183 protein-coding genes, 3 tRNA genes, 1 other RNA gene and 37 pseudogenes (2 of these 224 running past the window's edge) are annotated in these 230,686 nt (G+C 34.1%); 93 read left to right on the forward strand and 131 right to left on the reverse strand.

What is annotated here, in order from left to right:
- The 4 genes from rpmB to dnaQ all read left to right on the forward strand — a co-directional run.
- Nucleotides 1-43: the final stretch of a 50S ribosomal protein L28 gene (rpmB, locus tag ACQH21_RS05230; RefSeq protein WP_015588578.1), read on the forward strand. Its footprint begins 272 nt before the window's first position; 43 of the gene's 315 nt are visible here — the last part of the coding sequence; the start codon falls outside the window, past its left edge; it ends in the stop codon at nt 41-43.
- The gene (gene lipA, locus ACQH21_RS05235; protein WP_425384021.1) at nt 36-899 is read left to right on the forward strand and encodes a lipoyl synthase; all 864 of its coding nucleotides are present in this window, start codon (nt 36-38) and stop codon (nt 897-899) included. Before rpmB ends, lipA begins: the two co-directional genes overlap by 8 nt.
- 98 nt (nt 900-997) lie before the next feature.
- Nucleotides 998-1,456 (forward strand): hypothetical protein, encoded by a 459-nt coding sequence (locus ACQH21_RS05240; protein ID WP_425384022.1) that lies wholly within the window; start codon nt 998-1,000, stop codon nt 1,454-1,456.
- 801 nt (nt 1,457-2,257) lie between these two features.
- A complete protein-coding gene (gene dnaQ, locus ACQH21_RS05245; protein ID WP_372436136.1) occupies nt 2,258-2,917 on the forward strand; it encodes a DNA polymerase III subunit epsilon in 660 nt (219 codons plus the stop codon).
- An 80-nt stretch (nt 2,918-2,997) separates the two neighbouring features.
- Here the strand turns inward: dnaQ and ACQH21_RS05250 are convergent, their stop codons facing one another.
- Both ACQH21_RS05250 and ACQH21_RS05255 read right to left on the reverse strand, forming a co-directional pair.
- Nucleotides 2,998-3,825 carry a hypothetical protein gene (locus tag ACQH21_RS05250; protein ID WP_425384023.1) on the reverse strand — a complete coding sequence of 276 codons (828 nt, stop codon included), beginning with the start codon at nt 3,823-3,825 and terminating at the stop codon, nt 2,998-3,000.
- 91 nt (nt 3,826-3,916) lie between these two features.
- Complete coding sequence (locus ACQH21_RS05255) at nt 3,917-4,717, reverse strand: hypothetical protein (RefSeq protein WP_425384024.1); 801 nt, start codon at nt 4,715-4,717, stop codon at nt 3,917-3,919.
- Nucleotides 4,718-4,867: 150 nt separating this feature from the next.
- Between ACQH21_RS05255 and ACQH21_RS05260 the strand changes: the two are divergent.
- A pseudogene (locus ACQH21_RS05260) lies at nt 4,868-6,021 on the forward strand (IS3 family transposase).
- A 41-nt stretch (nt 6,022-6,062) separates the two neighbouring features.
- On the opposite strand, the gene ACQH21_RS05265 reads toward ACQH21_RS05260, so the two are convergent.
- The 5 genes from ACQH21_RS05265 to ACQH21_RS05285 all read right to left on the reverse strand — a co-directional run bounded on the left by ACQH21_RS05265 (nt 6,063) and on the right by ACQH21_RS05285 (nt 12,416).
- The gene (locus ACQH21_RS05265) at nt 6,063-7,559 is read right to left on the reverse strand and encodes a baseplate megatron protein TIM-barrel domain-containing protein (RefSeq protein WP_425384025.1); all 1,497 of its coding nucleotides are present in this window, start codon (nt 7,557-7,559) and stop codon (nt 6,063-6,065) included.
- Between the two features lie 180 nt (nt 7,560-7,739).
- Complete coding sequence (locus ACQH21_RS05270; protein WP_425383942.1) at nt 7,740-8,612, reverse strand: IS982 family transposase; 873 nt, start codon at nt 8,610-8,612, stop codon at nt 7,740-7,742.
- A 36-nt stretch (nt 8,613-8,648) separates the two neighbouring features.
- On the reverse strand, nt 8,649-9,206 hold the full coding sequence (locus tag ACQH21_RS05275) for a hypothetical protein (protein WP_425384026.1): 558 nt from the start codon (nt 9,204-9,206) through the stop codon (nt 8,649-8,651).
- A 511-nt stretch (nt 9,207-9,717) separates the two neighbouring features.
- Nucleotides 9,718-11,052 (reverse strand): AAA family ATPase, encoded by a 1,335-nt coding sequence (locus tag ACQH21_RS05280; RefSeq protein WP_425384027.1) that lies wholly within the window; start codon nt 11,050-11,052, stop codon nt 9,718-9,720.
- Nucleotides 11,053-11,357: 305 nt separating this feature from the next.
- A complete protein-coding gene (locus ACQH21_RS05285; protein ID WP_425384028.1) occupies nt 11,358-12,416 on the reverse strand; it encodes an ankyrin repeat domain-containing protein in 1,059 nt (352 codons plus the stop codon).
- Between the two features lie 245 nt (nt 12,417-12,661).
- Here ACQH21_RS05285 and ACQH21_RS05290 point away from each other — a divergent pair, with 245 nt between their 5' ends.
- Together ACQH21_RS05290 and ACQH21_RS05295 are read left to right on the forward strand one after the other, a co-directional pair.
- Entirely contained in the window at nt 12,662-12,922 is a 261-nt protein-coding gene (locus ACQH21_RS05290) for a hypothetical protein (protein ID WP_264375494.1), read from the forward strand.
- Nucleotides 12,900-13,181: pseudogene (locus ACQH21_RS05295) on the forward strand (transposase); the annotation flags it as partial. The gene ACQH21_RS05290 and the pseudogene ACQH21_RS05295, both read left to right, overlap by 23 nt.
- Before the next feature lie 115 nt (nt 13,182-13,296).
- Here the strand turns inward: ACQH21_RS05295 and ACQH21_RS05300 are convergent.
- Together ACQH21_RS05300 and uvrA are read right to left on the reverse strand one after the other, a co-directional pair.
- Entirely contained in the window at nt 13,297-14,001 is a 705-nt protein-coding gene (locus ACQH21_RS05300; RefSeq protein WP_010405036.1) for a ComF family protein, read from the reverse strand.
- Between the two features lie 51 nt (nt 14,002-14,052).
- A complete protein-coding gene (gene uvrA, locus ACQH21_RS05305; RefSeq protein ID WP_425384029.1) occupies nt 14,053-16,866 on the reverse strand; it encodes an excinuclease ABC subunit UvrA in 2,814 nt (937 codons plus the stop codon).
- A 325-nt stretch (nt 16,867-17,191) separates the two neighbouring features.
- On the opposite strand from uvrA, the gene ACQH21_RS05310 reads away from it, so the two are divergent.
- The 3 genes and pseudogenes from ACQH21_RS05310 (at nt 17,192) to ACQH21_RS05320 (ending at nt 19,835) form a co-directional block, all read left to right on the forward strand.
- Complete coding sequence (locus ACQH21_RS05310) at nt 17,192-17,473, forward strand: hypothetical protein (RefSeq protein ID WP_425384030.1); 282 nt, start codon at nt 17,192-17,194, stop codon at nt 17,471-17,473.
- 57 nt (nt 17,474-17,530) lie between these two features.
- Nucleotides 17,531-18,684: pseudogene (locus tag ACQH21_RS05315) on the forward strand (IS3 family transposase).
- Nucleotides 18,685-18,836: 152 nt separating this feature from the next.
- Nucleotides 18,837-19,835 (forward strand): pyruvate dehydrogenase complex E1 component subunit beta, encoded by a 999-nt coding sequence (locus ACQH21_RS05320; RefSeq protein WP_264375491.1) that lies wholly within the window; start codon nt 18,837-18,839, stop codon nt 19,833-19,835.
- A 2-nt stretch (nt 19,836-19,837) separates the two neighbouring features.
- Here the strand turns inward: ACQH21_RS05320 and ACQH21_RS05325 are convergent, their stop codons facing one another.
- Complete coding sequence (locus ACQH21_RS05325) at nt 19,838-20,194, reverse strand: TrbC/VirB2 family protein (RefSeq protein WP_007302624.1); 357 nt, start codon at nt 20,192-20,194, stop codon at nt 19,838-19,840.
- Between the two features lie 199 nt (nt 20,195-20,393).
- On the opposite strand from ACQH21_RS05325, the gene lepB reads away from it, so the two are divergent.
- Nucleotides 20,394-21,179, forward strand: coding sequence for a signal peptidase I (gene lepB / locus ACQH21_RS05330; protein ID WP_007302623.1), 786 nt, complete (start codon nt 20,394-20,396; stop codon nt 21,177-21,179).
- A gap of 3 nt (nt 21,180-21,182) precedes the next feature.
- On the opposite strand, the gene ACQH21_RS05335 is transcribed toward lepB, so the two are convergent.
- Genes ACQH21_RS05335 through iscU form a run of 4 tightly spaced genes read right to left on the reverse strand, consistent with a single transcriptional unit; the run spans nt 21,183 to nt 24,288 of the window.
- Nucleotides 21,183-23,084 (reverse strand): Hsp70 family protein, encoded by a 1,902-nt coding sequence (locus ACQH21_RS05335; protein WP_425384031.1) that lies wholly within the window; start codon nt 23,082-23,084, stop codon nt 21,183-21,185.
- A complete protein-coding gene (locus tag ACQH21_RS05340; protein ID WP_006012616.1) occupies nt 23,062-23,520 on the reverse strand; it encodes an iron-sulfur cluster co-chaperone HscB C-terminal domain-containing protein in 459 nt (152 codons plus the stop codon). The genes ACQH21_RS05335 and ACQH21_RS05340 overlap by 23 nt, the downstream gene beginning before the upstream one ends.
- A complete protein-coding gene (locus tag ACQH21_RS05345; protein ID WP_006012614.1) occupies nt 23,513-23,899 on the reverse strand; it encodes a HesB/IscA family protein in 387 nt (128 codons plus the stop codon). The genes ACQH21_RS05340 and ACQH21_RS05345 overlap by 8 nt, the downstream gene beginning before the upstream one ends.
- A 5-nt stretch (nt 23,900-23,904) precedes the next feature.
- On the reverse strand, nt 23,905-24,288 hold the full coding sequence (gene iscU / locus ACQH21_RS05350) for a Fe-S cluster assembly scaffold IscU (RefSeq protein ID WP_007302620.1): 384 nt from the start codon (nt 24,286-24,288) through the stop codon (nt 23,905-23,907).
- A gap of 176 nt (nt 24,289-24,464) precedes the next feature.
- On the opposite strand from iscU, the gene ftsY reads away from it, so the two are divergent.
- Nucleotides 24,465-25,376 (forward strand): signal recognition particle-docking protein FtsY, encoded by a 912-nt coding sequence (gene ftsY, locus ACQH21_RS05355; RefSeq protein ID WP_425384032.1) that lies wholly within the window; start codon nt 24,465-24,467, stop codon nt 25,374-25,376.
- A 784-nt stretch (nt 25,377-26,160) separates the two neighbouring features.
- Here ftsY and radA read toward each other — a convergent pair.
- Nucleotides 26,161-27,504, reverse strand: coding sequence for a DNA repair protein RadA (radA, locus tag ACQH21_RS05360; RefSeq protein WP_052264751.1), 1,344 nt, complete (start codon nt 27,502-27,504; stop codon nt 26,161-26,163).
- Between the two features lie 66 nt (nt 27,505-27,570).
- Entirely contained in the window at nt 27,571-28,842 is a 1,272-nt protein-coding gene (locus ACQH21_RS05365) for an MFS transporter (RefSeq protein WP_264377961.1), read from the reverse strand.
- A 649-nt stretch (nt 28,843-29,491) separates the two neighbouring features.
- Between ACQH21_RS05365 and topA the strand changes: the two genes are divergently transcribed.
- On the forward strand, nt 29,492-31,942 hold the full coding sequence (topA, locus tag ACQH21_RS05370) for a type I DNA topoisomerase (protein WP_425384033.1): 2,451 nt from the start codon (nt 29,492-29,494) through the stop codon (nt 31,940-31,942).
- Nucleotides 31,943-32,169: 227 nt separating this feature from the next.
- Here topA and ACQH21_RS05375 read toward each other — a convergent pair.
- The 5 genes and pseudogenes from ACQH21_RS05375 to ACQH21_RS05395 form a co-directional block, all read right to left on the reverse strand.
- Nucleotides 32,170-33,400: pseudogene (locus ACQH21_RS05375) on the reverse strand (IS256 family transposase).
- A gap of 156 nt (nt 33,401-33,556) precedes the next feature.
- Nucleotides 33,557-34,129: pseudogene (locus ACQH21_RS05380) on the reverse strand (transposase); the annotation flags it as partial.
- A 376-nt stretch (nt 34,130-34,505) separates the two neighbouring features.
- Nucleotides 34,506-36,740, reverse strand: coding sequence for a hypothetical protein (locus ACQH21_RS05385; protein WP_425384034.1), 2,235 nt, complete (start codon nt 36,738-36,740; stop codon nt 34,506-34,508).
- A gap of 642 nt (nt 36,741-37,382) precedes the next feature.
- Nucleotides 37,383-39,179, reverse strand: coding sequence for a group II intron reverse transcriptase/maturase (gene ltrA / locus ACQH21_RS05390; protein WP_425384035.1), 1,797 nt, complete (start codon nt 39,177-39,179; stop codon nt 37,383-37,385).
- A gap of 81 nt (nt 39,180-39,260) precedes the next feature.
- Nucleotides 39,261-40,414, reverse strand: a pseudogene (locus ACQH21_RS05395) (IS3 family transposase).
- 494 nt (nt 40,415-40,908) lie between these two features.
- Here ACQH21_RS05395 and ACQH21_RS05400 point away from each other — a divergent pair.
- Nucleotides 40,909-42,062, forward strand: a pseudogene (locus tag ACQH21_RS05400) (IS3 family transposase).
- Between the two features lie 25 nt (nt 42,063-42,087).
- On the opposite strand, the pseudogene ACQH21_RS05405 reads toward ACQH21_RS05400, so the two are convergent.
- Nucleotides 42,088-42,294 (reverse strand): annotated as a pseudogene (locus tag ACQH21_RS05405) (IS256 family transposase); the annotation flags it as partial.
- Nucleotides 42,295-42,445: 151 nt separating this feature from the next.
- Nucleotides 42,446-43,678, reverse strand: a complete 1,233-nt coding sequence (locus tag ACQH21_RS05410) for a hypothetical protein (protein WP_425384036.1) — start codon at nt 43,676-43,678, stop codon at nt 42,446-42,448.
- Between the two features lie 155 nt (nt 43,679-43,833).
- Between ACQH21_RS05410 and ACQH21_RS05415 the strand changes: the two genes are divergently transcribed.
- Nucleotides 43,834-45,915, forward strand: coding sequence for a heme lyase CcmF/NrfE family subunit (locus ACQH21_RS05415; protein WP_425384547.1), 2,082 nt, complete (start codon nt 43,834-43,836; stop codon nt 45,913-45,915).
- Nucleotides 45,916-45,965: 50 nt separating this feature from the next.
- Here ACQH21_RS05415 and ACQH21_RS05420 read toward each other — a convergent pair whose 3' ends face one another.
- On the reverse strand, nt 45,966-48,497 hold the full coding sequence (locus tag ACQH21_RS05420) for an ankyrin repeat domain-containing protein (RefSeq protein WP_425384037.1): 2,532 nt from the start codon (nt 48,495-48,497) through the stop codon (nt 45,966-45,968).
- A 113-nt stretch (nt 48,498-48,610) separates the two neighbouring features.
- Between ACQH21_RS05420 and mutS the strand changes: the two genes are divergently transcribed.
- Entirely contained in the window at nt 48,611-51,121 is a 2,511-nt protein-coding gene (gene mutS, locus ACQH21_RS05425) for a DNA mismatch repair protein MutS (protein ID WP_425384038.1), read from the forward strand.
- Nucleotides 51,122-51,182: 61 nt separating this feature from the next.
- Here mutS and ACQH21_RS05430 read toward each other — a convergent pair whose 3' ends face one another.
- A complete protein-coding gene (locus tag ACQH21_RS05430; RefSeq protein WP_425384039.1) occupies nt 51,183-52,559 on the reverse strand; it encodes an ankyrin repeat domain-containing protein in 1,377 nt (458 codons plus the stop codon).
- A gap of 133 nt (nt 52,560-52,692) precedes the next feature.
- Here ACQH21_RS05430 and aspS point away from each other — a divergent pair, with 133 nt between their 5' ends.
- Both aspS and ACQH21_RS05440 read left to right on the forward strand, forming a co-directional pair.
- Nucleotides 52,693-54,495: an aspartate--tRNA ligase gene (gene aspS / locus ACQH21_RS05435; RefSeq protein ID WP_425384040.1), complete on the forward strand. Its 1,803-nt coding sequence runs from the start codon at nt 52,693-52,695 to the stop codon at nt 54,493-54,495.
- A gap of 35 nt (nt 54,496-54,530) precedes the next feature.
- Entirely contained in the window at nt 54,531-55,793 is a 1,263-nt protein-coding gene (locus tag ACQH21_RS05440) for an MFS transporter (protein WP_064085500.1), read from the forward strand.
- Nucleotides 55,794-55,800: 7 nt separating this feature from the next.
- On the opposite strand, the gene ACQH21_RS05445 is transcribed toward ACQH21_RS05440, so the two are convergent.
- Together ACQH21_RS05445 and ACQH21_RS05450 are read right to left on the reverse strand one after the other, a co-directional pair.
- Nucleotides 55,801-56,724 carry an RluA family pseudouridine synthase gene (locus tag ACQH21_RS05445; RefSeq protein ID WP_064085499.1) on the reverse strand — a complete coding sequence of 308 codons (924 nt, stop codon included), beginning with the start codon at nt 56,722-56,724 and terminating at the stop codon, nt 55,801-55,803.
- A gap of 108 nt (nt 56,725-56,832) precedes the next feature.
- Complete coding sequence (locus ACQH21_RS05450) at nt 56,833-59,184, reverse strand: ankyrin repeat domain-containing protein (protein WP_425384041.1); 2,352 nt, start codon at nt 59,182-59,184, stop codon at nt 56,833-56,835.
- 179 nt (nt 59,185-59,363) lie between these two features.
- Here ACQH21_RS05450 and ACQH21_RS05455 point away from each other — a divergent pair, with 179 nt between their 5' ends.
- Nucleotides 59,364-60,650 (forward strand): Na+/H+ antiporter NhaC family protein, encoded by a 1,287-nt coding sequence (locus tag ACQH21_RS05455; RefSeq protein WP_425384042.1) that lies wholly within the window; start codon nt 59,364-59,366, stop codon nt 60,648-60,650.
- A gap of 174 nt (nt 60,651-60,824) precedes the next feature.
- Here ACQH21_RS05455 and prfB read toward each other — a convergent pair.
- Nucleotides 60,825-61,926, reverse strand: a protein-coding gene (prfB, locus tag ACQH21_RS05460; protein WP_230440360.1) for a peptide chain release factor 2 whose coding sequence is annotated in 2 segments (ribosomal slippage) — nt 60,825-61,859 and nt 61,861-61,926 — 1,101 coding nt in all. Because the reading frame shifts where the segments join, the coding sequence is not laid out codon by codon here.
- 155 nt (nt 61,927-62,081) lie between these two features.
- Here prfB and mgtE point away from each other — a divergent pair.
- Both mgtE and ACQH21_RS05470 read left to right on the forward strand, forming a co-directional pair.
- On the forward strand, nt 62,082-63,452 hold the full coding sequence (gene mgtE / locus ACQH21_RS05465) for a magnesium transporter (protein ID WP_425384043.1): 1,371 nt from the start codon (nt 62,082-62,084) through the stop codon (nt 63,450-63,452).
- 489 nt (nt 63,453-63,941) lie between these two features.
- The gene (locus ACQH21_RS05470; protein ID WP_425384044.1) at nt 63,942-67,130 is read left to right on the forward strand and encodes an ankyrin repeat domain-containing protein; all 3,189 of its coding nucleotides are present in this window, start codon (nt 63,942-63,944) and stop codon (nt 67,128-67,130) included.
- Here ACQH21_RS05470 and ACQH21_RS05475 read toward each other — a convergent pair.
- Nucleotides 67,075-67,242, reverse strand: a pseudogene (locus ACQH21_RS05475) (IS256 family transposase); the annotation flags it as partial. The gene ACQH21_RS05470 and the pseudogene ACQH21_RS05475 sit on opposite strands and share 56 nt — an antisense overlap.
- Nucleotides 67,243-67,310: 68 nt before the next feature.
- Here ACQH21_RS05475 and ACQH21_RS05480 point away from each other — a divergent pair.
- Nucleotides 67,311-68,541 (forward strand): annotated as a pseudogene (locus ACQH21_RS05480) (IS256 family transposase).
- 42 nt (nt 68,542-68,583) lie between these two features.
- On the opposite strand, the pseudogene ACQH21_RS05485 reads toward ACQH21_RS05480, so the two are convergent.
- From ACQH21_RS05485 to ACQH21_RS05500, 4 genes and pseudogenes are all read right to left on the reverse strand, one after another.
- A pseudogene (locus ACQH21_RS05485) lies at nt 68,584-68,805 on the reverse strand (IS6 family transposase); the annotation flags it as partial.
- A gap of 300 nt (nt 68,806-69,105) precedes the next feature.
- Nucleotides 69,106-69,573 (reverse strand): helix-turn-helix domain-containing protein, encoded by a 468-nt coding sequence (locus tag ACQH21_RS05490; protein WP_425384045.1) that lies wholly within the window; start codon nt 69,571-69,573, stop codon nt 69,106-69,108.
- A gap of 117 nt (nt 69,574-69,690) precedes the next feature.
- Complete coding sequence (locus tag ACQH21_RS05495) at nt 69,691-70,662, reverse strand: IS110 family transposase (RefSeq protein ID WP_425384015.1); 972 nt, start codon at nt 70,660-70,662, stop codon at nt 69,691-69,693.
- A gap of 216 nt (nt 70,663-70,878) precedes the next feature.
- Entirely contained in the window at nt 70,879-71,388 is a 510-nt protein-coding gene (locus ACQH21_RS05500) for a helix-turn-helix domain-containing protein (protein WP_425384046.1), read from the reverse strand.
- A 120-nt stretch (nt 71,389-71,508) separates the two neighbouring features.
- On the opposite strand from ACQH21_RS05500, the pseudogene ACQH21_RS05505 reads away from it, so the two are divergent.
- Nucleotides 71,509-71,754 (forward strand): annotated as a pseudogene (locus ACQH21_RS05505) (PD-(D/E)XK nuclease family transposase); the annotation flags it as partial.
- A gap of 633 nt (nt 71,755-72,387) precedes the next feature.
- Nucleotides 72,388-72,660, forward strand: a complete 273-nt coding sequence (locus tag ACQH21_RS05510) for a reverse transcriptase N-terminal domain-containing protein (protein WP_425384047.1) — start codon at nt 72,388-72,390, stop codon at nt 72,658-72,660.
- Between the two features lie 220 nt (nt 72,661-72,880).
- Here the strand turns inward: ACQH21_RS05510 and ACQH21_RS05515 are convergent, their stop codons facing one another.
- A complete protein-coding gene (locus ACQH21_RS05515; RefSeq protein ID WP_425383942.1) occupies nt 72,881-73,753 on the reverse strand; it encodes an IS982 family transposase in 873 nt (290 codons plus the stop codon).
- 123 nt (nt 73,754-73,876) lie between these two features.
- On the opposite strand from ACQH21_RS05515, the gene ACQH21_RS05520 reads away from it, so the two are divergent.
- The 7 genes from ACQH21_RS05520 (at nt 73,877) to ACQH21_RS05550 (ending at nt 79,499) form a co-directional block, all read left to right on the forward strand.
- Nucleotides 73,877-74,914, forward strand: coding sequence for a reverse transcriptase domain-containing protein (locus tag ACQH21_RS05520; RefSeq protein WP_425384048.1), 1,038 nt, complete (start codon nt 73,877-73,879; stop codon nt 74,912-74,914).
- Nucleotides 74,911-75,072 (forward strand): hypothetical protein, encoded by a 162-nt coding sequence (locus ACQH21_RS05525; RefSeq protein ID WP_012481963.1) that lies wholly within the window; start codon nt 74,911-74,913, stop codon nt 75,070-75,072. The genes ACQH21_RS05520 and ACQH21_RS05525 overlap by 4 nt, the downstream gene beginning before the upstream one ends.
- A gap of 18 nt (nt 75,073-75,090) precedes the next feature.
- The gene (locus ACQH21_RS05530; protein ID WP_015588224.1) at nt 75,091-75,726 is read left to right on the forward strand and encodes a DnaA ATPase domain-containing protein; all 636 of its coding nucleotides are present in this window, start codon (nt 75,091-75,093) and stop codon (nt 75,724-75,726) included.
- A gap of 371 nt (nt 75,727-76,097) precedes the next feature.
- Nucleotides 76,098-77,084 (forward strand): site-specific tyrosine recombinase, encoded by a 987-nt coding sequence (locus tag ACQH21_RS05535; protein WP_425384049.1) that lies wholly within the window; start codon nt 76,098-76,100, stop codon nt 77,082-77,084.
- Between the two features lie 56 nt (nt 77,085-77,140).
- A complete protein-coding gene (locus ACQH21_RS05540; protein ID WP_029237643.1) occupies nt 77,141-77,866 on the forward strand; it encodes a lysophospholipid acyltransferase family protein in 726 nt (241 codons plus the stop codon).
- Nucleotides 77,867-77,909: 43 nt separating this feature from the next.
- Nucleotides 77,910-78,179, forward strand: a complete 270-nt coding sequence (gene rpsT / locus ACQH21_RS05545; RefSeq protein ID WP_007302369.1) for a 30S ribosomal protein S20 — start codon at nt 77,910-77,912, stop codon at nt 78,177-78,179.
- A 78-nt stretch (nt 78,180-78,257) separates the two neighbouring features.
- Complete coding sequence (locus tag ACQH21_RS05550) at nt 78,258-79,499, forward strand: citrate synthase (RefSeq protein WP_425384050.1); 1,242 nt, start codon at nt 78,258-78,260, stop codon at nt 79,497-79,499.
- Between the two features lie 44 nt (nt 79,500-79,543).
- Here ACQH21_RS05550 and ACQH21_RS05555 read toward each other — a convergent pair whose 3' ends face one another.
- The 3 genes from ACQH21_RS05555 to ACQH21_RS05565 form a co-directional block, all read right to left on the reverse strand.
- The gene (locus tag ACQH21_RS05555) at nt 79,544-80,692 is read right to left on the reverse strand and encodes a hypothetical protein (protein ID WP_425384051.1); all 1,149 of its coding nucleotides are present in this window, start codon (nt 80,690-80,692) and stop codon (nt 79,544-79,546) included.
- 406 nt (nt 80,693-81,098) lie between these two features.
- Entirely contained in the window at nt 81,099-81,335 is a 237-nt protein-coding gene (locus ACQH21_RS05560; RefSeq protein ID WP_425384052.1) for a transposase, read from the reverse strand.
- A 164-nt stretch (nt 81,336-81,499) separates the two neighbouring features.
- Nucleotides 81,500-81,814: a transposase gene (locus tag ACQH21_RS05565; protein WP_395461231.1), complete on the reverse strand. Its 315-nt coding sequence runs from the start codon at nt 81,812-81,814 to the stop codon at nt 81,500-81,502.
- A gap of 320 nt (nt 81,815-82,134) precedes the next feature.
- Here ACQH21_RS05565 and ACQH21_RS05570 point away from each other — a divergent pair, with 320 nt between their 5' ends.
- Nucleotides 82,135-82,788 carry a glutathione S-transferase family protein gene (locus tag ACQH21_RS05570; protein ID WP_010403901.1) on the forward strand — a complete coding sequence of 218 codons (654 nt, stop codon included), beginning with the start codon at nt 82,135-82,137 and terminating at the stop codon, nt 82,786-82,788.
- Here ACQH21_RS05570 and ACQH21_RS05575 read toward each other — a convergent pair.
- The 3 pseudogenes from ACQH21_RS05575 to ACQH21_RS05585 form a co-directional block, all read right to left on the reverse strand.
- A pseudogene (locus ACQH21_RS05575) lies at nt 82,760-82,918 on the reverse strand (O-methyltransferase); the annotation flags it as partial. The gene ACQH21_RS05570 and the pseudogene ACQH21_RS05575 sit on opposite strands and share 29 nt — an antisense overlap.
- Nucleotides 82,919-82,956: 38 nt before the next feature.
- Nucleotides 82,957-84,110, reverse strand: a pseudogene (locus tag ACQH21_RS05580) (IS3 family transposase).
- 79 nt (nt 84,111-84,189) lie between these two features.
- Nucleotides 84,190-84,717 (reverse strand): annotated as a pseudogene (locus ACQH21_RS05585) (O-methyltransferase); the annotation flags it as partial.
- Nucleotides 84,718-84,969: 252 nt separating this feature from the next.
- Here ACQH21_RS05585 and ACQH21_RS05590 point away from each other — a divergent pair.
- A complete protein-coding gene (locus ACQH21_RS05590; protein ID WP_007302334.1) occupies nt 84,970-85,248 on the forward strand; it encodes a DUF2671 domain-containing protein in 279 nt (92 codons plus the stop codon).
- Between the two features lie 28 nt (nt 85,249-85,276).
- Here the strand turns inward: ACQH21_RS05590 and ACQH21_RS05595 are convergent, their stop codons facing one another.
- The 3 genes from ACQH21_RS05595 to ssrS all read right to left on the reverse strand — a co-directional run bounded on the left by ACQH21_RS05595 (nt 85,277) and on the right by ssrS (nt 86,663).
- Nucleotides 85,277-86,008, reverse strand: coding sequence for a thioredoxin domain-containing protein (locus ACQH21_RS05595; RefSeq protein WP_425384053.1), 732 nt, complete (start codon nt 86,006-86,008; stop codon nt 85,277-85,279).
- 14 nt (nt 86,009-86,022) lie between these two features.
- On the reverse strand, nt 86,023-86,484 hold the full coding sequence (locus ACQH21_RS05600) for a type II toxin-antitoxin system RatA family toxin (RefSeq protein ID WP_006013504.1): 462 nt from the start codon (nt 86,482-86,484) through the stop codon (nt 86,023-86,025).
- Nucleotides 86,485-86,501: 17 nt separating this feature from the next.
- Nucleotides 86,502-86,663: non-coding RNA, 6S RNA (gene ssrS, locus ACQH21_RS05605), on the reverse strand.
- Between the two features lie 117 nt (nt 86,664-86,780).
- Between ssrS and ACQH21_RS05610 the strand changes: the two genes are divergently transcribed.
- Both ACQH21_RS05610 and ACQH21_RS05615 read left to right on the forward strand, forming a co-directional pair.
- Nucleotides 86,781-87,365, forward strand: a complete 585-nt coding sequence (locus ACQH21_RS05610; protein ID WP_264336501.1) for an MlaC/ttg2D family ABC transporter substrate-binding protein — start codon at nt 86,781-86,783, stop codon at nt 87,363-87,365.
- Nucleotides 87,362-88,672 carry a bifunctional folylpolyglutamate synthase/dihydrofolate synthase gene (locus tag ACQH21_RS05615; protein WP_425384054.1) on the forward strand — a complete coding sequence of 437 codons (1,311 nt, stop codon included), beginning with the start codon at nt 87,362-87,364 and terminating at the stop codon, nt 88,670-88,672. Before ACQH21_RS05610 ends, ACQH21_RS05615 begins: the two co-directional genes overlap by 4 nt.
- Nucleotides 88,673-88,677: 5 nt before the next feature.
- On the opposite strand, the gene ACQH21_RS05620 is transcribed toward ACQH21_RS05615, so the two are convergent.
- From ACQH21_RS05620 to ACQH21_RS05630, 3 genes are all read right to left on the reverse strand, one after another.
- Nucleotides 88,678-89,064: a hypothetical protein gene (locus tag ACQH21_RS05620; protein ID WP_007302338.1), complete on the reverse strand. Its 387-nt coding sequence runs from the start codon at nt 89,062-89,064 to the stop codon at nt 88,678-88,680.
- A gap of 351 nt (nt 89,065-89,415) precedes the next feature.
- Entirely contained in the window at nt 89,416-89,889 is a 474-nt protein-coding gene (locus ACQH21_RS05625; RefSeq protein WP_425384055.1) for a hypothetical protein, read from the reverse strand.
- Nucleotides 89,890-89,950: 61 nt separating this feature from the next.
- A tRNA-Leu gene (locus ACQH21_RS05630) sits at nt 89,951-90,035 on the reverse strand.
- Between the two features lie 62 nt (nt 90,036-90,097).
- Here ACQH21_RS05630 and tldD point away from each other — a divergent pair.
- Nucleotides 90,098-91,528, forward strand: a complete 1,431-nt coding sequence (gene tldD / locus ACQH21_RS05635) for a metalloprotease TldD (RefSeq protein ID WP_425384056.1) — start codon at nt 90,098-90,100, stop codon at nt 91,526-91,528.
- 786 nt (nt 91,529-92,314) lie between these two features.
- Here the strand turns inward: tldD and ACQH21_RS05640 are convergent.
- From ACQH21_RS05640 to ACQH21_RS05690, 11 genes and pseudogenes are all read right to left on the reverse strand, one after another.
- Complete coding sequence (locus tag ACQH21_RS05640) at nt 92,315-92,551, reverse strand: transposase (protein WP_425384052.1); 237 nt, start codon at nt 92,549-92,551, stop codon at nt 92,315-92,317.
- Nucleotides 92,552-92,715: 164 nt separating this feature from the next.
- A complete protein-coding gene (locus ACQH21_RS05645) occupies nt 92,716-93,030 on the reverse strand; it encodes a transposase (protein WP_395461231.1) in 315 nt (104 codons plus the stop codon).
- Nucleotides 93,031-93,454: 424 nt separating this feature from the next.
- Nucleotides 93,455-93,718, reverse strand: a pseudogene (locus ACQH21_RS05650) (hypothetical protein); the annotation flags it as partial.
- 34 nt (nt 93,719-93,752) lie between these two features.
- Nucleotides 93,753-94,800: pseudogene (locus ACQH21_RS05655) on the reverse strand (IS256 family transposase); the annotation flags it as partial.
- A gap of 17 nt (nt 94,801-94,817) precedes the next feature.
- Nucleotides 94,818-95,690, reverse strand: a complete 873-nt coding sequence (locus tag ACQH21_RS05660; protein WP_425383942.1) for an IS982 family transposase — start codon at nt 95,688-95,690, stop codon at nt 94,818-94,820.
- A gap of 83 nt (nt 95,691-95,773) precedes the next feature.
- Nucleotides 95,774-95,962: pseudogene (locus ACQH21_RS05665) on the reverse strand (IS256 family transposase); the annotation flags it as partial.
- A 253-nt stretch (nt 95,963-96,215) separates the two neighbouring features.
- Complete coding sequence (gene trpS, locus ACQH21_RS05670) at nt 96,216-97,214, reverse strand: tryptophan--tRNA ligase (RefSeq protein ID WP_425384057.1); 999 nt, start codon at nt 97,212-97,214, stop codon at nt 96,216-96,218.
- A 15-nt stretch (nt 97,215-97,229) separates the two neighbouring features.
- The gene (locus ACQH21_RS05675) at nt 97,230-97,790 is read right to left on the reverse strand and encodes a nucleotide exchange factor GrpE (protein ID WP_425384058.1); all 561 of its coding nucleotides are present in this window, start codon (nt 97,788-97,790) and stop codon (nt 97,230-97,232) included.
- 62 nt (nt 97,791-97,852) lie between these two features.
- The gene (locus tag ACQH21_RS05680; RefSeq protein ID WP_064085383.1) at nt 97,853-98,839 is read right to left on the reverse strand and encodes a polyprenyl synthetase family protein; all 987 of its coding nucleotides are present in this window, start codon (nt 98,837-98,839) and stop codon (nt 97,853-97,855) included.
- Nucleotides 98,840-98,849: 10 nt separating this feature from the next.
- The gene (gene rpsP, locus ACQH21_RS05685) at nt 98,850-99,164 is read right to left on the reverse strand and encodes a 30S ribosomal protein S16 (RefSeq protein ID WP_425384059.1); all 315 of its coding nucleotides are present in this window, start codon (nt 99,162-99,164) and stop codon (nt 98,850-98,852) included.
- A 134-nt stretch (nt 99,165-99,298) separates the two neighbouring features.
- A complete protein-coding gene (locus tag ACQH21_RS05690) occupies nt 99,299-101,098 on the reverse strand; it encodes a SurA N-terminal domain-containing protein (RefSeq protein WP_425384060.1) in 1,800 nt (599 codons plus the stop codon).
- A 189-nt stretch (nt 101,099-101,287) separates the two neighbouring features.
- Here ACQH21_RS05690 and ACQH21_RS05695 point away from each other — a divergent pair.
- The 3 genes and pseudogenes from ACQH21_RS05695 to nth all read left to right on the forward strand — a co-directional run.
- Nucleotides 101,288-102,030, forward strand: a pseudogene (locus ACQH21_RS05695) (IS5 family transposase); the annotation flags it as partial.
- A 42-nt stretch (nt 102,031-102,072) separates the two neighbouring features.
- Nucleotides 102,073-102,444: pseudogene (locus ACQH21_RS05700) on the forward strand (molecular chaperone DnaJ); the annotation flags it as partial.
- Between the two features lie 21 nt (nt 102,445-102,465).
- A complete protein-coding gene (gene nth / locus ACQH21_RS05705) occupies nt 102,466-103,104 on the forward strand; it encodes an endonuclease III (RefSeq protein WP_108784611.1) in 639 nt (212 codons plus the stop codon).
- 289 nt (nt 103,105-103,393) lie between these two features.
- Here the strand turns inward: nth and alaS are convergent, their stop codons facing one another.
- The gene (gene alaS / locus ACQH21_RS05710) at nt 103,394-105,967 is read right to left on the reverse strand and encodes an alanine--tRNA ligase (RefSeq protein WP_425384061.1); all 2,574 of its coding nucleotides are present in this window, start codon (nt 105,965-105,967) and stop codon (nt 103,394-103,396) included.
- A gap of 284 nt (nt 105,968-106,251) precedes the next feature.
- Here alaS and ACQH21_RS05715 point away from each other — a divergent pair, with 284 nt between their 5' ends.
- From ACQH21_RS05715 to fmt, 6 genes are all read left to right on the forward strand, one after another.
- Nucleotides 106,252-107,142 (forward strand): hypothetical protein, encoded by an 891-nt coding sequence (locus ACQH21_RS05715; protein WP_425384062.1) that lies wholly within the window; start codon nt 106,252-106,254, stop codon nt 107,140-107,142.
- Nucleotides 107,143-107,431: 289 nt separating this feature from the next.
- On the forward strand, nt 107,432-108,193 hold the full coding sequence (locus ACQH21_RS05720) for a hypothetical protein (RefSeq protein WP_264374978.1): 762 nt from the start codon (nt 107,432-107,434) through the stop codon (nt 108,191-108,193).
- A gap of 211 nt (nt 108,194-108,404) precedes the next feature.
- Nucleotides 108,405-108,848 (forward strand): PAS domain-containing protein, encoded by a 444-nt coding sequence (locus ACQH21_RS05725; RefSeq protein WP_007302082.1) that lies wholly within the window; start codon nt 108,405-108,407, stop codon nt 108,846-108,848.
- Between the two features lie 98 nt (nt 108,849-108,946).
- Nucleotides 108,947-109,153 (forward strand): 50S ribosomal protein L35, encoded by a 207-nt coding sequence (gene rpmI, locus ACQH21_RS05730; RefSeq protein WP_010402777.1) that lies wholly within the window; start codon nt 108,947-108,949, stop codon nt 109,151-109,153.
- 21 nt (nt 109,154-109,174) lie between these two features.
- Nucleotides 109,175-109,531 (forward strand): 50S ribosomal protein L20, encoded by a 357-nt coding sequence (gene rplT, locus ACQH21_RS05735; RefSeq protein ID WP_063630562.1) that lies wholly within the window; start codon nt 109,175-109,177, stop codon nt 109,529-109,531.
- A gap of 12 nt (nt 109,532-109,543) precedes the next feature.
- Nucleotides 109,544-110,443 (forward strand): methionyl-tRNA formyltransferase, encoded by a 900-nt coding sequence (fmt, locus tag ACQH21_RS05740; protein ID WP_064085375.1) that lies wholly within the window; start codon nt 109,544-109,546, stop codon nt 110,441-110,443.
- An 87-nt stretch (nt 110,444-110,530) separates the two neighbouring features.
- Here fmt and ACQH21_RS05745 read toward each other — a convergent pair.
- Nucleotides 110,531-110,686 (reverse strand): annotated as a pseudogene (locus ACQH21_RS05745) (WPE palindromic element domain-containing protein); the annotation flags it as partial.
- Nucleotides 110,687-110,838: 152 nt separating this feature from the next.
- Here ACQH21_RS05745 and purH point away from each other — a divergent pair.
- Both purH and ACQH21_RS05755 read left to right on the forward strand, forming a co-directional pair.
- Entirely contained in the window at nt 110,839-112,359 is a 1,521-nt protein-coding gene (gene purH / locus ACQH21_RS05750) for a bifunctional phosphoribosylaminoimidazolecarboxamide formyltransferase/IMP cyclohydrolase (RefSeq protein ID WP_006013536.1), read from the forward strand.
- A 476-nt stretch (nt 112,360-112,835) separates the two neighbouring features.
- Nucleotides 112,836-112,907, forward strand: a tRNA-Asn gene (locus tag ACQH21_RS05755).
- Between the two features lie 86 nt (nt 112,908-112,993).
- On the opposite strand, the gene ACQH21_RS05760 is transcribed toward ACQH21_RS05755, so the two are convergent.
- On the reverse strand, nt 112,994-113,383 hold the full coding sequence (locus ACQH21_RS05760; protein ID WP_425384063.1) for a hypothetical protein: 390 nt from the start codon (nt 113,381-113,383) through the stop codon (nt 112,994-112,996).
- Entirely contained in the window at nt 113,295-113,729 is a 435-nt protein-coding gene (locus ACQH21_RS05765; protein ID WP_425384064.1) for a hypothetical protein, read from the reverse strand. The genes ACQH21_RS05760 and ACQH21_RS05765 overlap by 89 nt, the downstream gene beginning before the upstream one ends.
- Nucleotides 113,730-113,924: 195 nt before the next feature.
- Between ACQH21_RS05765 and gpmI the strand changes: the two genes are divergently transcribed.
- On the forward strand, nt 113,925-115,433 hold the full coding sequence (gene gpmI / locus ACQH21_RS05770; RefSeq protein ID WP_425384065.1) for a 2,3-bisphosphoglycerate-independent phosphoglycerate mutase: 1,509 nt from the start codon (nt 113,925-113,927) through the stop codon (nt 115,431-115,433).
- On the opposite strand, the gene ACQH21_RS05775 is transcribed toward gpmI, so the two are convergent.
- Nucleotides 115,428-116,195 carry a hypothetical protein gene (locus ACQH21_RS05775; protein ID WP_425384066.1) on the reverse strand — a complete coding sequence of 256 codons (768 nt, stop codon included), beginning with the start codon at nt 116,193-116,195 and terminating at the stop codon, nt 115,428-115,430. The genes gpmI and ACQH21_RS05775 overlap by 6 nt on opposite strands.
- Before the next feature lie 31 nt (nt 116,196-116,226).
- Nucleotides 116,227-117,195 (reverse strand): ACP S-malonyltransferase, encoded by a 969-nt coding sequence (gene fabD / locus ACQH21_RS05780; RefSeq protein ID WP_425384548.1) that lies wholly within the window; start codon nt 117,193-117,195, stop codon nt 116,227-116,229.
- 125 nt (nt 117,196-117,320) lie between these two features.
- On the opposite strand from fabD, the gene rpmE reads away from it, so the two are divergent.
- From rpmE to ACQH21_RS05825, 9 genes are all read left to right on the forward strand, one after another.
- Nucleotides 117,321-117,533 carry a 50S ribosomal protein L31 gene (rpmE, locus tag ACQH21_RS05785; RefSeq protein ID WP_006013575.1) on the forward strand — a complete coding sequence of 71 codons (213 nt, stop codon included), beginning with the start codon at nt 117,321-117,323 and terminating at the stop codon, nt 117,531-117,533.
- A gap of 21 nt (nt 117,534-117,554) precedes the next feature.
- Nucleotides 117,555-118,340 (forward strand): NAD kinase, encoded by a 786-nt coding sequence (locus ACQH21_RS05790; RefSeq protein WP_425384067.1) that lies wholly within the window; start codon nt 117,555-117,557, stop codon nt 118,338-118,340.
- 83 nt (nt 118,341-118,423) lie between these two features.
- Nucleotides 118,424-119,932 carry a hypothetical protein gene (locus ACQH21_RS05795; RefSeq protein ID WP_425384068.1) on the forward strand — a complete coding sequence of 503 codons (1,509 nt, stop codon included), beginning with the start codon at nt 118,424-118,426 and terminating at the stop codon, nt 119,930-119,932.
- Nucleotides 119,933-120,030: 98 nt separating this feature from the next.
- Complete coding sequence (locus ACQH21_RS05800) at nt 120,031-121,047, forward strand: extracellular solute-binding protein (protein ID WP_425384069.1); 1,017 nt, start codon at nt 120,031-120,033, stop codon at nt 121,045-121,047.
- 80 nt (nt 121,048-121,127) lie between these two features.
- On the forward strand, nt 121,128-122,015 hold the full coding sequence (locus ACQH21_RS05805) for an aspartate carbamoyltransferase catalytic subunit (protein ID WP_254229558.1): 888 nt from the start codon (nt 121,128-121,130) through the stop codon (nt 122,013-122,015).
- Nucleotides 122,016-122,676: 661 nt separating this feature from the next.
- Entirely contained in the window at nt 122,677-123,651 is a 975-nt protein-coding gene (locus ACQH21_RS05810; protein WP_425384070.1) for an ankyrin repeat domain-containing protein, read from the forward strand.
- A complete protein-coding gene (locus ACQH21_RS05815) occupies nt 123,635-125,401 on the forward strand; it encodes a pentapeptide repeat-containing protein (RefSeq protein WP_264683087.1) in 1,767 nt (588 codons plus the stop codon). Before ACQH21_RS05810 ends, ACQH21_RS05815 begins: the two co-directional genes overlap by 17 nt.
- A gap of 35 nt (nt 125,402-125,436) precedes the next feature.
- Nucleotides 125,437-126,045 (forward strand): guanylate kinase, encoded by a 609-nt coding sequence (gene gmk, locus ACQH21_RS05820; RefSeq protein ID WP_010406904.1) that lies wholly within the window; start codon nt 125,437-125,439, stop codon nt 126,043-126,045.
- A gap of 243 nt (nt 126,046-126,288) precedes the next feature.
- Nucleotides 126,289-128,625, forward strand: coding sequence for an ankyrin repeat domain-containing protein (locus ACQH21_RS05825; protein WP_425384071.1), 2,337 nt, complete (start codon nt 126,289-126,291; stop codon nt 128,623-128,625).
- On the opposite strand, the gene sdhA is transcribed toward ACQH21_RS05825, so the two are convergent.
- Together sdhA and ACQH21_RS05835 are read right to left on the reverse strand one after the other, a co-directional pair.
- Nucleotides 128,597-130,396 (reverse strand): succinate dehydrogenase flavoprotein subunit, encoded by a 1,800-nt coding sequence (gene sdhA, locus ACQH21_RS05830; protein WP_010406910.1) that lies wholly within the window; start codon nt 130,394-130,396, stop codon nt 128,597-128,599. The two genes, ACQH21_RS05825 and sdhA, sit on opposite strands and share 29 nt — an antisense overlap.
- Before the next feature lie 208 nt (nt 130,397-130,604).
- Nucleotides 130,605-131,015, reverse strand: coding sequence for a zinc-ribbon domain-containing protein (locus tag ACQH21_RS05835; RefSeq protein WP_007302100.1), 411 nt, complete (start codon nt 131,013-131,015; stop codon nt 130,605-130,607).
- 38 nt (nt 131,016-131,053) lie between these two features.
- Here ACQH21_RS05835 and dapD point away from each other — a divergent pair, with 38 nt between their 5' ends.
- Nucleotides 131,054-131,896, forward strand: a complete 843-nt coding sequence (gene dapD, locus ACQH21_RS05840) for a 2,3,4,5-tetrahydropyridine-2,6-dicarboxylate N-succinyltransferase (RefSeq protein WP_214303215.1) — start codon at nt 131,054-131,056, stop codon at nt 131,894-131,896.
- On the opposite strand, the gene ACQH21_RS05845 is transcribed toward dapD, so the two are convergent.
- Both ACQH21_RS05845 and ACQH21_RS05850 read right to left on the reverse strand, forming a co-directional pair.
- Nucleotides 131,897-132,178 (reverse strand): DUF2610 domain-containing protein, encoded by a 282-nt coding sequence (locus tag ACQH21_RS05845; protein WP_007302102.1) that lies wholly within the window; start codon nt 132,176-132,178, stop codon nt 131,897-131,899.
- The gene (locus tag ACQH21_RS05850) at nt 132,179-132,550 is read right to left on the reverse strand and encodes a hypothetical protein (protein WP_425384072.1); all 372 of its coding nucleotides are present in this window, start codon (nt 132,548-132,550) and stop codon (nt 132,179-132,181) included.
- 95 nt (nt 132,551-132,645) lie between these two features.
- Here ACQH21_RS05850 and ACQH21_RS05855 point away from each other — a divergent pair, with 95 nt between their 5' ends.
- Nucleotides 132,646-133,674, forward strand: coding sequence for a class I SAM-dependent methyltransferase (locus ACQH21_RS05855; protein ID WP_265030977.1), 1,029 nt, complete (start codon nt 132,646-132,648; stop codon nt 133,672-133,674).
- Between the two features lie 933 nt (nt 133,675-134,607).
- Here ACQH21_RS05855 and ACQH21_RS05860 read toward each other — a convergent pair.
- From ACQH21_RS05860 to ACQH21_RS05885, 6 genes are all read right to left on the reverse strand, one after another.
- On the reverse strand, nt 134,608-135,948 hold the full coding sequence (locus tag ACQH21_RS05860) for an ankyrin repeat domain-containing protein (protein WP_264374963.1): 1,341 nt from the start codon (nt 135,946-135,948) through the stop codon (nt 134,608-134,610).
- A gap of 109 nt (nt 135,949-136,057) precedes the next feature.
- A complete protein-coding gene (locus ACQH21_RS05865; protein ID WP_264685347.1) occupies nt 136,058-136,477 on the reverse strand; it encodes a helix-turn-helix domain-containing protein in 420 nt (139 codons plus the stop codon).
- Nucleotides 136,478-136,843: 366 nt separating this feature from the next.
- A complete protein-coding gene (locus ACQH21_RS05870) occupies nt 136,844-137,434 on the reverse strand; it encodes a COQ9 family protein (RefSeq protein WP_425384073.1) in 591 nt (196 codons plus the stop codon).
- Between the two features lie 18 nt (nt 137,435-137,452).
- A complete protein-coding gene (locus ACQH21_RS05875; protein WP_425384074.1) occupies nt 137,453-138,985 on the reverse strand; it encodes a Mur ligase family protein in 1,533 nt (510 codons plus the stop codon).
- A 150-nt stretch (nt 138,986-139,135) separates the two neighbouring features.
- Entirely contained in the window at nt 139,136-139,846 is a 711-nt protein-coding gene (locus ACQH21_RS05880; RefSeq protein WP_425384075.1) for a triosephosphate isomerase, read from the reverse strand.
- A 24-nt stretch (nt 139,847-139,870) separates the two neighbouring features.
- Nucleotides 139,871-139,943 (reverse strand) — tRNA-Thr (locus tag ACQH21_RS05885).
- Nucleotides 139,944-140,020: 77 nt separating this feature from the next.
- On the opposite strand from ACQH21_RS05885, the gene rsmA reads away from it, so the two are divergent.
- The 4 genes and pseudogenes from rsmA (at nt 140,021) to ACQH21_RS05905 (ending at nt 144,868) form a co-directional block, all read left to right on the forward strand.
- Nucleotides 140,021-140,815 carry a 16S rRNA (adenine(1518)-N(6)/adenine(1519)-N(6))-dimethyltransferase RsmA gene (rsmA, locus tag ACQH21_RS05890; RefSeq protein WP_211908479.1) on the forward strand — a complete coding sequence of 265 codons (795 nt, stop codon included), beginning with the start codon at nt 140,021-140,023 and terminating at the stop codon, nt 140,813-140,815.
- 123 nt (nt 140,816-140,938) lie between these two features.
- Nucleotides 140,939-142,426 carry an IMP dehydrogenase gene (guaB, locus tag ACQH21_RS05895; RefSeq protein ID WP_425384076.1) on the forward strand — a complete coding sequence of 496 codons (1,488 nt, stop codon included), beginning with the start codon at nt 140,939-140,941 and terminating at the stop codon, nt 142,424-142,426.
- 247 nt (nt 142,427-142,673) lie between these two features.
- Nucleotides 142,674-143,546, forward strand: coding sequence for an IS982 family transposase (locus ACQH21_RS05900; protein ID WP_425383942.1), 873 nt, complete (start codon nt 142,674-142,676; stop codon nt 143,544-143,546).
- Nucleotides 143,547-143,637: 91 nt separating this feature from the next.
- Nucleotides 143,638-144,868 (forward strand): annotated as a pseudogene (locus ACQH21_RS05905) (IS256 family transposase).
- Nucleotides 144,869-145,021: 153 nt separating this feature from the next.
- On the opposite strand, the gene rho reads toward ACQH21_RS05905, so the two are convergent.
- From rho to ACQH21_RS06000, 19 genes and pseudogenes are all read right to left on the reverse strand, one after another.
- Nucleotides 145,022-146,428 carry a transcription termination factor Rho gene (gene rho, locus ACQH21_RS05910; RefSeq protein WP_010402274.1) on the reverse strand — a complete coding sequence of 469 codons (1,407 nt, stop codon included), beginning with the start codon at nt 146,426-146,428 and terminating at the stop codon, nt 145,022-145,024.
- Between the two features lie 194 nt (nt 146,429-146,622).
- Entirely contained in the window at nt 146,623-147,228 is a 606-nt protein-coding gene (locus ACQH21_RS05915; protein ID WP_064086031.1) for a cell cycle transcriptional regulator TrcR, read from the reverse strand.
- 114 nt (nt 147,229-147,342) lie between these two features.
- A pseudogene (locus ACQH21_RS05920) lies at nt 147,343-147,457 on the reverse strand (IS5/IS1182 family transposase); the annotation flags it as partial.
- A gap of 239 nt (nt 147,458-147,696) precedes the next feature.
- Nucleotides 147,697-148,927, reverse strand: a pseudogene (locus ACQH21_RS05925) (IS256 family transposase).
- Between the two features lie 24 nt (nt 148,928-148,951).
- Nucleotides 148,952-149,737 carry a zinc ribbon domain-containing protein gene (locus ACQH21_RS05930; RefSeq protein WP_425384077.1) on the reverse strand — a complete coding sequence of 262 codons (786 nt, stop codon included), beginning with the start codon at nt 149,735-149,737 and terminating at the stop codon, nt 148,952-148,954.
- Nucleotides 149,738-149,785: 48 nt separating this feature from the next.
- The gene (locus tag ACQH21_RS05935) at nt 149,786-150,622 is read right to left on the reverse strand and encodes a recombinase family protein (RefSeq protein WP_425384078.1); all 837 of its coding nucleotides are present in this window, start codon (nt 150,620-150,622) and stop codon (nt 149,786-149,788) included.
- Complete coding sequence (locus tag ACQH21_RS05940) at nt 150,531-150,836, reverse strand: hypothetical protein (RefSeq protein WP_264730491.1); 306 nt, start codon at nt 150,834-150,836, stop codon at nt 150,531-150,533. Before ACQH21_RS05940 ends, ACQH21_RS05935 begins: the two co-directional genes overlap by 92 nt.
- 76 nt (nt 150,837-150,912) lie before the next feature.
- Nucleotides 150,913-151,374 (reverse strand): ankyrin repeat domain-containing protein, encoded by a 462-nt coding sequence (locus ACQH21_RS05945; protein ID WP_425384079.1) that lies wholly within the window; start codon nt 151,372-151,374, stop codon nt 150,913-150,915.
- A 38-nt stretch (nt 151,375-151,412) separates the two neighbouring features.
- Complete coding sequence (locus tag ACQH21_RS05950) at nt 151,413-152,123, reverse strand: ankyrin repeat domain-containing protein (protein WP_425384080.1); 711 nt, start codon at nt 152,121-152,123, stop codon at nt 151,413-151,415.
- A 168-nt stretch (nt 152,124-152,291) separates the two neighbouring features.
- A pseudogene (locus tag ACQH21_RS05955) lies at nt 152,292-153,452 on the reverse strand (phage tail protein).
- Nucleotides 153,452-154,252, reverse strand: coding sequence for a baseplate assembly protein (locus ACQH21_RS05960; RefSeq protein ID WP_108784551.1), 801 nt, complete (start codon nt 154,250-154,252; stop codon nt 153,452-153,454). Before ACQH21_RS05960 ends, ACQH21_RS05955 begins: the two are co-directional and overlap by 1 nt.
- Nucleotides 154,253-154,254: 2 nt before the next feature.
- On the reverse strand, nt 154,255-154,590 hold the full coding sequence (locus ACQH21_RS05965; RefSeq protein ID WP_425384081.1) for a GPW/gp25 family protein: 336 nt from the start codon (nt 154,588-154,590) through the stop codon (nt 154,255-154,257).
- A gap of 2 nt (nt 154,591-154,592) precedes the next feature.
- Nucleotides 154,593-154,847, reverse strand: coding sequence for a PAAR domain-containing protein (locus ACQH21_RS05970; RefSeq protein WP_015588268.1), 255 nt, complete (start codon nt 154,845-154,847; stop codon nt 154,593-154,595).
- On the reverse strand, nt 154,844-155,308 hold the full coding sequence (locus tag ACQH21_RS05975) for a phage baseplate assembly protein V (protein ID WP_015588267.1): 465 nt from the start codon (nt 155,306-155,308) through the stop codon (nt 154,844-154,846). Before ACQH21_RS05975 ends, ACQH21_RS05970 begins: the two co-directional genes overlap by 4 nt.
- Nucleotides 155,295-155,777: a hypothetical protein gene (locus ACQH21_RS05980; protein ID WP_015588266.1), complete on the reverse strand. Its 483-nt coding sequence runs from the start codon at nt 155,775-155,777 to the stop codon at nt 155,295-155,297. Before ACQH21_RS05980 ends, ACQH21_RS05975 begins: the two co-directional genes overlap by 14 nt.
- Nucleotides 155,778-155,786: 9 nt before the next feature.
- Nucleotides 155,787-156,275 (reverse strand): phage tail protein, encoded by a 489-nt coding sequence (locus ACQH21_RS05985; RefSeq protein WP_019236396.1) that lies wholly within the window; start codon nt 156,273-156,275, stop codon nt 155,787-155,789.
- Nucleotides 156,276-156,581, reverse strand: coding sequence for a head-tail joining protein (locus ACQH21_RS05990; RefSeq protein WP_015588264.1), 306 nt, complete (start codon nt 156,579-156,581; stop codon nt 156,276-156,278).
- Nucleotides 156,582-156,678: 97 nt separating this feature from the next.
- A pseudogene (locus ACQH21_RS05995) lies at nt 156,679-157,248 on the reverse strand (major capsid protein); the annotation flags it as partial.
- A 44-nt stretch (nt 157,249-157,292) separates the two neighbouring features.
- Nucleotides 157,293-158,446: pseudogene (locus ACQH21_RS06000) on the reverse strand (IS3 family transposase).
- A 790-nt stretch (nt 158,447-159,236) separates the two neighbouring features.
- On the opposite strand from ACQH21_RS06000, the gene ACQH21_RS06005 reads away from it, so the two are divergent.
- Both ACQH21_RS06005 and ACQH21_RS06010 read left to right on the forward strand, forming a co-directional pair.
- On the forward strand, nt 159,237-160,772 hold the full coding sequence (locus ACQH21_RS06005; protein ID WP_425384082.1) for an ankyrin repeat domain-containing protein: 1,536 nt from the start codon (nt 159,237-159,239) through the stop codon (nt 160,770-160,772).
- Nucleotides 160,773-160,850: 78 nt separating this feature from the next.
- Nucleotides 160,851-163,268, forward strand: a complete 2,418-nt coding sequence (locus ACQH21_RS06010) for an ankyrin repeat domain-containing protein (RefSeq protein WP_425384083.1) — start codon at nt 160,851-160,853, stop codon at nt 163,266-163,268.
- 162 nt (nt 163,269-163,430) lie between these two features.
- Here the strand turns inward: ACQH21_RS06010 and ACQH21_RS06015 are convergent, their stop codons facing one another.
- From ACQH21_RS06015 to ACQH21_RS06055, 9 genes and pseudogenes are all read right to left on the reverse strand, one after another.
- Complete coding sequence (locus tag ACQH21_RS06015; protein WP_255521123.1) at nt 163,431-163,556, reverse strand: hypothetical protein; 126 nt, start codon at nt 163,554-163,556, stop codon at nt 163,431-163,433.
- 133 nt (nt 163,557-163,689) lie between these two features.
- Entirely contained in the window at nt 163,690-165,183 is a 1,494-nt protein-coding gene (locus tag ACQH21_RS06020; RefSeq protein WP_264376209.1) for a recombinase family protein, read from the reverse strand.
- Nucleotides 165,184-165,185: 2 nt separating this feature from the next.
- Nucleotides 165,186-165,617: a DUF2924 domain-containing protein gene (locus ACQH21_RS06025; RefSeq protein ID WP_264686479.1), complete on the reverse strand. Its 432-nt coding sequence runs from the start codon at nt 165,615-165,617 to the stop codon at nt 165,186-165,188.
- Nucleotides 165,618-165,621: 4 nt separating this feature from the next.
- On the reverse strand, nt 165,622-166,095 hold the full coding sequence (locus ACQH21_RS06030) for an ankyrin repeat domain-containing protein (RefSeq protein WP_408067094.1): 474 nt from the start codon (nt 166,093-166,095) through the stop codon (nt 165,622-165,624).
- A 41-nt stretch (nt 166,096-166,136) separates the two neighbouring features.
- Entirely contained in the window at nt 166,137-166,841 is a 705-nt protein-coding gene (locus ACQH21_RS06035) for an ankyrin repeat domain-containing protein (protein WP_425384084.1), read from the reverse strand.
- Nucleotides 166,842-167,009: 168 nt separating this feature from the next.
- Nucleotides 167,010-168,170, reverse strand: coding sequence for a phage tail protein (locus tag ACQH21_RS06040; protein WP_341824161.1), 1,161 nt, complete (start codon nt 168,168-168,170; stop codon nt 167,010-167,012).
- On the reverse strand, nt 168,170-168,961 hold the full coding sequence (locus ACQH21_RS06045; RefSeq protein ID WP_341824162.1) for a baseplate assembly protein: 792 nt from the start codon (nt 168,959-168,961) through the stop codon (nt 168,170-168,172). The genes ACQH21_RS06040 and ACQH21_RS06045 overlap by 1 nt, the downstream gene beginning before the upstream one ends.
- 2 nt (nt 168,962-168,963) lie before the next feature.
- Entirely contained in the window at nt 168,964-169,290 is a 327-nt protein-coding gene (locus ACQH21_RS06050) for a GPW/gp25 family protein (RefSeq protein ID WP_425384085.1), read from the reverse strand.
- A gap of 82 nt (nt 169,291-169,372) precedes the next feature.
- Nucleotides 169,373-170,526: pseudogene (locus tag ACQH21_RS06055) on the reverse strand (IS3 family transposase).
- 94 nt (nt 170,527-170,620) lie between these two features.
- Here ACQH21_RS06055 and ACQH21_RS06060 point away from each other — a divergent pair.
- From ACQH21_RS06060 to ACQH21_RS06090, 7 genes and pseudogenes are all read left to right on the forward strand, one after another.
- Nucleotides 170,621-171,100, forward strand: a complete 480-nt coding sequence (locus ACQH21_RS06060; RefSeq protein ID WP_425384086.1) for a hypothetical protein — start codon at nt 170,621-170,623, stop codon at nt 171,098-171,100.
- Nucleotides 171,101-171,218: 118 nt separating this feature from the next.
- Nucleotides 171,219-171,716, forward strand: a complete 498-nt coding sequence (locus ACQH21_RS06065; protein WP_141457118.1) for a phage tail protein — start codon at nt 171,219-171,221, stop codon at nt 171,714-171,716.
- Nucleotides 171,717-171,847: 131 nt separating this feature from the next.
- Nucleotides 171,848-173,001, forward strand: a pseudogene (locus ACQH21_RS06070) (IS3 family transposase).
- A gap of 45 nt (nt 173,002-173,046) precedes the next feature.
- Nucleotides 173,047-174,537, forward strand: a pseudogene (gene mutL / locus ACQH21_RS06075) (DNA mismatch repair endonuclease MutL); the annotation flags it as partial.
- A 68-nt stretch (nt 174,538-174,605) separates the two neighbouring features.
- Entirely contained in the window at nt 174,606-175,526 is a 921-nt protein-coding gene (gene wmk, locus ACQH21_RS06080) for a WO male-killing family protein Wmk (RefSeq protein ID WP_425384087.1), read from the forward strand.
- Nucleotides 175,527-175,697: 171 nt separating this feature from the next.
- Nucleotides 175,698-176,354 (forward strand): JAB domain-containing protein, encoded by a 657-nt coding sequence (locus ACQH21_RS06085; RefSeq protein WP_425384088.1) that lies wholly within the window; start codon nt 175,698-175,700, stop codon nt 176,352-176,354.
- A gap of 91 nt (nt 176,355-176,445) precedes the next feature.
- Nucleotides 176,446-176,895, forward strand: a pseudogene (locus ACQH21_RS06090) (hypothetical protein); the annotation flags it as partial.
- 19 nt (nt 176,896-176,914) lie between these two features.
- Here ACQH21_RS06090 and ACQH21_RS06095 read toward each other — a convergent pair.
- A complete protein-coding gene (locus ACQH21_RS06095) occupies nt 176,915-177,883 on the reverse strand; it encodes an IS110 family transposase (protein WP_425384089.1) in 969 nt (322 codons plus the stop codon).
- Nucleotides 177,884-178,089: 206 nt separating this feature from the next.
- Between ACQH21_RS06095 and ACQH21_RS06100 the strand changes: the two are divergent.
- The 7 genes and pseudogenes from ACQH21_RS06100 to ACQH21_RS06130 all read left to right on the forward strand — a co-directional run.
- A pseudogene (locus ACQH21_RS06100) lies at nt 178,090-178,668 on the forward strand (baseplate J/gp47 family protein); the annotation flags it as partial.
- Complete coding sequence (locus ACQH21_RS06105; protein ID WP_425384090.1) at nt 178,668-179,819, forward strand: phage tail protein; 1,152 nt, start codon at nt 178,668-178,670, stop codon at nt 179,817-179,819. The pseudogene ACQH21_RS06100 and the gene ACQH21_RS06105, both read left to right, overlap by 1 nt.
- A gap of 168 nt (nt 179,820-179,987) precedes the next feature.
- On the forward strand, nt 179,988-180,707 hold the full coding sequence (locus ACQH21_RS06110) for an ankyrin repeat domain-containing protein (protein ID WP_425384091.1): 720 nt from the start codon (nt 179,988-179,990) through the stop codon (nt 180,705-180,707).
- Nucleotides 180,708-180,745: 38 nt separating this feature from the next.
- Nucleotides 180,746-181,210 carry an ankyrin repeat domain-containing protein gene (locus ACQH21_RS06115; protein ID WP_425384092.1) on the forward strand — a complete coding sequence of 155 codons (465 nt, stop codon included), beginning with the start codon at nt 180,746-180,748 and terminating at the stop codon, nt 181,208-181,210.
- 4 nt (nt 181,211-181,214) lie between these two features.
- Nucleotides 181,215-181,655, forward strand: a complete 441-nt coding sequence (locus ACQH21_RS06120) for a DUF2924 domain-containing protein (protein ID WP_264374782.1) — start codon at nt 181,215-181,217, stop codon at nt 181,653-181,655.
- Nucleotides 181,648-183,123 carry a recombinase family protein gene (locus ACQH21_RS06125; protein WP_264374781.1) on the forward strand — a complete coding sequence of 492 codons (1,476 nt, stop codon included), beginning with the start codon at nt 181,648-181,650 and terminating at the stop codon, nt 183,121-183,123. Before ACQH21_RS06120 ends, ACQH21_RS06125 begins: the two co-directional genes overlap by 8 nt.
- 93 nt (nt 183,124-183,216) lie before the next feature.
- Nucleotides 183,217-183,360 (forward strand): hypothetical protein, encoded by a 144-nt coding sequence (locus ACQH21_RS06130; RefSeq protein WP_230609241.1) that lies wholly within the window; start codon nt 183,217-183,219, stop codon nt 183,358-183,360.
- A gap of 297 nt (nt 183,361-183,657) precedes the next feature.
- On the opposite strand, the gene ACQH21_RS06135 is transcribed toward ACQH21_RS06130, so the two are convergent.
- From ACQH21_RS06135 to ACQH21_RS06160, 6 genes and pseudogenes are all read right to left on the reverse strand, one after another.
- Nucleotides 183,658-185,664 carry an ankyrin repeat domain-containing protein gene (locus tag ACQH21_RS06135; RefSeq protein WP_425384093.1) on the reverse strand — a complete coding sequence of 669 codons (2,007 nt, stop codon included), beginning with the start codon at nt 185,662-185,664 and terminating at the stop codon, nt 183,658-183,660.
- Between the two features lie 148 nt (nt 185,665-185,812).
- Nucleotides 185,813-186,514 (reverse strand): hypothetical protein, encoded by a 702-nt coding sequence (locus tag ACQH21_RS06140; protein ID WP_425384094.1) that lies wholly within the window; start codon nt 186,512-186,514, stop codon nt 185,813-185,815.
- Nucleotides 186,515-186,601: 87 nt separating this feature from the next.
- Entirely contained in the window at nt 186,602-187,249 is a 648-nt protein-coding gene (locus tag ACQH21_RS06145) for a hypothetical protein (protein ID WP_425384095.1), read from the reverse strand.
- A 799-nt stretch (nt 187,250-188,048) separates the two neighbouring features.
- Nucleotides 188,049-191,372 carry a cytoplasmic incompatibility factor CifB gene (locus ACQH21_RS06150; RefSeq protein WP_425384096.1) on the reverse strand — a complete coding sequence of 1,108 codons (3,324 nt, stop codon included), beginning with the start codon at nt 191,370-191,372 and terminating at the stop codon, nt 188,049-188,051.
- Between the two features lie 185 nt (nt 191,373-191,557).
- A pseudogene (locus ACQH21_RS06155) lies at nt 191,558-192,028 on the reverse strand (transposase); the annotation flags it as partial.
- Nucleotides 192,029-192,061: 33 nt separating this feature from the next.
- A pseudogene (locus tag ACQH21_RS06160) lies at nt 192,062-192,991 on the reverse strand (IS5 family transposase).
- 67 nt (nt 192,992-193,058) lie between these two features.
- Between ACQH21_RS06160 and ACQH21_RS06165 the strand changes: the two are divergent.
- From ACQH21_RS06165 to tnpA, 5 genes and pseudogenes are all read left to right on the forward strand, one after another.
- On the forward strand, nt 193,059-194,828 hold the full coding sequence (locus tag ACQH21_RS06165) for an SET domain-containing protein-lysine N-methyltransferase (RefSeq protein ID WP_425384097.1): 1,770 nt from the start codon (nt 193,059-193,061) through the stop codon (nt 194,826-194,828).
- Nucleotides 194,829-194,875: 47 nt separating this feature from the next.
- Nucleotides 194,876-198,010 carry an ankyrin repeat domain-containing protein gene (locus tag ACQH21_RS06170; RefSeq protein WP_425384098.1) on the forward strand — a complete coding sequence of 1,045 codons (3,135 nt, stop codon included), beginning with the start codon at nt 194,876-194,878 and terminating at the stop codon, nt 198,008-198,010.
- 405 nt (nt 198,011-198,415) lie between these two features.
- The gene (locus ACQH21_RS06175) at nt 198,416-200,395 is read left to right on the forward strand and encodes a cytoplasmic incompatibility factor CifA (RefSeq protein WP_425384099.1); all 1,980 of its coding nucleotides are present in this window, start codon (nt 198,416-198,418) and stop codon (nt 200,393-200,395) included.
- Nucleotides 200,396-200,931: 536 nt separating this feature from the next.
- Nucleotides 200,932-201,867 (forward strand): annotated as a pseudogene (locus ACQH21_RS06180) (IS5 family transposase).
- A gap of 206 nt (nt 201,868-202,073) precedes the next feature.
- Nucleotides 202,074-202,511: an IS200/IS605 family transposase gene (gene tnpA, locus ACQH21_RS06185; protein ID WP_230609054.1), complete on the forward strand. Its 438-nt coding sequence runs from the start codon at nt 202,074-202,076 to the stop codon at nt 202,509-202,511.
- A gap of 2 nt (nt 202,512-202,513) precedes the next feature.
- On the opposite strand, the gene ACQH21_RS06190 is transcribed toward tnpA, so the two are convergent.
- From ACQH21_RS06190 to ACQH21_RS06205, 4 genes and pseudogenes are all read right to left on the reverse strand, one after another.
- Nucleotides 202,514-202,960, reverse strand: a complete 447-nt coding sequence (locus ACQH21_RS06190; RefSeq protein ID WP_304956781.1) for a hypothetical protein — start codon at nt 202,958-202,960, stop codon at nt 202,514-202,516.
- Between the two features lie 245 nt (nt 202,961-203,205).
- A complete protein-coding gene (locus ACQH21_RS06195) occupies nt 203,206-203,988 on the reverse strand; it encodes an Rpn family recombination-promoting nuclease/putative transposase (protein ID WP_230609053.1) in 783 nt (260 codons plus the stop codon).
- Entirely contained in the window at nt 203,985-205,532 is a 1,548-nt protein-coding gene (ltrA, locus tag ACQH21_RS06200; RefSeq protein WP_149168704.1) for a group II intron reverse transcriptase/maturase, read from the reverse strand. The genes ACQH21_RS06195 and ltrA (ACQH21_RS06200) overlap by 4 nt, the downstream gene beginning before the upstream one ends.
- Nucleotides 205,533-206,165: 633 nt before the next feature.
- Nucleotides 206,166-206,411, reverse strand: a pseudogene (locus tag ACQH21_RS06205) (PD-(D/E)XK nuclease family transposase); the annotation flags it as partial.
- Nucleotides 206,412-206,531: 120 nt separating this feature from the next.
- On the opposite strand from ACQH21_RS06205, the gene wmk (ACQH21_RS06210) reads away from it, so the two are divergent.
- The 6 genes from wmk (ACQH21_RS06210) to wmk (ACQH21_RS06235) all read left to right on the forward strand — a co-directional run bounded on the left by wmk (ACQH21_RS06210) (nt 206,532) and on the right by wmk (ACQH21_RS06235) (nt 212,864).
- On the forward strand, nt 206,532-207,443 hold the full coding sequence (wmk, locus tag ACQH21_RS06210) for a WO male-killing family protein Wmk (protein ID WP_230609051.1): 912 nt from the start codon (nt 206,532-206,534) through the stop codon (nt 207,441-207,443).
- A gap of 182 nt (nt 207,444-207,625) precedes the next feature.
- Complete coding sequence (locus tag ACQH21_RS06215) at nt 207,626-208,294, forward strand: JAB domain-containing protein (RefSeq protein WP_052264929.1); 669 nt, start codon at nt 207,626-207,628, stop codon at nt 208,292-208,294.
- 306 nt (nt 208,295-208,600) lie between these two features.
- A complete protein-coding gene (locus ACQH21_RS06220) occupies nt 208,601-209,551 on the forward strand; it encodes a hypothetical protein (RefSeq protein ID WP_230609049.1) in 951 nt (316 codons plus the stop codon).
- A gap of 289 nt (nt 209,552-209,840) precedes the next feature.
- On the forward strand, nt 209,841-211,487 hold the full coding sequence (locus ACQH21_RS06225; RefSeq protein WP_230609048.1) for a recombinase family protein: 1,647 nt from the start codon (nt 209,841-209,843) through the stop codon (nt 211,485-211,487).
- Nucleotides 211,441-211,806, forward strand: coding sequence for a hypothetical protein (locus ACQH21_RS06230; RefSeq protein WP_230609046.1), 366 nt, complete (start codon nt 211,441-211,443; stop codon nt 211,804-211,806). The genes ACQH21_RS06225 and ACQH21_RS06230 overlap by 47 nt, the downstream gene beginning before the upstream one ends.
- Before the next feature lie 125 nt (nt 211,807-211,931).
- Nucleotides 211,932-212,864: a WO male-killing family protein Wmk gene (gene wmk, locus ACQH21_RS06235; RefSeq protein WP_230609044.1), complete on the forward strand. Its 933-nt coding sequence runs from the start codon at nt 211,932-211,934 to the stop codon at nt 212,862-212,864.
- 123 nt (nt 212,865-212,987) lie between these two features.
- On the opposite strand, the gene ACQH21_RS06240 is transcribed toward wmk (ACQH21_RS06235), so the two are convergent.
- Complete coding sequence (locus ACQH21_RS06240) at nt 212,988-213,905, reverse strand: patatin-like phospholipase family protein (protein ID WP_230609042.1); 918 nt, start codon at nt 213,903-213,905, stop codon at nt 212,988-212,990.
- Between ACQH21_RS06240 and ACQH21_RS06245 the strand changes: the two are divergent.
- Nucleotides 213,904-214,410 (forward strand): annotated as a pseudogene (locus ACQH21_RS06245) (phospholipase D family protein); the annotation flags it as partial. The gene ACQH21_RS06240 and the pseudogene ACQH21_RS06245 overlap by 2 nt on opposite strands.
- Here ACQH21_RS06245 and ACQH21_RS06250 read toward each other — a convergent pair.
- The 15 genes from ACQH21_RS06250 to ACQH21_RS06320 all read right to left on the reverse strand — a co-directional run bounded on the left by ACQH21_RS06250 (nt 214,401) and on the right by ACQH21_RS06320 (nt 227,001).
- Nucleotides 214,401-214,619, reverse strand: a complete 219-nt coding sequence (locus ACQH21_RS06250) for a hypothetical protein (protein ID WP_264687462.1) — start codon at nt 214,617-214,619, stop codon at nt 214,401-214,403. The pseudogene ACQH21_RS06245 and the gene ACQH21_RS06250 overlap by 10 nt on opposite strands.
- A gap of 65 nt (nt 214,620-214,684) precedes the next feature.
- Entirely contained in the window at nt 214,685-215,215 is a 531-nt protein-coding gene (locus ACQH21_RS06255) for an ankyrin repeat domain-containing protein (protein WP_052264890.1), read from the reverse strand.
- 52 nt (nt 215,216-215,267) lie between these two features.
- The gene (locus ACQH21_RS06260; RefSeq protein WP_052264891.1) at nt 215,268-216,203 is read right to left on the reverse strand and encodes a phage late control D family protein; all 936 of its coding nucleotides are present in this window, start codon (nt 216,201-216,203) and stop codon (nt 215,268-215,270) included.
- A complete protein-coding gene (locus ACQH21_RS06265) occupies nt 216,204-216,413 on the reverse strand; it encodes a tail protein X (protein ID WP_038536967.1) in 210 nt (69 codons plus the stop codon).
- The gene (locus ACQH21_RS06270) at nt 216,410-216,766 is read right to left on the reverse strand and encodes a phage tail protein (RefSeq protein ID WP_038536970.1); all 357 of its coding nucleotides are present in this window, start codon (nt 216,764-216,766) and stop codon (nt 216,410-216,412) included. The genes ACQH21_RS06265 and ACQH21_RS06270 overlap by 4 nt, the downstream gene beginning before the upstream one ends.
- Nucleotides 216,766-219,027, reverse strand: a complete 2,262-nt coding sequence (locus tag ACQH21_RS06275; protein ID WP_230609038.1) for a phage tail tape measure protein — start codon at nt 219,025-219,027, stop codon at nt 216,766-216,768. Before ACQH21_RS06275 ends, ACQH21_RS06270 begins: the two co-directional genes overlap by 1 nt.
- Before the next feature lie 115 nt (nt 219,028-219,142).
- Nucleotides 219,143-219,397: a phage tail assembly protein gene (locus ACQH21_RS06280; protein ID WP_052264941.1), complete on the reverse strand. Its 255-nt coding sequence runs from the start codon at nt 219,395-219,397 to the stop codon at nt 219,143-219,145.
- A gap of 34 nt (nt 219,398-219,431) precedes the next feature.
- Nucleotides 219,432-219,938 carry a phage major tail tube protein gene (locus tag ACQH21_RS06285; protein ID WP_265028097.1) on the reverse strand — a complete coding sequence of 169 codons (507 nt, stop codon included), beginning with the start codon at nt 219,936-219,938 and terminating at the stop codon, nt 219,432-219,434.
- 15 nt (nt 219,939-219,953) lie between these two features.
- Nucleotides 219,954-221,135, reverse strand: coding sequence for a phage tail sheath subtilisin-like domain-containing protein (locus ACQH21_RS06290; RefSeq protein ID WP_265028098.1), 1,182 nt, complete (start codon nt 221,133-221,135; stop codon nt 219,954-219,956).
- 9 nt (nt 221,136-221,144) lie between these two features.
- Nucleotides 221,145-221,702, reverse strand: a complete 558-nt coding sequence (locus ACQH21_RS06295; protein WP_230609035.1) for a hypothetical protein — start codon at nt 221,700-221,702, stop codon at nt 221,145-221,147.
- 6 nt (nt 221,703-221,708) lie between these two features.
- On the reverse strand, nt 221,709-222,980 hold the full coding sequence (locus ACQH21_RS06300) for a hypothetical protein (RefSeq protein WP_230609034.1): 1,272 nt from the start codon (nt 222,978-222,980) through the stop codon (nt 221,709-221,711).
- A complete protein-coding gene (locus ACQH21_RS06305; RefSeq protein ID WP_230609283.1) occupies nt 222,977-223,180 on the reverse strand; it encodes a hypothetical protein in 204 nt (67 codons plus the stop codon). The genes ACQH21_RS06300 and ACQH21_RS06305 overlap by 4 nt, the downstream gene beginning before the upstream one ends.
- Before the next feature lie 4 nt (nt 223,181-223,184).
- Nucleotides 223,185-224,366 (reverse strand): hypothetical protein, encoded by a 1,182-nt coding sequence (locus tag ACQH21_RS06310; RefSeq protein ID WP_230609033.1) that lies wholly within the window; start codon nt 224,364-224,366, stop codon nt 223,185-223,187.
- A gap of 11 nt (nt 224,367-224,377) precedes the next feature.
- Nucleotides 224,378-226,315, reverse strand: coding sequence for a DUF4815 domain-containing protein (locus ACQH21_RS06315; protein ID WP_265028099.1), 1,938 nt, complete (start codon nt 226,313-226,315; stop codon nt 224,378-224,380).
- A gap of 2 nt (nt 226,316-226,317) precedes the next feature.
- On the reverse strand, nt 226,318-227,001 hold the full coding sequence (locus ACQH21_RS06320) for a hypothetical protein (protein WP_265028100.1): 684 nt from the start codon (nt 226,999-227,001) through the stop codon (nt 226,318-226,320).
- A gap of 185 nt (nt 227,002-227,186) precedes the next feature.
- Between ACQH21_RS06320 and ACQH21_RS06325 the strand changes: the two genes are divergently transcribed.
- Both ACQH21_RS06325 and ACQH21_RS06330 read left to right on the forward strand, forming a co-directional pair.
- Complete coding sequence (locus ACQH21_RS06325) at nt 227,187-228,383, forward strand: hypothetical protein (protein WP_425384100.1); 1,197 nt, start codon at nt 227,187-227,189, stop codon at nt 228,381-228,383.
- Nucleotides 228,343-229,413, forward strand: coding sequence for a hypothetical protein (locus ACQH21_RS06330; RefSeq protein WP_265028101.1), 1,071 nt, complete (start codon nt 228,343-228,345; stop codon nt 229,411-229,413). The genes ACQH21_RS06325 and ACQH21_RS06330 overlap by 41 nt, the downstream gene beginning before the upstream one ends.
- Nucleotides 229,414-229,510: 97 nt before the next feature.
- Here ACQH21_RS06330 and ACQH21_RS06335 read toward each other — a convergent pair whose 3' ends face one another.
- The 3 genes in view from ACQH21_RS06335 to ACQH21_RS06345 are tightly spaced (at most 49 nt apart) and all read right to left on the reverse strand, a layout consistent with a single transcriptional unit that may run on beyond the window.
- Complete coding sequence (locus tag ACQH21_RS06335; RefSeq protein WP_265016887.1) at nt 229,511-229,675, reverse strand: hypothetical protein; 165 nt, start codon at nt 229,673-229,675, stop codon at nt 229,511-229,513.
- 49 nt (nt 229,676-229,724) lie between these two features.
- On the reverse strand, nt 229,725-230,222 hold the full coding sequence (locus tag ACQH21_RS06340; RefSeq protein ID WP_265016888.1) for a hypothetical protein: 498 nt from the start codon (nt 230,220-230,222) through the stop codon (nt 229,725-229,727).
- A gap of 32 nt (nt 230,223-230,254) precedes the next feature.
- Nucleotides 230,255-230,686: the 3' portion of an AAA family ATPase gene (locus ACQH21_RS06345; protein WP_265028102.1), read on the reverse strand. 375 nt of this gene lie beyond the right edge of the window; only the last 432 of its 807 coding nucleotides appear in the window; its start codon lies beyond the right edge, outside the window; the stop codon is at nt 230,255-230,257.

The raw sequence follows: 230,686 nt of genomic DNA on the forward strand, positions 1-230,686 counted from the left end.
TTTAGCAAAACAAGAGGTAGAATTAGCTGTTTCAGATGCATAGTAAGCCTATATGGCTCAGAGTAAAAGCTCCAGCTGGTAAAATATTCAATGAAACCTTAAACACTGTTAAGCTACATAACTTACATACAGTATGCGAAGAAGCTGCGTGTCCAAATATTGGTGAATGTTGGAATAAACGTCATGCTACTGTGATGATTCTCGGTTCTGTTTGTACTCGTGCTTGTGCGTTTTGCAACATTGCAACTGGCATTCCTGATAAGCTCGATCCTCATGAACCAGAAAATTTAGCAAAAGCAATAAAAAAGTTAAATTTAAAGCACGTTGTCATTACCTCTGTTGACCGTGACGATTTACCAGATGGTGGTGCAAATCAGTTTATAAGGTGTATAGAAGAAATTAGAAAGATAACTTCGGAAACAACAATAGAGATCCTCACTCCTGATTTTTTAAATAAGAAAGGAGCGTTTGAAGCAATAGCTATTGCATCACCTGATGTTTATAACCACAACATCGAAACAGTACCAAGGCTGTATGCAAAAATAAGACCAAGAGCTCGTTATTTTCATTCACTATATTTGCTAAAGATGGTGAAACAGATTAATCCTAAACTTTTCACGAAGTCAGGGCTTATGGTTGGTCTTGGAGAAACAAAAGAAGAAATCTTTCAGGTTATGGATGATTTACGTAGCGCCGAAGTTGACTTCATTACAATTGGTCAATATTTGCAACCAACTCCAAAGCATGTAAAGGTTGATAGATATGTTACCCCAGAAGAGTTTGAGCATTATAAATATATTGCTTATTCCAAAGGCTTTTTGGTAGTTGCATCAAGCCCATTGACTCGGTCATCGTACCACGCTGAAGAAGATTTTAACAGGCTCAAGGCTTGTAGTTAATATCTTAATTTTTTCAGAGTACAGTTTAATATAGTAATTAATATCTTGACTTTATTTAGAATATAATTTAATATAGGTATTGATGAAGCGAAAAAGTTATGGGCGATTCTAACGAAAAAGTTGACTACACTGAGTTATCAAAACGTTCTTTTTCTGACAAAAAAAAGCCAAAAAAAAAGGTCAAATTTTGTCAGGAAGTCCAAGTTAAAGAAATTCCACTTGAAGGAAAAAAAGGAGCATGTAAACGATACAAAGAAAAGAAAGAGAAACAAAAACATGAGCTCAATAAAAAACCACAATTATGGGAAAGAGGTGCAGCAATTATTGTTCCACCAGTAATTGGGCTTCTAGGAGGTTTAATAACTTTAACACTCATAACAGAAGAAATAAGTTCACCATTTTTAATTGCAGCTTTAGTTGCTGTAGCTGTTACATTAGCAATATATGGACTTGAGTATTTATTTAAACCTGAATTGCTAGAAAAGCCTGGTGAAACTTTAAAGGATTTAGTAACAGATTCTTTTGTAAAGGAAGAAAAAAACTCAAGAACTGTATAACAATAAATCAGAAAAGCTTAGTGAGTTGCCCTAGGCTTGACTTTTTACTTAGCTGATCACAAAAAGTATGAATTTTACAGCACCTAAACCAGCTGTTTAAGATCTTATATAAGCAATTGACAGCTACTGAGATGCCAGTTAAAATATTTACATAGTATATTAACAGAGGGTAAGGTGGGTTTTAGTAGATATGTACATGATAAAGCTTTAACAATATCAGATGTAAGTGCTAAAATTGATATAAGAGAGCTAGCAAACTTTCTACAGAGTAAAAAAGGCATTAACGAGCTTAATTTAATAAATGTAGAGATTGATAGTAAAGATGTAAAAGAGTTAAGTAAACTTACACATCTTACTTCGCTTACTCTAAGGAACAATAAACTCGGTTTTGAAGGTGCAGGATATATAGGTCAAGGCAATCTAAAAAACCTTACTTTACTTGAAATAAGTAATAACAATATTGGAGACAGAGGTTTTGCATTTTTGATTGGCAGCAAACGTCTCCCAAATCTTACTTTATTAAATGTAGAAAACAACAACATTGTTGGAGTGTGGCGCCACCACTATGGAGTAGATATAGCACTCAAAAATCTCACCTCACTTTATGTAGAAGGTAACGGTAAAAAATTCTTAAATGATAAAGAAGTTATCCTTTATAGTATAAAAAAAAGCTCAATAACCGAAGCGCCTGGACACTCTAGAGTAAAAGATGGTGAAGGTGCTACAAAAAAATTAGTAGCTAAAAGAAAAAAAACGATACAAGCTACCAATAGTCAGTCAGATCCTAGTAGTAGGTTAAGTATAGAACTTTCCAAACAAGATGGGCTGCGTGAAATAGTACTTGACACTGAAACTACAGGTCTTGATGTCAATAGCCATCGAATTATCGAAATAGGGTGTGTAGAACTAATTAATCATATTCCAACAGGCAAAGTATTCCATCGATACATCAACCCAGAAAGGAGCATAGACAAAGGTGCATTTAAAGTTCACGGTATCAGCGAAGAATTTCTAAAGGATAAGCCATTATTTTCAGAGATTGCATCTGAATTTCTTAATTTTATATCTAGCGATACTTTGGTAATTCACAATGCTGGATTTGACATTAAATTTTTGAACATGGAACTTGGTAAACTGAATGCCAAATTAATCTCTTCAGACAGAGTGTTAGATACATTACCGCTTGCAAGAAAGAAATTTGGACCACCGGCTTCTTTAAGTGCATTGTGTGAGCGTTTTGGTATATCACTAGAGAGTAGGGAGTTACATGGAGCGCTAATTGACGCTGAGTTGCTAGCAAAAGTATATGTTGAGCGATTACAAACTCCTTTGGATCGATGTCAGCATGCAGTACGTAACTTATCTCTTAGAGGACACTTGCCAAGTAATGAAGAAGTTAGTGAGCAGTTAGATGAGATTAACGTATCTGTTCATGAGGGAGTAGTAGATAGAAGATTGTAAAAACGCCTTTTGCTTTCAGTAGCGAAATTATTCTCTCAATGAATGTGTTTTCTAGCTTTAAAAATGCGAATCTCAATATCTTATCTTAAATTACTTAACTGTTGGTTCAAGTTTAAGTTCTTATCATGGTATGTATTTACATCTTTTAACACTTTAAGTGGTTCACCTAGACTATGTTCCACTTTTGTCTCAAATTTAAATCCCAAATTTCCAAAAAATTCTTGAAAATACTCAATAGTAATGTCACACAAACTTCTACCACTTGCTTTATAATTTTTCAGCTCTTTCGGAATATTAATAAGCACTTTACCATCCTCATATGTTATACTTCTACCCTTAGATTTTAACTTAAATTTTATTGAACTGTGAAAATTTGGTGTTTTAATATCATTAACAGGATTAATGCTGCACACCTTTATACAATCCATGCTAAAATTAAATTTTAGACAATTGGAGTCACGGCAATCCATACTATAAGTTATTGTTATGCTAGAATCTAACACAAGCAAGCCAAATGGAGAAAGAGCCTTTAATATATGAAGAAACAGAAAATGATTATACCCTTCTTGATGATAGTTAGTTATCAATTCTTCCATGATAGAGTCACTCGGAACTTCTGCACCAGCATATTCAAATATTTTTATGAAAATTTGCTTAAGAAATGGACTATAGTTCTTTCTTCCATTCTCATCTTCTAAAATGAGATCTTTATGTTTTGAATATAGCTTCTCAATAAGCTCATTAGGCACTTCTTTCTCATTAATAGTAAGGTTGTGTGATCTACCAAGGTCAATATATGTGTTGTAACCAGAGTTCCAACAATCTGATTTTATTGGCACAGATTTTAAATCAGCATACTTGAGCTTTTCCACTTCAGATTTTAATGCATTAACTATTTTTTTTGCCATATTATTCCCTCTATCACATAGATTAATACTAGTATTATATTTTATTGACTGTCAATTATTTAGAACCTTTGCTTTAAAGGACTTTCTATCTTTAACAACTGTTATGCAAGCGCATTGCTATCTGGTCTACTTCTGCTCCTTCCAGCTTGTTATCTACTCGTTCATGGTATAGATCTTTTCCCTTCATCCAGGATAGGTCACCATTTATTGTACAAACGTAATTGCCATTGTTCTTTTCGAAAAAAAATAGCCCTAGTTTGCTTTCGTCTTGACCGATCAATCCATTACGGACTACTTCCACGGTATAAAATTGACCTAAATTTAAACCTATTTCACGATACCTAGAATAATGACAGACTAGCGGATCATATAGTTCTCTTATCTTACCATTTCTTAGATCAACTATTTTGCGCTCTATCTTATCTAATTCCTCTATAACACTCTTCCCTTTTTTCTTCGCTTCATCATCTAACAGCTGTTTCTCTCCCAACCCTTTATAAATAGCAAAAAACCGTAGTTTTTCTTTTTTCACAAAATTAGATAAACGCTCTGCTAACTCATAGCACATTTTTTCTTGACTCAGTATTGCGCTTTTATATTGAGATAAAATATTAATCGCTATATGTGGACAACTTACTGCAATCAGATCATTATTTAAATCCGTTTTAATAATTTTGCCGGTCTCTTGATTAACATGTGCAGTAATTTGCCCTAACAAAATTCCCTCAGGGATTGTTATATCCTTCCCTATATGAGAGTCAATGGCTTTTAAAGAATCAAAATCTATATATATCCCACCTTCGTGTCCTGTAAACTGCTTTAAGAGTGCTAGAGCAACTAATCTAAAAGTATCTATTTCAACAGCAAAGTATGTTCTTTGTTCATCTGTCATGTTATACATATCTCTAAAGAAATCTTTGATACTAGTATCTTTACCATCTATCTTCCATCCTTGATCTATTTTGACCTTACCCAGAAAAAGTAGACAGAAAGTTAAGACGTTTTTGAAGTAAAATAAAACGTTTTTTCAAAGAGGTGTGGTATGACAAAAAGAAAAGAATATACAGCAGAATTCAAAATTGAAGCTATAAGACTAGTAAAAGAAACAGGTCAATCATCAGCAAAAATAGCAAGAGATTTGGGTATTAGCGGTGATTCATTAAGCAGATGGGTAAAAACATACAATGATAGAATGTCTGGAGTAGATGCGTTTCCAGGAAAAGGGAAAGTAGCTCATTGTGACAAAGAAAAGTTTGATTTAAAGAAAGAGCTGGCAAGAGTAACGAGGGAAAGAGACATTTTAAAAAAAGCCCTGGGATATTTTGCAAACCAAAAAGAGTAAAATATTCTTTTATAAAAGAACATGAAAACTGCTATAAAATACGGGAATTATGCAGATTTTTGAACGTATCTGCTTGTGGTTATTATAAATGGATTACTAAGGAAAAAAACAACAAAAAATCAATAAGAGAAGAGCTCATACAAGATATTCAGAAGGTATATCGAGCATCACAATGCAGATACGGAGCTCCTAAAATTCACGCTGAATTAAAGGCTTTAGGTAAAAATTATAACATCAAAACAGTGCAAAATGTTATGCAGAAAAATGGCATTCAAGCTAAGCTTAGACGAAAGTTTAAAAGTAAAAAACCACAAATAGACAATAGAGTTATAACTCCTAACATATTAAATCAGAATTTCATCGCTGATCAACCTAACAAGATATGGGTAACTGATATTACGTACATAAAAACTAATGAAGGATGGTTATATTTGGCAGCAATAATAGATTTATATTCACGCATGGTGATTGGCTGGTCAATGAGTAATGCAGTAAATAGGCAATTAGTTATAGATGCGTTATTCATGGCTATTGGTAGGCGCAAATCTGCTAAAAATCTACTATTTCATAGCGATCAAGGATCGCAATACACCTCTAAAAATTATCAATTTTTACTAAGTACAAAAAATATTACTTCTAGTATGAGTCACAAAGGTTGTTGTTATGATAATGCTGTTTCAGAGAGCTTTTTTAGTTCACTTAAGAGAGAGTTACTCATTGATACTTCACAACACTCTGCACAACAAGCTAAAACCGCAATATTTGAATATATAGAAATTTTTTATAATAAACAGCGTAGACATTCTACTATTAACTATTGCATTCCTGAGCTTTTTGATTCATCATTCTCATAGCAAAAACGTCTTAACTTTCTGTCTACTTTTTCTGGGTAAGGTCACCTTCGCAGCATTTTAATAATTGAGCGTACGGGTTGCTGATCATTTATTAAATACCCAGATAGTAATCCTTTAACATCACTTGTATCAAACTGATCGCCTTTGAGACCTACCTTTTGCAACAGATCAGACAAAACATCGGAAACATTAAGTTGTGAAATTTTTCCCTGAATCCAGTGCCCGGTCTGCCAGTTATGGCAGTCAGCCCACATGTCACATAAATTGGGGAAATAAGGAAATGGCCTTGCATCCCACGCCCAGAGGAACATTTTCTCCACCATTTCTGAGCTTTGCCACTTTTTTAATGTTCCTTCGATTGCAGTTTTCTGCGAAAGAAAGCTCACCTCTCCGTTTGAGTATCGTGGATATTTACTCTCTATACTACCTTTATCAACAAACACATTGGGCTCATTAGTGCAGCCGTTCATACTGGGAAATCCATATTCGGTAAACCATATTTTCTTCATTTTTGGTTGCCATTTTGTTTTACTACCACCTGGATTTACATGAACTTCACTCCACCATTTCTCGATATTTTTCCACGCATATTCGCTGTCATTATACTTTATTTTCTCAGGATCACTTTTTGAGTAATCGTAAAAATAATCATACCCTACCCCACTGCTCCAACCACCCGTTACATCTTTCGCGGAATAGCCAAAAGGAGGTTCTGGGCCATCGGTGAGTGGAAAGTAAGCATCTATGCCAATAACATCGATGAACTGTGAAGACCATAGTTCATCCATATTATACCAACCATCATATGAATGATACTCACTCCAATCGGCAGCGTAAGTTACGTTTACTTCTTTTCCAAGCTGAAATTTTACTTGCTTTGCAACTTTAACTAGCTCTGCTACTGCAGGATAGTTACCCTCTACATCTTTTACTCTGGTAAGCTGAGCAAACTCAGAACCAATAATAAACCCTTCCACTTTAGTTTGTTTGGCAATGCTCGTGTAATGCTCTATGAATTTGCTATACTGATTCTCAAAAAAATCACTTATATCCTGAGGAGTACCGCTCAATTTTCCTCGCCACTCTTTGTTTTTTGTGTCAAGCAAGAGCATTGGATAGAGCATCACCTTATAACCTCTGCTATGCAGCTCTTCTATATATCTTATTAGTGCTGCATCGCTAACTGTACCACCATATCTTGGATTTCCATGATTATCTTTTGAAATGAGCTGGGCATTATCCCTGGTTATATTTCCCACTTGCCAATCATCAGGCACTATAGCAGAATCGTCTTGAAATTCAACTGCAGGATATATTTTACAATCTTTGATATTCAAACTGCTTGCAAACCAATTAACCACTACCGATGCCCATTCAACATTTGGTAAACTTTCCTTCAATTGGTCCAAAGAAAGCATAGCATCGCTCTTTTTTGTGTGATTATTGTGATTTACTCTTTGTACCGGTCCATAGGGAATATATTGACTACTGCTTATTTTTTCTCGTGCAATTTTCTTCTGTATTTTCGTATCATACACAAACTCCCCTGAACCTGGTATGATATTGATATTTTTAATGTTTTCTGCTACTGAGAATCCACTGAGCTTCAGTGCAGTTTGCACTTCAAATGTAAACACCGGAACACGATTACTATAGTCTGCCAAAGGGAAATTTTTGATGACTATGTAAGATATTCCTCTATAAACCTCAGTTGCGGATTAGCCAACGAAGTAAAGCTTAGAAATGCAGGGCTTTTTCGGCTGCATGGAATATGAAACAAGCGTAGAAAAAATGTGTACCAAAAAATTTATCGGTGATCTATGTCTTGTATGCTCAATCTCAAAGTTGTTTTTCAGAGAGCCAAAAACTGTCTCAATAATCGATCTTTTTCTTAACAAAATCTTCTCATTTAGCGCCATTAATGAGTTTTTCATACCCTTTTTTATACTGGTTACAAGCTTTAACCCTCTATCGAATAATTCGTGAAAAAGATCTTTTTTGATATATCCTTTATCTCCAAACAATAATCCAGTCAATTTCTGAGTTAAATTTGGCACAGGTTTTCTATCATCAATGTTGCCTTTTGTCACCGTAACCCCTTGAATTTCGCCAGCTTCGTTGATTACTAGATGTAGTTTAAAACCGAAAAACCACCCATAGGTAGTCTTTCCAATCTTTGCCAACCCTTTGAAAACTTTATTTCTCGAGGTCCTTTTTGGATGGCAAACAGCGATAGATGTTGCATCTATGTACGAAATCCCTGTCACTTTTGACTGTTCGCAAAACCATTGCATTAAGAGCACTAAATACCATAAAACCCTAGATTTTAGCCTAATAAACCTACTATAGGATGGCAATTTTGGAAACGCTGATTCGTATAATAATTTCAAATAATGCACATAGAAAATTTTAAAATTGTCGCACTTGGATTGGTGATATAGCAATATTATGGTAAGAATCTCTGAATGCGTAATCTCTGGCGTCCTGGTTGGTTTTTTGCTACTTGGTAGAAGTTTTTCTGCAAAATTCTTGTCAACTGAATTGCAAAAATCGTCGATCAGGCAAAATAATTCTGTTATATTTTCATTCATTGGTAACCTCTCTATTTTGTAAATAATTTTCCGAGGTTACCCTATTTTCCTGGCTTTTTCACTGATTTCTAATCCGCAACTGGGGTTATAAGCTGGTACATTCTTCTCACCTTCGATTGATAACATAAACGGATCAGGGTTTTGGTCTTCTCTGCCGTGGTAAAAAGTATAATCTATTTCATCAAAACTAAGCGATTTTATATCCGCCCAGATTCTATTTAATTTTTCTACTTTCCCCTTGCAAATTGCAATTGCGAGTGTTGCATAGTAGTTATATGTAATATTTATACCTCTTCCTGTTTTATTTTGAGTGGTTATCGCCTCCTCTTTTATTGGCTGTGACCAAATAATGTTTCCAGCAATGCGAGCAGTGCCATAGATAATTGGAATTGCTTTGCCATAAGTTGAGGTTTGAACTTGCAGATTTTTCAGCCTCGCCCCATGCGTTATCTTTTGCTCGGCATCAAGACCAAATATTGCATTATCAAGCTGTGCACCAAGCAGAGCACCGAGTTCTGAGCCAGCAATCTGGCCAATTGGCCCAAAAATACTGCCCGCTTTACTTAAAATTGATGATAAAATTATTGTAGACATAATATTCTCCTTTTTAATAGATTGTTTTGAATTTTTGAAAGAAGATCCCAGACTGGGATAAAATTGGGACCTACTATATAGTAGTGTCATGCGACTGGTATCCAGGAAAAAAAGGATGTAATCCGAGTAGCCCTTTTCCTGTCATCCGAGTAGCTGACACTGGGATCCATTGTTCTTTATTTCTGAATTCCAGCGTCACGCGCTGGAATGACATTAAATGATTTTTCTTTGAATTTGAGTTATGCAAGCAAGCCCCTTTGTTGTCATGCAAGTAGCCCCTTCGATGTCACCCGAGTAGCCCTCTTCCTGTCATCCCAGTACTGGGATCCAGCCTTTCTTACCAACAAAAAACTTGGCATAACTTGCGTGCTCAAAAAATTCCTAGATTCCAGTACTGGAATGACACCCTTTTAGAAGTTCAATGACCCTTCTGGATAAAAACTATTGTCAAGCACTGGAATGACATGATTCGACTTGCATGGCGTCATCCCAGACTGTGTAGTAATTCTCTTTATTCCTCGATTTGCCACTTACTTCCTCGAGAAGATACATCACTCAATGAAGAGCTTACTGATGAACTTCTAGATAAGCTTCCAGATGATAGCCTTGTATCCTTGTTTTTAGTTTTTCCGTTACTATGTTTCTCATTCTTCTTATCTTCAATGTTATGTTCCTTCTTAAATCTTTCACATAAAGTGAAAATAGGAGTGCTTTTGCCTTTACTTTTCTCCTCTCGTATATACTTGGCTAAACCAATCAGATTTGCTGGTGAAAAACCATTAGTACTCTTTACAATAGTTTCAATATTTAGAGGGCTTAATTCTTTGAGATATTCTTTTAGTATTCCCCTACGTGTACTTTCTTTATCCAGCCCAGGAACCTCAATACACTCCAAACGACCACCCCTAGTAAACGCAGGATCTAAATGATCCTTATGATTAGTTGCAGCAATCACCGTTATATTTTTTGAGGATAAAAACTCTTTATCCAATTTAGTGAGTAAATAAGTTAAAGGCCCTGCATCCTCATTAACAGTTCGCTTTTTACCAACTCCGTCAATCTCATCTATAAAAATCATACAAGGACTGTTTGTCTCTGCTTTCTCAAAAACTTGATCTATATTCCTTTGACTAGACAAGCAAGACGCAGAAACAGACATAAACGCAAACAGAGATTTAGTTTGATTTGCAATTGCCTTACTAATACTAGTCTTACCAGTTCCTGGTGGACCGTACAAGAGATATCCTCCGCTTTTTGACTCACAAATTCCTCTCAACTTTTCTTTTATGTCATTTGGTAATATAATATCACTAAATGTTGTATTCCACCCTCTTTCTTCATCTTTTGCGTAAAATTCCATATTCAGCTTTGCTTCTACTTCATTTTTTGTTGCAGGACTATTAATTAACCTTGCAGAAAGATCACTAACCTCTTTTTTTAACCCATTCACTTCATCTTTCGTTACAAAATTCTCTGAAATTCTATGAACTTTTTCTTCTAGACCACTAAACCCGTATTTATTTTCTTTATCCTTTCCATCTTCTAATTCTTCTTTAATTGGAGTTAGCTTATTTTCTTCTTTCCTTAACCCTTTATTCGGCTCTTCGACTTCAGCTTTCGAGTTTTCTTGAGATTTTTTATTTTGTTTAATCATTTTATATGAAAACACAATTACTACTGCAGAAAGCGCAAATAAAATAAAAATAACAGGGGGAGCTATATTTAAAGCTGCAACTGAAGATAAAAATGCAACGTAAGGAGCTACAGCAAAAACTCCAGATGTAATTAATGTAAGGGAAGCAATAGCACCAGCTATAAAAAAAGTTATATTAGCTCTATTAGACATATTTTAGCTTATAAACAGTTAATTTATAAATAATACATTTAAAGAGTACAAGCTTTTCATAGTAAAGCAAGACTAACTTAAGGCATCCTTAATCAATCTATGATCGAGGTATTATGCAGTATTAAGATATAAGATGGTATGTTGTATTTTTAATTCAGTGTTCTTTTTCTATCATTCCAGGGTACTGGAATGATAGATGCTATGATAAGAAATTCAATAACTTAAAGTAGGTAATTAAAGCCTCTAATTAAGATCTAAATCTATAGTTATTATAAGCAACACTAAAGAAGTGCGGAAGTAAAAGTTTACGAAAGAGCATTATGTATACATATGCTTTGTAGATCTACACTTTGCCACCCTTCTGTTAAGCTTTGCCTCCCTTCCATTACGTTTTGTCGCTCTTTTATTTCTTTTATTTCGTTATCGAATTTTGACATTAGATATTTAGCATAACCAGATGTTAATGCTGTTGATGCAGATACAGCTATTGCTGCCGTAACAGATGTTAATGTAATTTCCATTGTCTCGGTTATAAAAAGCGTCGATGTTACAAAATTCCCTAACATGGCAACTAAGCCACCAACAACTACACTACCTTGAACTACTTTATTTTTTAAAAACCCTTTTATACTCTCTACCGTATCTTCTTGGTGATTTATAATGGCATAATACAAAGGAGTTTTCTGCAAACTATCTTTTTCATAAACATCTGCACCTCTGTCTAGTAGAGCATCTACTATCTCTAAATAGCCATTTTTAGCAGCATAATGCAAAGGAGTACTACCATTTCTATCTTTTACATGAACACTTGCGCCTTCAGCTAACAGAGCATCTACTATCTCTAAATAGCCATTTTTAGCAGCATAATGCAAAGGAGTACTACCACTTCTGTCTTTTACATTCACATCAGCACCTGTTTTTAGTAGAACATTTACTACATCTATGAATTTATATATAGTAGCATAATGCAAAGGAGTACTACCACTTCTGTCTTTTACATTAACATCAGCACCTGTTTTTAGTAGAGCATTTACTACACCTACACATCGACTATAAACGGCATGATGCAAAGCAGTCTCTCTATTTTCACCTTCTACATGAACATCCGCATGCCTATCTAATAAAACATTCACTAAATCCTTACAGCCAGCTGCTGCAGCTGCAATTAATAATGTAAATTCGGCATCAGGATCACTTTGGATGAATGTATGATTTATACTAAAATTTTTATTTTCCCACTCTTGATACGCTATTGTATCTTCCCTTCGCAATACCTCTTTTATTTTATTAATTACGTTATCTTTATTTACACTTGCATCTTTATCAATTGCACTTAATATCTTTTTCAGATTTTCAAAATCCATCTCTACCTCCTATAACTTTACGTTGCAGTTACTACACAATTACAAACAAAAGTAAACACATTTTTAGGAATTATTTAAAAAAAGAAACCATTGAAAAAGTCAGTGATTTGCAATAAATAACTGATCCATTTAATTGAAAGAAATATGTGATGTAACTATAGTCATTATAAACAACAATAGAAAAAACACGGAAGTAAAAAATTTATATTGATCTTATCATATTTATTATTAGCATAATTATAAACATGGGAAAGCAAATACAAGTCAACTTATCTAAAAAAAATAGTGAGAGGGTCTTATCTGGCGCAAAATGGATGGCCAACCTTAGTGAAAATTATTTTGCATCATTGAATAATAACAGCATTAAACCAGCCAGCTCTATAAGAAAACTAATAGAGGCTTTTTTACTTGTTCCAATTATTACATCCAGTGCTATTACACTAGCATGTACCTATTTTTTTCTGAATGCAGTGAGTATTCAAAAATATGATTGCAGCTTTGAATAAGGGAAAAATTATGGCGCCTATGATTTTTGAAGGCTATTGCGATACAGACGTTTTTAATAGCTAGTTCAAGCTTTTTGCTGGGTGATGTTGGATAATGCAACTTTTCATAGAAAATAAGTGACTTTGTTAAAAGTGTCGGTGCTGAAGTTATATATCTGCCTCCATATTCTCCTGATTTTAATCAAACCATTGGTTTGTTATAAAAAATTTAGCCAGAAAGAATATTCAGCTATTCGAACTATTAGAAAAAGAGCTATAATTATAGACTCCGTATACACTATAACTAGACTTTTTTTTAAGAGGAATGATACAGAAGTTAGTACTAAGACACTAAACAGTTTTCAAAAATGAAAATTATACCTTAAAGCTGATTTTCATACAGTTCTTGCAAGCGATAGCACTCTCACTTCTCTTGCACCAGAGTTTAAAATTTCCTGAGAGCAAGACCTTGCGGTTGCGCCAGTTGTTACTACATCATCAACCAATATCACGATTTTGTTTTTGATAATTTCGCTGTTACTTACTTTAAAAGTATTTTTCAAATTTTTTTCACGCTGTTTAAGTGAAAGACCAGCTTGAGGTTTGGTGTGACGAATACGTTTTATTGCAAATGGTGTATAAGATAAATTAGATAACTTACTTAATTCCTTCGCGAGCAATGCTGCTTGATTATATTTACGTTTAAATAAGCGTATTTTATGTAGCGGTATGGGAACTATGACCTCTGCATTTTGAAACATGTCTTTGTTAGCTTTGTACATCCACTTTGCATAGACTTTCACATAATTTAAATTATCAAAAAATTTAAAATTTATAATCATATTTTTGCTATGTTCATCATAAGCAAAAACTGATCTTAATACTTTAAATGGTGAAGGGTTACTGATGCATTTACCACATGTATCAATGTTATCTGGAATTACTACACCACAAACATTACAGTAATGCTTAGTTAAAAAATTGATTTTTTTATTGCATTCACTACATAAATCATAACTTTTATCAATTATACGTTCACAACTTACGCATACGTTTGGAAATATGAGATCTGTAGCTTTTTTTAATAAGAGAAGATTCATGAATTAAATATGTTAGGTATACCTTTTAAAATGCTCCTCATAACCTAATTATTAAGAAATAGTCGATACTTGATCCAATAAAGATGTTTTAAGATACTTGCCTGTAACGCTTTTTGGAGTCTGTGCAACTTTTTCTGGAGTTCCTACAGCAACCACTTCGCCACCTTTTACTCCACCCTCTGGACCAATATCTATTATGTAATCAGCAGTTTTTATAACATGTAAATTGTGCTCAATAACTATAACAGTATTTCCTAAATCAACTAGCCTATGGAGTATTTTCAGTAAATTATTTACATCTTCAAAATGTAACCCAGTTGTTGGCTCATCGAGAATATACAATGTTTTCCCGGTAAATCGCTTTGATAGTTCCTTAGACAGCTTTATTCGTTGTGCTTCACCCCCGGACAACGTTGTTGACGACTGTCCAAGCGTTATATAGCCAAGCCCTACTTCCTGTAAAGAAATCAACTTTTCCTTTATCATTGGAAGATTTTCAAAAAAGTCACATGCTTGATCTATTGTCATATCAAGCACATCAGAAATTGATTTTCCCTTGTAAGTAACTTCCAATGTTTCTCGGTTATACCTCTGTCCTCTACATTGCTCACATTTCACATAAACGTCCGGTAGGAAATGCATCTCGATCTTTAAATGCCCATCACCTTTACAAGCTTCACATCTTCCTCCCTTGGTATTAAATGAAAATCGGCCTATATTGTAACCTCGTGCCTTCGACTCTGGGAGACCTGCAAACCAATTTCTGATGTGAGTAAACATACCAACATATGTTGCTGGATTTGATGCTGGGGTCCTACCAATTGGCGATTGATCAACTTCTATAATTTTATCTATATACTCAAGGCCTTCTATTTTGTCGCATTGACCATGCCTTGCAGATGAATGATTTATCTTGTGTGCTGAATATTTATATAATGTTTCTATCACTAAACTTGATTTCCCTCCTCCTGATATTCCAGTAACACAAATAAAATTCCCTATAGGAAATTCAACATTTATATTTTTTAAGTTGTTCTCACAAGCATTAACTACCTTTATGAACTGAGTTGTTTGCTTTCTTCTTTTTGAAATTGAAATTTCCTTCTTTCCACTTAAATACTGTCCTGTTATGCTTTCTGAATTTTTTTGTACCTGATCTGGTGTTCCTTCTGCAACGATTTTTCCTCCATTCACGCCAGCTCCAGGACCAATATCAATCACATAATCAGCAGCCATTATTGTGTCTTCATCATGTTCAACAACAATCACAGTATTACCCATGTCTCTCAGATTTTTAAGTGTGGTAATTAATCGATCATTATCACATTGATGAAGGCCAATTGAGGGCTCATCAAGCACGTATAGCACTCCTGTTAAACCAGAGCCAATTTGCGAAGCAAGCCTGATCCTCTGGCTTTCACCACCAGAGAGAGTGCTAGATTCACGGTCAAGTGTAAGGTAATTTAGCCCTACATTCTTTAAAAATGTCAGCCTTTTGATTATTTCGTTTAATATTTTATTTGAAATTTGCCTTTGTTGTTCTGTAAGTTTGTCTGATAAATTTCCAAACCACTTAAGGGATTCATCGATGCTGAGCCTTGATATTTCACCTATATGTTTTTCGTCAATTTTCACTGTAAGTGCTTCTTTTCTCAATCTATAGCCAGCACATTCTTTGCAGTCAGTAACAGAACAATACCTATCAATAAGTGATGCATCGTAATCCATCTGGCGTTCTAGGATACTGACCAAACCTTGAAATTTCATTTCTCTAGAGCCAAAAAGTATTAAATCCTTCACTTTTTGGTCTATATTCTTCCACGGAACATCAAGGCTAAATTTGCAATTTTCAGCCAGTGATAGAATTGCATTTTTTAGCAATCCATAGTTTGTATGCACTTGACGGAACATTGATCCAATTGGCTTTAAAGCACCTTCAGATATCGAGAGCGTTTCGTCTGGCACTATTAGCTTTGCATCAACACTTAGTTTTTTACCGAGCCCACTGCATGAACTGCATGCACCGTAGGGGCTGTTAAAAGAAAACAATCTTGGCTCTATTTCTTCAAGAGTAAAGCCAGACTCAGGACATGCAAAATTCTCTGAGAAAGTTAAAGTTTGACCATTTTTATACTCGGAATTGTGGTTATCAGGTAAGTTCACTATTTCTGCATACATTAAGCCATGGCCCAGCCTCAATGCTGATTCTATACTGCCTGGTAGTCGATTTCCTATATCATCTGACATGGAGATTCTATCTGCAATAACAAAAATATCATGTTTCTTGTTTTTGTCGAGTTTAGGCAAGTCATCTATATTGTATGTTTCACCATCTATTTTTAGTCTCACGTAACCCTGCTTTTTAATTTCCAATATCTCTTTGAAGTGCTCTCCTTTTCTGCCACGCACAATAGGAGCAAGTATATATATTTTAGTTTCTAAAGGTAATGCTATAATAGTATCTACAATTTGAGATACAGCCTGTTTCGTTATTGGCAACCCAGTTACAGGCGAATAAGGTATTCCCACTCGTGCATATATCAAACGTACATAATCGTAAATTTCAGTAACGGTTCCAACAGTTGATCTTGGATTTTTTGAGATCGACTTTTGATTAATTGATATTGCAGGAGAGAGGCCTGTGATTGACTCAACATCTGGTTTATCTTGAATATTAAGAAATTGACGTGCATAAGCCGATAGACTTTCGACGTATCGGCGTTGGCCTTCTGCATAAATCGTATCGAATGCAAGGCTAGACTTACCAGAACCACTTAGTCCAGTTATAACAACTAACTTATTTTTTGGTATATTGACATTAATACCCTGCAAATTATGCTCTCTTGCACCTTTAACTCTGATCATACTTCATGTACCTTTGACCATTACAGCCTCAAAATACATAAACTCACAACAACTTGCTACTAATTTTTTTAACTGTTATGGAAAACGAAGTAGCATAACTAGTGCAAAACATTTTGCCACACAACTATATGAACATCTGTTTTCGCCAAGTTAGTTCGTACAACAAATGGTGTCATAAAAGTATGTTTTCTACAATCTCATCAAAAACATGCTTACCAATTTTTGGAAACAGGAAATTTTATTTTATATAAAATATAGAATTTTGATAAATTTAACTTTTTTGTGAGATTATGCAGTGATAAAAATAAATTGAGAGGGAAAGGTTATGGCAATAGAGAAGGAGAAGTTTTTTGAAATAATAAATGAGGTAAGTGAAAGTAGCGATTTGGATGAAGATAATTTACTTGAAAAAATAAAGAATGAGTTAAAAGGAAAAGATGCAGGAGAGTACAACAAGTTTAGTAAAAATTTTAGTAAAGAACATCAATTTAGTATAAAATTTTCAGAAGAAGCTGCAGAAGATTGGACGTTGTTACATCTTGCTGCAGCATGCAACAATCTTTTGATAGCGGAATTTCTAATGAATGACCTTACCCAGAAAAAGTAGACAGAAAGTTAAGACGTTTTTGAAGTAAAATAAAACGTTTTTTCAAAGAGGTGTGGTATGACAAAAAGAAAAGAATATACAGCAGAATTCAAAATTGAAGCTATAAGACTAGTAAAAGAAACAGGTCAATCATCAGCAAAAATAGCAAGAGATTTGGGTATTAGCGGTGATTCATTAAGCAGATGGGTAAAAACATACAATGATAGAATGTCTGGAGTAGATGCGTTTCCAGGAAAAGGGAAAGTAGCTCATTGTGACAAAGAAAAGTTTGATTTAAAGAAAGAGCTGGCAAGAGTAACGAGGGAAAGAGACATTTTAAAAAAAGCCCTGGGATATTTTGCAAACCAAAAAGAGTAAAATATTCTTTTATAAAAGAACATGAAAACTGCTATAAAATACGGGAATTATGCAGATTTTTGAACGTATCTGCTTGTGGTTATTATAAATGGATTACTAAGGAAAAAAACAACAAAAAATCAATAAGAGAAGAGCTCATACAAGATATTCAGAAGGTATATCGAGCATCACAATGCAGATACGGAGCTCCTAAAATTCACGCTGAATTAAAGGCTTTAGGTAAAAATTATAACATCAAAACAGTGCAAAATGTTATGCAGAAAAATGGCATTCAAGCTAAGCTTAGACGAAAGTTTAAAAGTAAAAAACCACAAATAGACAATAGAGTTATAACTCCTAACATATTAAATCAGAATTTCATCGCTGATCAACCTAACAAGATATGGGTAACTGATATTACGTACATAAAAACTAATGAAGGATGGTTATATTTGGCAGCAATAATAGATTTATATTCACGCATGGTGATTGGCTGGTCAATGAGTAATGCAGTAAATAGGCAATTAGTTATAGATGCGTTATTCATGGCTATTGGTAGGCGCAAATCTGCTAAAAATCTACTATTTCATAGCGATCAAGGATCGCAATACACCTCTAAAAATTATCAATTTTTACTAAGTACAAAAAATATTACTTCTAGTATGAGTCACAAAGGTTGTTGTTATGATAATGCTGTTTCAGAGAGCTTTTTTAGTTCACTTAAGAGAGAGTTACTCATTGATACTTCACAACACTCTGCACAACAAGCTAAAACCGCAATATTTGAATATATAGAAATTTTTTATAATAAACAGCGTAGACATTCTACTATTAACTATTGCATTCCTGAGCTTTTTGATTCATCATTCTCATAGCAAAAACGTCTTAACTTTCTGTCTACTTTTTCTGGGTAAGGTCAGAAGTAAGTATTCAATGCTCAAAGCAACATGATGCTTGTAAAACTTAACTTGTGAGCTTCCTGGTAATTTTGATATAGTTATTTCAGTTGAAATCTACAGGTTTACAAATGGCAATCTTAAGTGTAAGAGAAGCTTTATGCACAGCGATCAGAGAAGAAATGCAAAATGACCCTGATATATTTATCATGGGTGAAGAAGTTGCAGAGTATGATGGTGCTTATAAAGTAACGAAAGGATTACTGAAAGAGTTTGGAGAAAATAGGGTAGTTGATACACCCATTACTGAACATGGATTTGCTGGTCTTGCTGTTGGAGCAGCATTTGCTGGACTTAGGCCAATAGTGGAGTTTATGACTTTTAATTTTTCTATGCAGGCTATCGACCAAATCGTAAATTCCGCAGCAAAAACAAATTATATGTCGGGTGGACAACTTGGATGCCCTATAGTATTTCGTGGACCAAATGGAGCTGCAGCAAGAGTTGCTGCACAACATTCTCAGTGCTTTGCATCTTGGTATTCGCATGTTCCAGGGTTGAAAGTAATAGCACCTTACTTTGCCTCCGATTGCAGAGGTCTGCTTAAAGCTGCAATTCGTGACCCTAATCCGGTAATATTTCTAGAAAACGAGATCGCTTATGGACATGAGCATGAAGTTCCTGACTCTGAGCTATCAAATAAAGATTATCTACTTGAGATAGGCAAAGCTGCTGTTATACGGGAAGGAAAGGATGTAACTATCACTGCTTTTTCATTGAAACTAATGGATGCGTTAAATGCAGCAGATTTACTCTCTAGTGAAGGAATAGAAGCTGAAGTTATCGACCTCAGAACCTTAAGACCACTTGACACTGAAACAGTTATTAACTCTATTAAGAAGACCAATAGATTAGTAAGCATAGAAGAGGGTTGGCCATTTGCAGGAATAGGAGCAGAACTCTCAGCCATGGTTATGGAACAAGGATTTGACTACCTTGACGCTCCGGTTGTACGGGTAACCGGCAAGGATGTCCCCTTACCTTATGCTGCAAACCTAGAAAAGAAAGCATTACCACAAGTGGAAGATATAGTTGAAGCTGTGCACCAAGTCTGCTTTAGAAAGAAATAGTCCTATTGACTCTTTTTTTTATCTCCCGTTCCACATTCTTCCATAAAAGAGGCATTTGTAGAGTTTATACCACCCATTACTTTTATGACAATAGTTTTAGCACCAAAAAACACAGCGCAAAATACACCGAGGGCGAAAAGAGCAGGCCACGGCATTCTACCAAATATTGCAAGTAAAGCTGCTCCTATTATCACTACGGTCATAAGCGGTCCACCTATTCCCCAAACGTAGCCAATAATATTACATATTACTTGAGCAGTTGTATCGTCATTAGAGTTAGCAGCACTTCCAACATGAGAAAAAGAAATAAATAATACTATAAGTAGAATACAAAAAACCTTTCTAATTGTAGGGTTCATCCCTATACCTTAAGTTTAAATATTATAATTATATCTAAAATAGTATAATTTTCAGTAAAACTAGCATTGTGATTTATACAATATTGCATAGCAAATGATGTCTATTGGTTATCAATCACTGTCAATTACTTGAGAGCTTATTTCGACTTTCGAAAAAGAGCAATAACACCCATGAGTAAAATTTCACATTACCACTTTTATGTGTTATGATAAGCTTAAATTTATAAAGAAAATAAAATTGAAAGAATTGAGAGAGAACCGGATAGCAAGAACGAGAAAGTTTTTATCTTCACTGTTTTTTTTGCTACTAATTGCGCTATCAATACGTAGTTTTTTATTTGAGCCATTTCATATTCCTTCTGGTTCAATGAAAAGCACTCTACTTGAGGGAGATTATATTTTTACTAGTAAATATTCATATGGTTATAGTAAACACTCTTTTCCATTTTCTCCAAACATCTTTAGCGGTAGAATCTTTTATACCCCTCCGGAGCGTGGTGATATAATAGTTTTCAAGCCTACAAGAAATGACAGCATTAGATTTGTTAAGCGGGTAATAGGAATACCGGGCGATAAAGTGCAAATGATAGAGGGGGAGTTATATTTAAATGATCAGAAAGTAAAGCGAAGACAAATTGAAAATTTTTTTGATTATGAGTCAAAGCGTAATATAGCAAGATACATCGAAACACTCCCGAGCGGCAAGGAGCATGAAATTCTAATAGATAATCTTTCTAATAAGTTATCATACAATACTCCAGTTTATTATGTGCCTGATGATCAATTTTTTGTTATGGGAGACAATAGAAATAATTCTTTTGATAGCAGGTTTTCTGAAATTGGGTTAATACCAACTGAAAATATAGTTGGACGCGTAAGCATGGTTGGTTTATCGTTTAAATTAGGCAAAGTTGATTGGTTGCCGTTTGATTTTAGGTTACCTATTGCTCTGAGATTTGACAGGGTACTTCACAAAGTTGTATGAACTCTATCTGTCTGCTGATTCGCATAATTCTAAAGCAGAGTTTTCTAACTCAGAGATAGCATTATTAATGTTGTCTAAGTCATTTTCCTGTAAAGCGTCTTTTGCGTTCTGTAGTAAAATTTTTAACTTTTGCTCAGTGGAAACATTTTCAACTAGATGTATGAGCTTGTTACCGTTAATTTTAGCCTCTGCAAGGGAACGAGCCTTCATGTCTTCATCAAAGTTACTTACTGACTGATTGACCATATCTTGAATATCTTCTTCACTTAAGCCAGAGCTTGAATTTATTTCAACTGTCTGTTCGACTCCAGTAGTTTTTTCTCTTGCAGTGACAGTCAATATTCCATCAATGCTAACTGTAAATCCTATTTCAACTTTTGCAGAACCTGCAGGCAATTGTGGTATACCTTTGAGTTCAAATCGTGCTAGAGATTTATTATCTTTTATCATTTCACGTTCTCCTTGACAAACGTGAATTTTCATTGCTGTTTGCCCGTTAGGGTAAGTTGTAAACTCTTTTATTTCTGAAACTGGTAGTGGTGTATTTCTTGGTATAATTTTTTCAACTATTCCCCCCATAGTTTCTATGCCAAGTGATAAAGGCAGCACATCAAGGAGAATATTCCTATCTTTTGAGTTTGAAGTTAAATAATGAGCCTGCAAAGCTGCCCCATTGGCAACTGCTTTGTCCGGATCCACATCATTCAGCACTTTATTGCCAAAGAGTTTGATTAGTGAATTTTGCACTAATGGCACTCTAGTTGCGCCACCAACTAAAATTACCCCTTTTATATCATCGATTTTAAGATCTATGTTGCTTATAGTACGAGTAACTATATTTATAGTCTTATTAACCAAAGGACTGATTGCTTGCTCGAATTCTTCTTTGGTAATTTTGCACTTAAATAATTCACCATTGATGCTGAATTCAAAAGTGCCAGAGGTATCTTCACTTAGGTACTCTTTTATAGCACGTATATTGCAGATACCAGTTTTAGTGTATGAATGTTGTAATTTGTAGGTAGTTGTATCAGATGGTGTCATTCCAGTGCTTGACACTGGAATCCAGTTCTTATTATATAACTTTCTGGTGTGTTCACTTGCAATCAAACTTTCTGGATCCCAGTGTCGGAGCACTGGGATGACACTAGAGCATTTTTTATTTAAACCTACCTGTTCTCTATACTTTTTAAGCACGATTAAACTAAGTAGATGATCAAAATCATCACCACCAAGTTTAGTATCACCACCAACTGCAAGAACTTGAAACACTCCTTGATGTAATTTTAATATTGAAATGTCAAATGTTCCACCACCGAGGTCATAAACTGCATATATGCCACTGTTATTGTTCTTTCCAATGGAGTAAGAAAGTGCTGCAGCGGTTGGTTCATTAATGAGGCGAAGAACATCTATGCCAGCTAATTTTGCTGCATATTTGGTTGCGTTACGTGCTGAATCATCAAAATAAGCTGGTACAGTAATCACTGCTTTGTTAACTTTCATCCCTGTGAATTTTTTTACCCTCTTGCATAGAGTTTTGAGTATCTCAGCAGAGATCTCAATAGGAGTGAGATACTTTTCTTCTGAGCATTTTACCCTAATAACTTTTTCACTTTCGTTATCTATTTCACAATTGATACCTTCTTTATGCAAGTCTTTAACACTTTTACCCATTAAGCGTTTTATAGAGCAGATAGCGTTTTCGCCAACATCGTAGCCTACTTTTAGTACATCCTTTTCATATGAAATGACAGAAGGTAATAGTTCACGACCTTGCTCATCTTTAAATATTTCTACATTGCCAGCTTTATTTACCATGGCAATTAAAGAGTTAGTAGTTCCAAGATCTATACCAAAAACTACCTCATTTGAACTTGGTTCAGAAATTTGAACTGGCCGCATTTTCCTTTATCTCCTCAAATGACTTATATAAATATCTCAATCTAAAAACTTGCGTAGCAGCTTCATCAAAATTTTTTGTAGCAAAAGCATTAATTAGGTTTTTAGTACAATCTTTTACCTTTTCATCAATCATCCTACTTGCAAATTGTAAATCATCGCAGTCTAGAAAGTATTCTCTTATTTCCATTGATTCATTTAATATTTCAGGATCAAGATGCTCTTTTTTGCTTTGTACGTCAAAAAGATCCAACAAATGTTCGGCACGCTTTAGCGGTGACTTCAGTACCTGATAAGCTTTGTTGATATTTTCCATATTTTTGGACTCTCTTTCATTTATATCAGTTTTGCTTAGCTCAATATATTTTTTCTCCAGCTCATCAAAGCTGATGTTAAAAGCCGGTTCAATTCCAAATAATGTGAAATGGTTGCTAGACATGAAAACTCTCTCCACAACCACATTTTCCTTTCTCATTAGGATTTTTGAAAATAAAACCTGATGAGAATTTTTCCTCTACATAATCCATTTCAGAGCCAAGGATAAACATGATAGATTTTGGATCGATCAGCACCTTGACTTTTTGATCATCACTGCAGCTTTCTTCAATTACCGACTCCAAAGGACGAACATCATATGCATATTCAATATCATATTTTAAACCAGAGCATCCTTTTTGCTTAATTAGAACTCTTATTCCTATTGCTTCTTCAAGGTTAGCATGCTTCTTTTTGTCCAATAAAAACCTTACCCTCTCTACTGCATTTGCAGTTAGAGTGATAGGTTTTTTAACAGAATTTACTCCTTGAAATTCACTCATATTCCTCAATGTTTTTGTTTATTTTGATAATCATGAATAGCAGCTTTTATAGCATCCTCAGCAAGTACTGAACAGTGTATCTTTACTGGCGGCAAAGACAATTCTTCCACTATTTGAGTATTCTTTATCTTTGTTACATTCTCAATAGTTTTTCCTTTGATCATTTCTGTAAGCAAAGAACTTGAAGCTATAGCAGAACCACAACCAAAAGTTTTAAATTTTGCGTCTTCAATAACACCTTTATCGTTGACCTTTATTTGCAGTTTCATTACATCTCCGCATGATGGTGCACCAACTAAACCAGTACCAACATTTGGATCATTTTTATCCAGAGAACCAACATTCCTTGGATTTTCGTAATGATCTAAAATTTTCTCATTATAACTCATAGATTACCCGTAAACCATTACTTACATTATAACATATTTAGGTTAAAAACTAAAGTAAAATACACTAGCAAGCGGTACATTTTACTCACAAAATATATAGGTTACGAGTGTATTTACTTTACAAATACATATAGTGCATGTCATTCTTTATATGGTAATTTTAGAAGGAGTATTTCTTGAGTTTATTCAGTAATCTTTATCAAGGACTATTAAAAACCTCCTCCCGTTTTAGTGATGGAGTAAAAAATATTTTTTCTGGCAAAAAAAAATTAGATCAGTCGCTTTTAGATGATCTGGAAGAGCTGCTGATTAGCATGGATATAGGTCATAAAACTTCTAGATTGCTTATTGATAAGCTCGCAAGTATCAAATTTGAATCAGAAGTTGAACATAACATTATCACACAGCAGTTAATGAGCGAAATAGAAACAATATTAAACCCTGTTGTGCAGCCGCTCATTTTGAATAAAAAACCACACATAATAATGGTATGCGGAGTGAATGGTAATGGAAAAACTACAACTATAGGTAAACTTGCCCATAAATATAAGGAAAAAGGAAAATCCGTTATGCTTGTTGCGTGCGACACATTCAGAGCTGCTGCGAGTGAGCAATTAAATATTTGGGCAGAACGTTCTGATTGCTCTATTGTTACTGGAGAGCACGGTAGCGATTCTGCAAGTGTGGCATATAGAGCTGTAAATCAAGCGATAAAAGATAGCGTTGATGTTGTTTTGATTGATACAGCAGGAAGGCTACAAAACAATGTAAATCTCATGCAAGAGCTGTCAAAAATACATAGAACGATAAAGAAATTGGATGATACTGCTCCTCATGATGTTATTTTAGTTCTTGATGCAACTAATGGCCAAAATGCTTATAGCCAATTAGAGGCCTTTAGTAAAATGGTTGGTGTTACCGGGTTAATTGTAACAAAGCTAGATGGTACTGCCAAAGGTGGAGTAGTGATTGGGCTTGCAGAAGCTTATAAGGTGAAATTACACGCTATAGGAATTGGTGAAAGTATAGAAGACCTGAGGGAATTTACTGGCAAAGAGTTTGCTGAAGCGCTGTTTAAATGTGATTGAAGATCTCTTTAATTTTCTCATATGACCAAGCTTAATTATCATGAGAAGCCGTTTTTAGATGGTATCATTCCAGTACTTCCTATTTGAGTAGCCTTTTCTTGTCATCCCAGTCTGGGATCCAGATTGCAAGTGGGTTGGGTGAGCCGTTAACGTATAAAAATTACTTCCGCATATTTTCAATCTCATTATAATTACAAATAGAGATATTTTAAGAGCTCAAAATCTATCTTTAGTCTGCAGACTTTTTAATCAAACTTATTAAAGAATGTATTCTTCAGTGTATATCTGTCGTATGTGCACTGCATTTTTTTCTAACTCTTTTTTACACAGGAGGATTTTATGTCCAGAATTCCAGATACTTGACCTTTACTTTAGCTAAAAACCAACTGGTACCTATGGTTTTAGAAAGTGTAGGAAATAGAAACGTTTCTGTTTTTTGAGTAATTAAAAACCACTTCAGCTTGTCACTCATGCCTAAAAAGTTATTATATTAATGTAATATTGATACTTGTATACCAACATAAATATATTTTAAAAATTTAAGGAGTATATTATGACAATGTCTACCACAAATTAGTGAGAAATTAGCAGCTAGAGCAAAAAGTCTCTTTGATGAGAGCGAAAAATTATTGCTTATAGCAGAGGAAATATATAATCAAGATCCAATGAATTTTTAATTACAGTAAAAACAGTAAAAAAAGAAGCCAGTGTCACCTACTCAGATGACATTATGGAAGCTGGGATAACATCCTTCCCACAAGCAAAATGTTCATGCAGATAATATTTAACTGTGATTGAAGATCTCTTTTAACTCTTTTATATGACCAAGCTTAATTATCTCAATATCATGAGAAGAATAATTGCCATTTTTAGGCATAATCGCTTTTTTAAATCCTAATTTTTGTGCTTCCCTTAGCCTGAGATCAGCATGCGAAACATTCCTAATTTCTCCTGAAAGTGCAACTTCACCGCAGATTATTGAAGAAGTTGGTAGCGGTAAATTTACTAAACTTGAAATAAGGGAAGCAGCAACAGCAAGATCAGCTGATGGTTCCTGTATTTTGAGTCCTCCTGCAATGTTTAGGTATACTTCTTTATCATGCAAAAACATTTTACAACGAGCACTTAGAACCGCGATTATCATAGCTAATCTATTAATATCCCAACCAACTACTGCTCTTCTTGGAGTTGCCATATTAGTCCTTGCTATTAATGCTTGCACTTCCATTAAGATTGGTCTTGAGCCTTCAACTCCTGCAAATACGGCGCTGCCAACTACTTCTCTATCATGTACGGTCAAGAATAATGATGATGGATTATCAACAGGCATGAGTCCTGCTTTAGACATCTCAAAAACACCAATTTCATTTGCAGGGCCAAATCTATTTTTAATAGTACGTAAAATGCGATATTGATTACTATTTTCACCCTCAAAATATAGTACTGTATCTACCATATGCTCCAGGGTTTTAGGTCCCGCTATTTGTCCATCTTTCGTTATATGGCCAACTATTAAGAGAGAAACACCATATTGCTTTGCAAGAACAGTCAATTCATGAGCGCAGGTACGGACTTGAGTTACAGTTCCTGGTGCTGATGTGACTTTGCTATCATACATAGTTTGTATAGAATCAATTATCAAGAACTTAATACTTTTATTTTTCCTTATTGTTGCTACTACATCAGTTAAAGATACTGTAGATAAAAGCTTAATTTTAGGTTCATTTATCTTAAGACGCTTTGCTCTGAGGCTCACTTGCTCTAAAGATTCCTCGCCAGATACATAAAGACATTCAAAAGAGGAAAGTTGTACAACATTAGCTGCAATCCTAAGCAAAAGAGTAGATTTTCCAATTCCAGGTTCACCACCAATTAAAATGCTAGCACCTTGAACGATACCTCCACCAAAAACTCTATCTAACTCTTCTATTCCTGTTAAAAAACGATCGGGGGTAATAATTTCACTATCTGATAACGCTTTTATTGAAATTGGTGCAGATGTACTTCTCGTTTCTGTTTTTAGTACTATTTCTTCGACAACCGTATCCCAACTGTCACATGCAATACACCTTCCTACCCACCTTCCAGTGCTATGACCGCAGAATTGACATACGTATGCAGTTTTCATAAAAGCCAAAATTATAATTGTAATAAAAATTAGCTAAATAAGTGAAATAAATTTAAATAGAGAAAATTACCAATCACACTTTTTATCTTGTGGTTTTATTTGCAATATTGCTACTAAGCTGACTAATAAGCAAAAAATTACATAAAGCCCAGCAGCAAAGTCTATTTTAGGAAACATTATAGTAAACCAAGTGCATATCATAGGAGTAAATCCTCCATGCAAGGCAAAAGAGATGTTGCGTGATAAGCTAACACCACTAAATCTAACATTAGTAGGAAAAAGTTCAGCAGTAACTATCCCTATAGGATTAATACCCCTCTCGATTATAGAAAGAGCCATAACACTCAACATGATTATAAGATAGCTTTTATAGTAATATGCAATAGACAACATAGGACAACATAATACCATTGTTATCACTATAAATAAGATTGCAGTGCGTTCTCTTCCTGTTTTATCAGCTAAAATTCCAAGCACTATTGAAGATATCGGCATTAATATGCTGGTTATAATGAGTACAACTTCGTTGACATACGTTGTTACATAAGTTTCAACAGACACTATTTCTTTTGCAATTGTTCTAAGAAATATGGTAAATCCAACAGCAACATTAACAGGTACAGATATTAAAATGGCAAGTATCAGGGCTCTTTTATAGCGTTTTGTAAGCTCTATTATTGGTAAATTAGGTAAATTTCTTTGTTCTCGATTTTTTTCATACGCTGGAGTTTCTCCTAGTGTATATATACTATATGCGCTTATTAATCCTAAAATGGCTGAAAAAATAAACGGCAGCCTCCAACCCCAAGCGTTAAAATCAGTGGTTTTTTTACAAATGATCACTGCAACCACAGAGAGCAATATGCCAATGGAGCGACCAAAACTTATTATTCCAAAAAACATTCCTAGTTTTTTCTTATTAGGTAAATGCTCTATGAGATAAACAGAGCTACCTCCTTGCTCAGCGCCAAGTGCAACCCCTTGTATCAGATGGATTGTAAGAAGCAACATAGTAGAGGTTATTCCTATTTTACTATAACTTGGAATAAACGCAACGAGACTAGAAGGAATCGATATTAGCAAGATAGCAATCGTTAACGCCATTCTCCTTCCATACCTATCACCAATGTGACCAAATACAGATGCACCAAGTGGTCTTACCATTGCACCCATTCCTGCAATTCCAAACAATTGCAATATGCTGTAGTAGATATCTTTTGCATAACAAAATTCTCTACTAATTATATTAACCAGATCAATAAAGAGCATATGGTCATACCATATTGCGATTCTACAGAGTATTGTTGCAATCAATACTCTTGTTTGTTGATTGTACACTTAGTTTAATTTGTAAATGTCTACTTATTTTTATTTTGGCTGCTTTTTAGAACTTTGCAACCCAAGCGTATGGCTTATATGTAAATATTATTAAAATTGGAACTTGCATAACCAGCCAGTCTGGGATCAAATAAAAAAATCTGGTCATCCGCTGGAATGACATGGTGGAATGTGTCATTCCAGTACTCCTTTTCTTGTCATCCCAGTGCTCCGACACTGGGATGACACCTCTCTTAAATTACTTTAGCTACAAATATCAAGAAATTTACCAAGTAGAAAAAAGACAAAAGAACCCCCCTATTAGCTAGCTCTAATCCTGAAAATTGGCCTGTCTTAAACAGCCCGTTTCAGCTTATATGGTTAAAAAACTGGAAGTTTTGTAAAGAAATAAGATGCACATAGTGCAAAAAATTAAAAATAAGACGACAACTGCGTTATGCTTTTGTCGTTTAATCTCCACAGACGAAGATAAATAGTATAGCGTTATCCTTATGGTAAGGGAGTTGGGAAAATTTGTAAAGTAGGCTCTTTCATTAGGTTTTTTGCTAACATTAAAACAATTCACTTAAAAAACTGAGAAGACCATTAAAATATTTTTTTACTTTTTATTCTATATATTTCAACATATTACCTTTAAGTACTAATAATTATGGCATTATTGATAGTTGAGTCGCCGGCAAAGGCAAAGACGATAGGTAAATATTTGAGTAAAGAATTTAAAGTGGCTGCATCCTTTGGCCACGTCAGAGATCTGCCAGCGAAGAATGGTTCTGTTGATCCTGATAATGACTTTGCCATGAAGTATGAGATTATTGAAAAAGCAGAAAAGTATGTAAAAGAGTTAGTCAAGGAAGCTAGTAAAACATCAGATATATACCTTGCAACAGATCCAGACAGAGAAGGGGAAGCAATAGCTTGGAATGTGATAGAGGCACTAAAGGAAAGAAAAGCAATCAATGATGAAAGCAACATTCATAGAGTAGTCTTTAACGAAATAACAAAAAGAGCAGTGCAAGAAGCTATAAAAAATCCACGTGAAATTAATATGGACTTAGTGCGTGCACAGCAAGCACGCAGAGCTTTGGATTATCTAGTTGGATTTAGCTTGTCACCGCTGCTGTGGACAAAATTGTCGGGAAGCAAATCTGCAGGGCGAGTGCAGTCTGTTGCATTAAAGCTTATATGCGAACGAGAGGATGAAATCAGTAAGTTTATAACACAGGAGTATTGGAGCATAAAGGCAGAAATGCAAAATAGCAAAGATGAGGCTTTTTTTGCTATGCTAAGCCACTATGACAATAAAAAGCTAGAAAAATTTGATATTAAGAATGAAGAAGAGGCAAAGAACTTAGTCAGGGAAATCGAGTCAAGGCAGTATGCTGTAAGCACAGTAGAACGCAAGCAAGTTAAGAGAAACCCGCTTCCTCCATTTATCACCTCAAGTCTTCAGCAAGATGCAGTGAATAAACTGTATTTTAATGTGAAAAATGTTATGCGAGTAGCGCAAAATTTATATGAAGGTATCAATATTGGTGGTGAAGCCGTAGGGTTGATAACTTACATGCGTACAGATGGGTTTCATATTGCAGATGAGGCTATAAACTCAATCAGGGGATCAATTAAGTCATTATATGGTGATAAATATTTACCGCATTCTCCTCGTAAATATGTAAAAAAGGTCAAAAATGCTCAAGAAGCACATGAAGCAATCCGGCCAACTGATATTAATAGAACACCGGGTAGTATTAAGGATTACTTAACGCCAGAGCAATTTAAATTGTACGATTTAATCTGGAAAAGAACCATTGCAAGTCAAATGGAATCGGCGATTCTTGATCAAGTGGTAGTTGAAATTAGTTCTATTGACCAGAAAGTGATTCTGCGAGCAAGTGGATCAAGTATATTCTTTGATGGTTTTTATAAAGTCTATCAAGATAACATAGAAGCCGAAAATGAAGGCCTGCTACCTGCCATGAAGGAAGAGGAAGCGTGCAAGTTGATTTCTGTTGATCCGAAACAGCATTTTACTCAACCGCCACCTCGTTATAGTGAAGCGAGTATAGTAAAAAAAATGGAAGAAGTCGGTATAGGTCGCCCATCAACTTATGCAACAATTATTTCGGTATTACAAGATCGTGAATATGTTTCATTGGATAACAAAAGATTTATTCCAAGCAGCCGCGGTAAGATCGTGACTATATTTTTGGAAACTTTTTTTCAGCGTTGTGTAGAGTATGACTTTACAGCACAAATGGAAGAAAGGCTTGATTCAATCTCAAATGGACATGCAGATTGGAAAAAAGAACTAGGCTATTTTTGGGTGCCATTTTTTAATCATGTAAATTCTGTTAAGCAAATGACACATGATGAGATTTTTAGTGGTATTCATGATTTGGTAGTCAATTGGTTTTGCTCAGAGGAAGGAAAGGAAGAAATAGGTAAAAAATGTCCTAATTGCTCTGGTGGTATATTGAAATTAAATTTTGGAAAAGCCGGTGTGTTTCTTGGATGTTCTAACTATCCTGCATGCAATCATACAAAAGAAATTACGGGCAGTAATGACAATTCAGAATATCCAAAAAGTTTGGGTATAGATGATGTGACAGGCCAAGAGATAATGATCAAAAAAGGTCCTTTTGGACTTTATCTGGAGTTTAATAGTGAGTCAGAAAAGAAAAAAAAGATTTCTGTACCAAAAGATATAAATGTTAATGATATTGATCTAAATACCGCCACTCGATTACTTTCCCTGCCGAAAATAATCGGAGAACACCCAGAAACTGGAAAGGAAGTAAAAATAGGTCTTGGACGATTTGGGTACTATATTCTCTATGATGGTCGATACTTTTCTCTTAAAAAAAGCTCTAAGGAGGTATTAGACACACAATTAAACGAAGCTATACAAATTATTGAGAGCAGCCCACGCAAAGAGCTAAAATCTCTTGGTTTTAATGAAAAGGGAAAAGAAGTTTTTATCTGCAACGGTAGGTACGGATTCTATATAAAATGCGGTAAAACAAACGTTGCTTTGGGCAAGAATGCAGATATTGAAAGTATAGATCTGAAGAAGGCTTTAGAGTTAATTAAGAATAAAAAGTAGACTTCTTGCATAACCATTCTTTATATGTTCTTTATTGTTGTTCCAGCGCTACACGCTGGAACTGAGAAAAAAAGAGCCTGAATTACAAGAAAGAAAATATTCAGATAACGAGAAAGTTGTCATCTGGTTAGCAGCTACAGTCGTGTGACGCAGACGTGCTAACAGGAAAATAGTCTCTATCAGAGTTAAGCTTGGGAATGTTCAAAAAAGTGTGTCAAAGCGAATTTTTAGTTCAACTCAATTTTTAACCTATCAGGAAAAAAGATATCAAGTTGAGATATAGTTAGAGCCCAATTAGGCAAAGCCATAGCCCATTTTTGCTCTATCTTTTTTATAGCACAATATACCAATTTGTACAAGGCATTTGTACTGGTAAATGAACCTTTGGTTTTAGTAAATTTTCTGATTTGTCTGTGCAACCCCTCAATTGGATTGGTGGTATAAATTAGCCTTCTAACAGGGCCAGAATACTTAAAATAACTAGACAAATTTTCCCAATTGTTTTGCCACGATTTTATGACTAAAGGATATTTTTCACCCCATTTTTCCTCCAGTTCAAGTAAATAATTTTCGGCGATTTCTCTACTTGTAGCACGGTATATTTTTTTCAAATCATTCATAAAAACTTTTATATCTTTGCTGGATACGTATTTTAGTGAATTTCTTATTTGGTGCACAATGCATAACTGTACCTCAGCATTGGGAAATACGCTATTTATAGCTGTAGGGAAGCTTTTCAGACCGTCAACACAAGCTATCAAAATGTCTTCTACTCCTCTCTCTTTTAAGTCATTTAATACGCCTAGCCAGAAGTTAGCTCCCTCACTTTCTGCTAAGTAAAAACCCAGTACTTCTTTTCTGCCATTTTGGTCTATTCCTAATATATTGTACATGCATTTACTTATGCAATGTCCATTCTCTTTGACCTTAAAAAACATCCCATCCATAAATACTATCGGGTATACTGATTGTAGGGGACGACTCCTCCATTCATTGATTATAGGCAGTAATTTATCTGTAATTCCAGATATCTCTGCTGCAGATATTTTATGGTCATAGATTTCTTCCACATAGGATGCTATATCCCTGTATCCCACACCGCTTGCAAACATGTTCAAGACCTTTGTTTCAAGTTCTGGATGTAAGCTTGTTTGCCTTTTTTTCACTATCTGTGGTTCGAAACTTCCCTCTCTATCTCTTGGTGTCAATAGTTCAAATACTCGTCTTCAAAGTTTTGCCATTCTTTCCGTTTCTTCGATTCTTTTCTTCTCTTTCATTGGATAAATGATGCTCTATTTCACCTTCTAGACTTGCTTCCAGCAGCCTTTTTACAAATGGTGTTAATGCTCCATCTCTCCCCATCAATGGTTTACCTTCCCTTATTGATGACAGTATATTTGCTTCCAGCTCTTTGTAATCTACCAGGCCAGTCGTTCCATTTTCTATTTTGTAACTCATATATCAAACCTCTATTTTTTGTTTCTATTTTATTTTTATTTCTCGGTTTGACACACTTTTTTGAACATTCCCAAATCTTCGTCATGCTGTCGATTCTTCTTTCTTATGACCTTTTTGGACTATTATGGGAAGGGCTATAGTACTCCCAACCAGAACTTCACTTTCAGCCAAATAAAAACCCAAAACTTCTTTTCTGCCATTTTGCTAATATGTTATACATACATTTGCTTACACAATGCCCGTCCTCCTTGACCTTAAAAAACCATGAACACTATTGGATATACAGATTGCAGCGGACGACTGCGCCATTCGTTGATTACCGGTAACAATTTGTCAGTAATACTTGATATCTCTGCTGCAGATATTTTATATTTCTTCTACATGCGATGCTATATCCCATGCCACTGGCATATGTACTTAAAACCTTTGCTTCAAGTTCGGTTGTTTGCCTTTTTCTGACTACTTGTGGCTCGAAACTTCCTTCTCTATCTCTTGGTGTCAATAGTTCAAATACTTGTCCGTAAAGTCTTTGAATTTCTTCGGTTGTTTTCTTCGCTTTCAGCCGACAAATGGTTTTCTATCTCGCCTTCCCTCTAGCAGTTTTTTTATAAATGGTGTTAATGCTCCATCTCTTCCTGTCAATGGTCTTCCTTCTCGTATAGATGATAAGATATTTGTTTCTAATTCTTTATAGTCTACCAAACCGGTAGTTGTGTTTGCTTGACTCATTGTCAAACCTCCATTTTTTTATCAATTTATTACTTTACTTCTCGGTTTGACACAGTTTATTTAACACTCCCAAGCTTATAGACAAATGGTAGGCAAAAAGCTTGTTACACCACCTCCAACGTTTCCATTACCCTTTTCCTTAAGTCATAACTATATGCTACTGGCATCCTTACCTTCACTACTATAAATCCATATCTTACTCTTTTTGGACTATTATGAGAAGGGCTATAGTTCCTTCTTTCTTTATCATTTATTTTGATAGTTCCAATCCTATCCTATGTTTATCACTATAACCAACACTGCCTGGCTCTAAATTAAAAAGCATCTTCGCTCCTCTTGTTTTTACATTTTAGTATAATGCAGATAATTTGTATTATCATAATCCTGGACCATATCTCCTTGCATTTACTTTGAGTAGTTGATTTTTATTAACCCCCTCTAGAAAGCTAGATGGATTTTCTATTGTATAATCTGACTGTTTAATAGCCTTATCTAACTCTTCAAATACGCTGCTATTTCTTTTAAAATACCCATATTCTATAGCTTTTAAAACACTTTTCCCCCCTAATAGACAATTTAGCCCTAAACTTGATTTATTCTCTAATTTGTTAAATCTTACTTCATCGACAAGCCTCACCTCTATTTTATTACTATCTTTCTCATTAGGACATAGATGAATACTGATCTCTCCTACTTCAGTGGTAAAAGACATTTCAATGATATCTCCTGAAATGTCTGTATAATTTCTCCTTCCTTCTATGTTTTCAACTCTAATTATACTTTTTCCAACTTGAACTATACCAATATTTAGATTTAAATCTTTAGCTTTTTGATTATTGAATATCTTTGCAACTTCAATAGTACTATTTTGTGGGTAATCTATACAAAAATATCCATTATCTATTTCTAGTTCAAAGTCATGTTTATCAATTTGCTCACTTTTACTTATAATACTTTCAAGTGCTAACTCCTTCAGCTTTGAAAGGTTTGCTTTTCGCTGACCTAAGGTATCTTTATCTGAACAAATTACGTTTACTACATCTCCATGCTCTTCATCGCTAAATCTGTTTAAAGATGCACCTTCTGATATTATCTGAAATATTTTTTTCTTGTATAAAAACTCATAAATTCGAGTAGTGTCAGCAGATAAATATAGCTTTGGGAATGTGTCAGCTATACGATCTATCAAGGACATATCAGATTTATATGGAAAAGTGAACATTATTCCTTGTTTTAGTGCTTCGTTTATAACTTTATCAAGTTCTTTTTCGCACTCCTCATAATCTTCTTCGCTACCAGAGTAACCTAAAATGTCCAGATAATCATGGATCTTATTTATTTTTTGCCAAATACTTTCATACTTTTCTTCTTCTCTTGTATTCGGTTTCACTTTCGCTAAAGAAAAAGAATCTTTTTGACGAATTAAAACAAAAGTATCTTTTTCTTTATGAATTATGGCTTCATCATAGAATAGTTGACTGTAACGCCTACCAAAACTTTCATCATAATCAGGGCAAGGGCTAACATTGTCACTTTCACTATCCGTTTCGTTCCATACTTCAATTGGGAAATCATTATTTTCAAGGTTTTCATCTTCACTTGTTCGACAATTTTCTGTTTTTCCATATAGCCAGGTTGATTTCTGGTCATCGCTACTTTCATCGTCAGCTTCATTCCATACTCCAATCTCGAAATCATTATTTTCAAGGTTTTTATCTTCACTTGTTCGATAATTTTCTGCTTCTCTATCTGGTAAGGTTGATTCTTGGTCATTATTATCAATAATATGTTTAATTTTCACTTCAGGTACAAACTGAAGCTTTGCTATTTCTTCTCTTACGTTTTCTTTGTTTATTTCATCTGCAAGAGACACTTCATTACTAATATAGAAATTTTTCTGTTTTAAACTTTCGTTTTCCTTCTGCAGTCTATTGAATTCTGCAAATAGTTCTTTATACTCTGATAAATAAATACAAAATTGATCTCTTACATCATTAAGCTCCTTCTCTTTTTCTAATATCTGATTTTCATAATCACCTTTCAAATCCTCTATACTGTTTATCAGCACTGTACTTTCTTTTCTTACTCTATTTAACTCATCTTCAGTCAAAACCAGTTTTTGCTGTAATTCTTCATTTATTTTGTCTGTTAACTGAATTTCATTCTTTGCCTCTTTTAATTGATTATTTAAGTTCTTAATTATATCACTTTTGTTCTGAGTTTCTAATAATAATATTTCTACTTTCTGTTTTAGCTGTTCGATGTCTTGATCATTTTCAGTTAAATTTCTCGTCCTTCTTTGTAATTCAACTTCAAGCCTTTTAATTTTCCCTTCTAGGGTTTGCATTTCTCTGGTAAGTTCACTTACTTCTTCGTAATACTCTTCTACTCTTTTCTTATAGTGTTTTTGTAACTCTACATTTTTTTTAAGATCAAAATTTTCTTGTTGTAGATTTTCTATTTTACTTTTCAAACTATCTATTGCTTGATTTTCTTCATTGCTAATCTCAAATACCTCTTCAGGAAAATCTTCAAATTCACAAGATGAATTGCCTTCAAGGTCGTTACTACCAAATAAATTATATTGTACTACCTGCTTTAAACTAAACATACCTATACCCCCTACTAAAATAAACAAGTAATATATTGTATGCGCTATATATCATAAATACAATCAATTTGAATATAATCTATTTACTAATTCGTATTGTGAATTTTTATAGAGTAGGTTTAGGTGTAAAATATTATAATACCATTAAAGCAGGTGAATAAAGCACAGTCTTTTTGAGAGGATAAATTTAATGAAAAGACCATACTAATTAGTGTTATAAGGAATTGAATTATTGACTCTTCTGAAATTGCAAAAAAGGTCATATATTTGTGAGAACACGTTGCGTAAAAATAAGGTTATAAAAATAGAAGATTTAAATTATTTCCATAAGCTTGAGCAAATTAGTTCGTATATAAATTTGGTGAAAGTAGGCTAAAATAGCTAGTTTCGTGTTGTATTAAAATTACTATAAAGGAAAGTTCGCACGGATCTAGCGGCAGTCCATACAATACTTTTCAAACTTATTCTCTGTGTATTTATGTAAAACAGTAAAAAACATCTAAATTAGACACATTTTCAGTAACTCTACTTAACATAAAAAGCCCTATGTGTTTGAGAATTTGAGAGAAAAAGAGTTGGTAAAGTGAGTTAAAGTGAGTCAATATGATTTTTTGTACTACACTGTCAGAAGCAGTTTATATGTTATCTAAGTGAAGAAGGTCGCCCTTCCTCACTCGACTGCAGAACCGTACGTGAGACTTTCACCTCATACGGCTCCTCTGCAACTTGGTGCTTGTCATACATACTTCCATGTAATTGATCATGACAATGCTTATGCAACAAGAGCAAATTTTTAATGCTATTATTATTTCTGTTGCGATCTTGATGATGTACATGTACAAAGTCATCAAATTTAAACGTGAGATTACAATAATTACATCTACCTTGCTGCAACTTTATTAACCTTATTACCCTTGGTGATTTTCCTGGTACTTTAGTTAGACGATTACCCCAATATATCCAGTCCCCGTCGTATGGGGATTTAGTTCCTTGCACTTTGATATGTCGTTTGATAACATGATCTCCGTGCCTAGCAAGATATGCTCTTTTATTTATCATAAACCGCCAATTGTCGTTTTTATACTTTCTAAAGTATTTTCTTTTTATCCAACCTTTCCCTTTGTTTGAGTGTCTAAAGACTGCCCATTTCCAAAGTTTTCTATGCATAGCATCATCTATTGAGCTAAAGATTTTGCTTGAGACCACCGAGGTGTAATATCTGCTCCATCCTATAATAATTGGATTTAAGCTTTTTATCACAGTTTCTTGAGGAGCTCCATGCATCTCTCTAAGCTTATGTTTAATGGCTAATTCGTGCTGTTTTATAGATTTACAACTTGGTTTAATTAATAATTTATAGCCTTTTTTGCTTCGTCTTGTTGTATATTGTCTTACTGTAAAACCTAGAAAATCAAAACCTGGCTTCATCACATTTAGAGATTTTAGTGTGTGTAAGATTCTTGTTTTTGATGGTTTTAGTTCTAACCCAATGGTTTCTAACCATTTTTCAACTAGAATTTTTGCCTTCATAACAATTTCCTCACTTTCATGTAAGATCACAAAATCATCAGCATAAGTAATGATACTTATTGATCTTTGCGTATCCTTATACGTTGCTCTGCCACATTTCTTTTTCGAGTATTGAAAAAGCTCACTTGTCAATCCTTCTTTAATATGTTGTTCTAATCCGTGTAGTGCAACACATGCAAGTAGCGGTGAAATCGTTCCTCCTTGAATTGTGCCGCTTTTTGTAGATTGAAACTTTCCGTATTCCATAACACCTGCCTCCAGCCATCCTTTTATTATCCTTCTTAATGTTGGTGTGGTATTGAGTTTATCTAACAACTTGTTATGGTTAATATTATCAAAGCATCCGGCAATATCAGCATCCAATATAAATGCTGTTTTCTTGCCACCAAGTGCGGTAAATATAGCTGCTATTGCATCATGACATGATCTGCCAGATCTAAAACCATAGGTGTTTGGCTCAAACTTTGCCTCCCACTCCGGTTCTATCACCATTTTAACAAGTGTTTGCTTAGCTCTATCTGTTATTGTTGGTATTCCCAATGGGCGTTTCTCAGTTTTTCCAGGTTTTGGAATCCAGATGCGTCTTGATGGTTTTGCTTTCTCTCTTATGTCTAAAGAATTTGCTAATTGCAATCTTTCTTTTTTACTAAGACTTGCCTTTCCATCAATACCTGCCGTCTTTTTCCCTCTGTTATCCTGAGTTACCCTCCTAACAGCGAGCATTTTTGCACTTGTTGATTTGAGTAATAATCTCTGAAGATTATGCATCTTTTTGATATCATTACATAATGAAGCTCGGTAAATTCGTTTTTGTAGCTTAAATGAAGATTTCTCCAGCTTGCGCCAAGGAATTTCATTCCATTCATACCTAACTTTTTGTTGGTCCATAACATATTCACTACTATTCACAACTTTACCCTCCAAATTACAGTGTCTACGTCTGCATTGACCTTACCCAGAAAAAGTAGACAGAAAGTTAAGACGTTTTTGCTATGAGAATGATGAATCAAAAAGCTCAGGAATGCAATAGTTAATAGTAGAATGTCTACGCTGTTTATTATAAAAAATTTCTATATATTCAAATATTGCGGTTTTAGCTTGTTGTGCAGAGTGTTGTGAAGTATCAATGAGTAACTCTCTCTTAAGTGAACTAAAAAAGCTCTCTGAAACAGCATTATCATAACAACAACCTTTGTGACTCATACTAGAAGTAATATTTTTTGTACTTAGTAAAAATTGATAATTTTTAGAGGTGTATTGCGATCCTTGATCGCTATGAAATAGTAGATTTTTAGCAGATTTGCGCCTACCAATAGCCATGAATAACGCATCTATAACTAATTGCCTATTTACTGCATTACTCATTGACCAGCCAATCACCATGCGTGAATATAAATCTATTATTGCTGCCAAATATAACCATCCTTCATTAGTTTTTATGTACGTAATATCAGTTACCCATATCTTGTTAGGTTGATCAGCGATGAAATTCTGATTTAATATGTTAGGAGTTATAACTCTATTGTCTATTTGTGGTTTTTTACTTTTAAACTTTCGTCTAAGCTTAGCTTGAATGCCATTTTTCTGCATAACATTTTGCACTGTTTTGATGTTATAATTTTTACCTAAAGCCTTTAATTCAGCGTGAATTTTAGGAGCTCCGTATCTGCATTGTGATGCTCGATATACCTTCTGAATATCTTGTATGAGCTCTTCTCTTATTGATTTTTTGTTGTTTTTTTCCTTAGTAATCCATTTATAATAACCACAAGCAGATACGTTCAAAAATCTGCATAATTCCCGTATTTTATAGCAGTTTTCATGTTCTTTTATAAAAGAATATTTTACTCTTTTTGGTTTGCAAAATATCCCAGGGCTTTTTTTAAAATGTCTCTTTCCCTCGTTACTCTTGCCAGCTCTTTCTTTAAATCAAACTTTTCTTTGTCACAATGAGCTACTTTCCCTTTTCCTGGAAACGCATCTACTCCAGACATTCTATCATTGTATGTTTTTACCCATCTGCTTAATGAATCACCGCTAATACCCAAATCTCTTGCTATTTTTGCTGATGATTGACCTGTTTCTTTTACTAGTCTTATAGCTTCAATTTTGAATTCTGCTGTATATTCTTTTCTTTTTGTCATACCACACCTCTTTGAAAAAACGTTTTATTTTACTTCAAAAACGTCTTAACTTTCTGTCTACTTTTTCTGGGTAAGGTCAGTTCTCACTTTTTGCCGGGAGATCGGAAACATCTTGATTAAATACAGGCAGTCTAATCATCCATTTCTCCGTACCTTTTGGTTTATGTGCATCAACCTTATTTCACATATTCGTTTTAACGACAATTCAAACATAAGTTCCTTACGTAACCATATCTAACTTTTCTTGGGAGGATTTATCACAAAGTTTGATATTACTCCCTTTTAATCCATGCTTGCACTTTAGAAGGTTGCCAGCCTTCTAAAATGTGGATTATGATTTCAACCTGATGTTAAGGCGGATGGAATTTAACCATCACGATTTCACGACATCGGATCACACGCCAGCGAAAACATTTGACCTTACCCAGAAAAAGTAGACAGAAAGTTAAGACGTTTTTGAAGTAAAATAAAACGTTTTTTCAAAGAGGTGTGGTATGACAAAAAGAAAAGAATATACAGCAGAATTCAAAATTGAAGCTATAAGACTAGTAAAAGAAACAGGTCAATCATCAGCAAAAATAGCAAGAGATTTGGGTATTAGCGGTGATTCATTAAGCAGATGGGTAAAAACATACAATGATAGAATGTCTGGAGTAGATGCGTTTCCAGGAAAAGGGAAAGTAGCTCATTGTGACAAAGAAAAGTTTGATTTAAAGAAAGAGCTGGCAAGAGTAACGAGGGAAAGAGACATTTTAAAAAAAGCCCTGGGATATTTTGCAAACCAAAAAGAGTAAAATATTCTTTTATAAAAGAACATGAAAACTGCTATAAAATACGGGAATTATGCAGATTTTTGAACGTATCTGCTTGTGGTTATTATAAATGGATTACTAAGGAAAAAAACAACAAAAAATCAATAAGAGAAGAGCTCATACAAGATATTCAGAAGGTATATCGAGCATCACAATGCAGATACGGAGCTCCTAAAATTCACGCTGAATTAAAGGCTTTAGGTAAAAATTATAACATCAAAACAGTGCAAAATGTTATGCAGAAAAATGGCATTCAAGCTAAGCTTAGACGAAAGTTTAAAAGTAAAAAACCACAAATAGACAATAGAGTTATAACTCCTAACATATTAAATCAGAATTTCATCGCTGATCAACCTAACAAGATATGGGTAACTGATATTACGTACATAAAAACTAATGAAGGATGGTTATATTTGGCAGCAATAATAGATTTATATTCACGCATGGTGATTGGCTGGTCAATGAGTAATGCAGTAAATAGGCAATTAGTTATAGATGCGTTATTCATGGCTATTGGTAGGCGCAAATCTGCTAAAAATCTACTATTTCATAGCGATCAAGGATCGCAATACACCTCTAAAAATTATCAATTTTTACTAAGTACAAAAAATATTACTTCTAGTATGAGTCACAAAGGTTGTTGTTATGATAATGCTGTTTCAGAGAGCTTTTTTAGTTCACTTAAGAGAGAGTTACTCATTGATACTTCACAACACTCTGCACAACAAGCTAAAACCGCAATATTTGAATATATAGAAATTTTTTATAATAAACAGCGTAGACATTCTACTATTAACTATTGCATTCCTGAGCTTTTTGATTCATCATTCTCATAGCAAAAACGTCTTAACTTTCTGTCTACTTTTTCTGGGTAAGGTCACTCTCATTGGATAAATGATGCTCTATTTCACCTTCTAGACTTGCTTCCAGCAGCCTTTTTACAAATGGTGTTAATGCTCCATCTCTCCCCATCAATGGTTTACCTTCCCTTATTGATGACAGTATATTTGCTTCCAGCTCTTTGTAATCTACCAGGCCAGTCGTTCCATTTTCTATTTTGTAACTCATATATCAAACCTCTATTTTTTGTTTCTATTTTATTTTTATTTCTCGGTTTGACACACTTTTTTGAACATTCCCTATTTGCCACTATTAGAAATCTCCTGTTTTGATAAGACTTATGAGGTCTTTATTGGTTTTTTGAATTTTGTTGAAGCACTCACATGCTTACTCTAATATTTTGTTCACAGAGCCTAGTTAGCTCAATTTCAACGTTAATTTGTGAAGCTCTGAGTTCTGTTAGGGGATTTTCTGGTTGAATATCTAGCTTATTCTGTATGTTCGGTAAACAAATTAAAGCCGAATCAAAAATTTCATCATACTGCTCTGCTTCATGCACACAATTGATTATTTCCTCCACATCTTGCGGCGTATCTTTTAATATTGCTCTTATTTGGTTTAGGTTTTGACGAATTTTTTCCTGATATCCAGCAATTCTCTCTTGATATATATCAATCATTTTTTGACATGAGGTGCCTCTAAATGGGTGTTCTGCTTTTTCCTTTATGTAGGAGCTCTGAAAATTTTTGCAATTAAGGACTGCTTCTCTACATTTTTTTATGTCACTAATTATACTGGTTATTGACTTACTTGCTTTCTCATGCTCTTCTTTTTTGATTATACATTCATTCTTTGTTTGGCTCATTTTATCATACAGATTTCTGCATTCTTTATATGATACCAGCGGTTGTAGTATTCCTTCCTCTACACCTTTATTATAAAAATTCTTCAACTCATCGCTTGATAGTATTCGTATAGCATCTTCCCTTTTACCTTGTGATTTAGGATACTTTTTGTTCAGTGAACTAATATAATTTAATAGGAAACTCTTAGTTAAATCTTCCTTTTTAACTTCTGATAATTTTTCTAGTGTTTCTATATATTTCAAAGTTTCCGCAAAAAGCTGCGCACCAGATGTAGCAAATCCTGGCAGTGGTTTGCTCTGCGCCTTATAAAAATCGGTTTGTAAAAAATCTTCGGCTTGTTTTTTTATTACTGAAAGTTCATTGAAGGCTTTTTCTGGATTGATTTTTTTTAAAATACTAGTAGCTTTTTTAATCGCTCTTTCTCTCTTTTTATTATCTTGTTTTTCGTTTAAGATTAAGCTTTCAGCTTCAGTAAAAGCATTGCCTTGGGCACTTTTGGCAATATTACAAACAACGTTTTTTACAACTTGCTTAGTTGCTACATAATCTATTTCCTTTGTAAAGCAATCAATAAATAGCTGCCAAATTTTTTTGTTAACGGACTTACTTGTCTTATATTCTAAATCTTCTACATCTTTGAATCCTAAAATAGTATAGAGATTTTTTTCAATTATTGGTTCAGCATGTTGTTTTGCCACTTTACCTTTTATATTGAATAGAAATTCACTAATCTTAGTTGTGCCCATAATATTACCTCACAATATTAATGTTATATAATATAAAGTATAAAAGTTTAATGCTTAATTTTTACTTACTATTAATATAATTGAAGATTAACTTTGTTCCTATATTAAAACTTTAACTCCCAATTTATTATTAGTAATATCATTATATGAATCTTATGCCTGAATTTGGGAATATATTGTTATTGGTAGCCTGTTTGTTATCTTTAACGTATTTGTTTCTACCGTTTAGTTCTTACCGATTCGTCTCCTCTGCCATATTTTTTTGTGTGTCAGCATCAATGGCTATTTTGATCTACTGCCACATTAAAAATGATTTCTCACTTGAAAACGTATATTACCACTCACACACAACAAAACCTTTAATCTATAAGATTTGTGGTGTTTGGGGAAATAAAGAAGGGTCTATGTTGCTTTGGACCTTAGTGCTTGTCATGTATTTATTACTAATGTATATTTATATACCTTCTGTCATCCCAGTGCCCAGACACTGGGATCCAGACAATTTAATTGCAAATGAGTACATCAAATGGCAGTGTAATAAAAACTGGATTCCAGTGTCAAGCACTGGAATGACACCAGAACGAACTAATGGTAGTAAATTAAAAAAAATATCTCTTATCACCCAAGGCTTGATTTGCTTTTGTTTTTTACTGTTCACTTTACTTGAATCCAGCCCCTTCACTAAAATGCCAGGCATTGAAACAGATGGACTGGGTTTTAATCCGATATTGCAGGATATAGGCCTTGCTATTCATCCACCGGTATTATATTTGGGGTACCTTGGATTTAGCGTTCCTTTTTCGCTCTCTATAGCTGGATTAATTTTAAATACTGAAGGAAATGTTTGGGCTAAAATTGTCAGGCCTTGGGTACTTATTTCTTGGTCGCTGCTCACTTTGGGCATCAGCTTGGGTAGCTGGTGGGCATATCGTGAACTCGGTTGGGGTGGATTTTGGTTCTGGGATCCAGTGGAAAACGTTTCTTTGATGCCTTGGCTAATTGCAGTGGCGCTGACACATTTGTTGCTCGTTGTACGAAATTTCAATACTTTAAGGAATTTCGCTATTTTACTTACGCTTACAACTTTTATATTGAGTGTGACTGGAACATTTCTAGTCCGCTCAGGAATACTTACCTCAGTGCACACGTTTGCAGATGACCCAAGATATGGACTGTATATATTAGCTCTACTTGGTGTAATTACAGTCAGTAGCTTAGTAATATTTGTAGTGTTTACGAGAAAGAATCACACATCTTTCCAGTATTCGATATTGGAATCTGAAAAGAAATCTGCTACTCAAGTGACAGAAGGTAGAAGATTCTTTTCACGCCTTACGATGATGCTGATGAACAATTTATTATTCATCACTGCCTTTTTCATCGTGTTCGTTGGCACTTTATACCCTACAGTGCTTGAGTATTTAACCGGTGAATTAATTTCAGTTGGAGCACCATATTACAATTCTTTATTTAACTCTATTGCACTAGCTATTCTAGTACTCACCATGATAGGGCAATACTGCAGTTGGCAGGGAAATAGTCTATTGCCAATATTCCGTGAATATAGATTTTCATTTTGTAGTGCTGCAGCTATTTTGCCGTTTATCTTTCACATGGAGCTAATGATTGTGCTATCAATTACCATCTCCATAGCATTATTAATCTTTGTTTTAGAAGCATATAGTAAAAGAATTTGTTTATTTAAGGTAGCATTTGGTGAATCAATTTTATTAGCAAGAAGAGTTTCTAAGTCCTACTATGCAATGATGCTTGCTCATGCTGGAGTGGCAATTCTAGTGCTTGGTATATCTTATTCCGTTGGTTGGCAGGAGAAAAAAGAAAACTACTTGGGAATAGGAGACAGCATAACAGTCAATAAATTTAAAGTTACTTTACGAAATATTGAGCTAATAAAAGAAAAAAATTTCCATGCAGTGAGGGGTACAATGGATATCAGGAATTTGCTGAATAATAAGATATTAGGTGAAGTAACTCCTGAATATAGATTTTACCTTGCGGAAGGTCAGAAAAATGTTGAAAGCAGTATCTACCACAATTTATTTTCTGATATTTATGTTGTAATTGGAGAGATTGATAAGAGTAAGAGCAAAATCGCAGCTAAAGTGCACTATAAACCTGGAATGTCTATAATCTGGCTAGGATCCTTTCTTATCGCTTTTGGTTCGCTCCTTGCTGCTTTGCCTTCTAGCAAAAAAGTAGTTCCTTCAGTATCATAAAGTTTGCATTTTTTGGCAATTTAAACTTAAGCTAAGCAACACTAACCTTGCTAGCGAATTTTCTCTATGTTCTGTTGTACAATAGGAAATAAAGATATATTTTCTAATGAAGAACTTACATGATATATGGAATCTACTGTCTCAGGCCTTTTAAGATATCCCTGCTTAATAGCGTCGTAGACAGAAGAACCACCAAGCAAGCAGTTCTCACCTAACTCTTCTTTATAATTTTTAAACTTTTCCAATATTTCCTCCTTGTTACTCACTTCTACTATAATTTTTCCTGCATTTTGCACATCAGAATACAATCTAGCATCTACTTTTCCCAAATCAGTATGAAAAGTCAGTACTATATTACCTATAAGGTCAGTATAATTTCTTACCCCACCTTCCGTTAAAATTTCTATCTCGCTTTCACCGATTGCTATCACGTCTCTTCGAAATTCTGTGCTTTCATCTGTTCCATTTATGATTTTTGCAACCTCGACTATACTATTCTTTGAGTATTTCAAGTAGAAAGTGAAGTTGTCCATTTTTGCCTCTTTTACCTTGCCAGTAGTTGCGTTTTTTGCAGCTTCCAAAAACCTTAGAGAATAGTGTATATAGCTTTTACGTGCTTCTTTCAGATTAGCTTTGTGGTCTTTAAACTTCTCTAGTTTATCAATTACAATTATACTACTTAGAGTTTCAAATACTGCACCTCTTTTTACCAAATTACATACTATGCGACTAGCAACTTCTATGTCCCTTTCAACTTGAAAAATCTTTAATTCACTAATTCTTCTTATTACATAATCTGTAAAATTATACTTACTCTCATAAGTATTTTCATATATATTTCCCTCACAAGTAAGATTGAACCTTACCTTAGATTTTATAGCTTCATTTACAACCTGTTCTAGCTGATTTATGTCTTGAACTTCATTTAATTTATCAGAATATTTATCTGGATCTTGCTCATCTAGTAGAAAATCCTCCCCCCATAGATTTACACTTTTGCACAAATACTTTTTTCCATTATAGTCAACTTGTGTTTTTTTACGAAAAGTTCCATAAATAACATCATCAGTTAAAAAGTACTCTTTAATATTAAGGTTGGGATTATTAACTGCAAATTCTATTGGGGTTTTACCTTTTTTATCCTTTATATCAAGATTAGCTCCTTTCCTTAGAAGCAATTTGATAATTGTATCACAATGACCAGAACGAGTAGCATAATGTAAAGGTGTTCTTCCTGTGTCGTCCTTTTCATTAGGATCAGCACCTGAATTCAACAGTAAATCTATGAATTCTCCCGCATTGCTACATTCCATACTTGATAGAATATGCAGTATTGTCAGTTTAGATTCTCCTCTTTTAAGGTTGAGGATGGTTTTTAGATCTTGATTACTTTTATGATCCAGTAAAAATTTTTTAATTTTTTCAACATCGTTCTTATAATCCTTATAAGTAACATGTGGAAAGTCTTTAAAAGTACTTAAGAATTTTTTATTCAACTCCTTCTGACTCTCTGTTAAGTTGGACATGTCAACAAGCCACGTAGATATCAGCTTACCAAATGCACCTCTTTCAGCAATATCAGTTAAAGAACAGTCATTGCGAAGTACCAGTGAGTATTTAATCAATTCATATTCATCATCCTCTTGTTGCTGTGTTTCTTCTGCTTTCTTAGAGTGCTTAAAATCATTTTTTATTAATTCAATCAAGAGCTTTAATGTGTTAAAACTTTTATGTCCCAATAAAGGATCTGCTTTGTTTTCAAGTAGAATTCTTGCTATTTCTGAATAGCCATTTCTAATAGCCCAGCATAACGGAGTACGCCCGTATTTATCCGCTATGTCAACAGCAGCTTCCTTTTCTATGATAGCTTTTACTATTTCCACTTGGCAATTTTCAGCAGAAACAGCATGATGTAATGCAGTACTCTCAGCCTGACTTACTGCATCAACATTAGCTCCCGTGTCTAATAGGAGTTCTACTATCTCTTTATTTGCATTGTGAGCAGCACAATGCAAAGGAGTACACCCATTTTGATCTGCTGTATTAACATTAGCCCCGTTTGCTATGAGAACTTTTATTATCTCTGTATAACCAAAGCGAACAGCAGCGTGTAAAGGAGTTATCTTAACTTTATCTACTGCATCAACATTAGCCCCCGTGTCTAATAGGAGTTCTACTATCTCTTTATGTCCATTGTGAGCAGCACAATGCAAAGGAGTACACCCATCTTGATCTGCTGCATTAACATTAGCCCCGTTTGCTATGAGAATCTCTACCACTCCTATACTACCACTTGCAGCAGCAAAGTGTAAAGGATTCCATCCATCTTGATCTGCTGTATTAACATTACCCCCTTTTTTTATTAAAAGCTCTGCTATCTTTACAAGATCATTTCTAGCAGCTATATGTAACAATGTACTTTGATCATCGAATGTATAATTTATGTTAAATCCATTATCTTGCCACTTTTTATACGTGTCTGGATCTTCTTTTTCCAATTCCTCTTTTACCCTTTCGATTATATTGTTCTCATTTAAGTCACTTATTGTCCTTAATATTTTTAACAACCGTTCATATTCCATAATTCTACCTCAAACTATTTGTTTTTGTACTATAGCTAAAAAAAATTATTGATCCATAATAAAATAACCAACACCAGAGTAAGTGGTTTGCTGCTAACATATTTAAAAATGTTATGAACTTAATAAGAGAAAAAAATACCCCTGTAATGGAGCAATATTTAAATTTGAAAGCTCAATACACGGATCATCTATTGTTTTATAGACTGGGCGATTTTTATGAATTGTTTTTCGATGATGCTATTAAAGCTGCGAAATTGCTGAATATAGTGCTAACCAAGAGGGGCAATTCAAATGGGCAAGAAATACCAATGTGTGGAGTGCCAGCACACAGTAGTGAGTCTTACCTGCACAAGCTAATAGATTTAGGATTCAAAGTAGCAATCTGTGACCAATTAGAAACTGTTGATGAAGCAAAAAAGAGGGGCTATAAATCCATAGTAAAACGTGATGTAGTGCGAGTTGTAACTCCAGGTACAATTATAGAAGATTCACTACTGGAAGATAAAAGCAATAATTATCTCGCATCCATAGTTGAACAAAATGACGAATATGCTATTAGTTGGCTTGAATTATCGACGGGAAAATTTTTTCACATTTTAACGAGTTTGAAAGCTCTAGATAGTGATTTATTGCGTATATCACCAAGAGAATTATTAATTTCTGAAAAATTCACTGAGGACGAAAAAATTAGATCGATTTTAAAAAATTATAAAATATCAATTACGCAACACGCACAGAGCTTTTTTGAGTATAGTAAATCTCACAGAACGTTATGCGAGTTTTATAAAATCAGGGAACTTGGGAGTATAGGAAATTTCAGCAAAGTAGAAATCATGGCGTGTGGTGCACTGCTTGAATATGTCAGAGTAACACAAAGGGGCTCCATTCCAAGGCTTGAATTCCCAAAAACCTATAAGCAACAAAATTTCATGCTTATTGATGCTTCAGCAAGGAGAAACCTTGAGTTGTTTTCAACTCAATTTGGTGAAAAGAAAGGTTCACTAATTTCAGTTATTGATCACACAGTAACAGCCTCTGGTGGACGCCTGCTCAAACAAATGCTCGCTTCACCCCTTGCTTGCTCTAAGGCAATTAATTTGAGGCTCAGCACCGCTCAATTTTTTGTAAATAATCATGAGCCACGCAGAAAAATACGAGAGATATTATCTAACATTCCAGATATTGAGAGGTCTTTATCGCGCTTAATACTAGGGCGTGGTTCACCAAAGGATATGAACCTATTAAAAATAGGCCTAGGAAAAACTTTAGAGTTGTCTGAGTTTCTGTCTACCTTGCATAATTATTGTTTAAGTGAAAAATCAGAAATTAACTCTCAGATGTCATTCCAGTGCTTGACCAGAGAAAAGGAACCAGTGTCTACTACTCAGGTGATAAGTAGTGACGAAAGTGAACTAAGCACAATACATAAAAGCCTTGGCAATCATAAAGACCTATTTGAACTGTTAAATAGTGCTATACTTGATAATAACCTCAGTTCCGTGAAAGAAGGAGGATTTATTCACTCAAAATACAACTCAGAATTATCTGAGTTATCCTACATATTAAATAATAGTAATAAACTAATAACCAAACTCCGTGAATCTTATCGCGACCTAACTGGTATTGCCGCACTTAAAATATTACATAACAACATACTCGGTTATTACGTTGAAGTGTCGGCAAATCACAAAATAACTTCGGATATATTTATTCATAGACAAAGCTTAGCAAATAGCATGCGCTACACTACTAATGAGTTGAAAGAACTAGAAAATAAAATTCTTACGGCACGTGATGCTGCAATCGGCTTAGAAATGAAAATTTTTAGTGAACTGTGTAGTGAAGTCGCTAAAGAATCTGAAAAAATTGCTCTTGCTGCAAATGCTTTGGCAAAACTTGATATTAGAAACGCGTTTGCAGAGCTTGCAGTGCAAAATAATTACGTAAAACCCATCATTGATGACAGCAAAGAGTTCAATATCTGTAGCGGAAGACATCCAGTGGTTGAAGTTAACGATAAATTCATTGCAAATAGCATCAATTTAGCTGGTATACATCTAATTACTGGTCCTAATATGGCTGGAAAAAGCACTTTCTTGAGGCAAAACGCTCTCATTGCAGTTTTAGCTCACATGGGGTCATTTGTGCCAGCAGAGAGTGCGCATATTGGAGTGATTGACAAGATATTCAGCAGGGTTGGCGCAACGGATAATATAACAGCTGGTTATTCTACCTTCATGGTAGAGATGATCGAAACAGCAACGATAGTAAATCAGGCAACGGACCGTTCCTTGGTGATACTTGATGAAATTGGTAGGGGCACAGGGGTGTATGATGGATTATCTATTGCACAGGCGGTGATTGAACATATTCACAATGTAAATAAGTGCCGCGCCATTTTTGCAACTCATTATCATGAATTGACTAAAGTAGGTGAATACTTAGAAAATGTGAAATGTTTTTGTATGAAAATAAAAGAATGGAAAGGAGAAGTCATCTTTTTACATGAAGTAATTGAAGGCATTGCAGATGAGTCATATGGAATACATGTAGCAAAACTTGCTGGTTTTCCTGATTCTGTTTTAAACAGAGCAAGAGAAGTATTTGAGGAGCTAAAGGCTTGAGGAAAGTAACATTATATTACTCCACAATTATGGAGTTTTAGCAATCTATGGCGCTTTAATTTTAGTCAGCTTTCTGAGTAGCTGAATTAACGTAGCATTGATCTATTGCCACATTGGTCAAGATTCCAATTCCACCACCTACAACTGCACCTACAGCTCCTAATGCTAGTTGAGTACCAATTCCAGCAGAAGACCCAATGATTAATGGAGCAAGAAAATATAATGCTAAAGCGCAAGTTATTGCAGCTACACTTATAACAGCCAGCTTTCTCGGACAAAAATTTTCTGGTGCCTCAGCACTAGATATGAATGATGATTTTACTAGATTTTTTCTACTTTCATGATCTAAAAAGCCACTCACTGTTCTCATTATAGGACGGGTAGAGCCGTCACCAGTCAAGTCAATTCTATCTTCCACTATATCATGAAGTTCTTTAACTTGAGCTTTATATTCGTCCCAGTAGACTGATAACTCTTGTTGGTCATTGAGAAGATCTGGTTTATTTGAAGTTGTTAACCAGTGTGAGTCATGTTCCAAAATATATCGAATTGTAGCTTTCCCTATATCTATATGCCCTTCAGTAATTGCATACTTTAAAACACCTTCTGCTTTTTCCCTTCCAACATTAAGATCAGCACCAGCTTTTATCAATAATTCTACTATCTTTGGAGAATTATGAAATATAGCAATATCTAAAGGGACCATCTCATTACAATCTTTAATATTTAAGTTTGCTTTTTGTTCTATTAAATAACTTATAAATTTTAAGGTTTCATCAGATTTTTGATCGTCTATGTCTTTATATTTGTCATATATTCTAATTGCAAAATTCAACGCAGTTTCACCCTTTAACGCACTACCACCAATAATTAAGTTCTGATAGCTTTTTACCTCTTGATTTATTAAGTTAACATCCGCGCCGTTTTCTATTAAAGCCTTAGCTCCTTTGAAATTGCTTTTTGCAATTTGCAGATGAAGTAAGTAACGACCAAGATGATCAGTTGCATTAGGATTTGCACCTTGTTCAATCAAATACCTTGCAATTTTATCATTAAATTTGTGATCATAAGTTGCAGATTGTAGTGGCTCAGGATTTCGCGATAACTCATTTTTAGCTATTGATTTATTCATCTGACAGATTGATTTGACTAACTCTAAATCTTTTTTCATAACTGCCTTTCCGACTGCAGTGACGAATTTTACACCTTGCTCTATTAGATATTTAGCCATTTTACTATCAATAGCATAACCTAATAAATTTGTACCATTTTGGGAATTAATCTCAGTAACAACATCTTTAATAATAGAGCTGTTTTTCTCAAAAATTGATTTTACTTTTTCTAAGTCATTCTCCTTAACAGCTCTAAGAAGCTTTTTTAATACAGAATCTTTCTTCTTATTTTCAGCTAGAATTTTCTCTAGTTCTTCAGGATTCATAAATACACCTCAACACACACAATCAAAAAAATTATATCCAAATCAGAATTGTTTGTAAAGGATCTTTAGATATTATCTTGCCCAAAGGTTAATTTATTTTATAATCTTTCTGTATTCTAGAAATTTCAATTAAATGAACTGCTATAAAACTCACGCGTGTAATGAATTAAGGAAGAATGATGTAGAAAAGGAAGTTACTCTCTCTGGGTGGCTGTACCGTAAACGTGACCATGGTAACCTAATCTTTGTTGATTTAAGAGATTTTTATGGAATTACTCAACTGGTATTCAATAATGACAAAGACTTTTTTGATGAAATTTCAAATTTAAAATCAGAAAGTGTGATTACTGTCACAGGAATAGTCAAAGCTAGAACTGAAGACACGGTAAATAGCTCTATTTCCACAGGAGAAATTGAAGTTATAGTTAGTAAATTACAAGTTGAATCGGAAGTTGAGTTCCACTGTGATGAAGAAATAGCAAAAGAAGAAAGGAGTATATTAGCAAGTATCGCCGGTGAGCAAGAATACCCAGAAAACATGAGATTTAAATATCGTTTTCTTGACTTAAGACGTGAAAAAGCCCGTAACAACATTATTCTGCGTTCACAGATCATTTCAGAGCTCAGGAGGCTCATGATAGAGCAAGGATTTTTGGAAATTCAAACTCCAATACTTACTGCCTCTTCTCCTGAAGGTGCACGTGACTACTTAGTGCCAAGCAGACTAAATCCTGGTAAATTCTATGCATTACCACAAGCTCCGCAGATTTTTAAGCAGTTGCTTATGGTTTCGGGGTTTGATAAATATTTTCAAATTGCACCTTGTTTTCGTGATGAGGACGCAAGGGCTGACCGTTCTCCTGGGGAGTTTTATCAGCTCGACCTTGAAATGTCTTTTGTGACTCAAGAAGATATATTTCAGGTTATTGAGTCTAGCTTATACAAAGTATTTGCCAAATTTTCTCGCAAGTCTGTCGATAAAGATTTTCCACGCATTACATACAAAGATGCAATGCTCAAATATGGCTCTGATAAGCCAGATTTGCGTAATCCGTTATTAATCAGCGATGTTACGGAAATTTTCCGTGATTCAGAGTTCAATATTTTCAAAAACAATATCGAGCGTGGTATGGTAGTGAGAGCCATTCCTGCTCCTAAAACAGCAGAGGAACCACGCAGCTTCTTTGATAAAAAGATAGAACATGCGCAAAGAGAATTCGGTGCTAAGGGCCTTGGATATATAACGTTTGATAAAGATGGTACTGCGAAAGGCCCGATTGCTAAATTCCTCGATGACAATAGGCTAAACTACATAAGAGAAGTAACAAATGTAGGGCCTGGAGATAGTGTGTTTTTTGCTTCTGACAAAGAGAATGAGGCAGCAACAATTGCAGGGAAAGTGCGTATTCTTTTGGGATCAGAACTAGGTCTTATAGATGACAATATCTTCAAATTCTGTTGGGTGATTGATTTTCCTTACTTTGCGTATGACGATAAAAGTAAAAAAATTGATTTCTTTCATAATCCATTTTCTATGCCACATGGTGGCTTGAAAGATTTAGAAGAAAAGAATCCACTGAATATCCTTGCTTACCAATATGATCTTGTTTGCAATGGAATAGAGCTGTCAAGTGGAGCAATTCGTAATAACAAACTAGATATTATGTACAGAGCTTTTGCCATTGCAGGCTACAGTAAAGAGGAAGTTGATACAAAATTCGATGCGCTCGTGCGTGCATTTAGGTTTGGAGTGCCACCTCATGGTGGAATAGCACCAGGGGTTGATAGAATGGTTATGCTGCTTGCTGATGAGCCGAACATTCGTGAAGTAATCTGTTTTCCTATGAATCAGCAAGGTGAAGATGTTCTAATGGGTGCTCCTTCTAAAGTAGAGGATAAGCATTTACGTGAGTTGTCTTTAAAGGTTGTTGAATAAAAATTTTTATAGCGGAGTGTGGTAAACTGGAAGTTATGAACAATATTCAAAAAGCAATACTATCAAGCATAATCTGCAATATGATTATATGGTATGAAGTAACTCTGTTTGGAGTTTTAAAGCATATAATAAGCAACGTTTTTTTTCCTTCAGAAAGTGATTATTTAAGCACAATCAAATTTCTTGGCAGTTTTGCAATTGGATTTGGATTTAGACCACTTGGTGCATTTATTTTTGGTTACATTGGAGATAAATACGGCAGAAGGAAAATTTTGCTGACTTCCGTAATATTAGCTTCGATATCATCTACTGCAATTGCGATTATACCAAGCTTTAAAGAAATAGGAATATTTTCTCCTATGCTGCTTCTGCTTTGTAGAATAACACAAGGAATGGCAGCAGGTGGAGAAACAAGTATCAATTCAGCTTTTTTAATAGAGCATTCAAGCGATAAAAAAAATCTAGGCTTTTTAGGTAGCATGAAAGCTTTTAGTGGTGCTCTTGGTTCTATTACATGCTTTGTAATGATAGCTGTTTGCAAAAAGTTTACAGGTGAAAATTATGAAATTTGGGGCTGGAGGTTGCTCTTCTATTTCTGCTCTGTTATGGGTGTAATAGGCTTTTTAATAAGGTACATAATGGAAGAGAGTCTAGCATATAAAACTCATGACCAAAATAAAAGCTTATCTAATTCTCCCTTTTTAGAATTAATCAAGAATTATAAAAGAGCATTTGTGATAGCAATTGGACTTGGCATTGCTCAAAACGCAATTGTTTATTCAGTAATCATGTTTTACAACATATCTGTAAAAGAGCTTATTCTTTCAGATATTGATATTAAAAATGTAGTAAGGATTATGGTTGAAATTACATTTGGGACGTCTGCAGTGCTGTTTGCAATACTGTCTGATAAAGTTGGAAGAAAAAACGTGATCATTCCTACGTTATTAGCTTTAGCTTGTGTCAGTTTGCCGGTACTTTCGCTATTATCAAATGATAACCACTATATTGTAACGCTCACTTTTCTATTAATAAGTGTGCCGATAGGCGCATCTTTTGGAATATATAATTCTCTCGCCTGCGAGTTATTTCCAACAAAAGTTAGATGCACTGGCTTTAGCCTCGCACATAACATATCTGCAGGTATTTTTGGCGGCCTTTCTCCATCGATATGCATGTGGCTTATAGAAAAAACTGAAACAAAACTTGCAGCAGGCATTTATCTTACTATCTGTGCATTAATTAGCCTAATATCTGTACTTCAAATTAAAGCCAAAGATAGAAAAGTTGATTGGTGAAATCGTTTCAGTTGAAAGATAGCACTTCAATAGATTTTTCGATGTGCCTAGGGATAGGTGCAGTAATAGTGATTTCTTTATTGCTTGGTAATTTTAAAGATAAAGAATGCGAATGAAGGTGGATCTGATTTACTACCCCATCGATAAAAGCTTTTTTACCACCATATTTACCGTCACCAAGAATAGGGCAATTTATATGAGCTAAATGTGCACGCAACTGATGTGTCCTGCCGGTAATTGGTTGTAATTTTAAATAAGCAACATTATGTTTTAATCTTGATATAATTGAAAAATGCGTAGTGGCATTTTGAGGTGAGTCTTCATCAATAACTACTTTTTCTTGCCCTGAAATATATTTTTTCACCAACGGGTAGTCTATTATTCCATTATCTTTGCTCGGTATACCAGAAGTTAATGCTAGGTAAGTTTTTTTTATCCTCCGTCCTTTAAATTCTTCCATAAGGTATCTTGCAACACTGGCATTGCGCGCGAATATTATTACTCCGCTTGTATCTCTATCAAGTCTATGGACAATTTTAAATACTTCCCCTTCTCTTATTTGGTCAAGCAAGTCACTAATGCTAATTTTTACCTTTATACCGCCTTGAACGATTATTCCTGCTGACTTGTTTATAGCTAATATATACTCGTCTTCATATAGTATGTTGTCTCTCAGTAAATTTACTAATTTTTCATTATATTTACGATCAGAATTAGTGTTTTCAATATAATCTAAGTATCTTATCGTTATAGTTTGCCCAGAATTCACTCTATCGCTGGATTTTGCCGTGCAATTATCAACCTTGATTAATCCTTTCCTTAAAGACTTCTCAATTGCAGATTGTTTCAAATTGGGAAAAATTCTTCTAATGTACCTATCGAGCCTAACGTTATTGTCTTCTACTAATATGGTTTTGATACCTTCTGACATCTTACTTATAAAAATTTTATTGTGTAAACTAAAATCTAACATACCTAATGTACTCCTCAGTTTCAGCTACTTGCATCGAGTGCTGCGTGCTGGAATTTAGAGGATTATTTAACTCTTTATAACAGCTTCATATTTTCCTACAGCTGAGTAAAGTGGTAACAATGATAGTTTCTCGATCATAGAGAGGTGAGTATTAGGCTCTTTAGTACTAGGGCCTGGACACGCTTCAGTGTTAGGCCCTGACTTCATACACTCAATGCCGTTAGCTAAAGATGTTACTCTTCCTACATTAACATTTTTAGTGCGATATGACCACCTGTAAGGACTATGTAATATTTGTTCTTTTACTCCATCCATTTCATCTGGACACGCTTTAGTGTTAGTCCCTAACTGCACACATTTAATGCGGTCAGTTATAAGTGCTACTCCTTTTCCATTAAGTTTAGCGTTATACTGTAATTGTTCAATTTGATTAGCTTGATCTCTTATCATACGTTCAAAGCTGATAGATAGATTATGTGATTCTATTTCTCTCAACATATGTGATTCTATGTGTTGCACTGTCATTAATTTTTTGTTTCTGAGTATACTTGATTCTAAGTCAAGCTGTATAAGTATAGCTATTGCTCTTTGTTCTGCTTCCACTAGAAGATTACTTATACCTTGACGTTCAGCTAAATCTCTTACAGTTTCACCACAGTGATCAGGCAATGAAGTATTTGCGCGATAACATAGTAAGGTCATTACTACTATCCAGTGTCTACGTTCGACAGCATAAGCTAAAGGAGATTGCCCAGAGCTATCCTGTGCATTAACATCTACTCCATATAAAATTAAGATCCTTACTACTTCCGGATGGTTATACTTGGCAGCTTTATGTAAAGCAGTTGATCCTAAATCATCATCTGCATTAGCATTTACTCCAGCTTCTAATAGAGCATGTACCATTAGTGTATCACCATGTCTGGCAGCACAACGTAAAAACTCAGCTCCCATCAATTTCATCACATCCTTCCATATTCCAAGTTGTATCATAGTAGTTACTGCTTCTAGATAATTATATGGACAAATAGAAAGTAATATTTTCTGTGAATCATTCGTCTCAATACTTGCTCCATGGGCTATTAGATAATACATTACTTTTCTATTGACTTTTGTAGCAGCACAATTAAAAGGAGTCCATCCCCATGCATCCTTATGGTTAACATTTGCTCCATATTTTATTAAGAGCTCTACTGCTCCCACATTACCATTCGTAGCAGCAATATGTAAGGGAGATCGTCCAATTAAATTATCCTCTAGATTAACATCTGCTCCATGTTCTGATATGCACTTTAATAGGTCTTCTAATATTGAAATATCGTTCTTTGTAACAGCCCAATATAGAGGAGTCCATCCAAATACATCTACTATCTCAATATTTTTGTCGATATTCTTGTCGTTTTTTATTATACAATCCACCATTGCTCTATCAACATTTGCAACAGCAATATGTAAAGGAGTAAGTTTAAGCGCCCCATTCTTCTTAACATCTGCTCCATTATTCATTAAGAACCTTACTACTTCTTTATGGCCATTCCTGGCAGCTTCATATAAAGCAGTCAAGTTCATCAGATCTTCCACATTAGGATTTACCTTCTTCGTTACTAAGATTTTTATTATTTCTATATCGCCATTTACAGCTGGCTGATATAAAGTAGTCCGTTGAGATGAATCCAACAGATTAACATCTGCCCCTTTTTCTATTAGCTTGCGTGCTACTTCTATGTTCCTATCTTCAACAGCCCAATGTAAAGCAGTCCATTTGAACAACGGACTTGTTGCATTAATATCGACTCCTTTTACTTTAAGCATAGCATTGATTAAATTGTTCAGCTCAAAATCAATAGCTAAATATAATAACGTGTATGAAAAGCGTTCATGCAAACGATCTATTTCAAACCAATAATTTACATTAAACTCATTTTCTTTCCACTCTTTATACACATTTCCACTTTCTTTCTTTAGTCTATTTAGTGTTTCTAGTATCTTTTGTGTATCTAGCATCACTGGTACCTTTTTTGAGATCTTTCGTGCATTTAGCACATCCTCTAGCGCCACTGCTTTTGATTCTTCTGATGTCTCTTGTACACCTAACCTTTTTAGCATTCTTTTTACCATCTGTTGCGCATTTGATACACTTGACTCCTTTAGTATCTTTTTTACTTCTTCTTTTGTCTGCGGTACATTTACCACCTTTAGTCTCTTTTTTAATGGCTCTTGTGTCTCTTGTACTCTTGTACTCTCGCCTGATACTTCTAATCCATGCGATATCTCTTCTAACATTCTTGATGTTTCTGCTTGCCCTAGTATCTTTACTTCCTTTAATAGCTCTTTTATTCTTTCAATTACATTGTCTTTACTTAAATTTACCTCTTGATCAATTACACCTAATATTATGTTACACTGTTCATATGTCATTACCATAGCTTTACCTCATACTATAGAGTATTTTTTGATGCTATATATTATGGTAGAATAGTCAACGCATTTTCCATAGCGTAACTTGAGAGTCTAAAAGGACTGTTATTAACTTACAGAAAACCAAGCTTGCCTGAAACCACTTAATTGATTATAATCATAGGTTTTAAGGCAGTAAAATGACAGCTTTTTTTCCTTTGGTTATTTTTTTAATCTTATACCTTGGAAGTGGTGTCTATTTTTCCTTTATTGGAATTGATAATCCGCTTCGCCAAGTTTCACCGGTAATTTGCCTACTACCGGCGCTATTTTTTGCTGTTGCATGCAGTGCAGGTAAAATTCAACGTAACATCGATACTGTCATCGAGGGTATGGGCGATAAAAACACCCTTACTATGTGTTTAACTTTTCTATTTTCTGGAGCATTTTCTGTGGTGACTCAATCAATTGGTAGTGCAGATACTGTTGCTGATTTAATTCTCAATTTCCTTCCAGCAAGATTACTACTGCCTGGAGTATTTTTGGCTTCCGCTTTTATATCAACTGCAATTGGTACGTCTATGGGAGTTGTTGTATTAATGGTACCAATAGCTGTTAACTTAGCAAAAAGTGGGGCTTTTGGTCTTGAAATAGGAACTGCAACTGTAGTTGGAGGTGCCGTATTTGGTGATAATCTTTCAATGATATCTGACACTACTATTGCATCTGTTTCTTCACAGGGGGCCACGATAAAGGATAAACTTAAAGTGAATTCTAAAGTAGCATTTGTTGCCAGCATTATAACGCTTGTCTATCTGGCAATTATGGCAGATAGTACAAAAATTATTCCTACATCAAATTTAGATTATTTATCAGTAATAAAGATTATTCCTTATATTTCTTTAATAATCATGGGGTTATTTGAAGTTACTACTTTAGTAACAATAACTATAAATATAATTGTTGCTAGTGTATTAGGGATGACTTTTTTTGACTATACTATCATTCAACTCTCTCATGACATATATGACGGTTTCAAAAAAGTAAACGAGATAGTGATATTTGCTCTATTTATTGGCGGATTGAGTCATATAATGTACAAGCAGGGTCAAAAGGCATTACACAAACTGATCGATGAAAGCAATATCACAAAAACTAAAGCTGAATTTGTAATAGCGGTCATAGCATCTATGTTTACTGTTTTAGTTGCTAATAATACCATTGCTATTTTATTAAGTGGCGATATTGCAAAAAGGCTCGCGCAAAAGCATAATATTCCGTCATACCGTAGTGCATACTTGTTAGACATTTTTGCTTGCGTTACAAAAGGCATTTTGCCTTATGGTTCCCAGCTGCTGCTAGCAGGTAGCATTGCTTCTGTCTCACCTATTTCTTTGTTAACACAAGTTTATTACTGCTTTATTTTAGCAGCAGTTACAGTAGGTGAAATAATCATCAATGGCAGACGTTGCGCGGCTACAACTTAATGTACGAAGATTTCTCTTCATATTACATTTTTGTGCCCATAAGAAACGAGTTGCCATTTTCATCAGCTACTTGGATAATAGATATATTCACAAAATTGTTCCATTTTTCTCAATAGATTTTGGTTTTCTTTTCCCCTTATTAGCAGAGCATAAAACTTAGCTTTTTAATAAATCTCATTTTAACTCCAATACACTAACTATGAAACAATCTATATTGCCATCAAAAACGGAATTTATATTGCCAACTTCATGTCCAGTCCTTAAATCCTTTACCATTTGATACGGATGCATAACATACGATCTGATCTGACTGCCCCAACCTATATCGCATTTCTTGCCATATTCTTCGGCCATTTTTTGTTCTTTTTTTTCCAATTCAATTTGATATAAACGTCCTTTAAGTAGTTTAAGTGCTTCATCTTTATTTTTATGTTGAGAACGACCATTTTGGCATTGAGCTACAACGCCTGTTGGAATATGCGTAATACGTACCGCGCTTTCAGTCTTATTTACATGCTGACCACCTGCTCCAGAAGCACGGTAAGTGTCGATCTTTAAATCCTTTTCATCCACAACAATATCTATTGAATCTTCAATCACTGGAGTTACTCCTACACTTGCAAAACTGGTATGACGTTTACCATTTGCATCAAATGGTGATATTCTAACCAATCTATGAACTCCACTTTCGCTTTTTGCCCACCCGTAAGCTTTTTCTCCGATGATCTTTATTGTTGTAGATTTTATACCAACTGCATCACCATCTAATTTTTCTACAACTTCAACTTTAAAATTGTGATAAATTTCTGCCCATCTTGTATACATGCGCATGAGCATCTCAGTCCAATCATTGCTCTCTGTTCCACCGGCTCCTGAGTGGATTTCTAAAAAGCAGTTATTGTTATCTGCTTCACCAGTAAATAAGGATTCTGTCTCTTTAAGTTTGATTAATTTCTCTAGCTTTACTAACTCACCTTTAACTTCAGAAAAAAATTCTTCATCATTCTCATCAATAGCAGATTTCATCAAGCTGATAGAATCGTTGTAATCGCTTTCTAGCTTTGAAAACGATTCTATTTCATGCTTAATTTTAGAGCGTTCTTTTAAAATCTCTTGTGCTTTTTGATTGTCTTGCCACAGATTATCATTCGACGCTTGAGAATCCAGCTCTTCAAGACGCAACTTCAATTTTTCTATGTCAAAGACACCTCCTGATAAGAGAAATACTTTTATTTAAGCCTTGAAAGTATTCAAGGATTTCTGGATGGGTTTTCATTATACTTTAGACTTTAATATATTTATTATCACTAACAATAACAGCAAACAAAATAGAAATTTAACCATATAATAGTTAATTCAAAATAATTTTATTATACTTGAATGTTCAATAAAATCAAGTGTGTATATTTATTAAAAAAATAAGGTAAAGTAATGAATATTAAAACAAGTTCTCATTATGGTTTAGACAAAAAGGCTATTGATGATTTAATAGAGTCTCTCGATAATCAAGAATTAGAGAATGTTCGTAATATTGTAAAAACGATAGATAGCGTTCAGTTAGCTTATTTTTTATCTACTTCGATCAGTGATCACAGGGAGAAATTAGTTAATATCCTCGATCAACATTTGTTAAGTGATGCCTTAGTACATGTAGTACCAGATTTACAAGTAGAGATCATAGAAATATTGGGAATAGAAAATACAGCAAAGTTACTAATGCTTCTTGATATAGAAGACATAGTAGCTATAGTGAAAGATTTAGATAGAAAGTCTATAGAAAATATACTTAACTACTTACCCAATGCAACTCAAAAATTAGTAGAGGAATTGTTATCATACCCAGAAGAAAGTGCAGGAAGGTTGATACATAAAAATATGGTTATAGCTCCATATTATTGGACGATAAATCAGCTAATGGAATTCTTGCGCAACTATAAAAAAATACCAGAAACATTTTATCAAATTTTCATCATTAACTCAAAATTAGAACCCATAGGCATTTTCAACTTAAATAAGGTAATATCTCACTCAGGAGAAACAATAATAAAAGAGATAATGAGTCAAGATATAAAAATAATTAAAACTGGAATGGACCAAGAAGAAGTAGCAAGAATATTTAAAGATTACGCTCTATTATCAGCTCCAGTAGTAAATAAGAATGGTAAAATTATAGGTGTAATCCTTATTGAAGATGTAATCAAAATTGTTCAACAAGAAGCAGAAGAGGATGTGCTTAAAATAAGCGGTGTATCTTCTAAATCTGATATAAATGCCCCTATACATAAAACTATAATTAAAAGACTACCTTGGTTACTGTTTAACCTCTTAGCTGCAACAATATGTTCTATAGTAGTTGGCTTTTTCGATAACGTAATACAAAGTTTTATAGTACTGCCAATAATTATGCCAATCATTGCATCGATGAGCGGAAATGCAGGATCCCAAACAGTAACACTAACTATCCGGGCAATCGCAACAAAATATCTAACTGAGCAAAATGCAAAAAGAATACTGATGAAAGAATTTTTAATAGGTCTTATAAACGGGGTGATCTTATCTACTATTTCATTAGTAGTGTTAGCAATAAGGTTTCACAATGTCAAAGTGGAGATGATTTTTGTGGTCTCCATGATTATGATGTCAATTATTGCAACGTTCATCGGAACTTTCATTCCTATAATGCTTCATCGTTTAAGATCCGATCCTGCTGTTTCGTCTTCAATCTTAACATTAGCAACAACTGATATTCTCTCAGCTCTTATATTTTTTGGTCTAGCCACGATCTTTTTATTAAATAGCTGAATCTTGCTATATAAAAAAATTGCTTTACAAGCTTTACCGTCCACGTTATCATTACTCATAGATGCATTGAAGAAGAAAAATAACAGTCGATAAAGAAATAAAAGTACATGAAACTGAGCTGCTTTAGTTTTAAAATAAAAACTAAAATAAGATGCTAAAGTATGCAAAAAAATTCTTGCTTTGCTAGATCTTTTTAGCTACAATGCAGTCTAACGTAATGAAAACATGGGGTGTGAGTTAGATGCATTGTATTATGTATATCACTCAGAAAGCAATTCTCGATTTTTTAAGAATATATCTATTTTAGTCAGAAGTCAAAAGAAAAGCACACTGTTACTCAGCAATTAAAGTTACTTAGGATTACCGTAAGGTTTCTACAGCAAATTGGTTTGGTACAGCTGCATAAGAATCAAATGTTGAAATCAATCTTCAGAAAAGAGGTTTACGACAAAACAATCAAAATATGAATATTAAAATATAGGCGGCTTTATGTTAGGTAAAGAAAATATAGGAGAACAAGTAGCAGATAATCAAATGGATTATGTAGATGCTGGATCAGCAATAGTTGATTATGAAAATATATTATCTAGTGAAGAACTTCAGTGTGGACGAAGTCAGGAGAGCCCTAGAGTAACAAGATCTTCATCTATAGGCAGCAGTAGTACATCGACTGATGATGAAGAAATGTTTAGCTGTATAAGCATTACAAGTGATGAAATAGTGAAAAAAGCAACTTTTTTTGTTAAGACTTTTGTTAAAGAATTCGAGGAAAAACTATCTGAATGTTCTAAAGAAGCAAAACCAGGTTCAAAAGTACGTAAAACAGGTAAAGTAGTAGCTAAGGTTGTATCAACTGTGGGTAATTATATTCCACCAAGTGTGGAGAAAGTAGGTACTTCTCAAGTTATGGAGTGTGTGAGTTTTGTTTCTACAAACCAACATAGGAAAAAAGCAAAAATATTTTCTACAATAGTTGCGCCTTCAGAAGGTAACTTAAGAAAGATTTTAATAGAAGCTGGCTTGGAAATTTTTCAAAGTTTTGAGAAGCAATTCACTAAAATTGTGGATACTAATCAGTTGTCTTGTAATAGGGGGATTGAGAAGTTAGCAATGGATACTGTATCCAGAGTAATAAATTACACTACATCTTGCAACGAGAAAGGAGAATTTCCCAATCTTCACATAACTAAAGGTGTTATTTTAGGTAAATCAAAAAGAAAGTACCCGTTTACTACACGTACTGGACATCAAGTAAAAGATAAACAAAGTGGTGAAATGTTGATGACTTCAGAGTTATATGAAAAGGTGGGAATAGAGAAAGCAGAGGGTGAGATTATTAAGTATTATCAATTGAAGGAGCATGACTTTGCTGAAAAATACGGCTATCGGCTTCCCTTTACGTGGGAATTAGAAAATTGGGAAGAGTTAGAACAAAAATATGTACTTAGTGCAACATCTAAAAAAAGAGAGTATGTGCGTATTTTAGATGAGGAAAAAAAGAAAGGATTGGCTAGTAGTATATTAAAAGAGATCAATGAAAACGATTCAGCAAAAAAAAAGGATATACAAGAACTGCGTGAAGAAATCAGAAATTTACGAATACTTCATGAAAAAGAAGGTAAAAATACATTTTCCTTTAATTTGGGCTATTTACCAAAATTCTTTATAAAAAGAGAAGTGATGTTAGACGAATTAAAAAAGAAGTTAGATAGTAAAAATCAAGAAGTAGAACTGTCACGAATGGTCTTGATTAATGGAGAATATGGAACAGGAAAAAGTGAATTAGCTAGAAGCTACGCATATAGTAAGGAGAGTAATATTTGGACAAAAGTTATATGGATAAATGCTAAAACATATGACACTCTTTTCAATTCATTTCGTAATTTAGCTAAAGAATTAGAAATTCCTACAGAAAATGATAATGATATGGATTTTAATGTTGTTCGAGATAGAGAAATAGAATCTATTGTCCAGGATGTATACCAGTATTTTCGAGACGTAAAAAGTCTTTTCATCTTTGATAACACCAGTAAGTATAAGGAGATCGAAAAATTTTTACCATCCTATTTTCCTAATTTGTTTTTTCATGGAGAAAAGCCTTACGTTTTAATTACTTCTCGTAGCAAGAATTGGGAAAAAGAAATAGAAAAGACACAGTTGAATGATGGATTTTCTCTAGGAGAAGCTATAACATTTATTGAAAGGGCCTTAGGGATAAAAGATAAATTAGAGAATCGCTATCTAGTAGAGTTAGCAGAAGCGTTGAATTATCTACCATTAGCTTTGGTGCAAGGAGCAGCATATATAAAACAAGAAAAGATTAGTATTAGCGAATATCTAAAACGCTATAATGAAGCAATACAAAAATCAAATCCTGATCTTTTGGAAGCATTAGGTATCACCAAAGAATTATTTACAACTTTGAAGCTTAACCTTAATAAAATAAGAAGAGAAAAAAATGTTGGGCAGCAATCGCATGATATTGTATCATATATGGCTTACTTGGATCCCAATCAAATTGATATAGAAGAAATTTTCCTCCAGAAGAAATCAGAAAAAGGTAAGCAACAAGTTTTGGATGCTCTTAATCTACTCAATAAGTTTTCAGTGATTGAGCTAGAGGAGTCAATAGCAAGAGTTCATAAAGGGATACAAAAAACAGTAAGAGTAGAGAAAGAACGAACAGGAATAGAAGAAGAAACTTTAAGAGAAATGATGACATCATTTTGCCTTACGAATCCAAATCACGTTAAGTCTGTTTGGAGTCATGCAAGTAAATATAGTAGATTAGTTAATGAATTTATTGATTCTATTTATGATGGAGGTACTATCTTACATTTGCTAGCCAAAGATGGTAATGAAAAGGTTATTAAGCTGATATTAGAGAAAATATATCCTGATAAATTAAGTAAAGTTATTAATGCTATTGATGAAAAGAATTTTACTTCTTTAGATTATGCTATCATACATGGTCACTTAGGTACTGTTCAGCATCTTGTAAGGAAAGGGGGTGATGTAAATCTAAATAACACAAAAGGTATGAATCCTTTGCACTTTGCTGCCGTATATGGTCACTTAGATATTGCTAAATACCTTGTAGCGCAAGGGGCTATAATAAAATCATTAAACAAAGATAGTATGTGTCCTTTGCACTTTGCTGCTATATATGGTCACTTAGATATTATTAAATACCTTGTAGAGGAAGGAGCTAGTATAAATATAAAGGATAAAAATAACATGCGTCCTTTGCACTTTGCTGTTATATATGGTAGATTGGATATTGTGAAATATCTTGTAGAGAAAAGAGCTAATATAAATCTACGTAGCAAAGAAGGTGAGAGTCCTTTGCACTTTGCTGTTATGCATGGTCAGTTAGATATTGTTGAATACCTTATAGAGAAAGGAGCTAGTATAGATAGACAAGATGAAAAAAATATGAGTCTTTTGGACTATGTTATTGTATATTCTAACTCAGAAGAAATTATTTATTATCTTGAAGATATGCACTTAGCTCCAGACTTAAAAACACAATCACATAAAAGAAACCTAGAGACATTTGATGAACATACACTACCTAAAAAAAGAAAAGGGAATGTTCAAAAAAGTGTGTCAAAGCGAATTTTTAGTTCAACTCAATTTTTAACCTATCAGGAAAAAAGATATCAAGTTGAGATATAGTTAGAGCCCAATTAGGCAAAGCCATAGCCCATTTTTGCTCTATCTTTTTTATAGCACAATATACCAATTTGTACAAGGCATTTGTACTGGTAAATGAACCTTGGTTTTGGGAATGTTCAAAAAAGTGTGTCAAACCGAGAAATAAAAATAAAATAGAAACAAAAAATAGAGGTTTGATATATGAGTTACAAAATAGAAAATGGAACGACTGGCCTGGTAGATTACAAAGAGCTGGAAGCAAATATACTGTCATCAATAAGGGAAGGTAAACCATTGATGGGGAGAGATGGAGCATTAACACCATTTGTAAAAAGGCTGCTGGAAGCAAGTCTAGAAGGTGAAATAGAGCATCATTTATCCAATGAAAGAGAAGAAAAGAATCGAAGAAACGGAAAGAATGGCAAAACTTTGAAGACGAGTATTTGAACTATTGACACCAAGAGATAGAGAGGGAAGTTTCGAACCACAGATAGTGAAAAAAAGGCAAACAAGCTTACATCCAGAACTTGAAACAAAGGTCTTGAACATGTTTGCAAGCGGTGTGGGATACAGGGATATAGCATCCTATGTGGAAGAAATCTATGACCATAAAATATCTGCAGCAGAGATATCTGGAATTACAGATAAATTACTGCCTATAATCAATGAATGGAGGAGTCGTCCCCTACAATCAGTATACCCGATAGTATTTATGGATGGGATGTTTTTTAAGGTCAAAGAGAATGGACATTGCATAAGTAAATGCATGTACAATATATTAGGAATAGACCAAAATGGCAGAAAAGAAGTACTGGGTTTTTACTTAGCAGAAAGTGAGGGAGCTAACTTCTGGCTAGGCGTATTAAATGACTTAAAAGAGAGAGGAGTAGAAGACATTTTGATAGCTTGTGTTGACGGTCTGAAAAGCTTCCCTACAGCTATAAATAGCGTATTTCCCAATGCTGAGGTACAGTTATGCATTGTGCACCAAATAAGAAATTCACTAAAATACGTATCCAGCAAAGATATAAAAGTTTTTATGAATGATTTGAAAAAAATATACCGTGCTACAAGTAGAGAAATCGCCGAAAATTATTTACTTGAACTGGAGGAAAAATGGGGTGAAAAATATCCTTTAGTCATAAAATCGTGGCAAAACAATTGGGAAAATTTGTCTAGTTATTTTAAGTATTCTGGCCCTGTTAGAAGGCTAATTTATACCACCAATCCAATTGAGGGGTTGCACAGACAAATCAGAAAATTTACTAAAACCAAAGGTTCATTTACCAGTACAAATGCCTTGTACAAATTGGTATATTGTGCTATAAAAAAGATAGAGCAAAAATGGGCTATGGCTTTGCCTAATTGGGCTCTAACTATATCTCAACTTGATATCTTTTTTCCTGATAGGTTAAAAATTGAGTTGAACTAAAAATTCGCTTTGACACACTTTTTTGAACATTCCCTGTAAGTCTCTCCAACTACTACCAACCTGCTTCTTTCTTTTCCTTACTGCCTCATCTATCAGTGGTGATAACCCACCTTTGTAACGTAGCATTTTGCTCCCCTTATACTCATCATTTCTTCCAAATCTCGATAGCTCAAAGAGAATCGACATTTCATGTATACAGATAACATCCGCTGAAAAGCTAAATCCTTTGAAATATGGCAACAATTTTTGATTGATACGAAACATCTTTGCTTTTTTTTTAGACAATTATATCATTCTTCTTTCTACTTCCCTACAAATGCGACAGAACCCTTTGTAGTACTCTCTCAATTTCTTCTGTAAGTTTTTTACCATTATTCATAAAATATACTCCTCGTTAATAACAAATTGTTTTTAATTATTTACTGCTGTTTTTTATCAGCATTGGCATAAGGCCATAGCTTTCGAGTGAAGTCAAATCAATTTTTCAATCTTTTTTACTTATTTTTTCATCAAGAAATTAAGATATTAACAGATGCTTATTTTATCTAATTGAAAATTAATTCTTTATGTAAAAGAAGTTGTTACTATTTTAGAAATAACATCAGTAGAAAAACCTAACTTGAGTAAATTATTTGCAACTTTCATTTCCTCTACTTTATCAATCTTCTCTTTGTAAATTTGCTTTCTTTGCAATAAAAATTCTACCCATATATTCAGTTCATCTAGTGATTCTTGATTATCAATTTTTCTATATTCTCTTGCCCAACTTAATAATTCATTTTCTGCTTCACCATCTTTGCAATCATTTTCTTTATATTCCTTTATCAAATCTTCAACATCCACTGATAATTCTCTTGCTATTTCCCATAACCTTTCACTTAAAATCGTAACACTCCCTTGCTCGTAGTGATGTATCTGTGAAGGTCCTATATTAAGCTTTTTTGCTAATTCTTCTTGCGTATAGCCTCTTCCATCAACTATGTTTTTTAAAAAATTTTTTATTTGTGTAATTCTGTAACTTTGTTCAATCATGTGGACAATAAAAACCCGTGTGTCATAGAAATAAAATTTTATATCAAACAGCTGCCATAATAATTTCTGTTTAGCTAATGAATATGTGCTTTAAGTCTGTGTAGACGCACATATTCATTAGCCAATTTCAGTCACCGTTGTGAGAGTATGCAAATTAATTGCTTCTTTAAGTCTTGCATTAGCAATTACTATGATTTTCCGCATTAGAGCTGTTATAGCTACCATTTTCTTCTTACCACTTTCAACAAGCTTAGAATAAAAGGCACCAAGTACAGATTTGGACCTTGCAGCAGACATGGCAGCTGTAAAAAGCTTTTTACGGACATTACTTCTACCACCTATAATCCTTCGATAACCAACAGCTTTACCACTTTCCCTAGGATGAGGTGCAACTCCAGCAAGACTTGCTACTTCCCTTCTGTTTAAGTAACCAAGCTCCGGTATTAAACACAGAAAATCTTGTGATAACTTTTTACCTATTCCAGGAACTGTTTTAAGGATTTTTTGATGTTCTTGTAACTCATGACTTTCATCAATGATTCTTTGTATAGTATTATTTAGTTCATCTATTTGGCCATTAAAAAATTCAATAGTTTTTTGACAACTTTCTCTTATATGGTCGTTTTCAGGTGCTTCCAGTCTACATTTTTCCTGAGTTCTCATTTGCGTGATGTCATCACGACGTTGACAAAGTGCAACTAAGGTTGATTGTTTTTCAGAAGTAGGTACAAATAGAGAGAGAGTTCTATGGCGTTCAAATCCATATTGAGCAAGAGCTCTTGCATCTGATTTATCGGATTTTGCTAAAGTTCCGTGAGATAAAATAAAACTTTTTACTTTACGGGTATTAGCTCGATGTACGGTGATATTCTTGTCAATAAGAAAATGTGACAAACCAAGCTCATATTTTCCTGTATTTTCTAAAGTCACTAAAGAATTAGGTAAGATATCTGAGAACTTTTGACACAATTGTTGCCAACCAGAAGTATTATTGTCAAATTCAACAGCATTCTTCTGCTTGTGAACTGCAACAACATTCTTGAATTTTCCGATGTCAATACCAATAAAATTTTGATAAGATCTAACCATTATAACCTCGATAGTTTTATTAATTTAAGATTGTAAACGGGTGCATATATATGTCCCACACAACTATTCAAACGTATCGAGAGATGGGCTAGTGTACCTTGATGGAAACGGTTGTAATACCAACTTTTTTTCGGTCGCACACGCCCGTGATAGCTCTATTCCTATAGTGAGTAGGGCTATCTTTCCCTCTTATCTCTTTTATATCACATTTTTAACTTACAACTTTTTTATCTCTTGTCCTCTGTTTGGCTCGTATCTCTCTTTATCAGCATATTCTTCGGTTGATAAGCCTGTTGCTTGATAGATAATCTCAGTATCAAGCCCTACCTTAACTAGATCCTTTGCAATTTTTATTCTTGCTGCTTTTATATTACTTTCTTCCTCAGTTCGGATAGATTTGGTTAATGCATAAATTGCTTTGCGTCCTTCTATTCTTTTGTATTTTTCTATGAAATTATACATTTCCTGGATCTTAGCTTTGTCAAAACAACTGCTTTCTTTTAGTACTTTTCGCCCAGGAAAGAGATTTCTAATAGGAATTGATAACGCTTCGGCTATAACTTTTAGCTTTTCAGTTGGAATGCCGCATGTTCCTTGCTCGTATCTTAGCAGTGTATGATAATTTATGTTTGCTTTGCCTACTAAATCTTTTAGAGTATATTTTCTCTTTAACCTCCAGCTCCTTACCTTTTGTGCTATCTGATACCTTATCGAGATATTTGCCATAAATATTATATAGGTTAATACTATCAAATAAAGATATACAAAAACTTCTATGTTTGCATTTTAGTTGAATATTTCTTCACAATTGTGTATAATTATTAATGCTTTCTAGGTTAACTTATCATGGCTCTTTCCAAGTTTCTTGATCCGAAATTAGATTTAACATTTAAGAAAATCTTCGGTACTGAAAAAAATAAGAATATCCTTATCCATTTTTTGAATGATATTTTGGGATTTACTGAAATAAATACTATACAAGATGTCGAATTCCTTAGCACCATTATGGATCCTGAAATTGCCTCTGATAAGCAGAGTATTGTTGATGTTCTGTGCAAGGACTCTCAAGGTTCAAGATACATTATAGAGATGGTGCGACCTGAAAGTCTTCGGTCATATTGTTTAAAAGGAGAGGAATTCATTCAGAAAGAAACTGAAAGGATTCTAAAACTTATTAAACCAGATGTTTTGCCGTCTGAGTCTACGCATCAGTGCGAATCGGGCAACCGGTTGGTGCCAAGCGATGCGGACAATGAACCTCCTCTTGAAAAAGAAGATGCTCAATCGTGAGAGGGGCATAAACTGCAAGCATCATGTGGTTGGAGGGCTAGGCTAGTGGTATGGTGAACGTAAGTGAAGCTTTATAAGTACCGATACGATGAAAGAGCTAAAGATGCTGATAAGCTCTGACCAAAAGGTAATGTGGATAAGTTACATTTTTCATTTCTAGATGTACGCAAATAATAACTCCACCGGTATAGAGAAGCCACCTAACCCACTATTGTATGACTGGAGAAACAGGGTAAGCCTGTATTTTCGCCTACATGGCAAGCAAACCGCAAGGAATGCTGATGGAAGTGCAGGTAAAGGAGAATGGAGAAAGCGAATGCCATTTTGTAACGAAATGGATAGAATTTGTAACATTAATTCGCGTGAAAACGAGCAGACTTCCGTTTGGTCCCTCGTGACAAGAAACTTTGTTAACCACTTAAGGTAGGAAAGCAGATGATTACAAGTAAACCTGTAAGTGCATCTACCAAAAGCTTTGAAGCATGGAAGCAGTTGCCATGGAAGAACTGCCAGAAAGTTATTGTGAGGCTACAAAGACGTATTGTTAAGGCTGTCCAAGAAGGAAGATGGGGTAAGGTAAAAACTTTACAACATCTTCTCACACGCTCTTTTAGCGGAAAAGCTTTGGCTGTTAAGAGAGTAACTGAAAACCAAGGAAAAAAACACAGCGGGTGTAGATCGTCAACTATGGTCAACTTGCAATGCTAAATTTCAAGGAATAAAGCAGTTAAAGCAAAGAGGATATAAACCTTCTCCGCTAAAACGGATTTATATCAGTAAATCTAATGGCAAAAGAAGACCTCTTGGAATACCCACGATAAAAGATAGAGCCATGCAAGCATTATATCTGTTTGCTCTGGAACCGATAGCTGAAACGATCAGTGATCGTCACTCCTATGGCTTTAGACCTAAAAACCTCAGTTGCGGATTAGCCAACGAAGTAAAGCTTAGAAATGCAGGGCTTTTTCGGCTGCATGGAATATGAAACAAGCGTAGAAAAAATGTGTACCAAAAAATTTATCGGTGATCTATGTCTTGTATGCTCAATCTCAAAGTTGTTTTTCAGAGAGCCAAAAACTGTCTCAATAATCGATCTTTTTCTTAACAAAATCTTCTCATTTAGCGCCATTAATGAGTTTTTCATACCCTTTTTTATACTGGTTACAAGCTTTAACCCTCTATCGAATAATTCGTGAAAAAGATCTTTTTTGATATATCCTTTATCTCCAAACAATAATCCAGTCAATTTCTGAGTTAAATTTGGCACAGGTTTTCTATCATCAATGTTGCCTTTTGTCACCGTAACCCCTTGAATTTCGCCAGCTTCGTTGATTACTAGATGTAGTTTAAAACCGAAAAACCACCCATAGGTAGTCTTTCCAATCTTTGCCAACCCTTTGAAAACTTTATTTCTCGAGGTCCTTTTTGGATGGCAAACAGCGATAGATGTTGCATCTATGTACGAAATCCCTGTCACTTTTGACTGTTCGCAAAACCATTGCATTAAGAGCACTAAATACCATAAAACCCTAGATTTTAGCCTAATAAACCTACTATAGGATGGCAATTTTGGAAACGCTGATTCGTATAATAATTTCAAATAATGCACATAGAAAATTTTAAAATTGTCGCACTTGGATTGGTGATATAGCAATATTATGGTAAGAATCTCTGAATGCGTAATCTCTGGCGTCCTGGTTGGTTTTTTGCTACTTGGTAGAAGTTTTTCTGCAAAATTCTTGTCAACTGAATTGCAAAAATCGTCGATCAGGCAAAATAATTCTGTTATATTTTCATTCATTGGTAACCTCTCTATTTTGTAAATAATTTTCCGAGGTTACCCTATTTTCCTGGCTTTTTCACTGATTTCTAATCCGCAACTGGGGTTAAAAGATCCTGTGCAGATGCTACAGTAGCTTGTCATTTGTTACTGGCAAGTCGTAATCAACTACAATGGATACTTGAAGGTGATATCAAAGGATGCTTTGACAACATTAATCATGAATGGCTTATGAAGCATATTCCTATGGAGAAAAAAATTCTGCATAGTTGGTTAAAAGCTGGCTTCCTAGAATCAAAAACTCTGTATCCCACAACTGCAGGTACCCCGCAAGGTGGTATAATTTCTCCAATACTAGCCAATTTAGCCTTAAACGGACTTGAAAAGTTATTGGAAAGTCGATTTGGTAAACTCGGCAGTAGAAAAAGAAACAAAATCAGAAGTGGAGTGAATGTAATCAGATACGCAGACGACTTTATTATTTCAGGTTTCACACATGAAGTACTGGAAAAGGAAGTTAAGCCTTTAGTATCATCTTTTCTTCATGAGCGAGGTTTAATTCTGTCAGAAGAGAAGACAAAGATTACATCTATCACAACAGGGTTTGACTTTCTTGGTTGTAATGTACGTAGATATAATAAGAAGTTAATTATTAAACCTTCGAAAGAAAGTATTAAAAGACTTCTTAATAAAGCACGTACATTGATAAAAGCAAATATAGCGAACACTCAGGCTATAGTAATTAAGTCACTCAACTCTCTACTGAGAGGATGGGGAAATTACTATCACCATGTGTGTGCTAAAAAAGCGTTTAGAAAGATCGACAATGAAATTTGGCATAGTTTATGGAAATGGGCAAAGAAAAGACATCCTCGTAAAGGATTACGTTGGATAAAGAATCGTTACTTCAAAGTAATGGGTCAACGCCAATGGGTTTTTGCTGCACCCATATGCAAGAACAAACCAAAAGAGATACGGTATTTAAGACTGCTTAAGCTGATTGATATACCTATCAGACGACATGTTAAAATCAGAGCGGATGCAAATCCCCTTGACTTAAAATGGAAAAAGTATTTTGATGAGAGAGTGAAACGAACAAGAATGTTAGCAAGCTCTTTCTCAAGAGAAGGTTCTCTACTGTTGGTGTCACCATTAAGAATGATGTTTCCTGAGGAATCATGAAGGACAAGCCGGTTCTAGAAAAGAAGAACTTAGATAAGGGGCTCAAGCGTAGTGTGGGGAAACCTGCATGCTGCGTTTCTAAGGGAGGGGGTAGTAGTAATACTGCTTCCTTACCTGACCAAGTAAATTTTTATGCAAAAATTATTATCAAAAAGTAGTAATGTAAGAGGCTTTACGTGCAATTAAATTTATTTAGCAATAATCAAGTTGATTATTGCTGGCAAAACTATATCACCTTAGACGAAAATAAGCACGTATATAACTCAATAGTTAACGATTTATCTTGGAAATGCCTGATTCTTTTTGGACCTAACAGCTCTGGAAAAACTCACCTTGCTCATATTTGGCAATCAATAAACAATGCAATTTTTATCAATGTGAATAATTTTGTAAGCGAAATTAGGTATAGCGATGCGTTTATTTTAGAGGATGTACAAAACATTAAAGATGAGGAAATGTTGTTACATTGTTATAATTATATGAAAGAAAATGATAAGAGACTGCTAATCACTTCTTCAATTTCACCAAAAAAGCTTAACTTCAAACTAAGAGATTTAAGCTCCCGAATATTGTCAACTACCAGCGTAAAAATTTTGCCTGCAAGCGAGGAATTATTAAGAATTATGCTAATAAAACGATTTTCAGATAAACAGTTAAAAATTGATTTAAAAGTGATTAATTATATTCTAGCAAGAATAGAACGTTCTTTCCACAGCATTAATAAAATTATAGAAAAAATAGATAGTGAATCCATAGGATCAAATGTAACCATTCCTTTTATTAACACTTTATTAAAAAAAAGTCCCAAGTGATTCCTTCTGCTGCAAGACATTTGTTATATATATTAAAGATTTATTAATACCCATACAATAATGAAGTTGAAATCACTATCTCTTTATGTTAAAATTATAATAAATGCTATGATGTAATAAGCATAAACAGACATAGCTAAGGGATATTTTATATGATAGTAAAACTTACTTTACAGGATGTTTTTTATAGATTTGATGTTATAATTGAAATATGGTAAAAATAAGATCAAATTTAAAAAAAAGGTTAAAACAAAGGTTTGTAGTACTTACTTTATTGATAAATGTTTTATTTATCTCATATTTTCTTATAAAAAATACAAAAAATACTTTCAATCAAATTATAGTCAAAGAAATAAATATAGGAGCTGATAATGAAAAATAAACAACCACAAAATAAAAAAGAGGATCTTTACATAACGTATTACATAGATACTTTGGTTTCCGAAAAATCCTCTACACAAAATACTTTGGAAAGTTATCGTTCAGATTTACACCAACTTGAAAAATTTTTATTAGAAGGAGGCACTACCTTAGTTGGTGCAAGTAAAGCTAATATTAAAGATTATGTAAACTTTTTACGTACACAAAAGAAATATAAAACTAGCTCTATATCAAGAAAAATATCTGCTATCAAAAATTTCTATAAGTGCCTATTTAATGATGGAATAATAGATTTTAATCCAGCACCGGCTAATGATAATGAATTAAGAAATCCAAAGGTTTCCCGTCCTTTGCCTAAGTATTTAAGTGTTCAAGAAATATTTTTGCTCATGGAAACAGTAAAAAAATCAGCAAGCGGATCGAATAAAGAGATAAGCAGTAAAAGGCTATGTGCAATTTTAGATATTCTTTACTCTTCCGGGATGCGTGTTTCTGAACTAATCAATATGAAGTTATGTGAAGTATCACATTTAGTAAACAGTAATGGTAAGGAAGGCTACATAATAATAAAGGGAAAAAGTGGCAGAGAAAGGCAAATCTTTTTTAATCAACAAGCATTGCAAAGCCTTAAAGATTATTTATCAATTAGTGACAATCTGCTCCCTAACAACAAAAAATCTGATTGGCTATTCCCAGGTGATAAACCTAATAAACCAATTACAAGGCAAAGAGTTGGTCAATTAATAAAGGAATTAGCAAGAAAGTGCGATATTGATGAAAATAAAATCTCTCCACATGTGATTAGGCATTCTCTTGCTACCCATCTACTGAATAGCGGAGCAAATATTGTGCTGATACAAAAAATTCTTGGCCATACTAATCTTTCTACAACACAAATATATACTCATATTGCTAACGAAAAGTTAAAGGACAAATTAGCTGATTCTCATCCTATTACTCAGATGATCAATAATTAAACTTATTGCTTTTAGTTTTGTAGTAAAGTTAAATTCAAATAAGTTTACGTGTGTTTGTGATTGCAAGTTTATTATTTAATTTACTCCTTATATTATGGGAAGTATTCTATACTTTAATTACTCTCCCTGTAATTTTCTTTCCTGAGTGTGTAATAACCATTTTCCTTGTTTGCTCGGTGAGAGTTGTATTATTCATGTTGCGTTTATTATGTGGCATTAAATATGAAGTGAGGGGAATGGAAAACATTCCTAAGCAACCTTTTATAATTGCATCTAAACACCAATCTCCATTTGAAACATTTATTTTTATACTACTCTTTAGAAAAGCAGTTTTTATTTTAAAACGTGAATTGAAATGGATTCCATTCATTGGTTTGCATCTCATGGCATTAAAAATGATTTTTATTAACCGCTCAGATGGTATTAGTTCTGTGCGTCATATCATGAAATTAGCAAAAGTGTGTATAAAAGAAAATAGAGGCATAATAATATTTCCTGAAGGTACAAGAACAACTATAAACCAAAATATAAAATATCAATCGGGTATTGCTGCTTTATATAGCGTATTATCTGTTCCTGTGTTACCGATTGCTTTAAACACTGGTTTGTTTTGGCCAAAAAGCATACTTTCTCTGAGAAAGAATCCCGGAAAGGCGGTAATAGAAATATTACCTCCCATATATCCTGGGTTAAACAAAAATGAATTCTTGCAAAGTTTAGAAAAAATCATTGAAGAAAGAAGTAGTAGATTAATTGCAGAAAAAACTGATATTGCAAATTAACAAAAAAACTTTATAATTAAAAGAAAAGTACAGGTATTAATATATGGCAAATCATAAGAGTGCTAAAAAAATGATGAAGGTAATAGCAAAGCGTACTTTAGTAAATAAGATGCGAAAAAGCAAAACTCGTACTGCTATTAGAAGATTAGTTGATATAATCAAGTCTGGTGATAAAGAGAATGTTGTCTTGGCATTTCGGAATGCTGAATCCAATTTACATAAATGTGTAAATAAAGGTGTCATTCATAGGAATACCGCTGCGCGTAAAATAAGTCGCTTAAATGCAAAAGTAAAAGCATTGATGACCGCTTAATACGGTTAATGTAAAGTTAGCTGTATTAATTATACTCTTCAGTTTGTATATTCTGTATAAAATTAAGTAGCTTAAGTGATGGATAAAAAAGCATTATTGGAACTAAGTAATGGGTCAAAAATTGATCTACCCGTATTAAATGGAACAGTAGGTCCTGGCGTGTTAAATATCAAGGATTTATATAAGAAGACAGGATTATTCACTTACGATCCAGGGTTTGTTTCTACAGCTTCATGCTCTTCTACAATTACATTCATTGATGGAGATGAAGGAGTTCTTAAATATAGGGGACATAATATAGCTGATTTGGCAGAGAATAATAATTTTACTGCTGTGATTTATTTATTGCTCTATGGTGAATTACCCAGTTCAGAGCAACACAAAAAATTTCTTCTCAAAATACAAGAATCATCCAAAGTATCAGAGCAAGTTACAAATGTAATCAAAGCATTTCCAAAAACTGCTCACCCTATGTCGATTTTAGTTGCATGTTTTGCAAATTTGTCAGCGTCTTACCATGAAATGCATGGCAACAATGTCAATGGTGAAGATTTAGATTTTGGAATTTCTGCAATAGCAAAAGTTCCTGCAATTGTTGCAATGATTTATAGACATATCAACAATCAGGAATTCATAAATGCTAATAATAAATTAAGTTATAGTGAGAATTTCTTAAATATGATATTTGGCAGTGCTGTTAATAATACCCTTTTTGTAAAAGCTCTGGATAAAATATTTACTCTTCATGCTGATCATGAACAGAATGCTTCTACAGCAGCTGTCAGATTGGTAGGGTCAGCTGGTTCTAATCTATTTGCAAGCCTGTCTGCAGGAGTTGCTACACTTTGGGGTCCAGCACACGGTGGAGCTAATGAGGCAGTTATAAATATGCTAAAAGAGATAGAGCAAAGTGGAGATGTAGATAGATTCATTGAGAAAGCTAAAGATGATAAAGATCCATTTAAGCTAATGGGATTTGGACATCGTGTTTATAAAAACTATGATCCGCGCGCGCTTATATTAAAGGATGCTTGTCATGAGATTTTAAGCAAACTAGAGCAAAACAATAAATTACTTAAAATTGCAAAAAAACTTGAAGAAATATCTTTAAAGGATGAGTATTTCATTACACGTAAGTTGTATCCAAATGTTGATTTTTACTCAGGTATAATAATGAATGCTATCGGTATCCCTTCAAGTATGTTTACACCCATTTTTGCACTTGCAAGAACCACTGGTTGGGTTGCCCAGTGGTATGAAATGGTAAACGATAAAGAAACCAAGATTTGTAGGCCAAGGCAGCTATACCTTGGCAAATAAACTTTCATTCACAATTCGTCCTCAAATAGTCTAATTTTCTTTAGCTATAAAATACAGCAAATTGATTTTTTACTAGTTGATGTCTGCTTTTTTGCAGAACATTGGTCAGGCTGTGATATAGAAGGTTGGTTAAATGTTGTTTTGGGCTTATTAAAAGAAGATCGTGCTGAAGAAGGGCCAAAGCCACTATCTTTAGCCGAAGCATCATCCCCACCTTTACCTTCACCATAGTAGTCGGGCCTAAGGAATTTGCTTGAGTTTTTAGCATGTGATTTACCTATAACTGAATTCTTAGGTGAATCACCAAAACCACTATCTGCACTTGGTCCATCCGTCCCTACTTTTTCTTCAGAAGGGGCAAGAGTTTGTGGTTTCATAGCTGGCACACGCGCAGGATCAATGGACAGTTTATAATCCTCATTGATTACAGAGCTCTCTATGATCTTATCCATCACGCAGTAAGCAATGTCTCGGTTAAAAAAGTCTATTGCATATATTCGTCCGTCACCATATGTTGGCAGACCTCTTTCTGCAATATCATCTTTTACATCACGCAATACTTTTGTACCACCAAACACCTTATTATTAATATGATCAACTTCTTTTTCATTTAAAAACTCTATGTAATTATCATAATCAATAACAGGAGCCAAAATTGAATACTCATCTTCACTTTCTTTATGGGAAGTATGCCACATAGAATCAATTGGTAGGTGCGGTAGTGCCTTACAAATTAAATCAACAATTGCGAACTTCAGAGTTTTATTCATTTCATCCTCGGTATTTGGATTATCATCCTCGGTATTTGGAGTATCAAAACAACGGCATGTCAGAGATACTATATGCTTTACTATGTCTTTAACAAGCTTAGGATTATCAAAAATGCTTTTCTTTAGATATACATAATTTCCTTTCTCTTCTAAAAAATCCTTAGTTTTTTTAGGACCATTTTCATAACCTGTTATCCTCGATGAGAGCAAATCTACAAAAGAACGTTGCAAATTTCTATCAACACACTCCGCACCATATAGATAAGATCCCTTATCAAAGACTTCATCAATTATATTATAATCTACATACTTTTCTATCTCCTTCTCTATATCATTTGGTAGCTCCTCAAAACCTAGTTCCGATTTTTTGTCTTCTTTTTTTTTGCTCTTTAATAAGATCTGTTGCAAATCGCGCGATTTCATTGGCTAGTAAAAACTTTAGATTAGAAACCACCTCTTTCCTCATTGGCACCAAAAATTTATTACCTTCAGGCAATTTCTTTTGGTAAGAGTTAAAAGGAAAAAACTCTGTATAAAAACAATCATCACTAATAGTGTCATCAGAATGCCTTTTTTTCCTGTCATCCCAGTCTGGGATGGCTTTGTTGCATCACACTTTATGAGATGGTGATTTATGGTAAATTCATGTAACTATCTCAAATTTATCCACACCAATATCAGTGAATTTATTAAGCAAATAGCATTTAGTTCTTTTTCTCAATTTATCTCAGATTTATTCCTAAAACTAAATCCGAATATTTGCTTTAATCTTGAGAAAAACCCTTCAATATAAGATCTTTTCCCATAATTTACTTCTTTTTCCATTCTTTCATGCCATCTTCACCGTATAATTTTTTAACCTAATAGCAGCATTCCTGTCAGACATATAATCTATTTTTGAATGTTCTGCTGCATCCTTTTTTGGTAGAACTTTTGTTTTTATATCGTATTTCTTACACAATTTATAAAGTTTTTGCCTATCGTATGCCCTATCTGCATATAATGCTTTTATTTTGTGCTGAAAATTAACTTCTTCAAGCAAATCGCAAGTGGTCAGAGTAGACACCGTTACTGTATTTTACAGCTATGGCTTTTTTGTTGTTTATATTTAACATTACGTGCAATTTTCTCGTTTGCTCATAGCCACTCTGTCAGTGCTATTTTCCTTGCTGTGTGTCGTTGTATATACTAATTCCTGTACTGTCTATAGCAATTTCGATATCTTCTATATTATTTTCTGCAATCATTTATCTTAATATTAAGTTTTTTTTGATGCTTGTGAATAGCTGCAAATCTCTTCCTATTTGTTGCAAATACCCTTTTATAAACCCGACTTGTTTGTCTTAAACCAATTCTAAAGAAACTGACGATTATATGCACTAAAATCACAACTTTATCACTATAAATATAGTTGCCACCCTGCATTTTTGGACAATTCTCGTACCAATTTTCTATGGCGTCATTGATATAACAAAAAATGCTTCCTCTTTCTTGGAGAAATTTGTTATATTCATGGCAGTTACTGACTCTCATTTTTTGTGGCATATTTTTTCTTCAACAGTTAAATGGCTATTTATAATGAATTTTGTCAGTAACTGCCAGTTCTTTTCACTTGAGCGATGCAACAAAGCCATCCCAGTGTCACGCACTGAAATGACACCCTTCCGGTGGGGATTGCTCTCAGACTACAATGTTCGTACAGTTGTACTGGGATTCAAGTATAAAAATATTTGGAAATTATACAATGGACAATGGATTCTAGGAGTATATGTTAAAAGTAATGTCCATAATGAAATAAGCTAGATTCCAATGTCACGTACTGGAATGACAACATATAGGTATTGGAATAACAAAAGAGGAATATTATGATTTTATATCATTTTCCTCTTTGTCCGTTTTCACGAAAAGTTAGAGCTCTTCTCAAGGAAAAAAAGCTGAGTTGTGATTTGGTATATGAAAATCCATGGGAAAAGCGGAATGAATTCATGGAGATCAATCCAATCGGACAAGTACCAGTATTAATAGATAATAACTTTGTAATAGCGGATAGTAATGCCATTTGTGAATATATAGAAGAGACTTACAATAGCGACGTCAAATTACTTGGTTCATCCACTATTATTAAGTCTAAAATACGCGCTTTAATCAATTGGTTCGATAGCAAATTTTACAATGAAGTTACTAAGTATATTATGAATGAAAAAGTAATTACTAACCGCAGCCCTGACTCTAGATTTCTTCATGCAGCTCAGAATAACCTGCCTTGCCATATGGAATACATCGAACACTTAATTAACAAGAACGTTTGGCTTGCAACCGATAAGTTCACTTTAGCCGATATTACTTTAGCATCACATATTTCTATAATAGACTACGTAAATAGTTTCCCATGGGAAAAAAGTAAGATTTTAAAAGAATGGTACTCCATTGTTAAATCAAGGCCTTGTTTTCGCGAAATATTATTAGAGAGAGTTTTTGGCTTAACTCCCCCTAGACATTACGCTGACCTTGATTTTTAACTTGCGTTAGTTTTAAAGCTACAGTCATTCCTTCGTCAGTAGGAATCAATATGGAGAAATATTTTTTTTCATCTGACAATCTATCATTAAACTCTCTCATAGCATGCCATGACTTTTCTGATACTGACCTTACCCAGAAAAAGTAGACAGAAAGTTAAGACGTTTTTGCTATGAGAATGATGAATCAAAAAGCTCAGGAATGCAATAGTTAATAGTAGAATGTCTACGCTGTTTATTATAAAAAATTTCTATATATTCAAATATTGCGGTTTTAGCTTGTTGTGCAGAGTGTTGTGAAGTATCAATGAGTAACTCTCTCTTAAGTGAACTAAAAAAGCTCTCTGAAACAGCATTATCATAACAACAACCTTTGTGACTCATACTAGAAGTAATATTTTTTGTACTTAGTAAAAATTGATAATTTTTAGAGGTGTATTGCGATCCTTGATCGCTATGAAATAGTAGATTTTTAGCAGATTTGCGCCTACCAATAGCCATGAATAACGCATCTATAACTAATTGCCTATTTACTGCATTACTCATTGACCAGCCAATCACCATGCGTGAATATAAATCTATTATTGCTGCCAAATATAACCATCCTTCATTAGTTTTTATGTACGTAATATCAGTTACCCATATCTTGTTAGGTTGATCAGCGATGAAATTCTGATTTAATATGTTAGGAGTTATAACTCTATTGTCTATTTGTGGTTTTTTACTTTTAAACTTTCGTCTAAGCTTAGCTTGAATGCCATTTTTCTGCATAACATTTTGCACTGTTTTGATGTTATAATTTTTACCTAAAGCCTTTAATTCAGCGTGAATTTTAGGAGCTCCGTATCTGCATTGTGATGCTCGATATACCTTCTGAATATCTTGTATGAGCTCTTCTCTTATTGATTTTTTGTTGTTTTTTTCCTTAGTAATCCATTTATAATAACCACAAGCAGATACGTTCAAAAATCTGCATAATTCCCGTATTTTATAGCAGTTTTCATGTTCTTTTATAAAAGAATATTTTACTCTTTTTGGTTTGCAAAATATCCCAGGGCTTTTTTTAAAATGTCTCTTTCCCTCGTTACTCTTGCCAGCTCTTTCTTTAAATCAAACTTTTCTTTGTCACAATGAGCTACTTTCCCTTTTCCTGGAAACGCATCTACTCCAGACATTCTATCATTGTATGTTTTTACCCATCTGCTTAATGAATCACCGCTAATACCCAAATCTCTTGCTATTTTTGCTGATGATTGACCTGTTTCTTTTACTAGTCTTATAGCTTCAATTTTGAATTCTGCTGTATATTCTTTTCTTTTTGTCATACCACACCTCTTTGAAAAAACGTTTTATTTTACTTCAAAAACGTCTTAACTTTCTGTCTACTTTTTCTGGGTAAGGTCATACTTCTTTTGGAGGAGATTCTAAAAATACTGTATCAAATAATAGAGTGTTATCTGCAACGATTAGCCCATCTTGTTTAATGTATGACTCTGCCCAATCTAAATACTTAGGATAACTACTTTTATCAGCATCGATGAATATCATGTCAAATGGTGCCTTTGCTGATAATTCATTAATTTTTTCCAGTGCATCACCTTCTATTAGAGTAATTTTATCACTTAGATTAAAAGCACTAAAATTTTTTTTTGCTATTCTTGAGTGTTGAGGATTATTTTCTATTGTATATATATGACCATCTTTCGGTAAAGCTTTTACCATACAAATTGACGAATAACCATATAACGTGCCAATTTCAACTATGCTTTTAACTTTATGGATTTTGATAAATAAATTTAATAATTTTCCTTCTTCAGGAGTGATTTGAATACGTTGTTTCTTATCAAGAGTACAATGTTCTTCTATTTTTTTATACTCTTTTGCAAATAAGCTTCTTATGTACAACGATTTTCTGCTAAAGTTATGACGCATTAAGTTTTATAATATAAACTAAGGAGGTTTAATCTATATAAGATTTATAAATATAACAATAGGGTTAAGAATAATAAAATTTTTTATTTTAAGTTGTTATTTTATAAAGTAAAATTTTAAGTGACAAAGATTATTATATATTTTACTATAGTTAACTAGTATAATAACCAATTGTTATACTAGAATTAAGGGATCGTTTATTTACATCTCTCTTATAAAATGTAATTTTTATAATCAATTAGAGGGGGTTATATGTCTTATAACATTGCTAACGAAGTTGAAACGTTAAGCAAGAAGTCTAATAATAATGAAGGAGTGAAATTACTGCACAATCCAGCTTATCGCGAGAAGTACAAAGAACGCTTTAACGAAGCTCAGAAAAAAGTTATGGATATGGTCCAATTTTATGATGGAACGATAGTATTAATAGAGAATAAAATTGCTATGTATTATTATGCTTGGCACAGTAAAAAAAGAGAGTTTGAGCGTAAAAAGCAACAAACAGTATCAAAAAATAATGATTCAGCATAGGGTTTTTATATGGTAAGCTACAGTGTTATTACTTCACTATAGCTTTTCCATATAACTCATCTATTACATTAGTGAAGTATTCCAGCTCTCTATACCCTTCATGTTTGATTTTACCATTCTCTACATATGATTTGTCATCGTTAAGCTTGATGATGAATACAGGAGTAGCTGTGATATCAAGTTTATTAATTGCAAGTGATTTATCATTTATAATTTTGTCCATCATCTTTTTATCATTAATGCATTGGTTAAATACATCTTGCTTCAAATTGCTTAGTGCAGCAATTTTTTGTAGTATAGTTAAATCACTAAAATTAGAGTAGTTCCACGAGTCTATTGCATTAAACACAGCTTTGTTAAAATTAAAATAGTCTTCTTCTTTTTCATAGCAATAACTTAGCATTGCAGCTTTTAATCCTCTGTAATCTAGAGGAAAATGACGGAATATGTATAACATCTTACCTGTATCTATGTACTTTTCTTTGATTTTAGGAAAAACTTTCTTATGAAAAAGAGAACAGTGATAACAAGTGAGCGAAGCATATTCTATCATTAAAATTGGTGCTTTTGGATCACCTAATAATTTATCATCAGGCAGTAGTGACAGTAGTTCTTTTGATGTTATTTCATCAGTTTTTTGAGTGTTGGGTAAGTTTTGTTCAATAGCTGCATAATAACTAACACTTATAAAAATAAGTAAGAACAATAATCTAAAAATCATTACAATGGAAACACTTAACTTATTAAAGAATTTATGCATTTATATAAATAATGTCAAGATAACTTTTTCTCGGCAACACTTTCTACTCTGTCTTTAAATGCAGCAATTATTTTACTTTGTGTGTATTTATAAACTGAGTTTAATAAGGCGGAAAACAAATTGGATTTAAATTCAAACTTTATATAGAACTCTACCATAGTTTTACTTTCATCTATAGGAGTGAATTTCCATTCGTTGTATAAATGTTTAAATATTCCATTTGACGACACAGCTTTTATCCAACTTTTATTTGCTCCATTTGGAGAAAGAAAGGTCACTTCTGATGTGTAACTTCCTTTAATGCCATGAAAAGCTGCAAGGAGGTCCACAATCATTTGGCTATCAGTTTTTTCTTTTATATAAACAGCTTTGCACCAAGGAACAAAATCAGGATACTTCTCAACGTCAATTACAACTTGAAATATCTCATGAGATGAACAGAAAAAAACACCTTGTTCTTTATATTGGTGTAACATAAACCTAAATAATGGAAAAGGGATCCATATCTACCGTCAGTCTTAGTAGATTCCTGAGACCTAAAGTTAAGGTGGGCATCACGTACTAATTTCAATGAAATTAACAGAGGCAATTCCCTTGATCAGAAATTATCGCTCGGGAAATTTAACTTAACTCATAACGCATAGCACAGACCCCTAAATTAATTATAGATTATTTATATAGAGTATGTCTATAGATATATTAAAACTAGCGATCATTATTTTGCCTTTGTTAAATTTTGCATTTTAAGTATCATAGCTAATAAATATATCTTATGAATCTTATTAAGTTCTTAACCATTTTTATTGTAATCTCCTCAAGTGCTTACGCGAATTGTATAGGGCACAAAACTTTTGTGCTTGCCATGAAGCAGCAAGTAGACAACACGTCTATGAAAGGGAATAGAAAAAATCTAGAACATGTACAAGAAGAACTTCTGAAAATTATTCAGAATAATGTTGACCTCAAAGGAATATCTCGATTTGTCATAGGGAAATATTGGAATTTATCTACTCAGAAAGAAAAAGAAGAGTTTCTAAAAGAATATGAAGTATATCTCGCGCGCTTGTGCGCTAAAATTTTGTATAAATACATAAATAATAGTGAAATGATCATAATGAGTACAAAAGCAGTTGACGATGAAACTTGTCTGATAGGAACAAGATTTTCTTATGGTGATGAGGAATTTACAAATATTGACTTTAAAGTTACTAAAAGTGACAGTTCTTTCTTAATAAACGATGTTGTAATGAGTGGAATAAGTATTTCTATTAATCAACGTTCTCAATTTAGTGAAAAGATCGACACGAATGGCATGGCAAGTGTAATAGATGAATTAAAACGTAACAATAATTTATGATATACATGCCTCATTGGCCTAAGCCGATTGGCAGTAGGCCAAAGGATTTTTCTCTTGATCGCATAAAAAGTTTTCTAAATAAACTGGGTAATCCCGAGAAAAAAATACCGCCAATAATTCACATAGCTGGCACTAATGGCAAAGGATCAACACTATCCTTTATAAGATATATAATGCAAGCAGCAGGGTATAAAGTTCATACGTACACTTCTCCACATTTAGTGAATTTTAATGAGAGAATAGTTGTTGCAGGCAATGATATCGATGATAGTGAATTACATAACTCACTGGAAGAATGCCGTATAGCAGTCGCAGAACAACCCATCACTCTATTTGAAGCCGCAACGACTGCAGCCTTCTTAGCTTTTTCTCGTCATAAAGCTGATATTACTTTAGTTGAAGTGGGTCTGGGTGGAAGGCTTGATGCAACAAATGTTATAGATAATCCGATTCTAACGATCATCACTTCCATTGCACTTGACCATACAGAATATCTTGGTCCTACCGTAGAAACCATAGCAGGTGAAAAGGCTGGAATAATGAAACCTAATGTTCCTTGCGTAATAGCACCACAAGAAAAATCTATAATGAACACGCTAGAACAACACGCAATAAACAAAAAATCTCCCTTATATAGAGGAGGATTTGAGTGGAATTGCGAAAAACAGAATAACAGAATAGTCTTTCAATCGACTATTCAATCAATAGAATTTTCTTTGCCATCTTTAAAAGGAGATCATCAAATAATCAATGCAGGAAACGCAATTGCAGCATGTAGCATTTTAAGTGGGAAGTATGGATTTAATATTGGAGAAGAGGACATTGCTTCAGGTTTACAGCTCACTTATTGGCCTGCGCGGCTAGAGTCTATAAAAGAAGGTAATTTAATTTCTTTATTACCAAAAGATTGGCAATTATTTCTAGATGGCGCGCACAACAATGATGGTGCCAGAGTGTTAGCTAAGTGGGTAAGAGACAATTTTGCTGAAGGTATCCATATGATCTTTGGTGTTACTCGTAACAGAAACGTCGCAGAGTTCTTAGAGCACTTAAAGCCATATATCAAACTACTATGCGCGATTTGTGTTAAATCTGAACCTAAAGCAACAAGTACAGATTTAATTAGAGAAGGAGCTCATAATATAGGAATCAATGCTATCGAATGTGAATCAATCAGAGATGCTATATCAAATCACATACTAAAAGCTTCTATACAAAACGTCAAAACCATACTAATCTGTGGCTCGCTATTTTTAGCCAGAGATTTGAGTATGGAGAATAGCTATCAATTAATCCAAGAACAATAAATGCACTACACAACTTGCTCTCTTCCATGAGCGTGAACACTATCGGGATTTACAATGCTGCTTGGCTTTTCGGTTAATGCTCCTATAGGTACATTTTGTTCATCACCTCTTCCTTCAGTTTTTACAAGATTTACAACTTTTCTCTCGTAGATCTCACTTGCTAATTGTAATAATAAAGTACAACCTAGTACTATAGCAAATCCAATGAGTACTTTACTGTCTACGCAACTAGATTGGTACTGTAACACCAAACCTGCTATTAATAAAATAGGAGGAAGATAATTTGAAATTTGGGAAGTAAGAATTAGATATTTAAATGCTTTACTTTTGAACATTTCATCTATATAAATAGTACCTTCAAAAATAAACGTTAGTGCGGTTGTGTGTCCCACGCTGGCTCTCTAAAATTACTTTAGCTACAAATATTAAGAAATTTACTAAGTAAAAAAAGACAAAAGAACCCCCGTATAGCGAGTTTTAATAATTTAAATTGATAATGTACTAACAAGCGCGATTTGGCTGAATGTAGAAAAAATAAAAAAGACATGCAGCCGCTATAATTTTTATGTAATTTGCCAATAAATATTTGAGTTTTTTACTGAATTTTGCTGTTAAATCCGCGGAGATTAAAAACAAGGGTAAATACTCTTGCTATCATAGTAAGGGAGATGGCGTAATTTGTCAAGTTAAATAAGCTAAGTTATTAACATGTAATAATTAGGCAGCTATTGCAGATTGAATGTTCAAATGATCACTAACTTTGAGGTTTTGGTTTCATCTATTTGCGGCTGACTAATCATAGTTCGAATGAAATTGGTTGCCATAAAGGTACAACCTAGAATAAAAAAAGCAACGGAAATAAAGGGGATAATAGGAAATTCAAGAGGTAATATAGATGTAATTCCTCCTATTACAAATGAAACGTTAGATGCAATGTCGAGGCAGATCTTCATTAATTTCTCTTGCCAAGAGGTATCGAGTTGCTTATTAAGGCCACACTGCCTAAAATGATCAGTTAATGACCATATATTTAAAGCAAGCGAAAGTGCACTTAGCATAGTGCTGACAATAGTAAAATACAAGCTTAAGGAAGAAATATTTAGGGCTAATGCTGCTATGTACCCACTCAAAGAAGCAATAGATAGTGCAGTAACTAAGCGTTTTGAATAAGTTCGTATTTTTTTTCTGTAAATAAGCCCCTCTTTCTCATAACTCATAAACTTAACAGTAAATACATATTATATCATAACATTAATTGACTTGAAAATCAATACAGAGTGCCCGGGAGAAGACTTGAACTTCCACAACTTGAAAAGTTACTAGCACCTGAAGCTAGCGCGTCTACCAATTCCGCCACCCGGGCTTTTTGTGATTTACTATGTTAAAATAAAATAATATACTCAAATAGTTTTTAACTTAAAGGTAATGCCAAATCTAGATCAAATATTTTTTGCTCAGAACAATGTTAATATTAATAATGTATATAAAATAGTCAACAACGCTTTGAGCAATAGTGATGGTGGTGAGCTATTTTTAGAGTTTTGCCAATCAGAATCCCTAGTTTTTGATGATAATATATTAAAACATATGGATTTAAATATCAGAAGAGGATTTGGTCTAAGGTCTTTTTGTGAAGATAGTACGTCTTTTGTTTGCTCTTCTGAGATTAGCGAAAAAGAAATTAGTAAAGCTGCTTCCATGGTAAAAAGTTCAGCATCTTTAAGCAAAACGAATTCAGTAAACTTAAATGAGGAGGCAAAAAGCCTGTATTCAACGATTAATCCCATAAATGAAATGGACCTGAGCTCAAAGATTAAACTACTTAATGAGGTTAATGAGTATGTAAGGTCGAAGAATAATTGCGTGAAGCAGGTAAAAATAACTCTAAATGGAGAATGGCAAGTTGTACAAATAATAAAAGATGATCACAGGTTAAGCGATATTAGGCCTTTGGTACGTTTTAATGTACTAGTCATCGTAGAGAAAAATGGCCGAGCTGAGAGAGGTTCTGCAGGGCATGGTGGAAGAGACTCTTATAGTAAATTTGTTTCTGAGAAGAAGTGGAAAGAAGTTGCAAACCAAGCGTTAGAGCAAGCGCTAGTAAATCTTGAGGCAATTCCAGCTCCGGCTGGAGAGATGACAGTTGTTTTAGGTTCAGGTTGGCCAGGGATATTATTGCATGAAGCTGTAGGTCATGGACTTGAGGGTGATTTTAACCGTAAAGGAATCTCGGCATTTTCAAATTCTATGGGTAAACAGGTGGCAGCCAGTAACATTACTGTAGTTGATAATGGAACTCTACCTAATTTGCGTGGTTCTATTAGCATAGACGATGAGGGTACTTTACCTGGCTATAATGTGCTTATAGAAGATGGAATTCTAAAAGGATATATGCAAGATCATATGAACGCTAAACTTATGGGTGTAAATCCAACTGGTAATGGTAGAAGAGAAAGTTACAAAGAAGTTACTATGCCACGCATGACAAACACCTATATGTTGGCAGGAAAATATGCACCAGAAGAAATAATATCCAGTGTAAAAAGAGGCCTATATGCAGTAAATTTTGGTGGTGGACAAGTTGATATAACATCAGGAAAATTTGTTTTCTCATCTTCGGAAGCTTACCTAATAAAAAATGGTAAAATTACACAACCAGTCAAAGGAGCAACGCTAATTGGTGATGGGCCAACAGTGCTAAAAAAAGTATCAATGATTGGTAATGATCTAAAGTTAGATCCTGGTGTTGGTACGTGCTCAAAAGACGGACAAAATGTGCCTGTTGGAGTTGGTCAGCCAACACTCAAGGTCGATGCAATAACTGTTGGTGGAACTGAATATGTAGATAAGGGCTAAGCGAACTCAGCTCATGCTGTACAATTATATTGTAACCATTATTCAAGTAGCTCATATAGATGCAAAAACTACTTAACAAATCTCTCTGCCTTCCTTGCTATAACGTGTATAACAATCTCACAAAAAATAATATCATAGAATTCAATAGGTGATCTTTAAAAAATCCTTAAGGAAAGTAAAATACTGTTTAAATAGGCCGATATAGATGGTTTTACGATATAATAAAATTATTATAAACAAGAACTTATAAACTCTAGCAAATGAATTTGTGAGTTTAGTGGTGTTAGGAATACCTAGCTCTTTTATGCGGATTGATATTCTTAATAACCTGCTCTAGAGATAGATTATATAATTTTGACAAGGTTCTTGGCATGTGATATTTTTCTCGAATATAGGTAATGGTATAAATGACTTTATATCTATATCCAGCTCTAGGGGAAGATCTTCAATGTTTACGTCCATCCCTGATAAAGGATATTCTATGTCCATGTGCAGCTTTGGGGGATAGTTCTACTTTGAAGATTTCTTTCACTTTTACTATTGCGACTCCCGATTGGCTTTGTTGCATCACACTTTATGAGATGGTGATTTATGGTAAATTCATGTAACTATCTCAAATTTATCCACACCAATATCAGTGAATTTATTAAGCAAATAGCATTTAGTTCTTTTTCTCAATTTATCTCAGATTTATTCCTAAAACTAAATCCGAATATTTGCTTTAATCTTGAGAAAAACCCTTCAATATAAGATCTTTTCCCATAATTTACTTCTTTTTCCATTCTTTCATGCCATCTTCACCGTATAATTTTTTAACCTAATAGCAGCATTCCTGTCAGACATATAATCTATTTTTGAATGTTCTGCTGCATCCTTTTTTGGTAGAACTTTTGTTTTTATATCGTATTTCTTACACAATTTATAAAGTTTTTGCCTATCGTATGCCCTATCTGCATATAATGCTTTTATTTTGTGCTGAAAATTAACTTCTTCAAGCAAATCGCAAGTGGTCAGAGTAGACACCGTTACTGTATTTTACAGCTATGGCTTTTTTGTTGTTTATATTTAACATTACGTGCAATTTTCTCGTTTGCTCATAGCCACTCTGTCAGTGCTATTTTCCTTGCTGTGTGTCGTTGTATATACTAATTCCTGTACTGTCTATAGCAATTTCGATATCTTCTATATTATTTTCTGCAATCATTTATCTTAATATTAAGTTTTTTTTGATGCTTGTGAATAGCTGCAAATCTCTTCCTATTTGTTGCAAATACCCTTTTATAAACCCGACTTGTTTGTCTTAAACCAATTCTAAAGAAACTGACGATTATATGCACTAAAATCACAACTTTATCACTATAAATATAGTTGCCACCCTGCATTTTTGGACAATTCTCGTACCAATTTTCTATGGCGTCATTGATATAACAAAAAATGCTTCCTCTTTCTTGGAGAAATTTGTTATATTCATGGCAGTTACTGACTCTCATTTTTTGTGGCATATTTTTTCTTCAACAGTTAAATGGCTATTTATAATGAATTTTGTCAGTAACTGCCAGTTCTTTTCACTTGAGCGATGCAACAAAGCCATCCTATGGTCAAGCCATAGGATGACAGGAGAAGGAAACACTGGGATGAAAGCAAATGAAACCACTGGAACGTTTATTTTTGAAAGTAAGTTGCATAGTAGATGATGTCATTCCAGTACTTGATACTGGAATCCAGGAATTTTGATTCTAAATTAGGTATTGGTATGGCTAAATTTGAAATCATTACATAAATTTGTCGTAAACCATCACTGCTTAAGGTGCTATGCAACAAAGCCATCCCAGTGTCGAAGCACTGGGATGACAGGATAAGGAAACGCTGGAATAAAAATAGAAGATCTAATTCCTTATATCAATTAATTCTCATCCACCTTTTATGTTACATAAACTCATCACTTTTATAGAACATCTCATTAAAATCATTCAAAATTCCAAAATCTTGATTTTTAATAAATAGATGCCCATCTGCAATATAGGACTCAGCAAGAGTAAATGGTTCATCATGATGCTGTGATGCTGGCCTAACAATTTCATTGTACAAAACCATTACTTGCTCATAATTGTATCCACTACCATCATGATATTTACCACGTATAGTGTCATAAAAATTTCTTACATCATCATACGTAACTTGCAGTTCTACGGGAATGTTCAAAAAAGTGTGTCAAAGCGAATTTTTAGTTCAACTCAATTTTTAACCTATCAGGAAAAAAGATATCAAGTTGAGATATAGTTAGAGCCCAATTAGGCAAAGCCATAGCCCATTTTTGCTCTATCTTTTTTATAGCACAATATACCAATTTGTACAAGGCATTTGTACTGGTAAATGAACCTTTGGTTTTAGTAAATTTTCTGATTTGTCTGTGCAACCCCTCAATTGGATTGGTGGTATAAATTAGCCTTCTAACAGGGCCAGAATACTTAAAATAACTAGACAAATTTTCCCAATTGTTTTGCCACGATTTTATGACTAAAGGATATTTTTCACCCCATTTTTCCTCCAGTTCAAGTAAATAATTTTCGGCGATTTCTCTACTTGTAGCACGGTATATTTTTTTCAAATCATTCATAAAAACTTTTATATCTTTGCTGGATACGTATTTTAGTGAATTTCTTATTTGGTGCACAATGCATAACTGTACCTCAGCATTGGGAAATACGCTATTTATAGCTGTAGGGAAGCTTTTCAGACCGTCAACACAAGCTATCAAAATGTCTTCTACTCCTCTCTCTTTTAAGTCATTTAATACGCCTAGCCAGAAGTTAGCTCCCTCACTTTCTGCTAAGTAAAAACCCAGTACTTCTTTTCTGCCATTTTGGTCTATTCCTAATATATTGTACATGCATTTACTTATGCAATGTCCATTCTCTTTGACCTTAAAAAACATCCCATCCATAAATACTATCGGGTATACTGATTGTAGGGGACGACTCCTCCATTCATTGATTATAGGCAGTAATTTATCTGTAATTCCAGATATCTCTGCTGCAGATATTTTATGGTCATAGATTTCTTCCACATAGGATGCTATATCCCTGTATCCCACACCGCTTGCAAACATGTTCAAGACCTTTGTTTCAAGTTCTGGATGTAAGCTTGTTTGCCTTTTTTTCACTATCTGTGGTTCGAAACTTCCCTCTCTATCTCTTGGTGTCAATAGTTCAAATACTCGTCTTCAAAGTTTTGCCATTCTTTCCGTTTCTTCGATTCTTTTCTTCTCTTTCATTACCTCAGTTGCGGATTAGCCAACGAAGTAAAGCTTAGAAATGCAGGGCTTTTTCGGCTGCATGGAATATGAAACAAGCGTAGAAAAAATGTGTACCAAAAAATTTATCGGTGATCTATGTCTTGTATGCTCAATCTCAAAGTTGTTTTTCAGAGAGCCAAAAACTGTCTCAATAATCGATCTTTTTCTTAACAAAATCTTCTCATTTAGCGCCATTAATGAGTTTTTCATACCCTTTTTTATACTGGTTACAAGCTTTAACCCTCTATCGAATAATTCGTGAAAAAGATCTTTTTTGATATATCCTTTATCTCCAAACAATAATCCAGTCAATTTCTGAGTTAAATTTGGCACAGGTTTTCTATCATCAATGTTGCCTTTTGTCACCGTAACCCCTTGAATTTCGCCAGCTTCGTTGATTACTAGATGTAGTTTAAAACCGAAAAACCACCCATAGGTAGTCTTTCCAATCTTTGCCAACCCTTTGAAAACTTTATTTCTCGAGGTCCTTTTTGGATGGCAAACAGCGATAGATGTTGCATCTATGTACGAAATCCCTGTCACTTTTGACTGTTCGCAAAACCATTGCATTAAGAGCACTAAATACCATAAAACCCTAGATTTTAGCCTAATAAACCTACTATAGGATGGCAATTTTGGAAACGCTGATTCGTATAATAATTTCAAATAATGCACATAGAAAATTTTAAAATTGTCGCACTTGGATTGGTGATATAGCAATATTATGGTAAGAATCTCTGAATGCGTAATCTCTGGCGTCCTGGTTGGTTTTTTGCTACTTGGTAGAAGTTTTTCTGCAAAATTCTTGTCAACTGAATTGCAAAAATCGTCGATCAGGCAAAATAATTCTGTTATATTTTCATTCATTGGTAACCTCTCTATTTTGTAAATAATTTTCCGAGGTTACCCTATTTTCCTGGCTTTTTCACTGATTTCTAATCCGCAACTGGGGTATCATTGGATAAATGATGCTCTATTTCACCTTCTAGACTTGCTTCCAGCAGCCTTTTTACAAATGGTGTTAATGCTCCATCTCTCCCCATCAATGGTTTACCTTCCCTTATTGATGACAGTATATTTGCTTCCAGCTCTTTGTAATCTACCAGGCCAGTCGTTCCATTTTCTATTTTGTAACTCATATATCAAACCTCTATTTTTTGTTTCTATTTTATTTTTATTTCTCGGTTTGACACACTTTTTTGAACATTCCCTCGCAAGAAACTGCCTCCCAATCTCACTCATTTCCGGTAGGAAATAAAAGATCTAAAATGAACCCCATAACAGCAAAGTCCGATTCTAAACTTCCGGTTAGTAAAAAACCTCTTCTCACTCATGTTAGTGTAAAGAAAATAGCTGCACGATTTGAAAGCCATGGGAAGAAATAGTTGTAACCTATTGAACAAACCCTATAATATCCTTGATCTTTTTTATATTGTTATTTGCAATCTCTGCTGCTTTTTCTGTACCTTCTTTTAATATTTTATGTAAATGGAGCTGATCCTTCAAAAGACCGTTCAACTTCTCACGTATGGGTGATATAACACTGATGATTAAGTCAGCTAACTCTTTTTTAAAGTTCTTTATGTCATGTTTATCCACTTTTTTACACACTTTTTCTACATTTAAATCACTAAGCACTGAATAAATATTTATCAAATTGCTTATTTCTGGACGACATTTTAAAGTAGAAAAATCAAAGCCTAGAATTGAATCTGTTTTTGCTTTTTCTATTTTTTTGACAATTAAGTCATCTATATCGTCAAGGTTAATGCACGAATATTCTGAAGGGTCAGATTTACTCATTTTGCTTGTACCATCTCTTAAGCTCATTATTCTTGATGTGCAATCCAAAGTTAAGATTTCAGGTATGATGAAATGACTACATTTATAATGATTGTTAAAAGCTGATGCAATATCACGTGCAAGTTCTAAATGCTGTTTTTGATCATCGCCAACAGGAACATATTTAGTTTGATACAGCAATATATCCGCAGCCATAAGTACTGGGTAGCTATATAACCCAAGGGAAGCTTTTTGTTTATCGCTTCCAGCCTTATCTTTAAATTGAGTCATACGATTAAGCCAACCAATTGGTGTATAGCACCCTAGAAGCCAGCCCAATTCTGCATGACCACTAACTGCGGATTGATTGAAAATAATCGACTTTTCCGGATCTATTCCACATGCAATATAAGTTGCTGCTGCTTTAAAAATATTATTTTTTAATTCATTTGCGGGAAGCTTATTTGCTGTGATTGCATGCAGATCAACAACACAAAAAAGAGATTTATATTTATCCTGCAAGCCTATCCACTGCTTAATTGCACCAAGATAATTGCCCAAGTGTAATACTCCACTTGGCTGAATACCTGAGAAGACAACTTCTTCCATACCTTGAGTGTGTTATTAGTTACTTTCGCAATCAGCAGATTTTTTAGAAAGAATAACCATTGCAGGACGAAGCAACCTATTTTTAATGGTATAACCAGTTTGTAGTACTTCTACAATAGTGCCAGGCTCTTTTTCATTATCTTCTCTTTCCACAACAGCTTGATGTAAATTGCTGTCAAAAGAGTTACCTATTGGATCTATTTCTTCTATTCCATGTTTTTTTAGATCACTCACAATCTTTTGGTGCGCCGCTTTTATTCCTTCATGAATAGGATCATCATCTTTCAAGTTTTCCATTGCTTTTTTTAAATTGTCACAAGAGTCGATCATATCACGTGCAAATTTTGTGACTGCATAATCACTTGCATCGCTAATTTGCTTTTGCATTATACGTTTAACGTTTTCATTATCCGCAACAGCGCGACGTAAATGATCTTCAAGCTGAACTGCACGTTCTTTTAATATATTAAGCTCTTCACTTAAATCACCTGTTTGCTGATCTTCTTGATCATCCCCTTTTCGTTTACTGACCATATCTGCAAATTTCTTTTTTTTCTCTTTATTACTATCTGACATATCATTCACCCTTACAAACTTAATAAATATATAACAATCAATCTAAAAATATCAAGCGTTAGCTATCCTTGTCTTTCTATGCTTGCATTTAAAAAGTCAATCAAAGCAGTTTTATAAAGAGAATCAGAAAAAGTATCAATATTACTTTGCGCCATATTAATATAGTGTTTAGCTTCTTCCATAGAAACATGAATGGCATTATGATGATTAATATATTGTAATGCTTGGTCAAAATTGTGTCTAGCTGAAGAAAAAGATTTCTCCCAGAATTTTTGTTCTGATGGGCTGCCTTTTTCATATGCTATAATAGAAGGTAAAGTAACTTTACCTTCAAAGAAATCTTTTCCAAGTTGCTTTCCTAAAGTGCCTTGATTAGCAGTATAATCTAGCACGTCATCAATTATTTGGAATGCCATACCAAAATTAAACCCGAAATTCCTTAGCCTCTCTGTTTCGTCACTTGTGGCTCCAGATACTACTGATGCAGCCTCGCAGCATGCAGAAAATAAAGATGCTGTCTTTTCTCCAATGATATTAAAATAATTTTTCCTAATTGTGTTAGGGTCAAAACGCGTTGTCATCTGCTTTATCTCACCCTTGACAAGCAAATTAGATGCCTTAGATAAAATAGAGAGAACACTTAAATTCCCACATTCTATAAGCCATCTAAATGCTAAGGTCAATAATAGATCACCAACTAAAATGCTTGATTTATTCCCCCAAATTTTATTTGCTGTTGCAACTCCATGGCGTGCCTTACTTTCATCAAGCACATCATCATGAAGTAAAGTAGCGTTGTGTATAAATTCTACCGATGCAGCAATGTTGATCCTACTCTCTCCAGAGTAATTCAGCATTTTACAAATAATAAAAATGAGCTTAGGCCTTATCTTTTTTCCTCCTGAATTAATAAGATGAGATGTAATATCGGTAGCAAGCTTAGTACCTTCATCATTGACATTTTTGAAGATAAAGTCATTCATAGCCAATAAATCAGAAGATACAATATCATCTAATTTACTACTTTTTGTTAAATCAGTGTTTAGCATTTAAGAGGACTTATGCTTCTTGCCCTTGTACTTTCTCAACTTTTCTCTTTTCTATTTTTTTCGATTCTGTTTCTAAATCTACTATGCCTTTTTTAATGAACCACATTACCCTTTCAGTTGCTTGCGCTCCTACACTTAGCCAATGTTTTAATCTATCAGCTTTTACCACAACACGATTTTTATTGTCTTTTGGCAACATTGGATCATATTGTCCTATTCTCTCAATAAAGCGCCCATCTCTTGGTGCTCGTGAGTCGGCTACAACTATCCTATAAAAAGGACGTTTCTTTGCCCCAAACCTTGCTAACCTTATTTTAACTGCCATGTCAACCTTTATTCATATATTAATTACAATTTAAATACAATAAACAGCTCAAGTCAAACTAATTGTACCTCTTTTACCTAAAAATACAATATAGCCCCCTCCAATCACTCATAAAAGGAAGATAATAAACTTTTTTATATATCATCAATCATAGCATGATTAACTTCTACTCTATACTTTGATTTTAGATAGCTAATTAACTGTTCCTTTAGCGATATCATCACACGTTTTCCGGTGTCAAGCATGTTTAATTTACCATTTGATGAATGCATTTGTTTTAGAACGCCTATTATAATTTCATTATTGTATTGAATAGGATCTGTTACCGAATTAGTTGTTTTCATATTGAAAATCTCTTCTATGAAAGAAAAAGGGTAGTTTTGTTCATTGCGTTGTATTTGCTGGCCTTTAACCAATTTTATACCTTGCATTTCTTCCAAATCTGTCTTTTCTCTTAGTTGAACTGCTACTTCTTGTCCCATTTTAAACATTCTTTCTTTTATAAATTCACTACGCCAAAGCTTTATGGCTGATTCCCTACTTTCTTCAAAATTTTGTAATTTAGGAGGAACGATATCACTGATTTTCACACCAACAACAGTATCTCCAACACCCTTAAAATAACTCTTCTGATCTTTCTCGCGTGAAAAAATGAAAGAAATGAAATCACTGGAATTTCCTACTTCATTACCACTTTGGTCTTTTCCACTAGCATCTACTGGACCAATGGTTTGTATAGGTAAATTGTAATTATTGGAGATTTCTTCAATCGTTGCACCATTGTATATCTTATAATTCACTTGATTTATGAAATCATTGACTTTTTCAAAAGACTTTTGATTGGTTAAAACTGACCTTATGTCTTTTTTTAAATCAACCAAGTCTTCATCAGAGATTTGATGTATGCTTTCTACCTTTATTACGTGCCATCCAAAATTGCTTGTTAAAACTTCACTTACTTCACCTGTTTTGAGAGCAAATACCTTTTCTCTCATATTTTCAGGTAAGAAATCCTTAGTTATATTATTTACTCTGGTTTCATCGAGTTTCACTTTATTAAACTCTTCTATTATTTGTTCAAAGCTTGCTTTACTTTCTTCAAGTGCTCTTCTTGCTATTTCAGCTTTTTCTTTGGTAGGAAATATCACATTGAATATGTCTCTTTGATTTTTAAGTTCCTGATGTTCTATTATACTATCAACCTCTTCATCTGAAATTCTGATTTGATCTTCAAAATATTTTTGATCCAGAGAAATGTATTGCGCAGTTCGATACTCAGGGTAATAAAAATTGGACTTATTTCTTTCATACAAATCAAGTAAGGCTTGATCATCTGGTTCAGGAACGTCTGTAATTGCATCCTCAGTTATTTTAACAATATCAACTACTCTAGTTTGGTAGCGATTTTTGTATATCTGCTCATCAACACTCTCACCAAAAGTTACCGGATAATTATCTTTAAATAACGAAGTCATGAACATCATTGCAGGCAGGATTTTCTCTAGTTTTTCTATATATTCCTTTTCTGTTATATGCAGGCTATTTAGAGTTTGATGGAATTTATTATGGTCAAATTCTCCTTTATCGTCCTGAAAGTACTTGGTATTTTTTATATGGCTTTTGATAGATTCTTCTCCAACTTTTAATCCAAGTTCGCTAATTAGGTTAAACAATAGTTTTTGCTCTATAAGTGCGTTAAGTAAATCATATTTCAGCTTTTTTACTTGTTCTTTACTTACATCAGATCCAGAAATTTGCTTTTCATAATTTTGATATAGTAATTTATATTCATCTGATGTTATAACTTCCTTTCCTACTTTAGCTAATTCTTTCCTTTCATCATCATTTGATAAAAGATTGCCAATCCCCATAAAGATTAATAAGCAAACTAAAAGGAGAACGATTGCCTTGGTAAAAAAATTTCTAATACTCATTGTAAACTCAGTTAACTAACACTTAAATTTAGAATAGCAATAATTTAATATTTGTAAATCTATTAACAAATTAGCTAATATATGTAATATTGTAGTGTATTAAATTGAATGGAAGCTTATATTAACCTAAGAGCCTGTAAGTGATCTCTGAATATGTTAAGATGAGGTATAGTTGACATGAGGTAAAGTATGAGGAATACATATCCAAGTGACATAAGTTGTGAAAAATTCGAAAAGATTAGACTAATTTTAGAAAGCGTGCGAAAGAAAACAAAGCCAAGAAGATTAGGTTTATATGAGTTATTTTGTGGTGTGCTTTATGTACTAAAAAGTGGCTGTCAATGGCGAATGCTTCCAAAAGAGTTTCCAAGATGGCGAAATTTTTACGATTACTTCAAGAAATGGAGTAAAAAAACGAATGAAGATAGAGAAAATGTTCTAGAAATTGTCTTAAAAAAAATTGGTTGGAGAGAACAGTGGTCGGAATACCAAAACAAGCTTCTGCATCATTGATGCCCAAAGTGTAAAAAATAACGATACTGCTGAAGAAAAAGGTTATGATGCTGGCAAGAAAATTTCAGTAATAAAGCGTCATATCGCAGTTGATACACAAGGTTTGACACACGCAATTCATATAACAACGGCAGAAATAACTGATCGTAGCAGTGCTTTGACAATGGTTAAAAATGCTAAAGAAAGTCTCTCTGAAGTTAAAAACATACTGGTTGATGCAGGCTACACTGGAGAAAATTTTGCAACACAGATGAAAGTAACTATTGGTGCAACTGTTGAGGTGAAGCACCTTTGCTGTATTGCCAAAAAGATGGGTTGTTGAGAGATCTTCTTTTGCCTGGTTGGAAAAATGTAGGCGACTTTGGAAAAATTGCGAGCGTAAACTTAATACTAGCCTACAAATTTGCTTTTACTTCTTTCCTCCTCAAAAGATTATGAACAGGTTCTTTGATGATAGAGGGTTTATTTCTAATAGTCTTTATGTTGATGTGACAATATTTGGTACTTTGTCATTGTTAGCACTGCTAGCTACTGAGATATTTAGTCCTACATTTTCAAAAGGTTGTGAAATATACACTGAAAAACACATGAAAGATTTACTTGAGGAAGATCCAAGAGATAGAGTGCAAAAGGAGACTGATCTGTTAGGACGGTATGATCCACGAAGTCTATTAATGCCGATAATTATGCCTCTTGTTAGAAAGTATTTTGAAAAAGTGGCAAGCGAATTTGCTGAGAGGAATTTTGATGAGGTAAAAACTGATATGTCTGATGTTAATATTGAAGGACTATCTAATCCTCAAGCAATTGAATTTACACAGCAAACAGTGTAGTATAAGCTTTTAGCTCTATGCATGGACTCAAAAAAAGTAGAATTAATATTTGAAAAATTTCAACAGTCAAATCCTGCGCCAAAAATAGAGCTAAATTATACCAATCATTTTACGTTATTAGTTGCAATAGTTCTGTCAGCGCGGACGACCGATATAAGTGTTAATAAAATTACAAAGGAGCTATTTAGTATCGCTGATACGCCAGAAAAAATGTTGAATCTTGGGCAAAGTGAGCTGAGAAAATGCATAAGCAGTATTGGTTTATATAATTCCAAAGCAAAAAATATAATCGGGCTCAGTAAAATATTGATTGAGAGGTACAATAGCAAAGTGCCTACTAATTTCGATGATTTGGTATCTTTACCAGGGGTTGGGAGAAAGAGCGCTAATGTGTTCTTAAATTCAGGGCTTGGTATTCCAACATTGGCAGTTGATACTCACGTTTTTAGAGTGAGCAATAGAGTTGGGCTTGTGAAAGAAAAAGATGTACTTAAAACAGAGCAGTCTCTTTTGAATGTAGTGCCAAAAAAATACCTACTTTATGCTCATCATTGGCTAGTTTTGCATGGTAGATATGTTTGCAAAGCGCAAAAACCTTCGTGTGAAACATGCATAATTCATGATTTATGTGAGTTTGAATGTAAGAGGTATAAAGTCTAGCACAACACTTCGATATTTCTTACTTTTATCATCCAAGTAGCTGATCTCTATGATGGTGTCATCCGAGTAGCTGACACTGGGATGACAATGAAGGGCTACTTGATGACGCCTCTGTGCACTGCCGTTATAAAGCTGCTACTTTGATGAATAAAATGATGTCATTCCAGAGCATGGAGCTGTAATCCAGTTCTTATTACCTGATATGCTCATTTGACAGTTAAGTCTTCTCTACCACGATTTGCATAACACCTTCGCTCATGGTTAAAAGATACCGAGGTAGTAGGGTGTATTAGTTTTTGCAAGCTGTTATTTTGCTATGGATTGCTGTAATGGCATCATCTATTTTATTGTTATCACAGCCTGTTTGGGCAAGTTCGGCATTTCCACCGCAATCCCTTCTGGTTACATTAGATACTAGCTCTTTTGCATTGATCTTATTAGTTAAATCTTTACTTACTTTGACAATCAAAACTGTTTTATCCTTTTCTGTTACCATGAAGGCTATTACAGTTTTCGGTTTTTGTTGCTGTAGAGCAAATTCCCTTATTATACTTCCTGGAACGTTATTGAAAGTGTGGCTTACGAAATTTATTCCATTTATTTCGGTACTTTTTACAGTTTCTACACTGATAAGCTTTTTATAAAGATTTTTTATTTTGACTTCAAATTCTTTGCGCTCCTGGCTTAAAATACTGAGTCGACTTATTATTTCATTTACTGGTGCTTTTACGCATTCTGCAACTTTTTTTAAGCTAATTTCGTTATTGCGTACATAATTAATTGCTTCTTGACCGGTTAAAGCTTCAATTCTTCTTACTCGAGATGCAACGGAACATTCTGCTGCTATCTTAAACAAACCAATTTCTCCGGTACGCTCCACGTGTGTACCACCACATAATTCTTTTGAATCTCCAATTTTTACAACCCTAACATTATCACCATATTTTTCACCAAATAAGGCCATCGCTCCTTCGTCTATTGCCTCATCCATACCTTGAACTTTTGTGGACGTAGAAAGATTTTCTCTGATTAGAGAGTTTACTATATCTTCTACTGAAGACAGCTGATCCTGAGTGACTGGCTTATTGTGACTAAAGTCAAATCTTAGTCTATTTGGTGCGACTAGAGAACCTTTTTGAGCAACGTGATCACCTAAGATTTTTCTGAGTGCAAAGTGTAGAAGATGTGTAGCTGAATGATTTCTTCTTAAGTCTTGTCTTCTTTTTTTATTAATACTAGCTGTAACTGTGTTACCTTTACAAATTGAGCCGACGCACCTGTGCAAATACAAGTCATTAATCTTGTTGGTATTTTCGACTGTTACCATACTTCCATCAGACTGTATAAGATTTCCAATATCTCCCACTTGTCCACCTGACTCTCCATAAAAAGGTGTTTTATCAAGTATAATAGTTATCTTTTCTCCTTCTTTTGCAGAATCAATTACTTCATTTTTAGAGGAAATTATTGCGAGTACTGTTGCATCCTTTACTTCATCACGTTCATAACCAACAAATTCCGTTTTGCCAAACTGATCGATTAAATTAAACCATACTTGTTCAACAGATTTTTCACCAGATCCAGTCCAATTAGCACGTGCTCTTTCTTTTTGCTCTTTCATTGCATTATCAAAACCTTTTTGGTCAAAATTTATTTTCCTTTCTTTCAAAATATCAAGTGTGATATCCAAAGGAAATCCATAAGTGTCATATAGTTTGAATGCTGATTCTCCAGATAGAGTGTCACCTGATTTTAAATCTGCAGTGAATTTGTCCAAGAGATTAATGCCTTTCATTAAAGTGTCTTTAAAGTTTTCTTCCTCTGATTTTAACGTTGTTTCTATTAAGCTTTTAGCTCTGATTAGCTCTGGATAAGCATCTCCCATATAAGCCAAACTTGTGCCATCTATGAGTGCAGGAAAAACAAGGTTCAATAGAGAATCATTATATCCAAGTAGGTGGATATAACGTACTGCTCTCCTGATCAATCTGCGTAGTACATAATTTCTTCCTTCATTTCCAGGAAGCACTCCTTCTGCGATGAGAAATGCAGCTGCACGAAGGTGATCTGCGATAATCTTATGAGCTACTTTATTTTCCGTATTTCCACAGTACTCTTGCGATTTACTTACCAGAGCAGAAAATAGGTCAATATCATAGTTATCATGAACGTTCTGCATAACAGCTGCTATTCTTTCAAGGCCCATTCCGGTATCGATGCATTTTTTTGGTAATTTTTGTAAATTACCTTCTTCATCTTTATTAAATTCCATGAACACCAGGTTCCAAATTTCAACAATTCTGTCGTCTTCATGTAAAGCGGAATTTCCATGATCGTAAAAGATTTCAGAACATGGGCCACATGGACCAGTATTGCCCATGCTCCAAAAGTTATCATCTGTTGTAATTCTTATGATTTTATCATCTGAAAAGCCACTTATCTTACGCCAAATTTCATATGCTTCATCATCAGTGTGGTAAACAGTTATGGATAGTCTGTTTTTATCAAGAGACAATTCTTCAGTAATAAATTTCCACGCAAATTCTATCGCAGTTTCTTTAAAGTAATCACCAAAGCTAAAATTTCCGAGCATTTCAAAAAATGTGTGATGCCGAGATGTATAGCCAACATTTTCAAGATCATTGTGTTTACCACCTGCTCTGAGACACTTTTGACTTGAGACGGCACGTTTCATTTCAGTTTTTTGCGTGCCGGTAAAGATGTTTTTGAACTGTACCATACCAGCATTTGTAAACATGAGTGTTGGATCATGCTCTGGAATCAAAGGAGAAGAAGGAACTTGCTCATGATTATTATTTACAAAAAATTTTATAAATCTTTCTCTAATTTCGTTTAGCTTCATCGTTTTTACTGAGGTTATCTATGCATAATAAGTTGTAACAGAAGTAAAATCAATTTATCAATCTAAATATTAATATATACATTACTTAGTATAATAAAGGTAACTTTTACATAAAAATTTTAATAAAAAGATATAGGTTTAAATATTTTATCCACTAACATAGAGAAGTATTTGTTAATTCAAATAATACTTTTATTAATTCATTTAAGGAGTGTGAAATGCCAAAAAAATTCCAAAACACTAAGAATAGCATGCGAAAGAGAGAAACAACAAATAAGCAGGAGATGGATGGTCCAACAATTAGAATTGTATCTGACTTGGAAAGTATAAAACAAAACAGAAGAGTAGAATTTTTAATTAAAGGAGAGAATTTAACAGTAAAAGACCTCTCTATATCTTCTAGAGCAGCTGAGATAGGCTTGGTTACAGGAATAGTAAATTCAATAGACATTCCTCAAGCAATTCGTGAATCGACAATAGATGGAATTATTTTAGGTCTTAAGAGTGGAGAAATAGAAAAAGGTAAAGAATATAATTATAGAGAATTTAAGAAAATATATCTAAAAAACCTTGTAGATGAATTGGGTAAGGATAGTTCAAAAAAGCTAAAAGAAAGAACTGATGAAAATAGCCAATTGAGAGAATCTACTACTGAAGAAATTGATTATCAGATGCAGGAAGATGTAACTATCGAATCAGCTTCTTTAACAAAACAAGAATTCGATTTTGCATCAAGCAAAGTAACTACTAAAGAGATTAATGACGTAATAAATGAAATAGAAGAATCAAATGCTAGTTATGGAATTACTCCTGAAGATATAAGTAGTGTTTCCCGTTTTGATAGTAATTCACAAGAAGTGTTAGATCATTCTATATTTAATAGCACAGATGTGGAAGGGCCTAAATTACCCGAAATAAATGGAGGACAGTATATAGGAATAGCAGGGATTGCTGGTGGTATATTGGGTGGAGTGCTAGCAGTAGCTTTTGCAGGATTAGGATACTTTGTATGGCATAGAAAAAATAGGGAAGGTAGCTACGATGTTAAAAAAGCGATGAAAAACCTTCCTGAACAAGCTCAACTTGAGCATTCCGGATCTACATCAGAAATAGAATCTTTGCTCAGCAATGCTACATCGGTAGCACATCTATCTTCTCAGATTAGTGTCGAGTAAGATTCCAGAGTTTGATGGCACAACAGTGCCATCAACTTAGCTCTTACAGCACTTATATGCTCTGGAACCAAAGGAGAAGAAATTTTCCTGTCTTACAAAAAATTTTATAACTCTTTCTCTAATTTTATATCGTTTTTACTAAGGTATAATAAATTGCAATGAGAAATTCAGATATTAATATATGTATTATTTAGTATAATAAAAATATAAAAATCTTAGTGAAAAGATGTGGACTTAAATAATTTATCTTTTATACATAAGGAAATATTGGTCAGCTTGGGGGTCATATATGTCAAGAAGATTTAAAAATACTGTAGGAAAAAAAAGATCAATCAATAAGGAAAAAAGGAATAGATGGATTAGTATTGAATCAGAATTGCGAGATGTAGAACAAAACAGAACAATATATTTTCTATTGGGAGGAGGTGATTTAAAACTTAAGTATGTATGTATGCTTGACGATACATCTTATCGTATTCTTGTTGCTGAAGGAGAAATAGTGCATGCAGAAAATCCAAAAGTGATGATTGATGATATTGTTTCTGATCTCAAGAGTGGAAAAATACGAAGTTATAAAAGATATAATGCCAAAGAGTTTTATGAAAAGTATCTCAAAGAGTTTTTGAGTAATGAGAACTTGCAAAAGCTGGAAGCTGGTGATATTGAAAATACAACAGCAGAACTACCAAACTTAAAACAAGTAATGGAAGAAATGAAAAAATCAAACGCTAGCAATGGAATTACAATGCGAAATATAGAAAGTGTTCAAAATACGACGAATATTTTGGGTAATCCTATGATTCATGATACAAACTTGAGAGAGTTTAAATTATTGGAAACACCTTCAAACGAGAAAAATAATATAGTGTTCACAGTAGGTATGTTAGCAGTAACAGTAGCTTTGGTAGCAGCTATCGCAGCAGCTGTACCATTTAAATGTTGGTTTTATAATAGAAAAAATAAAAGCCATAGTAGTGCTAAGGAAGAAACTCCATCTAGTTATTTATTAAGTGCAATAACTTTAGAAAGTGGAACTAATTCTATTCGTTAGCCAAAATATTGCAAAAATAGAATTTTTTTATTATTTTTTTACAGTTTCCTCATTTAATAATTTTTATGCTCTAATTATTATACTTAATTTATCATTACCTGTTGTGTAAACAGGATGAGAATTTTCAATAATCTACATCCTTTAGTAAGAAAAAATCAATACATTCACGATAAATTTACCTCATATCTGTGTTTTATATGTGGAATTTCGAATGGAAAATTATGCAGGCAAAGAAAGAAGAATAGTGAATATAGTTACTCAACATTGGAGTGATATAAAAGGATCAGATAGAGAATGGCCAGAAAGACATGAAATAGACACTGCAGAAATCATGGAGTCATGGCAGCATTGTTTTATCATTGAAGTTAAAGATCGAGGTTATATTTGTGAAAATGCAGGAGAAAAAGCTATTGAATTCTATGGTTTTGAAAAAAAGATGTACATCGATGATAAGTATGCAATTGATGCACCATTTTTGCGGCTATATAAAATAGATGCAGTTATTGATAAACTTGAGACTGTAATAGAGAGTAAATGCTCAATTAACGAAGAGGAAGAAAGTGAAAGTGTTAAAATGAGGCAAGTATTGTTGCCAATTGGAGATAAAGAAGGTATAACACATATACTGGGTGTGATTACATTCAAGCTGCTTTAAAATACAATTTTAATTTGATTTTTTAATAAAGTTATCTATACTCATACTTAATTACTAATAAAGAACTAAATAGTGGTGTTTGTAAATTTGTTTAGAATATGACGAAAATAAAATTAAAAACCAAATCTTCTGTCAAAAAGCGCTTTCACCTTACAGCTAAGGGTAAAGTCATCTCTACTCAGTCAGGTAAAAGACATGGTATGGTAAAGAGAAGTAAATCTAATATTCGTAATCAGCGTGGTACGACGATTCTTAGTAAATCTGACTCGCGTATAGTTAAGCTTTATATGCCTTATGGTATTTAACAAAATGGAGGTAAAATAAAAATGGCTCGAGTAAAACGTGGAGTCACTACTCATGCTCGTCATAAAAAAATATTGAAACTAGCAAAGGGTTATAGAGGACGGGCAAAAAATTGTTATAGAATTGCATTACAAAGAGTTGAAAAAGCACTCCAATATGCTTACAGAGACAGAAGAACCTGTAAACGTGATTTTCGTGGTTTGTGGATAATACGTATTAATGCAGCAGTAAGAGAACATGGACTTACTTACGGTAGATTTATGCATGGTCTTAAACTTGCTGAAATTGATTTAAATAGGAAAATTCTTGCTGAGATGGCTGTTAATCATAAGGATGATTTTGCTAAATTAATAGAAATTGTAAATAGTAAGTTAGCTTAAAGCAAAAACACCATGAGAATTATTTTCATGGGGTCACCGGAGTTTGCTGTTGGTGCGTTAAACTTACTATTGAAATTACAGAGTGAAATAGTAGCAGTATATACCAAAGCTCCAAAACCTTCTGGACGTGGGCAGAGGTTAACAAAATCCCCAGTACACATCGTTGCTGAAAAAAGTGACATAGAGGTATGCACTCCTGCCTCTTTAAAATCTTCGATAGAGCAAGAAAAGTTTGGAAATTTTAAGCCAGACGTTGCAGTTGTTGCTGCGTATGGATTGATACTTCCAAAAGAAATTTTAAATATTCCCAAATATGGTTGTATTAATATTCATCCATCATTGCTGCCTAGGTGGCGCGGTGCAGCTCCGATACAGCACACAATTTTAGCCGGAGATCAAGAAACCGGAGTTAGCATTATGCAGCTAGATGAAGGATTAGATTCTGGCCCTATTTTAAAACAGAAAAAATTTCTTATTGAAAAAAGCGATAATTATAAGACGTTGTATGATAAATTGTCTGAATTAGGTAGTGATTTACTGCTGAAAGTACTAAACGAAATTGAAAAGCAAGTTCCCTTAAAACAGAGCGATAACGATGCGTGTTATGCTGACAAAGTAAAAGACTATAAAATTTACGCAAGTGACGCCTGTGAAATTGCTTATAGAAAGGTTAAAGCATTTTATCCAAAAGCATTCATTAAGGTAGAGAATAAACGTATCAAGATACTTGATGCTGAATTTGAAGCCTTCACTTCAGGACAAGGTGAGATCATTAATGATAATATGCATATAAGTTTAAAAGGTGGTACTTTAATTCCTAAAGTTGTACAAATGGAAGGAAGAAATCCTTGCGATATTAAAGATTTTGTTCGTGGCTTAAAATCAAGTTTAACAAAAAAATTTATAGAATAGACTACTTTGAAAGGAGGGTGAGGAGAGCTAAAGCAACTTCTACAATTTGGTATTCCGCTGCTTGTTAGCGGAATCTACAACAAGATACCGCGTTTTGGTGTACGAACATTGCAATTTGCAGGTAATTTGAGTAGTAGATGGTGTCATTCCAGTGCTTGACACTGGAATCCAGTTTCTATTGTACAGCCACCTGGTGTGCTCATTTAAAGTGAAGTTTTCTGGATCCCAGTGTCTGGGGACTGGGATGACATCTTTCTTGGTCTCTTGTATCACAATGTTCGTACAGCTATGTGCTTGTTAGCGGAATCTACAACGAGATACCGCAGTGGTATGACGTAGTAGCTATATATAGACAAATTTTCTTTTCTTAGATATAATCTTAAGAAACCTTCCATATGAAAATTAAAAGAGCTTTAATATCAGTATACGATAAGACAAATATAATTGAACTTGCATCGTTTTTGATGCAGCAACAAATAGAAATTCTCTCAACAGGGAATACTTATAAAGTGCTATCAGGTGCGGGAATAAAAACGCAAGAAGTTTCAGATTACACACAATTTCCAGAAATACTAGATGGCAGAGTGAAAACTTTACATCCTAAAATTCATGGAGGAATACTCTGTGATCGAAAAAGGCACGAAAAGGAAATGCAGAATCTAGAAATTAAGCCGATAGATCTGCTTATAACTAACTTATATCCATTTTGGAAAACGGTTAATAGCAACTCAAGTGAGAAGCAAATCATAGAACAAATAGATATAGGTGGAGTAGCATTAATTAGAGCTACAGCAAAAAACTTTCATTTCACTTCAGTGATTTCTAGCATTCAAGATTACGAAACACTGAAAGCTGAGATGATCAAAAATAACAATCAGACAACATTAGAATATAGAAAACATCTAGCAACTAAAGCATTTGCTCTGACTGCACAGTATGATTCTAATATTTACAATTGGTTTTTATCACAGGGTAAAAGCAATGAGTTACCAGAGTTTTTTACTTTATATGGATGTAAAGCACAAGGACTCAGATATGGTGAAAATCCTCATCAAAAAGCTGCATTTTATAGCAATCAATTTAGCAAGTATCCACTGGAGAAAATACATGGAAAAGAGTTGAGCTATAATAATATAGTCGACATAGAGTCTGCACTTAACATAATTTCTGAGTTTCAAGAACCTGCAGCAGTGATAATAAAGCACAATAATCCATGTGGCGCTGCTGTTAGTGATAGTGCTTTAAAAGCATATGAAAAAGCTCTATCATGTGATGAAATAAGCAGTTTTGGTGGAATAGTTGCTTTCAATCGGGAGATAGATTTAAAGCTAGCAGAGAAATTAAACGAGATATTTTTGGAAGTGGTGATAGCACCATCGGTAAACAATGAGGCACTAAAAATTTTACAAAAAAAGAAAAATTTAAGAGTGATTATTCATCAATCTCTTCAGCAAAATGCAAAATATCAAATCAAAAATGTTGTTGGCGGGTTCTTAGTGCAAGAAAATAATAACCATACAGTAAAAGTAGAAGAAATAAACCGAGTGACAGAATGCACTACAACAAAAAAAGAGAAGGAAGATCTTATTTTTGCTTGGAAAATATGTAAACATGTAAAATCCAATGCAATAGTGATAGCAAAAGACGGTTGTGCTATTGGCATCGGTGCAGGACAAACAAGCAGAATAGATAGTGTGAATATTGCAGTAAAAAAAGCAGGTGAAAAATGTAAAGGCGCAGCGCTTGCTTCGGATGCATTTTTTCCATTTCCAGATAGTATAGTAGAAAGTGCAAAGCATGGAATTACAGCTATAATTCAGCCAGGTGGCTCATTGAAAGATCAAGACGTGATAGCAGCTGCAAATGAGAATAAAATTGCCATGTTTTTCACTGATGTTCGTAACTTTCTCCATTAAGCTTTGTATCCTGTCAAAATTATACCCACACAGGGCTTTGTTGCATAGCAGCTTATAGGTATGAAAATTGTAGTAAATTTATGTAGTTACTTTAAACTCAACTACACCTATCTGTAATTGTAAGCTGTACTCTTGAGCTCCTGATGCGATTTATAGCAAATCCTAAAATGCCTTGCTGTTTTTCCTTATAGACATTCAGCTTACCTTGTACATTAGTCTATCTGGATGACATTTTACTTTTTCTAGAATATAATAATTCCCTAGAAATTACCCTACTCAATTCTATTGTACCTTGTTTAACATTGAAACATGAGTCTGGAATCTAGAAATTTTTTAAGAACAAAAGTTATTCTAAGTTTTTGTTGGTAAGAAAAACTGGATTACAGCTCCATGCACTGGAATGATATCTAGGTCTAAAGTCTACATAAAAATCGTTTACAATCGGCGTTCAATGTGATAAGTTGAAAGCAGTTTATTCCTCGGTAGCTCAGTGGTAGAGCAGTTGGCTGTTAACCAATTGGTCGCTGGTTCGAATCCGGCCCGGGGAGCACTATTTTATACAATCTGTACATTTCACTTTTAGCCCAAAATTCACTACTTTTTTTTGTCTATTAAACAGACAAAACGTGTGAAGTTATATAGGTTTAAAGCCTTTACTGTCAAAATGCAAAGATGTCTGCGCTTCACTTAGCTTGCTATCTGGCTCCTCTCCTATTTTTCTTTTATTACATTTCCTTTTTAATTGAGGAAGGACATTTTTTGGCAATGTTTCATCAATACTGCAATAATTGTAAATGAGCGAAGTAAGACGCACCAAATTTCCACTCGCAAAAGTCTGTATATCTCTGTAATTAATGCTGTTATCATATACTTTAAGTGTAATAAGATTTTTAAGATTTCCACTTGCTAAAGCCTCTGCACCTTCATTACTGATTTCATTCCATCCTAAACTCAGTAAAGTAAGCTTTTGAAGGTTTCCACTTGCTAAAGCTTTTGGCCCCCCTATCGCCAATTTTATTATCATATAATTTAAGCTCAGTAAGACTTGTAAGATTTCCACTGGCTAAAGCCTCTACACCTTCATCACCAATTTCGTTTCCTCCTAAATCAAGCGAAGTAAGATTTATAAGATTCCCGCTTGCTAAAATCTTTGCACCTTCTGTACCAACATAACTGCAACTTAGATCAAGTGAAGTAAGATGAGAAAGCTGAGCTAATTCTTTTATAACCTCATAATTAATTTTTGAACATCGTAAAATAAGTCTTGTAATGTTTGTATTGCTTTTTAAAAAGTTTACTAATCTATCAACATTAATTATAGCACCTGATGTTGCTAAAGTATTATCCTTTACATATTGACTATAACTCATTTGACCTCACTATTAAAGCTATGCAAGTGTTTTAGTAAACACTTCAGCAACTGTCAATCACTTTAATAAAATATTTTATGAAAAACTTCATATACCATTGCCTCCAAGCAGCTTTTTCTATCTCTTATTTTAACACAAAAGTTGTGAGAAGAGTTTGTTTTTGGTACCATTGAGGGTTTCGATGTTAACTTTTATATGAACTTTAAATCAGTCGTTTTATGTATACTAGATGGCTGGGGTAATGGAATAGAAAATAGTAAATACAATGCTATTAGCAATTCAAATCCACCTTGTTGGCAACATATTAGCTCTAATTATCCAAAGTGCAGTTTATCTGCCTGTGGAACTGATGTTGGATTACCAGAAGGCCAAATAGGCAATTCAGAAGTTGGTCACATGAATATTGGTAGCGGTAGAGTGGTAATGCAAAGCCTTCAGCGTATTAATCAAGCAATCGAAACGATAGAAAATAATGCAAATCTACAGAATTTTATTAATGATCTAAAAAGTAAGAATGGCATATGCCATATAATGGGATTGATATCAGATGGCGGTGTTCATTCGCATCAAAAGCACATTTCAGCTTTAGCAAACAAGATATCACAGCGCGGAATTAAAGTTGTAATACACGCATTTTTAGATGGCAGAGACACACTGCTAAATTCAGGGAAAAGATGCATTCAAGAATTTACAGAAAGCATAAAGGAAAATGATATAAGAATCGCCACTGTCTCTGGGCGTTATTATGCTATGGACCGTGATAATAGGTGGGAAAGAACAATTGAAGCTTATGAAGCCATCGCATTTGCAAAGGCGCCTCGTTATGATGATGCAGTATCGCTTATTGATGAAAATTACCAAAATAATATAACCGATGAATTTATCAGGCCCGCAATAATAGGAGATTATCAAGGTATAAAACCAGAAGATGGATTGCTATTGGCTAACTTTCGTGCTGATCGAATGATACAATTGGCAAGTATTTGTCTTGGTAAAGCAGGCTATACTGAAGTGGCAAAATTCTCTTCAATTTTAAGTATGATGCAATATAAAGCGAACTTAAAAATCCCTTATCTCTTTCCTCCTGAATCTTTTGCCAACACTTTGGGACAGATAATAGAAGACAATAAATTACGGCAACTGCGCATTGCAGAAACTGAGAAATATGCGCATGTGACTTTCTTTTTTAATTGTGGAAGAGAAGAACCTTTTTCTGGTGAAGAAAGAATACTAATTCCTTCACCAAAAGTTAAAACTTATGATTTGCAGCCTAAAATGTCAGCCTTTGAGCTCACAGAAGAGCTTGTAAAAAAAATTCATTCTCAAGAATTTGCGCTGATAGTTGTAAACTACGCTAACCCTGATATGGTGGGACACACAGGTAATATAAAAGCAGCCGAGCAAGCTGTGCTCGCTGTAGATGATTGCCTTGCAAAAGTACTCAGCGTTGTCAAAGAAGTTGGTAACACCGCACTCATTATTACAGCAGACCATGGCAATGTAGAATGTATGTTCGATGAAGAAAATAACACACCTCATACAGCACACACTCTAAACAAAGTTCCATTCATTATATCTTGTAACAATCTAAAACTAAGAGATGGAAAATTATCTGATATTGCCCCCACTATTTTACAGCTACTTGGGCTCAAAAAGCCAAACGAGATGACAGGTAGTTCGTTAGTGCGTTCCATGTTGCTATAACTCTATTGTTAAGGGTTGAGGAAATAAAACACTGTGTATAGAAGATAGCATATCTATTTGCTGCTCTAAATGATCATGCTCAGCTTCCACATTAGAGTACCGAATATTATTCTTCCCTACATATACAGATAAAGAACCATCATCTTCAACTGCTTTGTTATTTTGCAATACTATATTAAAAATTTCTTTCTGTTTTAAAGCATCGAACCAATCTTCAACTGTCGTATAGAAAAACTCACCCGTTCCACTTTCCGGACACACTTCTGGAGAAATCTTTAGCACATCATGAGAAAGTGGTGGGGGAAAATAGCTCTTGAATGAGTAGCTGGGAGAATTGTAGTTATTGTGCAGAGCGATAACGTGATCTTGACCAGGAAGTAAAAAATCTAAAATTCTTTCTGCAAAGTTTCTAACAGCTCTCAAAGCATCTTCTGAAACACTGCCAAACTCTCTTAAGCTAGCTTCTGCACCTACATCATCAAACATGCGATTGGGATCGAATTCATACCGCTCACCATTTAAGTAAAATTCTACATTACGCGGAGTACCATCACCATGAGTAATGTATAGAATTCTTCCACCAAACTGCTGGAGTATATGCTCACCAGCCCCTTTTGAAGTTACTTCATTTTGATGCACATTAATAAAATTGATCCCACTTGTATCGCTACTTTTAATAAAAAGCTTAACCGTGGTATCACCCAACGCTAGATCATATTCTTTAGTGTCGATGTTTGACATTCCGCTGCTATCAATAATCAAAGCAAAAAAATAGTACAAATTTTACTTTATGTTAGTTATAAGCTTTTATTTTTAAATTTTTTGCTGTCAACATTAATGATTCATCAAAGAAGCTATTAATATCACCAATACTATCTATATTTTTCACACTGATAGATTGGTCAATTCTTTTAACTAAATTGGATAAAACTTTGTTAGGGCCAACTTCAACAAACTTATTAGTGCCATGGCTTGTCATATATAAAACCATCTCTCTCCATCTTACTCTACTTACAACTTGCTTAGCGAGCAAAGCTCTTATGATCTCTGGATCACTTTCTTCCTTAGCTGTAACGTTTGATACAAAAGGAATCGAAGGGCGAGTTATGTTGATGCTTTTTAAAAATTCCAGAAGTTTTTCATCAGCAGGTTTCATAAAAGATGAGTGAAAAGGCCCACTAACTTGTAATTTTATCATTTTCTTGACACTTGAGTTTTTGAATAAATCAGGTAAGACCTCAAGAGCCTCTGCAGTACCACTCACCACTACCTGCCCACCACCATTATCGTTTGCAATTTCACAATCAATTTGAGCTGATTTTAATATACCTTCTACTTCACTTATTTCTGCTCCAAGTAGAGCAAACATTCCACCTTTGCATTTTAGTGAAGCTTCATGCATTGCTTCGCTACGAACTTTTAGCAATTTGACTGCAGACTCAAGCGTCAATGCCCCTGCAGCACACAGCGCTGTATACTCGCCAACTGAATGCCCACAAACATACTGAACGCTGTAAAGAGATTCACCAAATACGTGCTTCATAACACGTAGCGTTGCAATTGACACTGCCATTATAGCTGGCTGAGCGTTTTCCGTGATGGTTAATTTCTCAATAGGGCCATTGAAAATCAAATGAGACAGCTTTCTACCCAATATGTCATCTACTTCATCAAATACGTTCCTTGCAACTGAAAATTCATCATACAAGCTCTTTCCCATTCCTACAAATTGGGAGCCCTGACCAGGAAAAGCAAAAATCATAAAAAATTTTTCATTCTTCATTGAGAATACTACTTTATTTATTTTTTGTCAATATTTCACAATAATGATTGACCAAATGAACCAGATTCACTAAAATCTTAGCTGGTAAGAAATTTGTAAGAACAATGGCAGAAATCGATTATCACAAAGTTACTATAGTTATGACAGATGGTCAAGAGTTTGAAACTTATTCCACTTATGGAAAAGAAGGTCAAAGAATAAAGCTTGATAGAGATCCTCTTACTCATCCTGCATGGACTGGAAGTTTGACAAGCGGTTCAGGGGAGAAGGATAGTAAAATAGCTAAGTTTAATGATAAATACGGGAGTCTTTTTTAGTTCCTCCCCTCTTTATTTAACATGTATAAATATAAAAATGTAGGCTATATTCCTTCTTCGCTACCCAAGTCTCAGGAAGTATCTAAACTACTACAGAAACTCAATTTTATCAATATAGCAGAAGCAGGTAAGCATGAAGTTGATCTGCTGATAGTTGTTGGTGGCGATGGTTTTATGCTACGCACCCTACACAACTACGTCATAGGAAATAAAGATATACATGTGTATGGAATAAATACCGGTAACGTCGGATTTTTGATGAATAAATGCTTTGAAGATCTAATTGATCATATAGAACATGCAGTTCCTACTCAGCTAACTTTACTAAAAATGGAAGCCACAGACATAAGTGGCAAAAAACACCATTACATCGCAGTAAATGAAGTGTATGTCTTTAGAAATGCAAATCAAATAGTGGAGATGAATATTACCATTAATGATAAGCTAAAAGTAGAAAAATTCAGAGGAGATGGAATTATATTGTCTACCCCAACAGGTAGCACTGCATATAACTTCTCTGCCGGTGGGCCAATCTTACCACTTAATTCAAATTTACTTGCACTGACTTCCATCAATAGCTACTACCCAAGGCGTTGGAATGGAGCGTTAATCTCAAATGATACAATAGTGCAAATTGATATCAACGACGTGGAAAATCGTCCAGCACTTGTAGTATCAGATTACAAGGAATTTCACGACATATCGCAGGTAAAAATACAGAAAGATCACGAAAATACAGTCACTCTACTTTTTGACAAAGATTGCCCTTTGAATGAAAGGATCTTTGATCAGCAGTTCTTATACTAATATTTATTCTTAAATTAGTATTCATTATATCTTAATAACTATAGCGTAATCAACATAACATTGTAATTAATTTTGGAGCGAATATGCCTGGATCAGGAAATAAAGATAAAGTCACACTGGTTTCTCATACAACGGTGAGTGAAAATAGTGCAGCAACTTCACCAACACCAACTCCCAGAACAAGTGCTCCAAAACAAGATGGCAAAAACACAAATCCACTTGAAGAAGCAGGAGAAGCTACCTCGAATAAGCCATCACCTATTCTACCAACTAACCAAGTTTCACAACTTGATGAAACACCCCCTCCCCTTCCGCAAAGGAATCAAGCTTTACGAGATGGAAATTCATTTGATCTTGATACTCAAATACCACTACCTTCTTCTTCTCAAGGAAAAGATGAGCCAACTCATTATACTGAATTGGATTTACCTACTTCAAGTGAGTCAGTTCACGGTGAACCAGGAAGTGCTATTTATGCATCCATAGATAAAAATAAAAAAACTTCGAAAAAGAGTTTAGATAATGGAGTAGATAATCAAAGATTAGAAAGATCGGCTTCTAAAGAGACAGTATTTGATGAAACTTGTAATAGGAATGAAAGTGAAAAAAACCCTTTTGAAAATCTCAGTCAGCATAGCGATACACCTTCAACTTCTCCGCCATCATACACGAGCAGAAGTAGCTCTCAAGAGTCTTCGCCTACAGATAGGGTGTTTAAACTGCAAAAAAACAGATTCTGGCCCAAAGCGCAGTATGCCATGCAGCAGAAAGGCGTTGTAATTTTTGGTGCGGCCGCTATCGTGCTTGGCACATCTACAGCTTTAGTATATTTACAAGATAAAGCAAAATTTATTGCGTTCTTTACAAACAGTCCGCTATATACCATCGTACCGATTATTGCAGTTGCTTCATTGTTTGCAATTAGCCCAATGCTGCTTGGAATAAAACAGTTTGTAAATACCAAAGAATATCAAACTCAAGTAAAAAATGCAGATGAAGTTTTAGATAATGTTTTGATGGACCAGCCAGAAGGTAAAGTTATAAAGTCTGTAAGACTGGAATATAGCAATGGCACTCATTCAAATTTTGTATTTAATGCTTGGGAATCTAAAAAAGGCTTCGTCAATATTGATGAAAAAGTAATCAGTAAAACTAATAAAATAGAGTCCGTAATTAATAATAGGCCACTATTTACTGCATTATTAACTGGTGTAGTTGCTGCAAATATAGCGCTCCCTTTATTGCTTTATGCAGAAGGTGGTGTTAATAATATACAAAAATTTTACCAAAACCCTTTGACCAATAATATAAGATTATTACCACTTATAGGCTTAGGTATATTTGTATTACTAGCTGTATATCTTGGCGTGCATTACTATAGAAAAACAAATTGCACTAATCTTGTATATTCTGAAGAAACGATTGATCCTAAAAATGTTAATGGGAAATTCATTGAGGAAATAAAACGAGAAAGAACAAATGTTCTTGGAGAAAATCATAGTAAAGATGCTAAACGCAGCAGTTTAACGCTTGAGCAGGTTGTAGTTCAATCTCACAATTATAAGGATGCTATCTATAGTATAGGTGAATGAAATAAATCTCCTACAATGTCCATTGATTGGAATTTTTACACTTGCTAAGACCTTGCTATTTTGATAGCTTGAGATGATGACAAGGAAGGGGTTTGTTTATGAAAAAAGGTTTAATATTTATATCTTTAGTAGCGGCTTTATTGATAGTCGTTAATTTTTTATATAAAAATAGCGGAATTGATGATTCACAAGTAGTAAACGTTTATTCATCTCGTAAAGAAGAATTAGTACATAGTTTGTTTGATGATTTTACAAAAACCACTGGCATCAAGGTACGTTATATCATTGACGATTATTCCCAATTGCTTTCACGTATGGAAAATGGCGGTGAAGCTGATTTGTTTTTAACTGCAGATGCAGTGAATTTGATTTTAGCCAAAAAAAGAGGGCTCTTATCTCAAGTGGATTCAGAGACTCTAAAAAATGCCATACCTGCAAAATTTAGAGATAATGAAGATTATTGGTTTGGTCTCACAAAAAGAGCTAGAATATTGGTTTACAATAAAGAATCAGTAGATCCTAAGGAATTAAGTAACTATGAAGATTTAGCGAATGAAAAATGGAAAGGGAAAATATTAGTACGCTCTTCCACAAGTCCATATAACCGATCATTGATCGCTTTTATGATTGCAAAAAATGGTTTTGAAAAAACAAAAGAATGGGTGAGTGGAATTGTAAGCAACATGGCAAGAAAACCAAGCGGTGGTGACACAGATCAAATTTATGCTGTAGCCGCTGGTGAAGGCAATGTTGCAATAGTAAATAGCTACTACTTTGCAAGAATCCTTTCATCAGAAAATAAAAAGAATATCACAGAAAAGTTAGGAGCTTTCTTCCCGAGTGATGGTGTAATGGTGAATATTAGTGGTGCAGCAGTAACAAAAAACGCAAAACACAGAGAAAATGCCATAGCTTTATTGGAGTTTTTTGTAAGCAAACAGGCTCAAGAGCTATATGCTAAAAAAAATCAAGAATATCCTATTGTTGAAGGTATTGAAACTTCTGATGTGTTAAAATCTTGGGGAAATTACCTACAAAGTACTCTGCCTATAAGTGAGCTTGAGAAGCATCTCTTTGAGGCTGTTATGATAGCAGATGAATGTAAGTGGAAATAAAATTTTATAGCTTCCTTCTACTTTACTTTAGAGTTGTGTAATTGAAATTAAGAAAGTAGAATAAGCTCAAAAAAGGAGCTATGGACAAGAGAAGGAATTTATTAAATATCTCAGACCTCACAATCGGTGATGTAGAAAATATAACTAAATTAGCCAACCAATACCTTGAAGAAAAAGTTGAAAATAGTCATGTTCTGAAAAATAAAATAGTCATAAACCTATTCTTTGAAGATTCAACACGTACGCTCGCATCTTTTGAAATAGCAGCAAAAAGCCTTGGAGCAAATGTTATAACTTTACCAATAAAATCTTCTTCTATTAACAAAGGGGAAGATCTAAAAGATATGATAAAAACACTAAATGCAATGAATCCTGACTATATGATAATCAGGCATAAAAGTAGTGGTATTATTAATACATTGGCAAAGCATGTCAACTGCTCGCTAATCAACGCAGGCGATGGAAGCAGTGAACACCCAACTCAAGCTCTTGCAGATTATCTCGTAATTATCAGTCATAAAAAGCAAATAAAAAACCTCAAAATTGTGATATGTGGAGATATTTTGCACAGTAGAGTTGCAAGATCAAATATAAGATTGCTAAAAATGTTTGGAGCAAAAATAAGCTTAGTTGCACCACCAGCTTTGATTTGTAAGCATCTTCCTGAAGTATATTCACTTCACTATTCATTAATCGAAGGTATAAAGGATGCTGACGTAATTATGCTTTTAAGATTGCAAAAAGAGCGCATGAATAATAATTATTCAGAAAAAGAATATTTTCACTTGTATGGACTTGATGCACAAAAACTATCGCACGCAAAACCAGATGCAATTGTTATGCACCCAGGACCAATAAATAGAGGTATCGAAATTAGCAATGATATAGCAGATTGTGTTATTTTACAGCAAGTAAAGTTTGGATTAGCAACGCGTAAGGCAGTACTGCACTATTTAATAAATGTTTAAGTTAAAAATTAATGTTTAAGGAATTTTAGACATAATGACCCTCCTATAAAGAAAAGATTTAGAAAAATATAACACACCTTATGACAGAAATTAAGCGTACGTGTACGCACTGAAGTAGACTGTGCTATATTTTTTATTGAAAAATTAATTGAAGAGTCTGCAGACTTGAATAAGGTGGATTTCGAGCTCTAAAATACCCTCATTTTTACTGATAATAATCAACTTACCAAATGTGTCAAGTATTTTTTTGCATTTAATTTACAACTACGAACGTTTATTTGCAAAAAATACTATAAACATAAAATGATAGATGTCATAAAAGTAGCCAGCACTGGCATCCAGTTAAATTTGTGAGTTAAAAGTTATGCTAAAATATAACGTTTCTAATGATGATGGAAAATGGATCCCAGTGTCGGAGCACTGGGATGACATTGTTTAGTACGCAAATTACCACAATGTTCATACAGCTGTATACTGATTTCTTTAATGTCCGTACAGTTGTATGTCAGCTACTCGAATGACAATTTCAGATAAAACCTAGATAAAAGAGAAAAATAAATTTTTACATAATCATACTTGTACAATAACTAAAGCACTTTTTACTGTAGATTAATCATTTGATTATAGTATCATTTTAATTAAGCCTATATTTGCAATGTTTATGAAATATAAAGCATTCTTCATACTATTAATTGTTATATCTAACCTGCTTGCTGCAGAACAGCCTGAAGAAAATAAAAATGAAAGCAGTATAAATCAAGAAGACGTATCGAAAAGCAACACTGATGCTGAAAAAACTTCTCCGCTTCTGAGCGAACTCAAAGAAATCACAGACCCAACAAATGTAATCAATGAAGAAGTACCTTCAAGTAATCAAACAAACCTACAGTCTGAAGAGGAGACTAATATAAAAGATACCAAAGCTCTAACAAGTCCTTTATCAGAAGAAAAAAAAGAAGAACCTGAAGAGAAGAAAATCAGTCACAATAATCAAACAAACCTACAGCCTGAAGAGGAGATTAGCAAAAAAGACACCGAACTTTCAACAAGCCAATTAACAGAGAAAAAGAAAGAAGAACAGCCTGACAATATAACACCTGTGAACAAAAAAAATGAAAAAAGCGAAAAATGGACAAAGCTAAACAAAGAAATAAAAAAACATAAAAGCAAGTCTATATATAAAAGACAATATGATAGCCTAAATGAGCACCTTCCTAAAACTATATTTACTGATGATTACAGTAAGCAATTTTTTTACTGCATCAAGAAGGGCAACTTAATTTGTCTAAGAGGAGTAATAAATAAGCTAGAAAAAATTGGATTAACAATTCAAGAAATACTAAGATTTAGAAATAAATTGGGTGATACTCCTCTAATTTATGCAGTGAAACAAGGTGAAATAGACACAGTTCGCTTTCTCTTATTACAAGGTGCTGATCCTAGAGTAGTTGATAATAATTTTAAGTCCCCTATTGAAATAGCAATCGAAAGGAATCAGATCAACATAATAAACGCAATTGCCGAAATGATGCCATACCTTTTAGAGGATAAAGAAATAAACAATCAAGAAAACTCAGAGATGTATAACTTTGCTATAAAAACAAAAGAAAACACGTGTGATGCAAAAGATAATTAGACTTTTGATATTAATTTTAGTTGGTCATTTATGCTATGGAGATGATGCAATCAATGATTTTTTAAGCGCTCTGCATGATGTAAAATACGTATCTTACAATACAAAAGATTTTGCTAAATTTTTAGTACAGTGTAATAAAGCCAGCATACCACAAGATTTTAAGAAAGGTTTTGGTCCTAATTTAAATGGTGCTAATTTTAGTCAATTGTATTTAAGCAAATCTATTTTTGATGGAGTAAGTTTAATTGGTGCCGATTTTTCTAACACCGATTTATCAGATGTGTCTTTTATCGATGTTGATTTACGTGGTGCCAATTTTTCCAATGCTAATTTACATGGCGTTAAAATAAAAGGCACAAATTTAAGTTTTTCAAAATTTGCTTCTACAAATTTAACAGATATCATATTTGATCAGTCTAATATCAGTTATGCTGATTTTATCAATTCTAATCTCAACAAAGTAAGTATGCGTAATATAATTGGTTTGCATACCAAGTTTTTGAATGTAAAAATGAATTTCTCCAATTTATCAAACTCAAGTGCCAGCTACATCAATTTTAGTGATAGTGAAATAAACGACACTGTTATGCAGAAAAATAATTTCGACAACGCAAGTTTCTTTGGAGTGGATGCACATAAGCTCAAGGTACAATTTTCTTCATTAAAAAATGCTAACATATATGGTGCAGAAATAAAAAAATCGGATTTTACAGGTAGCAATCTTTCAAACGCCTATTTTAATTCTTCCATTATAGTCAACAGTAATTTCGAAAAAGCCAATTTAAGCAATTCACAAATTTCCTATGTGAAAGGGGATAATTCAAACTTCATTAAATCTATACTAAATGGTTCCAAGATAAAACATGCATATGTTTTCGAAGCAGACCTTCAGGATGCTGACTTATCTAATATTGATTTTAGTTTTAGTGAATTGTATAAAGTTAACGCCTATGATGCTAACATTTGTCACGGAAAGTTTCATAATACTAAAGTTGTGAATTCTGACATGAATGGTTCGTTCTTTGACCATTCATTGTTTACCTCTGCAAAAATAGAAGATTCAGATCTTTCCACAACTTCAATGTATAAGACAAAAATTAAAGACTCTCAAATTTATAATAGTACTCTTTCCCACCATAATATGGATTCGAGTGAGATAGAAAATTCAATATTCTTCAAATTATTAGCTGATAATTCGAGCTGGTCTAAGTCAAAAGTCACTAATTCAAACTTTATTGAAAGTGATTTCAAATCCTCCGTGTTTTATGATAATGCCTTTAGAAAGACTAGTTTTTTTCTTAGCAATTTGAGTAATTCAACAGTGAGTGATGTCTCTTTCCTCTCTTCAAGCATATATAAAAGTTCAATTGCTGATATTCATTTAACAGATTGCAAATTTGATAATTCAATTTTGATTGACAATCAAGGACAGACAAAAATTACAAATCTAGAGAATGCCATAACTTCAATTAAAGATCTGCAAGAGAAAATATCGCAGGGCAAAAAATTTGATGTAAATTATTCTTACTTTGAGTTTAAGGATATGAATTTAGAAAATGCTAATTTTTCTAATTCAATATTAAGTAGAGCAAAGTTTGTAAACGTTAATTTGAATAAGGCAAATCTTGAAAAAGCCGATTTACGTTATACTGTCTTTGATAATTCCTCTCTTATTGATGCCAATTTATCAAATTCTAATTTAGAGGGCTCTAGTCTTTTAAACTTTGATTCAAAAAATACAAAGTCTTAAAAAAGCTCTATAATGTACTTGTTAAATAAAGAAAAATGACCGTAAAAAATGAGGGCATACTACTGATTCTATCCTCTCCTTCTGGAGCTGGAAAAACTACTATATCAGAAAAATTACTTGAGCAATCAACTGATTTAGTTATGTCTGTTTCTATGACTACACGCAAACCTCGTCCCGGTGAAGTAAACGGAAAAGACTATTTTTTCGTTACTGAAGAAAAGTTTCACGAACTATGTAAGGCTGGTCAAATGCTTGAATATGCCAAAGTTTTTGAGAATTTTTACGGTATACCAAAAGATTTTATAGAACAAAACCTGAGTAGTGGAATAAGTGTTTTACTGAATATAGATTGGCAAGGAGCATTTCATTTGTTTGAAATCTTAAGAGAAAAAGTTGTAAGTGTTTTTATACTACCTCCCTCAATGGAAGAGCTTAGACTGCGTCTACAAAGGCGTAATAGTGATGATGAAATTGAAATAGAGCGTAGATTAGCCGAAGCGCAAAAAGAGATAAGTAAAAGTAATAAATATGATTACGTAATAATTAATGATGATCTTGATAAAAGCGTAGAAGAGATAAAATCAATACTAAGTAAAGGAATGCTTAAAAAATTAGAAGAAAAATCAAGTTTGAAAGATCTATAAAAACATTGGTTTGTCTCTTTCAGAGCACTCATGCTTCACAGTTTAGCCACATTTATTATTTTTTAAGATAAAATAGTTAAAATAGTAGACAAGTGCTAAAGTGGGGATTTGACTATGACAATAGATTTTCTAATAGAAACTAGTTTTCTGCCTTTTCACCTATATTTCGATAACATCTAGCTCAATTTAAAAGTTTAATACAATTCGTTAACGCCAAATAGCTTTTAATATTGAGGTTTTAATATGAGTATAGATCTAAGTGTATCAGTTACTAATGCAAACAAACTAGATAAACATATAAACAAAAATGAAAAACAAGATAAAAAAGACAAGCAATTGTATAATATTATAGAGAGAAAGGTAAAAAAAGAAAAACATCAGCATAAAAAACCAGGAAGTCGAGATGGAACACTCAAGGAATGTAAAAGGTTATTTAAGGAAGGCGCTAGTCCTGAAGTATTAACTAAATTAGAAGAATCGCTTAGAGAACAGGAAAAATATCACAGATATTATGTCCAATGTTTCCTTCCAGTGCTAGGTGAAGTAATAGAACGATCGAAAAGAATATCAAATGAAACAAAAAAACAAGTAATTTCTGAAGTCACTAAAAGTTGTTTTAGTAGGCACAGCGAACAAGACAGTGGCTACGGTAGCGATTTTGAAGATGAAATAAACGGAATATCAGATTCTGATAGCGATTTTGAAGATGGAATAAACGGAATATCGGATTCTGATAATGACGTTCAATTACTAAATGCAATCCAAAATGGAAACAACAGGAAATTTAGAAAATACCTAAAAGATTGCACAAATGTCAGTGGCATAACAGATGAAAAAGGAAATAATATTTTACACCTTATTGCATCGCTCAAAAAGAAACAAAAGCTTAAGTTTCTAGATACCTTGATAAAAATAGCTAACGAGAAAAATTTAGTACAACTTGTTGATAGTGAAAATCAAGAAGGAAAGACTCCTTTTCAGGTAGCACTAATTAACAAGATAATAAAAGGGAAACATGAGTCTAATACAGTTAGAAGTAGCGATAATACACTTAAGTTTCTTGCAAAATTGTTAAAGTATGGAGCCAAGCTAAGCTTACCTACAGAGGATTTAGAAAAATTATCTAAAAAGCAAAATGAATACTATCTTAAATTTTTAGAGAAATTGGCTGAGCGAAAACCAGAAATAAAAACAAAAGTTGAAGAAGTTATAGCCCATACCATAAATACTCCAGATAGTAATGATAATTATCAATTACATTTAGCAATTAAAAATAAAGATGAGAAATCCTTTAAGGAGTTATTGCAAAAAGGAGCAGATATTAGCCTGAAAGATACAGATGGTAATAATGCTTTACATCTAATAGTTTTAGAATTAAAGCAAAAACGAAAGTTTGAATTTTCAAATATAATATTAAATGTAAGTAAGGAGGAAGAAAAAGAGTATCTTAAAGCACAGTTTAAAAAAGCTATAAATGCTGAAAATACAGCAAAACAAACACCTCTTTATTATTTATTCCAGCATATAAAAGAAAAAAATGAGGATCGATCATGTACAGATAAAAAATTTGAAAAAACAAATAGATATAAAGCCTTAGAGTTATTTCTCCAAAATAGTGCAGACATTACTGCTCAAGACAAAGAGGGTAATAATGCTTTGCACTATATTGCTTCGCTAAAAGGAGAACAAAAGGTTGCATGCTTGGAGTTGATTTCCAGTTTAGTAAAAGAAAAAGAAATATCTGAAGATCAGTTAGGTAAGGCCATAAAGGCCATTAACGAAGAAGGAAGAACACCGCTACAAGTATCATTAACAAAAAAAGCAGAAAAAGGCAACCACCTTTCGCAAATGAAAACAATTTTTGATCTAGGGAAAAAGTACGACAATACAACAAAGTTTTGTGCAAAGCTGCTAGAAATAGGTGCTGATTCCCGTTATCTGAAACTAAAAGATCGAGAATTTCATACTGAAAAATATTATTGCACTTTACGTAATTTAGAAAATTACTCAAAAACTCCACAAGAAGGAAAGGTAAAAGCTAAAGAACTAAGGAAAAAACTTGAAAAAAAATATAATGTTAGAACTTTTTCAAAAAAATGTCAGCATATTCTACACAAAACAGGAGATGGCCTAAAAGCTGCATGGAAATGCATTGATCCGGGCAGGAGAGCTAGTGTATTGTTAGCAATCACAGTAGCAACTACTATTATTACAATGGTAACACTTTCTTGCTTCCAAGGACAAATTGCAATTGGAGCAGCGTTACCCATCATAGCTATAACAGGAGTGGTGTGTCTGATATTCACTTTGGAACTTAGCGGCATTAGGAAGTCTGTTAAGGAATTAACCAACGATAAGCAAAGCCGTAAAGATGATCACCTAGCTGCAAAACAACCTGAAAATATTACTGAACAACAAAATTTAGCTAACAACTCAGCAGAGCAAGAAGTACAAAGATCGTCAAATCAATCGGAGCATAAAGAAAGCCCAGCTACTCAAATGAGCTATGTATCAATACTACGTCAATTTATAAATAAACCAGATGGGTTAACTAATAAATTCTCTTTTCCGGGGCGATGAAATCAATCTCATCGCTCAGAGTTTTTTCAGCAACTTTTTTATAGTCAATTTCTACACTAACTTGGCTTTTCTCTTCTTTAAGCCATGCTATAGTATGCTTCATCCAGTTTTTATCATCACGTTCAGGGAAATCTTCACGAGCATGAGCACCCCTGCTTTCCTCGCGATTAGCTGCGCATTCCATGGTAATAACTGCTTGTGGAATCATATTGGCAAGCTCCAGCGCTTCAACCAAATCACTATTCCATATCATACTGCGATCTTCAACTGCAATGTTAGGCATCATTTTTGCTACTTCTTTTATAGCTTTTTTACCTTCCTCTAAAACTTCAGCAACACGGAATACCGATGCATATTTCTGCATAGTGTGCTGCATTTCACTTCGTATTTTTGCTACTTTGAACTCTCCAGAAGCAAATCGCATTTTATTAAATCTATCTACTATCAAGTCTGTGCAGTCTGAATGCAATTTTTTATGTGGTGTATCAGGTTTCAATTTTTCTTTTGCCCTAAGCGCGGCAGCTCTACCAAAAACCACAAGATCAAGAAGCGAGTTGGAACCTAGTCGATTTGCACCATGTACAGAAACACATGCTGCCTCTCCTATTGCAAATAATCCTTCTACCACTTCTTCTTTACCTTTTTGCAACGTGATCACTTCCCCATGATAGTTGGTTGGAATACCTCCCATGTTATAGTGAACAGTTGGAATAACAGGTATCGGATCTTTAGTAACATCAACTCCTGCAAAGGTCTTTGCTGTTTCACTAATACCTGGCAATCTGAGCTTTATTACTTCCGGATCAAGATGAGCTATATTCAAGTACATGTGATCTTTCTTTGGCCCAACTCCCCTTCCCTCTCTAATTTCAATTGTCATTGCTCGACTTACTACATCACGAGAAGCCAAATCTTTTGCCTTTGGCGCATAACGTTCCATAAACTTCTCACCCTGAGAATTAACGAGGTACCCACCTTCACCGCGGCATCCTTCCGTCATCAAGCACCCTGAGCCATATATTCCTGTTGGATGAAATTGCACAAATTCCATATCTTCAAGTGGCAACCCAGCTCTCACCACCATGCCATTACCATCACCTGTGCAGGTGTGTGCACTTGTTGCAGAAAAATAAACACGTCCATAACCACCTGTTGCTATTACCACAGAATGTGCACGAAATCTATGCAACGTACCATCACACAGCGACCAAGCTATCACCCCACAGCATGTCCCTTTGTCCATAATCAAATCGATTACAAAATATTCGACAAAAAATTCAGCGTTAAATTTAAGACATTGCTGATATAGAGTATGAAGAATTGCATGCCCAGTTTTATCTGCTGCTGCACAAGTACGCTGAGCCGATTTTCCTTTACCAAAGTGAGTTGTCATTCCACCAAAGGCACGCTGATATATTTTTCCATCTTCCGTACGAGAAAAGGGTACACCAAAATTTTCAAGTTCAATCACAGCTTTGGCAGCATTTTTACACATATACTCTATTGCATCTTGATCGCCAAGCCAGTCTGAACCTTTTATTGTATCATATGCATGCCAGCGCCAGTCATCTTCAGCAATATTACTCAAAGCTGCACTAATTCCTCCTTGCGCTGCAACTGTATGACTTCGTGTAGGGAAAATTTTAGAAATGCAGGCAACTGAAAAATTAGTTGCAGCCATTCCAAGTGTTGCTCTAAGCCCTGCTCCACCTGCACCTACTATCACCACATCATACTCATGCTCTATGATTTCATACGCTGACTTATCCATATCCACTTATTTTATCATCACAGGCTTATAATATCACAGAAGTAGAAAAAATCTATACAAGTTTTCTGGATGTAAGCTTCTGAAACAAATCTATAGTAAACGATGTAATAACAATCATAGGGCGTCATGAAAGTAGCTGAAATTGGAATGACACTATCATAAAGGAATAAGTGTAGTTATTTGCATAACATTGATGACTTATGCCTATTTAATTAGATCTAAAATTAGATAGAAAAAGGTAATCTTGATAAAACTCATTTACAACAAGTTCTCTCGCACTTGAATTTTCCGTTTGCACTTTTTTGTATCCTAATTTATGGCTTATTGAATCTTTATATGAACTAACTGCTTTATATATCTTACTTACCTCTCCTGGAAAGATACCACCAACAATTATAACGCATAACCCTGCAACTGTTGCAAAAGCTAGAGTTAAACTTTGCCTCCAGTTAGCTTTTTTTTCTTGTATACCAGCAGGGCACAATTCACTTGACATTTCTTTTAGATACTCATGCCACATGTGATTGCAGTTTGTACATTTCACTTTTCTTCCAGATTCACCTATTTGCCCACGAGATACTAAGTAAGTTTTAGTACAATTATGACATTGTATTTTCATAGTGCTTACGTATAAAATAATATAAATTTGATATCAATATGTATATAATAAATGAAAAATTTGCAACTAAAAAATTACAAGATGAGATAGAAAATATTTGGAAAGATAAAGAAAAACTTAACGACTATAATCTAAAACACGAAGCAAGATTAATAATCAAAGAGGTAATTGAGTTACTTGACAGTGGTAAAATTAGAGTAGCAGAAAAGCTATCAAGTGGAGAATGGATAGTACATAAGTGGATAAAGCAGTCAATATTATTACATTTCCTCACTGAGGAAAGCAAAATAATAGACAACACCAATTGCTGGTTTGACAAAATCGGTAGTAAGTTTAGTGAATGGAATGAAGAAAAATTTTACCATTCAAAAATTAGAGCAGTTCCTGGGTGTTTTGTCCGCCAATCTGCTTACATAGGTAAAAATGTTGTTCTAATGCCAAGCTTTATCAACGTTGGTGCATACATTGATTCTGGCACAATGATAGACACTTGGTCAACAGTTGGTAGTTGTGCACAAATAGGAAAAAACTGTCATATTTCCGGTGGAGTGGGAATAGGCGGAGTTCTCGAGCCTATTCAAGCTTCTCCAGTCATTATAGAGGATAATTGCTTTATTGGAGCGCGCAGTGAGGTAGCCGAAGGTGTCATAATAAGAGAAGGATCAGTCCTTAGTATGGGGGTGTTTATTGGAGCATCAACAAAAATTATTGACAGAGAAACAAGCAAGATATTTTATGGTGAAGTACCACCTTACTCTGTAGTTGTACCAGGATCTACTCCACCTAAAAACAACATTTCAACCTATTGCGCAGTTATAGTAAAAAAAGTGGACGAGAAGACGAGATCAAAAACTTCTATAAATGAAATATTGAGAATCTAACTACTTACCGTCACTTTTTTTATCATTATTACTAACTATAGTAATGGCATATGCGCATAATTCTGGAAAAGAGATCCCGTTTTCTTGAGACAGCTTGTATAATTTTTGCAAACTTTCTTTAACTTTATTAGGAATGTTTCCTCCACGCTCCTTTGCAAGCCATGAATCTTGATGGTGAATTGGATGAGTATCACCCTTTGGATTTCCTATATATACTGCAAAAGGTGCATTCTGTCCTTTGAAATCACACTGTACAGTAAATTTTTTTATAGACTCAGCCATTTAAAGACCTCTACTTTTCTTTTTAACCGATTTTATAGAAGATACAAGAGGTGGTTTTTTGATAAAATCTTGCCTATTAAACACACTTTCTTTGCGTTCTAAAGCTCGACGAACATCGGCTCTGCTTAGCTGTGACTCTTTTGCTAACCTCATTCCATGCTTTACCATAATATTAGCATATGCTAACACTTTTTTTACTAACTCTAGGTCACCATTCAGCATTTTAACTAATGCTTGAAATACCTCCGCTAAAGTTAATCCATCAGCACCTACAACCTTATTTTCTACAAAATTGACAACTTCTTCAAATTTATATTCAACACCATCATCTTGAGGTATAAGGGTAACATAATCCGTATCTTGACTATTCATAACCAAAGCACTATCGCCTTTAAACTTATATTATATATATAAATACTCCACTATTTTATAGTATGGCACGCTATAGTTAAACATTTATTAATAATATGCTTACTTATATACACGAATTAATTGATAAAAGCCAAGGATCAATATCCATCAGTAATTTTATGAATGCTGCTCTATATCATAAAGAGTACGGCTATTACATGAATAAATTACCACTTGGCAAAGATGGTGACTTCATTACTGCACCTGAAATTAGTCAGCTATTTGGTGAAACAATTGCAGTGTGGATAATGAATACATGGGAAAAATTAGGAAAGCCATCAAAATTTTCTCTAGTTGAACTTGGACCAGGTAAAGGAACACTCATTCATGATGTAATAAGAGTCACCAAAAAATATAGCTGTTTTTTTAGCTCAATGGACATTCATCTAGTTGAGATAAGCCCTATTTTACAGAAAATACAAAAGGAAAAATTAAAGGGATTAGATATTAATTGGCACACAGATGTCGACAACTTACCAAATCAGCCAACTATTTTTTTTGCAAATGAGTTATTTGACGCCCTTCCAATTGACCAATTTATTTATCGTGATGGGCAGTGGTATGAAAATAGAGTAATAAAACAAGATGATGGCAGTCTTTCATTGTCACTCCAGTGCTTAACCAGACCAAAAACTGGATTCCAGACTGGAATGACAGGGGGTTTCAATGGTGCAGTAGTGGAAGTATGCCTAGCCGGAATCGAAATATTAAAGAAACTTGAGAATAAGATAGTCAATAACGGAGGAGCTGCCCTGATTATAGATTATGGTTATGTATATCCTTCATACAAGAGCACTTTGCAATCGATAAGGCAGCATCAGTATGCTAATTTTCTTGAAAATATTGGTAACAGTGATATTACTGCACTTGTAAACTTTCAAGCGTTAAAAGATTCATTAAAATACTTAAATTGTGAGATTTTAACTCAAAGAGAATTTTTATATTTGTTTGGTATAAAGGAAAGAGCGCAAGCTTTAATGGAAAATGCAAGTAATGAACAGAAGAATAAGATCTTCAGTGAATTTTTAAGGTTAACTGAAAATATGGGTACTCTCTTTAAGGTAATGCTGATTCACCATTTGTAGTCTTGTGTAGTTCTTATGTTAAACATACAAATACTAAAAAATTTACAGAATAAAAAAGGTAAAAGAAACGTATCTGTTCAGCAGAGTAGCAAAATAAGATAGACAGATAAGACTATCATAGGAACAAATAGGTGTCATGCAAGTAGCTGACACTGGCATGACAACAAAAAAGTTACTCAAATGACACCCTTTTTGATGCACAATTTTTGGTGCATCACGTACTGATTTTCATCCAAGACGATGTCATGCAAGTAGCTGACACTGGCATCCAGCCTTTTCGCGCAAAAAACGTTGTAAAGTGTTTACCAACTTAGTTGGATCCCAGCTGGAATGACACTTGGTTATGCAAGAAATCTATTGTCAAAAAAAATTACTTCCGCATATTTTGAATCTGATTATAATAACAATTAGAAATATTTTAAGAGCTCAAAATCTATCTTTGTCTGCAGACTTTCAGTTAACTTTTCAATAAAAAACGTAGCGTATCTTTTTCAGCGTATACACACATCTGTCATATGTGCGCTGCATTTTTTTTCTAATCTTTTCATACAGGAGGATTTTATGTCCAGAATTCCAGATACTTGACCTTTACTTTAGCTAATAACAGGCGCCTGTGATTTTTATAAAGAAAGTGTAGGAAAAACTGTTTCCAGGCATAAATTTGCCATGTATACCTAAAAAGTAATTATATTAGCATAATATTCATACTTATATGCCAATATTAATATTCTTTGAATGGAATACGAAATTAATGTTGAAAAAATATGTACCAAAAAATTTATGTGGGATCTATGCCGAAGCTCAAATTGCATGACACCATTTATTTTTATGGTTTTGTCTATTTTATTTTGCCACTCTGCTAAACGGATACATTTAATTCCATTTTTATCGAGCAGATAATTGTCATATATTAGCTTAGTTCTCCTGTTATACTTAAATATAAATCAGCATAGCCCTAATTTTTTTATATATTTTACTTCTTTCTCTATATTTAATAATAGGCTTGAAAATAAATGGTAAACCTATAATTGTTAAGCTTAGAGCTAGGATTGAAAGTACACAAAAGGCTTTGTGTTTACTATGTAGCTCTTTCAAGTAAAGCATCAAAAACCTACAAAATTTTTTGTAATTTTCTTCAATATTTTTTTTGCTATGAGCCTTGTCAATAAACATATCTATTGCAGTATAATCATTACTACAATTAATTGCCCCTTTTTCTATTAATAGCTGAGCTATATCAAAATAATCCTTTTGAATAGTAAGATGCAGAGGTGTAAAACCTTGTTGATCACAAATATTCATATTGGCTTTTACTGCTAACAACATTCTTACAATTTCTACATGGCCTTTTTTAGCTGCAAGTAGCAGAGGAGTTCTGTTGCATCTAGTGACAGCATTAACGTTTACCTTAAGCTCCAATAAGAACTTAACTGCTTTAGTATCACCATTATAGCTAGCTTTATGTAACCTGGTGTTACCGCTACAATCTTGGTCATCTGCTTCTATTCCCTTTGAAACAAGAAATGTTACCATTTGCCTATTATTATGCTTAATAGCGCAATCCAGTGCATCAAAACCATGTTTATTTTTTGTGCAAATAAACTCTTTTAACTTAGCTTTTGCTTGCTTTACAATAAGCTTTACCAGTTGCATTTTGTTGTTATATGCTGCTAGAAAAAGCGTAGTATTATTTTCTGCATCTTTTGCTTCTATGTTTGCACCTTTCTTTATCAGATATTCTATAATCTCTGCTCTACTTTCATAATGTGTAGTACATTGATAAATGGTCAAAAATAAAGGAGTACGAAAGTTATTATCTTCACATTCAAGATTTGCTCCGCTATCAATTAAAATCTGGACGCTCTTTTTAGAACCGTATAATGAAGCTATGTGAAGAGGAGTATAGCCTTCCTCAGCATCTTTTTCATTAACTTTTGCGCCTTTTGTTATTAAAAAATCCATTAATTCTGTGTCATCTTGTAGTGTAGCAAGGTGAAGTGGAGTAAATCCATTTTTATCTCTAGAATTAATTGTCAGTTGATTAACAAGAAGTTTAGCAATTTTTTTGTGTCCATGCATAATAGCATAATGCAGTGGATTTCTATTTTCATTGTCCACAACATTAAAGTCAGCTTCGTGCTCTAATAATGATTTTACTCCAACTAAATCGCCTTCTTTTGTAAACTTATGCAAGAGAGTGACTCCGCTTACATCTTTTGAGTTAATATCAAATCCACTTTCTACCAATTGATGTATGTCTTCCTCACACGCCATACCATTTTAATTAAACCCTTTTCGCATTAACAATACTCCCACTTAATTAAGTTTGAATGAATCTGTAAGAGAGATATCACAATTTATTGAAGTTACTAAATCCGATATATTAAAGTCCACAATTTCCTGAATAAAGCCCTGACGATATTTTGCACACATCCATCTGCACACGCTCTCCAGGTACTTTACAGTTATAACGCTTGACCTGTTTGCGATAATGACGTTTAACATGCAGAAGACTTACATCATGTTTTTTGAAAATTTTGTGTATAGTAGCCAATGACAAGGATAAATCATATAGACGTCTTAACTCGGTTTGAATACGCCTTGCCCCTAGCTTTCTAGTTTGTCTTAGATGAAGAATAAGCTGCTCATCTGATTCATTGATCTTTTGCAAAGGTGAAGTTTTAGGCTTACTACTGAGATCTACTAATCCTTTTTCACCTAACTCTTCATAACGTTTGTACCATTTACGTAAGGTAAACCGTGAAATACCATAATGCTGACATACCTTTCCTGCATGACCCAACTCTTTGTATAGTTTTATCCAACTCAGACGTAGTTTAACCCTAGATTAACTAATTTATCCTTTGCAATTGTAATAAGGTCTATAAACTACTGCAAATCCAAATTTCTATTTGATCTTACATTCTTATTGTAACCTCTATGGATCACACAGCATTAGTCGTGTATCTGAACAGATACTTTTGTACATGGATCAGCTTTATGTGTATCAATTCTGTCTACTTCAAGTTTCCAGCAAAACTACTTTCTAATGTATTGCTTTCAATCAAGTTCTTTGTTAAGCTCACTGTTAGTGGATGTTCAATTATCTTAACATAAAAATCAAGGCAGCTTTAGGTATAAATACGAGTAACTCGTATAAGTAAAGAGGCTATAAGAAGTTTCTTACCATTCTATTCAAACGGGTTTTAAACTTTTGAAATGTCATGACATTGTTGATACGTTTGTCAAGAAACGACAGGGTATCTGCAAAATCTTCTGAATAATCATTGATAAAAAAAAGTATCGTACTTAAGTACACTCCAGCTAATATTGCTCTTTTTGTATAGTAGTTAAAATCTGTTGATTGATCATGAATGCCATACCAAATCGCGCTAACAGTTCTGTACAAGAGTTTACTAGAAAAATATGTATTTTGGGGTAATATAGAGAATGATAAAACGTTTTTTAAAAACTCTCTGTAATTTGGTAACTTAGCATAGTTTGAAAGGCGTATTTGGACAGCTAACTTTATCCGCTCTCTTACCTTCATATCTTCTAAATTGGAATTCCAAAGTTCAGTTTCCATTGAGCTATTTAAGTCCTCTGCTATGTACTCCAAAGCACTATATATTCCATTTTGAAATTTACAAAAACTATTGGCTAGGTTAAGGTTCGTGCACACTTTCAATAAGGTTGCATCACTTATTCCTTCAAATGGAATAACCTTAATCAGCTCATCTACTATTAACTTTTGTTCCATACAATATTATACTAAACATCACATATAATTATACCTGAGATTTTCAAACATTCTGCAAAATGCTTCACCGCGCTCTTCAAAATTTTTCCACTGATCAAAAGAAGAACATGCAGGAGAAAGTAATATCGCTACTTCTTCTTTGCTATTTATGGCCTCTTCAAAAGCCAGTTTAAATGCGTTTTCTAGATTATAGCACTTCATATAATCTATTTTGTTCTCCATAATGTTTGCAAAAACTTCAGTTGATTCTCCAATAAGAAAAGCTTTTCTAATCTTGGTGAAATGCTTGCTTAATGATTCTATTCCGCCTTTTTTGCTTTTTCCGCCAACAATCCAATATATGTTTTTATAAGATAAAATTGCCTTTTCGGTCGATTCTGCATTGGTTGCTTTGCTATCGTTGATAAAAAGTACATTATGTATTTTGCCAAGAAATTCATTTCTGTGTCTTAGCCCTGGAAAGGATTTGATTTCATTGACAATAGTGCTGCTATCTACTCCAAGTAACTTGCACACAGCGTGTGCAGCTACTATATTTTCTACATTGGATACTAGGTTTACTTTCATATCACTCATTGATAAGTTGTGATTCTCTAGTTTTAGCGAGATCTCCTGAATCTCAGCACTCCTTTTGTCATCCAAGTAGCTGACACTGGGATCCAGATAATTTCGATCTATACCAGTAATCTGTTCACTATAATCAAGCAAATTGTTATCTGCCAATGATATTAGATCTCTTGCACTACCCTCTATCATCTGAGTAGTTGGCAATGGTTTTTCTTTTCTGGTCATGCGCTGGAATGACACCAGGGAATATGTTACTGAAATTGGAATTTTGTTCCCAGTGAATTTATTGAATACATCAGCGGTAATTTTGTTATCACATCCTATCACGGCAATCTTGCTACTGTTTATCAGTTTTAATTTAGTTGCTATGTAGTTATTCATACTTCCATGTCTATCTATGTGGTCTGGTGTGATGTTGAGCAATACAGAAATGTCTACATTAATTTTATTTATTAGCTCCAATTGAAAAGAGGAGAATTCAATTACATAAATTTCTGCATCTCTTTCTAAATCCAAAATAGGCACACCTAAATTCCCGCCAATAGCTACTTTTTTCCCTGTGGATTTTAATATGTGCCCTATTAGTGACGTGGTGGTTGATTTGCCATTTGTTCCAGTGATGCCTACAACCTTCTGGCTTGTAGTTTTAGTTTCAAGAAATAGCTCAATGTCTGATTTTATTTTGCAGTCAAAGCTTCTTGCAAGTTTTACTACCCAATGCGCTGGTATTGGCACTCCAGGGCTCAAAATTAGTGTGCTTATCTCATGCCAATTATACTCATTGGGATGAGTAAAGTTACACTCTTTATATATCTTTTTTGCATTTGCTATTTGCTCTTTATTATCATCCCATGCATATATTTTTGCACTGCTTTTTGTTAGAGCATTAATAACGGACAAACCAGTTTTACCAAGGCCGAAAACCGCAACACTTTGATTTTTGTATTTGTTTAGTTGCACTTCTAGATAACTTATGCGAACCATTTTATAAAGATATAATACAAATTATAATGACTTCTTCCATAGTTTTTGGCAGTGCTTAACTTTATTGTCACAACCTTAGCCAATAGAAAACTCCTTGACACATTTTGCCAACTCCCTTACCATTACAATAAGAGTATTTATCCTTTAGAATTAATTAAGAGAAAGTTTTTTCTCGACTTGTTGTATAATTTGATAAAAGTGATCAAAATCTAAGCTTGCACTACCAATTAAAACTCCCAATAGATTTGGAATACTGAGCAAGTTTCCTATATTTTCTGAGCTGACTGAGCCACCATATATAATGTGTTTTTTACCAGTACACAATTTTATTATCTCTATCACCTCAGCAATTGCGTCATTATTTGGCACATTTCCTGTTCCTATTGCCCATATCGGTTCGTATGCTATGGTATATTCACCTTGTTTTGGCAAACGGTTTTTGCATTGATATTCTATTACTTCTTTTGTTTTTTTATTTTTATAATCTTCTGAGTTTTCACCTACACAGATGATTGGGTGTAATCCTGATTCTATTGCTGTTTTCGATTTAAGTTTTATTTCACTATCTTTTTCATGAGCCCTTTCAGAATGTCCAAGTATTACGTAACTACATCCTAGTTCCTTCAACATTCCTGCACTAATTTCACCTGTGTAAGAACCAAACTCTTTATGATGGCAATTCTGTCCTCCTATTTTAATATTATTGTTCAACTCTATACTGCTTGGAAATGATGTAAAAGGAGGGCAAATTACTAATTTAGAGGTAATCCCGTTACTCTTGTTATTGAGTTTGTTCATAAAGTCAACAAATGAAGAACGTGTTCCATTCATTTTCCAATTTGCTACTATTAAAAAGGACATCAATTTTTCTTATATGAATGAGAGTGCCGGCTGTCGGACTTGAACTGACAACCTACTGATTACAAGTCAGTTGCTCTACCAATTGAGCTAAGCCGGCATTAAATACACTGACAATATACAATTATTGATGAATTTTCGTCAACTAATTTTTAAAATACTGCATACTAAGATCATATGAAAAAATTTTCACTGAAGCCAAAAAAGAGTCTAGGGCAAAATTTTATTTTATCGAATGAGATAACAAAAAGAATAGTTGCCTTAGCTGGTAGCCTGAAAGATTTTAATGTTATTGAAATTGGTCCTGGGTATGGTGCGTTAACAAGAGAAATATTGGCGTATAATCCAAAGTTTCTACTTTCTATAGAAAAAGATAGTAGTTTAGTGAAACATCACGAACAATTGCTAAATGAGCATCAGGGAAAATATAGAATTATAGAAGCAGATGCACTTAATGTTGTAGAAAAAGAGCTGGTAGAATGTCCAGTCAAAGTCATTGCTAACTTGCCTTACAATATCTCAGTAGCGTTATTTTTAAAGTGGTTAAATAATATAAAATTTTTTACGAATTTGACGTTAATGTTCCAAAAGGAGGTAGCAGAGCGTATTACAGCAGAACCTAATTCTAAAGATTATGGTTCCCTATCAGTGCTAAGCCAGTTACTATGCGACATAAAAAAGGAATTTGATATTGAACCTAAGGAATTTTTTCCAAGACCAAAAGTATATTCTTCAGTAATTACAGTAAAACCTTTACCCACTCCAAGATTTGCAGTAAATTTAGAAACCTTAACAAAGCTAACACGTGCTGTGTTCGCTCAAAGAAGAAAGATGCTGAGAAATAGCTTGCAAAGTATAACTAGTGATGTCTCAACTACTCTTGAGAATGCTAAACTGAGTGGAGACGAACGTCCAGAAAGCTTAACTATTGAGCAGTTCTGTTTGCTAGCAAATAATGTAATTTTGCGATAAATATATTAGGAGCTACATCCCTCTTCTATCCTATTTTGATCTAAAAATAGCTGGAGCCAGGCTAATTTTGCAAAAGCTCTATTGCAATTTCATTAATTGGCGTATAAGCTTTAAATAAAGCATATGAAAAAAATGGAAGCTTGTTATTCGTTTGACGATGTACTTCTCTTACCGGCCTATTCTGATGTATTGCCTCGTGATGCAGACACAAGAACTTATCTAACAAATAATATAGAACTAAATATCCCTCTCATATCCTCTGCAATGGACACTGTCACTGAATCAGGCTTTGCAATAGCTATTGCCCAACATGGTGGAATAGGTTGCATACATAAGAATTTATCAATAGATGAACAAGTGTTAGAAGTAAGAAGGGTGAAAAAATATGAAAGCTGGATCGTGTATAACCCAATTACAATTTCCCCAGATAAAACAGTTGCAGAAGCAGTTTCATTAATGAGAGAGTATAATTATTCCGGCATTCCTGTAGTTGATCAACGCAAGTTAGTGGGAATTTTAACTAATCGAGATGTGAGGTTTATTGAAGACCAGAACATGAATATAAAAGTTTCCGAGGTAATGACAAAAGATAAGTTAGTAACAGTTCGAGAGCAGGCAGTAAACAGCGCCTCAGCAATGAAATTGTTGCATGCAAATAGAATAGAGAAGCTTTTGGTTGTTGATGAAAATTCTTGTTGCATAGGTCTAATCACAGTTAAAGACATCGAAAAATACAATAGATATCCAAATTCATGTAAAGACAGTAAAGGTCGACTCAGAGTTGCCGCTGCAATTGGTACTGGTAAAAAAGATGGTATAGAAAGATGTGAAGCTTTGATCGGAGAGGAAGTCGATGTGGTTATTGTAGATACCGCTCACGGTCATTCCGAGAACGTTATCAGCACCATTAAGGAAATAAAAAAGATGTATCCGAATACGCAATTAATCGGCGGAAATATTACAACAAAGGAGGCTGCTGAAGCGTTAATTGATGCTGGTGTTGATGCAGTAAAGGTTGGAATAGGGCCCGGATCAATTTGTACTACCAGAATAGTTACAGGTGTTGGTATGCCGCAATTCTCTGCAATCAAGAATGTTGCAGAGGTGTGTAGAGCAAAAAACGTCAGACTAATTGCTGATGGTGGAATAAAATATTCGGGAGATGTTGCAAAAGCTATTGCAGCTGGTGCTGATACTGTGATGATAGGTTCAATCTTTGCTGGTACTGAGGAAAGCCCAGGTGAGATTATCATGTATAAGGGTAGAGCATATAAGGAATATCGAGGAATGGGATCTATTAGTGCAATGAAACGAGGGTCAGCTAGCCGTTATTTTCAAGATTCAAAACTTGATTTAGTCCCACAAGGAGTAGAAGCAAGAGTTCCTTTTAAAGGTCCAGCTTCAGGAGTGATCTTTCAGTTAATTGGTGGGTTGCAAGCTGCAATGGGTTACACTGGCAACCGTAATATAGAAGAGATGAAAAAAAACTGCAAATTTGTCACTATTACTTCATCAGGGTTAAGAGAAAGTCATGCTCATGATATAATCATTACACAGGAAGCTCCAAATTACGCTTACCAAGCATCTAATTTATCATCTGATTCAGAGTAAATACAATCCCCTTTTGAGTGGGTCATTTCAACACTGGTACACAATTGTATAAACATATTAATATTAAGAGTCAAAAAGATGTCATCTAAGTGGCTGACACTGGAAAATCGATTGTAAATAAACTGACTACATAAAATTTTTGATCAAAATCAGTGCTATAAACCCCAGTTGCGGATTAGAAATCAGTGAAAAAGCCAGGAAAATAGGGTAACCTCGGAAAATTATTTACAAAATAGAGAGGTTACCAATGAATGAAAATATAACAGAATTATTTTGCCTGATCGACGATTTTTGCAATTCAGTTGACAAGAATTTTGCAGAAAAACTTCTACCAAGTAGCAAAAAACCAACCAGGACGCCAGAGATTACGCATTCAGAGATTCTTACCATAATATTGCTATATCACCAATCCAAGTGCGACAATTTTAAAATTTTCTATGTGCATTATTTGAAATTATTATACGAATCAGCGTTTCCAAAATTGCCATCCTATAGTAGGTTTATTAGGCTAAAATCTAGGGTTTTATGGTATTTAGTGCTCTTAATGCAATGGTTTTGCGAACAGTCAAAAGTGACAGGGATTTCGTACATAGATGCAACATCTATCGCTGTTTGCCATCCAAAAAGGACCTCGAGAAATAAAGTTTTCAAAGGGTTGGCAAAGATTGGAAAGACTACCTATGGGTGGTTTTTCGGTTTTAAACTACATCTAGTAATCAACGAAGCTGGCGAAATTCAAGGGGTTACGGTGACAAAAGGCAACATTGATGATAGAAAACCTGTGCCAAATTTAACTCAGAAATTGACTGGATTATTGTTTGGAGATAAAGGATATATCAAAAAAGATCTTTTTCACGAATTATTCGATAGAGGGTTAAAGCTTGTAACCAGTATAAAAAAGGGTATGAAAAACTCATTAATGGCGCTAAATGAGAAGATTTTGTTAAGAAAAAGATCGATTATTGAGACAGTTTTTGGCTCTCTGAAAAACAACTTTGAGATTGAGCATACAAGACATAGATCACCGATAAATTTTTTGGTACACATTTTTTCTACGCTTGTTTCATATTCCATGCAGCCGAAAAAGCCCTGCATTTCTAAGCTTTACTTCGTTGGCTAATCCGCAACTGAGGTTATAAGGGAATGTTCAAAAAAGTGTGTCAAACCGAGAAATAAAAATAAAATAGAAACAAAAAATAGAGGTTTGATATATGAGTTACAAAATAGAAAATGGAACGACTGGCCTGGTAGATTACAAAGAGCTGGAAGCAAATATACTGTCATCAATAAGGGAAGGTAAACCATTGATGGGGAGAGATGGAGCATTAACACCATTTGTAAAAAGGCTGCTGGAAGCAAGTCTAGAAGGTGAAATAGAGCATCATTTATCCAATGAAAGAGAAGAAAAGAATCGAAGAAACGGAAAGAATGGCAAAACTTTGAAGACGAGTATTTGAACTATTGACACCAAGAGATAGAGAGGGAAGTTTCGAACCACAGATAGTGAAAAAAAGGCAAACAAGCTTACATCCAGAACTTGAAACAAAGGTCTTGAACATGTTTGCAAGCGGTGTGGGATACAGGGATATAGCATCCTATGTGGAAGAAATCTATGACCATAAAATATCTGCAGCAGAGATATCTGGAATTACAGATAAATTACTGCCTATAATCAATGAATGGAGGAGTCGTCCCCTACAATCAGTATACCCGATAGTATTTATGGATGGGATGTTTTTTAAGGTCAAAGAGAATGGACATTGCATAAGTAAATGCATGTACAATATATTAGGAATAGACCAAAATGGCAGAAAAGAAGTACTGGGTTTTTACTTAGCAGAAAGTGAGGGAGCTAACTTCTGGCTAGGCGTATTAAATGACTTAAAAGAGAGAGGAGTAGAAGACATTTTGATAGCTTGTGTTGACGGTCTGAAAAGCTTCCCTACAGCTATAAATAGCGTATTTCCCAATGCTGAGGTACAGTTATGCATTGTGCACCAAATAAGAAATTCACTAAAATACGTATCCAGCAAAGATATAAAAGTTTTTATGAATGATTTGAAAAAAATATACCGTGCTACAAGTAGAGAAATCGCCGAAAATTATTTACTTGAACTGGAGGAAAAATGGGGTGAAAAATATCCTTTAGTCATAAAATCGTGGCAAAACAATTGGGAAAATTTGTCTAGTTATTTTAAGTATTCTGGCCCTGTTAGAAGGCTAATTTATACCACCAATCCAATTGAGGGGTTGCACAGACAAATCAGAAAATTTACTAAAACCAAAGGTTCATTTACCAGTACAAATGCCTTGTACAAATTGGTATATTGTGCTATAAAAAAGATAGAGCAAAAATGGGCTATGGCTTTGCCTAATTGGGCTCTAACTATATCTCAACTTGATATCTTTTTTCCTGATAGGTTAAAAATTGAGTTGAACTAAAAATTCGCTTTGACACACTTTTTTGAACATTCCCTGCTATAAGTTGGAATAGCAACTTAAGGTAGATTGCCAGCTTAATATATTTTGATAAATCCAAATTATTTTAGCTATAAGAGAGCTTTGCTTTTTTGCTCCATCAGAATTGGCTTACTTTTAGTGATTCATGGAGTTAAAAAAGTCAGCATTGCTCTTTGTTAAAAGTAATTTGTCACGTAAAAACTCCATTGCTTCAACAGATCCCATAGGGTTAAGTATCCTACGCAATACCCATATTTTATTTAGTATGGCCTTATCAACTAATAGCTCTTCCTTCCTTGTTCCGGATTTTGTAATATCAATAGCAGGGAATATACGTTTATCAGCAAGTTTTCTATCTAGTATAATTTCAGCATTACCTGTGCCTTTAAACTCTTCAAAAATAACATCATCCATTTTTGAACCAGTTTCTATAAGGGCTGTAGCGATGATTGTCAAAGAACCACCATTTTCAATATTACGAGCTGCTCCAAAAAAGCGTTTTGGTCTTTGCAGCGCATTTGAATCTACACCACCGGTTAGAACCTTTCCAGACGAAGGAATGACTGCATTATAAGCACGTGCAAGGCGAGTTATAGAATCAAGCAAAATCACTACATCTTTTTTGTGTTCAACCATTCTTTTAGCTTTTTCTATTACTATTTCAGCAAGTTGGACATGACGGTAGGCAGGTTCATCAAATGTAGAGCTTACCACTTCACCCTTTACAGAGCGTATCATATCTGTCACCTCTTCGGGTCTTTCATCTATAAGTAATACTATTAGTTCTATTTCAGGATGATTTGTAGCTATAGAGTGAGCCATTTGCTGAAGCAATATCGTTTTTCCTGTACGAGGTGGAGCAACTATCAATGCTCTTTGTCCTTTTCCAAGAGGTGTAACTATATCTACAGCACGCATGTTTATATCTTTTTTATTATCTCCGCTACTGTTGTTTTCAAGGATGAGGCTTTTTTCAGGATAAAGCGGGAGCAAATTATCAAAATGGACGTACTTTCTTAATTCACTGATTTCAGTAGAGTTTATACTTTGAACCTTAGTTAAAGTAAAATATCTTTCCTTATCACCAGGTGGCCTTATTTCTCCACATGCCATATCTCCTGTACGTAAATTAAACTTCTTTATTTGGCCATTGGAAATATAAACATCATCGGTACTTGGAGCATAATTTGCACTTGATGAACGTAAGAAACCAAAACCATCAGGCAATATTTCCACTACTCCACTTCCTGTGGTTATGCCTCCTTCTTCACTCATTTTCTTCATTAAACTGAATATCATTTCCTGTTTTAGCATCCTGCCATTGCCTTTACCACTAGTTGAAATTTTTCTTTCTTCAGCTAGCTCTAACAATTCTTCTGCTGTTTTCTCTTTCAGTTCGCTCAGGTCCAACGTTTTCTTGTTTTTTTCAGCACCTTCACTGGTCATTTGTTTTACTGCGTCAGCATTATGAATTTGTTCGCTTTTTTCAGGTTGACCTACAACCTCTCCTTTTGCTAAGACATCTTCATTGATTGTTGTCATAATCCTCCAAAAATTTTAATTGATGCTTACTAACCTAAAATGTGAGTATAAAACAATAAATTAGGCTGAGCTAGTTTTTAGTGCGTATTTAGACTTAATTATTATTAAACTAGATACTTTACTTACATTATACTGATAAAAACTAACAAGTCAAGTCAATTTAATATTAACAAAGTACAAGAATTTGAGAATCATCAATAGCTATTATTTATATTTTTTAATCTTTGTTTCTTCTCTTCTTCTACTTTCGCTTTTTCTACTTCCGCTTCTAAATTTTCCTGGCTACATAAACCAAGTAGTACAGGATCTTGAGGTTTGATATTGAGTATGTTATGATGAGATCCATCTCTTACCTGCTCAACTGTGTAATTTGTTGTACTAACTAGCTTAGCTATCACATTATTGTTCAAGATAGGAAATTTTTTTACCAAATAATAAATCGCATTAGGTTTATCTCTACGCCTTGCTGTGGAAGCAAAGGCAAGAAAGCTAATCGTCTTTGCCCTTTTTTTCATATTTTTTATAATCAAATTTGGTACACGATTTGGATTTTTTTTGCAATTATCGATTTCTTTTTCAGTAATTATTTCAGAAATAATAGGGTCATACTTTTCAACTTCTATTTCCTCATCAGCTATGTCTTGTACTTTTTCAAGGGATAACTTGCAACATTGTGCTATTTGATCAAAAGTTAAGCTAGTGTTATCAACCAACCAAGCAGCTACTTGCATGAGAAATTGTTCATTTCTATCTTTATTGTCTTTAGAAGATTCCATTGACATCGAAAAAACATCTCCCATTTTAATATTCCTTTACTGTTATAGAAATAAAATATAAACCATTAAAACTAAAAAAGCATTAACTTTGTCATCCAATGGCTTTTTGGTTTATATTTCTTATCTCTTAGAACCTGTTCATAATCTTTTGAGGAGGAAAGAAGTAAAAGCAAATTTGTAGGCTAGTATTAAGTTTACGCTCGCAATTTTTCCAAAGTCGCCTACATTTTTCCAACCAGGCAAAAGATCTCTCACGTTAGCTAGTTGTTACTCTCTAATCCTGAAAATTGGCGTTCTATACTGTCTTAAACGTTTTATAAGCTCGTTTCAGCTTATGTAGGTAAAAACCTAGAAATATTGTGAAGACATAAGGTGCACATAGTGCAAAAAATTAAAAATAAGACGCCAACTGTATAATACTTTTGTCGTTTAATCTGCACAGATTGAAGATAATAAAAGGGAATGTTCAAAAAAGTGTGTCAAAGCGAATTTTTAGTTCAACTCAATTTTTAACCTATCAGGAAAAAAGATATCAAGTTGAGATATAGTTAGAGCCCAATTAGGCAAAGCCATAGCCCATTTTTGCTCTATCTTTTTTATAGCACAATATACCAATTTGTACAAGGCATTTGTACTGGTAAATGAACCTTTGGTTTTAGTAAATTTTCTGATTTGTCTGTGCAACCCCTCAATTGGATTGGTGGTATAAATTAGCCTTCTAACAGGGCCAGAATACTTAAAATAACTAGACAAATTTTCCCAATTGTTTTGCCACGATTTTATGACTAAAGGATATTTTTCACCCCATTTTTCCTCCAGTTCAAGTAAATAATTTTCGGCGATTTCTCTACTTGTAGCACGGTATATTTTTTTCAAATCATTCATAAAAACTTTTATATCTTTGCTGGATACGTATTTTAGTGAATTTCTTATTTGGTGCACAATGCATAACTGTACCTCAGCATTGGGAAATACGCTATTTATAGCTGTAGGGAAGCTTTTCAGACCGTCAACACAAGCTATCAAAATGTCTTCTACTCCTCTCTCTTTTAAGTCATTTAATACGCCTAGCCAGAAGTTAGCTCCCTCACTTTCTGCTAAGTAAAAACCCAGTACTTCTTTTCTGCCATTTTGGTCTATTCCTAATATATTGTACATGCATTTACTTATGCAATGTCCATTCTCTTTGACCTTAAAAAACATCCCATCCATAAATACTATCGGGTATACTGATTGTAGGGGACGACTCCTCCATTCATTGATTATAGGCAGTAATTTATCTGTAATTCCAGATATCTCTGCTGCAGATATTTTATGGTCATAGATTTCTTCCACATAGGATGCTATATCCCTGTATCCCACACCGCTTGCAAACATGTTCAAGACCTTTGTTTCAAGTTCTGGATGTAAGCTTGTTTGCCTTTTTTTCACTATCTGTGGTTCGAAACTTCCCTCTCTATCTCTTGGTGTCAATAGTTCAAATACTCGTCTTCAAAGTTTTGCCATTCTTTCCGTTTCTTCGATTCTTTTCTTCTCTTTCATTGGATAAATGATGCTCTATTTCACCTTCTAGACTTGCTTCCAGCAGCCTTTTTACAAATGGTGTTAATGCTCCATCTCTCCCCATCAATGGTTTACCTTCCCTTATTGATGACAGTATATTTGCTTCCAGCTCTTTGTAATCTACCAGGCCAGTCGTTCCATTTTCTATTTTGTAACTCATATATCAAACCTCTATTTTTTGTTTCTATTTTATTTTTATTTCTCGGTTTGACACACTTTTTTGAACATTCCCTAATAAAATACCTTCAGTCTTATGACGTCCAGTACAATGTTGCAAATTAAAAATCTCTCCATCCTGTGCTGGTTCTTCTATTCTAAACGCCACTTCTACCTGGTCATAACCAATCTGAATTCGTTCTACTAATGCTTTAATGATGCCACGCTTAGTTTGCCAATCTAGCTGTTCCAAATTAGATTTTACACTGGAATAAAGACTCTTTATACTGTTGATGATAAGGTTCATTCCCTTCTCTATCGCTTTTTGATCAACTACCTTTTTCTTCTCTTCTTCTATACCTCTTAAGCGTTCCCTCATTCTTTTCATCGTCTGTTTAAATTCTTCCTCACTTATATATCCTTTATCTCCTACATTTTCTTGACTATAATAGTCTTCCATTAACTTTTCGATGCCTTGTTTTATTTGATTTTCTCTTCTTGCAAGCTTCTTATCTGATGATTCATCATTTTTATTTTCTGCAATTCTACGGTGATACTCATTTTTTATTATCTCTGGGTTTTTTAGTAAATTTTTCACCTTTTCCCATATAGCTGTTTCTAACATATCTGTACGGACCAATTTATTAGTACACTTCTCCCTACCATCAGTAATACGTATAGTACTACTACAGCGATAATAGCTAAACTTTTTTCCCTCAACTCCACATTGTGCACCACTATACGCATATCCACAGTTTTGACACACAACTAGACCTTGTAATAGGTATTTCTTTTTTCCTCCCTCTCTCTGCATCCTTGCTCTTTTTCTATTTTCATCCAGTTGCTTTTGTACTTTATTAAATCACCCTTCATCAACTATTTTTGGTACTGGTATATAAATCCAGCTGTCCTCATCTGTGCGACAGATAGAAATCTTTTGTTTATTTCTTTCTCTTTTTTCAACCCTCTTTAATTTACCAAACGCTGCTTGTCCTTTATATGCTGGATTTCTTAACACCTTCCAAATTATTATTGGACACCACACCTTCTTTCCAGTTCTTGTTCTAATTGACTTATCTCTTAGTCTACGTATCACTTCCCTTATACTTATTCTCTCTTGCCCTACCCACATGAATATCTGCTTTACTATTTTTGCTTCCTCTTCATTTATTTCAAACTTTGTCTTTTCTCTATCTACATGCTTTATACGATTATAACCAAAAGGTGCAATGCCAATTACACTTACACAGCCTTTTTTTGCTCTATGGAGTTTTCCCCTACGACTACGTTCCATAATCTTTGTACACTCATATTCTGCCACTAATCCTTGCATTCCCAATAACAATTTAGACTCTGGATTATTTTCAGTCTTATGATTTAAGAATATTACTTCTACTCCTGCTTTTTCAAATTCATCAAGTAGTATCATTTGATGTGCAGATTTTCTTGATAGTCGGTCAGGTGAATGAATATAAATTTTATCAATTTGATCTTCTCCTACTTTATCACGTAATGCATCTAAACCTTCACGTTCTAAACTCCACCCACTAAGCCCATCATCCTTAAATTCATACTCATTCAATAACTCATGCTTATCTGCAGCAATTCTATGCTTGAGCTCGGCAATTTGACTCTCTATTGTATTGTTCTGCGCTTGACTCTTCGATGAAACTCTTGCATATAAGGCCACTGTTATCATTTTTCTTTATCTCCTTTTCATTGTTTCTTTTTACCGCATACCTTAGTAACAGCTCATAGGCGTCTGCTAGATGTTGTTCCGCTAATTCATCTGGCTCGTATCGGCAAGTTAATGTTCTTTTTCTCATAGTTTCTCCTGCAAATGTTTTTGTAGTGCAAGGAGCCTTACCACTCCTTTTTTCCATCAATCCATTTACTCTTATGAAAAAGACCAACTTTTATCAGCTACAGCCTTCAAATTTGGTCTAGCCCTTCCTTTACCAACTGCTGTTGCGCTTTCTGATACGACTCTTATTTTTTTAACAAACTTTCCATTTTCTCTGTTTCTTTCTTTAATACCTCGGCTATTTCTTTGCTATTTTTCGCATAATCCATCGCTGTCATTCCAAATTCATCCTCTTGTTCTATTTCTCCTCCAGCTTTTACCAGCTCCTCCACTATTTCTTTTTCACCTACCATGCACGCAAGGTGTAGAGGTATGCATTTATTTCCATATTCCTCAGCATTTACGTCTGCTCCTGATTTTATCAATTCCCTCACGATTTCTAGACGTTTCTCCGTTACCGCTAGGTGCAGTGCTGTGTATCCTTTCACATCTGCTGCATTCACATTCACTCCTTTTTCAACTAATAACTTCACTGTTTTTGCGTCTACTGCATAATGCAGAGCTGTTCTGTCTCTTGCATAAATACTTTTAAATGAGTTCTCTAATAATTCTTTTGCTGATTTATTAAATTTGCCAAGCTTTAACATAATCCACCTCACCTTTTCTTTAAATTTAAATCCCTCTTTTAAACCTTCCTTTTCGCTACCTCATCTATCATTTCGTTCACTTGGCTCATTATCTTGCTTGCTAAATTTTTACATTCTTCCTTTATTAGCGATTTGTCTCTCTTCCTTATTTCTCCTATCTCTATTATTTTTAGCTCCGGCATATAGCTCCCATTCAACATGTCTGCTATTTCTCCCACTAGCCCCTCTATTCCATAGCACGTCAGTTCTCTACTTTTTGTTACTCCTCCTTTTTCTCTCAGAAATTTACTCGCCTTTTCACTTTCTTTGCTATCACACAGAGAATACTTTTCACTTTCCCAGATGTAATACATTGGTGTTGCACCATATTTATTCAGTTGATTAACTTCAGCTCCCGCTTTTACTAGCTCTTTTATTATTTCAACTCCTGCTCCTCCTATTTTGCATGCAGAGTGCAATGGCGTACATCCACTGACATATTGAGTGGCATTTACTTCTGCTCCTTCCCTTAGCAGCACTTTTACATTTTCTAAGCTTTTTGCAAATACTGCACAGTGTAGTGGTGTATAACCATTTTTATCTCTTGCATTTACCTCTGCCCCTTTTTTTATTAATAACCTCACTGTTGTGTAATCGGAGATTTCTACTGCTTGATGCAAGATCGTCTCTCCTTCTTCATTTCTTTTATTAATGTTTTTAAACCCGTTACTTGATACTTCTTTAAAAAACTTACTCTTGCTAAAACTCATTTCATACCTCACAAAATTAGCTTTTCTAGCGCCAGACAAATTTCTTATATTTACCTGCTGCTATTCAAGTCATGTCCTTTTTAGCATGAGAAAGCAAGTCCTTTTCTTTTTATTTCATACACTTTTACCTATTATTAATATAATATATGAGGATCTAAATATAAGTGCTTAACTTATTAGAGATATTATTCGACTATCTTTCCAACTTCTGTGCAAATGTCGATGTTCGTGCCACTTCAGTACTCCCGGGTAAAATACTAAAATGTGCTTTTCTAATTCGTGTATTGAGTCTTTTTGCTCTGAATCTAAATCGTTTTTATAGTAAACGTTGTGTTCTGCTAAAACATATTTTCTGACCTTCTGATCTGTATAATTTTCTACTTTATAGTTGTGAGTAACGCTAAATCTTTCTAAAATTGGCTTGTGTTTTAAATTCCAATATTGCCCTGAAAGTTTATCGCTTCCCAATACAAATTTATTTCCTCTTTCTTCTACGCTACTAACTGGAAAGCACGTATTTATGTCTCCTAAATCCCAACTGTCTGATAATACTATCTGCGCTTTTGCAAATTTAATCGATGGTAATAAACTCTGTGGTAATGGATATAGTGCTTTTAAGTTGTACCACAAATGATTTCTTTCATAAATACCGTTATAATTCTTTGTGTGAGGCTCTGTTTCTCCAAGGATTGCTACATCTAGGCGATATATATCATTGCTTAAAGCTCGTTCATAATGATCGCGTAGATAGTTTTCTATAATCCTAATAACTGGACCACTAGACCTGAAAAAATTTACTCTTCCAAATGATAACACTGGTCCATCTTTTTCTATTTTTACCCCTGAATAATCAGAAAGAAGATCTCCAAATAAACTCTCATCCAATATAAATCTCTGCACATTATAATAATCGTTAAAAATCCTCATCAACCTCGATCTTACAGGCAGTGATAGTTTTGCCAGCTCTACTACTGCATCTACGAAGAAGTCATTTGGTACCTCTTTTATCCCTACTTGCAACTCAAAAAAGTGTTTACCGGGTGGTTCTTCGATGATTGTAATGTCTTCTATATTTGCCCACTTGAGTGCTATTTAAAGTGATTTAGGTGTTCCTCGCAGTCTTTGAAATTTTACTCCTTCTACTACTGCTTTTCTTCTATCTTTTACCCAGCGTAGTATTTCTTCTAAACCATATTCTTCTATTATCCACGGCAATGTTTCTTCTTCCAATCTAAATTTAAATCCTCTAATACAGCTTGGATCAACCTTATAATCTATCGCATCTACTAGCGCTTTTTCCTGTTTTGTTGCATTTGGTGGCAATAACATTAATTCAACTCAATCTTTAAATTTTTCAAATTTGCAGATTCATTTCCCAGAACCACAACATCCTCTCTTGGCTCGATCAATTCCACATTTTCTACACCATCTACAAATAGATTCGCTATTATCCATGATCTTGTTACACTCCACCCTAATCTTTTTGCTAATTCAAACTTCTTAATAAACTGCTTCTTGATTTCTTCCTCTGATATTACAGGACTCATGCTCATTCTGCTGTGAATATCTATTTCCGTAATATTGCAACCAATTACTGTTATCGTATCTGTTAAAACCCTTATATCATCTCTAGTAACCTGCTTTTTTACAATTTCTAGTAGTTCTTCTGACACTATGCCAGTTGTGGATAATTGTGTTGATAAGATTGAAATTTGTACTTTCCCTGGTATAGGTGATTCTACTAATGCATCTTTTACTCTACTATCTGCTGACAGTGCCTGATAACGATAATACTCTTTACTTCCTCCTGTACTCCAGCCTTTTATTTTTGCTTTTATTCTTTTTCTAAATCGTTCGTCCTCTTCTTCTTTTTCTCTCTCTACTCCATAAAATTCAGCTAAATTACCAAGATCTTCTCCCGTTGCAAATTTTAGTAAATTACTTTTTACAGCTTCATTTATTCTTTCTCTGAGTAATAACTCTCTCCATGCTGCCACCTCCAGAATCTTTATCGCTGGATCACTTTCAACTAATGCTGTAAAACTTGTGTCTCGATTTACTAACTCTTCTTTCATTCTCGAAAATATTTCCTCATAGCTTAGTTTTTCAATAATATTAGATGTTTGCATTTCTAAACAACTACTCCACTAATATTTATGAACTTGCCTTCTGAAAGATACATACCTTCAAGTACAAGAGTCATTTTTCCTTCTTTAGCTTCAGCAATCTTTACTTTTTCTAACTTAAATCTCTTCTCAAATTTCCCCAGTGCTTCTGCTATTGCTGCATAGATCTTCAAAGTAAAATCTCTACTGATTGGTTTATCCACTAATTCAAATAATCTTGAGCCATAATCTCTCCTCATTATTCTACTGTTAATAGGAGTGGTCAGTATATCAATTATCGACTGCTTTAAGTGCTCTATTCCTTCTAACGTTTTTCCTGTTTTAGCATCCATACCCTTCATTTCTATTTTGCAAAGACGCTTTCACTGCCTTTTATTACTTTAAACCCACATGAAACTATATCTCCTACTCTTCCTACACCAAGACCATTTGCAAACACTGTTTTTGATCCTTCAGTTAATGCTCTTCCTTCACTAAAACTGTCTCCTTGTCTACACATTGACTTACCGTTTACAAAAACATTATTACTTCCGCTAATGCAGAAATGTGGTATAGCTTCTCCACAGTAGTCTCCTAACCTCACTATTCCTTTGTTCAATTTAAGTCGATCCTTTCTGCTTTCAGTTTTATTCCACTTTTTGTCATTTCTATGCTCGATTCCCCAGCTTTCAGTGTTATTTTATCTACTACTTCAATCTCTAAATGATGTTTTTCCTTATCATATAACAATCTTGTTCCATCTTGAAACTTCACACTATTTATTTCTTTTTTATTCTCTGGTGCAGGGTATTTTTCCTGATATATTCCTCCTAATACCACTCCTAATGATAGTTCACCAAGAGGAGAAAATATCATAACCTGTTCATCAATATCTGGCGGAGACCAATCTCTATCTTTTCCTGCTTTACTTGTTATCCACGGTAAATAATCTGTTAAAAATTCTCCTATTTTCACTCTTACTTTTGCTTTTTCATAATCTATTTCTTTTACAATTCCTATACGAATAACGTTTGCTAGCTTCCTATTCAGCTCTGAAATCGCAAAACTATGATCCAACATTTATATTTCCTACGTTTATTGTATGTGGTTTAATTTTCCCCTCTTCCCATACTGATTTACCTAAATGAAGCTGATGACTCCAATCAACCATCCACACTAAATATGCATCGAGCTCTGGCCTAAATCCGTCAATTTCCGCAGAGATAAATTCTCCTGGTGAAACATTTTCCACATTCCAAGTATTTTTATTTACTACTCTCGCAACCTCAGCAGCTAATGTTCTAACAACTACCGAGGAATCCTCTACTGTTCCATCAACTACAATCCTCGCCTCAAACCTGGCTTTCAATGCTAATTCATCAGTACCTGCATCTTTACCTGGTTCTAAACTTGTTAGTTCTACAAACACCGCTGGCGCTACTAATTCTTTCCTTATTGCTGGATAAATTTCACATGTCTGTATAGCCAGTATTTCTTCCTTCAGTGTGCTGCAAATTGCTTTATGTAAATCTTTCCAGAACTTTGTCATGCATATAATTTAACTCATGTAATGTATAAAATATTTTTCAAATACCTTTTCAACTTCATAATTAACAAGATTCCCTATTATCCTTGAAGCCTCAGGTTCGAGTGGCAACTTAACTTCCTTTATTGGCAATGCTGCCCTTCCTTCACGTTTAAACATACCGCTATTTCCTTTTGGCATAACTGCTGCAAATCCTCCTATAAACTCATGCTTTCCTACTTTCGATCCTCTTCTTGTTTTTTGTATTTTGCCAATTGTCGATGCTCTAATGTCGTAGAGATTTGCTCTAATTAACACTTCTAATCTGCTTGTTTTTGCTTTAAAAATTCTTAATCTCTTTCTTATCAAACTTAATTTTATTCTCTTTTCCTCACTAATTTCCTTAGCTGCTTTTGATTTTAGCCATATTGCTGTTTTGTTTAATGCACTCACCGTCACTTTTTCCACTTTTTTCCTTTCAGCATCTATACTTTGTATAATACTACCGGTGTTAATACGCATTTATACTCCTGACGCTCGAATTTTCCATACCATTCCTGAATTATCTTGCAGCGGTGGAGAATATACTTTATATTTACGGTCACCTATAACAAAAATATCTCCTACAATTGGCTGCAGTACATCAAACGCACTTATTTCCAACACTAAAGTTTCTCCTACAAATTGCCCTTCACCAATCTCGTATAATTTATCTGGCTCTTGCTTTAACACCTGTACCATATATGACTTATCCTTTGATTTATATAAAGCCACTTCTCCTAAATGGGCAAAACAATCTTCTAATAATCGCTTAATATTCTCTTGCATATTTCTTTTTGATATACTAACCTTTACATGCTAAGAAAGCGCATACCGGTAGAGTCGTTCTGTGCCTCACCACCTTGTAGTTACTCTACCAGTATTGTTATGCTGCAACGATCTTGACCAAAACGGCCGGGCGGTGGCACATTGGTAGAGGATTTGACTGCGTATGTAAATCGGTCCCTCTATCAAATCTTCTTGGCTCTTGTTTTGCATAGAGTGGCTGTCCGAGAGTATTCACCGTCTCATTAAAGTCTGCTGGTGCAAAATATGTTGTAAACGTGCTTGCTGTTCCTAGTGGAAAACAGTGCCCTGTATCTTTCTCAATAAATCTTCTAACCGTTCCTTCAGGGTCAGTTGCTTGCCCTCTATATTCCTCAAACGTTATGCCACAAAATGTAAACCCTGACCTCATATCATTTCGAAGTGCTGCTCCTTCTTGCCATCTTTCATATGCTTCTTTTACTTTTGCATGAGAAGTTAGTGCATCAAAAAACTCAGGGCTTACCAAGGCATGAATTCCAGTCATATATTCACCACTTAGGTTATCTTCTATATGCCGCAATACTTCCAGACACTTACGTTTTACATCAGTTGTTGCTGTTCCAAGGGCAAAATTTACTACTTTTGGTGTTATTTCAAATTCGTTGTACAGATTTAATAATTCTGACCCTGACCTTACCCAGAAAAAGTAGACAGAAAGTTAAGACGTTTTTGCTATGAGAATGATGAATCAAAAAGCTCAGGAATGCAATAGTTAATAGTAGAATGTCTACGCTGTTTATTATAAAAAATTTCTATATATTCAAATATTGCGGTTTTAGCTTGTTGTGCAGAGTGTTGTGAAGTATCAATGAGTAACTCTCTCTTAAGTGAACTAAAAAAGCTCTCTGAAACAGCATTATCATAACAACAACCTTTGTGACTCATACTAGAAGTAATATTTTTTGTACTTAGTAAAAATTGATAATTTTTAGAGGTGTATTGCGATCCTTGATCGCTATGAAATAGTAGATTTTTAGCAGATTTGCGCCTACCAATAGCCATGAATAACGCATCTATAACTAATTGCCTATTTACTGCATTACTCATTGACCAGCCAATCACCATGCGTGAATATAAATCTATTATTGCTGCCAAATATAACCATCCTTCATTAGTTTTTATGTACGTAATATCAGTTACCCATATCTTGTTAGGTTGATCAGCGATGAAATTCTGATTTAATATGTTAGGAGTTATAACTCTATTGTCTATTTGTGGTTTTTTACTTTTAAACTTTCGTCTAAGCTTAGCTTGAATGCCATTTTTCTGCATAACATTTTGCACTGTTTTGATGTTATAATTTTTACCTAAAGCCTTTAATTCAGCGTGAATTTTAGGAGCTCCGTATCTGCATTGTGATGCTCGATATACCTTCTGAATATCTTGTATGAGCTCTTCTCTTATTGATTTTTTGTTGTTTTTTTCCTTAGTAATCCATTTATAATAACCACAAGCAGATACGTTCAAAAATCTGCATAATTCCCGTATTTTATAGCAGTTTTCATGTTCTTTTATAAAAGAATATTTTACTCTTTTTGGTTTGCAAAATATCCCAGGGCTTTTTTTAAAATGTCTCTTTCCCTCGTTACTCTTGCCAGCTCTTTCTTTAAATCAAACTTTTCTTTGTCACAATGAGCTACTTTCCCTTTTCCTGGAAACGCATCTACTCCAGACATTCTATCATTGTATGTTTTTACCCATCTGCTTAATGAATCACCGCTAATACCCAAATCTCTTGCTATTTTTGCTGATGATTGACCTGTTTCTTTTACTAGTCTTATAGCTTCAATTTTGAATTCTGCTGTATATTCTTTTCTTTTTGTCATACCACACCTCTTTGAAAAAACGTTTTATTTTACTTCAAAAACGTCTTAACTTTCTGTCTACTTTTTCTGGGTAAGGTCACCTCTTTATGAATGGAAAAAAATGGAAACTGTTACGTCTAACATACACTATAGTAACTTGATGCCATTTCAAGCAAGATATCACGTTTTTAGGTTTTGTCAATCCTCAATTTGAAAATTTTTTTTAGACTTGAATAACTCTCAACAAAAGCCTCTTAATATGAGAGATACATGACGTTTTATTTATTTTAAATTCTGTTTTTTATAAGTTTATCTTAATACTTATTGTCAAATGAATTACTATTAATTTAATATTATATATTGCTAATGAATTAAATAATATAACCATTTCTACCACTCAAAACCAAGGGCGGTGAGAAGTGTTTTTCTTGGGATGGCATGGTCTACCATGTGTACCATACGAACTTTTTAATATAGTGATTTCATTATACGCTAAAACTAGCCACATTAGCACATTTCATCCATATCTACATACGAACTGTTTTGCCTAAGATTATGGAAATAATTTAAATTTTCTATTTTTATAACCCTATTTTACGTGGCTTGTTCTCGCAAATGTATGACCTTTTTTGAAGGAGTAAATAATTGAAATCCTTATGACACTAAGTTGAGTGTTTTTCTATCCAATTTGAAATAAAAGATATTTTTCTACACCTATATACAACAAATTTGCTGTTCTAAAAAATAAACTCTTGCTAATTATATCAAGTGTATAATAATCAAAACATGGATTTTTAGAGTGAGGTAAATTATGTATCCTAATGTACACGAAAGTAATGGTAATACTGAGTTACATTGTGCTGCTAAAGATGACAACTTAGAAGCAGTTCAAGCTTTACTAAACAAAGGTGCTGATGTTGAGGTACAAAACGACAATGGCGATACTGCTTTACATATAGCTGCTCAAGAAGGCCACTTAGAAGTAGTTCAATTTCTGTTAGAAAAAGGGGCTAGTGTTGGAGAACAAAATAGCGAAGGCTGCACTGCTCTTCATTGTGCTACTGAAAATGGTTGCTTAGCAGTAGTTAAGTACTTTATAAATGAAAAAAGAATCAATATTAACCAAAAGAACGATGATAATGACACTCCTTTACATATAGCTGCTGAAGATGGCCACTTAGAAGTAGTTCAATTTCTGTTAGAAAAAGGGGCTAGTGTTGAGGAACCAGGCAGCGAAGGATGTACTGCTTTGCATTATGCTGCTAGAGGAGGTCACTTAGGAATAGTTCAAGCTCTATTAGATAAAGATGCTGATATTGATGCACAAAACAACAATGGCGATACTGCTTTGCATCTTGCTGCTGAAAACGGTTGCTTAGCAATAGTTAAATACTTTGTAGACGAAAAAGGAATTAATATTAACCAAGAGAACGATGATAATGAAACTCCTTTGCATCTTGCTGCTAGCGAGGGACGCTTAGAAGTAGTTAAATTTCTGTTGGAAAAAGGAGCCGTTTTTGAGGCAAAAGAAAATGATGACTTAACTGCTTTGCATTATGCTGCTACAAATAGTCACTTAGAAGTAGTTCAAGCTCTATTAGATAAAATGGATAATGCTGACATACTAAAGAAGAGTTTCAAATATGTCTTGCATATTGCTGCTCGAGAGGGTTACTTAAAAATAGTACAAGCTCTACTAGACAAAGGTGCTGATATTGATGCACAAAACAAGGATGGCGATACTGCTTTGAATGAAGCTGCTGGACGTGGTCATTTGCAAGTAGTTCAATGTCTGTTAGAAAAGGGTGCTAGTTTTGAAACACGAAACAACGAAGGCTGTACTGCTTTGCATATTGCTGCTGAAACTGGTCACTTAGAAGTAGTTCAAGCTCTGTTAGACAAAGGGGCTAACGTTGAAGCAAAAAGCAAAAATGGCAGTACTGCGTTGCATGAAGCTGCTAGAATGGGTCGCTCAGACATAGTTCAATATCTTGTAGAGGAAAAAAAGGCTACTATTGATGTAAAGGACGTTGATTGTAATACTCCCCTGGATTTAGCTGATAGAAGCGGCCACAAAAATATTGTTGAGTATCTTAATTTTCAAAAAAAGAAGCATTCTGAAACTTCAAGAGCAATAAAGACCGGTTTCTCTGTAGGTGTAATAGCCACGTTGACAGTAACCATTGGATGTATTGTTACTCATATAAGTTTATCAATATTAGTTATTGCTGCATTGATAGTTGGAGCCATTGCTAGTGGCATTACATATGCAATATTAAAGCCTAGTACTAAGCTAAATGAATATGAAATAGGGAGACAAAATTTACCAGAACCAGTTACACCTTAAGAGTAAGTGTTACATAGCTCTTGTTTTTTATGTCAAGTATATAATAATAAAATATGGAGTTTTAAAATGAGGAGAGTTATGAGTTTTGATAAGTTGGAAGAAATACTAGCTTCTATTGATACTGACGTTGGTTTAAGTGAGAGTAATGTGTTCAGAAAAGTAGAAGAGAAGCTAAAACAAATAGATACATCTGGCCTATTACAGCTTGCTGTTTTGAAAAATAATAAACGAATGGTAGAGACTCTTATACAAAAAGAGGCTGATGTTAATGGAATGGATATATACGATCGTGATCCATTATATTATGCTATCTTGCATAGAAATACACGAATGGTAGAGGTCCTGATAAAGAATGGGGCAAGTGTTAGGAAGAAATATAATGATGGAAGTACTCCTTTGCATTATGCTATCTTGGGTAACAAAACAAAAATAGTAGAGCACCTAATAAATAATGGGGCTGATGTTAATGCAGTAGATGAAAAAGGTAGGACTCCATTATACTTGGCTGGCCGAAATACAAAAATGATCTCGATTCTTATGAAGAATGGAGCATGTCCCTTACTGGAAAATAGAAATGTTGAATTTTTGAAGTATTTAATTGCACTCATTAAAGATGGTGATATAGATAATTTGGAGAAGAGAGAAGCGAAACAGAAAGAAGAGCAAGTAGATGATGAATATGAATCACTTAAATACTCATTGCTGCTTAGTGATAACAGCTCTTTGATCTCTATTATAAAAAGGGAAGAATTCAATAATTTAATATCTGAGTGGTCTTCAGGTGCACCTGACTTAAAAGAGGGCCAAAAAAATTTGAATAAGGCGTTGTTAAGTCTCCTAAAAGACTTTCCATTTTGTAACATTACAAGGTTTGAGAATTTTTTACAAGACAACAAAAGTAATGATGATCTAAAGATTGTTCTCAATCTTCAAAGAGGAAAGTCCAAGTTGACAATACTGCATGTAATACAAAGTATGGAGCGTTTGGCAGTAGAAAAAGATATGGCCTGGGCAGTTGGAGCATTTATAACTTTACTTTTAAAGGCTGGAGCTGATCCTAACATAGTTGACAGTGAAGGACAAACACCTTTGCACTATGCTGCTTATTATAATACTTTAAATATACCTTTACTTCTGAACAAAGGAGCACGTAATCAACCTGATAAACAAGGAAAAACTCCTCTAGATATTGTAATTATTAACAAAAAACCTTTTGAAGTGAATATTTTAGAACAAATCTTTTTAACTCAGGAGCAAATGAGAGCAAAAAGCCATTTAGAAGATATTTGCGGTCATAGCCTTGACACTAATCAACTAAGAGAGTTTTTAAATCAGCACAGAGGAAATGAAGGTCTTAAAGAGATTTTAAATCTTCGTGATTGCAAAGGAAAGTCTCGTATTTTTCAAAAGATTAGAGATGCTTGTTATGGTGATAAAATTCGTTTTAAAGAAGCAGAAAGGTTACTGTTAGAAGCAGGAGCAATTGATTACAAAGGATGGAAGGACAAAGAACATTTACCTAAAGCTTCCACTTTATGGGACATTTTAATATTAAACCAACGGGAGGAATTGAAAACTTTTTTAGATATGGCCAATGCAGCCGAAAACATGAACGAGTTAGAGCAAGTTGTAAAAAGAGCTATAGAAGCAGGAGTAATGCTGAACTTTGCTGTGTCAGGAAGTTTATATGACAAGAAATATGAGAGTAAATATGGCTTTGCAGATTGTATAATAAGAAAAATTAGTGAATTAAAAAAGAACTCTAGAATTGCAAGTGATGTAGAGGTTGCTAGTCGTATAGTATGTAACTTAGTATCAAAAGGAGTAGTACTACATACTATAAGCAGCATCCTTGTCATTGATGAACTAGAAGAGTTTAAAAGCCACAAAGCTAATATGGTAAAAGCCTATGAAAGTTATGCAAAGCGTAGTTTGAAATTTATGGAAATTGTTAAAAGTGCAACTACTGGCAAGGTGAAAAATGTAAAAGTGGATAACTCTATTCTCTATTTGGAATATTCAGAAAGTAGTGTAGTTGAGGTTGCGAAAATCATAAATGAAGCAAATTTAACTCATGGAAGTATAGAATCTAGAAGAGATGTAATAGCAATCGGTGAAAGTGAGGTAGAAATTATAACGGAAGATGGGATAAGAAATTATACTAACCTTACGGGCAATATAGTACTGACTTTCTATACTAGTTTGGGAAAGATAGACGTTAAACTGTATCCTGACGTACAAGATAAAAGCAAAATTATAGTAGAAGCGAGTAATAAAGAGGAAGTATTGGAAAAATTCAAAGGTTATGAAGAAGAATTAGGTGAGAGTTGCTTACTTGGTGGAGATAGGGTCTACGATGCTATTGAGCAAGGATATTTTGAAAGATCTGGTGGATATTTAATACGTCCTGAAGTAATAAGCGAGTCTAACAACAAATGGACAGAACGTGAAGAGTTAAGAAGGACTTCTGATCCTAGGAGAGAAGTTTCTAGGTAGATTGATTTGCTAAAAAAGTTGAAGATTATTATTTAAATATAAACTACTATAATTTATAGGTTAAGGAGTTCGTACCAATGTCTTCTAAGAATACTCTTTTATGTTGTTTTTAAGCTGGCTACAAAATGAGGATATGGAACATACAATTGGCTGGGCTGCCTTTTACACTCCAGGTCTACTATTAAAATATGCAGCTAAAATTGGATCATTTTCTACCATTATTGCATCTAACATACTAAAATCTTCATTATTTATATTGATATTTTCACATAATTGATTCTGTAACATTGACTTACTTTTCTATATCAATTTCAGCATCTTTTGTGTGGCTCTTTGTAGTAGCTCCTTTTGCAATAACCTTTTTTAATTTTCTGGCACATACTTTTTTCGATGTTTTTTCATATTGTTGTTTTTATAAACGTTACGATGCTGAGCCGTAAAACTTCTCTAATTGTTCACTCCACAGCATCGGTATTTCTCTCAAATCAACTAACTTCAAACCCCTTGGCTGTCTCCCATTTACTATGTCTTCCTTAATCTTCGGAGCTAAATAATTTAACCTTAAAATTTGCTGTATACGTCTTGTACCTATATTAATTTTGGCACTCAGCTCCTTCACACTTTCGTATTTTCCCTCTTCTAGTTGCCGTTTCCACAGATGGGCTCTTACCACTGCTTTCAGTAGTGCATTGTTTGTTTTGCCTTCTGGCTCAGTTACTGTGCATTTCTTTCCTTTCTTTTTTATTGGTATAAATTCCACCTTATCCTCTAAACTCACCTCTATTCCATCTTCTTTTATCATTACTCCTTTTATTAACTTTTTCACTACTTCTTTCTGCTTTCCAAAATTTAAATTTTCCCATTTTTCTTCGGTCTTTTCTCTCCAATTTTCATATATCTGCTCCGCTTTTCTCATCACTTCTTTTTCTACTTCTCCTGCTACTATTGTTCGATTTACTGATTCACAATTCTTTCCCCTTAAGTGATTGTTGCATACATAATATCGGTACCTTTTATTTTCTTTTTTTGAGTATGTCAGTGTCATATTTACACTACAGCTCTTACACTTAATTATTCCCCTAAGCAGCGCTTCCTCATATTTTGCTTTTCTATATGGCTGATTACTTATCAATTCCTGCGCTTTTTGCCATTTTTCTTCCTCTATTATTGCTTCATGCTTTCCCTCATACTGTTTGTCATAATGTCTTATCTTTCCCACATATATTGGATTTGTTATTATTCTTCTCACCGTTGCTTTTTTAAAGATATCCGTTTTTGCTTTTGTTCGGTATCCTTCCCTGTTTAACTCTCTTGCCAACTCTGCCATTGACTTCAGCTCCAAATATCTTTCAAATATATGCTGCACTGTTTTTGCTTCTTTTTCATTTATTATTAATTCCTTATCTTTTACATCATACCCAAGCGGTAAAGTTCCTCCCATCCATAAACCTTGTTCTTTTGATGTTGCTATTTTATTTTTTACTCTCTCTACTATCATCTCTCTTTCTAGTTGTGCTGCTCCTGATAATACTGTCTGTACGAATTTTCCCATTGGCGTATTATTGTCAAATATCTGTGTTACTGCTACAAAATTTACTCGGTGCCTTCTAAAAAATGACGTTACTTCTATGCTGTCTTTTGTTTCTCTTGATAACCTATCTAGTGTATATACTACTACACAGTCTATCTCTCCTCCTCTGACATCTTCAAATAATTCCTTTATCGCTGGTCTTTCTAAATTTTTTCCTGAATATCCTCCATCATCGTACTTTTTTGCCAATGCTACCCAGCCTTCTTTGCTCTTTATATACTTTTCACATGCTACTCGTTGCGCATCAAGACTGTTAAACTTTTGTTCTAGTCCATCCTCATTTGACTTTCTCGTATATATTGCACATCTTACTTCTTTTAGCATTTTCAACTTCCATTTTTTTCACGCATTCCAAATAATAAAGGGCCGTTGTAACTCATTCCCATTATTTTTCCTGCCACTGCTGACAATGATGTATAAAACTCTTCTTTGTAGATTAAACCCTTGTCTGTTACCATTACCGCATGCGTTTCTTCCCCTCTCTCTAGTATTAATTCTGTCCCTTCTACTGGAAGTTTGTCACTACTTATTCTTTTTCCCTTCTCTAGCCGATCTGCCAGATACTCTAGTCTTTTTAATCCTTTTCTTGACATTTCTCCATACGCTTCCTCCTGCATTCTATAAGCTAATCTTGGTATCAGATATTTCTTTGAGTATCTAGGCGCCTCTTCCCCAAATACCTTCTTCCACGTTTTTCTCAGCTCACCCAAAGGTTTTCTCTCTAAATTCATTACTTTCTTTTCTATTTCTTCTTCCATATTTTTAGCCTTTCATAAATAACTTTTCAATTCTTTCTGTTTCTTTCTTCAATATTTCAGTTATCTCTTTGCTGTTTTTCGCATAATCCATCCCTGTCATTCCAAATTTATCTGCTTGCTCTATTTCAGCCCCTGCTTTTACTAGCTCCTCCACTATTTCTTTTTCACCTACCATACATGCAAGGTGCAGCGGTGTGCATTTACTTCCATATTCTTCCGCATTTACATTCCCTCCTGATTTTATTAATTCTCTCACGGTTTCTAGGCGTTTCTCGGTTACCGCTAGATGCAGTGCTGTATATCCTCTTGCATCTGCTGCATTCACATTCGCTCCTTTTTCGACTAATAACTTCACTGTTTTTGCGTTTATCACATAATGCAAAACTGTTCTTCCTTTTTCGTCTCTTGCATAAATATTTTTATATGAGTTCTCTAATAATTCTTTTGCTGACTTCTCTTTCTTGCCAAGCTTTAACATAATCCACCCCATCTTTTCTTTAAAAAATTTAAATCCCTTTTTTAAGCCTTCCCTCTCACTACATTTTCTATCTCATCTATCATTTCGTTCACTTGGCCCATTATCTTGCTTGCTAAATTTTTACATTCTTTCTTTATTAGCGACTTGTCTCTCTTCCTTATTTCTTCTATCTCTATTATTTTTAGCTCCGGCATATAGCTCCCATTCAACATGTCTGCTATTTCTCCCACTAGCCTCTCTATTCCATAGCACGTCAGTTCTCTGCTTTTTGTTATTCCACCTTTTTCTCTCAGAAATTTGCTCGCCTTTTCACTTTCTTTACTATCACACAGAGAATACTTTTCACTTTCCCATATATAATACATTGGTGTTGCACCATACTTATTTAGTTGATTAATTTCAGCCCCTGCTTCTACTAGCTCTTTTATTATTTCAACTCCTGCTCCTTTGCACGCAGAGTGCAGTGGCGTACATCCACTGACATATTGAGTGGCATTTACTTCTGCTCCCGACCTTAGCAGCACTTTTACATTTTCTAAGCTTTTCGCAAATACTGCACAGTGTAGTGGTGTATAACCCTTTTTATCTCTTGCATTTACCTCTGCCCCTTTTTTTATTAATAATCTCACTGTTTTGTAATCGGAGATTTCTACTGCTTGATGCAAGATCGTTTCTCCTTCTTCATTTCTTTTATTAATGTTTTTACTTGATACTTCTTTAAAAAACTTACTCTTGCTAAAACTCATTTCATACCTCACAAAACTAGCTTTTCTAGCGCCAGACAAATTTCTTATATTTACCTGCTGCTATTCAAGTCATGTCCTTTTTAGCATGAGAAAGCAAGTCTTTTTCTTTTTATTTCATACACTTTTACCTATTATTAATATAATATATGAGGATCTCAATATAAATACTTAACTTATTATAGATATTACTTGACTATTTTTCCAACTTCTGTGCAAATGTCGATGTTCGTGCCACTTCAGTATTCCCGGGTAAAATACTAAAATGTGCTTTTCTAATTCATGTATCGAATCTTCTTTTCCTGAACTTCTATCATTTTCGCAACTAACGTGATATTCCGTTAAATTAGCTTTCGCAACCTTTTGATCAGTAAGATTCTTTGCTTCATATTCATAGCTGATATTAAATCTTTCCAAAATTGGTTTGTATTCCAAGTTCCATAGCTGATCAGAAAGTTTATCATTACCAAGGAAAAGTGTGCCTCCTATCTCTTCTTGATAACAAAGAGGAAAACAGCTATTTATTTCTCCTAATTTCCAGCTATCTGACAGTACAATCTGTGCTTTGACAAACTTAATTGCTGGTAATAAACTTTGTGGTAATGGATATAGTGCTTTTAAGTTGTACCACAAATGATTTCTTTCATAAATACCGTTATAATTCTTTGTGTGAGGCTCGGTTTCTCCAAGTATTGCTACATCTAGGCGATATATATCATTGCTTAAAGCTCGTTCATAATGATCGCGTAGATAGTTTTCTATAATCCTAATAACTGGACCACTAGACCTGAAAAAATTTACTCTTCCAAATGATAACACTGGTCCATCTTTTTCTATTTTTACCCCTGAATAATCAGAAAGAAGATCTCCAAATAAACTCTCATCCAATATAAATCTCTGCACATTATAATAATCGTTAAAAATCCTCATTAATCTGGATCTTACAGGCAGTGATAGTTTTGCCAGCTCTACTACTGCATCTACGAAGAAGTCATTTGGTACCTCTTTTATCCCTACTTGCAACTCAAAAAAGTGTTTACCGGGTGGCTCTTCAATAATTGTAATATCTTCTATATTTGCCCACTTTAGTGCTATTTTTAGTGATGCTGGAGTTCCTCTCAGTCTTTGAAATTTTACTCCTTCTACTACGGCTTTTCTTTTATCCTTTACCCAACGCAGTATCTCTTCTAAACCATATTCTTCTATTATCCACGGCAATGTTTCTTCTTTAAGACTAAACTTAAATCCTCTGATACAGTTTGGATCTACTTTATAATCTATCGCATCTACTAGCGCTCTTTCCTGCCTTGTTGCATTTGGTGGCAGTAACATTAATTCAACTCAATCTTTAAATTTCTCAAATTTGCACATTCATTTCCCAGAACCACAACATCCTCTTTTGGCTCGATTAATTCTACGTTTTCTACACCATCTACAAATAAATTCGCTATTATCCATGATCTTGTAACATTCCATCCCAGCCTTCTACTTGCTTCAAACTTCTTGATGAACTGTTCCTTAATTTCCTCCTTTGATATTACAGAACTTATGCTCATTCTGCTGTCAATATCTATTTCCGTAATATTGCAACCAATTACTGTTACTGTATCTGTTAAAACCCTTATATCATCTCTATTAACTTGCTTTCTTACAATTTCAAGTAGCTCTTCTAATGCTATGCCAGTTTGTGTTGATAAAATTGAAATTTGTACTTTTCCTGGTATAGGTGATTCTACTAATGCATCTTTTACTCTACTATCTGCTGACAGTGCATAATACCTATAATGTTCCTTGCTCCCACATGTGCTCCAGCCTTTTACTTTTGCTTTTACCCTCTTTCTAAATCGTTCGTCATCTTCTTCTTTTTCTCTCTCTACTCCATAAAATTCAGCCAAATTATCAAGATCTTCTCCTGTCGCAAATTTAAGTAAATTACCCTTTACAGCTTCGTTTATCCTTTGTCTGAGTAAAAGTTCTCGCCATGCTGCTACCTCCAGAATCTTTATTGCTGGATCGGATTCTACTAACGCTGAAAAGGTTTCATCTCTACACACTAATTCCTCCTTCATTCTGGAAAAGATTTCCTCATAGCTTAGTTTTTCAATAATATTAGATGTCTGCATTTCTAAACAACTACTCCACTAATACCTATGAATTTGCCTTCTGAAAGATACATACCTTCAAGTACAAGAGTCATTTTTCCTTCTTTAGCTTCAGCAATCTTTACTTTTTCTAACTTAAATCTCTTTTCCCATTTTTCCAAAGCTTCTGCTGTTGCTGCATATATCTCAAGTGTTAAATCTCTATTTATTGGCTTATCTACTAATTCAAATAATCGAGAACCATACTCTCTTCTCATAATACGTGATCCAATAGGAGTGGTTAAAATATCAGTAATTGATTGTTTTAAATGTTCTATTCCTTCCAATTCCTTTCCCGTGCTAGCATTCATGCCTCATTCTGCAAATACATTTTTGCTAACACCTATCATGACCTTACCCAGAAAAAGTAGACAGAAAGTTAAGACGTTTTTGCTATGAGAATGATGAATCAAAAAGCTCAGGAATGCAATAGTTAATAGTAGAATGTCTACGCTGTTTATTATAAAAAATTTCTATATATTCAAATATTGCGGTTTTAGCTTGTTGTGCAGAGTGTTGTGAAGTATCAATGAGTAACTCTCTCTTAAGTGAACTAAAAAAGCTCTCTGAAACAGCATTATCATAACAACAACCTTTGTGACTCATACTAGAAGTAATATTTTTTGTACTTAGTAAAAATTGATAATTTTTAGAGGTGTATTGCGATCCTTGATCGCTATGAAATAGTAGATTTTTAGCAGATTTGCGCCTACCAATAGCCATGAATAACGCATCTATAACTAATTGCCTATTTACTGCATTACTCATTGACCAGCCAATCACCATGCGTGAATATAAATCTATTATTGCTGCCAAATATAACCATCCTTCATTAGTTTTTATGTACGTAATATCAGTTACCCATATCTTGTTAGGTTGATCAGCGATGAAATTCTGATTTAATATGTTAGGAGTTATAACTCTATTGTCTATTTGTGGTTTTTTACTTTTAAACTTTCGTCTAAGCTTAGCTTGAATGCCATTTTTCTGCATAACATTTTGCACTGTTTTGATGTTATAATTTTTACCTAAAGCCTTTAATTCAGCGTGAATTTTAGGAGCTCCGTATCTGCATTGTGATGCTCGATATACCTTCTGAATATCTTGTATGAGCTCTTCTCTTATTGATTTTTTGTTGTTTTTTTCCTTAGTAATCCATTTATAATAACCACAAGCAGATACGTTCAAAAATCTGCATAATTCCCGTATTTTATAGCAGTTTTCATGTTCTTTTATAAAAGAATATTTTACTCTTTTTGGTTTGCAAAATATCCCAGGGCTTTTTTTAAAATGTCTCTTTCCCTCGTTACTCTTGCCAGCTCTTTCTTTAAATCAAACTTTTCTTTGTCACAATGAGCTACTTTCCCTTTTCCTGGAAACGCATCTACTCCAGACATTCTATCATTGTATGTTTTTACCCATCTGCTTAATGAATCACCGCTAATACCCAAATCTCTTGCTATTTTTGCTGATGATTGACCTGTTTCTTTTACTAGTCTTATAGCTTCAATTTTGAATTCTGCTGTATATTCTTTTCTTTTTGTCATACCACACCTCTTTGAAAAAACGTTTTATTTTACTTCAAAAACGTCTTAACTTTCTGTCTACTTTTTCTGGGTAAGGTCACTAAGTAAATTTGGATTGGAAATAGCTGAAAATAAAACAAAAATAGTAAAGTTTGGTAAGAAAGAATGGTATCAAGCAGAAAGAGAGAAACGTAGGACGGCTAGCTTCAACTTTCTAGGATTTACACATTATTGTGGAAAAAGTCGTAATGGTAAACTTATGATGAAGCAGAAAACTTCAAAAATAAGCCTAGCTAGAAAGATTAAAGAAATCAAAGAGTGGTTGAAGATGGTACGAAGTCGTATCTGTCTCAAAGATTGGTGGCAGAAACTTAAAGCCAAACTAACAGGACACTATAGCTACTTCGGAGTTAGCGGAAATTATCGGTGTTTGATTCAATTCAATCGACTGGCAACAAAGTTAGCATTTAAGTGGATAAACCGACGTAGTCAAAAGAAAAGTATCGATTGGGAACAATTTATACACTATTTAAAAGTAAATCCATTACCAAAACCAAAGGTATATGTTTCTTTATACACAGGAGCACTAGTGTGAACGCTGTATTGTGGAGCCGTGTGCGGGAAATCCGCAAGCACGGTTCTTTTGGGGAGACTATGGTTATGAGACCAAATCGCTGATTTCAAGGTCATAAGTCTCTACCAGACCTGTTCATATAGAAGTTGAGGTAATAGAAAATGTAAATGCTAAAAGAAGAAAAGTAGAATTAGCAACGGTAAAGGCATTAAACAAAACGGCACTATGGTTAAAAGCGCAAGCAGCTAAGGAAATCAGTGAGGAAAAGCAGATAAAATTAAGTTTGATAAGAAAGAGATTAAGAATTTTTAAGGCAAAAACTAGCAGATTAGACGTGTTAATTAGAGCAAATTTGTATGATATTAGAGTATCAGCAATGGGCAAGATGAGACAAACAAAAAGAGGTACAAAAATAGGAAAACATGAGTTTATAGGAGCGTTTACTGCAACAATGCCAAGAGGAAATAGTGGTGTTTTTAGGCGTGAAGGAAGAAAAGCTTTGCCAATACAAGAGGTAAAATTAGGACTGGAGCCAGAAGCATCAAAAATAATAAAGGAGCTAGTTAATTATGAGTTTGAAAGGATGTTTGGAAAGTTCTTTGAACGTGAATTGAACTATATTACAAGAAATGTATGAATTTTAAAGATTTGCATAATGCAATCTGCACTACGCTGAAGAGAGAAATATCTGACCTTACCCAGAAAAAGTAGACAGAAAGTTAAGACGTTTTTGAAGTAAAATAAAACGTTTTTTCAAAGAGGTGTGGTATGACAAAAAGAAAAGAATATACAGCAGAATTCAAAATTGAAGCTATAAGACTAGTAAAAGAAACAGGTCAATCATCAGCAAAAATAGCAAGAGATTTGGGTATTAGCGGTGATTCATTAAGCAGATGGGTAAAAACATACAATGATAGAATGTCTGGAGTAGATGCGTTTCCAGGAAAAGGGAAAGTAGCTCATTGTGACAAAGAAAAGTTTGATTTAAAGAAAGAGCTGGCAAGAGTAACGAGGGAAAGAGACATTTTAAAAAAAGCCCTGGGATATTTTGCAAACCAAAAAGAGTAAAATATTCTTTTATAAAAGAACATGAAAACTGCTATAAAATACGGGAATTATGCAGATTTTTGAACGTATCTGCTTGTGGTTATTATAAATGGATTACTAAGGAAAAAAACAACAAAAAATCAATAAGAGAAGAGCTCATACAAGATATTCAGAAGGTATATCGAGCATCACAATGCAGATACGGAGCTCCTAAAATTCACGCTGAATTAAAGGCTTTAGGTAAAAATTATAACATCAAAACAGTGCAAAATGTTATGCAGAAAAATGGCATTCAAGCTAAGCTTAGACGAAAGTTTAAAAGTAAAAAACCACAAATAGACAATAGAGTTATAACTCCTAACATATTAAATCAGAATTTCATCGCTGATCAACCTAACAAGATATGGGTAACTGATATTACGTACATAAAAACTAATGAAGGATGGTTATATTTGGCAGCAATAATAGATTTATATTCACGCATGGTGATTGGCTGGTCAATGAGTAATGCAGTAAATAGGCAATTAGTTATAGATGCGTTATTCATGGCTATTGGTAGGCGCAAATCTGCTAAAAATCTACTATTTCATAGCGATCAAGGATCGCAATACACCTCTAAAAATTATCAATTTTTACTAAGTACAAAAAATATTACTTCTAGTATGAGTCACAAAGGTTGTTGTTATGATAATGCTGTTTCAGAGAGCTTTTTTAGTTCACTTAAGAGAGAGTTACTCATTGATACTTCACAACACTCTGCACAACAAGCTAAAACCGCAATATTTGAATATATAGAAATTTTTTATAATAAACAGCGTAGACATTCTACTATTAACTATTGCATTCCTGAGCTTTTTGATTCATCATTCTCATAGCAAAAACGTCTTAACTTTCTGTCTACTTTTTCTGGGTAAGGTCAAATTGCAGCAGTAAGCAGAATGAAATTATCGTCTAAGGCAAGTGGAGCAAAGGAAGCATGGTCTATAAGGTATGAGGGAGGAGAAAAAATAAGAGAGATTACACCTTGTTCTTTGCTACAGGGTACATATATTGAAGTTCGTGACTTATTTTTTGCCACTCCAAATAGATTAAAATTTCTAAAAACCGAGAGGGCAGAAACACAAAGCATTGTTGACATTGTAAATAACTTAGCAATGATTAACTATAGTATTGGGTTTACTCTCACTTCCGGTAATAAAAAGCTCTTAAAATATGTTAAGCAAACTTCATTATTTAACAGATTATGTGAAACAGAAGAAGAATTTCAGAGCAATTCGCTGGAAGTTAAAGAGGAAGAAGACGGCATCAAACTTACGGGACACATCTGTAAACCAACTATTAGTCGTGGTAATTCAACTCAAATCTATACGTTTGTTAATGGAAGGCCAATAAAAGACAATCTACTTATTGGTGCAATTCGATATGCGTATCAGGACTTTATTCCAAGTGGGAGGTATCCTTTTGCAGTGCTGCACTTAGAGATACCATACGATCAAGTAGATGTAAATGTGCATCCAAATAAATCAGAGGTAAGGTTTCAGAACAAGAGGCTAGTATATGAAATAGTGAGAAGAGGAATAATAAAAGCATTATCGACTAGAGTAGGCACGTTTGCAGCAAGTGATGTTGAGTCTCAAAGTATTGAGGAGTTTGATAGCCAAGAGCCGGTTAATAGTAAAGAGAAAAAAAATCAAAAAGAGTTTTATGAAAAGAGGCCAAGTCTTTTAGAAAATCGTCTAATGAAAGAATTCAATGCACCAGATGAAAGAAGGCAAAGCTTACCAGAAACGTTTAAATATGGAGAATCTCCACCCCAAAAGGGAACGATGGTTTTAGAAAGGAAGCAAATTGATTTAATAGAGGATTATCCTCTGGGATATGCACGCTGTCAGGTCTACAATACTTACATTATTGCTGAGGCTGGAGATAGGCTGATTATAGTAGATCAACATGCAGCCTATGAGAGATTGATATACGAGTGCTTAACAAGCATAAAAAGACAAAAACTTCTCATTCCTGAAATAGTTGAAATTAAAAACCAAGCTGGAATGGAGATGGTTAAAACTTATAAAGATAAGCTTTTTGAAATGGGTTTTGGTATTGAAATAGAATCAGAAGATAAAATAATGGTGAAAGAAATACCTTCAATCTTGGGAACAATAGGTATAAAAGAGATGCTAGTTGATATAGTAGATAAGTTAACGGAAATGGAAGATACGTTGTCAATAGAGGATAAGGTGAATAAAATATCAGCCACAATCGCTTGCCATGGAGCAGGAAGAAAAATGAAATTGGAAGAGATGAATGAGATACTAAGACAAATTGAGAAAACTCCATATTCTGGTAATGAAAGACCAACGTATATAGAAATGAAACTAAGTGATATAGAAAAATTGTTTGAAAGGAGATGAGTTCAGTTTGTCAAAAAGGTTCCCAATTAAGTATACGTAACAGCTCTTCTGGTTATGGAGTATAAAATGTGAAAAAAGAGAATAAATGCTCTAATTTTTTAGATTACAAAGTAATAGGACAGGAAGTAAGAAATCATAGATTAGCAAAGGGATATACTCAAAAAGATTTAGCAAAAAAAATCGGAACAACATATCAGGTAATACTGCAATATGAAAAAGGAACACGAAAAATTTCGATTGAAAAGTTATATGCTATAGCAAAGGTGTTATCGGTTGATATTATAGACCTAATTCCTGTATCAAATGAGAAAGCCTGCTTTAAAAATGAGGAACTAAATCTAATAAGAGAATATAAAAAGATTAACGATCATGAGTTACGTAGGATGTTTTGTTTATTAACCAAATTTGTTCAAGTTAGTGAGAAAAGTAGTAAAAAAACAGAGAGAATAAAAATTGCAAAAGGTCTGGTTAAAGCAGGAGTTTCTGTTGATACTGTTTCAAAAACAATTGGTCTGTCTGCTGATGAATGTGTTGAAGAAAAAGGAGGTTCTATTTACTACCAAATAGGGAAAAAGATAAAAGAATGGAGGCTAGTGAGAGAGTATACTCAAAAGGATTTGGCTGAGAAAATGGATACAACACGTGATGAAATAAGCAACTATGAGCAAGGGCGTGTAGCTATTCCACTGGAAAAATTATATGCAATAGCAGAAACATTATCGATTAATATTACAGATCTGCTAATAGAGGAAGGTAGTAAAGTAGAAAATGAACTACCGAATTTAATTGAAGAATACAAAAAGATTGAAAGTCAAGAACTACGTCATGTACTAATAAAATCTCTGTTTGAAAGCATACAAGTTTGCAAAGAGAAAGTGGAGAGAGCAGAAAAGATGAAAATTGCAAAGAATTTAGTTAAGGAAGAAATTTCTATCAATATTATTTTAAAAACAGTAGGCATCTCTTTAGACAAAATTCAACAAGTTTAAAATAAAAAAATCACCATATATTAATATCTTCACCTATTCATGAAAAAATAAGTAAAAAAGATTGAAAAATTGATTTGACTTCACTCGGAAGCTATGGCTTTATGCCAATGCTGATAAAAAAACAGCAGTAAATAATTAAAAACAATTTGTTGTTAGTGAAAGGTAAATTATATGAATAAAAGTAAAGAAGAAATAGAATTCAGAATATTAGAAAGCAAAGGTAAAGCACTACTTGATCGTGAAATAATGGAAACGTTTCTAAGTGCAGTACATGAAAGGCCACAAGCTCAAGAAATTGCTAAAAATCTGGTGAATACCTATACGGGAGTAGGAAGGATTTTAGGCCGAGAAATGGATGACCTGAAAGTTATAGAAGGAGTAACTGATTCTGCAGTAGCAATGATTATGTGTGTTAAGGAAACACTAGAAAGGGTACTGAGAGAAAAGCTTAAGAGTGAGCCAATAATGGACTTACAAGGGCTAGTAGAGTACTTAAACGTAAGTATAGGCCACTCAGAAAGGGAATGTGTAAAAATACTGTACTTGAATAAAAGGCGCCAATTAATTGGAGAAGAATCCTATATTGGTGAAATGGAAAAAGCACCAGTATACATAAAGGAGATTATAAAAAAAGCATTAATAAAGAATGCAACATTAGTAATAATGTCACATAACCATCCTGGAGGAAGCTTAGAGCCTTCAGAAGAAGATCAAGCAGTAACAAAGAGCTTAGCAGCAGCATGTAGTACTGTAAGCGTTAGATTATTTGATCATATTATCGTTACAAGTGCGGGCTATTTTAGCTTTAGAGAAAACGGATTGTTATAGCAGAAAGTATTTGCAAATCTGCTCGCTATAATTTATAATGAGTAATAAAATGTATAATAACTGTACACTTAGAAAAATAGCGGAGGCTAATATGAATAATAAAGTAATTGTACCTTTTAGTGATAAAGAGGGAGGTGTTTACGAGTTAAACGTTGATCTTGATAAATTGTCAAAAGGTGAGATGTTAAATGCTATTGTAGGAATTGGTCGTACTAAAGAGCAACTCACCTTTGCAAGCAAAACTAATAAAGCTAAAAATCCTGGAGATGTACCTTTCCCTGGTAGAGAAGTTCGCGAAAACAAAATCAACTATGGGAAAGGATTTGACTATGTTTATGGCACAAAACCTGTAAGTGATCAAGAAGATAAAAATCCATTTGCTTCAGCTTTGAAAAAAATAAAGCCAAGTGCAGAAAAGTTGAGCTGGTTTAAGAGTGCTGTGGTAAGAGCAAAAAGTCCAAATGAACTGCACAAGGTTGTAGACGAAGCACTAGCTGCTGGAGCAAGGCTAAATGCATGTAATGATGGAGAGTGGAGATACTGTCTCTCATGTCAACTGATTATTTCACTAAATCACCATTAAATGGTTGATTATTTTTTAAAATACCAAAAACCACATGCATTAATTTTCTCATTAATGCGACAATTATTACCATTGGACATTTTCCTTTGCTTGCTAAACGTTGGCAAAACTTTTGAAAGTGAGAATTATGATTCTTGACTACTATAGCTGGCATATAAAGAGTTTTGCGAATACGTTCCGACCCTATTTTACATATTCTACTTTTTTTACTGACAGATGAACCTGATTGGTAATATTCAGGATTTAGACCGGCAAAGGCTGTAAATTGTCTAGCATTATCAAAATTATCAACAGATGGCATTTCTGCAACGATAGCAACAGCAGTAAGATGTCCTATACCTTTTACAGTCTTGATGTTTTCTATCATATTTTTTAGGTGTGAATGGTTATTAACATGCTCACAAATCTCTTTTTCTATAGCAGAAATTTCTGTTTCTATTGTAGCAACTACTTCAAGTATGGCTTGCTTACAACGGGAATCCATATTTTTATTTTCCAAGCGATTCATCTGTTGTAACTTGTCGTCTTTAAGTGCTTGCAAACAACGATAGAGATCTCTTAAACGCTTGACTTCAGTAGGCGCAGGTTTCCAAAGATTAGGTTTATTAGCAATACAAAACCTAGCAATCATGGCAGCATCTGACTTATCTGTTTTGTTTCTGAGTAGCTCACTTTTGCCAAAAGCTTTGATTTGAGCAGGGTTTACCACACTTACATTATGTCCAAGGTCATACATAAAATTAACTATATTTTCACTATAACAACCAGTCGCTTCTAGGCAGAGATGAATAAGGACTGCTCCGTGATTATTACACCAAGCTACAAGCTTTTCAAAACCTTCCTTGTTATTGTGAAAAACTTTATGTCGTTCTTTGTTGTCTATCAATAAACAAGCATCAAGTTTCTTTTTAGAAATGTCTACACCTAAAATAGCATTGACTTGCATAAAATTTCCTCTAGGACTATAACGAATTGAGAGTTTAGACCAACCTTGTAATACGGGATATAATTCCAAAGATACTGTTCTGTCTTTTAACTCTATATGGGAAGGGAGCAAAATCTTTTTGTCAGCCTTTTTGGCATAAGTAATCTATCGGCTTCACCTTCCCTGCAAGACATTTTAGCTACAATGCCCTACTCCTTGAAGATACAAGTAATTTACTAAAATTTGCAACGGTTGATAATTTGGCTGAATTTTATGGAGTAGAGAGGCAAAAAGAAGAAGAGGATGAAAGATTTAGAAAGAGGGTAAAAGCAAAAATAGCAGGTTGGTCAACAGGAGGAAATTATAGGTATCATGCACTGTCAGCAGATAGTAGAGTAAAGGATGCGCTGGTTGAATCAAAAGTGCCAGGAAGTGTGCAGATCTCAATTTTATCAACCACAGTATCAGAAGAGCTACTAGAAATTGTAAAAAAGCGAGTCACCAGGGACGATATAAGGGTTTTAACTGATACAGTAACAGTAATTGGTTGCAATATTACGGAAATAGATATCCACAGCAGAATGAGCATAAGTCCTGTAATATCAGAGGAAGAAATCAAGAAGCAGTTTATTAAGAAGTTTGAATTAGCAAAAAGATTAGGGTGGAGTGTGACAAGATCTTGGATAATAGCGAATTTGTTTGTGGAAGGAATAGAAAACGTCGAATTAATCGAGCCAAAAGAGGATGTTGTGGTTCTAGGTAATGAGTGTGCAAATTTGCGAAATTTAAAGGTTGAGTTGAATTAATGTTATTGCCACCAAACGCAACAAAGCAAGAGCAAGCACTGGTTGATGCAACAGATTATAAGGTTGATCCGAGCTGTATCAGAGGATTTAAGTTTAGTCTTAAAGATGAAATACTGCCATGGTTGATTGAGGAATATGGTTTAGAAGAGATACTGCGCTGGAAAAGAAAAGCCGTAGTAGAAGGAGTGAAATTTCAAAGACTGCGAGGAACACCTGAATCACTTAAAATAGCACTAAAATGGGCGAATATAGAAGATATTACAATTATCGAGGAGCCACCTGGTAAGCACTTCTTTGAGCTGCAGGTAGGAATAAAGAATGTTCCAAATAACTTTTTTGTAGATGCGGTTGTAGAACTTGCAAAACTATCATTACCAGCAAGATCGCGACTAATGAGAATTTTTAATGACCACTACAACGTTGATAGGTTTATTTTAGATGAGAGTGTATTTGGCAGCTTATTATCAGATTACTCAGGTACAAAGGTTGAAAAAGATGGACCAGTACTGTCGTTTGGTAGAAAGAACACATTTGAGCTAAAAATCTTAAATCCAAGTTTTAAGTTTGGTACTTTTCGGATTCATTATGAGCAAGCATTTAGTAATGATGTATATCGCTTAGATGTAGCAGTACTTGGGGAAACCGAGCCTCACACAAAGGATTATAAGGGCATCTATGAAAGAGAGCATTTGTGGTACAACTTAAAAGCACTATATCCACTACTACAGAGTTTATTACCAGAAATCAAGTTTGCAAAAGCACAGATAGTATTATCAGACAGTTGGAATTTAGGAGAAATAAACGCATGTTTTCCAGTTAGTAGCGTAGAAGAAAAAGGAAATAAATTTGTATTAGGAAACGATAAACTTTCAGGGCAATATTGGAATCTAAAACACAAGCCAATTTTAGAAAGATTCAGCATTATCCATCGTTACAAAGTAGAAAATTATACAGATCAGAAGGTCAGAAAATATGTTTTAGCAGAACACAATGTTTACTATAAAAACGACTTAGATTCAGAGCAAAAAGACTCAATACACGAATTAGAAAATTACATTTTAGTATTTTACCCGGGAGTACTGAAGTGGCACGAACATCGACATTTGCACAGAAGTTGGAAAAATAGTCAAGTAATATCTATAATAAGTTAAGTACTTATATTTAGATCCTCATATATATTATTAATAATAGGTAAAAGTGTATTAAATAAAAAGAAAAGGACTTGCTTTCTCATGCTAAAAAGGACATGACTTGAATAGCAGCAGGTAAATATAAGAAATTTGTCTGGCGCTAGAAAAGCTAATTTTGTGAGGTATGAAATGAGTTTTAGCAAGAGTAAGTTTTTTAAAGAAGTAGCAAGTAACAGATTTAAGAATATTAATAAAAGAGATGAAGAAGGAGAGACGATCTTGCACCAAGCAGTAGAAATCTCCGATTATAAAACAGTGAGATTATTAATAAAAAAAGGGGCAGAGGTTAATGCAAGAGATAAAAATGGTTATACGCCACTACACTGTGCAGTATTCGCAAAAAGTTTAGAAAATGTAAAAGTGCTGCTAAGGTCTGGAGCAGAAGTAAATGCTACTCAATATGTCAGTGGATGTACGCCACTCCACTCTGCGTGCAAGATGGGAGGAGCAGGAGTTGAAATAATAAAAGAGCTAGTAAAAGCAGGAGCTGAGGTTAATCAACTGAATAAATATGGTGCAACACCAATGTATTACATATGGGAAAGTGAAAAGTATTGTCTGTGTGATAGTAAAGAAAGTGAAAAGGCAAGCAAATTTTTGAGAGAAAAAGGTGGAGTAACAAAAAGTAGAGAACTGACCTGCTATGGAATAGAGAGGCTAGTGGGAGAAATAGCAGACATGTTGAATAGGAGTTATTTACCGGAGTTAAAAATAATAAAGATAGAAGAAATAAGGAAGAGAGACAAATCACTAATAAAGGAAGAATGTCAAAATTTAGCAAGCAAGATAATCAGCCAAGTGAATGAAATGATAGATGAGGTAGAAAATGTAGTAGGAAGAAAGGCTTAAAAAGGGGACTTGATTTTAAAGAAAAGGTGAGGTGGATTATGTTAAAGCTTGGCAAATTTAATAAATCAGCAAAAGAATTATCAGAGAACTCATATAAAAATATTTATGCAAGAGACAGAATAGCTCTGCATTACGCGGTAGACGCAAAAACAGTGAAGTTATTAGTTGAAAAAGGAGCGAATGTGAATGTAGCAGATGCGGAAGGATATACAGCACTGCATCTAGCGGTAACGGAGAAACGTCTAGAAACCGTGAGAGAATTGATAAAATCAGGAGCGAATGTAAATGCGGAAGAATATGGAAATAAATGCACTCCATTGCACCTTGCATGTATGGTGGGGAAAGTGGAAATAGTGGAGGAGCTAGTAAAAGCAGGGGCTGAAATAGAGCAAGCAGATAAATTTGGAATGAAAGCAATGGATTATGCGAAAAATAGCAAAGAAGTAACCAAGGTGTTGAAGAAAGAAACAGACAGAATTGAGAAGCTATTTATGAAGGGCTAAAAATATGGAGAAAGAAATAGAAAAGAAAGTAATGAATTTAGAGAAAAAACCTTTGAATGAGCTGAGAAAAATATGGAAGAAGGTATTTGTGGAAGAAGCACCTAGATACTCAAAGAAATATCTGATACCAAGATTAGCTTATAGAATGCAGGAAAAAGCGTACGGGGAGATGTCAAGAAAAGGTGCAAAAAGACTAGAGTATCTGGCAGATCGGCTAGAGAAGGGAAAAAGAATAAGTAGTGACAAACTTCCAGTAGCAGGAACAGAGCTAATATTAGAGAGAGGGGAAGAAACGCATGCGGTAATGGTAACAGATAAGGGTTTAATCTACCGAGAAGAATTTTTCACATCATTATCAGCAGTAGCCGGGAAAATAATGGGAATGAGTTACAATGGGCCGCTCCTATTTGGTTTGCGTGATCAAAAGGGAAAGGAAAATGTGTAAAGGGATAAGATGTGGAATATATACGAGAAAGTCAAATGAAGACGGTCTAGAGCAGAAGTTTAACAGTTTAGATGCGCAACGAGTAGCATGTGAGAAGTACATAAAGAGCAAAGAAGGCTGGGTAGCATTGGCCAAAAGGTACGACGATGGAGGTTTCTCAGGAAAGAATTTAGAAAGACCAGCAATAAAGGAATTATTTGAAGATGTAAAAAAAGGAGAAGTAGATTGTGTAGTAGTATATACATTAGATAGGCTATCAAGGGAAACAAAAGACAGCATCGAAGTAACGTCATTTTTTAGAAGGCATAGAGTAAATTTTGTAGCAGTAACGCAGATATTTGACAATAATACGCCAATGGGAAAGTTTGTACAAACGGTATTATCAGGAGCAGCACAACTAGAAAGAGAGATGATAGTAGAGAGAGTAAAAAATAAAATAGCAACATCAAAAGAACACGGACTATGGATGGGAGGAACTTTGCCGCTTGGATATGATGTAAAAGATAAAGAATTAATAATAAATGAAAAAGAAGCGAAAATAGTAGGGCACATATTTGAAAGATATTTGGAGTTGAAGTCAATGGCAGAGTTGGCAAGAGAGTTAAATAGAGAAGGTTACAGAACAAAATCAGATATCTTTAAGAAAGCGACGGTGAGAAGAATAATAACAAATCCAATATATGTGGGAAAGATAAGACATTATGAGAAAGAGTATGAAGGAAAGCATGAAGCAATAATAGAGGAAGAAAAATGGCAAAAAGCGCAGGAATTGATAAAGAATCAACCATATAGAAAAGCAAAATATGAGGAAGCATTGCTTAGGGGAATAATTAAGTGCAAGAGCTGTGGTGTAAATATGACACTAACGTATGCAAAAAAAGAAAATAAAAGGTACCGATATTACGTGTGCAATAACCATTTAAGGGGAAAAGGTTGTGAATCAATAAACAGAACTATAGTAGCGGGAGAGGTGGAAAAAGAAGTAATGAGAAAGACAGAGCAGCTATATGAAAAATGGGGAGAAGAATGGAAAAATTTAAGTTTCAGAGAACAGAAAGAAGTAGTGAAAAAGTTAATAAAGGGAGTAATGGTAAAAGAAGATGGAATAGAAGTATGTTCTGAATCAGAGGAAAAATTTATACCAATGAAGAAGAAAGGAAACAAATGCACAGTAGTAGAGCCAGAAGGAAAAACAAATAATGCGCTACTGAAAGCAGTGGTGAGAGCTCATCTGTGGAAACGGCAGCTAGAAGAGGGAAAATATGCAAGTGTAGGAGAGCTGAGTGCCAAAATTAATATAGGTACAAGACGTATACAACAAATTTTAAGGTTGAATTATTTAGCACCAAAGATTAAGGAAGACATAGTAAATGGGAGACAGCCAAGAGGTTTGAAGCTATCTGATTTGAAAGAAATACCGATGTTGTGGAGCGAGCAATTAGAGAAATTTTATGGATTAGCATCTTAATTTACAAAAGCAACGGGAGATTGAAAAGAGTATGTGCAAGAAGGAGCTGCTACAAAGGGCCATGCCAAAAGATATTGAGATTGATGTAAGTCGATGTTACAAAATCAATTATGCGAAAATATTAATATAGATGATGAAGATTTTAGCATACTAGATGCAACAGTGGTAGACAATGTATACAATTTAGCTGCATATTTTAATAGTATAGCTTTTCTTATAGTAGTCCGAACAGGGTAAGATATGTGTTTATGGCTATAGTAGGCCAGTAGCATATTATGATTTATTTGGATTATTGTGAAAAGAGCTATAGATCTGGAAAAAAAATTCTGTAAAAGGTCGGCTCAGCCAATCGTGTTTTAATACAGTCTCATATCCTGAAAATACACCTTGTGGCCAGCTCCTGTACAATGACATCTCATTTTCCTGAAAAACAACATAAAAGAGTATTCTTAAAAGATTATTGATATCGATTCGACTCCTTTGCAATAATTTATTAACTGTAGTAATTTATATTTAAATAATAATTTTCAACTTTTATGGTAAATTAGCAATTTTTTCCCTAGAATCAGAAACTCTTCTTAATTCTTCACGTTTTACCCATGAACCCTTCTGCTTATTGGATTCGCTTATTAATTCAGGACGCATTAACCCACCAGATCTAGCAAAAACACCTCGGTCTATGGCTTCAATGACTGATAAACCTCCCAGTAAGCAATTTTGTCCTATTTCTTCATAATTTTCTATTCCCTCATTACAATCTTCTATTGCTTCATTATAACTTTCTATTTTATCAAGTAGAAGTAGGCCTTCTTCACTCACCTCTACTTTTATCCAATTTTTATTTTTCTCATCAGGATATAACCTAACTTCTAATTCTCCCAAACTAGTATAGAAAGTTAATACTATATCGCTGCCTTCTGTAAGATCTGTGTAATTCCTTATGCCATCTTCAGTTTTAATTTCTACTTCACTTTTACCGATCTTTACTATATTTCTTCCACACTTTACATCCCCATCGGTTAGACCTAAATCCCTTGTCCCATCTGTTATCTTTATAATGTCTATTTTACTATCTTTAGAATATTCTAAGTAAAAAACGGAGTTGTCTACTCTTACATCTTTTAGCTCGCTATTGGTTGCATTTTTTGCGATTTCAATAAACTTATGAGAATTGCTAACATAATCTCTATAAGCTTTTTTTAGGTTAGTTTTATGCTCTTTAAATTCTGGTGTCAGTGTGTTAGCATCAACTGTATTACCAAACACTGCCCCTTTTGATACTAATTGACATATTATATTACTAGCAACTTTAGGATTTTTTTCCAACTCACTGATTTTTTTCATCACATAATCGGTAAAAGTGTATTCATTACCTGAAAAGAAATCTTGTGAAAGAGAATAGTTTAATCGTACACCAGACTTTATAGCATCGTTTACAATCTCTTCAAGTTCAGCCATGTTTTGAGCCTGAAACACCTTATCAGAAAACTCATTTAACTTTTCCTTTTGATTTGAGGTTAAATTAACGAGTAATTTACTGACCTGTCCTTTCTTTTGCTGACGATAAATAATATTTTTATCATAATCTAATGCTCCTGCTTCTAGAAATATTTTTCTTAACTCTTGAGCAAGATCTTCATTGTCCCAAGCAAAACGTTCAACATATGAGAACACTTTTGACTCACCCATTCCGTGCCGAATATTTAGCACCACTTTTAGGTCTGAGTCTCTTTTATGCTTACTTAAAAACTCCTTTAAATTTTTAGTGCAGTCTGAATCTAGTGCAAGTAAGTCATACAATTCCTTATTCATCTTTTTCTGTTTATCAGTTAAAAATAATTCTTCTATATTATAGCAGAGTTTATTAGTTGCTATTTGTTGTGGAGTTTTACCCTTTCTACTTGTTATATTAGGGTTAGCTCCTTTTGAGAGGAGAGAGTTTGTATTATCGTAATGACCTTTGGCAGCAGCAAGGCATAATGGTGTTTTTCCTTTATTATCTTGTATGTTAGGATCTGCGCCTGCTTCTAAGAGTAAATCTATAGCCTGATTTCCTATGCGACGAAATCCACCAATATTTGCTCCTGCAATTGCATGCAATACTGTTGATTGAGATTCTCCTCTTCTTAGGTTAAGAATTACTTTTAAATCTTTATTGTTTCTATTATCATATAAAAATTCTTCAAGGGGCTCAGTATTATCAAATGAACCACAGTTAGAAGCTAAACATTTTAGAGCACTAAGTAACTTTTTGTTTAAATTTTTTTGACTTGGTGTAAGGTCATGATCTAGAGCAAACCAAACACAAATTTGCTCGCTTAGTCCAAGTTTGCTATCAATTAAAGAAGGTAGTTCATTATGATTTCTAACTGATGGTAAGTCTCCTGAGTACCACATATCATTCATCAGCTCATTTAATAAATGCTCTTTAGATGATAGATGTTCTATAATGGACTCATATTCGAAATCATATAGTTCTGATTTGGATTTTGGCTTTAGTAGATTGATGATAGATTTTACTATCCCAGTAGACTCACCCATACTTATCCCTCTAAGCTAAGATATATGATACATTGTATGCGATATGTAACATTAAGTCAATAACCATAATCTTTTTACTACTTATGTCGTTTGTTAAGTTTTTATGGTGAGTAATATAAGATCTTTAGACAATCAAGCAGTGTAGCATTTACCCTACAGTACGGCTTGTTGTCTGTTTTGAATTTGTTACTATCTCACACCAACTATTTTTTTTCTTTTCATTAGATAAGGTAATTTTTTCAGAAGATTGACGTAGTGTTTCATGTTTTTCAAAATATCCTCGTTTAATCGCATCATGTACTGAATATCCACCAAGTAAGCAATTTTCTCCTATTTCTTCCTTATCTTTTAATTGATCAAGTTTCTTCTTGTCATCGTCACTTATCTTTACTTCAATTTTATTGTTGTCTTTATCACTAGAACGTAGATGAATACTAATCTTTCCTACTTCAGTAGTAAAAGACATTTCAATGCCACCTTCTAAAACGTCTGTATAATTTCTTTTTCCTCCTACATTTTCAACTCTTACTATACTCTTTCCAACATGAAATATATGATGTCTAAAACTTAAATCTTTCACTTTTGGATTATTTATAACTTTTGCAACCTCAACAGTGCTATCTTGCGAATATTTTACATAAAAATATCCATTATCCATTTCTACGTGTAAAGCTTTGCCTTGGGCACTACTGTTTATAATACCTTCATCTGCTACACTTTTTAGCTTGTTATCAATTTCTTCACATTCTGCAAAAATCTCATAACTGAACCCATAAGTTGCATACAATAACTTATCATCATAAAAGGAACTGCATTTTACTCTTCCACCTTTTAATAGTAAATTACTCATGATATTGCGTATAATACCTATATTTTTATCATCTGATACACCCTCGTAGGCAGGAATATCTCTTATTCCCTTAGAAACTAAACTTGTTTATAGTCTATCGTCTGATAAACTCTCATAAGGTGGTAATCCCTTATGCTGTCGTATTCTATCAGGGATATTTCTTATTTCCTTAAAAATTAAACTTGTTATAGTATACTTATCATCGTTATATTTTGAATTGAGTCTTATCCCTTTTTGCAAATATTTATTTGTTATGCACTCTATACGCTCTAAAGCAGTGTTTGTAAAATTTTCATGCTTATCCCTATAACCTTGATCATTTTTTGTTACTACATCTTTTAACTCTTTACGAAATTCATCAATTAGACTTCTCTCACTTTCAGTCAGTAGTAGATCTAACTTAATTAAAGCAGAGTCTCTTGGACTAATAGGGTAATTTTTCCAATATAAATCACTATCATCAGTTTCACTCTGATACGACAATGTATGTTTTACACATGTGTCAACAGCCTCCCTAGTTTCATGTCTCTGATCAAGGTCATAACATTCCGAACGATTACTTATTCCTTGAACAAACAAACTATAATCATCTAAATCTGTTATGTCATCTTCAGGCGTTGTTCCCTCATTGCTATTACGCTCAATTTTTGAATGCCATGGCTCAGTATTTAATTCCTCTCCTAGCTTTTGTTCACTGATAGATTCTACAACATATTTTACTGACTCTGTACCCATACTACCTCCTAGCCTAGATATAGAATATATTATGTACAATATATAATATTGGTCAAGCTAATTTCAACACAATCTTTTTACTACTCATATTTTTGTTAAGTTTTTATGGTGAGTAACAATGGAGTATATAGAGAGGTTAAAAGTTGCTTATGACTCCAAATTCGAGCTAATTTTACTATAAATCAACATGGTTAAGACCTATATTTGATATCACTACTATAAGAGCATGATGGATTATGCTTTAAAGGAGTACGGAAACTGCTGAAGTTTTTACAGCAAATCTGCATGGAGCAACTTCAGCAGAATAAACAAACACATGCCAGTATTAGTAGAGAATTATTTATAAGTCAACTAACTTTTTAAAAAAATATTTTAGTGAAGATACCATGCTAGCTAGTGTTATAAAGAATTGAATTATTGACTCTTTCTAAAATTGCAAAAAAGATCGTATATTTGTGAGAATAAACCACGTAAAAATAAGGTTATAAAAATAGAAGGTTTAAATTATTGTAACAAAGTTAGGCAAACCAGTTCGTATGTAGATATGGATAAAATGGGCTAATATGGCTAGTTTTAGTGTATAGCAAAATCACTATATTAAAAAGTTCGTATGGTACACTTGGTAGACCAATTCATTCCAAAACAAACTCTTCTCACACTGCTGATTTTGAGCGCCGGAAATGGTTATATTATTTAAATTTATTAACACTATATACTGTAAAGTTAACGGCTGCTCATTTAAGATTTTCCTTCAAATAACTTGATATGTAAGTTTTTTTTACACTCCCTTCACAACCGGTTACCTCTGCCTGCCACTTTTACCTTTGCTAAGATCAGAGATATTACTAGCTTTAGGATCTTCTAAGGTAGATTGTGGGTTACCAAAATTGCCTATATCACTAACACTAAGTGACATAGGTGGTCCTTTCCCTCCTTGTGGTTGCTGGTGCCATACCCCATGCGTTGGATATTGGCGCTCTAAAAAACTTAATAGTAATTGACGAATTTCATTTAGCCTTTGACATGATATAACAACCCTTCTATTGAGTAAATGCTCCTCCTCAGGAAATTCGTGAATATTATCAATGTTTTGAAATTCTCTTGAGATTGCTCTTCTCCGCTCTTGAAAGTATTGTCCATTTCTAAGATTGTCTGGATCAACTATATTATCCAGGCCTGGAACATTTAACGTAAGAAGATCACGCATTTCATCTAACACACCTCTACCTTGTTCTCCAAGATCACCATTTCGTTGTAAAGCTTGACTAATATCTCTGGCGTTTTCTAATGCCCAGATACCGCAATTATGGCCATCTCTCTGCTGTACTAACGCATTGTCTTGCTGGTCAGCAAGAACATTATGGACTGGAACAGGAGCACCATTTACTATAAGATTGTTTAGCTTATCCGGAACGTTACCACCAGTTGAACTAGCATAATACCCATAATACTTCCTATTTTGAAAGGCAATAGTTAATGTAGCCCAATGGCTGCCATCTATATTAACAATCAAATTTGATATCAATATTTCATTGTTTTGCATTTCTTTATTGCTAATATGATTTTGCAACTTTTGCAAATGATCATTTACCCACCCTATAGGTAGTGTGGCAAAGAGCACATTATTATGCAGAACAGGCTGTAAGTTATATAGTGTTGTCCTTGCAGCAGAACGTATATCCCTTTCTTGAAGCCAATAATGATAGTAACGATTATCTGTTGCAAAGTCTAGTGTGAGTATATCATGCACATTTTCTATCGAATTAAGACCCATTATATTATCTTGAATATGCAGATTTACTAGGGGTAAAATATCATCTTCTAGCCTTACAATTCTTTCTGTCCTTCCACCGGGTCCTGAAGCACGACTGGAGTCAAGTTTATTTCTATGTGAAAATATAAGGTCCTCTGCTCCCTGTGCACCTCTATTAAATACAGCATAAGATAAAATCATACTTCCACAAGTAGAAAGTAACCTACGTTCTTTCACTTCATTCGTAAATTTACGCATCTTCTGTTTTGCATTACTTTTCTGTTGTGCTACTACGCTTTGATCATTAGCAAATCCTAATATAAATCCAATTGAGTGAACATCTGAATCATTCTCTGTAGGTTGCCTTGATACTAGGAGATCTAATCTATGCTCTGCAACTCTTGTATTTACTCGCTCCACTATTTTTCCTACCATTCTTATATCGGAAATACATATTTGACTTATCTTGTACCTAGAAACTACTTTACAAATATCGTCACAATTATAAAACACACCATACAATATAGACCGAAACTTGTCCTCGCTATCTACATCTATTATTGCATTACCATTCATATTTTCTGGCATTAATACTGCAGAAATGTTTCTAAGTAATTCTTGATACTGAGCTTTATCTCGCCAGCCATCATTTAAAACTTGATCTAAGGCATTATACACATTTCCAGCATTAGGGACTTTCACAAGATTACCACCAATAAAATTATTTGCATTATTATTTTGGTAATTGTGATATAAACCAAGGTTACCTGTATGAATATTAAAGTAAAGTTGATTATTAAGTGTGTATGAAACTTCCCATACATGAACATTATTCCCATTCATATTAAGATCTTGTAAATTGATTGCTCCTTGTTGTCGTGCATCGTGAGCTCTAATATGAAGTATAACTATATCAGAACCTTCAGCATGAAAGACCATAGTTAAACATCTTAAACCCTCATCACCATGTCTAAATGTATACTTTGTTACAGGTGCTTCCCCTCCCCCTTCGAGTTGTAAATGGTGCCTATCAAAAACACTATTTCCAGAAGCGAACCCAATTATGCAATCAAATATTCTATTATAATTCTCTGCATTTCTTGGTATTTCAGCAGGAAGATGTTCAAGTAAGAAATCTCTAACATTTTCTCTAATGCCTTCATTCTCTACACACTCAAATAATCTTTGTACTAAAGGAAATTTATCCTGTTGAAGTTCTACTGTATCAACACTAAAAGGATCTAGATTTACATTAAAATTCAATCCAACACAAACAGTATGCTTTGATGTAGGTATAAATGAAGAATCGTATAACCTTTCAGCGTAGCCTATGGCACGGTTTAATGCAACATCTGACGGTGCCTTACATCTAGTAATATTAAAAATAAAAATATTTTTTCTCTCTGCTTGATGATGTACAAGAAAAGCAACGTGTGAATTTCCAATAGACAATTCAAGGTCGATATCTATTTTGTAGCGATGACTAAAATTTACTAAAAAACCTAATAAAAACCCGTGACTCTCAAATTTTTGATTGCGATTTTTAATATTATTTTTTAGCGCTTGTCTGTAATTACCATAGATGTGAGTGATGTATGGCAAAACTTCCTCGCGCATTCTACGTTCTACATTTTGTTTTTGGTTGTTTGCTAGTATTTCCATAAAGTTGTCAGTCCCTTGTTGACTTTGTACTACCTGTGCAAAATTGACTGATCTATCAAGTTGTCTGAGCTGATTTTGATTAAGTTGTATTCCTGCTATTTCCTTAACTGTCAACACACTGCGTGGCACACGCACATTAATCTCCCTAAGCCTATTACGTTCTATATGCCTCAGAAGGCTAACCTCAGACGCTGAATATTTAGCAAATCTATCTCTTTCACTAATCACCCCGAATACTTTTGCAATTGCCTTTCCCTGACTCTTGCCCTTTCCATGCATGTATACTTTGTATTGCTCAAAAATTAAGTCTTTTTTCCTTAAATTTGGATTTTGCTGTCTAATCTCTTGCACTAGAGCATTTCTCTCCCTTGTACTGAACCTTAACCCATCACTATTAGGACGATCAGAAATACTGTAACATCTGACAACTTGCTGTCCGTCACGATAAACAGCGACTTTTAGGTTCCCTGTATTTCTATTTCTACCACCTGTATCAATACCATGATTATCAAAACGAAAATACACTCTCTCATTTGCTTTTAAGATATTAGCATCATGTGCAGTAGCAAACATACTAAAAAAGAATACAGGAAGGAAACGACCTGAACCCACATGATGCGAGAAAGATGAACAACGATCTAAAAAAGATTCAAATTCTTGTCTAAAAGCTTCAAGATTTCCATCAACTAAACTTCTAATTAAAGACACAAAACATCTCCCTATTTGCTACAACGAGAAAAATCACTTACACCAATGGGTGAACTACTTAATTAACACTCAGCGTAAAGGCCCTTTTCCTCTTACGAGAACCAGAAGAAATCACACCAGGAAATTCAAGCTCGGGCTCTGGCTCATTACCGAGAGTATTAAATAAACTGTGTCAAACCGCATTTTTAGCTCAACTCAATTTTCAATCTGTTGGGAAAGAAAATGTCGAGCTGAGATATAGTCAATGCCCAATCATGTACAGGCATAGTCCATTTCTCCTCCGCTTTCTTTATAGCACAATATACCTGTTTATACAAGGCATTTATGCTAGTAAATGAGCCCTTGGTTTTGGTGAATTTCCTAATTTGCCTATGTAGCCCCTCTATGGGATTAGTAGTATAGATTATCCTCCTAACTGGGTCGGAATACTTAAAATAACCAGATAGGTTTTCCCAATTATTCTGCCAAGATTTTATAACCATAGGGTACTTTGTGCCCCATTTTTCATCTAATTCCAACAGATAATTCTCGGCAATTTCCTTACTTGAAGCTTGATACACCTTCTTTAAATCACTCAAAAAACTCTTTGCATCTTTACTAGCTACATACTTCAGTGAGTTACGTATCTGATGCACTATACACACCTGCACTTCTGCATAGCACTGATAGGCATGTAAATCACAGTGAATTTACGCAGCTAATTTAAATTTAGCCATACCTATATCAGTAAATTTGTTCAATAAGTAGCACTTAATTAACAGCTCTTTTTCACGATTTACCTCTGATTTATTTTTCAAGCCAAACCCAAATATTTGCTTCAACCTATAGAAAAAGACTTCAATATAAGACCGTGCTCCATACTTAACTTTTTTCTTCCATTCATTAATACCATCTTCATAATTCTCATATGACCTAATTCTACTAATATACTTGTTTCTTTCTGATAAGTAGTCAGCTAAACAAATTTTAGTATCCTTCCTAGGGCGAATAATAGGCACAATATTGTATTTTCTGCATTCTTTATACACACTTTTTATATCATAAGCCGCATCTGCTCGAATAGAACAAATGTTATATTTATCACTGACTTCTTCTAACATATCGCAGACCGGCAAATAGTCTACAGCAACACCACTAGTGTAGTTCATGCTTATTGCTTTCTTATCATTTATGTTTAAAACAACATGTAATTTTCTTACTTGACCATAACCACTGTATTTTCTTTTTCGAATATTAAGCTTACTATGCCCACCGTTATTATTGTAGATACTAACTCTAGTGCTATCTACGGCAATTTCAACATTTTCCAGATCGTCTTTATTGCTTCTATGGTCATCAATCTTCAAATTAAGCTTTTTAAATCTTCTGGAAGCTTGTGTATAGCTGATAATCTTAAGTTTTTTGCCTATTTTACAAAACCTACAGCTTGTCTCAAGCCAATTCTAAAAAGATATGTGTATTAAAATTACAACTTTATCACTATAAGTGTTATTGCCACCTGCAACTTTTGGACTATTTTCATACCAATTTTCTATGGCTTGATTAACAAAATGAAAAACATTTCCTCTTTTTTTGAGAAACTCGTTATATTCTCTCCAATAACAAAAATTGGTAATCACTTCCTTTTTTTGTATTATATTTCTCCTTAAGCTATTAAAATAACTTTTTTATAATAAGTTTTGTCAGATGAAGTTTAGTGTTAGTATCCCCTTTGAAAAAGGAGAAGAAAAAAAGTTCCTGAAATATGTAAGTAGGCAGCAAGGTAAAGGTGAGTGTCAGTATTTAAAGGATAAAAAAGAAGAAAGCAATAACCCGATTAAACTTAGGATTGCAGAAGTTGCTGCGATTGAGGGTAAGTACAACCTTGGCGTGTACGCTCGGCAGTATATTAAAAAAGGTGATGTTATTGGTTATTACAAAGGGAAAAATGTTAAGTCTGGTGAAGTTGTTGATGGAAAATTTTTGATGATTATGAATAAAAATCAACAATTAGACGCAACGTGTATTTTTAACTGGACACGTTTCTTAAATCATTCAAGCTTTTCTTGTAACTGTTATTTTGCAGAAAGCAATGATGGTAGGGCTATTCAAGTGCTAAAAAATATTAAAGAAGGTGAGCAGCTGCTCATTGACTACGGTGGTTCTTACGTATTTGACATCAATATCGTTTATTTACATCCAACTGATAATGATCTTTCATATGAGGAAAAAGTGGCTGCTAATAAGGGATATGAACTATTGAAGATAACGAAAGACACAGTTCCATTAAGCAGTATGAAGAAAATTTTCGACTTCGATGATTGTGATGAGATTTATTTAATCAAATTGCATAAACAAGTGCTTTTCCCAAAACTTCAAACTGAATTCAATAAAGGCGAAGTAAACGAAGAAGAGGTTGATTTGCCATGTTATTTTTTAAAAAATAAGAAATATTCTTCCATTCAACAACAAGTTACACCTTTAATGTTTGCTTGCTATAAAGGACTTATAAAGGAGGTGAAGTACTTATTGAAACACAATGCTGATCCTTTACGCAATACGCTACATGGAGGGCATAACTCGCTGATTTTTACAATTTTAGGCACTGCAGAGAATAATACAAAAAAAGAAATTTTTAAACTTTTAACAGAAAAAGTGCTCTCTTCTACACCTCAAGGTTATAAACATCTAATTGAGGAAGAAACAGACTCTCAAGGTCTGAGCATATTTGATTACATTTGTAAGAGCGATCTCTTAACCATTATTACTGATCCTCAAGATAAAAATTCTGCAAACAAAATTTTACTTAATCTTCAAACAAAAATTTTAAATGGCAATTTTCCAAATAAGTTTTCGAAAAATGTTGTAAAGCAAATAGATCTTAAGAAGCTCAGTTTTGAGTTGCCTTGTGTTAATTTCTACGATAAAAATTTCAATAGTAAAAATAAACGTATAAAAGAAGAAAATAATCGAAAAGCAACTTTAACCGCAAGTGAAATAAAAAGAGAACATTATAAATATGTTAAGGCTGAGGTTGATGTAATTCAAGCTGAGGAGATTGAAGGCTTGCTGAGGAAATGTGAATATAAACTTAATCATAATGAAATAATTGAGATGTATAAGCAAGTCTTTGCTCACTGTGCATGTTACTTAGATGCTGTGGACAGCTTAAAATATAAAAACAAAGTCGATAATTTATTAAATTTTTTTCAGAACAAGATTTCCTGGAAAGAGAAGCTATTGATATTCAGTTACGCTCTTCAGAATCTTAGTTATTGGCATGGACGTGACTATGATGGGGAGCCATGGAATTCCATTCAAGCCTTCAAATACCTAAAAGATAAGCTTGATACAGATGAATATTGTGCTATACGAGATAAGATGTCTGTTAAAAAGAAGGAAGAGTTTGATAGTATGATGGGTCATTTTACCGATGTTAATATTGATCCTGCTATCATAAAAAAACTTTACAAATAGTTAATAGTGTGTACTAATGGCAGTATGTGTTTTTTGAGATCTGTATCATGAAAGCGTGTATAGTAAGTTCTATAAAGTCCAATCTTGAAAATGGTAAATATTCAGATGCTTGTTCAGATTTTTACAGCGAAGGGTATGACAACGAAGTGGACTTTTTATGTTATATTTTAAGAGAAAAAAGACTTGATTGCTTTTTAGAACCCTTGTTACTCTTTTACAAGCGAGATCTTCCAAGAATTCTCAAAGTAGCAGATAAAAAAAATGGTGAACATTTTGTGTGCGTTGCATACAGAGAAAGAAAGTTGCATAGGGTTCTCGAGGCGATCAAGCTTGAGGTGGAATCCTTCTATCGTGAAAACAATGAACGCAAAGCTTTATTGCACTTGATAGCTGATAAAGAAAAAGAACAAGACGAGATATTTAATTTGCTCAAAAATTTAAAAAAACATGGGGTGGACTTACATCATCGTTACAGTAATGGTGAAACTATTTTGCATTATGCTATTAAGTATAATAATGTTTGTATGGTAGTCGGAATTATTAAAAGCAATCTTGAAACTTTGAGAATTGAGGATAATAATGGTCTAAGTCCTCTTTCGTATGCTAGTAATAGGTTGTTAGACAAAATTTTGGATAGATTTCAAGAGTTAGATACGCATGAAAGAAAAATTATTGCCACTGATTTTCTTAGCATACTTGCTAAACGAAAAGGTCAAGGAGTACAAATAGTTAAAAGGTTAATTGGGCTTGGCAAATCTGCCTCTATAGGTGAGGTAAGAAGTGATCCTGCAAGAGACATTATGGAAAAAGTAGATATAATAAAGCTCTTTTTTGAATTTGTTTCTTTTGGAAAGACAGATATTGTAAAGTTTTTTTTAGATAGATATCCGGATATTGTTAATAGTAAATTTGAGGGAAAAACAGCTCTTTTTTTTGCTATTGAAAGAGGTGACGTTAAGCTTGTTGAACTCTTATTGAAAAAAAAGGCCGATCTTAGTATTAAGTATGAAGGTCGTTCTCCTATTCACTATGCTGCTGGTAGTGGAAGTGTTGAGATATTGAGAGTTCTTTTAAAAGAAAAAGGTGGTTCTTCTATAGCTTATAATGGGGATGTATCTGGTTATATCCCTCTGTACCATGCAGTTATGAGTGTTGATATTGAAGTGGCTAAAAAAATGGTCGATCTTTTGGTAAAAGGTAGGCAAGAATGCGATATAAATTTGGTAGATCGCGAAGGTTATAATACTTTAGACCGTTTAGTCTTGCAAGGTTCAAAAGCCGGAATCGAGTTAGAAGGATATCTGAAATCTCTGGGTGCTGTTCATTCTGAAAAATTTAAACAGAGTCAGTCAAGAAGTTCAAGAAGCATAAGTAGTTTAAAATCTTCTACTATTTCTATACGTCGCTCGACGAGAGAAAAATCTTCATCTAATTTTTCCAGTATGTCAAGTGGTATAGGTAGTGAAGGAAGTTACGTCGCTTCTATATCTGAAATTGTAGACGTTGATACTTTACCTAAGAAACGGTGTGAAGAAATTTTAAAGTGTATTGAAAAGAGGATTATCGAGGGATTCAGTCAAGATGATGATATTCTCAGTGAATTTGGCGAATGGAAACAAGTATTGAGGCTTCACAGTAAAAATGAAGACTATGCTGTTTTTAAGTGGGCTATTGATGGAGATTTTAACTACCCAGATGATAATTTTATCAGAATGAGTTTCATATTAGATAAAGCTAGTCAGGTTCTTTCTGAAAAGGAAAGGCTTGCTATGCTAACAGAAGGCCTTATATACTGTTGTGCTTGGCATAATAAAAGAGGAGAAGGCGATACCGTTTGGGATGCTTCACCTTGTATACGTTGGATATTTAAAAGATATAATGATGATAAGAAGGTTAGTATTATTATAGATGCTCTCACTGAACTTTATCGTTATGATGGAGCAGGTGCTAAAAATGAAGGTAAGCATGATTTTACACTCTCTAAGGAGGTTCTATTGAGCGAAGTTGCAAAGTCAATTGAGAATGGCGATGAGGATGGCGTAGAGGTTAGGCTTGCGACTGTTCTTAATTGCATTATAAATATGAGGAAGACTGAGAAGGTGAGTACATTCTTGCAAGATGTAAGCAAACTTAACGTCAAGACCGACAAGATATTTATGTTTGCTCTTGTTCATTCTATATCTAGCAATAAGTTTGCTATTGTAAAAAAGGAATACTTGGAAGGTTTCTGTAATAAAAGTGAGGACAAAATTCGAGAGGTGCTTGAATACGGCCTCAAGCATGCTATTTCTTTTAACAAAAAAATGTGTATGAAAAAACTGTTTGATGTGCTATCAGAATATGAAAATATGAAGTTCAAGATATTTCAAAGTGTCTTCAAGCATGCTATAGCTTTTGAGAAGTCAGACCTGTTAAATGATATATTGAGACAACTAAGCCAGGAAGAAGAGTTATTAAAGTTGTTTAAATGTGCTTTCAATCTTGCTGTACATTCTGAGATAGACTCTGTCCTACATGATTTGTTTAAAGAAGTTAAAAAGCGAAACTTTGAAAAAGAAGGGTTATTAGAGTTACTTAGATATGTTCTCAATCATGCTGTATCTTCTGAGATAGATTCTTCCCTACGTGTTGTGCTGGAAGAGGTTGAAAAAATAAGCTTGGAGGAAAAAGAGTTATTTAGGTTGTATGAAAATAGTGCGGGATTTGCTCAATCTGTGGGAAGTCCTGGTATTAAAAAAGTTTTCATAGAGAAGATGAGAAACTTAGGAAGTAAGTGTGCATCGCTTAATGAATTTTTTGCTTATACTGAAGAGGGTAAAAAAGAGAAGAAGGATTTAGCTTCGGATAATCTCCAAATCATTCAGAAAGCATTTAAGATCGCGAAAAAAAAATTAGGTCCTGGTCATCCATTTGTTTTAGATATTCTTTATAATATGGCAAAAATGCTTAGCAAGCTAGGTAATAAAAGTAAGGCTCTTGAAATATATCAGGAAGTACTTAATGCTCAAAAGGGATCAGATGTTTTAGGTCCTGATCATCCGGATACTTTAAGTACTCAGGATAGCATGGCAGTATTACAACAACAAATGGCAAGATTACAACAACAAAATGATGAACCTGGGCATTATTTAAGCGGTATAACAATAAGTAATCAATCAGTGGAAACAAGGGTGCCAGACTAAAACTATTTCTTTCTGAAGTTGCTTTATTTCAGCTTGAGGGAGGCCAGTAGATTCATCTACGTAATACCACAGCTAATATAGCTCATAAATAAAGAAGCCATCCGAATCGGACACGAAAAAAGCAGGAAAGAGGGTGAAAAATAGGCTAAAATAGCAGTCTAAAATTAACTCAAGGCGGGTGTTTCTATTGATGTTATTGCTAAAATAACAGGGTTTTCTGTTGATTATATTGAGAAAATTCAAGAAAAGAAGTTTTAGCCATAACGTTTTTTTTGTTAAACCCTCTATTCTAGTAATTTTAATATTGCAATCCATTCTAATGTCTGTACAATGCCTTTTTTACATAACACTGTTAATCCTTAATATGAGGAGTTAATGCTAACACAGAAAGAGCTTCGGGCTACGATGTCCAAAAAATTACAGGAAGCTATTAAACATACAGATCATGAGATTGCTGCTGGGAGGAAGTCAGCTATCAAGAGATGGGTGGGAGTCCTTCAAGATAACTTTATGGAGCACATAAAATACTTTAAGGGTGATAAGTTGAAGTTTTTGCACAATGTATTCCAAGATGAAGGTTGCTGGTCAGGTACAAGGTTAAATAATGCTGTTTTAGGTCAAAGATTTACTGAAGAAAAAATAGGTGGAATAGATAATCCACTTCGCAAATATGAGATGGCTTGTAGTTACTGTGTAGTGGATAAAATTCTTCCACTCTTTCAAAAAAGATTTGAATTTCTCAAGAGCAAATTTCCTCCTGGTAAATTTGATGGCAAAACTGAAACTGAAATTGACAAATACGTACGAGACTCCCTGCTAGATACTATAAAGAGAAATGGTCCTGTATTTGATTTCTGGATCGATAGAGGATCTGGGAAATTAAAGAAGTATGATGCAGTAGAAGGTTTTGACAGTGCTGTAAAACTTGAATGGAGCGAAGGAGTAGAGTATTTTTATAATCATTTAAAAGAAGAAGATAAGGAAAAGAAACTTACAGAAGCTATTCTTGCTCTATCTCGCGTTCAATCTGTTGAGAAAGACGCTCCTATTTTAGATTTTTGTATAAGGAATGTGGGTAATAAAGATACTATTTTACAGAAATTATCACAGAAAGATAAAGGAGTATATTCCCTTTTTGCTGAATTAATAGATTCGTGTTTTTTTGATACAGTACATGATTTAGTACAGTGCTGGTGTTACAAAGAAGCTTCAGCGCGTGGAGATAGTTCAGAGAAAACATTTTCACAGGATGAGTATGACCTCCTTCTTTACTCACTTTCAAATGTGATGTTGAAAAATCCTGAGTCAAGTACTCAAGCTAGATCTCTTATTATGAAGATTTGGAAATGTGACTGCTTTATTGAATACAGAAAGATTTCTGTTAATATTTCTAATTGTATAGTTCCTATACAGGACATGCTTGCAGGGTTAATAATTAACTGGAAACGAGAAGACATTTATAAGTCTGATGAGGAAAAAGAAGTAGAGAAAAAAGAAATATTAGATGTAATGTTATTTGCTAAAGATTGCTTTCCTGAAAAGTTTGAGTTCTTTGAAGAATTAATAACAAGAAATCTTAGATTATGTGGTAGGAAAGGCAAGAAAGTAAATGTAGATTATGGTCTATTTGCAGAAGAGTTATTCTCTGAGTTAGAAAAACCAACTTCACCTCCTAGAGATGATGGTTCCGGTGATCATCGAAGACGGTCTATAGTGATAGTAGAAGCTGAAGATTCTAGTCTTTCTATTAGACATGGTCGTTCTGGTGATGAGCCAGAGTCCGAGCTTGAATCTCCTGGTGTGATTTCTTCTGGTTCTCGTAAGAGAAAATTAGAGAGAAAACTCTTACCTGCTGGAAATTATAGTTCTGGTGATGAGCCAGAGTCTGATTTAACCGCAAGTGAAATAAAAAGAGAACATTATAAATATGTTAAGGCTGAGGTTGATGTAATTCAAGCTGAGGAGATTGAAGGCTTGCTGAGGAAATGTGAATATAAACTTAATCATAATGAAATAATTGAGATGTATAAGCAAGTCTTTGCTCACTGTGCATGTTACTTAGATGCTGTGGACAGCTTAAAATATAAAAACAAAGTCGATAATTTATTAAATTTTTTTCAGAACAAGATTTCCTGGAAAGAGAAGCTATTGATATTCAGTTACGCTCTTCAGAATCTTAGTTATTGGCATGGACGTGACTATGATGGGGAGCCATGGAATTCCATTCAAGCCTTCAAATACCTAAAAGATAAGCTTGATACAGATGAATATTGTGCTATACGAGATAAGATGTCTGTTAAAAAGAAGGAAGAGTTTGATAGTATGATGGGTCATTTTACCGATGTTAATATTGATCCTGCTATCATAAAAAAACTTTACAAATAGTTAATAGTGTGTACTAATGGCAGTATGTGTTTTTTGAGATCTGTATCATGAAAGCGTGTATAGTAAGTTCTATAAAGTCCAATCTTGAAAATGGTAAATATTCAGATGCTTGTTCAGATTTTTACAGCGAAGGGTATGACAACGAAGTGGACTTTTTATGTTATATTTTAAGAGAAAAAAGACTTGATTGCTTTTTAGAACCCTTGTTACTCTTTTACAAGCGAGATCTTCCAAGAATTCTCAAAGTAGCAGATAAAAAAAATGGTGAACATTTTGTGTGCGTTGCATACAGAGAAAGAAAGTTGCATAGGGTTCTCGAGGCGATCAAGCTTGAGGTGGGGTCCTGTTACCTAAGGAGAGAAAGTTGCCTTTCCCCCCTCGGCTTCAAAACCGGACTTAACAGTTTCCCGTTATCCTTCATGGCTTTGTTGCATAGCTAGTGTTGGTTGAGGTTATTGTAAAAAGAAAAGCTTTTTAATATATGGCTACTAACGCATTTTGTTGTAAAACAGGCATTTTTCAAACAAGTACAACTTATGCCACAAAAAATGAGAGTAAGTAACCAAAGAGAATATAACGAGTTTCTCAAAAAAAGAGGAAATGTTTTTCATTTTGTTAATCAAGCCATAGAAAATTGGTATGAAAATAGTCCAAAAGTTGCAGGTGGCAATAACACTTATAGTGATAAAGTTGTAATTTTAATACACATATCTTTTTAGAATTGGCTTGAGACAAGCTGTAGGTTTTGTAAAATAGGCAAAAAACTTAAGATTATCAGCTATACACAAGCTTCCAGAAGATTTAAAAAGCTTAATTTGAAGATTGATGACCATAGAAGCAATAAAGACGATCTGGAAAATGTTGAAATTGCCGTAGATAGCACTAGAGTTAGTATCTACAATAATAACGGTGGGCATAGTAAGCTTAATATTCGAAAAAGAAAATACAGTGGTTATGGTCAAGTAAGAAAATTACATGTTGTTTTAAACATAAATGATAAGAAAGCAATAAGCATGAACTACACTAGTGGTGTTGCTGTAGACTATTTGCCGGTCTGCGATATGTTAGAAGAAGTCAGTGATAAATATAACATTTGTTCTATTCGAGCAGATGCGGCTTATGATATAAAAAGTGTGTATAAAGAATGCAGAAAATACAATATTGTGCCTATTATTCGCCCTAGGAAGGATACTAAAATTTGTTTAGCTGACTACTTATCAGAAAGAAACAAGTATATTAGTAGAATTAGGTCATATGAGAATTATGAAGATGGTATTAATGAATGGAAGAAAAAAGTTAAGTATGGAGCACGGTCTTATATTGAAGTCTTTTTCTATAGGTTGAAGCAAATATTTGGGTTTGGCTTGAAAAATAAATCAGAGGTAAATCGTGAAAAAGAGCTGTTAATTAAGTGCTACTTATTGAACAAATTTACTGATATAGGTATGGCTAAATTTAAATTAGCTGCGTGAATTCACTGTGATTTACATGCCTATCAGTGCTATGCAACAAAGCCATACTGGATCTCGCCTCTTCATAGATAATAGCAGAATGTTTCTTACATATTGATCACTTATCGGATTACCTTGACTTTCCATAAGATGGTACAAGCCTCCACCTTCTAGGTGGAGAAACTTTAGTTTGTCAATGTCATAACTGTACTTTATAAAGTATAGTTATGACGGAATATGACAAAGGAAAACACACTGTATTTTATCATAGGTACCATATAGTCTGGATTACAAAATATCGGTACAGAGTATTAACTAAGGCTATGAAGGAGAGAATACGAACAATCATAGCAGAAGTATCTGAAGAAATGGAGATTAAGATAGAAAACGGAGTAATATCATCAGATCATTTACATTTATTCGTAGTAATACCTCCTCATATAGCTGTGAGTGATTTTGTTCAAAGAGCCAAAGGCAGGTCTTCACGCAAAGTTCAACAAGAATTTCCAGAGCTAAATAAAATGTACTGGGGAAAGCGTTTTTGGGGAAGAGGATACTTTAGTGCTACCAGCGGACATATCACAGATAAAGTCATTAATGAGTACATCAATAAACATACAGATGCACATCAGCCTCATTCTATATCTAGTATAAGATTGGAGTAGCTTTAGCTTCTCACCGCGCTTCCAGCGCTATATCCAACCTTTCGGCTCTCAGCCGATAGTGGTTGAGTATCTATCTCTTCTGGAGTAAATTGACCCTTAGAGAATGCAAGCTGTTTATTGAAAAAATCACCTATCTTATCCATTATACAATACCTAGATGCCATATCATACCTTGGCAGTGGGTTATCTATTCCACCTATTTTCTCTTCAGTCAATTTCTGACCTAAAAAAACATTATTTAACCTTGTATCCGACCAACAATTTTCATCTTGGAATATATTGTACAAAAACTGCAGCTTATCATCCTTAAAGAATTGCACATACTCCATATAGTTTTCTACCCATCTCTTGATAGCTAATTTCTTTTCAGCAACATTTGGATCTGTACGTTGAATAGAATCTTGCAATTTTTCAAGTACTCTAGCATGACGATCTGTCCATCTTGGCATTCTACCTCCTATATAAAAATATTTACTGCATTATGCAAAAGTTAGAATCAAATATCAACAATAAAATTATCAAGGATAAAAAAATTTTATGAAAAACATTTTCTATATTTAGGCATTCTATGTTTGACTGATACGTAGAATTAGTGAGAGAATCAAATAGGCCAGTAGCAAGAATAGTGGAAGAGTTAGATATAGGCTTTAATATATTAGACTAATGGATAAGGGCTCTAAAGGAGTTACAATACTTAGGCTTTTTCCTTAAGTTTTGAAATTTCAACTTTAGGAAGACCGGTAGATTCAGCTATTAAGTCAACAGATACACCTGCTTTAAGTAGGTTTTTTGCAACTTCAATTTCTCTTTCTTTTCTGCCTTTTTCCTGGCCGATTTGGATGCCTCTTTCTTCTCCAACCCTAAGACCTTCATCAAATTTTTGAGCTAAAGCAGCTATTTCATCCATTATACGTTTTTTCATTTGTTCATATGCTAGTAATTCTTCTTCTGACCAGTTAAACTTATTCATCTCTTCATAAGCTCGTTTTATTATTACATCACTACCAACTATCTTATCTAGATCCTCTTCCCTTGTTTCTCCTGCATATCGAAAAAAATAACACCATTTCTCTACTATATTTTCTAGTTGATCTTCCTTTGTTTTTGTAAATTTTGGTAATTCTATGAATACGAAGTAAAAATCCTTTAAGTCATGTTCAAAGCTATTTTGATCTAAAATGACATGATTAGATTTGTACTCAGCTTTGTCTGGAAAAATAATACAATCAGCAACAGCAATAAAGATAATTTCCTTGAGGTTATGATAGTCATCACCTTGATCAGCTTGACTTGAATAGGCTTTAGCAGCATAATATTGAGCACGCTTTTCGAAGCCCTTGGTCTTAGTGAACTGGTCAGGTAAGGAAGCAGTATTACTACTACCCCCTCCCTTAGAAACGCAGCATGCAGGTTTCCCCACACTACGCTTGAGCCCCTTATCTAAGTTCTTCTTTTCTAGAACCGGCTTGTCCTTCATGATTCCTCAGGAAACATCATTCTTAATGGTGACACCAACAGTAGAGAACCTTCTCTTGAGAAAGAGCTTGCTAACATTCTTGTTCGTTTCACTCTCTCATCAAAATACTTTTTCCATTTTAAGTCAAGGGGATTTGCATCCGCTCTGATTTTAACATGTCGTCTGATAGGTATATCAATCAGCTTAAGCAGTCTTAAATACCGTATCTCTTTTGGTTTGTTCTTGCATATGGGTGCAGCAAAAACCCATTGGCGTTGACCCATTACTTTGAAGTAACGATTCTTTATCCAACGTAATCCTTTACGAGGATGTCTTTTCTTTGCCCATTTCCATAAACTATGCCAAATTTCATTGTCGATCTTTCTAAACGCTTTTTTAGCACACACATGGTGATAGTAATTTCCCCATCCTCTCAGTAGAGAGTTGAGTGACTTAATTACTATAGCCTGAGTGTTCGCTATATTTGCTTTTATCAATGTACGTGCTTTATTAAGAAGTCTTTTAATACTTTCTTTCGAAGGTTTAATAATTAACTTCTTATTATATCTACGTACATTACAACCAAGAAAGTCAAACCCTGTTGTGATAGATGTAATCTTTGTCTTCTCTTCTGACAGAATTAAACCTCGCTCATGAAGAAAAGATGATACTAAAGGCTTAACTTCCTTTTCCAGTACTTCATGTGTGAAACCTGAAATAATAAAGTCGTCTGCGTATCTGATTACATTCACTCCACTTCTGATTTTGTTTCTTTTTCTACTGCCGAGTTTACCAAATCGACTTTCCAATAACTTTTCAAGTCCGTTTAAGGCTAAATTGGCTAGTATTGGAGAAATTATACCACCTTGCGGGGTACCTGCAGTTGTGGGATACAGAGTTTTTGATTCTAGGAAGCCAGCTTTTAACCAACTATGCAGAATTTTTTTCTCCATAGGAATATGCTTCATAAGCCATTCATGATTAATGTTGTCAAAGCATCCTTTGATATCACCTTCAAGTATCCATTGTAGTTGATTACGACTTGCCAGTAACAAATGACAAGCTACTGTAGCATCTGCACAGGATCTTTTAGGTCTAAAGCCATAGGAGTGACGATCACTGATCGTTTCAGCTATCGGTTCCAGAGCAAACAGATATAATGCTTGCATGGCTCTATCTTTTATCGTGGGTATTCCAAGAGGTCTTCTTTTGCCATTAGATTTACTGATATAAATCCGTTTTAGCGGAGAAGGTTTATATCCTCTTTGCTTTAACTGCTTTATTCCTTGAAATTTAGCATTGCAAGTTGACCATAGTTGACGATCTACACCTGCTGTGGTTTTTCCTTGGTTTTCAGTTACTCTCTTAACAGCCAAAGCTTTTCCGCTAAAAGAGCGTGTGAGAAGATGTTGTAAAGCTTTTACCTTACCCCATCTTCCTTCTTGGACAGCCTTAACAATACGTCTTTGTAGCCTCACAATAACTTTCTGGCATTTCTTCCATGGCAATTGCTTCCATGCTTCAAAGCTTTCGGTAGATGCACTTACGGGTTTACTTGTAATCATCTGCTTTCCTACCTTAAGTGGTTAACAAAGTTTCTTGTCACGAGGGACCAAATGGAAGTCTGCTCGTTTTCACGCGAATTAATGTTACAAATTCTATCCATTTCGTTACAAAATGGCATTCGCTTTCTCCATTCTCCTTTACCTGCACTTCCATCAGCATTCCTTGCGGTTTGCTTGCCATGTAGGCGAAAATACAGGCTTACCCTGTTTCTCCAGTCATACAACAGTGGGTTAGGTGGCTTCTCTATACCGGTGGAGTTATTATTTGCGTACATCTAGAAATGAAAAATGTAACTTATCCACATTACCTTTTGGTCAGAGCTTATCAGCATCTTTAGCTCTTTCATCGTATCGGTACTTATAAAGCTTCACTTACGTTCACCATACCACTAGCCTAGCCCTCCAACCACATGATGCTTGCAGTTTATGCCCCTCTCACGATTGAGCATCTTCTTTTTCAAGAGGAGGTTCATTGTCCGCATCGCTTGGCACCAACCGGTTGCCCGATTCGCACTGATGCGTAGACTCAGACGGCAAAACATCTGGTTTAATAAGTTTTAGAATCCTTTCAGTTTCTTTCTGAATGAATTCCTCTCCTTTTAAACAATATGACCGAAGACTTTCAGGTCGCACCATCTCTATAATGTATCTTGAACCTTGAGAGTCCTTACAAAGAACATCGACAATACTTTGCTTTTTAGCGGCAATTTCGGGATCTAAAATAGTAGCTAAGAATTCAACATCGTGAATAGCAGCTAAGCCAGTGAAGCCTAAAATATCGTTCAAGAAATGAATGAGGATATCTTTATTCTTCTCGGTGCCAAATATTCTTTTAAAGGCATAATCATTGCGTGCATCAAGAAACTTCGAAAGAGCCATAAGAAATCAACCTAAAAAGCATTAATAATTATACACAATTCTGAAGAAATATTCAACTAAAATGCAAACATAGAAGTTTTTGTATATCTTTGTTTGGTAGTATTAACATGTATAATATTTATGGCAAACATCTCAATAAGGTATCAGATAGCACAAAAAGTAAGGAACTGGAGGTTAAAGAGAAAATATACTCTGAAAGATTTAGCAGGCAAAGCAAACATAAACTATCATACATTGATAAGATACGAGCAAGGAACATGTGGAATTCCAACTGAAAAGTTAAAAATATTAGCAGAGTCGTTATCAATCCCTATTAGAAATCTCTTTCCAAGACGAAAAGTACTAAAAGAAGATAGTTGTTTCGACAAAGCCAAGACCCAGGAAATGTATAATTTCATAGAAAAATACAAAAAAATAGAAGGACGAAAAGCAATTTATGCATTAACCAAATCTATCCGAACTGAGGAAGAAAGTAATATAAAAGCAGCAAGAATAAGAATTGCAAATAATTTAGTTAAGGAAGGATTTGATAATGACATTGTTTATCGAGCAACGGGCTTATCAATCGAAGAATATGCTGATAAAGAGAGTATCGGTTGTGCAAGCCAAAATGGAGGACAAGAGATAAAAAAGTGGAGGATAATAAGAGGCTATACGCAAGAAGAATTAGCAAAAAAGCTTAATGTAGGGCCCTCACAGATACATCATTATGAACAAGGTAGCGTTACTGTTTTGAGTGAAAGGTTATGGGAAATAGCAAGAGAATTATCAGTGGATACTGAAGATCTGATAAAGGAAGAAGATAATTATGAAGATGGTGAAGCAGAAAATGAGTTATTAAGTTGGGCGAGGGAATATAGAAAAATTGACAATCAAGAATCACGAGATGAGCTAAATATATGGGTAGAATTTTTATTGCAAAGAAAGCAAATTTACAAAGAGAAGATTAATAAAATAGAGGGAATGAAAGTTGTAAATAATTTACTTCAGTTAGGTTTTTCTACTGATGTTATTTCTAAAATAATTGATTAACAACAACCTTTTTACATAACTTGAAAATAAATATGTATTAATATCTTTACCTATTCATGAAAAAATAAGTAAAAAAGATTTAAAAATTGATTTGACTTCACTCGGAAGCTATGGCTCTATGCCAATGCTGATAAAGCAGTAAATAATTAAAAACAATTTGTTATTAACGAGGAGTATATTTTATGAATAATAGTGAAAAACTTACAGAAGAAATAGAGAGAGTATTACAGAGTGGAGGAGGAAGTGCTCTATTTGATCGTGAGATAGTGTCAGTGCTTCTAGGAGCAGTTCACGACAGAAAGCAAGCACAAGATGTTACTAAAACTCTAATGGATAACTGCCCGGGAATAGGAGAAATTTTGGGACGAGAAATCGATGATCTGAAAATGATAGAAGGAATGACCGAACATGCAGCTGCAGCAATTGAATGTGTAAAAGAAGCTTACAAGAGGGCACTAAGAGAAGGTTTAAAGAGAGGCCCGGTAATGGATAGCCAAGAAAAGCTGATAGAGTATGTAAGGGTAAACATAGGCTTTTCAGCAAAAGAAGCTGTCCTGATAATATACTTGGATAAACAGAACCGTCTTATAAGAGATGAAGTGTATTTTGGTACAATAGATGAGGTACACCTATCTGAAAGGAAAGTGGTAAAAAAGGCGTTATCAATGGAAGCAGCGTCAATAATATTAGCTCATAACCATCCAGGAGGGAGTTTAGAACCATCAGAAGATGATAAAGTAATGACTAGAGAATTAGTATCAGCATGTCAAGGAGTGGGAATTGAACTAGAGGATCACATTATTATGACAGACAAAGGATACTTCAGTTTTAAGGAAAGAGAGCTGTTATAAAACAAGTTTCAATTGCTTGAGAAGTTTGGCTACCAACTACTACAAAACAATACAAAGAGCATAAGTAGCAAAAAAACTTAGTCAAGAATCTGAAGAGAGATATTGGAGAATTACAAAATATAAAAGATCTTTGTATAGTTTGTATATTAAGTTGTGATTAAAGAATAAAAGTCCTGATAAAGCTATTCTTTTATTATAAATAGTTGCAAGATATACAAGATCTTTTTATAATTTGCGTATTAAGTTAATTATAAAGCAATAAATTGCTCTATAGACTTGAATAATATGCTTAATATGAGAGGTTATATGACTACTAAAAAAGCAGTATCATTTGATGATATGGATGGAAATACTTATGAGTTAATCATTGATTCTAAAAAATTACCAAAAGGACTATATAGTGCTATTAGGCGTACTAGCAAAAAAAATCAGCAGCTTATACTTGTAGACGAGACTGATCCGAAAATATTTGATGATAAAAGCAGGTTTGAGAAGCCTGAAGGTGTGCCTTCCCCTAGCGATGTTTCTGAAAAATCAATCAATCTTGGAGAAGGACGTGAGGTTTATAACAAAAAATCTTCAAATCGTCAAAATCCGTTTATTCCATCTTTAAGCAAGATAGAGCCAAGTGCAAGTGAAAATGCAGAATTGAGGTGGTTTAAAAGTAGAGTGGTAAAGGCAAAAAGCGTAGAAGAACTGAACAAGACTATAGACCAAGCACTAAGTGCTGGAATCAGGATAAATGCGTATAGCGAAGGGCAGAAGAGTTTTGCTGATACAGTAATATCGAAAATGCCTTTGATCAAATGCAAAGAAAATGAGAAGGAAGACATAATATGTGAATTGATGCTAAATGGAGCAATATTCAGTTACGATCTATTGCAGGATAAGGGAATAAGTGAAATGCATAACAAACTGTATCAAGAGATTCGTCCACAGATAGATGAGTGGCTTAAAGAATTGAGAGAAATCGGTGAAAGTGCTATTGAAAATGAGGGAATCATAGAGGATGTGGAAATAGACAATCAGACATTTTTTATGAAATTTTCTGATAATAGCAAGGTAAATATTGCAAGAGTATTGGAAGGTACAAAAAATTTAGGGTTAACCACAGGAGAGGTAAAATTAGGAGGTGATGTTATAGAAATAGGGAATAGTAAGGTTGAAGTTAGAAGTGGAAAAGAAGGTGAAAGGAATTACGTTGATGTGTCCGACAATAGTGCTTTTACACTACCGACAATGTTGCAAAAAACATAAAAATAAAACTAGAGAAAACCATTTCTCGAAAACTTCTGTGTCCAGAACCAAGAGTCCGATTTACTTATAGCGCTAATAATCAATTAACCATCGGCTTTAAGGAATGATATGAACATATTATTTCAAGGAAAAGTCATGAGAAACAAGAGATTAGCTATCCAAATTAGCTGTAGCTATGAACCTAATCGGTTAGCAGAACAATGCTTATCAGATGCTTATGAAAAGGTAGTGTCAAAGGAAATAAGTCAAAAAAACTTAAAACATAAAAATGGGATTCAAGGAGGGTCAAATGGTAACAGTATGTTTATATGCGAGAGTTTCTTCGGGGAAACAAGTAGAAGGAAATACGATAGAAAGTCAAATTGCAGCTTTAGAGAAGCAAATTAATCTGGACGGATACAGATTGTTAAGTGAGTATAAATTTATTGATAACGGCTACAGTGGATCTCATTTAGTCCGCCCTGATTTAGAAAAATTACGTGATAAAGTAACAGAAGGTAAAATTGATAAGATTTACATTCATTCTCCTGATCGTTTATCTAGAAAATATGCATATCAAATGGTGCTGATTGAAGAATTTGAAAAAGCAGGAGCAAAAGTGGTTTTTTTAAATTATGAGATTAACGGTAACCCAGAATCTCAATTACTGTTACAAATGCAAGGTATGATAGCAGAATATGAACGTGCGAAAATTATGGAACGAAGTCGTCGTGGTAAAATCTATGCAGCTAACAAAGGCTATGTAAATGTAATGGGAGGAGCTCCTTATGGTTATCGTTATATAGATAAGCATATGGGAGGAGGACAAGCTTTATTTGAGATTAACGAAAAAGAAGCTGATGTCGTTCGTAAAGTATTTTTGTGGATAGGCAGAGAAAGAACAAGTATTGGGGAAGTATGTCGTCGGCTAAATACTATGTCCATTAAGACACAAAAAGGAAAAGAACGCTGGAATAAAGGTACAATTTGGAGTATGTTGAAAAACCCTGCTTACAAAGGACAAGCAGCTTTTGGTAGAAGAAGGTTAGGAGTAAGATTAAAGCAAGTAAGACCACAGAAAGGCTCTTGTGAGCAGCCAAAAAGTAACCACTCTGTCTATCCTGTTGAAAAAGCAAATTGGATTTATATTAAAGTGCCAAATATAGTAGATGAAGATATATTTGATATTGTTCAAGAACAATTAGCTGAAAATAGAAAAGTAGCAAGGACAAGAAAAAGAGGAGCAAAGTACTTACTACAAGGTTTAGTCATATGTAAGCGTTGTAATTACGGATGTTACGGAACTTGCATGAGAAGTAGACGAGAAGAAGAAGGTGGTCATTATGCATATTACCGTTGTAGTGGTAAAGATTCTTACCGTTTTGGTGGTAATAAGATTTGTGACAATAAACCCATTCGCTCAGATGCATTAGAAACAGCTGTGTGGGAAGAGGTTAAGCAGTTATTGAAAAATCCAAACAGGATTTTAGAAGAATACAAGCGTAGGCTTTCAGAACTAAAAAAATCATCATTGGATCAAAAAAGTGACCTGCTAGAGAAACAAGAAAATAAATTAAAACGTGGTATTGCTAGACTTATCGATAGTTATGCTCAAGAATATATCAATCAAGAGGAATTTGAACCACGAATTAAAGCAATGAAACAAAGCTTAAAAACAATTAAAGAAGAGAAGAAAAAGATATTTTATCAAAAGGAATTAGAACAGGAGGTAACTCTGGTTGTGGCCAATTTAGAAGACTTTTCTTCCAATATTACGTTAAACCTTGATAACGCAGACTGGTTAACTAAACGTGATATTATCAGAACATTGGTCAAGAGAATTGAAATTAACCTTGAGGACGTAAATGTGGTATTTCGCGTAAAAGAGCTACCGAACTCTTCTGGACATAATGGAAAGGAAAATAAAAATTTGCAACATTGTCGTAGGTGTATTTGAGATAACATTTCCTACAAGTATTGGTAGCCTAAAAATTGTAGTATACCATAATGCGGAAAATGACAGTCAAGTAGAGGTCAGAGTAGCAGATAAAGAAATGTGGTCTGAACTACAAAAGAGAGGGGAAGTTATAGGAAAAGGTTGCTTTTTTGGAGGAATGACAGTCACAGAAGCGGTAGAAAAAGGAAGTTTCCCTAGGAGTGGCAAGTGGAATAAAGAAAAGGCAAAAGAAGAAATAAAGGCAATTAGTAATAGTGAAACATTATCATGGGTTGATAAGGTGTGTGGAGGTAGTAAAGAAACTTCCCGGAAACTTTAAACAATGAGGAGGGGAGGGTTTTCTTCCCTTCTTACTTACAACCACAAAATTGCAACTTCTTTATAAGCTAAATTTTAGGTTATAGTAAAATAACAGATGGTTTATTTCGGTAAAATTGTTACGATATGGCAAATATCTCTATAAGATATAAAATAGCACAAAAAGTAAGAAGCTGGAGATTAAAACAAAAGTATACCCTAAAAGATTTAGTAGAGAAAACAGGCATAAAATATCATACATTACTAAGATATGAGCAAGGAGCATGTGGCATTCCAACTAAAAAATTAAAAGTAATAGCGGAAGCATTATCAGTTCATGTTGGCAGCTTATTTCCTAGACAAAAAGTACTGAGAGAAAATTGTTCTTTTAACAAAGAATGGATGTACAATTTCATAGAAAAAATAAAGGGACAAGAGTCATGCAAGTTGATTCGCGACTTGGCTGGGTTTATTCAAGCTGAAGAGGAAAATAATGTAAAAGCTGCAAGGGTAAGCATGGCCAAGAACTTAGCGAAAGTAGGATTTGATAATGATATTATCTATCGGGCAACTGGTTTATCAACTGATGAATATGATGAGGAAAAAGGCTCTGAGCATTCAAACGAAGGACAAGAGATAAAAAAATGGAGAATAATAAGAGGGTATACTCAAGAAGAATTAGCAAAAAAGCTAGATATAGGACCCTCACAGATACATCACTATGAACAAGGGAGTGCTACCATTTTAAGTGAAAGATTATGGGAAATAGCAGAAAAGTTATCAGTTAATCCTGAAGATCTGATGAAGAAATATGAAGAAGATAATTATAAAGCAGAAAACGAACTATTAAGTTGGGTGAGAGAGTCTAAAAAGATTGACAATCAAGAATCACGAGATGAACTGGATATATGGGTAGAATTTTTATCGCAAAGAAAGCAAGTTTACAAAGAAAAGATTTATAAAGCAGAGGCAATTAAAGTTGCAAATAATCTACATATGCTGAATGTTTCTATTGATGCTATTTCTAAAATAACGAACTTATCTATTGAGGAGCTTGAAAATTATGCTTTCAAAATTTAACCTGGGTTAAAAACAGCGATAGTTTATTGACTCAGAAATAATATATTAAGATATAAATAAAAGTAGTTAATATATCTACTCTAAACTCTTGTTTAGCTCTGCAGAATTTGGCATCTCTACTTATCAAGATATAACATCACAGAATTTATCTATCAGTTCCTGATTGTCCTCTATCATTGCCTTTGCCTCTTGCTGAAGAGATTTGATATTTTTTGATGTAATATTATCCATGTCAGGTGATGCTATTTTTAGTTGCGATTGTATGCGTATATATTTATCACCTATAACTTGATCAAGTTGGTAATTTACTGCATCTAAACTTGAGGCAAACATCACATGTAGTAGTGGTTTTATCCAGCCTATTTTTCCCAATCTCTTTGAATTGGCTATGCTTCTATCTGTTCTGCCAGTACCTATCGATAACAGTAGAATATCATCATTTGGAAATAACCTCTTACCACTTGCATATGCACAAGCCGCTGGATTATTGGCAAACACCCCTCCATCCACTAATACCATTTCCTTGTGGTTGATTTTTAGATGTTTTGGTATGAAATAAGTAGGGGCAGCCGTTGCAGCTCTGAGTGCATCTTTCAGCTTAATATTACCTTCTTTCCAGCTTTTAAAGAAAAATGGACGATTATTGTGAATATCATAACTTGTAATTAGCAAATTACTTAAAGTGTTTTTTAGAGTATCACCACCAAAATACTTATCCAGTACAAATTCAATATTTTTATATGGATATTGTGCACAGTTAAACCAAGATAATATTGATTGCCTGAAGAATGAAGATTTAAAAATATATGACCCGTATTCTTGGTAAAATTCAACTAAATCATTGGCTGAGTATTGGGGATTTCCTTGTTCATCTTTCCTGCATAACCCTGCTACAACAATCCCACCAGTTGAAGTACCAGCCATAAGATCAAAAATCTGGGAAATTGTCTTCCTTGCTCTCTTTTCTATTTCTGCTAATATTATGGCTGGTATGATGCCTCTTATGCCTCCGCCGTCAATTGAAAGGATGTATTTAGTCATGAGTAGATATTTATTAGTTTTATTAACTTGCTTGCTTCTATCAGGATTTTCTAGTTGTCCAAAAACTACAGTATGTTTTACTCCTGGAGAAAATTGCACCAACCTAATAATTGATTCCGTGGATCATGCTAAAAAATCCGTGTTGGTTCAGGCATACCAATTTACCTCAAAGCCTATTGCTGAGTCCTTGGTTCAAGCTAAAAAGCGTGGAGTTGATATTAAGGTTATTCTAGATGAATCACAAACTAGTTCAAAACATAGTGTAATTAACGAATTATTTGAGCACAAAATTCCGATATGGATTGACTTTAAACCCGCTATTGCTCATAGCAAGGTAATTATTATTGATGAGCAAAAAATCATAACCGGATCATTTAACTTTTCAGATGCCGCTCAGCAAAGAAATGCTGAAAACCTACTGATCATAACAGGAGATTCTCCACTAGTTGAACAATACGTCAAAAATTGGAAAAATCGTCAATCGCAGTCTAAGCATTATACACCAGACTTTAAGTTATCTTTGAATTCATCCAATTCCTCAGAAAGATTTTTCACCCTTTCCTCAAGTACGAGTACCTTTTCCATTAAACCATATTCAATAAGTTTATCATGAAGTTGTACCCTTGAGTCTAACTTGGATAACCACCATATGATTGCTACGGTTTGGATTAATAACGTGATAATTACTGTAATTGGAACTTTTTGCTTTTTCATGTGAAAAGATTAATTTGTTATGGATAGTTTTGGAAGTTTATATGGAGATCAAAAAACTTACAGCTTTAGTGATTACTTTCTGTTGATTCGTATCGATCCTCTGCTTCTGCAAGTAGCTTTATTATTTCTCTGTAAGGTTTATCTTTATTGTGCCTTGATCTTAGTACAGCTACATCTCTTGGGTTTTTCCCATCTGTGTCTCTAATGGTAGGGTCTGCACCTTTGTCTAATAAAAACTTAATAACTTCTAGGTGTCCTTCACCTGCAGCGTGATGTAAAGCTATTCTTTTAAATGCATTTCTATCAAGTGCGTTTATATTTACTTTTTCCTCTTCTATTAAAAATCTGATAATGTCTAAACATCCTTTTCTTGCTGCAAAATGTAACGTTGTTCCACTCAAGTTTGGAGCCATGTCTTTTACTAAAAGTTTTACTATTTCTAAGTTGCAATTATTAGTAGCCACTTGTAATGTTTTGTTATAATTATCTGCAGCTTTAGATCTTTGGTAGCAATATGTAATAACAACACATACCATTAATATTATAAACCATACAAAATGTATTTTTTCCTTTTCATTACATTTCAGTTGACTCATATTCAGTAGTTTCTTTACATTGAATAGACTATATACTTATTTTTCCTTAACGTTACTTACTCAAAGATGCTGACAACATAGTAAGGTAACCTGAGCTATTTAAAGTATGCTCCGCTCTATTAACTATCCATTCACCATCTACTGCTTGATTGAAACCTATAAGATTAAGTTTAGCTTCTGCAAATAACTCTGGATTACCAGGCATAGTTATATCTAAAGTTTCATTGTTACGCTTCAATTGTTTTAATTTGGCATTTGCTGCACTTAGTGCTGACTCTGCATTTGAGTAAAGTTCCAGCATAATATAACTTGGTTCACTGCTACCAACTGTTTCTTTAATAGTTTCGCCCTTTTCATAGCTATGCCATTTTGCTACTACTGAATTATACTTATCACGTACGGTAAAATGCACTTTCCAATTAATTGTGTCTTGAGGTCTAATAGTCATTGTTCCTAAAGCTCTTCCTGTGGCTGATTTTGCCATATTCTTTGAAATAAACAATATATACCCACCAGCTAACTTTGCCATTGCTTCACGCTCTGTTGCGATCTTTGTTAACAGACTTATATCACTTTCATCTACCTGATTAATGTGGGGTATTAATACATTCTTAAATTCCTCAGCAACTTTATGTCCATATCCATGTTTTTGAGCTATTTCTTTCACTAAGTTTTCTATGGTAATTTGATGCCATTCTTTTGATACCTTTGCTTTTAAAGATATTCTTAAATTTGTTGCATGAGCTTTGATTAGTAGAGTCTTAGGTGGACCTTGTATTGTCACTTCGTTAACTGTATATACACCCATTGGAAAGATTCCCGTTTCCTTATAACCTAGTGCTATGTTCAATTCATTTGGAACTTCCACATTTTCATTGCCATAATCAACGCATACCTCTGCAACATCATCTATAGTACCAGATTCATCAGTAAGATGCACCGATATTACATGATCTTTTATTCCTTCAATGCTAAATTCAGGTTTCATTTATTCCCACACTTTTAACTTCGATTTTTTTAATTGCTCTTGTATTCTAGGTAACCTGATCTTTAATCCTGTAGGCAAAAAACTTCCATACTCTGCAAGACCAGGATTAGCCTCCAATACTATTTCTACTGCTCCAGAGCTATATCCATAGTGCTTAAAACATATGTAATCTAACATTTCATTTTCTCGGGTTATATAATGTACTGTCATACATAACTCCTTAAACTTAAGCTAAATTCAACCTTTTTTGGTAATCCACAGGGAAAATACGACGTTTGCTTTTCTTCTAACCGCACAATAACAAATCTTCCCAAAACATTCCCTAAATTGTCTACTAAGATACTTGGTTCATGATTTTTCTCAGTTTCTTTCATACTTTTTAATTGATTTAAATCATTCAGATTATGGAAATAAATTACTCCTTCTAAGTCTATATTTTCTGCACCTTGACCAATATTTTGTAATGAAGGTATTTTACCAATGCACTCAATTGTACTCCAACGATTTTCTTTACTATACCTTACACTTGTTGGAGAAAGCTTATGTTGACCAAGTGATAGCATTAGTAAATTGGTTCTATTGAATCAAATAAAACATCACGAGATTTTTCCCTTATTCTTTTTATTACTGCATCAGCAAGACTACGTACATCTTGGTTAGGTTCTGCTTTTATACTTATATTAAATGTAAAAGTTTGATTGAAAATTTTTTGTTCACACTTTTCACAGTCTTTTAAAACTTTCTCTGAATTATCTGCTACAGAACTTTTTTCTGTAATCACACTTTCAATATTCGTTCTACTATTCGAAATTCTACTAAAAGCATTATTATTCAATAAAGGATTTCCTTTACTAAAAACATTATTTTCACTAGTTGCACTGCCTATTTTTGCTTCTACTGGTATCTCTAATGCTTTTATTGGATTATCATTAAACAATTTTCCTATACCAATCCAATTTTCTATAGGTTTTGTAATTGATTTCCAGATACTTGAAAAAAAGTCCTTCACCTTTTGCCAATTAGCAATTACAAGCGCTGCACCAACTGATAGTCCAGCAACAGCAGCTCCTATAGGATTGGTTAGCGTTAAAGCTTTCAGTCCCATGATCACTGCTGGAATTACTCGCGCTGATAACGAAGTTAGTACTGGTAAAAGTGTTCCCTGCAAAATAGCCTTAAAAGTTAATATTCCACCCCCAGCTAATGCAAATGCATAACCAAAACCTACCACTGCAATCTTGCCAATAATAAGAGCTGAAATTATGCTCATAACTCCTGTAGTTAAAATTGGACACTTCTCTGCGAACCAAGCTATACCTATAGATATAGACCTCAAAATCTTACTTATCCAATTTAAAGGAGGTAGCATAACTGACCCTAAGTTCATTCCTAGCTCTGCTATTGTATTTTTAAGTAGCTGCAAATTATTTGCTGTAGTACTTGCACGGTTATTAAATTCCTTTTGCATAGATTTGTTATACTTTTCTTTATCAGCCACAAAATCTATTGCTTTTTTATATTCTTCCAAACTTCCAACTATTAATGCAATATCATCTTGATATTCTTGACCAAAGAGATTGAGAAGGATTTGTGAACGTTCCTGTCTATCTACTTTTTCTAGAGTTTCAAAAAAATAAAGTAGAGCGTTTTGCCCGTTTTCAGCAACCTTTTGTGACATTTCCTCTGCAGTGATACCTATCGATTCCAATGCTGCTTTGAACTCTTTTCCTTGCCCTTCAGCAGTTTGAAGTTTAGAAAGCAGAGCATTGATAGCAGTTGCTGCTTTTTCAGGTTGTTTACCTAAACTAACGAAGGCATTTACTAAACTACTTGTTTCCTTAATATCAAGACCAAACTGTTTTGCAGTACCACCAACTATTGCTAGAGCTTCAACCATATCTTTTGCTTTGGCAGCAGTGTTATCTGATAGGTAATTTATAACATCACCAACTCCTTCCATCTTCTCTACTGCAATTCCATAAATGTTAGCGAGTTTAGCTATGGAATCACCAGCTTGTTCGGCAGACATGTCAAATGCTGTGGCCATTTTAGCTACTGTTGTGGTAAATTCAAGTAGCTTATCTTTGTCGATACCAAGCTGACCACCACTTGCAGCTATTTTTGCTAACTCTGCAGCCGATAATGGTATTTCACGGGATAATTTCTTCAATTTTCGAGTAAATATATTAGCTTCATTATCACCATTAAATTCTACTACTTTCCTAACGTCAGCCATGGCACTCTCAAAGTCAATCGCAACTTTAATTGGCGCTGCAAGTGAAAGCCCTAGTCCTATAGTCTCCATTACTTGTGATCTATAATGCGCTTTTTTTGCCAAAGCATTTTGCTGTTTTTGTATTACAGATCCTAATTTATTGTATTTCCCTTTGAGTACTTCAATAGATGAACCAAGTTTAGTTTGATCCCTCACTAAAGATTTAATATCCTTTCCACTTTTCCTTATTTCTTCATTTAATGTGTGAAGTGTATCTCTCTTTTTGATATAAGCCTCTTTTGCCTTTGATGCCGATGCTTTCAATTTTTCGAATTCATTTCTCAGTGCTTTGCTTGGTTCTTTTTTTTCCTTCTTCTCTTTAGCAATTACTGCAGCTGATTCTTTTGCTTTCTTCTCCGCTTCCTTCCAATTCTTCATGGCTTCAAGGGCATCATGATTTAGTTGCTTAAATTTGGAAACAGATTTCATTGACGAATCAAGCTGCTTTATACTATCACCCAACTTAGAAAGCTTTGCTGTACTACCTGTCATTGCACTATTAAAACTGCCATCTAACGTTGCACCGATCTTTATTGAAAGCATTGACATTTTTTTGTTACTCCTTCACTTACTTCTAACCACTTTAGAAACTCTTTTATACTCATATTAATAATTTGCTCAATTCCACTTCCTGTTGTTGAGCTAAGTTTTAAAATATTGAATCTTAACTCCTCTGTTCCAGCGGCGACAAAAAATCTTTTAGTACCTTTTGTATTTCTACATAATCTTTAATACATAAATCTTCAACTACTTCTTTTGGCACAGATGCTAGATTAGCAATTAAAGCTACCTCTTTCAAAGCTTCGCCTTCTATGCGTTCTATAGTAAGTAAATCTCTTACTTTAGGTTCACGCATCGATAACTCTGAGACAGAAATTCCATCAACTGTAATTGGGTTGTTTAGTGTTATAGTGTGCATTATTGCCTCCTTAAAATAAAATTTCGAAATCTTTTCATATGCCTAAAACCGTTTGTAGCAAAGCCATCTGATCAACACCATTTATCTTTCTAATCATATTTTCAGCATCGATTTCTATTAATTCATTACCACCTATAGTAAGTTTGTAGTAATGGGCAGCTACAGTACACTTTAGAGTTGCTTTTTCAGCAGGTTTCCAGCTACCAAAATCAAATTCTTTAAAAATGCCTCTTAAATTGATTATTACTCCTTCAATATCATTGCTACCACTACCTTGCATTCCACCACGGAGCGTCAAAGCTACTGAATTCCCATTTATCAGCCCAAATAGCCGAAAGAGCTCTGTATCGTATTCAGCAAAAGTGAAATCTGCTTCAAGCTTTTCCATGCCCATGTCAATATTTATTGGGATATCCATACCACCAGCACGATATTCTTCGGTTTTTATGGTGAGCTTTGGTAACGTTATCTCATCAATTTTTCCTGCATAACCCCGACCATCTACGAATACATTAAAATTCTTTAAAATCTTCGGTAACATCTCTTTCTCCCATTTTTATAATATTGTACCACTCACAAGATGTGACCTGAAAGTAATCTGTTCTGCTGGATATGGTGGTGTAAATTCGAAATCAAAATATACTTTCCCGCTTGCAATATTTGCCGGTGTATTGAGTTCAGGTGTTGCATAACATTTTCCGCTAATAATAGCTCCTTGTGCTTTTAAATTGGCCAAATAAGAATTCACCCCCTCAATTACATCATCTATATAAGTTTTGGTAATATTGCGATCAACTGCCCATAGATGAGCTCGAAGTAAACTATCGTTGATTAAATCTGCAGTTCTTCTTACTGATAGAAAAGCCCATTTTGAGTCATTTGAACATGTTCTATTTCCCCAAAGCCTATAGCCATTTTGATGAATTATCGTTGTTACTTCATTTTCATTTAAGTGGTTTGCTCTGCAATTTGTATTACCGAGCGTAAAATCAATAGGCCTGCTTGTTCCAACAATACCATTTATCTCTTTATTTGAAGGTGAGTGCCAAAATCCTTGTTCGCTATCTACTTTTGCTATTAAACCAGCTACAAATGGGCTTGCTGGCAAGGTTCCTTCTTTTCCTTCAATAAATACCTTAACCCATGGGTCAATCACGTAAACTCTTGAGCTGCCTACACTTTTTCTCCATTTTATTACTTCTTCATCATTAGTATTTGGTCCATCTGCTACTATTATGCTTCTCAGCTTTTCTGCTATAGGAATTAATGCTGCAACCACTGGATTTTTGCCATCTTCTGGTAGTTGATGAGTAAACTGAGGTGCAATTAATATTCTTGGAGCAACATGAATTATACTTTCACTGCTGAGGAATGCCTCTATCCCTTGATACTCTCCAGTTTCTTTATCAACACCGCCAATTATATTCTTCAGCGTCTCTTCTTCTTTTAATTTTGGATCGCTGTTTTCACTTTCCTCAACTCGAATAACTACTACTGTTGCACCAATCTGGGAAAATATTCCGTTTACTGCAGAAGGTAAACTGCCACTCTTTCCAAGTTTTGCTACTTCTTTTAAGCTTCCTTCTATCAGTACTGGTTTATTCAGTGGAAATTTTTGCTCATTGGCTTCAGGTGCATTACCAATTACACCTATCACTGATGATTTAGCTGTATGTACTGTTCTTGCCCCTGAGGTTATCTCAATAACATTTACTCCGTGTAAAAATTCTTCTGGCATTTTTTCTTTTTAACTTTCTTGCATTCTTTGTTTAAAATCATTGAGCAAAGCCTCTAGCTCTCCTTCGCTTTTGGCTTCTTTAATTTTCTTTTTGACCAAATCTTCAAGCTCTTCACATTTAATTATTTCTTTTACTGCTTTTTTTACTTTTTCTTCAATTATTCTTGCCATTTCAATAACTGTAATACCACGTACTTTTGCTAATGGCTCTATAATTTCCGCATCCTTTTCATTCATAGATTCTGGTGCTGCTAAAATGTTCTCTGCGGCTTTCGCTTGAATCTCATAAGATTTAGCTTTTTGGTGAGAATGCCCTGCGTATTGGTGAGTATAGTTATCATAATAAGCACGAAGATTAGAAAGTGCAGAAAACTTCGCATTTTGCAGTAACTCCAATTCAATGTCTTCTTGATTTCGCTGAGCAATTTTGCCTCCTTCTGTTAAACAATAGCTTTTTTGCCAATCAAAATCTTTTGGCGCTTCATACCAATTTTTACCTTTTGGCTTGCTTTCAAGTATTGTTGTTTCTACTTGTTTATCATTTTCAAATCTAATGTAGATAGACATTGTTTGTTACCTCCAAATCTCATGCGTGTTAGATAATCCTGGACATTGCCAAGCTTTTAGCGTTCTTTCCACATCTATCTCAAGCCCTGTAGTTAAAAAATTGCTCCGAAAGTTATAAATACTCCACCTCATAAACCAACTGTAATGGTGATAATCAGATGTGTAAAAATATGGCGATGCGTAAAATAAAATTGCTATTGTCTTATTTGCTGGCACAGTAATATTATTTGAACTACTAAATACTGCAGAATTAGTTGAGTAGTTGTAAATATTTGTCCAAGTTATTCCTGAGATTGCCGATTTATTAGTATTAACGTGACTAGGTGTTCCTACGAATAACCCTGCTCCTTCATATCCTGAACTCCAACGTGATGAACCACTAAAATGAAGCGTTCGCGTTTTATCGCTGTTTGTAGTGTTTTTTACAAATATTACTCCAAGTAGTGCATATGGGTAACTGTATTGATCTGAGCTGTGACTACGACGTAAAAATGCTTTTCTGTACAGAAATTTACCGTTACTTCCTTGTAAGAAGTACAACTGTGGTGGATGATAAAAACTAGAATACGTACAATCATAAGTATTACTACCTGCAAGGAGCTGCAGCATATAGTCGGTTTTTGCTGTATCTTTATACCACTGCCCTAATTCTGTTTTGAAATAGCCATTATCATCAGACCAACCATAGTCATTATATCGATTAAGAATGCCGAACAGAAAAGGTAATGATTCAGGTTCAACCATATTGCGCTTTCTTATCTCTTTTATAATTGATGACCCATTTGGCACATCATTAATCGAGTTAAATTTAGTTGTGAGTGTTTTTAATTGGTCTTCTCTGGTTTTTATTTCCTTCATAATTGATGAACCAGTTGGTATATCGCTTATGGCTTTAAGGCTATTTAATGTGTTTCTTATGCTATTTAAGTCTCCGGCATTATTGATGGTGGCAACATGTGAATCTTTTCTGCTATCAAGTAGTGATAAGTTTGTAATTCCTTTTTCATCTATTTTCTTTAACGACTTTCCCTCCAATTCAGAGATTGCCGCTAATGCATTGTTTTTACTACTATCTAATTTATTTAAATGACTTGTGCTACTGTCAAGAAGCTCTTTTAATTTTGCATCAGTCATCTGTACAATATCAAGTACTGTACTTTGCCCAGCAATAGACTCTAGAGATTTTGCAAGATAGGCAAGTTGATCAGGGGTAGCATTTACAGATAAATCTTTTAGTCTCTGATGCAATGCATAAACTACTTCTTTGGCGATAGTCACCTGTTATTACTCCAAAAATTCAAAAAATTCTCAAAACTGAGCTTATCAAATGCTTTTTTAAGCTGATTGTGCTCATTCTCTCTTTTAGCGATATCTTCATCTATTTTCTCAATTGTAGTACGGATACGTACCACATCTTGAACTGCAATATTTTCTGGATGAGGCAGTGGATATCCTCGTTTGGTTTGGTCATTTGGCATTGGTTTATGTGACAATAATTCTCAAATTTTTGACTTTAGGACGATAAACAACCGTTCCACTTAAAACTAATTTTATCCTCGTCTCATTAGCACTAAAATTTGATAGTACATGAGTTCTCTCCACCCAGCTTTCTCCAATTGGTTTTCCTGATGTTAAATTTACTAATTGCCAATCCACGTTTTTTTGTACATATGCTTTAACATCTGCAGTGCCAGGTATTAGCGCATCATATGTTATGGTGATCTTGGTGTTAGCTCCTGCTGTAATACTTCTTGTAACATAATCTCCTTTTTCCCCTATATTACCCATAACTAGCTGTAACCCAGGATATAGCACTGGACTTTTTTCTTTTGACCCTTTTAAATTTGCCTTTACTGTTAGCTTTCCAGATAATCTTTCACGCAGTGCGAGTGGTAAATTATCAGACAGAAAGTTTTCTTTTCCCTCTTCATCTGTTAAGATAAATTCCACATTGGTATCAAATGCTACTTTTTCGACGTTCGTCAAAACAATTAAATCTGAAGTATTGGTTGCTGTAACTTTGCCAAGATCAATAACATGAGAATTTTCGCTAAATTTTGCAGCTAGTAGTCGAAACGTTAAATCTAAATTTTGATGCGGTGTCCACGTACTTGCATTGCTTGATGAGAGTAATACTCCTACTTGATATGGTTGACTTGTTACCCAACGGCTATTTACTGCATCATATTTGCCAAGTTTTGCTATTTTTACTGCAGTATCTGCATCATCAGTAAGTAGTACTATTGCATACTCCTCTTCTGCATGGCAAAACACTGGTGACCACTCTATACGTGTTGCTGTGCCATCTATCTTTATATCTTTTGGCTCAATATAACTTTCAGCAATGACAGTTTGTGAGGGCATTCCCACTGCTGTTTCTCTAATCTGCACAACAACACGTTTTTTGCCGTTATTTACAAACCATAGTTCCACGCCTCCTATGTGCCTACTTTCATTTAGAGTAAATGTTTGCGCTAAAGGATCAACTCTTCTTGCTGCGATAACTCTTCTTCTTTCCTCTATGGTAATTGTTTTTTTACCAGTATAAGTTGTTTCTCCATAGCTTCCTTTATCGCCATAAAACTGTACTAATTTAGTACCCGCTGGAATGTTTGCCGGCACTTTCACCTTTCCTTTTAATTTTCCCTGATTGTTAGCTTCCACTTTTTTTTCCTCTATGCCATAGGTATAATAGAAATGCCATCAAATTTTACTTCTTTAATTTTTTCATTTGGCTCAAAACCTTCGATCTCAAAATTCTGTACTGCTTCTCTCATAAATTCAGTTTCATATGAAGTACTTGACAGCAGCTCTGTTGTTTCTTTAACATTAAATACTCTGGTTACTGGACTTTTCCAATTAGTGGTAACCTCTGTCCAGTGGTCAATGTTTTTATTTAGAGTAATTTGTGCCGGTACTGGATCAAAAGCTTGATATGGATTAATCTTTTCTCCTTTAGTCTGTAAAAGCTGCTCCAGTACCGGTTCAAGTTCATATGGCAAAAGATATCTTTCCCCACCTTTTTCAATATCTGCAACTTCTACATCTATTGGCAGAACTAGCTCTCTATTTACTATTGCTGCAAACTGCGAAATTCCTTGATCGCGCATATCATCATCAAAGAACGGATCTACAAATACTCCTTTTTTGCTGGTAGGTTCTCTTGAATTTGCATCATTGCGTAGACGTTCCTGTGCAACCAGCGCATAAAGATCATTTATTCCCTTCTTCATTGCTTCAAGCTCATTCATCGGTACAGCATGAATAGCATTATTCACTATTTTCACCCCTTCTTTTTCTCCGTTTTTCCATGTCTGATGAATGTAGCAGAGCAAAAGTTGTCCGCTAGGTGCTTTAGGCATTGATGGTTGCCAAGAATGGGAAATTCCTTTTATTCTCCTTACCACCCCTTTGCTATCGATAGTAATTAAATCATAGCGTGGCATTTTCCAGGTGTAATCAATCAGAACCAAGCTGTTATCAACTGCTCCTTTTACTTTACATCCCTCTTCGCTTATATCTTCAGGGCTTATATGAGTGCGGCAGCGATAAGTTATTTGGTAACTACTTCCAGGAGCTGGTTCTTTACCAGGTAATGACCAATCAACGTTTCCTGCGTTTAGTTTGTAATCTATACTATTTTCATAAATAACATTGCCTTGTTTAACTTGAATAATCTCAAGTACCGCAGAGTCAGGTATTGGATCAACAGCTCCTGAGTATGAACCGTGAGTAATGGTAATGGTTTTTTGAACAGTTATATCTACTTTTTTAATTTCACTTATTGGAAAATCATTCACCTTCAGTTCCATTACTCTTTGGCTATTTGGCTGAAAAGTATGTGGTTCTGATTCAACTGATTTTATATCTGGATCGTCATCAAAAGAAACACGAATACTGTGAGGAAGTTCAATCTCATAGCCATCAACATGAGCTTTGCCCTCATTAATCACAAATATTTTTTTCCCCTTTTCGTCCCCTTCTTCTCTCTGCAAACAAATTACTTCTAGACCGTTTACTACGTAAGATCCATTTGCTTCTTTATCATAACGAGCAAGAGCTGTAGTTACTATGTTTGCTTGTGGTGGCGGTGAATGTTCTATTAATACTCCATTTTCAATGTTATAAATTGGATAAAATTCTCCTTCAGAAAAACGTGGAGAAAGACCTTCTGCTTGATAACCCCAAATGGTGGAAACTTTAAGCCTTGCAGCTCCTACTTCCTGATAGTTTCTTGTACCAACTGCAGGATCACGAAGATTTTCGTCCTCAAGTTCTGTAATTGTAGATTCTAGATAATAAACACCTATACGAACTGTGGTACTCAGTGGAATAACAAACTCTTCTTTTTCGACTTTTCTAACTGCTCCACGAAGATAGATTTTTCCTCTTTCAAGTGTAACTTTACCAGTTTCTCTATCTATAATACAATTACTTCCTGTTACAACATCACCATCACGAAATATTGCATCTCCTATGCCTTTAAGCTTAGAAAGAGCATACTCCTGAGTCTCATTTAATTCTGCAGACTGTAGACCTCTTCCAGCAAGAAATAAGCTTTTTTCGTATTCTTTGTCAGGATTAAAGCGGTTATAATAGCTACTCAGTGTCATAGTTAAAAAGTCACTACAAATGAAAAAGTTTCCCTGGTTGCTGCAGTTCTGATAAGTGGTACGGTATGTTCCAAAACCAATAAAATCCCATGGTCTTCTATATCTTGAGGTTCAAAATATCTCTGTCCTTCAGGTAATTCTTTTTTTACTTTAGTACCAACCATAACCCCTAGCTCTCTGATTACTCGATTTGCTGCATCCGTGAAATCGAAAGTGAATTTGAGAAAAAGATTATTGGTTGGTACATCAGAAGGCCTAAACCTTCCAGAAGGAGTTATAAGTTCGCCGTTTTCATCACCTGTGCAGAATAGCACTTCATCTGCAGTACGTCTGCCAAGTTCATTCAAGAGCTTTATAGAATTTATAGGTTCAGGTGGTGTGCTTTGAATGTACTCTATGGTAACTTTATCACTTACTGGAATAGAGCTATTTTCCGTACGTTTAATTACACCAGTACTGCTATCAACTGTATAGTCAACACTTGGCTGATAAGTTGTTTGTCCTGTAAAAACCCTTACATCTTTAATAGTGTGGTGATCTAGAGCTATTTCATCCTCAACAAAAACTTTTTCGACTTGATGACTACTTTCCCAGCTTGCATCACCACTGCCCCAGGCAAGATGTAGAGATTGCTCTTTTATGCTTGCGGCTATTGCTGCTCTTCCTGATTGTGTGAGTATTGACATTTGAAAATTTGACTCCTGTATATATATTCACCAAAATTACAAAAACTGTTCAGTTTTTTTAGGAAAATTCTTCTTTTTTTTCATAATAAATTTTTGTTGACTAATCTTTAATCTATTTTAGACATAATATATTTACTTTTAGATATATGATAGCTAGTGAGGAGTTTTGGGAAAGCAGTTTAGAAATGCCAATATCCTTTTTGCTTAAGGACTTTCAAAATCCAAGTTTACGTGAAAGTTGGCTTAATTCTCTTTCTGGTAGACAATTAAGTGTGATTTTTAACCACTATTTTCAGAATAAACAAAATAGGCAATTATTTAAAGACCACGAAAAATGCGATGATATTTCAACTCAGCAAAAGCGAAAAATGCTTACTAAAATTTCTGAATCTCTGTTTGATTATTACTTAGTCAATCGTTTTAGTCGTGCAAAATCAGAAACAACTATAGCTGAAGTAGCACAGTCTGTATTAAGCCAAGATCTTCTGAAATCATTTCTGTTGCAAAATAACAAATATGACAAAAAGTCCTTGTTGTTTACTCTCTTTATAATTAATCATAACTTACTGAAACAAATTTTCTGCTTTAATCAAGTGCAGAAAAAAGGTTTTTTACCTTTCGTATTAAAAAATCCTCCAAGACAAAAGTCCACTTCATTTAAGGATTTTTTATCAAAAAGTACGATACAGGAAATATTAAAACAGCATGATCTATCTGAAAATGATAGTTTTGAAAGTCAGTTTCAAGAACTCTTTTACTACCAAAATAGTATTTACTTATTTATACGACGTGCTAGTAAAGATGAAGATTTGGTAATGAGTTCAAATAAGGTAATACACGGTTATAAACCTAGTAGAATTATTATTGACTTTGCTTTAAACGCTAACCAAGTAAACCTATCTATTCAAAGTTTTGATCAAGGATTAAAAATAGCAAATAGAATAGCAAGCTGTTATTTTCAACGAGAATGTTCATTTACTAACATGCGCCACCAAAATACAACAGCACAAGTGAGTACTTTTTTGAATGACTGTGTAAAACAACATGTACCTGATATTCGCCTATTTGAATTGAAATTTGGTCCATCTCAATCTAAAACTAATCTTACGTTAAACACGGATAATATTGAAGAGTGGTTGCAGAAGATAGAGCCTTCGGTTGGTAGTGTACTGCATGATGTTTCGCTTGTTCAGCATATCAAAGTATTGTTCAAAAGTAAAAAAGTTACTTTATCCTTTCAGACAGACACGCAATACGCAAATTATATAGAAATTGATTACTCAGAATATGTTCTCAATAGAAAAGAACGAGATGATTTTAAGTCTTTAATTAGAGATAGCTATGGAATTACCGTTTTGTCGAAAACACTCTCAAGATATTGATACTATGTTAGTAAACAGGTCCTGGGTAAATCCTGACGAAAACTATATAGAGGTTGCAGAGTATCTCAGTCAGCTTGATTTTGTTAAGCTTGAGAAGTATTATTTCGTTGTTTGCGCTAATGATTTAGATCTTGATTTTCCAAATATACAAAATCCTTATTGCAAAAATGAGGTTATCATTCCTCATGGTTTTGATGAAGATTGTAATGATCTAGCTTGCGAGGATTGTGGTCGTGATATTTTTCCTGATACTTATAAAAAACAGCGTTATCTTGTGCTTTCAATTAAACTCAATACGGAAAAAATTATAAATTGGTTTGAAAAATTGTTGATAGGTCTTATATGGGAAAAGGCAGTAGATGGAATATATCATATAAGCTTTAAAAGTAAAATAGTAAGCATTATCATACCAGCTTTATGTACTGATAAGTCATATTTAACTGTAGATAGATTAAGAACTAATGTTGCTGTTCTTATAACTTTTGGAAAAGAAGACTTAAAAATATTGTTAAGCCTATACACTGTTTCCATGGCTGATTTAATTTGTGAACATCAAACTCTAAATCAAATACTAAGCGAAGCAGTTGAAAAAGGAGTACCAGAATTATTACCTAACGTTTCTTTTCAAGCATTCCCTTATGTTCCACTGCAAGAAACAACTCTCCCAGAAAAAAAGATACTGCGATTAAAAGTTGAAGATAATACTATTTATGTTAATGACGTTGAAATTATAGGCAAACAAGCAACTTCAAGCATCCGCATCTTTAGAGTATTACTTAAACAATTTTTGCGTGATTTGGAAGCAGCTAAAGAATATAAATTTCTTAGTATCATTCAAATAGCAGATAGTTTAGGTATTGAAGACCCAGAACAGCAAGTGCGCAGACCTCTTAATAGAATGCAAAAAACAATAGCAGAAAAGCTAGCTAGCACCTTGGGACTAAATATAAAACGCGATGATGTGATACAAGCATGTAACTGGTCAGGCTATCGGCTTAATCCATCTACCATTAACTTAAGTGCTAGCTAAGCTAATGTTGGACAGAAAACGCAGAAGGATACTTCTCTAAAATATACCGGTTCAGCGCTTACCTGCAATGAAAGTAAAAAATTCAACTACGTCTCCTTTAATTTTGGCTACAATCTCCTGCTCTTTCTCCTGTTGTCTCAACTATTATTTTATCTCCACGTGAATCTCCAATGTAAAACTCACCGCCAGGTAGTAAATAGAGTAGGTATTCTTCAATTCTATCAATTACTAACGCTTTTATTTCTTCTAGAGATCTATTCATAAAAGGTGCCCTTCAATAATTTATGATAAAAATATGGTTCTTTATTCGCTTAGAAAGGTATCCAGTCATCCCTCTGAGGTTCATCAGGAGTAATGATCGTATCAATTCTATTCCTGTTTCCATACCTATTATCAGCTTCAATACCAACTTTTGCAGTAAACTCTAACCCATTAAAATCAGCTATAGAGTTGACTTTTCTAGCAATAACTGCTTTTTCTGAACTGTCATTTGAATGAATGTTCCGTGCTGACTCTAAAATACTTCTAAGCATAGAACGTCCAGATTCTCCCCAAACATCTTCTCCTTCAACGCTTGCTTTGCCACTTTTGACACCTATAATCTGAAAAATCTTGCGTTTTGCATATGGACCTTCAGTGACAGTAAATTCAGCGTTTAAATAGATGCTGCCAGTAGTGTAGCTTTTCGTGAACCAATTCTCATAACCTCCAGGCTTTATTGCCATTTTTACCTTGACTGTTATACCTTTCGGTATTAAACTGCTTTGCAGTTTCGCGTTATTAAAATCAGTTAAAAAATCTGTTAGCATATTGTTCCCTATAAATTAAGTAAAAAAAAGAATCAACTCCATTGGTCTACAAGTTTCCAACGACCATTTATCTTATCGACAAGCTTGCTTGCCACACGTTCACCATTTCGCAGCTCAAACACTATTTGACGGGTAGTGCTTTCTTCATCGTGAGCAAACATCACCATGCCAGTGCTATAAAATCCACGTAAAGATCCAGCACCGCTTAACCCTTGAAATGGATCCTCTTCTAGCATCTTTTTAGACAGTTTTTTTGTATGGTGGGTGAGTATTATGCCCGAATCTGGATTAATAATATTTCTCAATCTCTCAAGTGTTTTTTGCAAGAAGAATAACATAGCGCTGTTGTCATTTTCGTTGCCATATTCACTTGAGTTGAAGATATTGCGAAGAGGATCGACGGCGATAATATCAGGTTTAAAACGCTCTTTAACAGTATTTTTGATTTCATCTATTTCTTCACT

This window comes from Wolbachia endosymbiont (group B) of Eupithecia inturbata, from assembly GCF_964030915.1.
Taxonomy (GTDB): domain Bacteria; phylum Pseudomonadota; class Alphaproteobacteria; order Rickettsiales; family Anaplasmataceae; genus Wolbachia.

Bases quoted from the DNA above. Each gene is read 5' to 3' on its own strand.
- lipA (WP_425384021.1), top strand. From the start codon at position 36: ATGCATAGTAAGCCTATATGGCTCAGAGTAAAAGCTCCAGCTGGTAAA.
- ACQH21_RS05240 (WP_425384022.1), top strand. From the start codon at position 998: ATGGGCGATTCTAACGAAAAAGTTGACTACACTGAGTTATCAAAACGT.
- ACQH21_RS05250 (WP_425384023.1), bottom strand. From the start codon at position 3,825: ATGGCAAAAAAAATAGTTAATGCATTAAAATCTGAAGTGGAAAAGCTC.
- ACQH21_RS05255 (WP_425384024.1), bottom strand. From the start codon at position 4,717: ATGACAGATGAACAAAGAACATACTTTGCTGTTGAAATAGATACTTTT.
- ACQH21_RS05270 (WP_425383942.1), bottom strand. From the start codon at position 8,612: ATGAATGAAAATATAACAGAATTATTTTGCCTGATCGACGATTTTTGC.
- ACQH21_RS05275 (WP_425384026.1), bottom strand. From the start codon at position 9,206: ATGTCTACAATAATTTTATCATCAATTTTAAGTAAAGCGGGCAGTATT.
- ACQH21_RS05280 (WP_425384027.1), bottom strand. From the start codon at position 11,052: ATGTCTAATAGAGCTAATATAACTTTTTTTATAGCTGGTGCTATTGCT.
- ACQH21_RS05285 (WP_425384028.1), bottom strand. From the start codon at position 12,416: ATGGATTTTGAAAATCTGAAAAAGATATTAAGTGCAATTGATAAAGAT.
- ACQH21_RS05290 (WP_264375494.1), top strand. From the start codon at position 12,662: ATGGGAAAGCAAATACAAGTCAACTTATCTAAAAAAAATAGTGAGAGG.
- ACQH21_RS05300 (WP_010405036.1), bottom strand. From the start codon at position 14,001: ATGAATCTTCTCTTATTAAAAAAAGCTACAGATCTCATATTTCCAAAC.
- uvrA (WP_425384029.1), bottom strand. From the start codon at position 16,866: ATGATCAGAGTTAAAGGTGCAAGAGAGCATAATTTGCAGGGTATTAAT.
- ACQH21_RS05310 (WP_425384030.1), top strand. From the start codon at position 17,192: ATGGCAATAGAGAAGGAGAAGTTTTTTGAAATAATAAATGAGGTAAGT.
- ACQH21_RS05320 (WP_264375491.1), top strand. From the start codon at position 18,837: ATGGCAATCTTAAGTGTAAGAGAAGCTTTATGCACAGCGATCAGAGAA.
- ACQH21_RS05325 (WP_007302624.1), bottom strand. From the start codon at position 20,194: ATGAACCCTACAATTAGAAAGGTTTTTTGTATTCTACTTATAGTATTA.
- lepB (WP_007302623.1), top strand. From the start codon at position 20,394: ATGTGTTATGATAAGCTTAAATTTATAAAGAAAATAAAATTGAAAGAA.
- ACQH21_RS05335 (WP_425384031.1), bottom strand. From the start codon at position 23,084: ATGCGGCCAGTTCAAATTTCTGAACCAAGTTCAAATGAGGTAGTTTTT.
- ACQH21_RS05340 (WP_006012616.1), bottom strand. From the start codon at position 23,520: ATGTCTAGCAACCATTTCACATTATTTGGAATTGAACCGGCTTTTAAC.
- ACQH21_RS05345 (WP_006012614.1), bottom strand. From the start codon at position 23,899: ATGAGTGAATTTCAAGGAGTAAATTCTGTTAAAAAACCTATCACTCTA.
- iscU (WP_007302620.1), bottom strand. From the start codon at position 24,288: ATGAGTTATAATGAGAAAATTTTAGATCATTACGAAAATCCAAGGAAT.
- radA (WP_052264751.1), bottom strand. From the start codon at position 27,504: ATGAAAACTGCATACGTATGTCAATTCTGCGGTCATAGCACTGGAAGG.
- topA (WP_425384033.1), top strand. From the start codon at position 29,492: ATGGCATTATTGATAGTTGAGTCGCCGGCAAAGGCAAAGACGATAGGT.
- ACQH21_RS05385 (WP_425384034.1), bottom strand. From the start codon at position 36,740: ATGTTTAGTTTAAAGCAGGTAGTACAATATAATTTATTTGGTAGTAAC.
- ACQH21_RS05410 (WP_425384036.1), bottom strand. From the start codon at position 43,678: ATGGGCACAACTAAGATTAGTGAATTTCTATTCAATATAAAAGGTAAA.
- ACQH21_RS05415 (WP_425384547.1), top strand. From the start codon at position 43,834: ATGCCTGAATTTGGGAATATATTGTTATTGGTAGCCTGTTTGTTATCT.
- ACQH21_RS05420 (WP_425384037.1), bottom strand. From the start codon at position 48,497: ATGGAATATGAACGGTTGTTAAAAATATTAAGGACAATAAGTGACTTA.
- mutS (WP_425384038.1), top strand. From the start codon at position 48,611: ATGAACTTAATAAGAGAAAAAAATACCCCTGTAATGGAGCAATATTTA.
- ACQH21_RS05430 (WP_425384039.1), bottom strand. From the start codon at position 52,559: ATGAATCCTGAAGAACTAGAGAAAATTCTAGCTGAAAATAAGAAGAAA.
- aspS (WP_425384040.1), top strand. From the start codon at position 52,693: ATGAACTGCTATAAAACTCACGCGTGTAATGAATTAAGGAAGAATGAT.
- ACQH21_RS05440 (WP_064085500.1), top strand. From the start codon at position 54,531: ATGAACAATATTCAAAAAGCAATACTATCAAGCATAATCTGCAATATG.
- ACQH21_RS05445 (WP_064085499.1), bottom strand. From the start codon at position 56,724: ATGTCAGAAGGTATCAAAACCATATTAGTAGAAGACAATAACGTTAGG.
- ACQH21_RS05450 (WP_425384041.1), bottom strand. From the start codon at position 59,184: ATGACATATGAACAGTGTAACATAATATTAGGTGTAATTGATCAAGAG.
- ACQH21_RS05455 (WP_425384042.1), top strand. From the start codon at position 59,364: ATGACAGCTTTTTTTCCTTTGGTTATTTTTTTAATCTTATACCTTGGA.
- mgtE (WP_425384043.1), top strand. From the start codon at position 62,082: ATGAATATTAAAACAAGTTCTCATTATGGTTTAGACAAAAAGGCTATT.
- ACQH21_RS05470 (WP_425384044.1), top strand. From the start codon at position 63,942: ATGTTAGGTAAAGAAAATATAGGAGAACAAGTAGCAGATAATCAAATG.
- ACQH21_RS05490 (WP_425384045.1), bottom strand. From the start codon at position 69,573: ATGATTGAACAAAGTTACAGAATTACACAAATAAAAAATTTTTTAAAA.
- ACQH21_RS05495 (WP_425384015.1), bottom strand. From the start codon at position 70,662: ATGGTTAGATCTTATCAAAATTTTATTGGTATTGACATCGGAAAATTC.
- ACQH21_RS05500 (WP_425384046.1), bottom strand. From the start codon at position 71,388: ATGGCAAATATCTCGATAAGGTATCAGATAGCACAAAAGGTAAGGAGC.
- ACQH21_RS05510 (WP_425384047.1), top strand. From the start codon at position 72,388: ATGATTACAAGTAAACCTGTAAGTGCATCTACCAAAAGCTTTGAAGCA.
- ACQH21_RS05515 (WP_425383942.1), bottom strand. From the start codon at position 73,753: ATGAATGAAAATATAACAGAATTATTTTGCCTGATCGACGATTTTTGC.
- ACQH21_RS05525 (WP_012481963.1), top strand. From the start codon at position 74,911: ATGAAGGACAAGCCGGTTCTAGAAAAGAAGAACTTAGATAAGGGGCTC.
- ACQH21_RS05535 (WP_425384049.1), top strand. From the start codon at position 76,098: ATGAAAAATAAACAACCACAAAATAAAAAAGAGGATCTTTACATAACG.
- rpsT (WP_007302369.1), top strand. From the start codon at position 77,910: ATGGCAAATCATAAGAGTGCTAAAAAAATGATGAAGGTAATAGCAAAG.
- ACQH21_RS05550 (WP_425384050.1), top strand. From the start codon at position 78,258: ATGGATAAAAAAGCATTATTGGAACTAAGTAATGGGTCAAAAATTGAT.
- ACQH21_RS05555 (WP_425384051.1), bottom strand. From the start codon at position 80,692: ATGAAATCGCGCGATTTGCAACAGATCTTATTAAAGAGCAAAAAAAAA.
- ACQH21_RS05565 (WP_395461231.1), bottom strand. From the start codon at position 81,814: ATGCCACAAAAAATGAGAGTCAGTAACTGCCATGAATATAACAAATTT.
- ACQH21_RS05570 (WP_010403901.1), top strand. From the start codon at position 82,135: ATGATTTTATATCATTTTCCTCTTTGTCCGTTTTCACGAAAAGTTAGA.
- ACQH21_RS05590 (WP_007302334.1), top strand. From the start codon at position 84,970: ATGTCTTATAACATTGCTAACGAAGTTGAAACGTTAAGCAAGAAGTCT.
- ACQH21_RS05595 (WP_425384053.1), bottom strand. From the start codon at position 86,008: ATGCATAAATTCTTTAATAAGTTAAGTGTTTCCATTGTAATGATTTTT.
- ACQH21_RS05600 (WP_006013504.1), bottom strand. From the start codon at position 86,484: ATGTTACACCAATATAAAGAACAAGGTGTTTTTTTCTGTTCATCTCAT.
- ACQH21_RS05610 (WP_264336501.1), top strand. From the start codon at position 86,781: ATGAATCTTATTAAGTTCTTAACCATTTTTATTGTAATCTCCTCAAGT.
- ACQH21_RS05615 (WP_425384054.1), top strand. From the start codon at position 87,362: ATGATATACATGCCTCATTGGCCTAAGCCGATTGGCAGTAGGCCAAAG.
- ACQH21_RS05625 (WP_425384055.1), bottom strand. From the start codon at position 89,889: ATGAGTTATGAGAAAGAGGGGCTTATTTACAGAAAAAAAATACGAACT.
- tldD (WP_425384056.1), top strand. From the start codon at position 90,098: ATGCCAAATCTAGATCAAATATTTTTTGCTCAGAACAATGTTAATATT.
- ACQH21_RS05645 (WP_395461231.1), bottom strand. From the start codon at position 93,030: ATGCCACAAAAAATGAGAGTCAGTAACTGCCATGAATATAACAAATTT.
- ACQH21_RS05660 (WP_425383942.1), bottom strand. From the start codon at position 95,690: ATGAATGAAAATATAACAGAATTATTTTGCCTGATCGACGATTTTTGC.
- trpS (WP_425384057.1), bottom strand. From the start codon at position 97,214: ATGGAAGAAGTTGTCTTCTCAGGTATTCAGCCAAGTGGAGTATTACAC.
- ACQH21_RS05675 (WP_425384058.1), bottom strand. From the start codon at position 97,790: ATGTCAGATAGTAATAAAGAGAAAAAAAAGAAATTTGCAGATATGGTC.
- ACQH21_RS05680 (WP_064085383.1), bottom strand. From the start codon at position 98,839: ATGCTAAACACTGATTTAACAAAAAGTAGTAAATTAGATGATATTGTA.
- rpsP (WP_425384059.1), bottom strand. From the start codon at position 99,164: ATGGCAGTTAAAATAAGGTTAGCAAGGTTTGGGGCAAAGAAACGTCCT.
- ACQH21_RS05690 (WP_425384060.1), bottom strand. From the start codon at position 101,098: ATGAGTATTAGAAATTTTTTTACCAAGGCAATCGTTCTCCTTTTAGTT.
- nth (WP_108784611.1), top strand. From the start codon at position 102,466: ATGGACTCAAAAAAAGTAGAATTAATATTTGAAAAATTTCAACAGTCA.
- alaS (WP_425384061.1), bottom strand. From the start codon at position 105,967: ATGAAGCTAAACGAAATTAGAGAAAGATTTATAAAATTTTTTGTAAAT.
- ACQH21_RS05715 (WP_425384062.1), top strand. From the start codon at position 106,252: ATGGATGGTCCAACAATTAGAATTGTATCTGACTTGGAAAGTATAAAA.
- ACQH21_RS05720 (WP_264374978.1), top strand. From the start codon at position 107,432: ATGTCAAGAAGATTTAAAAATACTGTAGGAAAAAAAAGATCAATCAAT.
- ACQH21_RS05725 (WP_007302082.1), top strand. From the start codon at position 108,405: ATGGAAAATTATGCAGGCAAAGAAAGAAGAATAGTGAATATAGTTACT.
- rpmI (WP_010402777.1), top strand. From the start codon at position 108,947: ATGACGAAAATAAAATTAAAAACCAAATCTTCTGTCAAAAAGCGCTTT.
- rplT (WP_063630562.1), top strand. From the start codon at position 109,175: ATGGCTCGAGTAAAACGTGGAGTCACTACTCATGCTCGTCATAAAAAA.
- fmt (WP_064085375.1), top strand. From the start codon at position 109,544: ATGAGAATTATTTTCATGGGGTCACCGGAGTTTGCTGTTGGTGCGTTA.
- purH (WP_006013536.1), top strand. From the start codon at position 110,839: ATGAAAATTAAAAGAGCTTTAATATCAGTATACGATAAGACAAATATA.
- ACQH21_RS05760 (WP_425384063.1), bottom strand. From the start codon at position 113,383: ATGATAATAAAATTGGCGATAGGGGGGCCAAAAGCTTTAGCAAGTGGA.
- ACQH21_RS05765 (WP_425384064.1), bottom strand. From the start codon at position 113,729: ATGAGTTATAGTCAATATGTAAAGGATAATACTTTAGCAACATCAGGT.
- gpmI (WP_425384065.1), top strand. From the start codon at position 113,925: ATGAACTTTAAATCAGTCGTTTTATGTATACTAGATGGCTGGGGTAAT.
- fabD (WP_425384548.1), bottom strand. From the start codon at position 117,195: ATGATTTTTGCTTTTCCTGGTCAGGGCTCCCAATTTGTAGGAATGGGA.
- rpmE (WP_006013575.1), top strand. From the start codon at position 117,321: ATGGCAGAAATCGATTATCACAAAGTTACTATAGTTATGACAGATGGT.
- ACQH21_RS05790 (WP_425384067.1), top strand. From the start codon at position 117,555: ATGTATAAATATAAAAATGTAGGCTATATTCCTTCTTCGCTACCCAAG.
- ACQH21_RS05795 (WP_425384068.1), top strand. From the start codon at position 118,424: ATGCCTGGATCAGGAAATAAAGATAAAGTCACACTGGTTTCTCATACA.
- ACQH21_RS05800 (WP_425384069.1), top strand. From the start codon at position 120,031: ATGAAAAAAGGTTTAATATTTATATCTTTAGTAGCGGCTTTATTGATA.
- ACQH21_RS05805 (WP_254229558.1), top strand. From the start codon at position 121,128: ATGGACAAGAGAAGGAATTTATTAAATATCTCAGACCTCACAATCGGT.
- ACQH21_RS05810 (WP_425384070.1), top strand. From the start codon at position 122,677: ATGAAATATAAAGCATTCTTCATACTATTAATTGTTATATCTAACCTG.
- ACQH21_RS05815 (WP_264683087.1), top strand. From the start codon at position 123,635: ATGCAAAAGATAATTAGACTTTTGATATTAATTTTAGTTGGTCATTTA.
- gmk (WP_010406904.1), top strand. From the start codon at position 125,437: ATGACCGTAAAAAATGAGGGCATACTACTGATTCTATCCTCTCCTTCT.
- ACQH21_RS05825 (WP_425384071.1), top strand. From the start codon at position 126,289: ATGAGTATAGATCTAAGTGTATCAGTTACTAATGCAAACAAACTAGAT.
- sdhA (WP_010406910.1), bottom strand. From the start codon at position 130,396: ATGGATAAGTCAGCGTATGAAATCATAGAGCATGAGTATGATGTGGTG.
- ACQH21_RS05835 (WP_007302100.1), bottom strand. From the start codon at position 131,015: ATGAAAATACAATGTCATAATTGTACTAAAACTTACTTAGTATCTCGT.
- dapD (WP_214303215.1), top strand. From the start codon at position 131,054: ATGTATATAATAAATGAAAAATTTGCAACTAAAAAATTACAAGATGAG.
- ACQH21_RS05845 (WP_007302102.1), bottom strand. From the start codon at position 132,178: ATGGCTGAGTCTATAAAAAAATTTACTGTACAGTGTGATTTCAAAGGA.
- ACQH21_RS05850 (WP_425384072.1), bottom strand. From the start codon at position 132,550: ATGAATAGTCAAGATACGGATTATGTTACCCTTATACCTCAAGATGAT.
- ACQH21_RS05855 (WP_265030977.1), top strand. From the start codon at position 132,646: ATGCTTACTTATATACACGAATTAATTGATAAAAGCCAAGGATCAATA.
- ACQH21_RS05860 (WP_264374963.1), bottom strand. From the start codon at position 135,948: ATGGCGTGTGAGGAAGACATACATCAATTGGTAGAAAGTGGATTTGAT.
- ACQH21_RS05870 (WP_425384073.1), bottom strand. From the start codon at position 137,434: ATGGAACAAAAGTTAATAGTAGATGAGCTGATTAAGGTTATTCCATTT.
- ACQH21_RS05875 (WP_425384074.1), bottom strand. From the start codon at position 138,985: ATGGTTCGCATAAGTTATCTAGAAGTGCAACTAAACAAATACAAAAAT.
- ACQH21_RS05880 (WP_425384075.1), bottom strand. From the start codon at position 139,846: ATGTCCTTTTTAATAGTAGCAAATTGGAAAATGAATGGAACACGTTCT.
- rsmA (WP_211908479.1), top strand. From the start codon at position 140,021: ATGAAAAAATTTTCACTGAAGCCAAAAAAGAGTCTAGGGCAAAATTTT.
- guaB (WP_425384076.1), top strand. From the start codon at position 140,939: ATGAAAAAAATGGAAGCTTGTTATTCGTTTGACGATGTACTTCTCTTA.
- ACQH21_RS05900 (WP_425383942.1), top strand. From the start codon at position 142,674: ATGAATGAAAATATAACAGAATTATTTTGCCTGATCGACGATTTTTGC.
- rho (WP_010402274.1), bottom strand. From the start codon at position 146,428: ATGACAACAATCAATGAAGATGTCTTAGCAAAAGGAGAGGTTGTAGGT.
- ACQH21_RS05915 (WP_064086031.1), bottom strand. From the start codon at position 147,228: ATGGGAGATGTTTTTTCGATGTCAATGGAATCTTCTAAAGACAATAAA.
- ACQH21_RS05930 (WP_425384077.1), bottom strand. From the start codon at position 149,737: ATGCAGAGAGAGGGAGGAAAAAAGAAATACCTATTACAAGGTCTAGTT.
- ACQH21_RS05935 (WP_425384078.1), bottom strand. From the start codon at position 150,622: ATGATAACAGTGGCCTTATATGCAAGAGTTTCATCGAAGAGTCAAGCG.
- ACQH21_RS05945 (WP_425384079.1), bottom strand. From the start codon at position 151,374: ATGTTAAAGCTTGGCAAATTTAATAAATCAGCAAAAGAATTATTAGAG.
- ACQH21_RS05950 (WP_425384080.1), bottom strand. From the start codon at position 152,123: ATGAGTTTTAGCAAGAGTAAGTTTTTTAAAGAAGTATCAAGTAACGGG.
- ACQH21_RS05960 (WP_108784551.1), bottom strand. From the start codon at position 154,252: ATGCAAACATCTAATATTATTGAAAAACTAAGCTATGAGGAAATATTT.
- ACQH21_RS05965 (WP_425384081.1), bottom strand. From the start codon at position 154,590: ATGAAGGGTATGGATGCTAAAACAGGAAAAACGTTAGAAGGAATAGAG.
- ACQH21_RS05975 (WP_015588267.1), bottom strand. From the start codon at position 155,308: ATGTTGGATCATAGTTTTGCGATTTCAGAGCTGAATAGGAAGCTAGCA.
- ACQH21_RS05980 (WP_015588266.1), bottom strand. From the start codon at position 155,777: ATGACAAAGTTCTGGAAAGATTTACATAAAGCAATTTGCAGCACACTG.
- ACQH21_RS05985 (WP_019236396.1), bottom strand. From the start codon at position 156,275: ATGCGTATTAACACCGGTAGTATTATACAAAGTATAGATGCTGAAAGG.
- ACQH21_RS05990 (WP_015588264.1), bottom strand. From the start codon at position 156,581: ATGCAAGAGAATATTAAGCGATTATTAGAAGATTGTTTTGCCCATTTA.
- ACQH21_RS06005 (WP_425384082.1), top strand. From the start codon at position 159,237: ATGTATCCTAATGTACACGAAAGTAATGGTAATACTGAGTTACATTGT.
- ACQH21_RS06010 (WP_425384083.1), top strand. From the start codon at position 160,851: ATGAGTTTTGATAAGTTGGAAGAAATACTAGCTTCTATTGATACTGAC.
- ACQH21_RS06015 (WP_255521123.1), bottom strand. From the start codon at position 163,556: ATGTTACAGAATCAATTATGTGAAAATATCAATATAAATAATGAAGAT.
- ACQH21_RS06020 (WP_264376209.1), bottom strand. From the start codon at position 165,183: ATGCTAAAAGAAGTAAGATGTGCAATATATACGAGAAAGTCAAATGAG.
- ACQH21_RS06025 (WP_264686479.1), bottom strand. From the start codon at position 165,617: ATGGAAGAAGAAATAGAAAAGAAAGTAATGAATTTAGAGAGAAAACCT.
- ACQH21_RS06030 (WP_408067094.1), bottom strand. From the start codon at position 166,095: ATGTTAAAGCTTGGCAAGAAAGAGAAGTCAGCAAAAGAATTATTAGAG.
- ACQH21_RS06035 (WP_425384084.1), bottom strand. From the start codon at position 166,841: ATGAGTTTTAGCAAGAGTAAGTTTTTTAAAGAAGTATCAAGTAAAAAC.
- ACQH21_RS06040 (WP_341824161.1), bottom strand. From the start codon at position 168,170: ATGTTACTGCCACCAAATGCAACAAGGCAGGAAAGAGCGCTAGTAGAT.
- ACQH21_RS06045 (WP_341824162.1), bottom strand. From the start codon at position 168,961: ATGCAGACATCTAATATTATTGAAAAACTAAGCTATGAGGAAATCTTT.
- ACQH21_RS06050 (WP_425384085.1), bottom strand. From the start codon at position 169,290: ATGAATGCTAGCACGGGAAAGGAATTGGAAGGAATAGAACATTTAAAA.
- ACQH21_RS06085 (WP_425384088.1), top strand. From the start codon at position 175,698: ATGAATAAAAGTAAAGAAGAAATAGAATTCAGAATATTAGAAAGCAAA.
- ACQH21_RS06095 (WP_425384089.1), bottom strand. From the start codon at position 177,883: ATGCAAGTCAATGCTATTTTAGGTGTAGACATTTCTAAAAAGAAACTT.
- ACQH21_RS06105 (WP_425384090.1), top strand. From the start codon at position 178,668: ATGTTATTGCCACCAAACGCAACAAAGCAAGAGCAAGCACTGGTTGAT.
- ACQH21_RS06110 (WP_425384091.1), top strand. From the start codon at position 179,988: ATGAGTTTTAGCAAGAGTAAGTTTTTTAAAGAAGTAGCAAGTAACAGA.
- ACQH21_RS06115 (WP_425384092.1), top strand. From the start codon at position 180,746: ATGTTAAAGCTTGGCAAATTTAATAAATCAGCAAAAGAATTATCAGAG.
- ACQH21_RS06120 (WP_264374782.1), top strand. From the start codon at position 181,215: ATGGAGAAAGAAATAGAAAAGAAAGTAATGAATTTAGAGAAAAAACCT.
- ACQH21_RS06125 (WP_264374781.1), top strand. From the start codon at position 181,648: ATGTGTAAAGGGATAAGATGTGGAATATATACGAGAAAGTCAAATGAA.
- ACQH21_RS06130 (WP_230609241.1), top strand. From the start codon at position 183,217: ATGTTACAAAATCAATTATGCGAAAATATTAATATAGATGATGAAGAT.
- ACQH21_RS06135 (WP_425384093.1), bottom strand. From the start codon at position 185,664: ATGGGTGAGTCTACTGGGATAGTAAAATCTATCATCAATCTACTAAAG.
- ACQH21_RS06140 (WP_425384094.1), bottom strand. From the start codon at position 186,514: ATGAGTAATTTACTATTAAAAGGTGGAAGAGTAAAATGCAGTTCCTTT.
- ACQH21_RS06145 (WP_425384095.1), bottom strand. From the start codon at position 187,249: ATGGGTACAGAGTCAGTAAAATATGTTGTAGAATCTATCAGTGAACAA.
- ACQH21_RS06165 (WP_425384097.1), top strand. From the start codon at position 193,059: ATGAAGTTTAGTGTTAGTATCCCCTTTGAAAAAGGAGAAGAAAAAAAG.
- ACQH21_RS06170 (WP_425384098.1), top strand. From the start codon at position 194,876: ATGAAAGCGTGTATAGTAAGTTCTATAAAGTCCAATCTTGAAAATGGT.
- ACQH21_RS06175 (WP_425384099.1), top strand. From the start codon at position 198,416: ATGTCCAAAAAATTACAGGAAGCTATTAAACATACAGATCATGAGATT.
- tnpA (WP_230609054.1), top strand. From the start codon at position 202,074: ATGACGGAATATGACAAAGGAAAACACACTGTATTTTATCATAGGTAC.
- ACQH21_RS06190 (WP_304956781.1), bottom strand. From the start codon at position 202,960: ATGCCAAGATGGACAGATCGTCATGCTAGAGTACTTGAAAAATTGCAA.
- ACQH21_RS06195 (WP_230609053.1), bottom strand. From the start codon at position 203,988: ATGAAGGACAAGCCGGTTCTAGAAAAGAAGAACTTAGATAAGGGGCTC.
- ltrA (WP_149168704.1), bottom strand. From the start codon at position 205,532: ATGATTACAAGTAAACCCGTAAGTGCATCTACCGAAAGCTTTGAAGCA.
- wmk (WP_230609051.1), top strand. From the start codon at position 206,532: ATGGCAAACATCTCAATAAGGTATCAGATAGCACAAAAAGTAAGGAAC.
- ACQH21_RS06215 (WP_052264929.1), top strand. From the start codon at position 207,626: ATGAATAATAGTGAAAAACTTACAGAAGAAATAGAGAGAGTATTACAG.
- ACQH21_RS06220 (WP_230609049.1), top strand. From the start codon at position 208,601: ATGACTACTAAAAAAGCAGTATCATTTGATGATATGGATGGAAATACT.
- ACQH21_RS06225 (WP_230609048.1), top strand. From the start codon at position 209,841: ATGGTAACAGTATGTTTATATGCGAGAGTTTCTTCGGGGAAACAAGTA.
- ACQH21_RS06230 (WP_230609046.1), top strand. From the start codon at position 211,441: ATGGAAAGGAAAATAAAAATTTGCAACATTGTCGTAGGTGTATTTGAG.
- wmk (WP_230609044.1), top strand. From the start codon at position 211,932: ATGGCAAATATCTCTATAAGATATAAAATAGCACAAAAAGTAAGAAGC.
- ACQH21_RS06240 (WP_230609042.1), bottom strand. From the start codon at position 213,905: ATGACTAAATACATCCTTTCAATTGACGGCGGAGGCATAAGAGGCATC.
- ACQH21_RS06250 (WP_264687462.1), bottom strand. From the start codon at position 214,619: ATGAAAAAGCAAAAAGTTCCAATTACAGTAATTATCACGTTATTAATC.
- ACQH21_RS06255 (WP_052264890.1), bottom strand. From the start codon at position 215,215: ATGAGTCAACTGAAATGTAATGAAAAGGAAAAAATACATTTTGTATGG.
- ACQH21_RS06260 (WP_052264891.1), bottom strand. From the start codon at position 216,203: ATGAAACCTGAATTTAGCATTGAAGGAATAAAAGATCATGTAATATCG.
- ACQH21_RS06265 (WP_038536967.1), bottom strand. From the start codon at position 216,413: ATGACAGTACATTATATAACCCGAGAAAATGAAATGTTAGATTACATA.
- ACQH21_RS06270 (WP_038536970.1), bottom strand. From the start codon at position 216,766: ATGCTATCACTTGGTCAACATAAGCTTTCTCCAACAAGTGTAAGGTAT.
- ACQH21_RS06275 (WP_230609038.1), bottom strand. From the start codon at position 219,027: ATGTCAATGCTTTCAATAAAGATCGGTGCAACGTTAGATGGCAGTTTT.
- ACQH21_RS06280 (WP_052264941.1), bottom strand. From the start codon at position 219,397: ATGCACACTATAACACTAAACAACCCAATTACAGTTGATGGAATTTCT.
- ACQH21_RS06285 (WP_265028097.1), bottom strand. From the start codon at position 219,938: ATGTTACCGAAGATTTTAAAGAATTTTAATGTATTCGTAGATGGTCGG.
- ACQH21_RS06290 (WP_265028098.1), bottom strand. From the start codon at position 221,135: ATGCCAGAAGAATTTTTACACGGAGTAAATGTTATTGAGATAACCTCA.
- ACQH21_RS06295 (WP_230609035.1), bottom strand. From the start codon at position 221,702: ATGTCTATCTACATTAGATTTGAAAATGATAAACAAGTAGAAACAACA.
- ACQH21_RS06305 (WP_230609283.1), bottom strand. From the start codon at position 223,180: ATGCCAAATGACCAAACCAAACGAGGATATCCACTGCCTCATCCAGAA.
- ACQH21_RS06315 (WP_265028099.1), bottom strand. From the start codon at position 226,315: ATGACACTGAGTAGCTATTATAACCGCTTTAATCCTGACAAAGAATAC.
- ACQH21_RS06320 (WP_265028100.1), bottom strand. From the start codon at position 227,001: ATGTCAATACTCACACAATCAGGAAGAGCAGCAATAGCCGCAAGCATA.
- ACQH21_RS06325 (WP_425384100.1), top strand. From the start codon at position 227,187: ATGCCAATATCCTTTTTGCTTAAGGACTTTCAAAATCCAAGTTTACGT.
- ACQH21_RS06330 (WP_265028101.1), top strand. From the start codon at position 228,343: ATGGAATTACCGTTTTGTCGAAAACACTCTCAAGATATTGATACTATG.
- ACQH21_RS06335 (WP_265016887.1), bottom strand. From the start codon at position 229,675: ATGAATAGATCTCTAGAAGAAATAAAAGCGTTAGTAATTGATAGAATT.
- ACQH21_RS06340 (WP_265016888.1), bottom strand. From the start codon at position 230,222: ATGCTAACAGATTTTTTAACTGATTTTAATAACGCGAAACTGCAAAGC.